The organism is Flavobacterium sp. DSP2-3-1, assembly GCF_049896865.1.
In the GTDB taxonomy this organism is placed as follows: Bacteria; Bacteroidota; Bacteroidia; order Flavobacteriales; family Flavobacteriaceae; genus Flavobacterium.
The window spans coordinates 1-230,686 of the sequence record NZ_JAFCVD010000006.1; the positions used below are offsets into that span (position 1 = coordinate 1).

The 230,686-nt window shown below is 34.3% G+C and carries 193 protein-coding genes and 2 other RNA genes (1 of these 195 cut by a window edge); 74 read left to right on the forward strand and 121 right to left on the reverse strand.

What is annotated here, in order from left to right:
• The coding region (locus tag ACP7AT_RS08080; protein WP_426063835.1) for an HYR domain-containing protein at nucleotides 1-5,714 on the reverse strand (5,714 nt) is incomplete at its 3' end.
• A 33-nt stretch (nucleotides 5,715-5,747) separates the two neighbouring features.
• The gene (locus ACP7AT_RS08085) at nucleotides 5,748-6,338 is read right to left on the reverse strand and encodes a hypothetical protein (protein WP_426063836.1); all 591 of its coding nucleotides are present in this window, start codon (nucleotides 6,336-6,338) and stop codon (nucleotides 5,748-5,750) included.
• A 379-nt stretch (nucleotides 6,339-6,717) separates the two neighbouring features.
• Between ACP7AT_RS08085 and ACP7AT_RS08090 the strand changes: the two genes are divergently transcribed.
• The 3 genes from ACP7AT_RS08090 to ACP7AT_RS08100 all read left to right on the forward strand — a co-directional run bounded on the left by ACP7AT_RS08090 (nucleotide 6,718) and on the right by ACP7AT_RS08100 (nucleotide 10,259).
• Entirely contained in the window at nucleotides 6,718-7,203 is a 486-nt protein-coding gene (locus ACP7AT_RS08090) for a SixA phosphatase family protein (RefSeq protein WP_426063837.1), read from the forward strand.
• Nucleotides 7,200-9,287 carry a polyphosphate kinase 1 gene (gene ppk1, locus ACP7AT_RS08095; RefSeq protein WP_426063838.1) on the forward strand — a complete coding sequence of 696 codons (2,088 nt, stop codon included), beginning with the start codon at nucleotides 7,200-7,202 and terminating at the stop codon, nucleotides 9,285-9,287. The genes ACP7AT_RS08090 and ppk1 overlap by 4 nt, the downstream gene beginning before the upstream one ends.
• Before the next feature lie 81 nt (nucleotides 9,288-9,368).
• Nucleotides 9,369-10,259 carry a Ppx/GppA phosphatase family protein gene (locus tag ACP7AT_RS08100; protein ID WP_426063839.1) on the forward strand — a complete coding sequence of 297 codons (891 nt, stop codon included), beginning with the start codon at nucleotides 9,369-9,371 and terminating at the stop codon, nucleotides 10,257-10,259.
• Nucleotides 10,260-10,271: 12 nt separating this feature from the next.
• On the opposite strand, the gene ACP7AT_RS08105 is transcribed toward ACP7AT_RS08100, so the two are convergent.
• From ACP7AT_RS08105 to ACP7AT_RS08130, 6 genes are all read right to left on the reverse strand, one after another.
• Nucleotides 10,272-10,655: a DNA polymerase III gene (locus tag ACP7AT_RS08105; RefSeq protein WP_426063840.1), complete on the reverse strand. Its 384-nt coding sequence runs from the start codon at nucleotides 10,653-10,655 to the stop codon at nucleotides 10,272-10,274.
• A gap of 266 nt (nucleotides 10,656-10,921) precedes the next feature.
• On the reverse strand, nucleotides 10,922-12,007 hold the full coding sequence (dnaX, locus tag ACP7AT_RS08110) for a DNA polymerase III subunit gamma/tau (protein ID WP_426064031.1): 1,086 nt from the start codon (nucleotides 12,005-12,007) through the stop codon (nucleotides 10,922-10,924).
• Between the two features lie 113 nt (nucleotides 12,008-12,120).
• Nucleotides 12,121-13,185 (reverse strand): DNA topoisomerase IB, encoded by a 1,065-nt coding sequence (locus ACP7AT_RS08115; protein WP_426063841.1) that lies wholly within the window; start codon nucleotides 13,183-13,185, stop codon nucleotides 12,121-12,123.
• A 12-nt stretch (nucleotides 13,186-13,197) separates the two neighbouring features.
• On the reverse strand, nucleotides 13,198-13,509 hold the full coding sequence (locus tag ACP7AT_RS08120) for a hypothetical protein (protein WP_091208587.1): 312 nt from the start codon (nucleotides 13,507-13,509) through the stop codon (nucleotides 13,198-13,200).
• Nucleotides 13,510-13,670: 161 nt separating this feature from the next.
• Nucleotides 13,671-14,786, reverse strand: coding sequence for a class I SAM-dependent methyltransferase (locus tag ACP7AT_RS08125; RefSeq protein ID WP_426063842.1), 1,116 nt, complete (start codon nucleotides 14,784-14,786; stop codon nucleotides 13,671-13,673).
• A gap of 69 nt (nucleotides 14,787-14,855) precedes the next feature.
• Complete coding sequence (locus tag ACP7AT_RS08130) at nucleotides 14,856-15,164, reverse strand: hypothetical protein (protein ID WP_426063843.1); 309 nt, start codon at nucleotides 15,162-15,164, stop codon at nucleotides 14,856-14,858.
• 121 nt (nucleotides 15,165-15,285) lie between these two features.
• Between ACP7AT_RS08130 and rnpB the strand changes: the two genes are divergently transcribed.
• Nucleotides 15,286-15,605, forward strand: an RNA gene (gene rnpB, locus ACP7AT_RS08135) — RNase P RNA component class A.
• Between the two features lie 60 nt (nucleotides 15,606-15,665).
• Here rnpB and ACP7AT_RS08140 read toward each other — a convergent pair.
• The 5 genes from ACP7AT_RS08140 to ACP7AT_RS08160 all read right to left on the reverse strand — a co-directional run bounded on the left by ACP7AT_RS08140 (nucleotide 15,666) and on the right by ACP7AT_RS08160 (nucleotide 22,340).
• A complete protein-coding gene (locus tag ACP7AT_RS08140) occupies nucleotides 15,666-17,450 on the reverse strand; it encodes a chloride channel protein (protein ID WP_426063844.1) in 1,785 nt (594 codons plus the stop codon).
• 210 nt (nucleotides 17,451-17,660) lie between these two features.
• Nucleotides 17,661-19,346 carry a gamma-glutamyltransferase gene (ggt, locus tag ACP7AT_RS08145; protein WP_426063845.1) on the reverse strand — a complete coding sequence of 562 codons (1,686 nt, stop codon included), beginning with the start codon at nucleotides 19,344-19,346 and terminating at the stop codon, nucleotides 17,661-17,663.
• A gap of 16 nt (nucleotides 19,347-19,362) precedes the next feature.
• On the reverse strand, nucleotides 19,363-21,048 hold the full coding sequence (gene ggt, locus ACP7AT_RS08150) for a gamma-glutamyltransferase (RefSeq protein ID WP_426063846.1): 1,686 nt from the start codon (nucleotides 21,046-21,048) through the stop codon (nucleotides 19,363-19,365).
• Nucleotides 21,049-21,193: 145 nt separating this feature from the next.
• Nucleotides 21,194-21,607 (reverse strand): GxxExxY protein, encoded by a 414-nt coding sequence (locus tag ACP7AT_RS08155; RefSeq protein ID WP_426063847.1) that lies wholly within the window; start codon nucleotides 21,605-21,607, stop codon nucleotides 21,194-21,196.
• A gap of 151 nt (nucleotides 21,608-21,758) precedes the next feature.
• The gene (locus tag ACP7AT_RS08160) at nucleotides 21,759-22,340 is read right to left on the reverse strand and encodes an ACP phosphodiesterase (RefSeq protein WP_426063848.1); all 582 of its coding nucleotides are present in this window, start codon (nucleotides 22,338-22,340) and stop codon (nucleotides 21,759-21,761) included.
• A 119-nt stretch (nucleotides 22,341-22,459) separates the two neighbouring features.
• On the opposite strand from ACP7AT_RS08160, the gene glmM reads away from it, so the two are divergent.
• Nucleotides 22,460-23,848: a phosphoglucosamine mutase gene (gene glmM, locus ACP7AT_RS08165; protein ID WP_426063849.1), complete on the forward strand. Its 1,389-nt coding sequence runs from the start codon at nucleotides 22,460-22,462 to the stop codon at nucleotides 23,846-23,848.
• 82 nt (nucleotides 23,849-23,930) lie between these two features.
• Here the strand turns inward: glmM and ACP7AT_RS08170 are convergent, their stop codons facing one another.
• From ACP7AT_RS08170 to ACP7AT_RS08180, 3 genes are all read right to left on the reverse strand, one after another.
• Nucleotides 23,931-26,465, reverse strand: a complete 2,535-nt coding sequence (locus ACP7AT_RS08170; RefSeq protein ID WP_426063850.1) for a carboxypeptidase-like regulatory domain-containing protein — start codon at nucleotides 26,463-26,465, stop codon at nucleotides 23,931-23,933.
• Nucleotides 26,452-27,366 carry a FecR family protein gene (locus ACP7AT_RS08175; protein WP_426063851.1) on the reverse strand — a complete coding sequence of 305 codons (915 nt, stop codon included), beginning with the start codon at nucleotides 27,364-27,366 and terminating at the stop codon, nucleotides 26,452-26,454. The genes ACP7AT_RS08170 and ACP7AT_RS08175 overlap by 14 nt, the downstream gene beginning before the upstream one ends.
• A gap of 61 nt (nucleotides 27,367-27,427) precedes the next feature.
• A complete protein-coding gene (locus ACP7AT_RS08180) occupies nucleotides 27,428-27,943 on the reverse strand; it encodes an RNA polymerase sigma factor (protein WP_426063852.1) in 516 nt (171 codons plus the stop codon).
• A 259-nt stretch (nucleotides 27,944-28,202) separates the two neighbouring features.
• On the opposite strand from ACP7AT_RS08180, the gene ACP7AT_RS08185 reads away from it, so the two are divergent.
• The 6 genes from ACP7AT_RS08185 (at nucleotide 28,203) to ACP7AT_RS08210 (ending at nucleotide 34,277) form a co-directional block, all read left to right on the forward strand.
• Nucleotides 28,203-29,246 (forward strand): hypothetical protein, encoded by a 1,044-nt coding sequence (locus tag ACP7AT_RS08185; RefSeq protein WP_426063853.1) that lies wholly within the window; start codon nucleotides 28,203-28,205, stop codon nucleotides 29,244-29,246.
• An 89-nt stretch (nucleotides 29,247-29,335) separates the two neighbouring features.
• A complete protein-coding gene (locus ACP7AT_RS08190) occupies nucleotides 29,336-30,112 on the forward strand; it encodes a membrane metalloprotease (protein WP_426063854.1) in 777 nt (258 codons plus the stop codon).
• 32 nt (nucleotides 30,113-30,144) lie between these two features.
• Nucleotides 30,145-30,726 carry a porin family protein gene (locus ACP7AT_RS08195; RefSeq protein ID WP_426063855.1) on the forward strand — a complete coding sequence of 194 codons (582 nt, stop codon included), beginning with the start codon at nucleotides 30,145-30,147 and terminating at the stop codon, nucleotides 30,724-30,726.
• A 329-nt stretch (nucleotides 30,727-31,055) separates the two neighbouring features.
• Nucleotides 31,056-32,543 (forward strand): aminotransferase class V-fold PLP-dependent enzyme, encoded by a 1,488-nt coding sequence (locus ACP7AT_RS08200; RefSeq protein WP_426063856.1) that lies wholly within the window; start codon nucleotides 31,056-31,058, stop codon nucleotides 32,541-32,543.
• A gap of 236 nt (nucleotides 32,544-32,779) precedes the next feature.
• The gene (locus ACP7AT_RS08205; protein WP_426063857.1) at nucleotides 32,780-33,643 is read left to right on the forward strand and encodes a helix-turn-helix domain-containing protein; all 864 of its coding nucleotides are present in this window, start codon (nucleotides 32,780-32,782) and stop codon (nucleotides 33,641-33,643) included.
• Between the two features lie 82 nt (nucleotides 33,644-33,725).
• Nucleotides 33,726-34,277 (forward strand): carboxymuconolactone decarboxylase family protein, encoded by a 552-nt coding sequence (locus ACP7AT_RS08210; protein WP_426063858.1) that lies wholly within the window; start codon nucleotides 33,726-33,728, stop codon nucleotides 34,275-34,277.
• A 315-nt stretch (nucleotides 34,278-34,592) separates the two neighbouring features.
• Here the strand turns inward: ACP7AT_RS08210 and ACP7AT_RS08215 are convergent, their stop codons facing one another.
• Nucleotides 34,593-35,462 carry a lysophospholipid acyltransferase family protein gene (locus ACP7AT_RS08215; RefSeq protein WP_426063859.1) on the reverse strand — a complete coding sequence of 290 codons (870 nt, stop codon included), beginning with the start codon at nucleotides 35,460-35,462 and terminating at the stop codon, nucleotides 34,593-34,595.
• 114 nt (nucleotides 35,463-35,576) lie between these two features.
• Here ACP7AT_RS08215 and ACP7AT_RS08220 point away from each other — a divergent pair, with 114 nt between their 5' ends.
• Entirely contained in the window at nucleotides 35,577-36,215 is a 639-nt protein-coding gene (locus ACP7AT_RS08220) for a rhomboid family intramembrane serine protease (RefSeq protein WP_426063860.1), read from the forward strand.
• A 50-nt stretch (nucleotides 36,216-36,265) separates the two neighbouring features.
• On the forward strand, nucleotides 36,266-36,955 hold the full coding sequence (locus ACP7AT_RS08225; RefSeq protein WP_426063861.1) for an SIMPL domain-containing protein: 690 nt from the start codon (nucleotides 36,266-36,268) through the stop codon (nucleotides 36,953-36,955).
• A 796-nt stretch (nucleotides 36,956-37,751) separates the two neighbouring features.
• Here the strand turns inward: ACP7AT_RS08225 and ACP7AT_RS08230 are convergent.
• The 5 genes from ACP7AT_RS08230 to ACP7AT_RS08250 all read right to left on the reverse strand — a co-directional run bounded on the left by ACP7AT_RS08230 (nucleotide 37,752) and on the right by ACP7AT_RS08250 (nucleotide 41,573).
• Nucleotides 37,752-38,360, reverse strand: coding sequence for an HPP family protein (locus ACP7AT_RS08230; protein WP_426063862.1), 609 nt, complete (start codon nucleotides 38,358-38,360; stop codon nucleotides 37,752-37,754).
• A 6-nt stretch (nucleotides 38,361-38,366) separates the two neighbouring features.
• Nucleotides 38,367-39,647, reverse strand: a complete 1,281-nt coding sequence (locus tag ACP7AT_RS08235) for a chloride channel protein (protein WP_426063863.1) — start codon at nucleotides 39,645-39,647, stop codon at nucleotides 38,367-38,369.
• 174 nt (nucleotides 39,648-39,821) lie between these two features.
• On the reverse strand, nucleotides 39,822-40,211 hold the full coding sequence (locus ACP7AT_RS08240; RefSeq protein WP_426063864.1) for a VOC family protein: 390 nt from the start codon (nucleotides 40,209-40,211) through the stop codon (nucleotides 39,822-39,824).
• Nucleotides 40,212-40,536: 325 nt separating this feature from the next.
• Nucleotides 40,537-40,932, reverse strand: coding sequence for a hypothetical protein (locus tag ACP7AT_RS08245; protein ID WP_426063865.1), 396 nt, complete (start codon nucleotides 40,930-40,932; stop codon nucleotides 40,537-40,539).
• 83 nt (nucleotides 40,933-41,015) lie between these two features.
• Complete coding sequence (locus ACP7AT_RS08250; RefSeq protein ID WP_426064032.1) at nucleotides 41,016-41,573, reverse strand: sugar O-acetyltransferase; 558 nt, start codon at nucleotides 41,571-41,573, stop codon at nucleotides 41,016-41,018.
• Between the two features lie 386 nt (nucleotides 41,574-41,959).
• Between ACP7AT_RS08250 and ACP7AT_RS08255 the strand changes: the two genes are divergently transcribed.
• From ACP7AT_RS08255 to ACP7AT_RS08280, 6 genes are all read left to right on the forward strand, one after another.
• On the forward strand, nucleotides 41,960-44,059 hold the full coding sequence (locus tag ACP7AT_RS08255) for a TonB-dependent receptor (RefSeq protein ID WP_426064033.1): 2,100 nt from the start codon (nucleotides 41,960-41,962) through the stop codon (nucleotides 44,057-44,059).
• 219 nt (nucleotides 44,060-44,278) lie between these two features.
• Entirely contained in the window at nucleotides 44,279-44,899 is a 621-nt protein-coding gene (locus tag ACP7AT_RS08260) for a hypothetical protein (RefSeq protein WP_426063866.1), read from the forward strand.
• A gap of 75 nt (nucleotides 44,900-44,974) precedes the next feature.
• Nucleotides 44,975-46,309, forward strand: coding sequence for a histidine kinase (locus tag ACP7AT_RS08265; protein ID WP_426063867.1), 1,335 nt, complete (start codon nucleotides 44,975-44,977; stop codon nucleotides 46,307-46,309).
• 44 nt (nucleotides 46,310-46,353) lie between these two features.
• Complete coding sequence (locus ACP7AT_RS08270; RefSeq protein ID WP_426063868.1) at nucleotides 46,354-46,659, forward strand: 2TM domain-containing protein; 306 nt, start codon at nucleotides 46,354-46,356, stop codon at nucleotides 46,657-46,659.
• 68 nt (nucleotides 46,660-46,727) lie between these two features.
• Nucleotides 46,728-47,063 (forward strand): 2TM domain-containing protein, encoded by a 336-nt coding sequence (locus ACP7AT_RS08275; protein WP_426063869.1) that lies wholly within the window; start codon nucleotides 46,728-46,730, stop codon nucleotides 47,061-47,063.
• Between the two features lie 58 nt (nucleotides 47,064-47,121).
• On the forward strand, nucleotides 47,122-47,889 hold the full coding sequence (locus ACP7AT_RS08280) for a LytR/AlgR family response regulator transcription factor (RefSeq protein WP_426063870.1): 768 nt from the start codon (nucleotides 47,122-47,124) through the stop codon (nucleotides 47,887-47,889).
• Nucleotides 47,890-47,996: 107 nt separating this feature from the next.
• Here ACP7AT_RS08280 and ACP7AT_RS08285 read toward each other — a convergent pair whose 3' ends face one another.
• From ACP7AT_RS08285 to ACP7AT_RS08320, 8 genes are all read right to left on the reverse strand, one after another.
• The gene (locus ACP7AT_RS08285) at nucleotides 47,997-48,179 is read right to left on the reverse strand and encodes a CsbD family protein (protein ID WP_091208473.1); all 183 of its coding nucleotides are present in this window, start codon (nucleotides 48,177-48,179) and stop codon (nucleotides 47,997-47,999) included.
• A 238-nt stretch (nucleotides 48,180-48,417) separates the two neighbouring features.
• Nucleotides 48,418-49,191 carry a CDP-alcohol phosphatidyltransferase family protein gene (locus tag ACP7AT_RS08290; RefSeq protein WP_426063871.1) on the reverse strand — a complete coding sequence of 258 codons (774 nt, stop codon included), beginning with the start codon at nucleotides 49,189-49,191 and terminating at the stop codon, nucleotides 48,418-48,420.
• Between the two features lie 58 nt (nucleotides 49,192-49,249).
• On the reverse strand, nucleotides 49,250-50,272 hold the full coding sequence (locus ACP7AT_RS08295) for a COX15/CtaA family protein (protein WP_426063872.1): 1,023 nt from the start codon (nucleotides 50,270-50,272) through the stop codon (nucleotides 49,250-49,252).
• Nucleotides 50,273-50,578 (reverse strand): type II toxin-antitoxin system RelE/ParE family toxin, encoded by a 306-nt coding sequence (locus ACP7AT_RS08300; RefSeq protein WP_426063873.1) that lies wholly within the window; start codon nucleotides 50,576-50,578, stop codon nucleotides 50,273-50,275. It abuts the gene before it with no gap.
• Entirely contained in the window at nucleotides 50,554-50,847 is a 294-nt protein-coding gene (locus ACP7AT_RS08305; RefSeq protein ID WP_426063874.1) for a hypothetical protein, read from the reverse strand. Before ACP7AT_RS08305 ends, ACP7AT_RS08300 begins: the two co-directional genes overlap by 25 nt.
• 57 nt (nucleotides 50,848-50,904) lie before the next feature.
• Nucleotides 50,905-52,332: a CCA tRNA nucleotidyltransferase gene (locus ACP7AT_RS08310; RefSeq protein ID WP_426063875.1), complete on the reverse strand. Its 1,428-nt coding sequence runs from the start codon at nucleotides 52,330-52,332 to the stop codon at nucleotides 50,905-50,907.
• Nucleotides 52,333-52,405: 73 nt separating this feature from the next.
• On the reverse strand, nucleotides 52,406-52,972 hold the full coding sequence (locus ACP7AT_RS08315; RefSeq protein WP_426063876.1) for an L-threonylcarbamoyladenylate synthase: 567 nt from the start codon (nucleotides 52,970-52,972) through the stop codon (nucleotides 52,406-52,408).
• On the reverse strand, nucleotides 52,962-54,071 hold the full coding sequence (locus ACP7AT_RS08320; protein ID WP_426063877.1) for a glycosyltransferase family 4 protein: 1,110 nt from the start codon (nucleotides 54,069-54,071) through the stop codon (nucleotides 52,962-52,964). Before ACP7AT_RS08320 ends, ACP7AT_RS08315 begins: the two co-directional genes overlap by 11 nt.
• Before the next feature lie 212 nt (nucleotides 54,072-54,283).
• Here ACP7AT_RS08320 and ACP7AT_RS08325 point away from each other — a divergent pair, with 212 nt between their 5' ends.
• The gene (locus tag ACP7AT_RS08325) at nucleotides 54,284-55,045 is read left to right on the forward strand and encodes a lipopolysaccharide kinase InaA family protein (protein ID WP_426063878.1); all 762 of its coding nucleotides are present in this window, start codon (nucleotides 54,284-54,286) and stop codon (nucleotides 55,043-55,045) included.
• On the opposite strand, the gene ACP7AT_RS08330 is transcribed toward ACP7AT_RS08325, so the two are convergent.
• The 4 genes from ACP7AT_RS08330 to ACP7AT_RS08345 are packed head-to-tail and all read right to left on the reverse strand — an operon-like array spanning nucleotide 55,046 to nucleotide 58,760.
• A complete protein-coding gene (locus ACP7AT_RS08330) occupies nucleotides 55,046-55,816 on the reverse strand; it encodes a glycosyltransferase family 2 protein (protein ID WP_426063879.1) in 771 nt (256 codons plus the stop codon).
• A gap of 31 nt (nucleotides 55,817-55,847) precedes the next feature.
• Complete coding sequence (locus ACP7AT_RS08335; RefSeq protein WP_426063880.1) at nucleotides 55,848-56,912, reverse strand: glycosyltransferase family 9 protein; 1,065 nt, start codon at nucleotides 56,910-56,912, stop codon at nucleotides 55,848-55,850.
• A 20-nt stretch (nucleotides 56,913-56,932) separates the two neighbouring features.
• Complete coding sequence (locus ACP7AT_RS08340) at nucleotides 56,933-57,913, reverse strand: glycosyltransferase (protein ID WP_426063881.1); 981 nt, start codon at nucleotides 57,911-57,913, stop codon at nucleotides 56,933-56,935.
• Between the two features lie 31 nt (nucleotides 57,914-57,944).
• Complete coding sequence (locus ACP7AT_RS08345; protein WP_426063882.1) at nucleotides 57,945-58,760, reverse strand: 2,3,4,5-tetrahydropyridine-2,6-dicarboxylate N-succinyltransferase; 816 nt, start codon at nucleotides 58,758-58,760, stop codon at nucleotides 57,945-57,947.
• Nucleotides 58,761-58,993: 233 nt separating this feature from the next.
• Between ACP7AT_RS08345 and ruvX the strand changes: the two genes are divergently transcribed.
• Both ruvX and ACP7AT_RS08355 read left to right on the forward strand, forming a co-directional pair.
• Entirely contained in the window at nucleotides 58,994-59,410 is a 417-nt protein-coding gene (gene ruvX / locus ACP7AT_RS08350) for a Holliday junction resolvase RuvX (RefSeq protein ID WP_426064034.1), read from the forward strand.
• A gap of 118 nt (nucleotides 59,411-59,528) precedes the next feature.
• Nucleotides 59,529-61,025 carry a malate:quinone oxidoreductase gene (locus ACP7AT_RS08355; RefSeq protein WP_426063883.1) on the forward strand — a complete coding sequence of 499 codons (1,497 nt, stop codon included), beginning with the start codon at nucleotides 59,529-59,531 and terminating at the stop codon, nucleotides 61,023-61,025.
• Between the two features lie 65 nt (nucleotides 61,026-61,090).
• On the opposite strand, the gene ACP7AT_RS08360 is transcribed toward ACP7AT_RS08355, so the two are convergent.
• Nucleotides 61,091-63,304 carry an FUSC family membrane protein gene (locus tag ACP7AT_RS08360; protein WP_426063884.1) on the reverse strand — a complete coding sequence of 738 codons (2,214 nt, stop codon included), beginning with the start codon at nucleotides 63,302-63,304 and terminating at the stop codon, nucleotides 61,091-61,093.
• A 194-nt stretch (nucleotides 63,305-63,498) separates the two neighbouring features.
• Between ACP7AT_RS08360 and def the strand changes: the two genes are divergently transcribed.
• From def to ACP7AT_RS08380, 4 genes are all read left to right on the forward strand, one after another.
• Nucleotides 63,499-64,086, forward strand: coding sequence for a peptide deformylase (gene def, locus ACP7AT_RS08365; RefSeq protein ID WP_426063885.1), 588 nt, complete (start codon nucleotides 63,499-63,501; stop codon nucleotides 64,084-64,086).
• An 86-nt stretch (nucleotides 64,087-64,172) separates the two neighbouring features.
• Nucleotides 64,173-64,661, forward strand: coding sequence for a DUF5606 domain-containing protein (locus ACP7AT_RS08370; RefSeq protein WP_426063886.1), 489 nt, complete (start codon nucleotides 64,173-64,175; stop codon nucleotides 64,659-64,661).
• A gap of 81 nt (nucleotides 64,662-64,742) precedes the next feature.
• Nucleotides 64,743-65,516, forward strand: coding sequence for a nucleoside triphosphate pyrophosphohydrolase (gene mazG / locus ACP7AT_RS08375; RefSeq protein ID WP_426063887.1), 774 nt, complete (start codon nucleotides 64,743-64,745; stop codon nucleotides 65,514-65,516).
• A gap of 58 nt (nucleotides 65,517-65,574) precedes the next feature.
• Entirely contained in the window at nucleotides 65,575-67,023 is a 1,449-nt protein-coding gene (locus ACP7AT_RS08380; RefSeq protein WP_426063888.1) for an APC family permease, read from the forward strand.
• 11 nt (nucleotides 67,024-67,034) lie between these two features.
• Here the strand turns inward: ACP7AT_RS08380 and ACP7AT_RS08385 are convergent, their stop codons facing one another.
• Nucleotides 67,035-67,715, reverse strand: coding sequence for a Crp/Fnr family transcriptional regulator (locus ACP7AT_RS08385; RefSeq protein ID WP_426063889.1), 681 nt, complete (start codon nucleotides 67,713-67,715; stop codon nucleotides 67,035-67,037).
• 109 nt (nucleotides 67,716-67,824) lie between these two features.
• Between ACP7AT_RS08385 and ACP7AT_RS08390 the strand changes: the two genes are divergently transcribed.
• The 8 genes from ACP7AT_RS08390 (at nucleotide 67,825) to ACP7AT_RS08425 (ending at nucleotide 76,664) form a co-directional block, all read left to right on the forward strand.
• Nucleotides 67,825-70,254, forward strand: a complete 2,430-nt coding sequence (locus ACP7AT_RS08390) for a heavy metal translocating P-type ATPase (RefSeq protein WP_426063890.1) — start codon at nucleotides 67,825-67,827, stop codon at nucleotides 70,252-70,254.
• Between the two features lie 115 nt (nucleotides 70,255-70,369).
• Nucleotides 70,370-70,561: a cbb3-type cytochrome oxidase assembly protein CcoS gene (gene ccoS / locus ACP7AT_RS08395; protein ID WP_426063891.1), complete on the forward strand. Its 192-nt coding sequence runs from the start codon at nucleotides 70,370-70,372 to the stop codon at nucleotides 70,559-70,561.
• A 49-nt stretch (nucleotides 70,562-70,610) separates the two neighbouring features.
• A complete protein-coding gene (gene ccoN / locus ACP7AT_RS08400) occupies nucleotides 70,611-72,800 on the forward strand; it encodes a cytochrome-c oxidase, cbb3-type subunit I (RefSeq protein WP_426063892.1) in 2,190 nt (729 codons plus the stop codon).
• Nucleotides 72,801-72,805: 5 nt separating this feature from the next.
• Nucleotides 72,806-72,976, forward strand: a complete 171-nt coding sequence (locus ACP7AT_RS08405) for a cbb3-type cytochrome c oxidase subunit 3 (protein WP_091166896.1) — start codon at nucleotides 72,806-72,808, stop codon at nucleotides 72,974-72,976.
• A 27-nt stretch (nucleotides 72,977-73,003) separates the two neighbouring features.
• Nucleotides 73,004-73,903, forward strand: coding sequence for a cbb3-type cytochrome c oxidase N-terminal domain-containing protein (locus tag ACP7AT_RS08410; RefSeq protein WP_426063893.1), 900 nt, complete (start codon nucleotides 73,004-73,006; stop codon nucleotides 73,901-73,903).
• A gap of 76 nt (nucleotides 73,904-73,979) precedes the next feature.
• The gene (ccoG, locus tag ACP7AT_RS08415; RefSeq protein ID WP_426063894.1) at nucleotides 73,980-75,398 is read left to right on the forward strand and encodes a cytochrome c oxidase accessory protein CcoG; all 1,419 of its coding nucleotides are present in this window, start codon (nucleotides 73,980-73,982) and stop codon (nucleotides 75,396-75,398) included.
• Nucleotides 75,399-75,436: 38 nt separating this feature from the next.
• Nucleotides 75,437-75,889, forward strand: a complete 453-nt coding sequence (locus ACP7AT_RS08420) for a FixH family protein (RefSeq protein ID WP_426064035.1) — start codon at nucleotides 75,437-75,439, stop codon at nucleotides 75,887-75,889.
• 73 nt (nucleotides 75,890-75,962) lie between these two features.
• Nucleotides 75,963-76,664: a sulfite exporter TauE/SafE family protein gene (locus tag ACP7AT_RS08425; RefSeq protein WP_426063895.1), complete on the forward strand. Its 702-nt coding sequence runs from the start codon at nucleotides 75,963-75,965 to the stop codon at nucleotides 76,662-76,664.
• Nucleotides 76,665-76,735: 71 nt separating this feature from the next.
• Here ACP7AT_RS08425 and hemN read toward each other — a convergent pair whose 3' ends face one another.
• The 6 genes from hemN to ACP7AT_RS08455 form a co-directional block, all read right to left on the reverse strand.
• Nucleotides 76,736-78,100 (reverse strand): oxygen-independent coproporphyrinogen III oxidase, encoded by a 1,365-nt coding sequence (gene hemN, locus ACP7AT_RS08430; RefSeq protein ID WP_426063896.1) that lies wholly within the window; start codon nucleotides 78,098-78,100, stop codon nucleotides 76,736-76,738.
• Between the two features lie 139 nt (nucleotides 78,101-78,239).
• Nucleotides 78,240-80,093, reverse strand: coding sequence for a DUF349 domain-containing protein (locus tag ACP7AT_RS08435; RefSeq protein ID WP_426064036.1), 1,854 nt, complete (start codon nucleotides 80,091-80,093; stop codon nucleotides 78,240-78,242).
• A gap of 459 nt (nucleotides 80,094-80,552) precedes the next feature.
• Nucleotides 80,553-81,302: a shikimate dehydrogenase family protein gene (locus ACP7AT_RS08440; protein WP_426063897.1), complete on the reverse strand. Its 750-nt coding sequence runs from the start codon at nucleotides 81,300-81,302 to the stop codon at nucleotides 80,553-80,555.
• The gene (locus tag ACP7AT_RS08445) at nucleotides 81,302-82,699 is read right to left on the reverse strand and encodes a tetratricopeptide repeat protein (protein ID WP_426063898.1); all 1,398 of its coding nucleotides are present in this window, start codon (nucleotides 82,697-82,699) and stop codon (nucleotides 81,302-81,304) included. The genes ACP7AT_RS08440 and ACP7AT_RS08445 overlap by 1 nt, the downstream gene beginning before the upstream one ends.
• A gap of 255 nt (nucleotides 82,700-82,954) precedes the next feature.
• Nucleotides 82,955-84,142, reverse strand: a complete 1,188-nt coding sequence (locus ACP7AT_RS08450; RefSeq protein WP_426063899.1) for an aspartate aminotransferase family protein — start codon at nucleotides 84,140-84,142, stop codon at nucleotides 82,955-82,957.
• 56 nt (nucleotides 84,143-84,198) lie between these two features.
• Nucleotides 84,199-85,833 (reverse strand): OstA-like protein, encoded by a 1,635-nt coding sequence (locus ACP7AT_RS08455; RefSeq protein WP_426063900.1) that lies wholly within the window; start codon nucleotides 85,831-85,833, stop codon nucleotides 84,199-84,201.
• 277 nt (nucleotides 85,834-86,110) lie between these two features.
• Here ACP7AT_RS08455 and ACP7AT_RS08460 point away from each other — a divergent pair, with 277 nt between their 5' ends.
• Nucleotides 86,111-87,976, forward strand: coding sequence for an alpha-amylase family protein (locus ACP7AT_RS08460; protein ID WP_426063901.1), 1,866 nt, complete (start codon nucleotides 86,111-86,113; stop codon nucleotides 87,974-87,976).
• Nucleotides 87,977-88,061: 85 nt separating this feature from the next.
• Here the strand turns inward: ACP7AT_RS08460 and ACP7AT_RS08465 are convergent, their stop codons facing one another.
• The 7 genes from ACP7AT_RS08465 to rsfS form a co-directional block, all read right to left on the reverse strand.
• Nucleotides 88,062-88,835 carry a superoxide dismutase gene (locus tag ACP7AT_RS08465; protein WP_426063902.1) on the reverse strand — a complete coding sequence of 258 codons (774 nt, stop codon included), beginning with the start codon at nucleotides 88,833-88,835 and terminating at the stop codon, nucleotides 88,062-88,064.
• Nucleotides 88,836-88,842: 7 nt separating this feature from the next.
• On the reverse strand, nucleotides 88,843-89,112 hold the full coding sequence (locus ACP7AT_RS08470) for an acyl-CoA-binding protein (RefSeq protein ID WP_426063903.1): 270 nt from the start codon (nucleotides 89,110-89,112) through the stop codon (nucleotides 88,843-88,845).
• Nucleotides 89,109-89,765 (reverse strand): phosphatidylserine decarboxylase family protein, encoded by a 657-nt coding sequence (locus ACP7AT_RS08475; RefSeq protein WP_426063904.1) that lies wholly within the window; start codon nucleotides 89,763-89,765, stop codon nucleotides 89,109-89,111. The genes ACP7AT_RS08470 and ACP7AT_RS08475 overlap by 4 nt, the downstream gene beginning before the upstream one ends.
• Complete coding sequence (locus ACP7AT_RS08480) at nucleotides 89,755-90,645, reverse strand: phosphatidate cytidylyltransferase (protein ID WP_426063905.1); 891 nt, start codon at nucleotides 90,643-90,645, stop codon at nucleotides 89,755-89,757. The genes ACP7AT_RS08475 and ACP7AT_RS08480 overlap by 11 nt, the downstream gene beginning before the upstream one ends.
• Before the next feature lies 1 nt (nucleotide 90,646).
• Complete coding sequence (locus ACP7AT_RS08485) at nucleotides 90,647-91,249, reverse strand: LUD domain-containing protein (protein WP_426063906.1); 603 nt, start codon at nucleotides 91,247-91,249, stop codon at nucleotides 90,647-90,649.
• Between the two features lie 116 nt (nucleotides 91,250-91,365).
• Nucleotides 91,366-93,291 (reverse strand): ATP-dependent zinc metalloprotease FtsH, encoded by a 1,926-nt coding sequence (ftsH, locus tag ACP7AT_RS08490; protein WP_426063907.1) that lies wholly within the window; start codon nucleotides 93,289-93,291, stop codon nucleotides 91,366-91,368.
• 18 nt (nucleotides 93,292-93,309) lie between these two features.
• Nucleotides 93,310-93,681, reverse strand: coding sequence for a ribosome silencing factor (rsfS, locus tag ACP7AT_RS08495; RefSeq protein ID WP_091209004.1), 372 nt, complete (start codon nucleotides 93,679-93,681; stop codon nucleotides 93,310-93,312).
• 95 nt (nucleotides 93,682-93,776) lie between these two features.
• Between rsfS and ACP7AT_RS08500 the strand changes: the two genes are divergently transcribed.
• Together ACP7AT_RS08500 and ACP7AT_RS08505 are read left to right on the forward strand one after the other, a co-directional pair.
• A complete protein-coding gene (locus ACP7AT_RS08500) occupies nucleotides 93,777-94,505 on the forward strand; it encodes a biotin--[acetyl-CoA-carboxylase] ligase (RefSeq protein WP_426063908.1) in 729 nt (242 codons plus the stop codon).
• Nucleotides 94,506-94,905: 400 nt separating this feature from the next.
• Entirely contained in the window at nucleotides 94,906-95,463 is a 558-nt protein-coding gene (locus ACP7AT_RS08505) for a DUF4494 domain-containing protein (protein ID WP_426063909.1), read from the forward strand.
• Between the two features lie 109 nt (nucleotides 95,464-95,572).
• On the opposite strand, the gene ACP7AT_RS08510 is transcribed toward ACP7AT_RS08505, so the two are convergent.
• The 16 genes from ACP7AT_RS08510 to ACP7AT_RS08585 form a co-directional block, all read right to left on the reverse strand.
• A complete protein-coding gene (locus tag ACP7AT_RS08510; RefSeq protein WP_426063910.1) occupies nucleotides 95,573-96,088 on the reverse strand; it encodes a GNAT family N-acetyltransferase in 516 nt (171 codons plus the stop codon).
• Nucleotides 96,089-96,615: 527 nt separating this feature from the next.
• Nucleotides 96,616-97,212, reverse strand: a complete 597-nt coding sequence (locus ACP7AT_RS08515; protein WP_426063911.1) for an REP-associated tyrosine transposase — start codon at nucleotides 97,210-97,212, stop codon at nucleotides 96,616-96,618.
• A gap of 203 nt (nucleotides 97,213-97,415) precedes the next feature.
• On the reverse strand, nucleotides 97,416-98,087 hold the full coding sequence (locus tag ACP7AT_RS08520) for a hypothetical protein (protein ID WP_426063912.1): 672 nt from the start codon (nucleotides 98,085-98,087) through the stop codon (nucleotides 97,416-97,418).
• 188 nt (nucleotides 98,088-98,275) lie between these two features.
• Complete coding sequence (locus tag ACP7AT_RS08525) at nucleotides 98,276-98,914, reverse strand: TRADD-N-associated membrane domain-containing protein (protein WP_426063913.1); 639 nt, start codon at nucleotides 98,912-98,914, stop codon at nucleotides 98,276-98,278.
• Nucleotides 98,915-99,225: 311 nt separating this feature from the next.
• Complete coding sequence (gene trpA, locus ACP7AT_RS08530) at nucleotides 99,226-99,987, reverse strand: tryptophan synthase subunit alpha (RefSeq protein ID WP_426063914.1); 762 nt, start codon at nucleotides 99,985-99,987, stop codon at nucleotides 99,226-99,228.
• A 58-nt stretch (nucleotides 99,988-100,045) separates the two neighbouring features.
• Complete coding sequence (locus ACP7AT_RS08535; protein WP_426063915.1) at nucleotides 100,046-100,366, reverse strand: gamma-glutamylcyclotransferase family protein; 321 nt, start codon at nucleotides 100,364-100,366, stop codon at nucleotides 100,046-100,048.
• Between the two features lie 237 nt (nucleotides 100,367-100,603).
• Nucleotides 100,604-101,785 carry a tryptophan synthase subunit beta gene (gene trpB, locus ACP7AT_RS08540; protein WP_426063916.1) on the reverse strand — a complete coding sequence of 394 codons (1,182 nt, stop codon included), beginning with the start codon at nucleotides 101,783-101,785 and terminating at the stop codon, nucleotides 100,604-100,606.
• 24 nt (nucleotides 101,786-101,809) lie between these two features.
• Nucleotides 101,810-102,412 carry a phosphoribosylanthranilate isomerase gene (locus ACP7AT_RS08545; RefSeq protein WP_426063917.1) on the reverse strand — a complete coding sequence of 201 codons (603 nt, stop codon included), beginning with the start codon at nucleotides 102,410-102,412 and terminating at the stop codon, nucleotides 101,810-101,812.
• Between the two features lie 140 nt (nucleotides 102,413-102,552).
• Nucleotides 102,553-103,338 (reverse strand): indole-3-glycerol phosphate synthase TrpC, encoded by a 786-nt coding sequence (gene trpC / locus ACP7AT_RS08550; protein WP_426063918.1) that lies wholly within the window; start codon nucleotides 103,336-103,338, stop codon nucleotides 102,553-102,555.
• Nucleotides 103,339-103,396: 58 nt separating this feature from the next.
• Nucleotides 103,397-103,765, reverse strand: coding sequence for a four helix bundle protein (locus ACP7AT_RS08555; protein ID WP_426063919.1), 369 nt, complete (start codon nucleotides 103,763-103,765; stop codon nucleotides 103,397-103,399).
• Between the two features lie 13 nt (nucleotides 103,766-103,778).
• The gene (gene trpD, locus ACP7AT_RS08560) at nucleotides 103,779-104,771 is read right to left on the reverse strand and encodes an anthranilate phosphoribosyltransferase (RefSeq protein ID WP_426063920.1); all 993 of its coding nucleotides are present in this window, start codon (nucleotides 104,769-104,771) and stop codon (nucleotides 103,779-103,781) included.
• 73 nt (nucleotides 104,772-104,844) lie between these two features.
• Entirely contained in the window at nucleotides 104,845-105,411 is a 567-nt protein-coding gene (locus ACP7AT_RS08565) for an anthranilate synthase component II (protein ID WP_426063921.1), read from the reverse strand.
• Nucleotides 105,412-105,554: 143 nt separating this feature from the next.
• The gene (locus ACP7AT_RS08570) at nucleotides 105,555-106,955 is read right to left on the reverse strand and encodes an anthranilate synthase component I family protein (protein ID WP_426063922.1); all 1,401 of its coding nucleotides are present in this window, start codon (nucleotides 106,953-106,955) and stop codon (nucleotides 105,555-105,557) included.
• Between the two features lie 344 nt (nucleotides 106,956-107,299).
• On the reverse strand, nucleotides 107,300-107,869 hold the full coding sequence (locus ACP7AT_RS08575; RefSeq protein WP_426063923.1) for a YceI family protein: 570 nt from the start codon (nucleotides 107,867-107,869) through the stop codon (nucleotides 107,300-107,302).
• Between the two features lie 28 nt (nucleotides 107,870-107,897).
• Nucleotides 107,898-108,530, reverse strand: a complete 633-nt coding sequence (locus ACP7AT_RS08580) for an NAD(P)H-dependent oxidoreductase (protein ID WP_426063924.1) — start codon at nucleotides 108,528-108,530, stop codon at nucleotides 107,898-107,900.
• Nucleotides 108,531-108,544: 14 nt separating this feature from the next.
• Entirely contained in the window at nucleotides 108,545-109,000 is a 456-nt protein-coding gene (locus tag ACP7AT_RS08585; protein WP_426063925.1) for a MarR family winged helix-turn-helix transcriptional regulator, read from the reverse strand.
• A gap of 500 nt (nucleotides 109,001-109,500) precedes the next feature.
• Between ACP7AT_RS08585 and ACP7AT_RS08590 the strand changes: the two genes are divergently transcribed.
• The 4 genes from ACP7AT_RS08590 to ACP7AT_RS08605 all read left to right on the forward strand — a co-directional run bounded on the left by ACP7AT_RS08590 (nucleotide 109,501) and on the right by ACP7AT_RS08605 (nucleotide 122,197).
• Nucleotides 109,501-111,657 carry a catalase gene (locus ACP7AT_RS08590; protein WP_426063926.1) on the forward strand — a complete coding sequence of 719 codons (2,157 nt, stop codon included), beginning with the start codon at nucleotides 109,501-109,503 and terminating at the stop codon, nucleotides 111,655-111,657.
• A gap of 226 nt (nucleotides 111,658-111,883) precedes the next feature.
• The gene (locus ACP7AT_RS08595; protein WP_426063927.1) at nucleotides 111,884-117,520 is read left to right on the forward strand and encodes a PAS domain S-box protein; all 5,637 of its coding nucleotides are present in this window, start codon (nucleotides 111,884-111,886) and stop codon (nucleotides 117,518-117,520) included.
• Between the two features lie 429 nt (nucleotides 117,521-117,949).
• A complete protein-coding gene (locus tag ACP7AT_RS08600) occupies nucleotides 117,950-119,971 on the forward strand; it encodes a CheR family methyltransferase (RefSeq protein WP_426063928.1) in 2,022 nt (673 codons plus the stop codon).
• Between the two features lie 66 nt (nucleotides 119,972-120,037).
• The gene (locus ACP7AT_RS08605; protein WP_426063929.1) at nucleotides 120,038-122,197 is read left to right on the forward strand and encodes a response regulator; all 2,160 of its coding nucleotides are present in this window, start codon (nucleotides 120,038-120,040) and stop codon (nucleotides 122,195-122,197) included.
• A 114-nt stretch (nucleotides 122,198-122,311) separates the two neighbouring features.
• On the opposite strand, the gene ACP7AT_RS08610 is transcribed toward ACP7AT_RS08605, so the two are convergent.
• The 7 genes from ACP7AT_RS08610 to ACP7AT_RS08640 form a co-directional block, all read right to left on the reverse strand.
• The gene (locus tag ACP7AT_RS08610; RefSeq protein ID WP_426063930.1) at nucleotides 122,312-123,034 is read right to left on the reverse strand and encodes a TIGR00730 family Rossman fold protein; all 723 of its coding nucleotides are present in this window, start codon (nucleotides 123,032-123,034) and stop codon (nucleotides 122,312-122,314) included.
• Between the two features lie 170 nt (nucleotides 123,035-123,204).
• Nucleotides 123,205-123,507: a thioredoxin gene (gene trxA / locus ACP7AT_RS08615; protein ID WP_426063931.1), complete on the reverse strand. Its 303-nt coding sequence runs from the start codon at nucleotides 123,505-123,507 to the stop codon at nucleotides 123,205-123,207.
• Nucleotides 123,500-123,706, reverse strand: coding sequence for a hypothetical protein (locus ACP7AT_RS08620; protein WP_426063932.1), 207 nt, complete (start codon nucleotides 123,704-123,706; stop codon nucleotides 123,500-123,502). Before ACP7AT_RS08620 ends, trxA begins: the two co-directional genes overlap by 8 nt.
• Nucleotides 123,707-123,732: 26 nt before the next feature.
• A complete protein-coding gene (locus ACP7AT_RS08625; RefSeq protein WP_426063933.1) occupies nucleotides 123,733-124,569 on the reverse strand; it encodes a methyltransferase domain-containing protein in 837 nt (278 codons plus the stop codon).
• A 1-nt stretch (nucleotide 124,570) separates the two neighbouring features.
• Nucleotides 124,571-124,774, reverse strand: a complete 204-nt coding sequence (locus tag ACP7AT_RS08630; protein WP_426063934.1) for a YgaP family membrane protein — start codon at nucleotides 124,772-124,774, stop codon at nucleotides 124,571-124,573.
• A 25-nt stretch (nucleotides 124,775-124,799) separates the two neighbouring features.
• Nucleotides 124,800-126,215 (reverse strand): MBL fold metallo-hydrolase, encoded by a 1,416-nt coding sequence (locus tag ACP7AT_RS08635; protein WP_426063935.1) that lies wholly within the window; start codon nucleotides 126,213-126,215, stop codon nucleotides 124,800-124,802.
• A gap of 309 nt (nucleotides 126,216-126,524) precedes the next feature.
• Nucleotides 126,525-127,151 carry a Crp/Fnr family transcriptional regulator gene (locus tag ACP7AT_RS08640; protein WP_426063936.1) on the reverse strand — a complete coding sequence of 209 codons (627 nt, stop codon included), beginning with the start codon at nucleotides 127,149-127,151 and terminating at the stop codon, nucleotides 126,525-126,527.
• A 283-nt stretch (nucleotides 127,152-127,434) separates the two neighbouring features.
• Here ACP7AT_RS08640 and ACP7AT_RS08645 point away from each other — a divergent pair, with 283 nt between their 5' ends.
• Nucleotides 127,435-127,746 (forward strand): rhodanese-like domain-containing protein, encoded by a 312-nt coding sequence (locus tag ACP7AT_RS08645; RefSeq protein WP_426063937.1) that lies wholly within the window; start codon nucleotides 127,435-127,437, stop codon nucleotides 127,744-127,746.
• Between the two features lie 60 nt (nucleotides 127,747-127,806).
• A complete protein-coding gene (locus tag ACP7AT_RS08650; protein ID WP_426063938.1) occupies nucleotides 127,807-129,387 on the forward strand; it encodes an NADP-dependent glyceraldehyde-3-phosphate dehydrogenase in 1,581 nt (526 codons plus the stop codon).
• Nucleotides 129,388-129,762: 375 nt separating this feature from the next.
• Here ACP7AT_RS08650 and katG read toward each other — a convergent pair whose 3' ends face one another.
• Nucleotides 129,763-132,015 carry a catalase/peroxidase HPI gene (katG, locus tag ACP7AT_RS08655; protein WP_426063939.1) on the reverse strand — a complete coding sequence of 751 codons (2,253 nt, stop codon included), beginning with the start codon at nucleotides 132,013-132,015 and terminating at the stop codon, nucleotides 129,763-129,765.
• Between the two features lie 368 nt (nucleotides 132,016-132,383).
• Here katG and ACP7AT_RS08660 point away from each other — a divergent pair, with 368 nt between their 5' ends.
• Both ACP7AT_RS08660 and ACP7AT_RS08665 read left to right on the forward strand, forming a co-directional pair.
• A complete protein-coding gene (locus tag ACP7AT_RS08660; protein WP_426063940.1) occupies nucleotides 132,384-132,830 on the forward strand; it encodes a TerB family tellurite resistance protein in 447 nt (148 codons plus the stop codon).
• A gap of 263 nt (nucleotides 132,831-133,093) precedes the next feature.
• Complete coding sequence (locus tag ACP7AT_RS08665) at nucleotides 133,094-134,674, forward strand: GMC oxidoreductase (protein ID WP_426063941.1); 1,581 nt, start codon at nucleotides 133,094-133,096, stop codon at nucleotides 134,672-134,674.
• Nucleotides 134,675-135,047: 373 nt separating this feature from the next.
• On the opposite strand, the gene ACP7AT_RS08670 is transcribed toward ACP7AT_RS08665, so the two are convergent.
• The 21 genes from ACP7AT_RS08670 to ACP7AT_RS08770 form a co-directional block, all read right to left on the reverse strand.
• Nucleotides 135,048-136,478: an OprD family outer membrane porin gene (locus ACP7AT_RS08670; protein ID WP_426063942.1), complete on the reverse strand. Its 1,431-nt coding sequence runs from the start codon at nucleotides 136,476-136,478 to the stop codon at nucleotides 135,048-135,050.
• Between the two features lie 135 nt (nucleotides 136,479-136,613).
• Nucleotides 136,614-138,308, reverse strand: coding sequence for a bifunctional metallophosphatase/5'-nucleotidase (locus ACP7AT_RS08675; protein WP_426063943.1), 1,695 nt, complete (start codon nucleotides 138,306-138,308; stop codon nucleotides 136,614-136,616).
• A 90-nt stretch (nucleotides 138,309-138,398) separates the two neighbouring features.
• Nucleotides 138,399-138,824, reverse strand: a complete 426-nt coding sequence (locus ACP7AT_RS08680) for a DsrE family protein (protein ID WP_426063944.1) — start codon at nucleotides 138,822-138,824, stop codon at nucleotides 138,399-138,401.
• Between the two features lie 16 nt (nucleotides 138,825-138,840).
• On the reverse strand, nucleotides 138,841-139,827 hold the full coding sequence (locus ACP7AT_RS08685) for a c-type cytochrome (protein WP_426063945.1): 987 nt from the start codon (nucleotides 139,825-139,827) through the stop codon (nucleotides 138,841-138,843).
• Between the two features lie 93 nt (nucleotides 139,828-139,920).
• Nucleotides 139,921-140,418: a DUF6691 family protein gene (locus ACP7AT_RS08690; RefSeq protein ID WP_091205541.1), complete on the reverse strand. Its 498-nt coding sequence runs from the start codon at nucleotides 140,416-140,418 to the stop codon at nucleotides 139,921-139,923.
• 10 nt (nucleotides 140,419-140,428) lie between these two features.
• Nucleotides 140,429-140,998, reverse strand: a complete 570-nt coding sequence (locus ACP7AT_RS08695; RefSeq protein WP_426063946.1) for a YeeE/YedE family protein — start codon at nucleotides 140,996-140,998, stop codon at nucleotides 140,429-140,431.
• A gap of 96 nt (nucleotides 140,999-141,094) precedes the next feature.
• Entirely contained in the window at nucleotides 141,095-141,664 is a 570-nt protein-coding gene (locus ACP7AT_RS08700; protein ID WP_426063947.1) for a TlpA family protein disulfide reductase, read from the reverse strand.
• Between the two features lie 63 nt (nucleotides 141,665-141,727).
• Complete coding sequence (locus ACP7AT_RS08705) at nucleotides 141,728-142,048, reverse strand: rhodanese-like domain-containing protein (protein WP_426063948.1); 321 nt, start codon at nucleotides 142,046-142,048, stop codon at nucleotides 141,728-141,730.
• Between the two features lie 10 nt (nucleotides 142,049-142,058).
• Nucleotides 142,059-143,288, reverse strand: a complete 1,230-nt coding sequence (locus ACP7AT_RS08710) for an MFS transporter (protein WP_426063949.1) — start codon at nucleotides 143,286-143,288, stop codon at nucleotides 142,059-142,061.
• A gap of 67 nt (nucleotides 143,289-143,355) precedes the next feature.
• Nucleotides 143,356-143,664, reverse strand: coding sequence for a DUF202 domain-containing protein (locus ACP7AT_RS08715; protein WP_091205548.1), 309 nt, complete (start codon nucleotides 143,662-143,664; stop codon nucleotides 143,356-143,358).
• A 276-nt stretch (nucleotides 143,665-143,940) separates the two neighbouring features.
• Nucleotides 143,941-144,258 carry a rhodanese-like domain-containing protein gene (locus ACP7AT_RS08720; protein ID WP_426063950.1) on the reverse strand — a complete coding sequence of 106 codons (318 nt, stop codon included), beginning with the start codon at nucleotides 144,256-144,258 and terminating at the stop codon, nucleotides 143,941-143,943.
• 11 nt (nucleotides 144,259-144,269) lie between these two features.
• A complete protein-coding gene (locus tag ACP7AT_RS08725; RefSeq protein WP_426063951.1) occupies nucleotides 144,270-145,670 on the reverse strand; it encodes an MBL fold metallo-hydrolase in 1,401 nt (466 codons plus the stop codon).
• A gap of 84 nt (nucleotides 145,671-145,754) precedes the next feature.
• Complete coding sequence (locus tag ACP7AT_RS08730; protein WP_426063952.1) at nucleotides 145,755-146,423, reverse strand: carbonic anhydrase; 669 nt, start codon at nucleotides 146,421-146,423, stop codon at nucleotides 145,755-145,757.
• A gap of 130 nt (nucleotides 146,424-146,553) precedes the next feature.
• The gene (locus ACP7AT_RS08735) at nucleotides 146,554-147,969 is read right to left on the reverse strand and encodes an MBL fold metallo-hydrolase (RefSeq protein WP_426063953.1); all 1,416 of its coding nucleotides are present in this window, start codon (nucleotides 147,967-147,969) and stop codon (nucleotides 146,554-146,556) included.
• A 280-nt stretch (nucleotides 147,970-148,249) separates the two neighbouring features.
• Nucleotides 148,250-148,930, reverse strand: coding sequence for an ABC transporter ATP-binding protein (locus ACP7AT_RS08740; RefSeq protein WP_426063954.1), 681 nt, complete (start codon nucleotides 148,928-148,930; stop codon nucleotides 148,250-148,252).
• Nucleotides 148,927-150,168 (reverse strand): ABC transporter permease, encoded by a 1,242-nt coding sequence (locus ACP7AT_RS08745; protein WP_426063955.1) that lies wholly within the window; start codon nucleotides 150,166-150,168, stop codon nucleotides 148,927-148,929. Before ACP7AT_RS08745 ends, ACP7AT_RS08740 begins: the two co-directional genes overlap by 4 nt.
• Nucleotides 150,168-151,265 (reverse strand): efflux RND transporter periplasmic adaptor subunit, encoded by a 1,098-nt coding sequence (locus ACP7AT_RS08750; protein WP_426063956.1) that lies wholly within the window; start codon nucleotides 151,263-151,265, stop codon nucleotides 150,168-150,170. Before ACP7AT_RS08750 ends, ACP7AT_RS08745 begins: the two co-directional genes overlap by 1 nt.
• Nucleotides 151,265-152,575 carry a TolC family protein gene (locus tag ACP7AT_RS08755; RefSeq protein WP_426063957.1) on the reverse strand — a complete coding sequence of 437 codons (1,311 nt, stop codon included), beginning with the start codon at nucleotides 152,573-152,575 and terminating at the stop codon, nucleotides 151,265-151,267. The genes ACP7AT_RS08750 and ACP7AT_RS08755 overlap by 1 nt, the downstream gene beginning before the upstream one ends.
• On the reverse strand, nucleotides 152,572-153,156 hold the full coding sequence (locus ACP7AT_RS08760; RefSeq protein ID WP_426063958.1) for a TetR/AcrR family transcriptional regulator: 585 nt from the start codon (nucleotides 153,154-153,156) through the stop codon (nucleotides 152,572-152,574). The genes ACP7AT_RS08755 and ACP7AT_RS08760 overlap by 4 nt, the downstream gene beginning before the upstream one ends.
• 160 nt (nucleotides 153,157-153,316) lie before the next feature.
• Complete coding sequence (locus ACP7AT_RS08765; RefSeq protein ID WP_426063959.1) at nucleotides 153,317-154,591, reverse strand: FAD/NAD(P)-binding oxidoreductase; 1,275 nt, start codon at nucleotides 154,589-154,591, stop codon at nucleotides 153,317-153,319.
• 81 nt (nucleotides 154,592-154,672) lie between these two features.
• A complete protein-coding gene (locus tag ACP7AT_RS08770; RefSeq protein ID WP_426063960.1) occupies nucleotides 154,673-155,470 on the reverse strand; it encodes a sulfite exporter TauE/SafE family protein in 798 nt (265 codons plus the stop codon).
• Nucleotides 155,471-157,200: 1,730 nt separating this feature from the next.
• On the opposite strand from ACP7AT_RS08770, the gene ACP7AT_RS08775 reads away from it, so the two are divergent.
• Genes ACP7AT_RS08775 through ACP7AT_RS08785 form a run of 3 tightly spaced genes read left to right on the forward strand, consistent with a single transcriptional unit; the run spans nucleotide 157,201 to nucleotide 162,921 of the window.
• Nucleotides 157,201-158,283, forward strand: a complete 1,083-nt coding sequence (locus ACP7AT_RS08775; protein WP_426063961.1) for an efflux RND transporter periplasmic adaptor subunit — start codon at nucleotides 157,201-157,203, stop codon at nucleotides 158,281-158,283.
• A gap of 44 nt (nucleotides 158,284-158,327) precedes the next feature.
• Entirely contained in the window at nucleotides 158,328-161,513 is a 3,186-nt protein-coding gene (locus ACP7AT_RS08780; RefSeq protein ID WP_426063962.1) for an efflux RND transporter permease subunit, read from the forward strand.
• Nucleotides 161,491-162,921 carry a TolC family protein gene (locus ACP7AT_RS08785; RefSeq protein WP_426063963.1) on the forward strand — a complete coding sequence of 477 codons (1,431 nt, stop codon included), beginning with the start codon at nucleotides 161,491-161,493 and terminating at the stop codon, nucleotides 162,919-162,921. The genes ACP7AT_RS08780 and ACP7AT_RS08785 overlap by 23 nt, the downstream gene beginning before the upstream one ends.
• 442 nt (nucleotides 162,922-163,363) lie before the next feature.
• Here the strand turns inward: ACP7AT_RS08785 and ssrA are convergent.
• Nucleotides 163,364-163,760, reverse strand: a transfer-messenger RNA (tmRNA) gene (gene ssrA, locus ACP7AT_RS08790).
• Nucleotides 163,761-163,866: 106 nt separating this feature from the next.
• Nucleotides 163,867-165,066 (reverse strand): serine hydrolase domain-containing protein, encoded by a 1,200-nt coding sequence (locus tag ACP7AT_RS08795; RefSeq protein WP_426064037.1) that lies wholly within the window; start codon nucleotides 165,064-165,066, stop codon nucleotides 163,867-163,869.
• Between the two features lie 250 nt (nucleotides 165,067-165,316).
• Between ACP7AT_RS08795 and ACP7AT_RS08800 the strand changes: the two genes are divergently transcribed.
• The gene (locus ACP7AT_RS08800) at nucleotides 165,317-166,519 is read left to right on the forward strand and encodes an NAD(P)-dependent oxidoreductase (RefSeq protein WP_426063964.1); all 1,203 of its coding nucleotides are present in this window, start codon (nucleotides 165,317-165,319) and stop codon (nucleotides 166,517-166,519) included.
• Nucleotides 166,520-166,690: 171 nt separating this feature from the next.
• Nucleotides 166,691-167,698, forward strand: coding sequence for an LLM class flavin-dependent oxidoreductase (locus tag ACP7AT_RS08805; RefSeq protein ID WP_426063965.1), 1,008 nt, complete (start codon nucleotides 166,691-166,693; stop codon nucleotides 167,696-167,698).
• Nucleotides 167,699-167,859: 161 nt separating this feature from the next.
• Here the strand turns inward: ACP7AT_RS08805 and fumC are convergent, their stop codons facing one another.
• Nucleotides 167,860-169,257, reverse strand: coding sequence for a class II fumarate hydratase (gene fumC, locus ACP7AT_RS08810; RefSeq protein ID WP_426063966.1), 1,398 nt, complete (start codon nucleotides 169,255-169,257; stop codon nucleotides 167,860-167,862).
• Between the two features lie 165 nt (nucleotides 169,258-169,422).
• On the opposite strand from fumC, the gene ACP7AT_RS08815 reads away from it, so the two are divergent.
• Nucleotides 169,423-169,677 carry a hypothetical protein gene (locus ACP7AT_RS08815; RefSeq protein WP_196853296.1) on the forward strand — a complete coding sequence of 85 codons (255 nt, stop codon included), beginning with the start codon at nucleotides 169,423-169,425 and terminating at the stop codon, nucleotides 169,675-169,677.
• Nucleotides 169,678-169,801: 124 nt separating this feature from the next.
• Here the strand turns inward: ACP7AT_RS08815 and ACP7AT_RS08820 are convergent, their stop codons facing one another.
• Together ACP7AT_RS08820 and arsC are read right to left on the reverse strand one after the other, a co-directional pair.
• Nucleotides 169,802-172,255, reverse strand: coding sequence for a TonB-dependent receptor domain-containing protein (locus ACP7AT_RS08820; RefSeq protein ID WP_426063967.1), 2,454 nt, complete (start codon nucleotides 172,253-172,255; stop codon nucleotides 169,802-169,804).
• A gap of 96 nt (nucleotides 172,256-172,351) precedes the next feature.
• Complete coding sequence (gene arsC / locus ACP7AT_RS08825; protein WP_426063968.1) at nucleotides 172,352-172,696, reverse strand: arsenate reductase (glutaredoxin); 345 nt, start codon at nucleotides 172,694-172,696, stop codon at nucleotides 172,352-172,354.
• Between the two features lie 97 nt (nucleotides 172,697-172,793).
• Here arsC and ACP7AT_RS08830 point away from each other — a divergent pair, with 97 nt between their 5' ends.
• Nucleotides 172,794-173,705: a CPBP family intramembrane glutamic endopeptidase gene (locus ACP7AT_RS08830; RefSeq protein ID WP_426063969.1), complete on the forward strand. Its 912-nt coding sequence runs from the start codon at nucleotides 172,794-172,796 to the stop codon at nucleotides 173,703-173,705.
• A 39-nt stretch (nucleotides 173,706-173,744) separates the two neighbouring features.
• A complete protein-coding gene (locus ACP7AT_RS08835; RefSeq protein ID WP_426063970.1) occupies nucleotides 173,745-174,794 on the forward strand; it encodes an AMP-binding protein in 1,050 nt (349 codons plus the stop codon).
• Nucleotides 174,795-175,287: 493 nt separating this feature from the next.
• Here ACP7AT_RS08835 and ACP7AT_RS08840 read toward each other — a convergent pair whose 3' ends face one another.
• The 6 genes from ACP7AT_RS08840 to prfB all read right to left on the reverse strand — a co-directional run bounded on the left by ACP7AT_RS08840 (nucleotide 175,288) and on the right by prfB (nucleotide 183,335).
• Nucleotides 175,288-175,920 carry a hypothetical protein gene (locus tag ACP7AT_RS08840; RefSeq protein ID WP_426063971.1) on the reverse strand — a complete coding sequence of 211 codons (633 nt, stop codon included), beginning with the start codon at nucleotides 175,918-175,920 and terminating at the stop codon, nucleotides 175,288-175,290.
• Between the two features lie 149 nt (nucleotides 175,921-176,069).
• A complete protein-coding gene (locus ACP7AT_RS08845) occupies nucleotides 176,070-177,698 on the reverse strand; it encodes an acyl-CoA carboxylase subunit beta (protein ID WP_426063972.1) in 1,629 nt (542 codons plus the stop codon).
• A 165-nt stretch (nucleotides 177,699-177,863) separates the two neighbouring features.
• Nucleotides 177,864-178,862 carry a UDP-3-O-(3-hydroxymyristoyl)glucosamine N-acyltransferase gene (gene lpxD, locus ACP7AT_RS08850; protein WP_426063973.1) on the reverse strand — a complete coding sequence of 333 codons (999 nt, stop codon included), beginning with the start codon at nucleotides 178,860-178,862 and terminating at the stop codon, nucleotides 177,864-177,866.
• Nucleotides 178,863-179,076: 214 nt separating this feature from the next.
• Entirely contained in the window at nucleotides 179,077-180,075 is a 999-nt protein-coding gene (locus tag ACP7AT_RS08855) for an NADP-dependent oxidoreductase (RefSeq protein WP_426063974.1), read from the reverse strand.
• A gap of 113 nt (nucleotides 180,076-180,188) precedes the next feature.
• Entirely contained in the window at nucleotides 180,189-181,571 is a 1,383-nt protein-coding gene (locus ACP7AT_RS08860) for an NAD-dependent succinate-semialdehyde dehydrogenase (protein ID WP_426063975.1), read from the reverse strand.
• 665 nt (nucleotides 181,572-182,236) lie between these two features.
• A protein-coding gene (prfB, locus tag ACP7AT_RS08865) for a peptide chain release factor 2 (RefSeq protein WP_426063976.1) occupies nucleotides 182,237-183,335 on the reverse strand; the annotation gives its coding sequence in 2 pieces (ribosomal slippage) (nucleotides 182,237-183,271 and nucleotides 183,273-183,335; 1,098 coding nt in all).
• Nucleotides 183,336-183,525: 190 nt separating this feature from the next.
• Here prfB and ACP7AT_RS08870 point away from each other — a divergent pair.
• On the forward strand, nucleotides 183,526-184,548 hold the full coding sequence (locus ACP7AT_RS08870; RefSeq protein ID WP_426063977.1) for a threonine aldolase family protein: 1,023 nt from the start codon (nucleotides 183,526-183,528) through the stop codon (nucleotides 184,546-184,548).
• 66 nt (nucleotides 184,549-184,614) lie between these two features.
• Here the strand turns inward: ACP7AT_RS08870 and ACP7AT_RS08875 are convergent, their stop codons facing one another.
• Nucleotides 184,615-184,935, reverse strand: coding sequence for a YbaB/EbfC family nucleoid-associated protein (locus ACP7AT_RS08875; protein ID WP_426063978.1), 321 nt, complete (start codon nucleotides 184,933-184,935; stop codon nucleotides 184,615-184,617).
• Nucleotides 184,936-185,005: 70 nt separating this feature from the next.
• On the opposite strand from ACP7AT_RS08875, the gene ACP7AT_RS08880 reads away from it, so the two are divergent.
• Nucleotides 185,006-187,141: a S9 family peptidase gene (locus tag ACP7AT_RS08880; protein ID WP_426063979.1), complete on the forward strand. Its 2,136-nt coding sequence runs from the start codon at nucleotides 185,006-185,008 to the stop codon at nucleotides 187,139-187,141.
• A gap of 70 nt (nucleotides 187,142-187,211) precedes the next feature.
• Nucleotides 187,212-188,252 (forward strand): PLP-dependent cysteine synthase family protein, encoded by a 1,041-nt coding sequence (locus ACP7AT_RS08885; RefSeq protein ID WP_426063980.1) that lies wholly within the window; start codon nucleotides 187,212-187,214, stop codon nucleotides 188,250-188,252.
• Between the two features lie 83 nt (nucleotides 188,253-188,335).
• Here the strand turns inward: ACP7AT_RS08885 and ACP7AT_RS08890 are convergent, their stop codons facing one another.
• The 5 genes from ACP7AT_RS08890 to gcvT all read right to left on the reverse strand — a co-directional run bounded on the left by ACP7AT_RS08890 (nucleotide 188,336) and on the right by gcvT (nucleotide 195,988).
• On the reverse strand, nucleotides 188,336-190,408 hold the full coding sequence (locus tag ACP7AT_RS08890) for a hypothetical protein (RefSeq protein ID WP_426063981.1): 2,073 nt from the start codon (nucleotides 190,406-190,408) through the stop codon (nucleotides 188,336-188,338).
• A gap of 623 nt (nucleotides 190,409-191,031) precedes the next feature.
• Nucleotides 191,032-191,745 (reverse strand): YebC/PmpR family DNA-binding transcriptional regulator, encoded by a 714-nt coding sequence (locus ACP7AT_RS08895; protein WP_426063982.1) that lies wholly within the window; start codon nucleotides 191,743-191,745, stop codon nucleotides 191,032-191,034.
• Between the two features lie 61 nt (nucleotides 191,746-191,806).
• Entirely contained in the window at nucleotides 191,807-192,841 is a 1,035-nt protein-coding gene (locus ACP7AT_RS08900) for an LIC11966 family surface protein (protein ID WP_426063983.1), read from the reverse strand.
• Between the two features lie 15 nt (nucleotides 192,842-192,856).
• Nucleotides 192,857-194,899, reverse strand: coding sequence for a carboxy terminal-processing peptidase (locus tag ACP7AT_RS08905; protein WP_426063984.1), 2,043 nt, complete (start codon nucleotides 194,897-194,899; stop codon nucleotides 192,857-192,859).
• A 6-nt stretch (nucleotides 194,900-194,905) separates the two neighbouring features.
• Entirely contained in the window at nucleotides 194,906-195,988 is a 1,083-nt protein-coding gene (gene gcvT, locus ACP7AT_RS08910) for a glycine cleavage system aminomethyltransferase GcvT (RefSeq protein ID WP_426063985.1), read from the reverse strand.
• A gap of 301 nt (nucleotides 195,989-196,289) precedes the next feature.
• Between gcvT and ACP7AT_RS08915 the strand changes: the two genes are divergently transcribed.
• From ACP7AT_RS08915 to ACP7AT_RS08925, 3 genes are all read left to right on the forward strand, one after another.
• The gene (locus ACP7AT_RS08915; protein ID WP_426063986.1) at nucleotides 196,290-197,144 is read left to right on the forward strand and encodes an NAD(P)H-hydrate dehydratase; all 855 of its coding nucleotides are present in this window, start codon (nucleotides 196,290-196,292) and stop codon (nucleotides 197,142-197,144) included.
• Between the two features lie 77 nt (nucleotides 197,145-197,221).
• Nucleotides 197,222-198,016, forward strand: coding sequence for a HipA family kinase (locus ACP7AT_RS08920; protein ID WP_426063987.1), 795 nt, complete (start codon nucleotides 197,222-197,224; stop codon nucleotides 198,014-198,016).
• Nucleotides 197,994-198,377, forward strand: coding sequence for a DUF3037 domain-containing protein (locus ACP7AT_RS08925; RefSeq protein ID WP_426063988.1), 384 nt, complete (start codon nucleotides 197,994-197,996; stop codon nucleotides 198,375-198,377). The genes ACP7AT_RS08920 and ACP7AT_RS08925 overlap by 23 nt, the downstream gene beginning before the upstream one ends.
• 255 nt (nucleotides 198,378-198,632) lie before the next feature.
• On the opposite strand, the gene ACP7AT_RS08930 is transcribed toward ACP7AT_RS08925, so the two are convergent.
• The 5 genes from ACP7AT_RS08930 to ACP7AT_RS08950 all read right to left on the reverse strand — a co-directional run bounded on the left by ACP7AT_RS08930 (nucleotide 198,633) and on the right by ACP7AT_RS08950 (nucleotide 205,818).
• Nucleotides 198,633-199,823, reverse strand: coding sequence for an NAD(P)/FAD-dependent oxidoreductase (locus ACP7AT_RS08930; protein WP_426063989.1), 1,191 nt, complete (start codon nucleotides 199,821-199,823; stop codon nucleotides 198,633-198,635).
• Nucleotides 199,824-199,966: 143 nt separating this feature from the next.
• Nucleotides 199,967-201,496, reverse strand: a complete 1,530-nt coding sequence (locus ACP7AT_RS08935; RefSeq protein ID WP_426063990.1) for a S10 family peptidase — start codon at nucleotides 201,494-201,496, stop codon at nucleotides 199,967-199,969.
• 950 nt (nucleotides 201,497-202,446) lie between these two features.
• Nucleotides 202,447-203,916: a glycoside hydrolase family 130 protein gene (locus tag ACP7AT_RS08940; protein ID WP_426063991.1), complete on the reverse strand. Its 1,470-nt coding sequence runs from the start codon at nucleotides 203,914-203,916 to the stop codon at nucleotides 202,447-202,449.
• A 512-nt stretch (nucleotides 203,917-204,428) separates the two neighbouring features.
• Entirely contained in the window at nucleotides 204,429-204,719 is a 291-nt protein-coding gene (locus ACP7AT_RS08945) for a hypothetical protein (protein ID WP_426063992.1), read from the reverse strand.
• Nucleotides 204,720-205,425: 706 nt separating this feature from the next.
• A complete protein-coding gene (locus ACP7AT_RS08950; protein WP_426063993.1) occupies nucleotides 205,426-205,818 on the reverse strand; it encodes a hypothetical protein in 393 nt (130 codons plus the stop codon).
• A 1,052-nt stretch (nucleotides 205,819-206,870) separates the two neighbouring features.
• On the opposite strand from ACP7AT_RS08950, the gene ACP7AT_RS08955 reads away from it, so the two are divergent.
• The 6 genes from ACP7AT_RS08955 to ACP7AT_RS08980 all read left to right on the forward strand — a co-directional run bounded on the left by ACP7AT_RS08955 (nucleotide 206,871) and on the right by ACP7AT_RS08980 (nucleotide 215,402).
• Nucleotides 206,871-207,332 (forward strand): DUF6799 domain-containing protein, encoded by a 462-nt coding sequence (locus ACP7AT_RS08955; RefSeq protein ID WP_426063994.1) that lies wholly within the window; start codon nucleotides 206,871-206,873, stop codon nucleotides 207,330-207,332.
• A 47-nt stretch (nucleotides 207,333-207,379) separates the two neighbouring features.
• Nucleotides 207,380-207,934 carry a hypothetical protein gene (locus tag ACP7AT_RS08960; protein ID WP_426063995.1) on the forward strand — a complete coding sequence of 185 codons (555 nt, stop codon included), beginning with the start codon at nucleotides 207,380-207,382 and terminating at the stop codon, nucleotides 207,932-207,934.
• Nucleotides 207,935-210,129: 2,195 nt separating this feature from the next.
• Nucleotides 210,130-210,750, forward strand: a complete 621-nt coding sequence (locus ACP7AT_RS08965) for a ferritin-like domain-containing protein (protein ID WP_426063996.1) — start codon at nucleotides 210,130-210,132, stop codon at nucleotides 210,748-210,750.
• A 184-nt stretch (nucleotides 210,751-210,934) separates the two neighbouring features.
• Entirely contained in the window at nucleotides 210,935-211,507 is a 573-nt protein-coding gene (locus ACP7AT_RS08970) for a DUF72 domain-containing protein (RefSeq protein WP_426063997.1), read from the forward strand.
• 136 nt (nucleotides 211,508-211,643) lie between these two features.
• Nucleotides 211,644-214,277 (forward strand): cyanophycin synthetase, encoded by a 2,634-nt coding sequence (gene cphA / locus ACP7AT_RS08975; protein ID WP_426063998.1) that lies wholly within the window; start codon nucleotides 211,644-211,646, stop codon nucleotides 214,275-214,277.
• Nucleotides 214,278-214,490: 213 nt separating this feature from the next.
• Nucleotides 214,491-215,402, forward strand: coding sequence for a DUF6268 family outer membrane beta-barrel protein (locus tag ACP7AT_RS08980; RefSeq protein ID WP_426063999.1), 912 nt, complete (start codon nucleotides 214,491-214,493; stop codon nucleotides 215,400-215,402).
• Between the two features lie 533 nt (nucleotides 215,403-215,935).
• On the opposite strand, the gene ACP7AT_RS08985 is transcribed toward ACP7AT_RS08980, so the two are convergent.
• A complete protein-coding gene (locus ACP7AT_RS08985; RefSeq protein ID WP_426064000.1) occupies nucleotides 215,936-217,120 on the reverse strand; it encodes a PAS domain-containing sensor histidine kinase in 1,185 nt (394 codons plus the stop codon).
• Nucleotides 217,121-217,616: 496 nt separating this feature from the next.
• Between ACP7AT_RS08985 and ACP7AT_RS08990 the strand changes: the two genes are divergently transcribed.
• From ACP7AT_RS08990 to kdpA, 4 genes are all read left to right on the forward strand, one after another.
• Nucleotides 217,617-218,960 carry a sigma-54-dependent transcriptional regulator gene (locus ACP7AT_RS08990; RefSeq protein ID WP_426064038.1) on the forward strand — a complete coding sequence of 448 codons (1,344 nt, stop codon included), beginning with the start codon at nucleotides 217,617-217,619 and terminating at the stop codon, nucleotides 218,958-218,960.
• Between the two features lie 162 nt (nucleotides 218,961-219,122).
• Nucleotides 219,123-219,404 carry a DUF7674 family protein gene (locus ACP7AT_RS08995; protein WP_426064001.1) on the forward strand — a complete coding sequence of 94 codons (282 nt, stop codon included), beginning with the start codon at nucleotides 219,123-219,125 and terminating at the stop codon, nucleotides 219,402-219,404.
• 106 nt (nucleotides 219,405-219,510) lie between these two features.
• Nucleotides 219,511-219,588, forward strand: coding sequence for a K(+)-transporting ATPase subunit F (kdpF, locus tag ACP7AT_RS09000; RefSeq protein WP_426064039.1), 78 nt, complete (start codon nucleotides 219,511-219,513; stop codon nucleotides 219,586-219,588).
• Between the two features lie 104 nt (nucleotides 219,589-219,692).
• Nucleotides 219,693-221,411: a potassium-transporting ATPase subunit KdpA gene (gene kdpA, locus ACP7AT_RS09005; protein ID WP_426064002.1), complete on the forward strand. Its 1,719-nt coding sequence runs from the start codon at nucleotides 219,693-219,695 to the stop codon at nucleotides 221,409-221,411.
• Between the two features lie 86 nt (nucleotides 221,412-221,497).
• Here kdpA and ACP7AT_RS09010 read toward each other — a convergent pair whose 3' ends face one another.
• Nucleotides 221,498-221,857 carry a four helix bundle protein gene (locus tag ACP7AT_RS09010; protein WP_426064003.1) on the reverse strand — a complete coding sequence of 120 codons (360 nt, stop codon included), beginning with the start codon at nucleotides 221,855-221,857 and terminating at the stop codon, nucleotides 221,498-221,500.
• Nucleotides 221,858-221,943: 86 nt separating this feature from the next.
• Between ACP7AT_RS09010 and kdpB the strand changes: the two genes are divergently transcribed.
• From kdpB to ACP7AT_RS09035, 5 genes are all read left to right on the forward strand, one after another.
• On the forward strand, nucleotides 221,944-224,001 hold the full coding sequence (gene kdpB / locus ACP7AT_RS09015) for a potassium-transporting ATPase subunit KdpB (RefSeq protein ID WP_426064004.1): 2,058 nt from the start codon (nucleotides 221,944-221,946) through the stop codon (nucleotides 223,999-224,001).
• Between the two features lie 103 nt (nucleotides 224,002-224,104).
• The gene (locus ACP7AT_RS09020) at nucleotides 224,105-224,659 is read left to right on the forward strand and encodes a K(+)-transporting ATPase subunit C (protein WP_426064005.1); all 555 of its coding nucleotides are present in this window, start codon (nucleotides 224,105-224,107) and stop codon (nucleotides 224,657-224,659) included.
• Between the two features lie 191 nt (nucleotides 224,660-224,850).
• Nucleotides 224,851-225,933, forward strand: a complete 1,083-nt coding sequence (locus ACP7AT_RS09025) for a porin (protein WP_426064006.1) — start codon at nucleotides 224,851-224,853, stop codon at nucleotides 225,931-225,933.
• A gap of 24 nt (nucleotides 225,934-225,957) precedes the next feature.
• Nucleotides 225,958-227,085, forward strand: coding sequence for a sensor protein KdpD (locus tag ACP7AT_RS09030; RefSeq protein WP_426064007.1), 1,128 nt, complete (start codon nucleotides 225,958-225,960; stop codon nucleotides 227,083-227,085).
• A 1-nt stretch (nucleotide 227,086) separates the two neighbouring features.
• Entirely contained in the window at nucleotides 227,087-228,811 is a 1,725-nt protein-coding gene (locus ACP7AT_RS09035) for an ATP-binding protein (protein WP_426064008.1), read from the forward strand.
• 774 nt (nucleotides 228,812-229,585) lie between these two features.
• Here ACP7AT_RS09035 and ACP7AT_RS09040 read toward each other — a convergent pair.
• The 3 genes in view from ACP7AT_RS09040 to ACP7AT_RS09050 are tightly spaced (at most 28 nt apart) and all read right to left on the reverse strand, a layout consistent with a single transcriptional unit that may run on beyond the window.
• Nucleotides 229,586-229,768: an alpha/beta fold hydrolase gene (locus ACP7AT_RS09040; RefSeq protein WP_426064040.1), complete on the reverse strand. Its 183-nt coding sequence runs from the start codon at nucleotides 229,766-229,768 to the stop codon at nucleotides 229,586-229,588.
• A 28-nt stretch (nucleotides 229,769-229,796) separates the two neighbouring features.
• Nucleotides 229,797-229,928 carry a hypothetical protein gene (locus tag ACP7AT_RS09045; protein ID WP_426064009.1) on the reverse strand — a complete coding sequence of 44 codons (132 nt, stop codon included), beginning with the start codon at nucleotides 229,926-229,928 and terminating at the stop codon, nucleotides 229,797-229,799.
• Nucleotides 229,929-230,686, reverse strand: the 3' portion of a protein-coding gene (locus ACP7AT_RS09050; protein ID WP_426064010.1) for a glycoside hydrolase 100 family protein. 472 nt of this gene lie beyond the right edge of the window; only the last 758 of its 1,230 coding nucleotides appear in the window; the start codon falls outside the window, past its right edge — the gene reads right to left on this strand; it ends in the stop codon at nucleotides 229,929-229,931. It lies immediately after the preceding gene.

Below are 230,686 nucleotides of genomic sequence, written 5' to 3' on the forward strand. Positions count from 1 at the left end.
TCTACCACCGTTACAATTTGAGTACAAGTAGCGGTATTTCCTGCATGGTCTGTTACAGTCCAAGTTACGGTTGTGTTTCCGATAGGGAAAACGGTAGGCGCATCGTTGGTTACAGATTTCACCCCACAGTTATCAGTAGTAGTTGGATTTCCGAGAGTTACATTGGCTTTAGCCACAGTACAGGAAGCCACGTCCACAGGCACCGTTACCGGCGCCGCACAGGTGATGGTTGGATTGATATTGTCTACCACCGTTACAATTTGAGTACAAGTAGCAGTATTTCCTGCATGGTCTGTTACAGTCCAAGTTACGGTTGTGTTTCCGATAGGGAAAACGGTAGGCGCATCGTTGGTTACAGATTTTACCTCACAGTTATCAGTAGTAGTTGGATTTCCAAGAGTTACATTGGCTTTAGCCGCAGTACAGGAAGCCACATCCACAGGCACCGTTACCGGCGCTGCACAGGTTATAGTTGGATTAATATTGTCTACCACCGTTACAATTTGGGTACAAGTAGCGGTATTTCCTGCATGGTCTGTTACAGTCCAAGTTACGGTTGTGTTTCCGACAGGGAAAACGGTAGGCGCATCGTTGGTTACAGATTTTACCTCACAGTTATCAGCAGTAGTTGGATTTCCAAGAGTTACATTGGCTTTAGCCACAGTACAGGAAGCCACATCCACAGGCACCGTTACCGGCGCTGCACAGGTTATGGTTGGATTTATGTTATCTTTTACAATAACATTTTGAGTAGCTGTGACATTATTTCCTTTTCCGTCATCAAAAGTCCAGGTCACTACGGTGGTTCCTTGAGTTGTGATAGGAAAAACAGTAGATGTTGTTCCTGTAATTGTTCCACTACAAACATCCGTAGTTGTTGGAGCGGTTGCAGTGGCAGCGCATTGTCCTGTTACATCTGCCAAAACGGGAGTAACAGGCGCAACAGTATCTTTTACAATTACTTTTTGCGTAGCGGTAGTTGTATTTCCGTTCCCGTCTTTAAAAGTCCAAGTAATAACATAAGTTCCTTGAGTTGTATAGGTAAGAGGATCTAACGTTGTTCCTACAATATAATTTCCACTACAAACATCCTTAGTTTTTGGAGCGGTCGCAGTAGCAGCGCATTGTGCGGTTACATCAGCCAAAACGGGAGTCACAGGCGCAACAGTATCTTTTACAATTACTTTTTGAGTAGCGGTAGTTGTATTTCCGTTCCCGTCTTTAAAAGTCCAAGTGATGGTGTAGGTACCTTGAGTTGTATAGTTAAGAGGATCTAACGTTGTTCCTACAATATAATTTCCACTACAAACATCCGTAGTTGTTGGAGCAGTCGCAGTAGCAGCGCATTGTCCGGTTACATCTGCCAAAACGGGAGTAACAGGCGCAACAGTATCTTTTACAATTACTTTTTGAGTAGCGGTAGTTGTATTTCCGTTCCCATCTTTAAAACTCCAAGTGATGGTGTAGGTACCTTGAGTTGTATAGTTAAGAGGATCTAACGTTGTTCCTACAATATAATTTCCACTACAAACATCGGTAGTTTTTGGAGCGGTCGCAGTAGCAGCGCATTGTGCGGTTACATCAGCCAAAACGGGAGTCACAGGCGCAACAGTATCTTTTACAATTACTTTTTGCGTAGCGGTAGTTGTATTTCCGTTCCCGTCTTTAAAAGTCCAAGTAATAACATAAGTTCCTTGAGTTGTATAGGTAAGAGGATCTAACGTTGTTCCTACAATATAATTTCCACTACAAACATCCGTAGTTGTTGGAGCGGTTGCAGTGGCAGCGCATTGTCCGGTTACATCTGCCAACGCGGGAGTCACAGGCGCAACAGTATCTTTTACAATTACTTTTTGAGTAGCGGTAATTGTATTTCCGTTCCCGTCTTTAAAAGTCCAAGTGATGGTGTAGGTACCTTGAGTTGTATAAGTAAGAGGATCTAACGTTGTTCCTATAATATAATTTCCACTACAAACATCCGTAGTTTTTGGAGCGGTCGCAGTAGCAGCGCATTGTCCGGTTACATCTGCCAAAACGGGAGTAACAGGCGCAACAGTATCTTTTACAATTACTTTTTGAGTAGCGGTAGTTGTATTTCCGTTCCCATCTTTAAAAGTCCAAGTGATGGTGTAGGTACCTTGAGTTGTATAAGTAAGAGGATCTGACGTTGTTCCTACAATATAATTTCCACTACAAACATCGGTAGTTGTTGGAGCAGTCGCAGTAGCAGCGCATTGTCCGGTTACATCTGCCAACGCGGGAGTCACAGGCGCAACAGTATCTTTTACAATTACTTTTTGAGTAGCGGTAGTTGTATTTCCGTTCCCGTCTTTAAAAGTCCAAGTAATAACATAAGTTCCTTGAGTTGTATAGGTAAGAGGATCTAACGTTGTTCCTACAATATAATTTCCACTACAAACATCCGTAGTTTTTGGAGCGGTCGCAGTGGCAGCGCATTGTCCGGTTACATCTGCCAAAACGGGAGTAACAGGCGCAACAGTATCTTTTACAATTACTTTTTGAGTAGCGGTAGTTGTATTTCCGTTCCCATCTTTAAAAGTCCAAGTGATGGTGTAGGTACCTTGAGTTGTATAAGTAAGAGGATCTGACGTTGTTCCTACAATATAATTTCCACTACAAACATCGGTAGTTTTTGGAGCGGTCGCAGTAGCAGCGCATTGTGCGGTTACATCAGCCAAAACGGGAGTCACAGGCGCAACAGTATCTTTTACAATTACTTTTTGAGTAGCGGTAGTTGTATTTCCGTTCCCGTCTTTAAAAGTCCAAGTGATCGTGTAGGTACCTTGAGTTGTATAGGTAAGAGGGTCTAACGTTGTTCCTACAATATAATTTCCACTACAAACATCGGTAGTTGTTGGAGCGGTCGCAGTAGCAGCGCATTGTCCGGTTACATCTGCCAAAAGAGGAGTCACAGGCGCAACAGTATCCTTTATAATAATTTTTTGATTTACGACAGTTTGATTATTACATTGATCAGATACTGTGTAAGTCCTAGTAATAACAGTGGGTAAATTTCCATTTATAATATCTGAATTTGTAACAGTCATATTTAAATCAGTTGTACAATTATCACTAATTAATAAGCCTAATGATTCTAAAGCTGCTACTGTTTTTACAGCTGGGGGAAGATCGGTAAGAGAACAACCTTCTTTATTTACATCAGATAAAGTACCAGTAATGATCGGTGCAGTTGTATCTTGAATTTTAATAGTTTGTTTTACAATAGTAGAACCACAGATTGTTGTAATTTTAAAGGTTCTTTCAATCTTTATTGGGCAACTTCCACTTTTTGAATCTTTATAGGAAATGGAATAGGTGCTAACGTTACTACTATTCGGAAAAGTACCTCCGGCTGTTATAAACTGTGATAATGTAATATTTATGTCTGTTTCACTATAAGGCAAACCAGTTAATGCATCAGTTTCACATCCTTCAAAAGTTTTATTTACAGGTGCGACAACTGTTGGTTTTGGATAAACAGTAACTTTAATTGGTTTTTTTGGACCGATACAAGAATTAGTTTGACCTTCGGCAACATAATATGTAGTTTCTCCAACAGTAGTTGACGATGGAGTAATAGACATTTGAGCTGATGATGTTTCACTAGTGTAATAATATAAATCATAGGAAGGATTACTTGCAGTAGCGATTAGCGGTACTGTATTCTCATCAATACAATATTTTACATCAGTTACTAGAGGCAATGACGTAATGCTTGAAACGGTAATCGTAAATTGGAAATAACAATCACTGCCAACCCCTGGAGGTACTGCATAATATGTAGAAGTTCCAACAGTTGCAGGAAATGGTTTGTTTATGGTATATTGAATTGTTGTTCCTCTAACAACTGGATACGAGTTGTAAAATGTCGCTCCAGTAGGAAATGCTCCTGCTACAGCGGTAATCGCAATGGAACGTCCAGCGTTACAAAATGTAAACGCCGTGATCGGTGGAGTAGCCTGACAATTTGTATTAACATAAGCAGCAGCATCGATTGTTGTTGTGTAAGGAGTTGGAATTGCGGTTCCTTGACAATTACCTCCTGAGGTGTAGCCTTGAATTAAAGATTTATCGATAACTTTTACTGTAGATACTGATCCTGTACCACTTAAAAAACCAATGACTGAAACTACATTATTACAGTTAATATTTTTTAATAATGTACAATCTTCAGTAATTTTAAATTTAAACGTAAGTTCTGCTAAGATGCTATTTTTATCTCCGTTAACAGGTAGCGGTAAAGTACCAAAATCCCAAACAACGGAACCATTTGCTCCAGTAGTGGGTTCGTAAACTAAGGTATTAGGAGAAGGGTTTGGTGTGAAATTGATAGTTTTAGAAGCACTATTTGCAATATAGGTGGCATTATAAGGTATTGGTATTACAATTTTTGTATTATTGATGGCTTCCGTACCTCGATTTTCTATTTGAATTTTGTATTCTAACTCTTGACCAGGTAAAGCTTTTGTTGGGTTAGTGCCAGAAACAGGAACGTTATCGATTTTTGTAGCCGTAATAATACCTTCGATATCGGGAACATAGGCATCAACAGCCATTGCTATTGCAAATATGACATAGGTATCCTGTGTTGAACCGTATTTGAATTTTGTTGCTGTCTGATTATTACCTATTATGGAATTATCTGCATTAGGAATGGTAAACATACTTATGTCTAATCCAGTATTATTTGCAAGTGATGGATTTCTTTGATTTCCTCCCGTTTGTATCGAAGAATTAAAAAAATTGTTAGTCGAATTTGCGGAATGGTTAAGACTTAAATAGTTAGAGGAATTCTTTTTTTGAATCTGAAAATAATCACCGGATATTCCTCTATCGCCTTCTCCAGCAATCATTCCAAGTTTAATACCAACATTCCCTGAAGGTACTGCATTAAAACCTGTGACATCAATTTCGTGATTTATTGTTTTAGAACCTTTTACATAAGCATGTCCATCAAAAACAGTGATGTCACGATTTTTCATGCTTGAATTTTCGTAAATAACAACTAATCCCCAACCACCATAAAATCCAGTTCCACCACCACTTCCTTGTTTCAGAGCAATATCAGCCGCAAAATACTCTCCGACTCCGTGATCTTTTACATACTGTGTAACTTCTGCATAAGCAGAATACATATATCCATCTGAATTATTTGGATAATAAATTTCATTAACGTTCCCTATTGAACTTGCTGTTATATTCGTGTAATTGGATTCTCCAGGTCCTTTTAATGAGACAACTCTTTTGTCAAAATTTTTGTTAACACCACCGTTCGATGCAGCTACCATATAATTATTGGTATCACCATCTGACGCTCTTCCTGTCCAATATAATCCTGCATACACAATATTTGAACAAGAAGAAGCAGTTCCATTATCTGTAGGTAATGATAAGGTTGACGAGGATGAATTCCAAGTTTTTGAATCGTTATCAATGTCAACATAAATCATTGGATTATCATTGGTAACATTGTCACCATAATTCTGTAATGTTAAATTGGTATTACCAATCATGGTAAAATCACCTTTTACATTATACGTTTTCTTAAGTGGTGAAAATGTCGATGTCCTCTCTTTAAAAGGAATTTTTACCTGCGCATTCAAAGAAAACGCGAATCCTAAAAAAAAGATTACTATAAAAAATAGAAGAAATATTGGGTAAACTATTTTAGATTCAGAGTATAGTTTTTTCATAATAATTATTGTAGGTTGTTATCTCATCTAGATTTATTCGCTTTGGTCTATTTTATAAAAAACAGTATATCGAGGATTTATGTTTTTAATAAGTTTGATTACAGAAGTTTCGCTACTAATAATATTAGAAAGGATGTACACGTACTTTAACTTAGAAAATAGGGAAAGTACTGACAAATCAATTGGAATATTTAAATCAGCGTTGCTGTCAATTTTAATAGTTACTATTTCAATATCTTCAATGTCGATGTTGGACGAAGCAATTGCGTTCAAAGATTTTGTATTTGTAAATAAAGAGTTTGGTTTATCTCCATAACTTTCAACCTTGCCAGAATAAAAATAAACGGTTTGTTGCACATCATTCAACAAATTTTCCAAACGTTTTGATTCCCGGTTTACTGATCTCGAATTTTGCTCAGATTTTTTCATTGCTGCTAAAAAAGACTTTATCTCCAGCACTTGAGGCGTTTCATCACTGGATTTTAATACTTGACCAGAAGCTGAACTTGCCAATAATGCAAAACAAACGAAAACTAATTTTTTTAAAAGTTCAATTGATGAATTTTTAAAAAAATTAGAAAAGTCTGAAACCCTATTTTTTGAGGTAAAGTATTTTTTTTCCATGAATGTTATGAGGATTAAAATTAGGTTTTTTATGAATTATCAAATTAATAAAGAACTAAATTATATGTAATAAATTACAGTTGTTTCTTTTTTCTGCAAACAACCTAAATACTCGGTTAAGTGCATGTTTTTGTTAAATCAATCTTAAAAAAACACATCAAATTATTAAGCTATCTGCAGTAATATCAGCCTTTAATAACAATTACTCTTTTTTGTTTAACTTTATATTAGGAGTTGTTTTAGACTTTTATTAGTTAACTTTTTGAAAATTTTAATGAATATTTTATAGAATAAAAAGTTAAAAAATAATATTATAATTTTTTGTTTTGTAAATTACATTTCATCAATTTTACTAATCGAAAACAGAAATTTTTCCGACATGAAAAACTTAATTTTGGTTCGCCATGCAAAATCAAGTTGGGAGGTTCCCATCCATGATAAAAATCGTGCTTTAAACTGTCAAGGAATAAAAGATGCTCATCTTGTTGCCGCTCAAGCCAAAGATTTAATTCCGAAAACCTATATAATCTGGAGTAGTTCTGCAAAAAGAGCCACTGATACTGCGTTAATTTTTGCTCAAAATATTTCATATCCTATTGAAAGCATTGTTTACAAAGACGACCTTTATACTTTTGATGAAAAGAATCTAGAGAACGTTATTAAATCATGCAGTAATATTTTTGAAAGTGTTATTCTTTTTGGACATAATGCGGCAATTACAGATTTTGTTAATAGATTTGGAGATATTTTTATCGAAAATGTTCCAACAGCTGGTTTTGTATCTTTAAAATTTGATGGTGATGATTGGAAAAAAATAAAAAATGGTAAAATAAAAAAAATAATATTCCCGAAAAATCTAAGATGAATAAAGTATTAGAATATAAATATATTGATAGAGAAAAAAGTTGGTTGGCATTCAACGCAAGAGTACTTCAAGAAGCTGGCGATCATTCAGTTCCGTTATTAGACAGGTTGCGTTTTTTAGGTATTTTTTCAAATAATTTAGACGAGTTTTTCAGAGTTCGTTTTGCAGCTATACGACGATTGAGTTTAACGGGGATATCTGGAGAAAAATATTTGGGAGGTATTTCAGCGCAACAATTAGTTAAAGATATTACTGAAATTGTCATACAGCAACAATCTGAAAGTTTACGAATTTTAAATATTATCGAAAGCGAACTTGAAACTAAAAACATATTTATCATTACCGAATCGGATATTACGAATGAACAAGAAATTTTTCTAAAAGATTTTTTTATTCAAAAAGTGAGCCCTGAATTGGTAACAATTATCTTAAATGATTTAGCTGAATTTCCAGTATTGAAAGATACTTCGGGATATTTAGCCATCAAACTGGTTATGAATAAAAATTCAGAAGTTCGATATGCAGTTATCGAAATTCCCAAAACGATTAACCGCTTTGTTGTTTTACCGTCTAATAACGAAAAACAGTACGTCATTCTTCTGGATGATGTTATTCGACACAACCTGAGCAATATTTTTAATATTTTTGACTACAAAAACGTTACGGCTCACATGATAAAAATCACCAGAGATGCGCAACTTGACATTGATAGTGATTTGAGTAAAAGTATGATTGAAAAAATATCACTAAGTGTAAAAGACAGAAGGATTGGAGAACCCGTGCGTTTTATTTACGACCAATTAATCGAAGACGATACATTGAATTTTTTCTTGGACAAAATGAAAATTGTGTCCACTGACAGCATCATTCCTGGCGGAAGATATCACAACAGACGTGATTATATGAATTTTCCAAATCTGGGAAGATATGATTTGTTATACCAAACGAATGATCCCCTTCCTATTCCGGGATTAAGTCTTGAAGGAAGTATGCTCGAAAAAATAAGCGAGAAAGATTATTTATTAAATGCTCCTTATCAATCCTTTTCCTATTTGACCAAGTTTTTGCGTGAAGCGGCGTTGGATCCCAAAGTAATTTCGATTAAAATCACTTTGTATAGATTGGCAAAAAACTCTCAAATTATTAGTTCGCTCATAAATGCGGCAAAAAATGGAAAAAAAGTAACGGTCCAAATTGAATTGCAAGCTCGTTTTGATGAGGCTTCCAATATTTCCTATGCTGAACAAATGCAATTGGAAGGTATTGAACTCATTTTTGGAATAAAAGGACTTAAAGTACATAGTAAAATATGTGTTATCGAAAGAATTGAGAATGACAAAATAAAACGATATGGTTTTATTTCAACCGGCAACTTTAATGAATCTACTGCGAAAGTGTATACTGATGTTACTCTTTTTACATCTCATCAACAGATTTTAAAAGACATCATGCGGATATTCGAGTTCTTTGACATCAATTATAGAGTGCATCGCTACAAGCACCTTATTGTTTCACCTCATTACACCAGAACGAGATTTGTAAAGTTGATTGATCGGGAAATTACACATGCTTTGGCAGGAAGAAAAACGCATATAAAATTGAAAATGAATAGTTTGTCTGATTTTGCAATGATTGATAAATTATATGAAGCAAGTAAAGCCGGTGTAAAAATTCAACTTGAAATAAGAGGGATTTGTTCGTTGATTCCCGGAATTCCAGGAATGAGTGATAATATAGAGGCAATAAGTATTGTGGATAATTATCTGGAACATTCCAGAATTTATATTTTTGGCAATGCAGGGCAAACGGAAGTTTTTATATCATCAGCAGACTTTATGACCAGAAATCTTGATGGAAGGGTCGAAGTAACGTGTCCCATTTATGATCAGGAAATAAAAAATGAACTGATTGATAATTTTGACATTGGCTGGAAAGGTAACGTAAAAGCCCGTTTCCATTCGTATAAACTAGATAATAAATACCGTACAAGAAATCATAATCCTGTTTTTAGAGCGCAATTTGAAACGTACAAATACTATCAAAAAAAACAGCAAGAAGTAGTGCCTGATGAAGAAAAAGTATAATTAATTGTTTATATCTGGATGGGATTTTGCACTCATATAATTAAGAAATCTACACTATAATCAGTAAATAATGAATTGGAAATGATTAAAATAAAAAAATATGCAGCAATTGATATTGGCTCCAATGCCATGCGTTTGTTGATTGCTAATATTGTGGAACAGGAAGGTAAAGAGCCTCAGTTTAACAAAAGTTCCCTCGTTCGTGTACCTATTCGTCTTGGACAGGACGCTTTTACAGTTGGTGAAATTTCAGAAGAGAATATCGAAAGAATGTGTGATGCCATGAAGGCTTTTAATCTTTTGATGAAAGTGCATAAAGTGGAACGCTACATGGCTTTTGCAACCTCTGCGATGCGAGAAGCCTATAATGGTAAAGAAGTTGTAGCATTGATTAAGAAAAAAGCAGATATAAAAATAGAAATTATTGATGGTAAAAAAGAGGCTGCCTTAATTGCATCGACTGATTTACATCATTTGTTAAAAACGGATCAAACCTATCTTTTTGTCGATGTTGGCGGTGGAAGTACTGAGTTTACGTTATTTTCAAATGGTAAAATGATCAACTCAAGATCTTTTAAAGCTGGAACCGTTCGTTTACTGAATGATATGGTCTGCGATATAGTGTGGGATGAAATTGAAAAATGGATTAAAACAAATACGCAAGAATTTGATGAAGTTACGTTGATAGGTTCTGGTGGAAATATAAATAAGCTTTTTAAAATGTCGGGGAAATTACAAGATAAGCCGCTTTCTTACATTTACATGAATTCTCAATATACTTTTTTAAATTCTCTTTCTTATGAGCAAAGAATATCTGAACTGGGTCTCAATCCTGATCGTGCCGATGTAATTATTCCTGCCACAAGAATTTATCTGAATGCCATGAAATGGAGTGGAGCAAGAAATATTTATGTACCAAAAATTGGTCTTTCGGATGGTATAGTAAAAGCAATGTACTACGGTAAAATTTAATTTTAATATAGATTATGCGTCTAAATCTAATCCAAATGTTGTGCGTAACAGCTCAATGTTTGGATTTATCTCCAATAATCTATTGTAGCGGTCCTGGTCATTAAAACTTCTTTTATTTTCTATACTTTCATTTACAACAACCTCAATTGTGATGTCATGATTGTGTAGATGTCCTTTCAAATGTCCCAAAAGGCCATGTATTTCTTTTTCAAAATCTAATTTTGAGCCTTCATTTGGCAATTCAATGGTAATTGCGGTTCCATTTAATTTTGGATCGTTGATGAGCAACAACGATTCCATAATTTTATAGCCTTTGTCTCCCAAACGTTGCGCGTATTTGTTCCATTGCAACAGCATTTCTGTCTCAGTGAATGGTTCAGTTGGCAAATGAAGCACCTCTTTTACAATTCCTTTACTGCTTTCTTCTAATGCTTTTTTAGCGCGAATACTGGCTAATGAAAACGCAGAAACCTTTGGTTCATTCGATTGTGGAATGTTAATTTTTACTTCAGGGGTAGGAACTGGAATTGATGGAATAGCAGTTATAGTTTCCGGTTCTTTTATTTGAATTAATTCTATAACTGGGATAGCAGATTTTGAATCTTCAATTTTTGTTTGACCCGTTATTGAATAATCATTCTTTTTAAAATAAGTAGGTGGAATTATATATTGTTCAACTTTTTTTTTTCTCCATCAAAAGTGATAGAGGCTAGTTGCATCAGGCAAAGTTCAACAAGAAGTCGCTGATTTTGGCTCAGTTTGTATTTTAAATCACAATCATTTGCAATCTCGATTCCTTTCAAAAGAAAGTCTTGATTGCATTTTTGTGCTTGCACACCATACATTTGTTGTGCTTGTTCACCAACTTCTAATAAAGTCAACGTTGCAGGTGTTTTAGAAACTAACAAATCTCTGAAATGGGAAGCCAATCCGGAAACAAAATGATGCGCATCAAATCCTTTAGAAAGAATTTCGTTAAAAGCCATTAATAAATCCGGGATTTTATTTTCTAAAATCAAATCGGTAATGTTGATGTACGTTTCGTAATCCAACACATTCAAATTCTCCGTCACGGCCTGACGCGTTAAATCCTTTCCACAAAAAGAAACGACTCGGTCAAAAATAGACAAAGCATCTCGCATGGCGCCGTCCGCTTTTTGAGCAATGATATGTAAAGCGTCATCTTCAAAAACTACGCCTTGACTGGTGGCCACTTCGGCAAGATGTTCTTTAGCATCTTTTACGGTAATTCTTTTAAAATCAAATATCTGACAACGAGAAAGTATCGTTGGAATAATTTTATGTTTTTCGGTCGTTGCCAAAATAAAAATGGCGTGCTTAGGCGGTTCTTCCAGTGTTTTTAAGAAAGCATTAAAAGCTGCTGATGACAACATATGAACCTCATCAATAATATATACTTTGTATTGTCCTGTTTGTGGTGGGATCCGAACTTGATCTATTAAATTCCTGATATCATCGACAGAGTTGTTGGACGCTGCATCTAATTCGAAAACATTAAAAGCAAAATCTTCATTGGGATCATCGTATCCTGGCTGGTTTATTTTTCGGGCCAAAATACGAGCGCATGTAGTTTTACCAACACCACGTGGTCCTGTAAATAAAAGTGCAGAAGCAAGATGGTTGCTTTCTATGGCATTTAGTAAAGTATTAGTAATGGCTTTTTGTCCTACAACATCTTTAAATGTTTGAGGTCGATATTTACGTGCCGATACAACAAATTGTTCCATAGAAATTAATTCAAGCACAAATATAGGTTTTGGTGAGTCAAATAACAAAAAATAAAACACAATTTAAGTGTTGGCCTGAGACAAATTAAATCTAGATTTCTTAAAAATTTATTCTAAATATTTGCAATTATTTCTTTATCAAGTAGCTTTAGTAATGCGTATTCCTCCGGCAGAAATTTAGCATTAATTTTTTTGGATTTGTATTGCCAGATAGAACCTTTTTCGAATGCAGCAATAACAGTTGGATGAACATAATATTTTTTACAAACGGATCTTGTATTGCCCAGTTTTAAGGCAACTTCATCAATTACTTCAATTATTTTGCGTTTGGATTCCGTTTGACTTACTGGTGGTTTTAATTGTTGGAACGCACTTAATGCGTTTACGCTTCCTGACCAAACCCGAAAATCCTTAGCAGTAAAATCTTGGTTTGTTATGTTTTTTAAGTAATTATTTATATCTGACGAACCAATTGTATGATGATTTCCTTGCAAGTCATAATATTGGAATAGATCTTGTCCGGGAATATCTTTACATCTTTTGACTAATGTCGCTAATTTTTTACTGATAAAACTGATTTTATGCTTGACACCTTTTTTACCTGTAAATTCAAATCGAATATTTGAATTTTGAAATTTGACATGTCTATCTTGTAAAGTAGTTAATCCGAATGAGCCGTATAATTTTTTGTACGTTTCATTTCCAATACGAATATTTGTTACCTCTATTAGTTTTATTACAAGCGCAATAACTTTTTCGTACGTTAAATTTTTATTTTTTAAATCTTGTTCCACATGTTTTCGAATCAAAGGCAAAGCTAAAGCAAAACTTTGAATGCGATAAAATTTAGATTGATTTCTGATTTTGTTCCATTGCTCATGATAACGATACTGTTTTCTGCCTTTAGAATCTATGCCTGTAGCTTGTAAGTGACCATTTTCATAAGGCGAAATCCATACGTTTTCCCATGCTGGCGGAAGCACTAATTTTAAAATTCGGGTTAAAATTTCAGGATCATTAATTGAATTCTCATTTTGATCAATGTAATGATAAGTATCGTTGCTTTTGATTCTAAAATAACCTTTAGTATAATTTACACAATAGCGAAGACTTACTGCTTTTGCTGTAATTAGGGGATCCCGACCCATTTTTTCTAGCTTAGATTGTAAGCGGTTCATTGTACTGTAATATTATTCTGGACGATCTTCTCTTCCTTTAATCGTCAGTTCATTTAAAACCATAGCGGCACTATTGTCAGCAAATGCAGATAGTCCTGCTACAAAAACACCTTTTTCTCCCGTACTTGATTTAATACCAAAAACCGTAGCTTCATCTCCAGGATCACTCTCTCCTTCATACCGATATAGATGCACAATTTCAAAATCATCCGGACTGTCAATTATCCTTTTTTCTTGAACGTTAAAATCGATTGTAAATCCTTTTTCTTTTAATTCTTCCAGTGCTTTAGAAACAGTCGCATAGTGATACATTCGCTTATCCATGATATTTTTTTTATGGGTTAATTTTATTTAATTAAAGGTATACTTATGAGGGATATAAGTTTTTATATAAATATTGTCAAGTAGTTTAAAATTTTTCACTTTTAATTTTTAGTTCTGTCACAACTGTTTGTGGGTTGTGCAGAATGTTTATGATTTCATTTTTAATGTGAGATAACTAATGATGAATTTAGAAACTTCAATCCTGATAAAGTGTATTTAGGTACTTTTTTTTGTTGAATTAAAATTTTAAATTTTATCCCCATATCGACTAATAATCTATAATTCATAAGTGCTTCATGGGCTGCTAACTGTAAATTATTTTGATTTTTCACTAAAGCAATATTTTGATACTCTTTAATACCCAAACCTAATAAAAATTGTGCCTGGTCTACCATTCCGCAACTTTCCATGCCATAATTTAAACCCCATTGGGATAAAGCGGAAAAATTTATATGTGTTGTAATGTCTTGCTCACCAATAAATTGATAGGGGTTGTCGTTTTTTTGATGTTTATGATAACACAATAGTGTACCGCAACTTCGACGGCTAGTGTACAAATCACTCGACAATGATCCATAATCTATCGTAATAATGTATCCTTTTTTTAACGAAGAAGAAACTTCCTTTATCCATGAAATTGCCTGCAAATTGACCTCTGTGCGAAAACCTTTCGGCAGTTGTACGTTTAATGTTTTAAAATAATGAATCAGTTTTTTATTTGCAGGCTTTAAAATTTCCACAAAACCCTCTTTGTAATCTACAAATATTTCTTTAAGTTCCTCATCCATAATGACTTGATGTACAGAAAAATTGTCAATCAATTCATTTGATAAAATACAGCCGTTAATTTGGGGAATATCCTGAATTGAGTTGTACCAACTGACTTTTTCTTTCAGATGACGCTTTTCAATTTCGCGCATGCTAACACTCTTTTCAATAATGCAATAGTTTAAGGTATCATATAAAGCATTATTGTTTTTGAGATATTCTAAAATATCGTGACACAATAAACCCGTGCCAGCTCCATATTCAATAATCTTAAAAGGTTCTTTTCCTAAATTTTTCCACATCTCTTCAATTTGCCGCCCGATCATGGCACCAAAATCAGCAGAGATATAAGGGCTCGTGTAAAAATCACCATCAGCTCCAATTTTATTTTGCGTGGCATTGTAATAGCCCAATTTTGGATAATACAATGCCATTTCCATAAAATCTTTAAAAGATATTGGCCCTTCTTTTTTGATTCGTTTTATTATTATTTCGGATAACTGCACCACGATTAAATAAATATTTTTTTAGACTTTAAAAACAAGTTCTATTTTTTTTAAAAGAAGGAATAAGAAAAATTAGAGTTTGCATTGTCCTCCGCCATCGATACATAATTTTTCTAAAAAAAATGCCGCATCATTATCTGAATTAGCTGAAAATCCTGATACAAAAACTCCTTTTATACCTAAATTTGAAGTTATGCCATAAACCACTGATTCTTCTGCTGGATCAGTATCACCTTCGTAGCGATATACATGATTCACTTCGTAATTGTGTGGATTAGTTTTAATGTCTTCTTGATGAATATTAAAATCATAGGTAAAACTTTTTTCTTTCAAATCCTCTAAAGCTTCCAAAACTGTGGTGTAATGATAGGATGGTTTCATAAATAACGGAAGATTAATTGTGAATTATAAAGGTAACTAATTTATTATTAAGTCGTTATAAAAAGGTTGTTAAAGTAAATTGTCTGAGATAGAGATACACGAAAAAATAATGTAATTTCGCACCGCAGACCGCCTTATCGCCGTTTTGAGTATTCAAAAGGGAGGAAAGTCCGGACACCAAAGGGAAGCATAGCGGGTAATACCCGTCGGTACCGATTTATCGGGATTAGGACAAGTGCAACAGAAAGTATGTACAGGTAATGCTGTAGTGAAACCAGGTAAACTCTATGCGGTGAAATATCAAGTATATCAGCATTTAAGGGCTTCTCGTCCGTTGTTGAAGGGTAGATAGCTTGAGTCCCGCAGTAATGCGGGATCTAGATAAATGATGAGGCTCTAATTTATTGGAGACAGAATCCGGCTTACAGGTCTGCATTTTTTTATTTAAAGCCAAATCACATTTATTTTTGATGTAATAGGTGAAATTTTAGAACATTAAAATTAATCTATTGTCATTGATTTGAGTTTAGTTCTATAAGCTTCAAGTGCAATAGATTTGCTTATAAACCCATAATACTTGTCGTTTTTAAGTACCGGAAGGAATGCAACTTTGGATTTTTCGAACTTATCCATGACCGTTTCCATACTTTCATCCGGAGTGACAATTTCAATAGGCTTCATCATAATTTCTTTTATCAGAGTGTATTTAACCCTATAGGAATTAAATATGATTTCCCGAATTGTATTAAAATGGACAATTCCCAGAAGTTGATTTTCATCATCTACAACGGCAAATATCACTTGGTTTGAATGGGAAATTAAATCAACTAATTTTTCTAGATTTTCATCGGGGGCAATAGTCAAAAAATCAGTTTGGATAATGGAATTTGTATCTAAAGTAGAGAGTACATTTGTATCTTTATTACTAGTGAATGCATGTCCTTTTTGTGCCAAATTTTTCACATCCATTGAATGTTTTTCAAAACGTTTAGAAATAGCAAAACTAATAGAAGAAACAATCATCAGGGGAATCATTAAGTTGTAGCCGCCCGTAATTTCAGCAATAAGGAAAATCGCTGTTAACGGCGCATGAAACAATCCACTTAAAATCCCTGCCATTCCAACCAATGTAAAATTACTTACTGGTAATTTTGTAAGCCCTGTTAAATTTAAAAATTTAGAAAAGAAAAAACCAACATACGAACCCAGAAATAACGAAGGGGCAAAATTACCTCCATTACCGCCGCTGCCTAAAGTGATTCCTGTGGCAAAAACCTTTATCATCATTGTACATCCTACAAAAAGTAAAAGTGCCCAGCTGTTATTTCTAAAACTGCTGAATAATGTATTTTCCAATAATTGTCCGGGATCATTGTCAGATAATGTTTTGATACTATCATATCCTTCTCCAAATAGTGTTGGAAAAATAAAAATAAGGATGGCTAAAATAGAAGAACCAAACAACGCTTTTTTATAGGGAGAGAGTTTAAGTCGGGCAAAAAAATGTTCGACTTTCTGAAAATTACGGGAGTAATAAACCGAAATGAATCCTGTGAATAAGCCTAAAAGAATATAATAAGCAATGTTATGATAATCAAAACTTTGTTGCTGTTTGAACGAAAGCAATATTCCTTCATCTAATGCAATTACAGAAACCAAAGCACCGGTAGCCGCTGCAATCATAATGGGTGTAAAAGCGGCAATACTAACATCAACCAATAACACTTCGATCGCAAATAAAACCCCGGCTATTGGTGCATTAAAAGCTGCGGCAACACCTGCGGCAACACCACAACCGATAAGGAGCGTTCGGTCTTTGTAACTCAATTTATATTTTTGGGCATAATTTGATCCAAAAGCGGCACCGGTAATAACAATCGGACTTTCTAAACCTGCCGAACCACCCAAACCAACTGTGAGTGAGCTGGTAATGATTTGGGCGTACATTTGTTTTTTTGGAATAATACTCGCCTTTTTAGCAACGGCATATAAAATTTGTGAAGTTCCTTTTTGTATTGATCCACCCAAAACTCTTTTGATAACAAAAACGGTGAGCAAAATACCAATTATTGGCAGAATACTATTTAGAAATCCTAATTTCAAAATTCCACTGACATACGTGGCAAAAGAAAAAACCCAGTGGGCAAAAGTTTTTAGTACAATTACTGCAAAAGCGGAAGAAATACCAACTAAAACTGCGGATAAAAATATAAACTGTTTTGGAGTTAGCAAGGATTGCGCTAAGGCAACTATTACTTCTAATTTGGATATATATTTTTTGAACATTATAATTTTTTAAAAGGGGTGCAAAACTACTATTATTTTAATCCTAACAAATATTTTTCAACGCTTCTTTTGTGCTTAATGGTTTTAAATTACAATTTGCCACAAACTGCCGCACAGCTTCTGGATTTATTTTGTTTAAAAGCGTTTTCTAAGGCACGTGTAAAATTCATAAATATTAAATTTTTCGTTATTCTGATCACAGTCGAAGTGCTAAAATCCAACCGCTGTGTCATCACCTCTAAAATCAGCGCCACCTTCCAGTTTTTGATTTGGTAAAACTAAAATCGCATCTACTTTTCCTATTACAGGTGTCGTTTTTTCATTAATGAGATATCCTTTTGACTTTAAGGTCGTAAAGGTTTTTGTATCGAAAGTATTAGGCTCAAAAGTGATTAAATCCGGCAACCATTGGTGGTGAAAACGGGGTGCGTTTACTGCTTGTTGCATGCTGAAATTATACTCAGAAACATTTAAAATCGTTTGCAATACCGATGTAATAATCGTAGAACCACCGGGAGAACCCACGACCATGAATAATTTGCCGTTTCTCTCCACAATTGTTGGTGTCATAGAACTCAACATTCGTTTTTGTGGCGCAATACTGTTTGCCTCATTTCCCACTAATCCAAACATATTGGGTTCACCTGGTTTGGCACTGAAATCATCCATTTCATTGTTGAGGAAAAATCCCAATTCATCACAATAATATTTAGAACCGTATCCATCGTTTAATGTTGTAGTTGCCGAAACAGCATTACCAAACTGATCTACAATCGAATAATGAGTAGTTTCTGTACTCTCTTTATAATTTACTTTTCCTTCTTTTATTTCCGATGATAAAGTGGCTTTTTCAAAACTAAAATTCGACATTCTTTGTTTCAAATAATCATCTGCCATTAATGCTTTCAGAGGAATTTTTACAAAATCCGGGTCACCCAGATAATAACTTCTGTCTGCATAAGCTCTTCTTTCGGCTTCTACAATAACCTGGATGGCTTCAGTTGAATTATGGCCCATTTTAGCCAGGTCAAAAGGCGCTATCATTTTGAATATTTCAGCCAGACAAATACCGCCACTACTTGGTGGAGGCATCGATATAACCTTTAAATCCTTGTAATCAAAAGTGAGTGGCGTTCTCCATTTGGCTTGGTATTGAGCCAAATCTTCCAAGGTGATGATAGCTCCTTTTTCATGAAGATATTTAACTAATATTTCAGCAGTTTTCCCTTTGTAAAATTCAGCTCTGCCATTTTTTGAAATCCTTTTCAATGTAGCAGCCAGCGTAGGATATTGTATAACATCATTTTCTTTAAAAACAGTTGCAAATAACGTTTTGTCACCATTTACTTTTATGATTTTCGCTCGGTAATCATTTAGTCGGTCTTCTTGTTTTTTGGTAACAATGACCCCTCTTTCTGCTAATGCAATTACGGGTTTTAGAATTTCAGCTATAGGCAATGAACCCAATTTTTCATGAACTGCAAAAACGCCGGCAATCGTTCCGGGAACTCCAATAGCAAGTGGAGATTCGGTGCTTTTTCCTTTTATGACATTTCCTTTTTCGTCAAGGAACATGTCTTTTGTAGCCGCTAATGGTGCTTTTTCTCGGTAATCCAATGAACCAACTTCGCCATTTGCTTTACGATACACCATAAAACCACCACCGCCAAGATTTCCCGCAAACGGGTAAGCGACTGCAAGAGCCAATTCAGTTGCCACCATCGCATCAAAAGCATTACCACCTTTTCTCATGATTTCCACTCCAATTTTTGAAGCTTCTTCACGAGCCGATACTACCATTGCTTTATCAGCAACCAGGCCTGTGGGTTGAACCATTACATTTTGGGTTTTACAACCAATAGAAAAAACACTCAATAAAATAATCATTTTTTTCATTCGAAATAGTATAAATTTAAAAACCAACGGCTTTATTATCACCTCTTTTGTCTGCGCCACCTTCCAGTTTTCCATTTGGAAGAACCAAAATAGCATCTACTTCGCCAATGATTTCTTTGTTTTTTTCATTGATAAAATATCCTTTTCCTTTCAGTTGTTTTATCACGTCCTTGGGGAAAGAATTGGGTTCAAAAGTAATTTCATCGGGTAACCATTGATGGTGGAAACGTGGAGCGTTTACCGCTTCCTGCATACTCATATCAAATTCATATACATTTAATATCGTTTGTAAAACCGAAGTAATAATGGTGGAGCCTCCCGGTGTACCCACAACCATGAAAAGTTTACCGTCTTTTTCGACAATAGTTGGCGTCATGGAACTCAACATTCTTTTTCCGGGAGCAATACTGTTGGCTTCACTTCCCGTTAGTCCGTATAAGTTTGGAACGCCGGCTTTGGCACTAAAGTCGTCCATTTGATTATTCAAAAAGAAACCTAATTCGTCACAATATATTTTCGAACCATAATTATCATTTAAAGTAGTTGTTGCCGAAACTGCATTCCCATCGGCATCAACAATAGAGTAATGCGTGGTTTGGTTGCTTTCGTATCCTTTTATAGCTCCGTGGGCAATATCCGAAGATTTAGAAGCTTTTTCGAATGAAAAATCAGCCATTCTTTTTTCTAAATAAGATGGACTTACTAATTCTTTTAACGGCAGTTTTATAAAATCAGGATCACCCAAGAAATAATTTCTGTCGGCAAAGGCTCTTCGTTCTGCCTCTGTAATTATCTGAATTGTTTTTACGCTGTTGTGTCCCATTTGCGAAAGATTGAAAGGTTCAATCATTTTCATAATTTGATTCAGACAGATTCCGCCACTGCTGGGAGGCGACATAGAGGTAATTTTTAAATTTTTGTATTGAAAAGTAATTGGAGTTCGCCATTTGGCATTATAACTTTTTAAATCTTCTAATGTGGCATTTCCACCTTTTTTAGCAAGGAAAGCAACTAACTTTTTAGCTGTTTCCCCCTTGTAAAATTCACCTCTTCCGTTTTTAGCAATTCGTTTTAATGTTGCTGCCAAAGCGATGTATTTTATGGTATCATTTTCTTTGTATGTTTTGGAAAACAAACTGTTCTTACCATTACTTTTTAAAAAGGAAGCTCTGTAATAAGCCAAACTTTCGGCTTGAAATTTAGTAACAACAACACCTCTTTCTGCCAAAGCAATTACAGGTTTGAGAATTTCACTGATGGGTAAAGAGCCATATTTTTTGTGCACTTCAAATATTCCTGCAATGGTACCCGGAATTCCAGATGCCAAAGCAGTCTCTGTACTTTTTCCTACAATTACATTTCCTTTTTCGTCCAAAAACATATCTTTAGACGCGGCCAAAGGTGCTTTTTCTCTGTAATCGATAGCTCCAGTTTCACCATTTGCTTTTCTAAAAACCATGAAACCGCCACCACCAATATTTCCCGCCTGAGGATGTGAAACCGCCAAAGCCAGTTCCATGGCAACCATAGTATCAAAAGCATTACCGCCTTTTTTCATGATTTCAACTCCGATTTGTGACGCTTCTTCACGAGCGGAAACGACCATAGCTTTTGAAGTTAATAAACCAGTTGGTTCAACGGTTTTTTCATTTGATTTGCAACCTAAAACGATAAGTAAAAGCAGGAACATTATTTTTTTCATTGTCTAATATATTTTGGTTTTAACTGTATTGTTTTGGTTGTTTTAGATTGTAATGCATTAAATGGTTTGACCACATAGAGACATAGAATTTTAGTTTGTGTGTAAAAAAACTTCGCTTAAAAATAGATTTCATAGACGGATTTACTTATTCTGTTGGTAAAATTTTATAAAATTCATTAACGAAAGTCTTTTGCCCCTCTTTGAAAATATTATAACAATTAAAATTTATCAAAACACCTTTTGGTGATTTTAATAATTTCATATGATTCAAAAGTTTTGCTTCAAAAGCAGGATGTATTTCTGAGACGGCTTTAAACTCAATAACAATTAAGTTTTCAACTAACAAATCACATCTAAAATCAGATTCCATGATTTTGCCTTTGTAAATGACAGGTATTTTAAGCTCTGAAATAAAATTAATATTCCGCACCCGTAATTCCTCTTTCATACATTGGTGATAGACGCTTTCTAATAAACCTCTACCCATGATTTTATGAACTTCTATTGCTGCTCCGATAATTTCAAAGCTTAATTCATTTAGATATTTTTGTGTAATCATCCTTTTAGTCCTTTCGAATTATTAATCTTCTTAAAGCGTTGTTGATTTAAATATAATATTGTCTTTGTAATACTACTATGTTTAAAAATTATTTTCTAATCTTTCACTATAATGTAACAAACCTATAATTCTATGTGGTAAAAAAAAATCATTAATCAATTCTTTTTTGTTTTGCAAAAGCGTTCAATTCTTCAAAGAATTCTGTGAACTCCTTTTCAAATTCCGAATAAAATTCCGAAAGCTCATTGGTAGCAAACCGCATTTTAGATTCGTTTTTGGTGCGATGGTCCATTTGAGTCAAAATATGCTTAATTCCTTCAACCGTTTGATAACTCACCAGCCAATTTTCTTTCATCATGATAGGCATTAGTCCTTTGGTTCGTTCTGAAAGCATTTCGTAATTATAATGCAAGGATTGGTAAAATCGTTCCACAAAATCCTCTAGATTTTCATCGGAATACTTCGTCCAGTTTTTTGCCAAAAAATGGTCATAAAAAACATCTACAATAACACCGGCATAATGATGATAATGCTCATGCAACCGTTTGGTACTTTGTCTAAAAACTGGATGTGCATCAGTAAAAGTATCAATGGCACGATGCAGAATAATTCCTTTTTGAATTTCTAAAGGATAATTCTCAAAATGTTTTCCACGAATTCCGTCGGCCATGAAATTGCCAATTTTGATTAAGTCATTATCACCGGAAAGATAGATGTGTGCTAGAAAATTCATTCGCCTAATTTAGGAATTTAAATGGTTAATTTTGAATTCTAAATGACTTTTATAAACCCTCAATCATTATATTTGTAAGCAATTTATACTTTATAATTCAAAATTTAAAATAATAATTAATGACTTTAATAAAATCAATATCGGGAATACGTGGAACAATAGGAGGAAAAGTAGGGGATAACCTGACACCTGTTGATGCGGTTAAATTTGCCGCGGCTTACGGAACTTGGTTAAAAAAATATATCGGGAAAGAAAAAATTACTGTAGTTGTAGGTCGTGACGCCCGTATTTCGGGACCAATGATTCACAATTTGGTGGTAAATACTTTAATTGGTTTGGGAATTGACGTGATTGATTTAGGTCTTTCTACAACGCCAACTGTTGAAGTTGCTGTTCCATTAGAAAAAGCCCAAGGTGGCATTATCCTTACCGCCTCACATAATCCAAAACAATGGAATGCCTTGAAATTATTGAATGAAAAAGGAGAATTTTTGAATGGAGAAGAAGGTTTGAAAATTCTTGAAATTGCGGAAGCGGAAGCTTTTGATTTCTCAGATGTGGATGCTTTGGGAGAAATTATGATTAATGACGCTTACATGGATATTCATATTGATGAAGTCTTGAATTTGCCTTTGGTAAATGTTGATGCAGTAAAAGCAGCTAAATTTAAAGTGGTTGTTGATGGAGTGAATTCGTCTGGAGGAATTATTATTCCAAGATTATTAAAATTAATGGGTGTTGAAGTAGTAGAACTATACTGCGAACCCAACGGACATTTTCCTCACAATCCCGAACCGTTGAAAGAACATTTGACAGATATTTCAGAGTTAGTAGTTAAAGAAAAAGCTGATTTAGGAATTGTGGTAGATCCTGATGTTGATCGTTTGGCTTTCATTTGTGAAGACGGAGAAATGTTTGGTGAAGAATATACTTTGGTGGCTTGTGCCGATTATGTTTTGAGTAAAACACCAGGAAATGCGGTTTCGAATATGTCGTCTTCCCGTGCCTTGCGTGATGTGACTAATGGGCATAGCGGAAGCTATGAAGCCAGTGCCGTAGGTGAAGTGAACGTCGTGGAATTAATGAAAAAAAATAATGCTGTAATTGGTGGTGAAGGAAACGGCGGAATCATTTATCCGGAACTGCATTACGGTCGTGATAGTTTGGTAGGCGTGGCGCTGTTTTTAACGCATTTGGCCAACAAGAAAATGACGGTTTCTGCTTTGCGTGCTTCGTATCCGGAATATTACATGAGCAAAAACAAAATCGAATTGACGCCACAAATTGACGTTGATGCGATTCTTGTTGCCATGACGGAGAAATACAAAAATGAAGATATTACAACCATTGACGGTGTGAAAATTGATTTTGCTGAAAATTGGGTTCATTTAAGAAAATCGAATACGGAGCCAATCATTCGTATATATACCGAAGCGGCTTCACAAGAGAAAGCAGATGCTTTGGCACTGCGAATCATTGATGAAATAAAAGCAATAGCTGGAATTTAATTTTATGTTTTAATATAAAAGGAACCCTTTCAAAATAGTCTTTGAAAGGGTTTTCTTTTTTATTACACGGTTTAAAATGGAATTAAAAATTTACTCTAAAACTTATATTTGGCGTTAAGCCAAGCGATTTGTTATCTACTTGAACAGCATCATTCGAGTCATTTGGATTGACTTTGTAATACCGATTGATGACATTATCTTGATAGGTGACATTAATTACACCAGCAGTAACCGAAGCTTTAATAGATTCCGACAGATTGAAATTGTAATTTATGGAAGCATCTAATCGCATGAAATTATCCAGGTTTTCACTGTTTGGAGAATCATAATTCACTAAAGTGTTATTTCCGTTTTGTATGGTTTCTTTACCTGCAATCGGTTTTGTATATGGTTGTCCATTTCTATAAATACCACCGACAGCTATTTTTAGATTTTTAAGAATATTGTAATAGAAACCAAGTGAAAAAGAATGCCTTATATCTGCATTATTAGGAAAAGTGGAAGGGGTAAAAGTATCAAATTCATAGTCGTTTATACTAAATGCGTAACTTACCCAAACGCTATATTGACGGGCTGTTTTATTAGTTAAAAGTTCAAAACCTTTGGCCGTGTAACTTCCATTTGCGGTGGTATACTGAAAGCTGTTGTAAAAACCCTGATTAGAAGCTGTAATGCCGTCAACAATTTTATAAAAACCGGTGGCCTCAATATTTAGTTTGTCTTTATTGAATTCCAAACCAAAAGAACCTTGTTTACTCGTTGCAATCGGAATATCTTTTTCATTTACTAATACCCAACGTCTTTTTTCGACACCTAAAAAATCATCTTCAAAATCCACAATTTGAGTAGTGGATTGATTTTTGAATTCCCCTTCTAATTTTAAAGCAAATTGATCTGATAATTTTTGTCGAATGTTTATTCTTGGCTCGACCAAAAGCTTTTCAAATTTTTGAAAATAATTCAAACGTAATCCAACTCTCAAATAGGTATTGTTTTTATTGTACTCCACCTCAGAAAATAAGGCGTGATTCAATAAAACATCTTTTTTAGTACTAGAATACAACGGAGCACTAACGGTAGTTTGATTTAACATCCCCGTTTCATTAAATTGATACCCAAACAAGAAATTTAAGTTGTCATTAGTTTTGTAATGTGTATTAAGTTTAGCTCCCGTTTCGAGCACCTCATTTGCTTCGGTTAAAAGCTGATCTGTTTCCACTCTGTAATCCGCAGCGTCAATATTGTATCTGGAAAAGTAAGTGATAAAGTTTGAACTTAATTTTGAATTCCATTGTGCTTTCCAATTTCCGCCGTAGCCAATATTTTTCTGAGTTAAATTACTGGTTTTAGATTGAGTTTGGTTTGAGTTTATAATGTTTCGTTCCGAATAATCCAAAGCGTTATTGATACCGATAATATTCGCCCTGAATTGATGTTTTTCATTTAAATCGAAAAGTAATTTAGCGGTATAATCATAAAAATAAAAATCAGAAGTTGTATTATTCTGGTCACTATCGGCATTGATTTCTGTATCCTGAAAACTACGATCAAAGTACTTAGTATAGGTAGGAGATTTAAACAAATCAGTAATGGAGCGACGTCCCGAAATATGAAGTTCTAATTTTTTAGTAATTGGAATTTCTAAAAAAGCATCGGCGCTAACTAAGTTAATTCCTGCGCCACCGGAAAATAGATTTGAAACCAGGTCTTTAGTTTGCATATTTATAGTACTGGAAACGCCATCGCTATATTCAGCGCTTGTTCCATTTTTGCTAACAATAACTTTGTTGGTAAGATTAGGATTAAAAGCGGAGATTAACCCGAAGAAATGACCGGAATGATACATTTTAATATTGTCCCAAAGAACTAAATTCTGATCGTTAGTTCCGCCGCGCACGTTGATGTTAGCAATGCTTTCATTGGTGCTTTCCACACCGGGAAGCGCTTGAATGGATTGTAAAATGTCAGGTTCTATTAATCCGGGAAGAATGCCAAATTTTTTAGTGTTTAAAACGGTGCTTCCATCCAGATATTTTTGTAATCCGGGCGTCAAATAAACATTTATCAGAACCTGATTTAACTCTTCGTTTTTTGTAGAAAGAACAATTTCTTTGCAATTCTTTTGTGCTGAAAATAATTCGTTTGCCGAAAACTGTCTGGATTCAAAACCGACATAAGAAATAGTAAGCGTGGCAGCTATTGGAATATTTTGCAGGTTAAATGTACCGTTTTTATCGGTTATTGTACTTCTTTTAATATTGTTTACAAAAACCGATGCGCCAACTAAGCGAGATTTCTTTTCATCGGAAACAATTCCGCAAATAGATATAATTTTGTTCAACACTGAAACGGTAACATATCGATCGTTTAAAGCCTTGAAATTTAAAATCGTTTTCGAATTTAGATAATCAATTGTTTCTTGTAGTGTAAAAGAAGTATTTGGTTTGTCAATTTTAATGCTGGCTACATCTTCAACGGCATACGAAAACTTGACATTGAATTGTTTTTCGAGGGAAATAATAACCTCCGTCAAAGGTATTTTTTTAGCTGTATTTTGTCCATAACAAATACTACCAATAAAAACCAGCAAATAAATCATCCATTTATTTAACACCATAGTTGTAAAATATAATGGTTTTGCCTTCGATTCTGTAACTTAATTTAAGCGGAATTATAACCGCTTGAAGCGCTATTTCTTTGTTAGTATGTGTAAAACTTCCCGTAAAGAGTTTTGAAGTGTCGACATCTTTTACTTTAATTTTTATATCATACTGACGCTCCAATTCTGCAATAACCTGATTTAGTGGAATCTTACTAAAGCTTGATTCTTGTTGCATCCATGAAGGATTTTGTTCGTTAAAATCTTCAACATTTTCGATAATCCCATTTATAACTCGGAATGTTTTGCCGGGAGGTAATTTAATAGTTTCGTTATTATATGTCACACTCACCAAACCTTCGTAACAATTCACTTCAAAATAGTTTTTGCGTTCCTTGACGTTAAATTGTGTCCCTAAAACGGTAACAACTCCAGCAGCTGTGTTTACACTAAACGTTTGTCCTTTTTGTACCTTAAAATAAGCTTCTCCTTCTAACGTTAAAGCTCTTTTATCAGCCCATTTTTTTTCGTTAAAACTTAATTTTGAAGCAGAGTTTAATATTACTTCAGAATTATCAGGAAGCGTGACTGTTTTTGTTTGCGCTATTTGAGTTTCAAAAGATTTGACGTTATTAAAAAATAAAAAATAAGTAGAGGTTAACATAACAACCAGAATAGCGGCAACTCTGTAGAATGCCTTAAAGTTTAAAGTTCTGACTTTTGTTTTCTTTTTAGACTGGTTTCGGGTCTTAAAAGCTTCTAAAGCAGCGAAAGCATCTACTTTTGGAGTTTCCAGCTGTGATGAATAATGAGCAATCTTTTCAAGTGTTTGCAAATCTTCAGATTGTTTTAAATCTTCAATTTCTTCGCTTGAAAGCTCATTATTTAACCATTTTAAGATCTCTTTTTCGTTTTTCATTTTGTATCTCTATGTTTATAAGACAACTAACTTTTAAATTACCCTACAGATGAATGAGTAATTATATATTTTCTATTTGGGCTCTTAATAGTTGCAGCGCACCCGACATTCTTTTTTCTACGGTTTTTTGAGAAATATCGAGTAACTCTGCTATTTCCCGGTACTTTTTTCCATCTATTCGATTCAATAAAAATACTTCACGCTGTGCCTCACTTAATGATGCAATAACTTTTGTGAGTTTTTGTTTAAATTCTTCTTCTTCGAATAAATATTCGGGACTTTGAATATTGGTATCTAGGTTAGGCGCATCTTTGGCGTACCTCAATACCACTTTTTGATGTTTTATGTTATTCAGGAATAAATTATTAATGCTGGTAAACAAATATGTTTTGACTTTACTAAAGTCAATTTTGGAACAATTTTCCCAAATTTTAGTAAACGCATCTTGCACTAAATCTAATGCAGCTTCATCATCACCACATTTGTAATACGCAAAATTATTTGCAGATTGCACGTGCTTTAAGTAAAAGTCTCTAAAGTGATTTTCTTCGCAAAGTGTACTTTTTTCGGCGCTCATTGAGTATTAATTCATTTTTTGTAGGCTGTAAATGTAAATTATTTTTTTAAAAAGCAGTTGCGTTACTAATAATTGCTTTTTTATGAAAAAATAGTTGAAAATTTAATTTATTGATTAATAGTATTTTAAGAATTTATTTGTAAAATTTTCTATTTTTTTTAAAATTTTGGTAGGGTAAAAATAAGCGTAGTTGTCTTACTAACAGAAAGGCGCTAAATACAACGCTTGTAAATATAAAAATACATTAAATTTGAAAATTATGAAAAAATTAAAAACGATTACAGGAATTGCATTGATGGCTATCTTTGGATTTACATCATGTCAAAGTGAAATTGATGACGTACAAGGAGAAAATCCAAATACTAATTCGGCTAATTCAACTACAACAACTAACTTGAAACGTACTTCCATGTACGATGGTTCATTTGATGATTTCTTGGATGGAGCATCTTGTTCTTCAATTTTGTTACCAGTTACCGCTAAAGTAAATGGAGTTCAGGTTTCTATTCTAAGTCAATTAGACTACCAACAAGTTATTTCTATTTTTGGACAGCTTAACAATGACCAAGATACTGTTGTATTACAATTTCCTTTAAAAGTAAGATTAAGTAACTACACTGAGGTCACCGTTACTAATCAAACCGAATATAATGCTATTCTTAATGCATGTACATCTGCGGAAGCTTCTGGACAAGATGCTATTTCTTCGGTAAATATCACCTTTCCAATTACAATTTTAACGTATAATGTTAGTTTAGTACAAACAGGAAGTGTTGTCATCACATCCGAACAACAATTATATACGTATATGTCTAATGTAAGCAGTACGGAACTATTTTCGGTAAATTACCCAATTTCAGTGACGATCGCCGATGGAAGCAAAATGGTGATTTCCAGTGATGCAGAATTGCAAGCCGCTATTACTGCCTCTTTAAAAACAGAAGCAACGATGGCAGCAGCAGTGCAAAATGGTAAAAAATTAGAAACAATTTTGGTTAACGGAAAGTTTAAAGTTGATTCATACGTAAGTGCAGGAGTAAACTCAGCAACTAATTATAAAGATTTTACAATAGATTTTGCAAATAATTTATCGGTTACAGCTGTAAATTTATTGACGACCACTGTGAATGGTACCTATGCAGTACGTTCAGAATTAGATGTTTTACTAAAACTAAATTTTTCAGGAAATGCTTCGTTTGTTTTGTTGAATAATACTTGGAAAGTAACAAGTTTTACTGCTTCGACAATCACATTGCAAAGCACTACTAATGCAGCGGTTACATTAGTATTGAAACAAATATAGCTGGATTTAAGTTGGTAGTTTAGTAAGAACAGCTGCCTAAAACAATTCAGCTGTTCTTATATAAATTAACTTAATAATAAAAATAATAAATGAAAAAAGTACTTACTCTGCTGACTATAGGTTTATTCCTCTCAGTAGCATCCTGTTCAAAAGAAGATGATCCCATAGATAACTCAGTTGCAGTAAATCCCATTACGAATAAACAGCAAACAGGAAGTTCTTCTAACGATTTATTATCTGATAAAAAGTTCAAAAGCATGGTTATTGAAATCGTGTATGTAGCCGGTTTTGAACCAAGCAGTACAGCAATTAATAATTTTGTAAATTTTCTTACTGCAAGAACTTACAAACCAAACGGTATCAGTGTTATCAAACGTTCTATACCATCTCCAGGAAATTCACCTTATACCAGTGAGGAGATTGTAAGTATTGAAGATGCTAACAGAACAAAATACAATACTTCAGATCAAATAGCGGTTTGGGCATTTTTTGCAGATGGAAAATCTTCGAAAGACACTGATACATCAGTTATTCTTGGAACTGCTTACAGAAATACTTCTTTTGTCATATATGAACAAACTATTCAAAATTTAAGCAACAGTCCAGTTGAACCCAACAGAAGTTTATTAGAAACAACGGTAATTACCCATGAATTTGGGCATATTCTTGGATTGACAAACCTTGGCACAGCCTTGCAAAGCAATCATGAAGATGCAGCGCATCCAAAACATTGTATTGAAAAAACGTGTTTGATGTATTGGTCTTCAGAAACAGGAGGCGGTATTTCAAACATGGTTTCATCTGGCGCAGCTCCACAATTAGATGCGCAATGTATTGCTGATCTTCGTGCCAACGGAGGAAAATAAATGTATAATTTCTACAATCAAAAACAAAAAAGATGAAAATAAAATATATGGCAATAGCGTTATTCTTTGGTGTAATAGCAACAATGAATGCCCAGGACAGTACTGTTCACAAATCAAATGGAGGGATAAAAGGAGGTTATAATTTAGCAGCCGTAAGTTTTGACGGAGATGGAGAAACTGAACAACGACATGGTTTTCATATAGGAGTTTATGGCGAGTCCTTTATTAGCGAAAGTTTTTCTATTCAACCTGAATTAATGTATTCACAGCAAGGATACGAAATAACAAATAGCAGTGGGACTTTTACGCAAAAGTTAGATTATATAAATTTGCCATTAATGCTAAAAGCCTATCCTTCTAAAAATTTCTTTTTGGAAGCGGGGCCACAGATTGGATTAGCAATTTCACATAAAGAAGAATATGATGGACTTTTTAGTGGTTCACAGCAGTATGATCCCAATAATTTTGATTGGGGGATGAATTTTGGAGGAGGATTTAAAACGGATTCTGGTATTAGTTTAGGAGTGCGTTATCATTTAGGTTTAGGAGATTTATACGATGAAGGCAAAGCACAAAACAGAGTACTGCAGTTCTCATTAGGCTTTGATTTGTAATCGTAATTAGTTTTAAAATAAAAATTCTTTCAGAGTGTAAACTTTTGAAAGGATTTTGATTTTAAGCCAAATTTTTTTCCTGTTAGGGAGCGAGTTATTGGATATTTTTCAGAGATATTGTTCCCGTTTTCCGTTGTAATCTTTTCCTTTTTAAAGAAAAAAGGAAAAGGATTTACACTGCAACCGGGGCTAAAGTTGGAAAGAATGGTTCCTTTTTTGGAAGTATTAGAAAATTGTATTACCGAATTTCATAACTGATCCTCCAAATAAGTTTCTAATTTCAGAAATACCTAGAAAACCTATATCTTTGAATTCAAATTAGACATACAATGATTACCAAAGAAGCACCAACACAATTAGAGCAGTACTTTCAACAGTTTCGCAATAACATAATCGGAATAGATCAAGGGTTTGAATCTCCTTATGGACACAAACAAATTATTTATACAGACTGGACAGCCAGTGGTCGTTTGTATCGTCCTATTGAAGAAAAATTAATAAATCAATTTGGTCCTTTTGTGGCAAATACGCATACCGAAACTACCGTTTCAGGAACAGCAATGACCAAAGCGTATCATCAGGCGCGTCATATTATCAAACATCATGTGAATGCGAGTGCTGACGATGTATTGATTACTGATGGAACAGGAATGACAGGCGTTGTCAATAAATTTCAACGAATCTTAGGTTTAAAAGTACCCGAAAACTTAAAAAATTATATTACTATTCCAGACGAAAAGAAACCAATTGTTTTTATTTCGCACATGGAACATCATTCCAATCAAACTTCCTGGCTAGAAACTATTGCAGATGTTGAAGTTATTCCTTCTTCGGAAGACGGATTGTTCAGCATAGAAAATCTTGAATTGTTATTGGAAAAATATAAAGAGCGACCTTTTAAAATAGCGTCGATTACATCGTGTTCGAATGTTACTGGAATCAGAACTCCTTATCATGAAGTGGCAAAAATAATGCATCAACATAACGGACTTTGTTTTGTAGATTTTGCTTGCTCCGGTCCTTATGTAAAAATCGATATGCATCCAGAAGACGCCGAAAGTTATTTGGACGCCATTTTCTTTTCGCCACATAAATTTCTTGGCGGACCAGGAACTTGTGGTGTTTTAGTATTTAATAAAAAATTATATCAAAATTTAGTTCCCGATAATCCAGGTGGTGGAACGGTAAGTTGGACGAATCCTTGGGGAGAACACAAATACATCGATAATATTGAGGATCGGGAAGATGGTGGTACTCCTGGCTTTCTTCAGGTAATAAAAACCGCATTGGCTGTTCAGTTGAAAGAGCAAATGGGAATTGAAAATATCTTAAAAAGAGAGCACGAAATAGTAGATTATATTTTTTCGGAAATAGGAAGCATTTCAAACATTAAAATCCTTGCAGGCCAGCATCAGGATAGGTTAGGGGTGATTTCTTTCTTTGTGGAAGATTTGCATTTTAACTTGGGCGTGAAATTATTAAATGACAAATTTGGAATTCAAACTCGTGGCGGCTGCAGTTGTGCGGGAACCTACGGACATTTTTTATTGCATGTAGATCAAGAAACATCGCATAAATTAATTGACGAAATTAGTCTTGGAGATTTAATCAGAAAACCGGGCTGGATCAGAATGTCTATTCATCCCACAACTACAAATGCGGAAATTGAATTTGTTTGTACCGGAATAAAAGCATTGGCAGAAAACCATAAAAGTTGGGCTTTGGATTATGATTATAATTCGATTAGCAATGAGTTTGTGCATCATCACGCAGAACCTTTAGAAGATGAATTGGTTAAAAATTGGTTTTCTTTATAAGACTGAACATTTGTTTCATTATTATTTTTTTAGATTGGATAAATAAATAATACAACGAAGATAAACTTGTATGAAAAGTAAAATAAAGACATTTGGTCAACCTATTACGAATTTAATTGTCCAAAATAAAATTCTATTCTAAGTTTATAAAAGCCTACAGTTTTTAGCGTAAATAAAAATGCTAATTTTGCAATTGTAATTTTTTGTCGTTATTAAACGGAAACCAATACATATTAATGATACGCTTTAGAAAACAATATGAATTATTTGAAAAAATCATTTTTGAGAAAGTGATTATTGAAGCCCCTTTTAAAATACCAAATCCAATGCCAGAGGAAGCTTGTTTTATTTACATGGTAGAGGGTCAAATTAAGTATGAAATTGAAGATAAAAGCATTACTATTCCAGTTAGTGATGCTGTAATGTTAAAGTGCGGTAGTTATTTTAGCCAAATTAGAAATAGTACAACATCAAAAAATAATCAGATTGTAATTGTTCATTTTCATCCTGAAATCTTAAAAAAAATTTATGATACGGATTTACCCAAGATTTTTCAAGAGCCTGCGAAAAGAGATCTAAGTGTAAGTTTAGGAAAAATCAACAATGATTTTCTAATACAAAAATACATTGAAGGCATGTTGTTTTACTTTGATAATCCAACGCTTGTAAATGAGGATATTTTGGTGATAAAGTTAAAAGAGATTGTTTTGTTATTGTGTCAGACAAAAAATGCTCCTGTAATTCAGCAAATTTTATCTCAACTTTTTTCTCCAACAAGTTATTCTTTTAAACAAGTTATTGAGAATAATTTATTTTCACACTTTACTATGGATGACTTTGCACAAATGACAAATCTTAGTCTTTCTTCTTTTAAAAGAGAATTCAAAAAAAATTACAATGACAGTCCCGCGAATTATATTCGGAATAAAAAGTTAGAAAAAGCAGCAGACCTATTATTGATTTCTGAAGAGAGAATCACGGATATTGCTTTTGATTGCGGTTTTAAAGATTTGGCGAATTTTTCCACTCTCTTTCACGATAAATTTAATTGTACTCCTTCAGCATATCGATTGAACCAAATAGGCAAATTGTTGAACTAATTACAAAAGTTTTTTCGACCGATTCAGCCTATCTTTGTTTTGTTAGATAGCACAGCCGTTATTTAACTTAAAAAAGAAAAAAATGGCACATTTAAAATTAGAAAATAATCCAATTTCTCCAATCTCACAGAAAATTTTTGATGAAACACAAAAAGGTTTAGGTTTTATCCCCAATATGTATACAAAAATGGGACAAAATCCTGCTTTGTTGGATTCTTATATTTATTCTTACAATAGTTTCAGAGCTAATTCAGGTTTTAATTCTGTAGAACAAGAAGTTATTTTTTTATCAGCTGCCTTCGAGAATAATTGTGAATATTGCGTTGCAGCTCACAGTTTTATTGCGGATCAAATGTCAAAAGTTCCATTAGAAGTAACAAACGCCATCCGTGATGGAAAACAAGTTCCGGATGCAAAATTAGCAGCATTGTCTAAATTAACAAGAATTCTTACTTCAACGCGTGGTAATGCTTCCCAATCAGACGTAGATTCTTTTTTAGCAGCTGGATATGAAGAAGTGCATGTGTTGGGTATTATTGCAGGAATTGCAGTAAAATTAATGAGTAATTACTCCAATCACATTACTAATGCTGAAGTTGATGCAGCCTTCGCAGGTAGAGTTTGGAAAAAATAAATAAACCAATCCTATATCTTCTCAATTATTAAAACCAATAAAGATTAATTTTTTTGTTGGTTTTTTTATTGGCAACGGAAATTCGAAGTCCGTGTTATGAAGTTGCAAGGGAAGATCTCGGTATTATAGGGTTTCTTTCTATGAAAAAAACCGCTTTGTTGATTCAGTTGAAAGAGTAAATGGGAATTGAAAATATTGTTAATAGAGCTGGAAAGCGGAGGTATAAAAGAAACAAAAAATTCACATTGCATAAACGTAATTGTTTATACTATGTGATTTTTTTGAAAATTGTTGTTAGATACTGCTAACTGAACACTATCTTCTGTGTTTCCATCTTTTATGCGTCCAGAAATAATATTCAGGTGCTTCGAGAATTTGTTTTTCTACTTCTCGTAAAAAGGTACTGGTGATTTCAAAATCAGGAATAGATTTAGGGTTATCAGTAATAGGAACAAAAGTAGCTTCGTAAAAACCTCTTTTTACTTTTTTTACTTTTACAAATAGAACATTCAAATCGTATTTTTTGGCTAGCATTTCGGCGCCGGTATGAACGGGAACTTCGACACCCATAAATGTATCCCAATGAAAAGCTCTGTTTAATTTTGGAGACTGATCACTGGCTAATCCATACATGCTAAGAATTCCATTTTTTTGATTTTCGGCCATTAACGGAATCGCCTTTTTAGTTTCTACTAATTCAGCATTATATTTGGATCGAATGTCTCGTAGTAATTTATCAAAATATTTATTGGCAATTTTTTTATAAACGCCTATTCCTTTAAATTTAGTTTTCTCATTAATGGACAATAACCACTCCCAGCTCGCGTAATGAGATGCTAATAAAACAGTACTTTTTCCTTTTTTTTCATATTCTTTTACCAATTCAATATTGGTTACCACGAATCTTCTGTTCATTTCAGCAGATGAAATAGTCATCGTTTTTATCATTTCTAAAAACATATCACACAAATGATGATATGATTTTTTTTCGATTACCAGACGCTCTTCGGAACTAAGATGAGGTAACGCCAGTGCCAAATTATATTTAACCGTTTTTTTGCGATAGCCAATAATATGGTAAACAATTAGATAGATGAGGTCAGAAAACAAATAGAAAAACCTAAACGGAAGAATGGAAATAATCCATAAAAACGGAAAGGTTAAGATAAAAATAAGTAATTGCATGCAGAATTTTTTTTGCAAATATAATGTAAAAATGATTGTCGAGATAAATTTTGAGTGCTTACGGTCTGCGTATTTGAGAATGACTATCTTTACATTTCACAATAAATATACTTTATGAATACCGTTTTAATAGCAATAATTGTAGTAAATGTGTTAATTAGTTACAAAGGGTTTAATGACCTTTCTTTTTTCAGAAAATATGAATTCCATGTTGGCAGTATTCGATCAGGTGAACAAATCAGGTTGTTGTCCTCTGGTTTCCTGCATGCTGACATGACCCATTTGATTTTTAATATGTTAACACTTTGGTTTTTTGCTCCGGTTGTCATCAGTTATTTGGGTGATTTCTCGTTTGTGTTGATTTATTTCGGGAGTTTAATTTTCGGGAGTTTGCTGACGATGGTTTTTCACAAAAATGATTATGGATACAGAGCTGTAGGAGCCTCTGGAGCGGTAACTGGAGTTTTATATTCGGCAATATTGTTACAGCCGGACATGATGTTGGGAATCTTTTTTATTATTCCAATGCCTGCTTATATTTTTGGAATCCTTTACTTATTGTATTCTATTTACGGAATGAAGGCGAAGAATGATAATATTGGTCACACGGCTCATTTTGGCGGTGCTGTAGGTGGTTATTTAATTACATTATTGAAAGAACCTACTTTGTTTGTAGACCACACTTTGATGGTTATATTATTAGCAGTTCCAATCGTAATTCTGTTTGTGATGGAAAAAATGGGGAAACTATAATGGCACAACTTTTGAAAAGGAATTAGTACAAATAATTAAATTATATAAAAATGAAAAAAGCACTATTGATTCTGTCTGTTCTATTTATTTCGATGTCTTACGGACAAGAAGTGAAGCAAATTCCTCAAATAAATGTAAATGGAGAAGGAAAAGTTAAAGTTATTCCGGACCAAGCTACAATAGCTGTTACAGTTGAAACAAAAGGGAATAATGCCAAAGATGTAAAAAAAGAAAATGATGTAAAAATAGATGCTGTTTTAAAGTTTATTAAAAAAATGAATTTGGCACCGGCAGATTATAAAACGCAGCGTGTTTCGTTGAATCCGCAATACGATTATGAAAAAAAGAAACACAGTTACAATGCTACTCAAACAATTGAAATTCTATTGAGAGATTTGTCAAAATATGATGAATTAATGGAAGGATTAGTAAACGAAGGAATTAATAGAATTGATGCGGTAACATTCCAATCTTCAAAATTAGCACAATATCAATCTGAGGCTAGAAAATTAGCTATGAAAGAGGCCAGATTGAAAGCTGAAGATTATGTATCTGTTTTGGGACAAAAAGTAGGACGTGCAATGACCATATCTGATAATTCGCAAACCTATTATCCGCAGCCAATGTATGCCGCAATGAAAACAATGGAGAGAAGCGATGCAAGTGAACCAAGAGAAACTCTTGCTTTAGGAGAAATTAATATCACGGCTAATGTTTTAGTAAGTTTTATTTTAGAATAAAACGGCTGAAAAAAATCTAAAAAAGACTATCGCAGCAATAATAAAATCGGAACTGGATTCATCCACTTCCGATTTTTTTTATATTTCATATCTACTTTCCTTACGATGGTTTTTTGTGAGTTGTTAAGTAAGAATGTGAAATTAATTTTTCTGTAATTCATTACATCAGTCCACTACTTTAAATATAAAATTTACAGGTTATTACATTTTATTTGACTGCTGAATTTCTATAAATTGATAGTGAGATTTCTTCTCGTAATAACTTTATACTGTCAAAATCCGGTTCCAATTTATCGGAATCAATTTAACAAAAGAAAAAAATATATTTTATTATGTTAGAAAATTTGAATAAAACTAGCATCTCATTTCTTTATTTTGAAGATTATTTTATTGTACAGATTATGCTTTTTAAAATCTGTAAATTTTAGTTCTTAAATGAATAAAAATTGACAGAGGTGAGTTTCGAACTATTTGATTGTAAGAATTTATGCCCCACAACACAATTAGTCGGTAATCATAAACTTCATGCGGTTTGTTCGCTAAACGGCGTTTTTATTCTAAAATAGTACTAAAATAAGCTTCATTATAGATATATTAAAAAACATCAAAACCAAATGTCTGACTGTTTTTAACTTGCAAATGAATGTTATTTGTTGGCATTGGTTCAGCTCGATCTGTTGATAAGATATTTGCGTTTGCATGACCAGAAAATATGTAAAAATAAAGGTTTAGAAGTCAGAAAAGGAATTGTTTTTCTTATTCGAACTACTATTCGTAACGATGAAGCTTCAGTTTTTTAACGGTTTGGCTTATTTTGAAAAACAGTAGCGATTCTTTTTCGGACTTGATGGTATTTTTTATGGTTTGGATATTGCCTGCTATGAGCAAGGTTATTAAAAACTAAAGCTACGGCAAGCAAAATAAGTACACCGCTTAAAACAGGAGAAAATACATACCAGTAACCTAGATTTTTAATTTCGTTTGAGCCAGTGACTGCTATCAGAGCGGTTGCGCCTCCTGGTGGATGCAATGTTTTAGTCATTTGCATAAAAACAATAGACAGAGAAACAGCAAGCGGAGCGGTTAACCAAACTACATCCGGAACGAATTTATAGACCGTAACACCAATAATTGCCGAAATCAAATGTCCTCCAATAAGGTTTCTGGGTTGTGCTAATGGACTTTGAATGACACCATAAACTAAAACACTGGATGCGCCAAAAGAACCGATCAAATAAACCATATCAGATTGTGACAGCGTTTGAGATTGCAAGTACGCTATTATTCCAATACCTATAAAAGAACCTAGAAAAGCCCAGAAATGTTCTTTGAAATCAACCAAAGTTTCTTTGTACAGAATGTATTTGGTTTTACGGTAATTCCTTTTTATTTTTTGAACTTTCATCGAAAATTATTTTGCTAAACTTGGGGAATACGAATAAACTGTGAACGGATAGATGATTTTAGCTGTATATTTTGAAATTAAACAAACCAGTAAAATAGGAAGAATCAGTGTATAATCATTGGTTAAGCCACAAACTAGAAATATAGCGGTAAAAGGCGCATGAATACTGGCGCTCAAAACCGCTGCCATACCAATAATAATGAAGTTTATCGGAATCACATTTGCATTGAAATACTTGTTCAGAATTAAGGCAACTAATAGTCCTAAAAACGCACCAATAAACAGGCTTGGGGCAAAAACACCGCCATCTCCTCCTGCCGCTAAAGTAACTGAAGTAACAATAGGTTTCAAAATTATAATCCCGATAAAAGTTAACACCAATGAAAGCGACAGCACCATATCATTTGGATTTATAAAAATAGTTTTGATGGCATGATATCCTTCGCCGTAAAGCTGTGGAAATACAAAAAGGGAAATACTTAAAATCACAGATCCAAGGATGATTTTGAAATAAGGTACTTTTATTTTAGAAAATTGTTCTTTAAAAAATAACACGCAGCGCGTTAAATAAACCGAATTTATTCCTGCTATAATTCCCAAAATGATGAAGTAGGGAATTGCTCTTACATGCCAAGTGATATTGTGTACTGCAAACAAAGGTTTTTCGTCCAACAAATAAATGAGTCCAAAAGCGATTGAAACAGCTATTAGGTTAGTCAATATAAATGCCCGAGTTACTTTTCTCGAGATTACTTCCAGCGAAAATAAAATTCCGGCAATTGGGCTGCTGAATAATGCGGTAATTCCCGCCGCAACTCCCGCACAAATTAATTCGGTTTTATATTGTCTAAAAACGTTTTGCTTGCGTTGTGCAACGGAACCAATAGTAGCCGAAGCGACAACTGTCGAAACTTCTATTCCTGTAGAGCCACCAAAAACTACGGTTAACAACCCGTTAATGAAATGAGATGGAATTTTGTAGCTGGGTAAATTCTTCGAAATGGAATTAGTACTTTCAAAAACTTCTTTTATTCCCTTATTTTCCTTTTTCTTGAATAAATATTCCCGTAAAAAATAAATAACTGACAAGCCAAAAACTGGAAAAACAACAAAAAATATTGGATTTACAATCGTTTGATGAAAAAAGATTTCTTCGTAATACTCTGTTGTGTTTTTTAAAATAACACCTAAAAAAGCAGAAAGAAAACCAATTAGAATGGATACAATAACTAGTTTTTGAAATTTAATGAAATGATAATTCTTTTTAATTTTTGCGGTATTGTTCATTTAAAATTGTTTGCGATCTTTATATACTCTAAATAAAAGAGCAATCATTTAAAGTAATGTATCTGATTATTACAAAATTAAAGAAACAAAATCAAATTTGAAATGAAAAAAGAGTTTGACAATTTCCTTTTATGATATTGATACTATTTTTACTTTTTTGTGAATAAAAACGATTTATTTTTCATAAAATTCTATTGGTAATTCATCGGGATCTGCAATGAAGAAAAAACGTTTTTTAGTGTGCTCATCAACACGAATTTCCTCTGAACTGATATTTTTATGGACTAAAAAATCGCGAGTTAATTGAATATCGTTCACTTCAAAAGCTAAATGGCGCATTCCAGCCGCTTCAGGAAAAGAAGGACGTTTTGGTGGATTTGGAAATGAGAATAATTCTATTACATATTCACCGTCAAGTGCCAAATCAAGTTTATACGATTGTCTTTCCTCACGGTAAATTTCCTGAATAATTGTAAGCCCTAAAATTCTTGTGTAGAACGTTTTAGATTTCTGATAATCCGAACAAATAACGGCAATATGATGAATTTTATTAAGTTGAAGCATGTTGTTTTAAAAAAGTTATTACAGGAATATTTGCGTTGGGATCTCGGGTCAAAGAGTCAGAATTCAGTTTATGAATCAGCGCTTTGGTTTCATCAATATCTTTGATACGTAGAAGAAATAACTCTTCATTGTCATCATCTGCATTTTGCTAATTATCTTCCGAAAACATATTATTTTCAACTTGAAAAGGTTTGTCTTTTTCCAAGAATTTTCTAAGGATTGCAATGGGAACGTTCTGAAGTTTAGATACTAATTACGACATATTTTTTGAATGGATTAGGTGTAAAATGTAAAAAGCCTAGTCGGTTGATTAGGCTTTAGGTTTTTATTTTTTTGCATCGGAACAAAGTCCTACAATTTGATGGAAAGTGTCGTGTAAGTCCGTAATTGATTTTACAATTGCGGCATCAGTTCCACTAGACTTTACTAATTTGTGAAGCGCTTTGCTTTTAAGTTGTAATCGTTCCGCTAAAACTAATATAGCGTCCGTTCTAAATTCTGTTGGGATATCAGATTTTAATAACATCGTTGCTTTGTTCATCATTTCTTCCGAACGTGCTTTTATTGGCGCTAAATTCCCTTCTTCTGCCGGATGGAATGTTTGCGACATAACTTCGTGAAATTCTTTTATGGCGGGCCATTTGTCAAAAGTGGATTGTGCCGAAACAGAGCTTGCGACAATAAGAATTGCCAAGACTAGAAATACTTTTAGAGGTTTCATTATGAGTTATTTAAGGTTAATTTGTGATAACAAATATAATAAAATTTAGTTTTGAATAATTCCTATTTTGCTTTTGAAATTCATCACACATTCAATTTCCGAATCACTTTTGCCGGATTTCCCACTGCCAAAGAATTGTCCGGAATATCTTTTGTAACCACAGAGCCCGCGCCAATTACACATCCATTGCCAATGGTAATACCGGGACAAATAACTGAATTTCCGCCAATCCAGCAATCATCGCCAATGGTTATTGGTAATGCATTTTCCAGCGTTTTTCTCAGTTCAGCATCCAGCGGATGTGTGGCGGTGTACAATTGAACTCCCGGTGCAAAAAAGACATTTGAACCAATAGTGACTTTGGCACAATCTAAGACAACACAGTTTACATTGAAATATACATTTTCACCACAACTAATATTGTAGCCGTAATCGCAAAAAAATGGAGGTTCAATATAAAGATTTCCTCCTGCATTAGGAATCAACTCTTTTAGTATTTCCCGCGCTTTTTTGGTCACTCTGTACTCAATAACATTTAATCGGTGGAGTAAATTTTTAGATTTTCGTCGGTCTTTTACTAAAACAGGATCGCCTGCCAAGTAATATTCTCCGGCAATCATTTTTTCTTTTTCGGTTTTTATTTCCATACTTAGTTTTTTTATTTTTGGGCATGCCCTGCGCAAAAGCTCCGGTCGGGCTATTCGTTACAATCTTTCTTGGCTCGCTTGAACAGCGAGCCAAGAAAGGATTTTCACTACTATCCCTCATGCTAATCCTGCTACTGAAGCGCAATAGTGCGTTGTAAATATAATCTAAAATTAAAATTATTACAACTCATCCTCGTATTTCAACAGTTCAGTATAGTATTGTTCTGCAACCTTATTTTCTAAAATATATTTACTTCATCAAAAATTCAAATACGATGAAACTAACATTTACGAAACAGCCAAATCATTCCAAGAAAAGTCTTAATTCAATTTTTTTATTTGCCTTTTTATTATTCAGCTTGACTATTTTTTCACAAAATATGATTTCGGGAAAAGTGGTGGATGAGAAAGGAAAACCGGTTTCTGGAGCTAATATTTTTATCGAAGGAACTTATGACGGCGCATCCAGCGGTGAAACGGGTGATTTTAGTTTTACGACTACAACAACTGGAAATAAAACTTTAGTAGTGAGTTTCCTGATTTATGAAACTTCAAAAATCATAATTGATGTCGCTAATTTCAGAAATGAAACCATCAAATTAAGAGAAAGCGTGACGTCGCTAGATGCAGTTGTGATTACGGCAGGAACATTAGAAGCGGGCGATAAAGCTAGAGTTTCGGTCTTGAAACCATTAGACATCGTAACTACAGCGGGTTCAGCAGGAAATATTATTGCGGCTTTGCAAACGTTGCCGGGAACACAAACGGTAGGCGAGGACGGGAGATTGTTTGTTCGTGGCGGAGAGGCCAATGAAACACAAACTTTTGTTGACGGGATTCGGGTGGCGCAACCCTATGGCGCAACCACGAATAATCTGCCTACACGTGGAAGGTTTTCTCCTTTTTTGTTTAGCGGAATATCATTTTCTACTGGCGGATACTCAGCGGAATTTGGCGAAGCATTATCCAGTGTTTTACTTTTGAATACACAAGATGACCCAGACCAAAATAAAACTGAAATAGCATTGATGACTGTGGGTTTAGGAATTGGAAATATCCAAAAATGGAAAAAAAGTTCGTTGAGCGTAAATGCGAATTACATCAATTTAGCGCCTTATCAGGCTTTGATTCCACAAAATGTAGATTGGAACAGTCCTTTTCAATCGTTGTCTGGAGAAACGGTGTATCGCTATAACTTTAATAATGGGATTTTGAAAGTGTACGCTGCTTTTGATAGTTCTAAATTTGATATTAATCAAGAAAATATTAATTCGCCAGAGAAAATCAGAGTTGATTTAAATAACAATAATTTCTATTTGAATTCGTCTTACAAAGGCGTTTTTGGGAATAATTGGCAAATTACTTCCGGGTTGAGTTATGGCTATAGCAATAATAAAATAAATATTGATTCAGATAAAGTGAACAATGATGAAAATGCGGCTCATTTGAAATTAAAATTGAAAAAAAGTTTTTCTGAAAGAGTAAAAATTTCCTTTGGAGCCGATTATTTTATTACACAGTTCAATGAAAATTTCAACGAAAATTCAGGGTCGGTTTTTACCAATGGCTACGATGCAAACATTGCGGCTGTTTACACTGAAGCTGATATTTTTTTCTCTAAAAAATGGGCTGCAAAAGTAGGCTTAAGAGCTTCAAATAACGATTTGCTAAATGAAAATGTTATTTCCCCCCGAATTTCATTTGCTTATAAAATGGCGAAAAACAGTCAATTTTCATTTGCCTATGGCGATTTTACTCAAACTCCAAGTGCGGAATATATCAAGTATTCCAATAACAATCAGTTTGAAAGCGAAAAAGCGTCGCATTATATTTTGAATTTTCAATACAATAAAAACGGGAAAACATTTCGTGCTGAAACCTATCATAAAGACTATCGCGATTTAGTAAAATTCGACACCCAAATGGCCGCATATAATTCGATTTACAATAATACCGGTTCTGGTTATGCTAAAGGTTTGGATTTGTTTTGGAGAGATGGAAAATCAATCAAAAATTTAGAATATTGGGTTTCATATTCCTACATCGATACCGAAAGAGATTATAAAAATTTCAGTTCTCAAGTGACACCAAGTTTTGTGGCTGATCACAGTTTGTCAATCGTTACGAAATACTGGATAAACGATTGGAAATCGCAAATAGGTTTCACGAATTCATACAGTTCCGGACGACCATACAACAATCCAAATGAAACGAAATTTATGAATGGAAAAACCAAATCGTACAACACTTTGAGCTTCAATTGGGCGTATTTGCTATCACAGCAAAAGATTTTATACTTCTCGGTTTCTAATGTTTTAGGAAGTCAAAATGTTTTTGGCTACGAATATGCGAACAATCCGGATAATGCGGGCTTTTATAACAGAAAAGCAATTATTCCTGTGGCAGATCGTTTTTTCTTTGTCGGATTCTTTTGGACGATAAGCAACGATAAAAAAGACAATCAGTTGAGGAATCTTTAAAAATGGTCGTAATGTCAAAAGTATAAAATCCTATTAAACGGAAACTCATTCCACTTTATGACTTTCGGCTTTATAACTTTCGACTAAATCACAACTCATCCATCAAAATTGACAGTTCAGTATTTATAAATTTTAATCCAATGAAAACCGAGATACTTTTGAAGTATAAATAACACAATGTTTCAATCATCAAAAAACAACAATTAAAAACAAGAAATCATGACTAAAATTATCACAACAATCGCATTTTTTATCTGTAGTTTATTATCGGCTCAAGGGCAATTCGAACAAGGTATGGGAAAGGCGTTCCAATTATGGGGCGAAGGAAAAAACACGGAAGCTTCTGATTTGTTCGAAAGAATTTCCGGTGCTGAAAAAACAAGTTGGTTGCCAAATTATTATGTTGCATTGGTGAATACCACAACTGCTTTTAGAACAAAAGATAAAGAGCAAATGGATTTTTTACTTTTGAAAGCGCAAAAATCATTAGATATAGAACTGGATAAAAATCCAAATAATGCCGAATTATTGGTCATGCAAGCAATGATTTATACGGCTTGGATTGCTTTTGACCCAATGACAAACGGACAAAAATTATCTGGAACGGTTATGGAATTGTACGGAAAAGCAGAGGCAATCGCTCCGGAAAACCCAAGAGTTGTTTTTGGTAAAGCCGAATTTGAAATTGGTAGCTCTCAATTTTGGGGAACAGACACCAAACCAATATGTGCGCAAATTGAAAAAGCTATCGGACTTTTTGCTACTTTTAAACCTGAAACACCTTTTTCTCCAAAATGGGGATTGGACCGAGCATTAGCAGCACAGAAAAATTGTAAATAGGAAAATGAAACGATAGAGAGTAAAACTTTCAAAGCCTTTTCGTGATTGCAGCTTCTAAATTAAAAGCATAATAAAATGAGTAGAATATATAAAGAACTTCAAAGAGCAATAAAACTGACCCTACTAATTTTTGCAGTGATTCAATTAGTCAATGTGATAATGGGAAGTGAAATCTATTTTGGTAAGAGACTGCTGATCAATTTTTTTTTCACAATGATGTATACTTTCTCTTTATATGCTGCAAACATGTTTCTTTTTTGGAAATTAGACTCTTATTTTGAAGAACGTTTTTCAGTAAAAAGAATAGCATTTGGTTTTATAGGTTCGTTTTTGGTTTCATTGTTGGTCATTTTTTTTATGCACGTTTTTGAGGAAGTGGTGTACAATAAAAACTCTTTTGACTACTTCTTGACTAACGAAAAGCCCTCTAGCTATTTAGGATCAATAATAATCACTTTTTTTGTCACATTATCCATTTACACTATTACATTTTACAAAGCGTATAATGAAAACAAAGTCAAAGAACAGAAAATTATCGCAGGAACAGCAAATGCGAAGTTTGAAAGTTTAAAGAACCAAATTGATCCTCATTTTCTTTTCAACAGTTTGAATGTATTAAGTTCTTTAATCGAAGAAAATCCAGACAATGCGCAACGATTTACGACTTCCTTGTCCAAAATTTACAGATATGTATTAGAGCAAAAAGATAAAGAGTTAGTTTCTGTCGAGGAAGAACTGGCTTTCGCTAAAACATATATGAACCTGCTCAAAATGCGTTTTGAGAACAGTTTATTTTACGAATTACCTGTAGCAGACATCAATCCTGAGGCCAAGGTAGTTCCACTTTCTTTACAGCTTTTATTGGAGAATACCGTAAAACATAATGTAGTGAGTGAACAAAGGCCTTTACACATTCGCATTACTATTGAAGGAGATTATCTTGCTATTCAAAATGATTATCAAAAGAAAGAAGTTTTGCAGGAGCGTCAAGGAGTTGGTTTGCAAAATATCATCAATCGTTATGGAATTATTACCAATAGAAAAGTTTTGATTGCTCAAAACGAAAAAACATTTACGGTTAAAATACCTATTTTAACCAAACAAATTTCGGTTATGGAAACAACGACAACCACCAATGAAAATAGCGCCTATTATAGAGCCAAAAAGCGAGTGGAAGCGCTAAAAGGATTTTACGGAAACTTGATTTCTTACTGTTGTGTAATTCCATTTTTAATTTACATCAATTTAACGTTTTCACCACAGTTTCAATGGTTTTGGTTTTCTGCAGCCGGATGGGGATTTGGATTGACGATGCATGCATTCAAGGTTTTTGGTTACAGTTCCAATTGGGAAGAAAGAAAAATTCAGGAAATTTTGCGCAAAGAAGAGCATAATCAAACTTGGAGATAAGAATCAGATGCGTTTTAAACAGAGAAAAATTTAAATAAAGAATCATGAAAAATACATATCAAAATGAAGAGCGCTATTTTGAAGCGAAAAAACAAGTGGAAGAAATTAAAAGTTTCTATGGGAATTTGACTGCCTATGTAATCGTTAATATTGCTCTCCTAATCATAAATTTAGTGACATCTCCCGAGCATTTATGGTTTTTTTGGCCTCTGTTAGGGTGGGGAATTGGAGTGATTTTTCATGGTATGAAAGTCTTTAATTATATGCCATTTTTTGGTAAAGATTGGGAAGACCAAAAAATTAAGGAGTTGATGGATAAAGAAAATGGGAGAAAAGATACTTGGACGTAAGATCCCATTTTTGCACTAAAATAGAATTGCTTTTGTTTTTAATTCTAATGACACTTAACAATATTAAAATGAAAAGAAATTATAATTTTGAGTTTGGAGAATTCCAACCGGAAGATAAGTACGCAGCCGCCAAACAGGAAGTAAAGCGATTGAAAGGTTTTTATACGCATTTAATAGTGTATATAGCCGTAAATATAATGATTGTATTCATCAATATTAGAGATTTGGATCCAGGAGAAAGTTATTTCAAAACAGAAAATTTCTTTACGGCATTCGTGTGGGGAGTAGGAATAGTGGCACACGGATTTTCTGTTTTCTTGCCAAACTGGATTTTTGGAAGAAACTGGGAAGATAGAAAAATCAGGGAGTTGATGGAGAAAGAAAAAAGCGAAAAATGGGAGTAATAAATAGCTTTCTAGACTGTAGTATTGTAACCCAAAGCTTAAAACCCAAAATCCAAATATGACTACAATAATAATAGAAGACGAAAAACCAGCTGCGAGATTGCTTCAGAGAAAACTTGGAAAGCTAAATATTGGAGTAGGAGTGATGCTTCATTCCGTGGAAGAATCTATAGAATGGTTTTCTAAAAATGGGCACCCGGATTTGATCTTTCTTGACATTCAATTGTCGGATGGGTTGTCATTTGAAATATTTGAAAAAGTTGAAATTAAGAGTGCCGTAATTTTCACAACGGCTTATGATGAATATGCCCTTCGGGCTTTCAAATTGAACAGTATCGATTATCTTTTGAAACCCATTGATGAGGACGATTTAAAAATTGCTGTCGCGAAATTTAAATCGCTTTTGCCAAAAGAGGAAATACAATCACAGAGCCTTGGAATCGATTTTGAGGAAATCAAAAAGATGTTAATCAATCCATTTGAGAAAAACTATAAAAAACGGTTTACGGTAAAAATAGGCCAACATTTGAAAGTGATTTCAATAGATGAAATCGAATGTTTTTTTAGTGAAAATAAAGGAACTTACATTCACACTTTTGATAAAAGGGATTATTTAATCGAATGTACTTTGGAACTTTTAGAAAAGGAATTAGATCCCGCCAATTTCTTTCGGATTAACCGAAAATTTATAGTTCCTCTTAAAGCAATAAAAGAAATTGTAGTCTACAGTAACTCCCGATTAAAAGTTATTTTGCCTTCCTTTTCAGAAGAAGATGTGATTGTAAGCAGGGAAAAAGTATCCGATTTTAAAACCTGGATTGGGTAGTTTTAGAGCGTAAAAAAAACTGTTTCAAATACAGTTAAAAAAATCCTGAAAAGGAGAAATTTTGACACTTGCAATTGAAACAGTTTATGTAAGTTTAGGATTTAAAATTAATCAAGTAGTGATTTAATTTCTTTTTGTGTCTTGCCTAATTTTTGTTGTAATTTACCCCACATTTCATCTTCTTTACCCTCATCGTATAATAAATCATCATCCGTCAAATCGGCAAATTTTTGTTTAAGTTTTCCTTTTAACTCATTCCAGTTTCCTTCAATCTCTTTTGAATTTGGCATAATATACAAGTTTTAAATTACTATTTGTTCTTGACAAATTTTGCAATTTTAAACCATAAAATTGTTATACAATTAAATGGAACTATTATATAATTCCGATAAATGACATAATACTTTTTTGTTGCAATGTATCGAACTTGATTAAAATAGGTGCTAAATTATAAGTAGAGGTGTAATTACTTAAAATACTGGTAATGTGTGTTTTGTGTTTATGATATAGATTATGTCTATGATGAATTTAAACCTTAAAAAATACTTTTCGAATACCGATAATAACAAAAATTAATGTGGTGTAAAGTATAAAAAACGGAATGATATATTCTATTAAATTCATAGGTAACATTACAGCTATAATCAATAATTGAAAGCCTAATCCGTAGATAGAAACCAGAGTCATAAACCAGTTTGGAAACGTTTTTACTTTGTAAGCATCTTTATCAAGTGTGTGAATTATTTTATCAAAAGCACCATATACAATAGTATAAATTAGGAATAAAATATCAACTGATTTTTGGGTTTCTCCGGGTAAAGCTTCAGGAGATTTATTTTCGAAAATTTTACTGGTTGTATCTCCGCCAACGGATTTGTTTCTTAAAATGACATAGTAATAATTGTATAAAGTGCCTTGTAATTGAATGCCGATAAAGGCCAAAAATGTCATCCAGATATTCGTTTTTGAAACGTAGCAAATTGTCATCAAAAAGAGAAAATTTAGGATGATATCAAATACACTGTCTAAATATCTTCCGGTGTAAGAAGGCGTTTTTTTTAGTCTTGCCAGTTCGCCATCTGCAGCATCAATTCCTGATTTCAACAAAATGAAAAAACCGGCTAAAAAGTAAGATCCGTCCAGAATAAAATAAATGGCTATCAAACCGCAAATACCAAAAAGCAACGTAACATGTATGGGAGTAAAGCGGGTGTTTTTTAATTGATTGGCTAGGAACTTTCCGAAGGTTCTTCCATAATCTGATAAATCCAGAAATTTATCTTGAGCGGCAAGTTTAGACATTTACGTTAATAAACAATGAAATGCGACAATATAGTCAGGTGTAACAGTTGTTATGCTTTTATTTTGATAATCGATGTAAAGTGAATGTCATTGCCGCTAGTAAAAAGAAGGCCATTACTTGATGTAACAATCCCAGCCAAAGTGGAACACCATAAAGTAAAGTAAACACGCCTAATAGGAACTGCAAAAATACAATCAACACTAAGATAGTGATTCCTTTTTTCTGAAGCGAGGAAACAACATGTTTTTTACTGATGAAATAAAGTGCGAGAATTAATCCTACCACAACATACGCCATGGTTCTGTGTACGAATTGAACGCCGCTTTTTCCTTCGATAAAATTTAAAAACAAGGTGCTTTTCTCAATGAAAACACTGTCGTGAATGAATTGTCCGTCGCTCATTAAAGGCCAATGATCGTGAATTAATCCGGCGTTCAAACCGGCAACAAAACCGCCATAAATGATTTGGATAATTAGAAAAACTAATGCGACACGCGCAAGATTTCGCAATGGCTGGATAACTGCAGTTTTGTTTGGGTAAATTAAATCTAAAGCTACCCAAAGTGTGTAAGCAAACGTTAAAAAGGCAAATGTGAGATGTAATGCCAATCTAAAATGGCTAACATCCGGATTGTCGATTAATCCGCTACGCACCATGAACCAACCCAGGAAGCCCTGAAAACCGCCCATAAATAGCAATACAATGCATTTTTTGATTGTTTCTGGTGAAAGACGTTTCTTGAACAAGAAATAGACAAAAGGAATAATAAATGCCAAACCAATAATTCGTCCTATTAAGCGGTGAAACCACTCCCAGAAGTAGATAAATTTATAATCACTGAGCGTAAAATCATTGTGAACATTGATTTTTTGATACTCTGGAAATTTTTTATATTCGGCAAAAGCTTGTGACCATTTTTCCTCTGTCAAAGGCGGAAAAGTATCGGTTACTAAATGCCAGTCGGTCATGGATAAACCGGAATTGGTCAATCGGGTAATTCCACCTACTACAACCATCATAAACAATAATAAGCATCCTGAAAGCAGCCAGATAATTACGGATTTATTTTTATTTTTCATTTATTGAATTGGAAAATTTTGAGGATTTTGTCTTGTGTCCCAAATGTCTAAAACAAAAATTTGAGTATCTGAAATAGTGTAGATAATTTCGAAATGACTTGCAATTTTGAGTCGTACATTTTCGTTGTTAGATTTTATACAGCTTTCAGGAAAAACCGTAAGTTGTTGTATTGAATCTTGAAATAAGACATGAAGTTTTTTACTGTAATTCGTAGATTTATTTCTTTTATTCCAAAATAAAAAAATTGCAGTTCTTGATTCTCTTGCAAATGTAGTCCAAACTACTTTTCTTGTTCTTCGAACCATTTTTCTATTTCAATTTGGGCTTCTTCATCAGAAATAAATTCGCCATTTTCAACTTGTTTTAAGGCGATGTTTATTTTTCGCTGTTCTTCTGCTGAAAAAATTCTGACACTTTCATATTTTAAGGCAGGTTCATGAACTGAAGACATATTTTTTTCTGATTCATTTTCGTTTTTTTCGTTCAATAAAGTATTGATTTGTAGCAACAAAACACTGTCCTCAGTTTCAGATATTTTTTTAATCAGATCTCGTTTTAAATCGGAAATATTCATGTTTCTAATTTTTAGTAAATTTAAATAAAATCTTTAAAAATTTAAACTAAACACTAGTTAAACTTTATTTAGCCCTAATTTCTCTCCTCTTTTTAAAACAAAATCATAAGCCGCTCGATATTCATTTGGGATTTCACCTTCTATAATGGCTTCTTTTACCGCTTCTTTTAATATCCCAATTTCTTTGGATGGTTTCAAGTTGAATATTTCCATGATTTCTTCTCCCGAGATCGGCGGTTGAAAATTTCGCACTTGATCACGTGCTTCGACTTCCACAATTTTCTTACGGACGATTTCGAAGTTGCTGTGATACTTTTTGAATTTATTTGGGTTTTTGGTAGTGATATCTGCTTCGCACAACGTCATTAAATTTTCAACATCTTCACCAGCATCAAAAACTAAACGGCGCACCGCTGAATCTGTAACCGTGTCTTGAGATAAAACAATCGGACGTGAACTCATCATTACCATTTTCTGTACAAATTTCATTTTGTGATTCAATGGCATGTGCAATCGCTCAAATATCTTTTTCGCCATTTTTCCACCAAGAAATTCATGTCCATGAAAAGTCCAGCCTTGTTTTTTATTAAAGCGTTTCGTTGGTGCTTTTCCAATATCGTGCAATAATGCTGACCAGCGCAACCAAACATCATCAGTTTGTGGACAAATATTATCAACAACTTCCAGCGTGTGATAGAAATTATTTTTATGTGTATGGCCTTCAATTTCTTCAACTTGATTCAGTGCAGTCAATTCTGGAAGAATAATATCTAGAAGTCCGGTTTTGAACAACAACAAGAAACCGACAGAAGGTTTGTCTGTCGAAAGTATTTTATTCAATTCATCAACAATGCGTTCTCCGGAAATGATTTTGATTCGGTCTGCGTTTTTGGTTAAAGAGTTCAACGAATTTCCTTCAATTTCAAACCCCAATTGGTTCGCAAAACGAATCCCTCTCAACATGCGTAACGGATCATCAGAAAAAGTAATATCAGGATCTAAAGGTGTTCGGATTATTTTGTGCTTTAAATCTTCCAATCCATTAAAAGGATCGGATAATTCTCCGAAATTCTTTGCGTTTAAGGATAAAGCCAAAGCGTTAATAGTGAAATCGCGGCGATTTTGGTCGTCTTCTAATGTTCCGTTTTCTACAACGGGGTTTCGGCTATCGAGATTATAGGACTCTTTTCTGGCGCCTACAAATTCAATTTCGGTGTCTTCAAAACGCAACATCGCTGTTCCGTAGGTTTTGAAAACCTGAACTTTTGGTTTGTTAGGGAGTAGTTGAGAAACTTTTAAAGCCAGTTCGATTCCGCTGCCAACAGCAACAATGTCAATGTCTTTTTTAAAGTCTCTGTTCAAAAGTAAATCTCTTACGAAACCACCAATCACATAACTATCAACGTTAAGTTCTTGGGAAGCTTGAGAGATGACCTCGAAAATTTTATTGTTTAAAAACTCTTTATAGCAAGTTTTAATATTCATTCTTATGTGTTTAAAGTTTGAAGTTTAAGGTTTTAAGTCCTGAAAACTGAAAACTGCGACTGAAAACTCATTACTATTTACGGATCACTTTTACCTGAGAATCGTTCGTTAATTTTATAATTGTAGAAGGTTTTCCGGCAATTTTTTCGCGATGCAAATTTACAACATAGTCCACGCCTTTTATAATTTCAGGACTGATTTCTTTAAAACTTTTTGGAGTAGGTTGTCCGGAGATATTTGCCGATGTTGAAACTAACGGTTTTTTCATTTTTTCCATTAACTTGAAGCAAAAAGGCTCTTTCACGATTCGAATTCCCAACGTATTATCTGATGCAATTAAATTTGGGGCTACGTTTCTTGGTTTGTCCAGAACTAAAGTGGTTGGATTTTCAGCTAAATCCATTATTTGCCAGGCCACTTCTGGTATGTCTTTAAAGACATTGTACATCATTTTTTCACCATTCATCAAAACAATCATGCTTTGAGTTTCAATTCTTTTCTTGAGCTTGTATATTTTGGCTACAGCTTCAGGATTTGTGGCGTCACAACCAATTCCCCAAACGGTGTCAGTAGGATACAGGATGATTCCGCCTTCTTTTATAACTTCGTAAGCTTTATGTATTTCGTCGTTAATTTCCATTTAATATAGTTTTATATTCTTGTAAAGTTTTTTGAGCCATAATCGATGTCGTGTAATATTTTAGCAGATTTTCTTTAGAAATAGCAACAAAATCTGAAATCAAATGTTCGTTATTAAATAGATATTCTATTTTTTGAGCTAATATTTCCGGTTTTTGTTTTGGAGCTAAAAGTCCGTTGATTCCGTCCTGTACAATTTCAGGAATTCCACCCACATTTGTACTGATCACGGGTATTTTATGATAAAAACTTTCATAAATAACTTGCGGAATTCCTTCGCTTTGTGAAGTCAGCAGCAACGTATCAAATTGCGGAATGAAATTGGAAGCGTTCGGCATGTACCCTAAAAACAGAATGTTTTTCTCTAAATTTAAGTTTTTTACACTTTGCAATAAGTCTTCTGAACGATCCGTTTGACTTCCTATTTGAATAAAAATATAATCAGTCTTTTTTTGAATATTTACAATTATATTAACGGTCTCAATCAAAGTTTCAAAATTTTTTGCTCTAATGTGATTGCCTATTATTCCGATTATTTTTTTTGAAGAATCGATTCCAAATTTTTCTCTTAATAAAAATGGAGTTAAAGAATCTTTAGTACCAATATTTGTTCCGTGATAAATTGTAATCAGTTTGTCATTATCAACTATTGCTTCTGCTGTGATTCTTTTGGTTTCCTCAGAAACACATAAATACTTTTTAATCTTAGAATAATTGTATTTGTAAAGTGTCAACTTTTTGTTTTTAATAGGAAACGATGTTTTTTTACTAAAGACAAAAGGAGGCAAACTGAAAAATTTATCGGCTAAAATGGCTAAAACAATCGCAGACGGGTCGTGCAAGTGAATTATATTGGCTTTATATTTCCTGCTCATTCTAATTATTTTTAAAGCAAAACGAAGGTCCAAATTAATAGATAAAGGCGCAGTTTCCGTTATGATATTGGTCTTTGACAAGCGTTGATGAAAAAGTTGATCTTTCACACACAAAACGACATTGATGACTTCTGGATTTGATTGTGTCAATTCAAAACATAGATTTTCAATATGGTTTTCGCCACCGCCCCAACTTTTTACTGCAGATATATGTAGAATGGTCATATATTGATTTTATTGTTTAAATTTCTTTAATAATTTTTGGTTTTTATTAGAAAGTTCATTCATAATTCTAACATTTATTTAATTCGATCCTCCTAAACGTTCTCATACATGTGATACTAAAGAATGATTTAGGCATAATTTCAGGTAAAATTACATTAATTATTTTAAGTCTTATATTCAATACCTACTTTTGTCAATCAATTCTACATTTTATGAAATATATTTTTAACCCTTCTTTTAAATCTTTTGAGATACAAATTCGGAACTGTGTAAATAATTTTGATAAGCAGGGAATTTTATTTGGTGACGGTCAAAGAAATAAGATTAAAATCTTCAATTTGGAAGACAAAACTGTAAATATTAAATCGTTTAAAATTCCCAATATTATAAATCAAGTAGCTTATAAATATTTTAGAAAATCAAAAGCCAGACGTTCTTTCGAGTATGCAAATAAATTAATCACGAACGGTATAAGAACTCCGCAGCCCATTGCTTATGCTGAAAATTTTAAAGTGTCAGGACTGGAAAACAGTTTTTACATTAGTGAACACCTTCTGGCGGAATTGACTTTTAGAGAATTGGTACAAAATCCGGATTACCCTGACCATGAGAATATATTGCGTCAGTTTACCCAATTTACATTTGATTTACATCAAAAAGGAATTGAATTTTTAGATCATTCTCCGGGAAACACCTTGATAGAAAAAGGAATCGAAGGCAACTATAATTTCTATTTAGTGGATTTAAACCGAATGAATTTTCATAGTGTAATGGATTTTGATTCCCGAATGAAAAATTTCAATAGGCTTACGCCAAAAACTGAAATGCTAGCTGTGATGAGTGATGAGTATGCAAAATTGTACGATAAGAAATACGATGAAGTTTTTGCTAAAATGTGCTTTTACACCAATGATTTTCAAACGAAATTTCATCGAAAAATGGCACGCAAAAAGAAATTATTGTTTTGGCGATAGCTATAGTTGATTCCAAAGTCGTTGTAATTCTTGATATCGGATATAAATGGAATTTGCATTTAAATAGCAAATAATCAGTCCTTTTTTGCCGTCAAGAAATCCTAATCTAACAATGTAATTAAACAAAAAATTATAGGCAGGATGCAAAAAATGTAATAATACGGAAGGCTTTTGCTTCTTTATAAACTTTTCTTGAGCCTTTAATTTTCCGTATCGAATGGTTTTTGATTTATAAGCTTGAAAATTCGAGTAGGAGTAATGAATCAATTTGTTTTTTAAAACACCTACTTTTCCATTCACTTTTAATTTTTCATGTACGAGCCTGTCTGTGGTGTATTTAGCTTTATTTTTGTCAAAAAGTCTAAATATTTTATCATTTTGATTCCCGCTGAAACGTAGTACTTCGCTTTCATACATAAAAGTTCTACAAAATAGAAAAGCGGCGTAGTTTTCATTATTTTTTACAGTGTCTACAATTTCTTTTTTTAATTCAGGAGTTAATCTTTCATCGGCATCGAGAAATAAAATCCAATCATTTTTTGCTTGAGCAATTGCAAAATTTCTTTGTAACGAATAATTTTCGAACTTGTTTTGAATGAATTTTACGTTTTTGAAAGCTTTACAAATAACTTCAGTTCTATCTGTGCTGAATGAATCTACAACAATAATTTCGGCAGCAAATTCCAAATCAGCTAAAAGTGCTTTCATTTGATTCTCTTCATTTAATGTAATTATTAAAACTGAAATGTTCGTGTTGTGATCGTATTTCATTAATTTTTGGATGTTTTACAAAAATAGAGCATTATTCTATATGTGTTTTCAAGAAAGTATGTAAAGCAGGAAAAATCAACTCGGGAGTAAACTCTTTATAAAACGCAATGGTTTCTTTTTTTATTATTGTAGCCGTTTTGCGTTCAAATAAATCAGGTTTAAACTCTTGTAAATGAAGTGAAACATGATTAATTCCATCTTCAAATGTAGCCCATCCTTTTTTGTCAATCCATGGCGAAAAAATAATAAAAGAGGGTTTTTCTAAAGCTTTTGCCATATTTATTGCCCCGCCATCGTTGCCAATTATCATATCACAATGATTCATAATGGCGATAAATTCTCGGATGCTTTTGCCTAAAATGGAAAAATAAATCTTGTGTTTTGTGCTTTCTTTACATCCATCATAGATTTTTTTCGCATCTTCAATTTGCTTTGGAAAATAATTAAAAAGAATATTTACATCTCGTTTGTCTGCAATAAAATCAACTAATTGCGACATGTATTTCCGAGGATATGTTTTGTCTGTACTGCTTCCAATGATGCTGACCATTATCGTTTTTTTAGACTGGTCTATTCCGTGCGATTTAAAAAGTGAAGTGGCAAAATCATTTTCTTCTTTCGTGACATAAATTCGGGGGAAAGTTTCTAATTCAATATCCAGATGCAAAGGATTTAGTAATGCTAATCGTTGTTCAATTATTAAACCCAAATTAGTAGTAGCTATTTTTTTTCGTTTCACGGTATCCGTATAAAGAAAATCTCTTCCTTTTTTCCAATACGATATTTTTTGTTTGGCAGCAGAAAATAATACTACCAGCCAGCTTTCTAATTTGGAATACGCATCAATGACAATGTCATATTTTTCTGCACGAATGCATTTTAATAATTTAAAATATTCCCATTTGCTTTTTTGATGTTTTTCTCTAAAAAGGATGAGATTATCAAAACTTGTATTTCCTTGTAAAACCGCAATTGTAGATTCGTAAACCATATAATCAATTTGCGCTTTTGGATATGCTTTGCGCAAATTGTCACATAATATGGAGCTTACTAAAACATCTCCAATCATTTTTTGTTGAATTACAAGTATTTTCATTTGAAGTAAATTTGAAAAAATTATGCTTTTGTTTTCAAGTAATTCATTGCACGGGGACTGATCCAGGTTTGTTTTCGTAGGGCATTTAAATAATAAACGGATAGGTTTTTAAGCATTAGCCGATTCACTTTTAATTTTGGAATAAAAAATAAAAATACGCTTAAAAGCGACAAAAATAGTTTTTCACTAAGGACTCCTAAAATTAATAATGAATGCAAATAGAGTTGTATTCCAGTTGAAAATTGATTGCTAACGTACACATGTTTAGAGATAATCACTTCTGTTTTTGTGAGTGCTTTTGTCTTGACATTTAATCGAGATGCTCCACCGTGTTGATGAAAAATAGTAGCTTTTCTGGTTACGGCAACTTTTCCTCCTAGATTACAAACTTTTTTGCAAAGGTCAACATCTTCAAAATACAGCCAATAATCTTCGTTCCAGCCTTTAATTTTGTTAAACCATTCTCGGCTTATGAAAATGACCGCTCCGGTAACCCAATCTGGGTAAAACAAATCATTGTTGTTATTAAAACGTTTTTCTAATTTTGCCTTATTTAGTTTTCTGTAAATAGATCTTGAGATTCCGAAAAAGCGTCCTAAAACCGGAAATAAATTATTCTGTTTGTAAAAAACTTCGTTTTCGTTTATTTGCAAACAGGATAAAATTCCAATTTCTGGATGGGAAGCGGTTGTTTTTAAAAGGGTTTCAAGGGCTTCAAGAGTAAGTTTTGTATCGGGATTTAAAAAAAGGAAATGGTTTCCCGTAGCAATGCCTGCACCAAAGTTGCAACCATTTGAGAAACCATTATTACCATTATTTTCTATAAATGTAAACTTGGAATATTTTTGTTTAAAAACAGGAAATTGCCAGTCATTAGAAAAATTATCAACCATGATGACTTCGAATGTGAAAGCACTTGAAATTATTACTTCAATAGATTCTAAACATTCATTTAAGGCTTTCCAGCCCCGGTAATTGACAATAATTATTGAAATATCCAATAGTTTTTTGTTTAAAGATTTTAAAAACGCACTATACCGCTACGTCATATTCACGTAAAGCGTTATTCAATGAAGTTTTCAAATCTGTTGAAGGCTTGCGTGTTCCAATGATTAAAGCACAAGGCACCTGAAAATCTCCTGCTGGAAACGTTTTTGTATAACTTCCTGGAATTACTACCGAACGAGCAGGAACAAAACCTTTCATTTCAATAGGAGTTTCACCTGTAACATCAATAATTTTTGTAGATGCAGTCAAACAAACATTGGCACCAAGAACGGCTTCTTTCCCAACATGAACTCCTTCAACTACGATACAACGTGAACCAATAAATGCACCATCTTCAATGATTACCGGAGCCGCTTGCAAAGGTTCAAGAACACCACCAATACCAACACCACCGCTTAAATGTACGTTTTTACCAATTTGAGCACAACTACCCACGGTTGCCCAAGTGTCTACCATTGTTCCTTCGTCAACATACGCACCAATATTTACATAACTAGGCATCAAAATAACCCCACTTGAAATGTAAGCGCCGTAACGTGCTACTGCATTGGGAACCACACGAATTCCTTTTTCAGCATAGCCTCTTTTTAACAACATTTTGTCATGATATTCAAAAATTCCTGATTCCCATGTTTCCATTTTTTGAATTGGGAAGTACATAACCACGGCTTTCTTAACCCATTCGTTTACTTGCCAAGTGTCGCCTTTTGGTTCAGCTACGCGTAGTTTTCCGGTGTCTAATAATTCGATAACTTCTCTGATCGCGTCAGTAGTTGTTGTTTCTTGTAACAAAGCGCGGTTTTCCCAAGCTTGTTCTATAATCGGTTGTAATGGATTCATTTTTTTAATAATTTTTGACAAAGATAGGATTTTTAGCCAAAAGCAAAAAAGCAAAATGATTAGAAAATGTTACAGATTTAACTTCTTGTTTTAATATTTAATTTAAAATGATAATTGTTCTTTATATTTTAATGGGGAACAAATAAATTTTTAAAAAAAATGATAGCGAAGTTACATTTCTGTTACTGCTAAGAATTAAGATATTAAAATAGTTACCTTTGAAAAAAATTGAAATGCCAAGAATTCTCGCCATAGATTACGGACAAAAACGAACCGGAATAGCGGTTACCGATGAAATGCAAATTATAGCTTCAGGATTGACAACCATTCCATCCGCAACTGCAATTGCTTTCTTGAAGGACTATTTTTCCAAAGAGAAAGTTGAAGCTGTCCTTATTGGTGAGCCCAAACAAATGAATGGGGAGCCCTCAGAAAGCGCTGCTATTATAAAAGGTTTTGTAACGCATTTTACAAATCATTTTCCGGAGATGAAAGTTATTCGGGTTGATGAACGCTTTACTTCAAAAATGGCGTTCCAATCGATGATTGATAGCGGAATGAGCAAGAAACAACGCCTTAACAAAGCACTGATTGACGAAATTTCGGCAACGATAATGCTTCAGGACTATTTGACACGAAAAAGATTTTAAAACCAATGTAAAAAAGTAGTATTTTTACTAAAAGAGAGTAATAAAGGTAACTTCTGAGGCAAAATTTATGCTTTTTTTTGCACTTATATAATTTATCTTTGCACTTTAAAATGTAGTTATGCCTGATAAAACCATACGTACAAATAGTGAAGTAGTTCTTATAGGAGCTGGAATTATGAGCGCCACTCTTGGTTTAATCCTAAAAGAGTTGCAGCCTGACATAAAAATTGAAATTTATGAGCGATTAGATATTGCTGCTGCCGAAAGTTCTGACGCTTGGAATAATGCAGGAACTGGACATTCTGCTTTTTGCGAGCTCAATTATACTCCTGAAGATGAAGATGGTAGCATCAATCCAAAAAAAGCAATCAGTATCGCAGAATCTTTTGAGATTTCCCGACAGTTTTGGGCGTATCTCGTTCAAGAAAATAAAGTTTCGTCTCCTGAGAATTTCATAAAAAGCATTCCACACCTGAGTTTTGTTTGGGGTGAAAAAAATGTAGCATACCTAAAAACAAGATTTGAGGCTTTGCATTTGAATCCTTTATTTAAGGATATGATTTTTAGCACTGATTTTGATGAGTTGAAAAAATGGATGCCTCTGGTTATGGAAGGCAGAAAGGAGTCAGACAAAGTTGCCGCTACGTCAATGGCAATTGGTACCGATGTGAATTTTGGAGAGTTAACCCGCAGTATTTTTGGTTATTTGACAAAATTAGAAGGTGTTACGATTCATTTTAACCATGAAGTTCAAAAATTAAAACAAAGAGAAGATAAGTCTTGGAGAATAAAAATTACTGACTTGGCTACAGGCCAAACAAAAAAAGCGTACACTAAGTTTGTTTTTATTGGTGCTGGTGGCGGTTCATTGCCGCTGTTAGAGAAAGCAAATGTTCTAGAAGGAAAAGGATATGGCGGTTTCCCAGTCAGTGGACAATGGTTGAAATGTACTAATGCGGAAGTGATTGCAAAACATCAGGCAAAAGTATATGGTAAAGCTAGTGTTGGTGCGCCGCCAATGTCAGTTCCGCATATTGATTCCCGAATGATAAATGGCGAGAAAGCATTACTGTTTGGACCTTTTGCTGGTTTTTCGACTCGATTTTTAAAAAACGGCTCTTATTCTGATTTGCCTTTATCCATAAAAACGGATAATATTATTCCTATGGTTGCCGCAGGTATTAAGAATATACCACTTACTAGATATTTAATTCAGCAAGTGCGTCAGTCTCCTAAAGACAGAATTAATGCATTAAAAGAATATGTGCCAGGTGCGAAATCCAAAGACTGGGTTTTAGAACGAGCCGGGCAACGTGTTCAAGTGATAAAAAAAGATGAAAAAGGTGGTGGAATTCTGGAATTTGGTACCGAAGTAATCACTACTGCCGATGGTACGTTATCTGTTTTGTTAGGTGCCTCTCCGGGTGCTTCAACAGCTGTTTCTATTATGGTTGATTTGATCGGAAGGTGTTTTAAGGATCAATTTGAAACGCCGGAATGGCAGGAAAAATTAAAAACGATGATTCCTTCTTTTGGCCAGAAATTAAACGATAATCCTGATTTATTATCGAAAGTCAGACAAGAAACTGCTACTGTTTTAAAACTGAACAATTAAAATTTAATAAAAATAAATAAAAGGCGCTGAATTTTAGATTGTATCTAATTTTAGCGCCTTTTTCTTTACGAATCTTTCAGTATTTTTATCGTTTTTAATATATTTTCGGATAGATTAGTCAACCAAATTAATTGTTCAATTACTAATTGAGCTTCCTGCATTTTCAGTTTAAACGCATCTTCATCGATAGGAATTCCTTCTTTTAATTCTTTTTCCCGGATGTTCTTCAGCTCAGTAAATCGCATCGCTAAATCTTCTTGCGGAAGGTTTACTTTGAGTTCTAAATTGTTTTCTTTGAGGACTGCAATGGCATTATGCAAGTTTTTAATGGCAGTATCTACCACGACATTAAACGCTTCTGAAGCCGTTGTAGTTTTGTGAGATTGGATGTAAGTGCCCAAAGAAGCTAACGAGGACAGTAACGAATGGTTTAAAACGGCCAGTTTATACACTTGTGGCAATTGTTTTTGCTTCGATTTAGGTTCTTGAACCATTCTTTGAAAAGAAGCCATAAGATTTCCAATTTCAATAAAAGCATTTTTCCGAGCCAAACGATATGAAGTAGAAATGTTTCCCTTTTTATTATAAAAGATAGAAATCTCTTTTAAATAATCTTGGTTTGCCTTAATCGATTTTTCTAAGTAAACTGGAATATTTAAAAACTCCCATGAAGGCCATAAAAAATGATTTGCCAAAAAAGCTAAAGCGGCGCCAACAACAGTATCAAGTATTCGATATTGAACTAAATCACCAATGTTAGGCGTCATTAATCCATAAATAAAAACGACATACATGGTGACAAAAATTGCACTTACTTTATAATTTATTTGGGTAAAAGAAAATCCCAACAGTATACAAAGAATGGAAAGAATGCTGATAAAAATGTTATCTTTTACGATGAAAAGAATTCCAAAAGCAATTAATCCGCCTATCACCGTACCAATTATTCGGTGAAAAGAACGTTCTTTCGTCAAGCCATAACCAGGTCTCATGATTACAATTATGGTCAGTAAAATCCAATATACATTGTGGAACGGCAGAAATTTTCCAATAATAAATCCAAGCATTAATATTATGGTTAATCGTAGTGAATGTCTGAAAATAGTAGAGGAGAAACTCAGGTTTTGGGTCAGCGTGCTTAACGGATAATATTGAGGCGTCAGGAATTTTTCTAAATCCTTGTCGATTCCTTTCAAATCCTGAGAATTAAAATCAAGGGTAAAAGCACGTTCGACGATTTTTATTTTTTCGACCTGTTTTTCAGCATATTGGAGCATCGTTGTTAACATAAAAACCCCTTCGGACGCAGTATTTTTCTCCAAATCATTTTCATACTCGGCAATGGCAAGTTGTAAGGAATTTAAATCACTCGATAAAGTGTGTTTCGAAATGTATTTAGTATGTTTTTTGACACTTTTGGATAATTGCTTCAAACTAGCTGCCAAATTGTAAGCTAAACGTTGATAGGTAAGTAAAACGGTAGGGTGATCATCGAATTTTTGATGCAATTTATCATGATCGAATGCTGTGGATAATGCCAGTTCAAGAATTTCTACCAAAGTAATAAAAACCAGCAGCATTTTGCGATTTTGATGAGAAGAACTTGAAGTCGTGTGGCTGCTAATCAACACTTCTCTTAAGTTTTGGTGAATGGTATTGAGTTCAACCTGTAAGTGCAATTGTTTTTCAATGATGGATTTTTTATTAGCATTCAAAGTCCATAAATCGCCTCGTAGTTTCAAATATTTTGCAGTAAGTTTAATGCATTCTGCAATTTGTAATTCGATATAACGGTGCGGTCTGATGACATGAAAAATAAGCGAAATCAACAGATAGAATAAGCCGCCGGCAAGTATTAATCCGGAATGTAGCACCATTGCCCAGCCGGAATTGAGGGTTGCAAATGCTAATGAAACGGCAATGAGGCCAGAGAAAGAAACCATAGTAGCTCTTTGACCATAAACTGAAAGCATCGATATTAGGAAAATTAATACCGCTAAAAAAGGATAGAAAATCCAAGAAAAGGGGTACACGATATTAACAATCAAATTGGCGCCTGCAACCAGAAATGCCGTTACAAGAATACCGTTAATTTTATGTTTAAGACTGCTTGGAATATCGCTGGGAAACGTAAAAAAAGCACCGAGAGCGATTGCGAAACCCATTTCAAATTCACCCAAAAACGAAAATATCACAACGGGAATGACTGCCGCTATAGTGACTTTTATAGCATTGGTAAAATGAGTGCTGTCGGTAAATTTTCGGATTTTGTAAATCATAGCATCGTATTGGCGCAAAGGTAAAATTTGTATGAATATTACAAACAATAAAAGCAGCTGATTTGTTTTAAATTGTAAATATTAGCTAATATTTAACGGCAGATTATTCATTGTCTATTTTTTTACTATTTTTGCAAACTGAATGAAAAGGAAACATACTCCAATTTCAGTAGACAATACTTAATACAACACGAATGATTTTACCAATTATAGGATATGGCGATCCAGTTTTAAGAAAAACAGGAGAAGTTCTTTCACCGGAAGATCCAAATTTGAAAGAAACGATTGTTAACATGTACGAGACAATGTATAATGCCTATGGTGTTGGACTTGCTGCGCCACAAGTAGGATTAGCACTTCGATTATTTGTGATCGATACGACTCCTTTTAGCGATGATGAAGAATTAGAAGATGCGGAACAAAAAGAATTAAAAGGATTCAAAAAAACGTTTATCAATGCAAAAATGATAAAAGAAGAAGGTGAAGAGTGGAGTTTTAATGAAGGCTGTTTAAGTATTCCAGATGTTAGGGAGGATGTGTACAGAAATCCAACGATAACAATTGAATATTGTGAAGAGGATTTTGTAATGAAAACGGAAGTTTTTGAAGGATTAATTGCGAGAGTGATTCAACATGAATACGATCATATTGAAGGAATTTTATTCACCGATAAAATATCCTCATTAAAAAAACGATTGATTCAAAAGAAACTTAAAAACATCTTAGAAGGAAAAACATTTCAAGATTACCGAATGAAATTTTTTGCCAAAAAGGGAAGGTAGAGCATATTTATAGCTTTGCTTGGTATGGTTTTTGGTTTTAAATAAAAATTAAATAAGTCAAATTCTTAATAATAATTACACAAAACATGAATTTAGAAAAAATATTAGCCATTTCTGGGAAACCGGGTTTATATGTATTAAAAGTGCAAACAAGAACTGGCTTTGTAGCGGAATCATTGGCAGACGGAAAAAAAATCACAGTAAACTTGAAAAGTAATGTGAGTTTATTGTCTGAAATTTCAATTTATACTTATGAAGGCGAAAAACCATTAGCTGAAATCATGCAAAAAATTGCTGACAAAGAAAACAAAGGTGTCGCAATATCTCATAAAGAAGACAATGCTGCATTGATCGCTTATTTTAAGGAAATTTTACCAGATTATGATGAAGAAAGAGTGTATCCTTCTGATATCAAAAAAGTGTTAAACTGGTATAATATGCTTCAAGTAAAAGGATTAGTTACTGATGAAGCTCCGGCTGCTGCCGTTGCAGAAGAGGTTGCTGCCGTTGCAGAAGAAACTCCTGAAGCTGAAGTAAAAGCTTCTGCTAAAAAAGTAAAAGCTAAAAAAGAATAATTTTTCACTACAATAATATTTAATCCTGTTCAGCTATTTTTCTGAACAGGATTTTTTTATTTTTACCAAAAACAATTTCTGATGAATTCAAGACAAAACCAATTGCAAGCGTTCGAAAGATTACTAGACATTATGGATGATTTGCGAGAAAAATGTCCTTGGGACAAAAAGCAAACCATGCAAACGCTGCGTCATCTTACCATTGAAGAAACCTACGAATTAGGAGATGCCATTTTAGATAACGATTTAATCGAAGTCAAAAAAGAATTAGGGGATTTATTATTGCATATTGTTTTTTATGCCAAAATAGGAAGCGAGACGAACGATTTTGACATAGCAGATGTGTGCAACGAAATTTGTGAAAAGCTAATTCATCGTCATCCGCATATTTATAGCGATGTGGTGGTGAAAGATGAGGAAGAAGTGAAACAAAACTGGGAAATACTCAAACTTAAAGAAGGCAAAAAGTCCGTTCTCGAAGGTGTCCCTAAAAGTTTACCTGCATTAGTAAAAGCAAGCAGAATTCAGGATAAAGTAAAAGGAGTTGGATTTGACTGGGAGGAATCGCATCAGGTTTGGGATAAGGTTCAAGAAGAACTGGAAGAATTACAAGTTGAGGTAAAAGCGGGTGATCAGGATAAAATTGAAGCCGAATTTGGAGATGTTTTATTTTCGATGATCAACTATGCTCGATTTCTGAATGTAAATCCTGAAGATGCTTTGGAAAGTACTAATAAAAAATTCATCAAACGCTTTCAATATTTAGAAAGTAAAGCGGGTGAATTAGGAAAACCATTAATGGACATGACACTTGCTGAGATGGATATTTTTTGGGAAGAAGCGAAGAAGTTGTAGTAAAGTTTAGTCCCGATGCTTCGGGATTAGGGTTCTTTTTTAAATAATTAAATTACCAATGTCAGAAAATAAAACCGAGTTAAAACGTTCTTTAGGATTAATAGATGCCACCAGTTTAGTTGCGGGTTCAATGATAGGATCCGGAATTTTCATTGTAACATCAGCCATGGCGAGAGATATTGGCTCAGCTGCCTGGTTATTGGTAATTTGGTTGGTAACGGGATTAATCACAGTTGCCGCGGCATTGAGTTATGGAGAATTAGCAGGAATGATGCCCAACGCGGGCGGTCAATTCGTTTATATACAACGCGCTTACGGAAGATTAGTTTCTTTCCTTTACGGTTGGACTGTTTTTACGGTGATTCAAACTGGAGTTATCGCTGCCATTGCCGTTACTTTCGCTAATTATGCCGCTATCTTCTTTCCTGTTTTAGATCAAACTCTTTTTAAGGTTGGTACTGGATTTGTTTTTTCGTACCAAAAAATGTTGGCTATTTTTAGTATAATTCTGCTTACTTACATTAATACTAAAGGTGTCGAAAGTGGAAAAACAGTTCAGTTAATTTTTACTTCGGCTAAATTATTTGCGCTTTTTGCCCTGATTATTTTAGGATTGTATGTTGGTTTACAAACGGATGTTTTATCTAATAATTTTGAAAACATGTGGGAAGCCAGTAAAACAGTGGTCAATCCTGACGGAACAATTACGGTGACAAAATTAGTAGGAATGGCTATTTTGGGCGCCGCCGGAGCAACTATTATTAACTCGTTATTTTCTAGTGATGCATGGAATAATGTGACTTTCATTGCAGGTGAAATTAAAGAACCTAAAAAGAATATTCCCCGAAGTTTGTTTCTTGGCACTCTAATTGTTACCGTTATTTATGTTTTAGCAAATCTCGCTTATTTGGCTTTGTTGCCAATGTCGGGAACTCCAAATGCTGCTGATAGTTTGAGTAGCGGAATCATGTTTGCCAACAACGACAGAGTAGGAGCGGCCGCGGCAAGTGTAATTATGGGGAATGTAGGCGTTTTTGTGATGGCTGCATTAATTATGGTTTCCACTTTTGGTTGCAACAGCGGTTTGATTCTTTCGGGAGGAAGATTATTTTTTGCAATGGCAAAAGACGGATTGTTTTTTAAACAAGCGACTGAATTAAATAAAAATCAGGTTCCGGCCAAAGCATTATGGGTACAATGTATTTGGGCTTGTGTGCTTTGTATTTCGGGAAAATTTGGAGATTTGTTAACTTATGCTACTTTTGCATCATTGTTGTTTTACATCCTGACGATTCTGGGAGTTTTTATCCTGAGAAAAAAAGAACCCAATGCCGAGAGGCCGTATAAAGCGTTTGGATATCCGGTTGTACCAGCCATTTATATTGTAGTTACAGCAGCTATTTGTCTCACGTTACTTATTTATGATACCTTTAATACAGGATTGGGATTGTGTATTGTGGCGCTGGGAATTCCGGTGTATTATTTTATAATGAATAAGAAGGACTAATATAAATTGAATTAATCCGCTAATTTTTTCAGGTTCTGGATATTTTTTAAAACTATTTTTTTTCCTATTAATTCAATCAATCCCAATTTTTTAAAATCAGATAGCAAACGGATACAGCTTTCAGTGGCAGTGCCAATCATACTGGCTAATTCATCTCTTGAAAGTTGTACTTTTAAGGAATTATCCTCATTTTCTCCAAAGGTGTCGTGCAAATAAAGAAGTGTTTCTGCTAATCTTTCTTTGACAGTTTTCTGTGCTAAATTAACCATATGGTCATCAGCTTCTTTTAAATCCCCACAAATAGTTTTCATGACATTCATAGAAAACTGATTGTTCTTGTCAAAATACCCCATCACTTCTGATTTTGGAATAAAACAAACCTGCATATCTTCAAGAGCGATGGCGCTTAAATTTACCGGTTCATCACTAATCATCGAGCGTTGGCCCAGTAATTCTCCTTTGGTGACCAATTTTACAATGTGATCTTTGCCATTTGCGCTAAGTTTAGTCAGTTTGCAAATACCATCTTTTATACAATAAATACCATTTACATTCTCACCTTCTTCAAATATAACCTCCCCCTTTTTAATAATATGGGATGTTTTACAGTCAGAAAGGTTTACTAGTTCATCTTTAGTAAGTGCTTTTAAAGAGCTAAATTCTCTGACAATACATTGTTCGCATTTGCTCATATTGTTTGGGATTTATTTGTAATGCAAAAGTAACTCTTTAATATGACAAATATCATATTTTTAACGTTCTCAATTGATCACCTTTGTTCTAGGTAAAATGAGCAAAGTTATGGACACACAAAACTGTTTCCATTGTGGTTTGGATATTATAAAAGAAGAAGAAATTATTTTTGACGCGAGAAATTTTTGTTGCAACGGTTGTAAAACGGTGTACGAAATTTTTAGTCTCAGTGATTTGACTTGTTATTATGATTTTGAAAAATCCCCTGGAGCAACCCCGCAAGACATTAATGGTAAATATGATTTTTTAGACAATGAAAGTATTGTATCCAAACTTTTGGAATTTCAAGAAAATTCAACCGCAATTATTTCACTTAACATTCCTCATATACATTGTAGCTCGTGTATTTGGATTTTGGAAAATCTACAGCGTCTTCAAAAAGGAATAAGTACTTCGCAGGTGAACTTCCCTGAAAAGAGAGTCCGAATCACTTTTAATCCGGAAGTAGTTTCTATTAAAACGATTGTTTATTTATTGAGTTCTATTGGTTACGAACCCTACATTAGTCTAGAAAACTATGAAACGGGGAGTAATAATGTAGACAGAAGTTTAACGTATAAACTTGGCGTTGCTTTCTTTTGTTTCGGAAATATCATGTTGCTTTCGTTTCCGGAATATTTTGAGGTGAAAGAATATTGGCTGGATCAATACCGTGGATTTTTCCGTTGGTTGATTTTTGTTTTAGCTTTACCGAGTTTCTTTTATTCGGCTAGTGGTTATTATGTTTCGGCCTATAAAAGTATCAAAACCAAAATGCTCAACATCGATATTCCTATTGCTTTAGGAATTATTGTGATGTTTGTGCGAAGTACTTTTGATATCTTGATGGATTACGGATCTGGTTTTTTTGACAGCTTAACGGGATTGATTTTCTTTATGCTTTTGGGGAAAATGTTCCAGATCAAAACCTATAGTTTTTTGAGTTTTGAAAGGGATTTTAAATCTTATTTTCCAATAGCAATTACCAAAATTAATACGGATGCCTCCGAAGAAAGCGTAGCGATTTACGAAGTTGAAAAAGGCGACAGACTTCTCATTAGAAATCAAGAGCTTATTCCGGTTGATGGGATTTTAATTTCGGAAAAAGCAGAAATCGATTATAGTTTTGTTACTGGAGAAGCAATTCCCATTACAAAACAATCTGGGGATAAAGTGTTTGCAGGCGGAAAACAAATAGGGAAAGTAATCGAAATGGAAGTCTTACATTCTGTTTCCCAAAGTTACTTAACGCAATTATGGAGTAATGATGTATTTCAAAAAAACGTAGAGCAAAAACACAAAACGATTACTGATAGCATCAGTCGTTATTTTACACCTATTTTATTACTGATTGCTTTTGCGGGGTTTGGCTACTGGATTTTTATTGATGCCAATATCGCTTTCAATGTGTTTACCGCAGTGCTAATTGTTGCTTGTCCTTGTGCTCTGGCATTGACGGCTCCATTTACCTTTGGGAACGTGTTGCGAATTTTAGGAAAGCAGAAATTCTATCTTAAAAATGCTTTGGTTATCGAACAATTGGCGAAGGTAGATACTATTGTTTTTGATAAAACGGGAACGATTACCACCAATAAAAAATCGAATATATCCTATGAAGGATCTGTTCTTTCCGATGAAAATTTGTTGCTAATAAAAAATGTTTTACGAGCTTCAAATCATCCATTGAGCCGCATGTTGTATGATTATTTGCCTATACCAATTTTACAAAACAAGTCAGTAAATGACTCCAAAAAGTTGAAAGTGGATGCTTTTGAAGAAATTACCGGAAAAGGAATTTTAGCTCAGATTTTTGGTCACAAAATTCAAATTGGTTCCGAAGAATTTTGTACTCCGCCATCATCGGTTTCGTCGCTCTCGCCTTTGGAGAGGGTTGGCGAGAGGACATCGGTTCACATCAAGATAAATGAAGTTTATTATGGAAAATTTGTTTTTAATAATCAATACAGAGAAGGATTGGAGGCGCTTTTTAAGAACTTAAGTACTAATTATCAAATCATGGTTTTGTCGGGTGACAATGAAGGCGAACGTACTACTCTTGAACAACTTTTGCCGAAAGGCACAGAATTGATTTTCAATCAGAAACCGGAACAAAAGCTCGAATTCATTAAAAATTTGCAGGAAAATGGCAAAAATGTAATGATGGTCGGTGATGGATTAAATGATGCCGGAGCTTTGGCGCAAAGTAATGTTGGAATTTCGATTTCTGAAAATGTGAATGTTTTTTCGCCAGCTTGTGACGCTATTTTGGATGCTGGTGAATTTCAAAAACTGAATTATTTCTTGAAATTATCTAAAAATTCCATTACTACAATCAAAATGAGTTTCGCATTATCCTTGTTATATAATGTAGTGGGATTATCATTTGCCATTACCGGAAATCTATTGCCGTTGGTAGCGGCTATTATAATGCCGTTGAGCACGATAACAATAGTGAGTTTTGTAACGGTGATGAGCAGTTACTATGCAAATAAAAAGTAAAAAAAATAAAAATTTTCTGATTTTTTTCACATATATTTAACAAAAGTTATAAGTATGATAAATGTCATATTTTACTCGAAAACGTCAGAGTAACTTTGTAAACACAAATTAAGGTATGAGTGTCATTTATTTATTAATCTCCATCAGTATCATTGTCGCCATTGGGTTTTTTATTGCTTTTATAACAGCAGTAAAGACTGGGCAGTACGATGACGATTATACGCCATCGGTCAGAATGCTATTTGACGATGAGTTAGTACAGCCAAAAGTTGAAAAGCCAAAGATCGAAAGTCAGGAAACTTTATGATATTCAACACTAATTTTTTAAATTTTTCAATCATTTAATTTTTTTATTTATGGAAATGCAGCAGTTTTATTACGATAACAATATTGTAAAGAAATTCATTTACGCCACTATTCTTTTCGGAGTGGTAGGAATGTTAGTTGGACTAACATTAGCTTTTATGTTTCTTTTCCCAAATATGACCGATGGAATTTCATGGTTAAGTTACGGTAGATTGAGACCTTTGCACACTAATGCCGTTATTTTTGCTTTTGTGGGTAATGCTTTTTTTGCGGGAATGTATTATTCCTTGCAAAGATTACTGAAAGCGAGAATGTTTAGTGATTTTTTAAGTAATGTTCATTTTTGGGGTTGGCAATTAATTATAGTTGCTGCAGCCATTACTTTGCCTTTAGGGTATAGTTCTTCAAAAGAATATGCCGAATTAGAATGGCCAATAGACATTGCAATTACTTTAATTTGGGTTGTAATGGGTATCAATATGATTGGAACGATGATAAAACGAAGAGAGCGACATTTATATGTTGCGATTTGGTTTTATTTGGCAACATTTGTTACTGTAGCAGTTTTACATATTTTCAACAATTTAGAATTACCAGTTTCAGCATTCAAAAGTTATTCTGTTTATGCAGGAGTTCAAGATGCCTTGGTTCAATGGTGGTACGGTCATAATGCAGTGGCATTTTTCTTGACGACCCCGTTCTTAGGATTAATGTATTATTTTGTTCCAAAAGCAGCTAATCGTCCGGTATATTCTTATAGATTATCAATTGTTCACTTTTGGTCTTTAATTTTTATTTATATCTGGGCAGGACCACACCATTTATTATATTCAGCATTGCCTAACTGGGCACAGAATTTAGGTGTTGCTTTTTCTATAATGTTGCTTGCGCCATCTTGGGGTGGTATGATAAACGGACTTTTAACTTTAAGAGGGGTTTGGGATAAAGTACGTGTAGATCCTGTTTTGAAATTCTTTGTAGTAGCGATTACGGGTTACGGAATGGCCACTTTTGAAGGACCAATGTTGTCGCTGAAAAATGTAAATGCTATTGCACATTACACGGACTGGATTATTGCTCACGTTCACGTAGGCGCATTAGCTTGGAATGGATTCATGGCTTTCGGTATGATTTATTGGTTGATTCCAAGAATGACCAAAAGTAATTTATACTCACTAAAATTGGCTAATTTTCATTTTTGGATTGGTACTTTAGGAGTTATATTATATACAATTCCAATGTATGTAGCTGGTTTTTTACAAGCTTCTATGTGGAAACAATTTAATCCAGACGGAACTTTAACATATGGTAACTTCCTTGAAACAGTAACTCAAATTATGCCAATGTACTGGATGAGAGCTATTGGTGGAACGCTTTATTTGATTGGAATGCTAACTTTAGTTTATAACATTGTTCAAACTTTAAGAGCAGGTTCTACTATTGAAGATGAATTAGCCGAAGCTCCCGCTTTAGTAAGAATTAGTTCTGGAAGAGTAAAAGGAGAAAAATTTCACCCTTGGTTAGAAAGAAAACCTATTCAATTGACAATATTAGCAACTGTAGCAATTTTAATTGGAGGCGTTATTCAAATTGTACCAACGATAATGGTTAAATCTAATATTCCAACAATTGCAAGCGTGAAACCGTACTCTCCATTAGAATTAGAAGGACGTGATTTATACATTCGTGAAGGTTGTGTAGGGTGTCACTCGCAGTCTGTTCGTCCGTTCCGTAGTGAGGTAGAACGATATGGACCACAATCGAAAGCGGGTGAGTTTGTATATGATCATCCTTTCCTTTGGGGATCAAAACGTACTGGTCCGGATTTATTGAGAGTTGGTGCAAAATACAATGACAATTGGCATTTTAACCACTTTTGGAGTCCACAAAGTATATCTGCAGGATCAATTATGCCAGGTTATAAATGGTTGTTTGATAATAAACCAATGGATATTTCTTTGACTCAAAAGAAAATGCAGGCAATGGTTACACTTGGTGTTCCATATACTAAAGGTCAAGTTGCAAGTGGTTTAGATGATTTAAGAAAACAAGCAATTGCAATTGAAGAAAGCTTGAAAAATGATCCTGATTTTGTAAAAAGCTATGATGAAAGCAAGAAAAAAGCAGAAGCTAGAGGAGAAAAATTTGTTCCAATGAACGAGAGAGAAATTGTAGCCATGATTGCTTATATGCAAAGATTGGGGACAGATATAAAAGTTAAAAATACTGCTAAAAATTAAAAGTTATGTTTGAACAAGTAAAACACAATTTAGAAACAATTGATGGTGTGACAATATATCCCATCTTATCTCTATTAATTTTCTTTGTCTTTTTCGTAGGACTTGGTTTATGGGTATTCTCCTATAAGAAAGAAAAAATCAATGAGTTAAGTCAAATTCCATTGAGAGATAATTAAATAGTATAATTTTTTAAAATTTAAAAAATGAAAAAATTAATTCCGGCATATGTTAGGGTTCCTGTTATTTTCTTTGCCGTGTTTATGGCAATGGAATATTTCATAGACTCAGGGGACAGTCCCGCTTTTATAAAATTCCCTATGGTTTCTGTATTTTTATTTGTATTTCTTTTCCTTTTGATAGCGATAGAAATTACGATGAGTGCAGTGGATAATATAATGTATCAATTGTTAACTGAGCAGCAAAAAAGTAAGCTAAATGAAGTGAATGATTTGAGTTTTAAGGATAGCGAGTGGTATCAAAAAATAATGAAAAGATTAACTAAAACTGAACCTCTAGAAAGTGAAGGCCAGTTGTTATTGGATCATGATTATGACGGAATCAAAGAGCTTGACAATAATTTGCCACCATGGTGGGTCTATTTGTTTTATGCGTCAATTGTTTTTGGTATTGTATATATGGTTCGATTTGAAGTATTAGGAGCTGACAATCAGGAGATGGAACTTAAAAAAGAAGTTGCTCAGGCCAAAATTGATATTGCAGAATACATGAAAACTGCACCGGACATGATGGATGAAAAAACGGTAACTTTGTTGACAGATCCTGCAGATTTAGCAGCTGGTAAAGAAATTTATACAACCAATTGTGCAGCTTGTCACAGAGCAGATGCCGGAGGACAAATTGGACCAAACCTAACCGATGATAAATGGATTTTGGGTGGCGGAATAAAAAATGTATTTCATACTTTGGTGAATGGTGGGCGTGACGGGAAAGGAATGATTTCTTGGAAAGGAACATTGAAACCGAAAGAAATGCAGAAAGTAGCCAGCTACATTCTTTCTTTAAAAGGAAGTAATCCGCCAGATGCAAAAGCTGCGGAAGGGGAAGTTTGGGTAGAAGAAAATGTTGCTGTTGCGGTTAAATAACAATTACAAACACACGTTTTTATTTAGCTAAAGAATTTTAATGATTATTTTGAACTTGTGTTTTAAATAAAAAAAAATGTCAAAATTACCAGACGAAGCTTTCAGAGATACCATTGGGACAATTGATGAAGAAGGAAACAGAAAATTTATTTTCCCCAAAAAACCCTCCGGAAAGTTTTATGATTACAGGAAATGGGTTAGTTATTTTTTACTTATTGTGCTTGTTGCCAATCCATTTATAAAGATAAATGGCAATCAGTTCATGATGTTTAACATATTGGAGCGACGTTTTAATATTTTCGGATTTCCTTTTTGGCCGCAGGATATTTATCTTTTTGTTCTTATTATTATTGTTGGAGTTGTTTTCGTAATACTTTTTACAGTGATCTTTGGTCGGATATTTTGTGGTTGGATTTGCCCACAAACCATTTTTTTAGAAATGGTTTTCCGCAGGATTGAATATTGGATTGAAGGCGATCGCGGTGCTCAAATCCGCTTAGAAAAACAAGAGTGGAATGGGGATAAAATTAGAAAGAAAGCAATTAAATGGACTATTTTTCTAATCATCTCTTTTTTTATTGCCAATGTATTTCTAGCGTATCTTATCAGTAGTGACAAGTTACTTCTGATGATTGAAGAAGGGCCTGAAAATCATGTCAGTACTCTAGTTTCCTTATTAATTTTTACCGGGGTTTTTTATTTTATTTTTGCTTGGTTTAGAGAACAAGTTTGTATCATTGCTTGTCCCTACGGCAGATTGCAAGGTGTTTTATTAGATGATAAATCGATAAATGTAGCCTATGATTTTGTTCGTGGCGAAAAAGAAGTGGGTAGGGCCAAATTTAATAAACAGGAAGATAGAGTTGCTTCTGGGAAAGGCGACTGTATTGATTGCAAACAATGCGTAAATGTTTGTCCAACCGGAATTGACATTCGTAACGGAACACAAATGGAATGTGTTAATTGTACGGCCTGCATCGATGAATGTGATGCCATTATGGATGGTATTGGATTGCCAAAAGGACTGATTCGCTATGCTTCTGAAGATGAAATTGAGAAAAATATCAAGTTCAAATTTACACCAAGAATGAAAGGCTATTCTGCCGTGTTATTCATTTTGACGGGTATTTTGATTGGATTATTGTTTTTACGTTCGGATGTAGAGGCCATTATTTTGAGACTTCCAGGTCAGTTATTCGAACACAAAGGTGAAAATATAAGTAACATTTATACTTTTAAAATCATCAATAAAACCAACAATGATTTTGATGATATTCATTTTAAATTGGTAAATGTCAAAGGAACTTTAAAAATGGTCGGGAAACAAGACATGAAAATACCAAAACAAGGAATGAATGGTGGTACACTTTTTATTGAAATTAACCAAATTTTATTGGATAGTGACAAAACAAAACTGAAAATTGAAGTTTATAACGGGAATGAAAAAATTGAAACAACAACTACTAACTTTTTGAGTCCGCGAAGTTTTGATTAAAAGGATCCCATTAGGGTTCAAATTATAAATATATGACCATGAAAATTAACTGGGGAACAGGAATTGTAATCGCTTTTGGTTTGTTTATAACCTTCATTTTGTATTTTGTTTTTACAGTACAATCCGATTCAAAATATGATAATGAGTTAGTTGTAGAAGAATATTACAAGCATGATGCGCATTTTGGTGATGAAATGGCTCGAGTGCAAAACGTAGCAGATTTGGCTCAAAAGCCGACAATAGTTAATGTTTCAAACGGAATTGAAATATCATTCCCAAAAGTTTTTGATTTAAAAAACATCAAAGGTAAAGTGTCCCTTTACAGACCGTCTAACAAAAAATTAGATTTTGAAATTCCAATTTCACTATCTGATGCTGCTACTTTGCTCATACCTAAAAAAAGTTTGGCAGGCGGTCGATGGGACATTAATATGGAATGGCAATATAATAGAAAATCGTATTTGTCAAAAGAAACAATTTATATCAATTAGTCTTAAATTCAAGAGTCAGAAAGCTCATCAATTGGCTTTAAGACTTTTGGTTTTATGACATTAAACTAAAAAAATGCTTTACACTGCCTTTATTTTCGGTTTAATAAGTAGTTTTCACTGTATTGGAATGTGCGGTCCCATTGCTATGATGTTGCCCGTAGACAGAACAAATCAGACCAAAAAAGCAACTCAAATTATCACGTATCAATTAGGAAGATTAACGGCTTACGCGACAATAGGCTTTGTCTTCGGGCTGCTTGGAAAAGGTTTTTTCATGGCCGGCTTACAACAAAACTTATCTATATTCATTGGTGTGGCAATGATTATCGTAGTTTTGACTCCGGAGAAATTTTTTGCTAAATATAATTTTTCAAAACCTGTTTTTAAACTAATTTCTAAAATCAAAACGGCTTTAGGAAGTCAGTTTAGAAACAAGAGTTATAAATCCCTATTCACTATTGGTTTACTGAACGGTTTTTTGCCTTGCGGAATGGTTTATGTCGCCTTGTTTGGCGCCATTGCTATGCAAAGTGAAAGTTTGGGGGTTTTATACATGATTTTATTCGGATTAGGAACCGTTCCTATGATGAGTAGCGTTGTATATATCAATTCATACCTCACAATTCCTATTCGAAATAAAATCCAGAAGGTGATTCCTTATGTGGCGGTATGCATTGGTTGCTTATTTATCTTGCGAGGATTGGGATTGGGAATTCCTTATATTTCACCATCCAATATGAGTTTGTTTATTCAAGCTGATCCAAACTGTCACTAATTTTCTACTAATTAAGTATAAAAAAGCACGCCAATCAGCGTGCTTTTCTATGTTGTAAAATTTCCAAAACGTTAGATTGTCATTGAAAACAATGCGGTTTCCGGTGCTTTTCTTTTCAAACGTAAATCGAATGCCATGCAAATATTTCGAACATAAGGTTTCCCTTTTTCTGTAACCTTAATGGAATTGTCTTTAATGATTAGTAATCCATCATTTTCCATTTCTTTTAACTGAAGTATAACGTCTGGAATTTCATTGAAATAACTCTCCTTATTTTCCCACGAAGTTTCAAATTGGCACATTAAATTCAGAATGTGTTTTCGGATGATAAGGTCTTCATCAGTTAATAGATGTCCTCTGAAAACCGGTAATTTATTCCATTCTAATATTTGATAATAATCTTCCAAATTTTTTACATTCTGTGCAAAACTGTACCAACTGTCGCTGATTGAAGAAACGCCCAAACCAATCATCAATTGTGTTTTTGAAGAACTATAGCCCATGAAATTACGATGCAATTTCCCATTTTGAAAAGCCTCATATAAACTGTCTGTTTTCAACGCGAAATGATCCATTCCTATTTCATGATATCCGTTTTCATATAATAATTTTTTACCGGTTTCGTAAAGCATTCTTTTTTTATCATCTTTTGGAATGTCCTCATCATTAAAACCGCGTTGTCCATTGCCTTTAATCCAAGGAACGTGCGCATAACTATAAAATGCCAATCGGTCGGGTTGTAGTGATTTTGTTTTTTCAATAGTATCAATAACATCTTCAATTTCCTGAAATGGCAAGCCAAAAATAATATCATGGCCAATGGAAGTATACCCAATTTGTCTAGCCCAAAACGTAACTTTTGCCACGTTATGAAAAGGCTGCAAACGGTGGATTGCTTTTTGTACTTTCTCGGAATAATCCTGAACACCAAAACTCACTCTTCTAAAACCTAAATCGTAAAGCTTCTGCAAATGTTCGTGCGATGTGTTATTTGGATGACCTTCAAAACTAAACTCATGATCTTTGGCTTTTTTGGCATGAACAAAAATACCATTTATTAAATCCTCTAAGTTTTTAGTGGAAAAAAATGTGGGAGTTCCACCACCTAAATGAATCTCTTTGATTGTTGGTTTTTCTCCAAGAATTTTACAATATAATGTCCATTCTTTTAAAACTGCTTCTATGTAAGGATTCTCAACGCTATGATTTTTAGTAATCCGCTTGTTACATCCACAAAAAGTACATAAGCTTTCGCAAAAAGGCAAATGGATATACAAACTAATGCCTTCTGAAGAATTACTTTTTATAAATGATTTCTTTAACGTTTCGGACCAAATTTCATCCGAAAAATCAGTTTCATCCCAATAGGGAACTGTTGGATAACTGGTATATCTGGGACCGGGAACATTGTATTTTTGAATTAAAGAATTTTTCATGGCAAAATCATTTATCGTTGTTCAAAAGTAAAACGACTGCTGGTATATTAAAATGATAATTATCATATCAATAGCATTTTGCAAAAAAAACCTCGAACTATTGAAGATCGAGGTTTGTGATTTCTATTACTATTGAAAATTATTCTATTTTCAAATTTCTCAATTGTTTTAGTTTTTCTTTCCAAACATCAAGAGTTTCTTTATGAATAGCAATGTTTTTACGAACTTCTAACACGATTGAATTTTCTTTTTTTGCATTTCTGGTATTGGTAAAAAACTGAATGTTGTTTTCCAATTGGAAAATTTCATTTTGTACTTCATCAATTTTACGCATGATAAAAATCTTTTCGCTGTCCAGTTTTCGCGAATCGTGACTTTCTGATAATTGATCCATTCTGTTAGCAAAACGGATCATGTCTGTATCTTTTTTACTCAAACTCAATTTTTCAAAAAGAGCATCCAGAATTTTATTGAATTTTCCTTCGATATGTCTTCTTGGGAAAGGCACTTTTCCAAAACCTTTCCAGGTTTCGATATGTAACTTTATCGCATCTAAATCCGTTTTGTGATCGCCAGTTAATTGGAATTCTCTCAACGTTTCTAAGTACGCTTTTTTATTGTCAAACGCTTCTACTTCTTCACCGTTTTCCTCATTTTTTTGCTCTTTTAATTTGTCAAAATAATGGTTGCAGGCATTTTTAAATTCCTGCCAGATTTTATCAGAATGTTTTCTCGGTACATGACCAATCTGTTTCCATTCCTCTTGAATTTGTTTCATTATAGGTGTTGCTGCCGCAAAATCAGTGCTTTCCTGTAACTCTTTAGCCTTGGCAACCAGAGCTGTTTTCATGCTTAAATTGTCGTTTTGATCTTTTTTAATGTCTTTATAAAAAGAGTTTTTAAAAGAATTAAAATTTCTCACCGCAGTTTTAAAACTAGCCCAAGTTTCTTCATTCACTTCCGAAGGTACTTTTCCGGCAGAGAAGAACGCAGTTCGTAACGCTTCTACTTTTTCTATTTGAGCCATCCATTGTGCGTGAGCATTGACTTTCTCCGTAGCCAAAATTTCAATCTTAGCAATGATTTCTTTTTTCTTCTCTAAATTTTCAAGTTCTGTTCCTCTCTGATTTTCAAACAAAACTTCCCTTTTGTCATGCATTTGCTTCGTCAAATCACTGAATTTATTCCAAATATCATCACGATGTTCTCTGGAAACGGGACCAATATCTTCTTTCCAAATTCTATGTAAATCTTGCAATTCGCGAAACGCCTTATTGATGTCAGCTTCCTTCGCCAATTCTTCAACACGTGCCACAATTTTTTGTTTTTGCTCTAAATTGTGCTTGAAATCTAAATCTCTCGCTTCTCGGTCTAAGTGCAAATAGTCGTAAAAATTTTCAACATGAAAATGGAAGTTGTTCCAAACGTGGTTGTATTTATCTTTAGGAATTGATCCTGCATTTTTCCATCGTTCCCTTAAATCATTAAAATGTTTTAAAGTGTCTTTGATGTTTGCCTGCGGATTAATAAGTTCCTTTAACTCTTCAACAATCGCCAAACGGTTTTCTAAATTTGTTTTTAAATTCGTTTGTAAACTTTTGAAATGTGTATTTTTAGTATCTCTAAAGTGAGAATAATATTTATCAAAATTGGTTTTCAGTGGAGAATGATATTGAAATTCTTCGTTAGGGTCTTGATTTTCTGTTAAAAACTCCTCTTTTTTCTCCTCAAGAAGGTGGTTGTATTTTGCCAAAAATGCTTTTTTGATTTCCTCAATATGATCTTTGAACGACATTACTTTTTCACTTGAAACCAAAGCTTTCAGTTCCTCGACAAGATCTTCCAGAGACAATGCATCATAATCCCGCATTGGAATATCATGGCGTTCTTTCAACGTTTCATCCTCACTTTCCTCAGCGTTGGTTGTTGCAATCTCATCAATAGCCGTTTGATTGTTCGTCCCGGAAACTGTTTCTTCCGAAGAAGGCGTCATCACATTATCTTCCGCGGGAAAATCGCTTGGTTCACCTGGTTCCAAAACTTTCGCAGTAGTAGTGGTACCGTCAACCGAGTTATTTTCAACATTTCCATCTGCTGCAAGCAGGTTGTCATTCTTTTCTTCTAACATTTTTTCAATGTGTAAGGTTCGTAATTAGATTTAACACGAAAGATACTAAAGCAGTATGAAAGTACAAAATAAAACCCCTTATTTATTGTAATTTTAGGATACAAAAGTTTTCTTCTTGGAGCAATTTCCTGCTGTCCGCTGTATCTTTTTTGTTCGCCAAAAAGGCGCCCAAAATAGGATGCCGCTACTATCAGGGCTAGGTTTTTAGTGGTTTGATTATGAGTTTTTCTAGGAATTTAATTTTTATTAATGCAAAACACCACTTAAAAAAAGTGGTGTTTTATACTTACGCAAATATAGGAAAGATAGAGGACTGTAATTTTCCTATTTATTCCAAATCTTCCAGGCTTTCTCTGCTTGAAAAATGAGCATATCCAAACCATTTTTGATTTGTGCGCCTTGATGTTTGGCTTTTTTAAGGAATTGCGTTTCAGCAGGATTGTAAATCAAATCATAAGCAATGTGCTTTTCCGTGAAAAATTCATACGGAAGTAACGGGAACGCATCTTCGTTAGGGCTTGTTCCTATTGGCGTAGCGTTTATTATGATTTGATAATTATCAAATGTTGTGGCATTGATTCGGTCGTAATCAATTCCATTTTTTTTAGCCTCTCGCGAAACAAAAGTGTAGGTGATATCTAATTCATCCAAAGCAAAAGCGACTCCTTTTGAAGCGCCGCCTGTGCCTAAAATCAACGCTTTTTTATGGTGCGGTTGCAGTAACGGTTCTAATGATTTTTTGAAACCATAATAGTCCGTATTATAGCCTTTCAACTTCCCTTTTTTGGTGATTTTAATGGTATTTACCGCACCAATTAATTCTGCTTTTTTCGACAATTTATCCAAAAACGGAATTACTGTTTCCTTGTAAGGAATAGTTATATTTAATCCTTTTAAATCCGAAGTATTTTTAATTACCTGGGGAAAAGCAATTATTTCCGGAATATCAAAATTTTCATAAGTGCAACCTACAAAGTTTTCGTTGTTAAATTTGTCGGTGAAATATTTTTTAGAAAATGAATAACTGATGTTGCGTCCTAATAATCCAAAGCGTTTTATAACTGTGTCAACCATTATTGTTTTTTATGTTTTGCAATATAATTTTGCACTGTTTTTTTTGTCCAAACAACAGGGAATAAGTCTTCCAATAAAATGTAGTTGTCAAAATTTAATCGTAAGGCATTGCTCAAATGGAATTTTGCTTTCGTAGTATCCGTCAGCATAAAATACAATCCTGCCAAGCGGTATTCTACTTCATTTTCTTCGGGAAAATACTCTGAGGCTTGTAATAACGTTTGAATCGCACTTTCGAATTCTCCTAAAAATTGCAGAATATCAACCCAAAATAACCAGGTTTCCAATCCGGTTTCACCAAATTCTACTGCTTTTCTATATCCAAATTCAGCTTCCTCATAGAAGTTCATTTGCTTGTTGATACTAGCATAACGTTTCCAATATAAGCGATTTTGGTTGTCTATTGCTAATGCTTTATTGACAAAAAACAACGCTTTTTGGTAGTTTTTTAAACGAACATAAAAGTCGGTGATGGCAATCCAGCCTTTGTCCAAAAGCGGATCTTCATGCACGGTTTGATTGAAATACTTTAAGGCTAAAGCTTTGTTGCCTAATTTTTCATGACATTTTCCCATTCGCAATAGTGCATACGAAGTCGCATCATCTAATTCAATGGTTCTGCTGTAACTTTCAATGGCTTCGGCATATTTTTTTAATCGTTCGTAGGCTTTTGCTTTTTCCATAAAAGCACCAAGGAATTCATCATCGATTAAAGTGGCATAATCAAAGGCGCGAATGGCACTTTCATATTCTTTTACGCCGTAATGCAAACGACCCAGTTGATGCCAGGCAATTTCACTGTATGGATTTTTGTCGATGTAATTTTGTAAATAGCTAATCGCGTCTTGGTATTGATCTAAAAATTCAAAACAATACACTACGTTATACAGTGCGGATTGATCTTCTAAATCCTCTTCTAAACACTTTATAAAGCTTTCTTTTGCCATTTCAAGATTGTCCATGAAAAGGTATTCCATGCCTATTAAATTATAGACATCAGCATAATCATCAGTGTATTTCAACGCTATTTTTAATAATTCAACTGCCTTTTCGTGTTGGTCTCTTTTGGAGCAGATATTGGCTTTTTGAATGTAGATTTCTTCATTAGTTGGTTCGATGGCATATAGCTCATTCAATAGCTTTTCGGCTAATTCGAGTTTGTCGTCATAAACTAACATTTCCACTTGAACTAATTTTAGTCCTGTAGATTTTGGATGTTGTTCCAATGCTAGTTTTAGTGCTTTTTTTGCCAACGCTGCTTTACCCATATCTAGATAATGAAGAATAATTTCTTCAAATTCTTCGGAATCAAAAAAGAGTACTTTGTTGGTTTTCAACATGGACTCAAATTTCGACAGGGATAAGTTATAGTCTTCTTCTTCGTTGCTTAATTGCATACTGTGTGTTTTTAATTTGGCCTAAATAAATTTAGGTAATCGTGCTTGTACTGTGAGGGAAAGTTAGAATTGTTGTCAACAATTTAATTAACAAAAAAAGCTTTGGTTTAAACGGATGCCATAGCCCTGATAAGAGTGGAAATCCTTTTACTTTTTTCTTTAAAAAGTAAAAGATTATAACGGATAGCAGGAAATAGCTCCCAATATTTTTAATTATTTTGAATAACTATTTCTGCAATCAAAAATCGTTACTCATCATTCTTTAATCATCATTTCATCCATTACTTGCAGTATGATGCTGCAACCTTCTCGTATTTCTTCTTCAGAAATGGTAAGCGGAGGTGTTATTCTTATGGCGCATGTTTCAAAAAGCAACCAGAATAAAATGAGTCCTTTGTCTTGACATTTTAGGATCACCTCGTTAGTTATATCGGCACTTTTGGTCATTACGGCAAGCATCAATCCTTTTCCTCTAATTTCCTCTATCAAAGGATGTACCAAAAGTGATCGGAATAGCTTTTCTTTCTCCATGGCTTCAGCCATCAGGTTGGTTTCAGTTATTTCCTGCAAAGTAGCCAAACACGCTGACGCAATGACAGGATGACCTCCAAAAGTAGTGATATGACCCAGTTTTGGATCATGACTCAAAAGTTCCATCATGGCAGATGAAGCTGTAAAAGCGCCTACAGGCATACCGCCGCCCATTCCTTTTCCCATTACTAGGATATCAGGAACGACATCGTAATTTTGAAATCCGAAAAGTTTTCCGGTTCTCCCGAAACCCGGTTGGATTTCGTCAAGAATCATCATTGCGCCTACTTCGGTACAACGTTGACGTACTTTTTTAAGAAAATCATTATGAGGCTGGATAAATCCGGCGCCACCTTGAATGGTTTCTAAAATTATTCCAGCAGTTTTATTGGTTATTTTTTGTAAATCGTCTTCATTATTGAAGGTAATAAAATCAACATCAGGAATCAACGGGCGAAAGATTTGTTTGCGTTCTTCAAATCCCATAACGCTCATAGCTCCCATGGTATTTCCGTGATAGGCGTTGTGACACGAAATTAATTGGCTTCTTCCGGTAGTTCTTCTGGCGAGTTTTAAGGCGCCTTCGATGGCCTCTGTTCCTGAATTGACCAAATAGGTTTTGTCTAAAGGAGCGGGCAGGAGTGAGGCTAGCAATTTGCAATATTCTACAGCCGGGCTTTGAGAATATTCGCCATATACCATGACGTGAGAATATTTGTCTAACTGATCTTTGATGGCCTGATTGACTCTTGGATGTTGGTGTCCCAATGCACAAGCCGAAACTCCAGCCACAAAATCCAAGTATTTTTTAGAACCGGTATCATATATATAAGAACCTACAGCATGTGAAACTTCCATTCCAAGTGGATAGGGTGAGGTTTGTGCTTGGTATTTTAGGAAATCGGTATTCACGGTTATTTGTTTAATCGTTTATTTGTTTATTCGAAAGAACTGTCACTGACCACTGGTTACTTTACCTTCACTTTCTTTTTATCGTAATTCAGGGTTTCTTTCCGAATTTTCATAGGAATATCCTCTTTTGCTTCAGCTGATTTGGTTGCTTTTGCGATTTTATCATTGTCTTCATTTTCTTCAGGAGGAAAAATATCGTCCTTGGATTTTATTCGTTCATTGCCACGCCAGGCTAATCCACGTAATTTTCGTGCGTTTTCAGGCAAGTCTTTTTCCGGGAAAATATCACCATCCACTTGCTGAAAAAAGGTAATGGTTTCAATTTCATTTTTTTCTAAAATAAGATTGATTTTACTACTTTTATTTTTATTGATACCAATGAGTTCTTGCGCTTCGTTCCGCATATAATAAATAACTTCGGCATTTTTCACAATATCTACATCGTGGAGTTTTCCTTCCTCAAATTTGCCGTAGAGATTTTGTCCCTTGACTTGATTGTAACCGGTTCCTACGGTATCTTTCGAGACTATAAACGTGTTTTCGAGTACTTTCAGTGAATCTAATTTCTGAGTAGTGTTATTGCCAATGAGATGCATAACATCACCTGTAATTTGGCTTTCACCGTTCCAAAGTATCGGATTTCCAATCATTTTTGTCAATGCTGTTTTGGAACCCGAATGAATGGAATCACATTTCCCACTCATGTCAGTTTTGAAAAATCGGACATTATTAAAAGCTCGGATGATCCGATTTCCTTCTTTTCCGGTAACCATTAATTTTTTTCCGTGGATGTATACTGAGTCATTTTCGACAAAATTTACGGCAACAGCTCTTTTGGTCACGTACATCGAATCCAGTTTTTTATACACTTCGGCATAATGACCTTTTACAATTCCGCGATTGATGGAATCCGTTATTTTTACATTTCGTGTTGCCGACGCAAATTCACGGTTTCGGTCATAATACAAACTGTCGCCTTTTATTATCCGATCATCGTATTTGATGTACGATTTATTCAGGAAATGTGCTAGGTTTTTTTTGGTATCATAAAATCCTTTTTCGGTGTAAATATAGTTGGCTTTACTGGTGATTGTGGAAGGTCCAAAAAGGTACGAATGCCCGGAATTACTAAAATAATCCAAGTGATTTGATTTAATTACATATGTTGGATTTGTGATGGTAACCGCAGTCAGGAATTGGAATTTTTTTTGCGTAACATAATATCTTCCTGAATTGCTCTTTAACGTATTGTCTTTATTGGTAATTGTTCCTGGCGTATCGTAAAATACTTCTTGTGTGTTTCGGTCAAAATTAATAATCTCTGTTACCAAAGTCGCATCTGGAGAACTCATTACGGCATCTCCGGAAGCATACGCTTTTTTTACATTCCCGTTGTATTCCGCATATTTACTGTTGAGGAATAAAGTATCACCTTGCACCATTTGTACATTTCCAAAAGCCTTGATGTAATTTTCCTTTTGGAAATAATACGCTTTATTACATGTCATTACTACGCCATCGTGATTGACACGTACATTTCCGATAAGCAACAATGCATCCGGTATTTCAACCTGATTTACATCGGCAAAATCGGAGTTTTCTACAATAATTTTTTTTGGGGCTTGCGCCAAAGTCAAATTAGTGACAAGCAGTATCAAACAATAACGAAGGAAAAATAGCGATTTCTTCAATGAATTTAATTTTTGTCAAATTTATGAAAAAGGAAACGATCCTTATCCATATTAAGATTTATTTATAATTAGTCAAAACGGTAGTTGAAGCTATCTTTTTTGCTGCTAAAAGTTATCAACAAATTCCGTAACTCCTTCGTTGTAGTTTATTCTGACGAGTAGAGAATTATTTAATTTCAAACGATATCGACTTCTTTTATTTAAAAAATATTAAATTTAAAAATTGATATTCATTTGTTTACAAAAACAATTGAAATCGGCACTAATAATTAATAGTATGAAAAAAATAACTATTGTTGCGGGAATAAGCGCAGTACTTTTGGCAACAGCCTGTAAAACGAAAGATTTAAAAATGAATACAGAACAGAAAGAGTCAGTCTCTAATAAAAAAGAAGTTGTATATCAGGTTTTTACCCGATTATTTGGGAATAAAAATACCAACAACAAACCTTGGGGAACCATTGAGGAAAATGGAGTAGGGAAGTTTAATGATTTTACAAATACTGCCTTAAAAGAAATAAAGGATTTGGGAGTGACTTATATTTGGTACACCGGTGTTCCACATCATGCTTTGATACGGGATTATTCAGCTATTGGTATTTCCAATGATGATCCTGAAGTGGTCAAAGGACGCGCCGGTTCTCCTTATGCCGTAAAAGATTATTACAATGTAAATCCAGATTTAGCCATAAACCCTGCTAATCGGTTACAAGAATTTGAAGCTTTGATTGCGCGAACACACGAAGCAGGATTAAAGGTAATTATTGATATTGTTCCCAATCACATTGCCCGAAAGTACGAGGGAAAAAGCAATCCGGTTGGGGTTAGCGATTTTGGAGCTAATGATGACACAACTGTTGAATACAAAAGAGACAATAACTTTTATTATGTTCCAAATTCACGATTTGAAATTCCTGATACAGACAAACCATTAAATGGAGAAAAAAATCCGCTGATTGACGGAAAATTCGAAGAGAGTCCAGCAAAATGGACTGGTAATGGTTCCAGAATAGCAAAACCAGACCGTAACGATTGGTACGAGACCGTAAAAATAAATTATGGTATTCGTCCGGATGGCTCCAAAGATTTCCCGGAACTTCCAGCTGGTTTTGATAACAAATCCTATCGCGAGCATTTTGATTTTTGGAAAGGAAAAGATGTTCCGGATTCCTGGGACAAATTTAAAGACATTGCATTATATTGGACTGCAAAAGGAGTGGATGGTTTTAGATTTGACATGGCCGAAATGGTACCGTATGAATTTTGGAGTTACGTGAATTCAGCCATTAAAGTAAATAATTCGGATGCTTTTTTATTAGCCGAAGTCTACAATCCTAAAGAATACAGAAATTACATTCATTTGGGTAAAATGGATTATTTGTATGATAAAGTAGAAACCTATGATAAATTGAAAGATATCATTCAAGGAAGAGCGCTACCGGATGGATTATCAGACATTCAAAACGGAATGGCAGATATTGAACATCACATGTTACATTTTTTGGACAATCATGATGAACAACGTTTAGCCAGTCCGGAATTTGCGGGAACCCCACAAAAAGGAAAGCCTTTGATGGTGGTTTCTACAACCATAAGCACTTCGCCTACGATGGTTTATTTTGGACAGGAAGTAGGAGAAGCAGGAAATGAAAATGCAGGATTTGGAACTCATTCCCGAACGTCAATTTTTGATTATATTGGAGTTCCGAATCACCAACGCTGGATGAACGGAGGAAAATTTGATGGCGGTCAATTAACACAAAATGAAAAAGAGTTGCGTGATTTTTATAAAAAATTGCTGAATTTTTCTTTGAGTAGTTCCGCTTTAATGGGGAAATTTCAAGAAATTCAAACAGTGAATCGCCAAACAACACAAGGATATGATTCAGGAATTTATGCATTCACACGCTGGTCTGATACTCAAAAACTAATAGTTATCACCAATTTTTCTTGGTTAACCGCCAGCAATTTTGAATTAAAAATTTCTTCAGATATCATTAAAAAATGGAATTTAAAAGACGGAAATTATACATTAACAGACCAGTTATTCAATAAAAGTTCTGTCCCGTTACAGGTCGTGAATGGTGAAGGAAGAGCACAAATTACAATTGTACCTTCGGAATCATTTATTTATCAATTATAAAAAATAGTTTTTTTGTACTGACAAAGAGATAAAAAAAATGCTGATATAAATTTATATCAGCATTTTTTTATGAATTGACCGAAAGCTATTTCTTTATAGTGGCATCGTAATTCTCCTGAACTTTTTTCCAGTTGATTACATTAAAAAAACCATCGATATAATTTTTCCTTCTGTATTGGTAATCTAAGTAATAAGCGTGTTCCCAAACATCTAAACCTAATATTGGTGTTCCGGGAACAAGTGCATTTCGCATTATAGGATTGTCTTGATTTGATGTATTAGTTACCTGAAGTTTTCCGGTTTTGTCTACTACAAGCCAAGCCCAACCGGAACCAAATTGTTTTGTTGCCTCGTCTTTAAATAATGAAGTAAAGTTTTCAAAGGAACCAAAATCTCTGGTTATTGCTTCAGCCAATGCATTTGTTGGTTCACCTCCAGCTTTTGGAGCCATACATTTCCAGTACAGGGAATGATTGTAAAAACCGCCAGCATTGTTACGAAGAGCAGTATCATTAGGATCTAATTGTGCCAAGACTTCCTCTATTGTCAGATTTTCTAATGGTGTTCCTAATACGGCTTTGTTCAAATTGTTTGTATAAGTCAAATAATGCTTGGAATAATGCATTTCTAAAGTGGTAGATGATATACTTGGTGCCAATGCATCGTAGGCATACGGTAACTTATCCAGTTGAAATGATCCTTCGTCAGCTTTTACATCATCAGGTGATCCCAAAATAGGTTGTTGTTCCGTTGTGGATGGTAATGGTACTTCGACTACTTCTATTAATTTTTTATCGTTGCAGGATTGTAAAATCGTGAAGAGAAATAAAAAGGGACTTAAAAAATATAATTTTTTCATGACTTGATTATTTTTTCAATAAAGAATCAATTATTTCGATGTATTGTTGTTTGGCCTCGTCTGCGGTTAGATGGCTTATTTGCATCCACGCATTAGTTTTAAAGGCATCTCTTAAATGGTAATAAGAATTTTGTTTTAGATCTAAAGTTCCCAAAGTTGATTGTTTGTAAAAAGCATAAAGTCGCAATTGCACATCTTGAGGTAAAGAAGCTTGCGTCATCTCAGAGGCTATTTCAACCGCTTTTAAAAATCGGGTATCTAGATCTTTTTCAATCATTCCGCTTTGGTCGCAATTATTGTTTTCCCTCCAATTGCTTTTTGATTCAATACAACATTTATTGGTGTACCCAGAGGTAAAAAAATATCAACTCTTGAACCAAATTTTATAAATCCAGCATCAGTTCCTTGAATTACCTGCATTCCTTCTTCGGCGTAATTTACAATCCTCCTTGCTAAAGCACCGGCAATTTGACGGTACAACACTTCACCAAAAGTTTTGTTTTCGATTACGATAGTTGTTCTTTCGTTTTCTTCACTTGCTTTTGGATGCCAAGCCACCAAGAATTTCCCAGGATGGTATTTACTGAATTTTACGATTCCACTCAGTCCATAACGCGTCACATGTACGTTGATTGGCGACATGAAGATAGATATTTGCAAGCGCTTATCCTTAAAATATTCGCTTTCATAGACTTCTTCAATAACCACAACTTTTCCATCAACGGGAGCCAGAATGTGATTTTCATTGATTACAACAGTTCTTTTCGGATTTCTGAAAAATTGTAAGATGATGATCAAAAGCAGCAACGCTGCTATTTGAATGGCCATTTTAAGCCAGTTGGTGTCTATTAAATTGTCAGACAATAAAAGGACAACAGCTGTGAAAATGGTGCCTAATAAAATAGATTGGGTTCCTTCTTTATGAAACATAGTTTAAAATTTGATAAAATAAAAATATAATTGGTGCTACAAATATAACACTATCTAAACGATCTAAAATGCCTCCATGACCAGGCATTATACTTCCGCTATCTTTTACGCCCGCAATACGCTTAAATTTGGATTCAATTAAGTCGCCTATCGTACCTGCAATTCCAACAATTACGGCTATGGAAGTCCAGATGAGTATTGATTTTTCACTAAATTCAGGATTGGCTTCAATGTAATATTTAGATATTAAATATCCCGCTAAAACGGCAAAAAGTATTCCGCCTAAAAACCCTTCAATCGTTTTTTTAGGCGATATTTTCTCAAATAATTTGGTTCGGCCTACAGATTTACCTACAATGTACGCAAAAGTATCGTTAGTCCAGATTAAGATAAATAACCCAATTATGATTTTAGGATTATAATCATTTACACCAAAAGAAATTTTTGTGATAAATACAAAAGGTAGAATGATGTAGCCTAACAAATACAAGTATTTTGATGAAGTACTTATTATTTGAATGTTATCATAAAATAAAAAAAGGATGCATTTTATGGAGACTACTAAAGCGATTACCAATAAAATAATATCGAGCTGTTGTATGTTAATTAAAATTTCTAAATCAGTATCGAGAATTTGATTCAAAGTGTCCGCAGTAATTGTATTGTAATGGCTGACTAAAGTTATTACAGCGTACAAAGTGATCGCAAAAACAATTGGAAAAACTTTATGTATTTGAACTAAATTACAAAATTCATAAACTGCAATAATAAGAAATATACCAAAAAGGATAAAAAAGCTTTCCGTTGAATATAAAATAGAAGCAAGTAATAATATAATATAAACAGCTCCAGATATAGCTCGTTTTAGAGTTTCATTCATTTTAAAGATCTTCTAAAAGCAGTAAATAAAGATTTTTGGCTGAACTTCCGTATTGTGTGAAGTCTTCTTCTTTGGCTTTCTCGAAATATTTTATTGTAGTAATGTTGGTAGGATAATCTCTTTCGTATTTCTTTTTTATGGCACTTAATCCGTCACTTTTGGCGCCTAGGATTTGGCTTGTTTTAGATAAAACAATAATGTTCGCTGGTAATTCGTTTGGTTTATGTTGTTTGATTTGTTTAGATGAAAATAAGATAGAACCTTCATCTGCAATCAAATTTTCACAACTAGCAAGAAGAAATTTTGGATTAGAAGGTCTGTCATACACAAGTTTATTGTCATCGAGCATAGTAAAAAGAGTAGGGTCATAACATAAAGCTTCACTCTCAAACCAGTCGTTTTCTTCTAATATATTTTCAAACTGTTCTTTTACTTCATCGGTATTTTCACAATACAGAAATTTACCTCCATTTTTTTTAAAATTAAAGATAAATTGTTCATCTATTGAAGTTGCGTTTTCACCATGAGATTTACTAAATTCACTTTCTTTACCCTCCTCCGAAGGCGGATTAATAGAACCAAAAATTTTTCTAAAAAGACTCATATTTCTGTAAACTGCTATAATTTGTTATTTGAAGACCACCAAAGATAAAAAAATCTTAATTCAAAAGTAGTTTTTGAATTAAGATTTTAAAAATAATTAAATAATAATGTATTTTTCTAAGATACTACTTCTTCCAAATTTTTGTCAAAAGTTCGTTTTCCAAAAATAGCTTCTAAATCATCCTTGAAGATCACTTCTTTTTCAATTAAAATATTTGCCAGTTGATTCAGTTTGTCTTTATTCTCTTCTAATATTTGAATGGCTCTTTGGTACTGGCTTTCAATAAGTAACGAAATTTCTTCGTCAATAACTCTGGCTGTTTCCTCTGAATACGGTTTAGAAAAATTGTATTCGCTTTGTCCTGTCGAATCATAATAGGTAACATTACCAATTTTTTCATTCAATCCGTAAATAGTTACCATTGCACGTGCTTGTTTGGTCACTTTTTCTAAATCACTCAACGCACCAGTCGAAATTCTGTTGAAAGTTACTTTCTCAGCAGCTCTTCCACCCATTGTGGCACACATTTCGTCTAGCATTTGATCTGGACGAACAATTAAACGTTCTTCCGGTAAGTACCAAGCAGCACCTAGGCTTTGACCTCTTGGAACAATCGTTACTTTGATTAATGGTGCAGCATGTTCCAGCATCCAACTTACGGTTGCATGACCTGCTTCATGTATTGCAATCGCTTTCTTTTCATCAGGTGTAACAATCTTGTTTTTCTTTTCAAGACCACCAACAATTCTGTCTACAGCATCAAGAAAATCTTGTTTATCTACAGCAGTTTTGTTGTTTCTGGCAGCTATCAAGGCAGCTTCGTTACACACATTTGCAATGTCAGCACCAGAAAAACCGGGAGTTTGTTTGGCTAAAAAATCAGTATCCAGTCCTTCAATTTTTTTCAGAGGAGCAAGATGCACGTTAAAAATTTCTGCTCTTTCGCGAATATCTGGTAAGTCTACAAAAATTTGTCGGTCAAAACGACCTGCACGCATTAACGCTTTGTCCAATACATCAGCTCTATTTGTTGCAGCCAGAACGATCACGTTAGAATTAGTTCCAAAACCATCCATTTCTGTCAATAATTGATTTAACGTGTTTTCACGTTCGTCATTTCCGCCTGACATATTGCTTTTTCCTCTTGCTCTACCAACGGCATCAATTTCGTCAATAAAAATAATTGCAGGAGATTTTTCTTTGGCTTGTTTAAACAAATCACGCACACGTGAAGCTCCAACACCAACAAACATTTCCACAAAATCAGATCCTGATAAGGAGAAAAATGGAACTTGAGCTTCGCCTGCTACAGCTTTTGCTAATAATGTTTTACCCGTTCCTGGAGGTCCGACCAGTAAAGCTCCTTTTGGGATTTTACCACCCAGATTAGTATATTTTTCAGGGTTTTTAAGGAATTCTACAATTTCTTGTATTTCTTCTTTTGCACCTTCTAAACCAGCAACATCTTTAAAAGTAGTTTTGATATCTGTTTTTTCATCAAAAAGTTTAGCTTTTGATTTTCCAATATTAAAAATTTGTCCACCACCGCCAGCACCACCGCCAGACATTTTTCTCATGATGAAAATCCAAACAGCGATAATGATTATAATAGGTAACAAGCTAATTAAAATATCCGACCAGTTGTTTTTTGGTAAGAAATTAAAATCCTTTAGTTTACCTTCCGCAACTGCTTTTTCGAGTTTGTTTTGAAATATTTGATCGTTACCGATGTCAAAGGTATAATGAGGTCCTTTATTAGGTCTGTCAAAAACATCTTTTGAAACTTTCTTGTGCGCAGCATCTTTCATAGCTGCGGCGTTTAGAAAAACTTCTGCTTCAGTTTTGTTGTAAACGATAACTTTTTCAATTTGTCCTTTTTCTAAATAGTCGTTAAACTTAGATGAAGTCAATTGCCCCGGTTCATTTAGACTTGAACCATTCGTTATAAAACTTATAAATAAGAAAATTAATAATATTGCAGCGTAAATCAGCCAAGGGCTTACTTTAAACTTATTCGGATTTGGATTATTTTCTTTAGCCATTACTACGGATATATGTCTTTAGTATTTGTTTTCTATGGTTGTTATTTTAGCATCGCCCCATAAACTTTCGATGTTGTAATATTCTCTAATATGTTTTTGAAATACGTGCACTACAATATTCACATAGTCCATTAAAACCCATTCTGCATTATCGGTTCCTTCAACATGCCAAGGCTTGTCTTTTAATTCTTTAGAAACTGTTTTTTGGATTGAGTTTACAATGGCGTTAACCTGCGTATTTGAATTTCCGTTGCAAATAATAAAATAGTCGCAAACTGCAGTGTCTATTTCTCTTAAATCAAGGATAGTGATATCATTTCCTTTTACTTCTTCTATTCCCTTAATGATGTTCGCTAACAGGTCGTCATTATTTATAGTCTTTTTCGCCATGAATTATTTTTATATAAGTTTGTAAAGTTACCATTTTTTGTGATTATTTTTGAACCTTAACACAATATTAAATTCTGTTTCACAAAAAAACATATATGAAAGTAATCAAACTCGATGCCATAGATTCAACTAATGATTTCCTTAAAGGGCTATCGAGCAAACAAGAGCTTGAAAACTTCACGGTTGTTACAGCTGAATCTCAAACGAAAGGCAAAGGTCAAATGGGTGCTGTTTGGGCTTCTGAGCCAAGTAAAAACTTAATAATGAGTATTTTGGTCAAGGATTTTTTATCCGATATTTGTCAGATTTTCGATCTGAATATAGCCGTTTCACTTGCTGTAATTAAGGTTTTAGAATCCAGTATGATTCCCAGTCTAAGTATTAAATGGCCTAACGACATAATGTCATATAATAAAAAAATAGGTGGCATTTTGATAGAAAACAGTATCAAAAGTGACGGAACTATCATTTCCATTGTTGGTTTAGGACTCAATGTGAATCAAACTAATTTTGAAAATTTGCCAAAAGCCTCCTCTTTGACTGTTATTTGTGGCAAAGAATTCGAAAAAGATGCGCTTCTTCTTTCAATTAGAACTGCGATAAAAAAAAATATAGCGTTATGGCAGCAACATCCAATTATTTTATGGGATCAATACACAAATAATTTGTACAAAAAAGGATTACCAATGGCTTTTTCGGATCAAAATGATAATAATTTTATGGGAATAATTCAAGGTGTTTCTGCTATTGGTAAACTCGTAGTTCTACTGGAGGATGATAGTATTTCAGAGTTTGACATTAAGGAAATCCAAATGTTGTATTAGGTGCTAAATTACAATTCAATAAAAAACTTTAAGTGCTTACAGAAAGCCTTTAAAATTTTATAGAATTAATTTTAACATTAAAAAGAAAGGGGTCTCAAAAGATAATTAGAGAATGTTTTTATTTATGTGTATTTAATGAGATGAGTAGAGATGTTTGTGCACAACGCAGTGATAATTTATTGAATTTTCAATAGGTTGAAAATTTTTCAGTAGTAAATCTTTTAACAGATTTTGAGGCTGGAAGTGAAATAATCAAATAGCAAGGTGTTTTTCGTTTATAGTATTTTAAAACGAGAAATGTATTGACATTGCGCTGCATCTAAGATTGTGAATATCTATTTTGTGAATTATGATTTTTTTTTCCTTTTAAATCTATCTTTGACATCCTTAAAAAAAAGAGATGAGCACAATTTGGTACGAATGCAAAGTAAAATATAGAAAAACAGATGAAACTGGGGCACAAAAGATTACGACAGAACCGTACTTGGTAGATGCGTTATCTTATACAGAGGCAGAAAGCAGAATCAATGAAGAGATGTCGGCGTATATCAGTGAAGAATTTAAAATCACGAATATAAAAGTCGCTAATTATGCAGAGATTCATCCTTTCGAAAATGCAGATCGTTGGTTTCGATCTAAAGTTTCATTATTAGCCTATGACGAAGAAAGCGGCAAAGAACGCAAGACCAATATGTATTTATTAGTCCAAGCCAATGATGTCAAAGAAGCTTATGATAACACCATTAGCGTAATGAAAGGTACGATGGGAGACTATACCATACCTGCTATTTCGGAATCTCCAATTATGGATGTTTTTCCTTATTTCAGCGGTGAAGAAGGGGAACTGGAACAATTAGAAAGATTCAATGCGCTTAAAAGTTCTAAACCGGAAGTTGCAGTAGAAATAGTGGATCACATGGAATTTGAAGCGATTACTGAAGAAGAAGCTGTAGTCTAGGACATTTTGTTTTAAAAAAAAAACTGCAAATTCGCTAATAAAAACAGTTGCTTACTATTTTTATTAGCGAATTTACAGTTTTTTTATTCTAAAATTTTTATAGTTACAATTACTCTTGTTTAACTAAGACTTTTTCATATGCTTTTCTGGAACTTCCTCTGAAATAGACCTCGCCACAATACGTATAACCCGAACCTTCAAAAATTTTCATCATTGCGATGTTGTCAAAATTGGTGTCTGCTTTTATGCTGTAAATTTTGTTGCTTACCGCAAAATCTTCGATGCTTTTGAGTATCATTTTAGCGAAGCCTTTACCCAAATACTTTTCGGAAATGGCGACGCGATGCACTACTATAAAATCACCATTCGTTAGCCAATTTCCTTCAATTTTTTCATAGGCGGGTTCGTCATTAATCAGTACTGCACTATAACCGATGATAGTTTCTCCTTCAACCAGAACAAATCCTTCTCCTTTTTCAATATCTTTTTGCACGACATTTGGATTTGGATAGCCGTCTTGCCATTGCGTGCTGCCATCTTCTTTTCTGCGTTGTATAGCTTGTTGTAAAATTTCCCATATTAGAGTTATTTCAGACAGTTCCGCTTTTCTAAAGTGATATTTCATTTATTTTGCTTTGAGTTTTTTTGGTTAGTTCGTGTGCTCTAAAAGTACAAAACAAACTTTAAATTTTGAAAAATCTGCATATAGAATGTATTTATTTTTTAGAAGAATATGTCGCGGAGTGGAAGTGTTTGTCATGAATGCTGAGCAAATGTCTCTGAATTTGCGTGATTTTCAGCCTTTGTTTAAATTAGTATCATCATAAAAGTCTCTGACTTTTGAATGCTATTTTTAATCTTGCTTTCTAAATTATATATTGTCTATGCTGCGCAAATGTCTCTGACTTTGCGCAATTTTCAGTATCTATTTTAAATTATTTGCGTCATAAAAGCCTCTGACTTTTGAATGCTATTTTAATCTTGCTTTCTTAATTATATGTTGTGTATGCTGCGCAAATGTCTCTGACTTTGCGCAATTTTCAATATCTGTTCAAATTAGGTAGCGTCATAAAAGTTTCTGACTTTTAGCTAATTATAAATAATATTAAATCTTGTAAACCTTAATAAGTCTCCAGACTTGTGTCTATTTCATTACTGAATGTATTTTACAAAAGCATTTGAATCTAAAACGTTAATTATAGGATTATCTGCTTTTTCTATTTGTAGCAGTCCATTATCATTTATGTAATTGCTTGCGCTGGAATAAATATAGTGTGAAGCCTTTTCAACTAAACCAGCTCTTACTGGATTCAGATGAATGTAATCTAATTTTGACCACATGAATTTATCGGTATAAATTTCTTCTGCATGATTTCCGTATTGCCAAAATTGATAATTTTGGTTTCTTGTATGCTTTTCTGCTGCCAATTTGAAACGTTCCAGCATCCATTCTTTTCGGCTTTCCGGTACGGCTTGGATTTTATCCAAAATGTTTTTCGCAGTGAATTTTTTGAAATCTCTTATCAAATCTGATAATTTCCCGTCCTCCGATTGAATAATTAAATGAATGTGATTGCTCATAATAACATAGCCATACAAGATCATTGCTTTGTTTTTTATGCAGTAATCCAAAGATTCTATTACACTGTCTCTGTAAGTTTGCCTACTAAAAATATCTATCCAGTCCACAACTGTTGCCGTTATGTAATGTGGTAAAGTCTGATCTCGAACTACATAACCATCTTTCATCTTGACGTATTTTTAATATAAAAATAACGATTTTAATGACTTGTTTGTGTTTTTAAATTTAAGTTGATGAAAGTCAGAGACTTTATGGCGTTTTAGTTTTTCTATCAAGTTTGGGAAATTGCGCAAAGTCAGAGACTTTTGCGCAGGATTCGAGAGAAATTTATTTTTTGGAAGAACACTTTGCGTAGCTGGTGGCTTTTTAATTACTTCTGTAATATTAAATTTTTCAGATTTATATTTCCACATCGTATTTGTCTATCGCTTGATTTATTGTTGGTATTTGAACCATCAACTTTTACTCTGTAAAAAAGATTTTCCTCTTTAACGTTTAGTTCTGTTCTCATAGTTCCGTGAGCTCCTTCACTCAAGCAAAGCATTACGACATAAAAACCAGTTGATTCTTTAGAGTTAATAGTTCTTTTTAAATTAGATTCTTTGTGTATATTATTATTTAAAAAGGTTTCAAAATTCGAAAGACCATAAAGGTATAAAGGTGATTTCTCAATTGTCATTGTGTCGGAAGGAATCAAAATTTCATAATATTTACCAGTTAATGATGGAACTTCATAAGAATTTAAAGGAAAATTAATATTCAGTTCGATAGTATTGTCTGTTTGGTTCATTATTCTAGTCCAAAAGACTACATAATTATATATTTCTCCTTTTATATCAATGTATTTCATTCCACCTTTCGGCAGACTATTTTCTATAGCTATGCTTCCACCTTCAGAATTTGTATATTTATATTTTGTGTAAACGTTCTTATCACTTGTTTTTTCACTTTGTTCAATTTTTTCAAGTGTTGATTTACTATTTTGATTACACGAAAAAAGACAAAATGTCACCAAAATCAATAATAATGTATTTTTCTTCATTTTAAAATTTTAGTTAAAGTCTTGATTCTTAATTTTTTTGGGTAAGCTGTTTGCTAATGTTCCCGCGTTATGAGAAGTTCGCGAAAAAGCGTACTGATTATTTTCTGCTAATATAAAATATCTTCGTGATGAAAATGTTCCGGCTAAGATAATTTCGCGAATTTATTATAGCGTGTGTTATAGCCAGTTTATTTCATTGTATATAAGTCGATTAACTTTTTAATTAATTCTGCTTTAGTTTCTTCTCGGAGCTGTAAATGTTTTTCATCAATTGTTTCAATAATTTGAACTGACATTCCAACAGCATTTATTCTTTCGAGCACATTAACGTAGTCTTTTGCTTGTTCCATTGTTGATTTGTAGATTATTAAAAAGGTCGCGCCAATAAAATTGACAATTAAACCCGAAACTGCTGTAACTAACGCAGGCTGAATGTTATCAGGCTTCAAAAAAGACATATATGAACCAAAAATTATCAATCCAAAACCAATTATCATTGCAAAAACAGACAAATAATAAATTGACTTTATTTGGCTACGGTTTCGATCTAGATAATTTTCAAGTTTTATTCTTGCTAAGTCCCAAGCTAGTTTGGGTTCATTAGGATTTTCAGCTACCTTCTTTTCTTGCTCATTGATTAAAACCTCTTTTTGTTCATCTTTTAATCTTTGATTAACTGCCCTAACTGCAGATAATAAAGTGACGCCTAATGCAAAAAAGACTGCGAATATCAAAGCAATTACCTGAGCTTCTGCATGGACCATCTCTTGTAGGCCCGGGTAAAATATAAGTCCTAATATAGCGGCGACGGTTGAAATACTAAGCAAAATATTCCAATGCCAAATACTACTTGCATTTTCTTTTTTAGATTATTCGTTGTTATATCATTTGCTGATTCCATAGTTGTGTTTTGAGTTAGGTTTACTAAATTGGCTATAACTAGTGTATAGGTCTGACATTTTGCGACCTATCACCCCAAATATAGAGAGATAGGTCTGACAAACATCAGTTTTATCATTTATGCCAATATATAAAAATAATCTTATAAATGACAAGATGTACAATTGTTTAAACCACAAAAAAACGGCGTTTAAATTAACTTTAAACGCCGTTTGATTTATAGAAAATGATATTTTTATTATCGAATCGCTTTTACAAATTCTTCAATTTTTCGGGTTCCGTTTTCGGTTAAATGCTGGATAAAAGCACTACCAATAATTGCTCCTTTGGCAAATTGTGTAGCTTGGTTGAATGTTTCCTTATTGTTGATTCCAAAACCTATTACTTGTGGATTTTTCAGATTCATGTCGGCAATGCGTTTGAAATACTCTTCTTGAGTGCTTCCAAAACCAGATTGTGAGCCCGTAACACTAGCCGAACTTACCATATAGATAAATCCATCCGATACGCTGTCAATAAAGTGGATTCGTTCTACGGATGTTTGTGGCGTAATCAAGAATATGTTTTTCAAGCCATATTTTTCGAAAGTGGACTTGTATTCATCGGCGTATACATCAACGGGAAGATCAGGAATAATTAATCCATCGATGCCAATCTCCGCACATTTCTGACAGAAATTTTCTATTCCGAATTGCAACATTGGGTTGAAATATCCCATAATTATTAGAGGAATTGAAACTGTTTTGCGAATATCTTTTAGTTGCTCAAACAAAACTTGTGTTGTCATTCCGTTATGCAATGCTTGTGTTGAACTGGCCTGAATCGTTGGTCCATCGGCCAATGGATCGCTGAACGGCAACCCGATTTCAATCATATCGATACCGCTTTTTTCTAAATCCTGAATGATTTGTACCGTATCATTTAAGTTAGGATATCCAGCCGAAAAGTAGATGGAAAGTATCTTTTTAGTTTCTAGTAATTTCTGATTTATTCTGTTCATTGTTGTGTTTTTTATTCTATTTTCAATTTTTTTTGCCTTCTAGTTTTAATTTGAAAGTTTAGATAGCGGCACTGTATGCCCACGCTTTTTGGTTGGATTGCAACTGTACTTCAACGCGTCTGTAATGCAATCCTTCATATAAATCTGTTTGGCGAAGTTCTTGTGGCGAAACATTGTAGACCATTCCGTTGATGGTATCCTCCGATTTTTGGGTTTCCGTAATAATGGGATAATGGACTATTCCAAATTCTTCTTCAATTTGGATTTCTTTCACGATGTAACCAATCAATGTTTCAGGAGTTCCCTCAAGAATACGTCCAAAAAGATCTTTTTGTATGTCCTCATTTTGTAAACTGCCGTAAGCGAATAATTTTTCCATAGTTTCTATTTTGAAAAATGTGAATTGAACGTTATTTTTTATTGCAGGGTTTGCGTTAAGGATTAAAGTGGAAATCCTTTTTTATCTCGTTTTTTAACGAGATAAAAAAGATTGCAACGTAAAGCCTGACCTCGCTGAAACGCTAGTGAAAGCGCGGTAACGTCCCGAAATAAATACGGGATAAACCCCGAAATTAATACGGGATAAACTCTGAAATAAATACGTGGTAAACCCAACTTATAATTTAAAATAATCGATGTAGGTATTCAAATCTTTGTCGCCACGACCGGAAAGATTGATGACTACGATATCTTCTGGCTTGAATTTCATTTCGTCGAGAACGGCAAAAGCATGCGCACTTTCGATGGCGGGAATAAGCCCTTCCATTTTAGATAATTTTAATCCCCATTGCATGGCTTGTTCATCCGTAATCGAGATGAATTGTGCTCTTCCGGTAACGAATAAATTAGCGTGCATTGGCCCAACACCAGGATAATCAAGTCCTGCCGAAATGGAATACGGTTCGGTGATTTGGCCATCAGTAGTTTGCATCAACAGTGTTTTACTTCCGTGAATAACCCCTACTTTTCCTAAGGCTGAAGTTGCGGCACTTTCGCCAGAATCGACACCTAAGCCTGCGGCTTCGACGGCAATGATATTCACGTCTTCATTTTCTAAAAAATGGTAATAAGTTCCGGCTGCGTTGCTTCCGCCACCTACACAAGCAATTACATAATCCGGGTTTTCACGTCCTTCTTTTTCCAGTAATTGTTCCTTAATTTCCTTCGAAATAACACTTTGAAAACGTGCCACCATATCCGGATAAGGGTGCGGTCCCACGACAGAGCCGATAATGTAATAGGTGTCAATGGGATTGTTAATCCAGTCCCGAATGGCTTCGTTTGTGGCATCTTTTAAGGTTTTTGATCCAGAAAGCGCGGGACGAACTTCGGCACCTAACATTTTCATACGAGCCACATTTGGCGCCTGACGTTTAATATCGATTTCTCCCATATAAACGATGCATTCTAATCCCATAAGCGCACAGACAGTTGCTGTAGCTACGCCATGTTGACCAGCACCTGTTTCAGCAATGATTCTGGTTTTGCCTAAACGTTTTGCCAAAAGAATTTGTCCGATCGTATTGTTAATTTTATGCGCACCTGTGTGACACAAATCTTCTCTTTTCAGATAGATTTTGGTATTGTATTGTTCAGAAAGCCGTTTTGCAAAATAAAGCGGCGTAGGGCGACCTGCATAATCTTTTAGCAAAGCGTCAAATTCAGCTTGAAATTCTGGTTCAGCTGTGATTTTTAAATAATTTTGACGTAATTCTTCGACATTGGGATATAACATTTCAGGAATGAAGGCACCTCCAAATTCTCCGTAATAGCCTTTTTCGTTGACGTTGTATGACATAATTTTATTTTTTTATTTTTTTGGTTAGAGACGTTGCATTGCAATTTCTCTACATAATTGTATGTTTTTTAATCCAGGTTCTATTTCAAATTTACTGTTTACATCAATCGCGTAAAGGGGTAAATTGGTTTTTGCTATTTCTTTCACCGCTTTCAATTCATTTATTCCGATTCCGCCACTTAGGAAGAACGGTTTGCTTGAAGGATAGTTTTCTAATACTTTCCAGTCGAAAGTGGTTCCGTTTCCGCCGGGTAATTTTCCTTTAGTATCAAAAAGAAAATAATCACAAATGGTTTCAAATGGTTCCAATACCTCAAAATCAAAAGAATCGTCTACCGAAAAAACTTTTATAATTTCAATTTGAATTTTTTTCACATTCTCTTTTAATTCTTGGCAAAATTCAACCGATTCGTCGCCATGGAGTTGAATAGCTTGCAAATCATATTTCGCAATTTTTTCAAGAATTTCGTCTTGTGTAGCATTGACAAAAACTCCTACTTTTTTAATCGATTTTGGTAAATTTGGAATTACACCATCAAAATATCGAGCTGATTTCTCCCAGAATATAAATCCCATATAATCGGGTAGGAGCGACCCTATTTCGAGTATATTTTCGGGATATTTCATGCCGCAGATTTTAATCCCCACCCCAGCCCTCCCCAAAGGGAAGGGAGCCGAAACTAGATTAGTTTTTGTGGAAATGTTTACTGAAGATGTTCGCATAATAACTAAATATATTTATTAATTGCCAAGTCCCCCTTCGAGGGTTAGGGGGCTAATTGTTGAATAAATTCGGTTGCTGCTTTGCCGGCATTATCCGTTTTCATAAAGTTTTCTCCAATTAAAAATCCTTTGTAACCAAAAGGTTTTAATTCATTAATCGATTCAATAGATGAAATTCCGCTTTCGGAAACTTTTACAAAGTCATTTGGAATTTTATCTGCTAATTGCTTGCTGAAATCCAAACTCACTTCGAATGTTTTTAGATTTCTGTTGTTCACGCCAATCATATCGAGTGTTGGCATAATCGATTTTTCCAGTTCTTCCTGATTGTGTACTTCGAGTAAAACTTCCAGTCCCAAATTTTTAGCAAATTCAGATAAAGATTTGATTTCGTCTCTTGTTAAAACCGCGGCAATTAGTAAAATTAAATCAGCTCCATGTGCTTTAGCTTCCAAAATTTGGTATTCATCAATAATAAATTCTTTTCGTAATAATGGAATGTTTACTGTGGCTCTTGCCAAAAGTAAATCGTCCAACGAACCACCGAAATACTTACCATCCGTCAATACCGAAATTCCACAAGCACCGGCATTTTCATAGCCTTTTGTCACTTCTTCCACTGTAAAACTATAATTTATTTCTGCTTTGGATGGCGAACGACGTTTGTGTTCAGCAATAATTCCTGAGGTGCTGTTTTTTAAATTATCGCTCAAAGAAATAGTCTTTTTTTCAAAGAAAACAGAAGCTTCCAATTGCGAAACGGGAATAATGGATTTCTTGAGAATGACTTCTCTTTTTTTGTCAACTATGATTTTATCTAGGATGTTCATTTTTTTTAATTTAAATATTGAAAAATTTAAAGATTGAAAAATTCCAATCTGAATAAAATTAGTCTTTGATTTTTGTGCTTAAATATTTAATAAAATTGGATAAGTTTTGAGATATTTCAATACTTATTTTATAGCTCTCTTCAATTTCTGTTTGAGAACAAAAGCCAAGTTCCCGAGACAATATTAACATACTTCTAACTTCTGCACAACTCCCCTTTGAGATTTTCAAATATCTAATGAGTTGTTTGTTGTTGTTATATTCGGAACCTTCGGCAATATTATTAGTTATTGAAATAACTGCTCTTTTTATTTGATCTTTAAAACCAAATTCTTTTTCAAAGATTTTAGTATTTAATAATATAAAAATCAATTTTGCTAATACAATCCCTTTTTTATAAACATCAAACTCTTCAAACGATTTAGTCATAATTTTTAAATCTTTAAATGCTTAAATCTTTCAATTTTTTCAAAGCTACAAGTCCTTTTCCGGATAATAAACTTTCCTTTGCTATTTGAAATCCTTCTAAGGGAGAACATTTTGTAACCGTTGCAATGGCCATGGCTGCATTGGCACAAACCACATTATTTTGCGCTTCATTTCCTTTTCCAGAAATGATATTTGTAAACATTTGAGCTGATTCCTCGATGGTTGTTCCGCCTTCTATTTCGCTTTGCAGCAAAAGACGAACACCAAAATCTTCTGGGTTTAGCATTCCCTCCATGGAACTGGTGATTGTTTTTGTAGGTCCTGTCAACGAAACTTCGTCATAGCCGTCAAGCGAATGTAAGATGGTGAAATTAGTATCTGTATTTTGGTACAAATACGCATACATTCTGGCCAGTTCTAAATTGAAAACACCGACCAATTGGTTTTTCGGAAACGATGGATTTACCATTGGTCCTAACATATTGAAGAATGTTTTTACTGCCAATTCTTTACGTATTGGTCCTACATTTTTCATAGCGGGGTGAAATAACGGAGCGTGTAAAATACAAATCCCTGCTTTATCGATACATTTTTCCAGAAAATCAGTGTCATTACTGAATTTGATTCCAAGTTTCTCCATCACATTACTGGAGCCTGAAATGGAGGAAACTCCGTAATTTCCGTGTTTGGCTACTTTAATTCCCGCTCCAGCAGCTACAAATGAAGCCAAAGTTGAAATATTAAAGGTATCTTTTCCATCACCGCCAGTTCCACACAAATCGATGGTATTGTAAGCGGATAAATCTACACGAATACACAATTCCAATAACGCTTCCCGAAATCCAGAAAGTTCTTCTATACTAACGCTTCGCATCATGTATACGGTAAGAAATGAAGCAATCTGACTGGTGTTATAATTTCCGTTGGAGATATTAATCAATATATTTTTTGCTTCCTCTTTTGAAAGTATTTCGTGATTAATTAATCGGTTTAATATATTTTTCATTTTTTAAATATGTCTTAAAGTTGAAAGTCCGAGGTCTTAAAGTCTATCGACATTATGACATTTGACTTTATGACTAATGCTTCACCCAATTCTCTAATATTTTTTTCCCATTTGGGGTTAACACACTTTCCGGATGAAATTGTACACCGCGCACATCGTATATTTTGTGACGCAACGACATCACTTGACCATTTTCGTCGAATGAAGTTGCTTCCAATATATCAGGTAAATTGGTGTTAACTACCCAAGAATGATAGCGTCCTACTTCAAATTCATTTCCTAATCCTTCGAATAAAAGCTCGTCATCAACCACAGTTTTTACCATTGTTGCTACACCATGGTACACTTTATCTAAGTTGGAGAGCGTTCCGCCGTAAACTTCACCAATTGCTTGTTGACCCAAACAAACACCAAAAATACTTTTGGTTGGTCCGTATTTCTGAATCACGTCTTTCAATAATCCTGCTTCATCCGGAATTCCTGGTCCCGGAGAAAGAAGAATTTTATCGAAAACTGCAATTTCGTCAATATCAAATTCATCGTTTCTGTAAACGGTTACTTCACAATCTAAATCTTCCAGATAATGCACTAAATTATAAGTGAAGCTATCGTAATTGTCTATGACTAGTATTTTTTTCATGTTCCTTCCCCAACCCCTCAGAAGGAGGGGAGCACCTATTGGGGTAAATAGGTTTTTTAATTGTTATTTTTAGTTACAACTTCATAAGTTGCTTATTTTTTAGATTTGGCTCCCTTCCCTTTGGGGAGGGTCGGGGAGGGGATTTATATTGTTTCCGCTAAATCCAAAGCCGCATTCAACGCTCTCAATTTATTGTATACTTCCTGCATTTCACTTTCTTCATCGGAATTAGCGACAATTCCTGCTCCAGCTTGAGAATGTAACTGGTGATTTTTGCTCAGGAACGTCCGAATCATAATCGCGTGATTAAAATTACCTTCAAAATCCATAAAACCAATGGCACCGCCGTAAAAGTTTCTATTTGTTTTTTCATACTCCTCAATCAGTTGCATCGCTCTGTGTTTTGGCGCACCGCTTAATGTTCCTGCGGGAAAAGTATCGGCTACAACCTGCATCGTAGAAGCTTTTTCATGTAAATGTCCAGTTACTTTTGAAACCAAGTGTATTACGTGTGAAAAGAACTGTACTTCTCTGTATTTTTCTACATTTACATTGTGGCCGTTTCTACTCAAATCATTTCTGGCTAAATCCACTAACATCACATGTTCACTATTTTCTTTTTTGTCCTCGGATAATTGTTTGGCAAGAATAGCATCTTTTTCATCATCACCCGTACGTTTGAAAGTTCCTGCAATAGGATGAATTTCAGCTTTACGGTCTTTTACAATAATTTGGGCTTCGGGTGAAGAACCAAATATTTTAAAATCACCGTAATCAAAAAAGAATAAATATGGCGAAGGATTAATGCTTCTCAACGCTCTGTAAACATTGAATTCATCGCCTTTGAAACCTTGTGTAAATCTTCTGGATAAAACCAATTGAAATACATCACCTCTAAAACAATGTTTTTTGGCCAAAACCACATTATGCTTGAATTCTTCGTCAGTTAGATTGGAAAATCCTTCTCCTTCTTTAGAAAATTTATAAGAAGCAATATTTCGAGATTGTAATAATTGTTCGATTTCTGAAATGTTGTTTCTTCCGTCTAAACTGTGACAGAAAATATAGGCTTCATTTTTGAAATGATTAATGGCAATTATATTTTGGTAAACAGCATAGTACACATCCGGAATGGTGTTACTGTTTTCTTTTTTGGCAATATTCACTTTTTCAAAATACCGAACAGCATCGTACGAAATATATCCAAAAAGTCCATTGTTGATGAATTTAAAATTGTTTTTTTCCGATTTGAACTGACTTGAAAATTCTTGAATCACGTCAGGAATATCGGTACTGGCGTCAATATTTATTTTCTCAACACTTCCGTCGGGAAAAGTCTTATAAATGATTTCATTTTCTATTTTGATGGAAGCAATCGGATTGCAGCAGATGTAGGAGAAACTATTGTCATTGCCATGATAATCGCTGCTTTCCAGCAGAAGACTATTTGGAAATTTATCCCGAATTTTGAAATACACACTCACAGGAGTTATTGTATCAGCCAAAATTTGTTTGTAATTGGTATTAAATGTAAATGATTTCAATTTCTATGTTTTTTATGTTGTGTGTAAAGGTAAAATGGGCACAAAAAAAAAGCCTGTCGTGATGACAAGCCTTTTATATATGTAGTTTTAATAATACTATAGGAGCTTAGTTCACGACGACTGACGTAAATTGTTCCACCACCAAGCGTTGTTAAAAATTGTTTTCATGTTTTATTTTGTTACAGCAAATATAGAAATGAAATTTGATTATTCAAAAATATAATTCGTTAAAAAATTTAAAAATGGAAGATTTTTTGTTAAATAAATATTTTTAGCTCAAAACCTTTAAAAACAAAACCCCAACAATTTCTTGTTGGAGCTGATATTTTTATTTTAGAATCAAATTAAAATTTCAAAGCTACTGCTAAATTGAAATCGTCATTGATAGCTTTGTCTCCTAAGCTGTCGAAGAAACTTCCAGAACCATATTTAATATCGTATTTTGTTCTGTCAATTTTTACATTGGTAGTAGCTGTATTTGCAGTTGTAGCAATATCGAAAGTTACTGGTTTGGTGATTCCTTTGATTGTTAAATCACCGGTTACAGCAAATAAGTTTTTTGTTTTAGCAACTATTTTTTTGAAAACTAAAGTTGCAGTGGCAAATTTATCTGTTCCAAAAAAATCATCAGCTTTCAAATGCCCTTCTAATTTTTCTTTACCTTGACCTGCTTTCAAATCAGTAACTACGATTGAATTCATGTCTACATTGAATGTACCACCCACTAATTTCTTTCCTTTGAAAACTAAAGCACCATCTTTCAGGTTGATAGTTCCTTCGTGCGCTCCCGTTACTTTTTTTCCAACCCAGTTTATAGTACTTGCTGAAGTGTTAATTTTTTTAGTTTGAGCGGTTACTGACATGGCAGATAGAACTACTACTAATGCTAATGCGATAGATTTTAAATTTTTCATTTGTTTGAGTGTTAAATTGGATTACTAATTATAGTGTGATAAATAATTCTTCGTTTGATTTTCTAACTTTTTTGTAATGTTGGGTTGCATCCTCATCATGTCTGTAGCCCAGAGTTACCAGTAAGGAAGCGTTCAATCCTAATTTGTCAAGTCCTAATATTTCATTAACTTGAGCAGGAGCAAAACCTTCCATTGGCGTAGTATCTATTTTAAGTTCAGCGGCCACGTTTAATAAGTTTCCTAGGGCTAAATAAGTTTGTTTTGCTGACCAGATGTTTCTTGTTTCTTCAGAAAGAGTTATAATGTTAGATTTCATATATTCCACGTATCCTTGAATACTTTCTAAGGGAATTCCTCTTGTTTCACTCATGTTTTTGGAGAAGTTTACAATTCCTTCTTCACCAAAATTGATTTCATTAGCAAAAACAATTAAGTGGGAAGCATCTACTACTTGGGCTTGACCATAAGCAGCAGCTTGAAGTTGTGCTCTTAATTCAGGATTTTCAACAATAATGATTTTGTAAGGTTGTAATCCGTATGATGAAGCACTTAAGCGAATCGCTTCTTTCAACGTGCTTAAATCTTCATTTGTTATTTTTTTTGTTGCATCGAATTTTTTCGTTGCGTATCTCCAATTTTGATTTTCTAAAAAAGTATTCATATTATATTGACTATTTATTGGTTTCTATATTTTTCTAATAATTGATTTAATTGAACAATTTCTTCAGAACTTAAATTCTTTGAAAAAAATTCTTCGTGGGCAATCACTTTCGGATCTAATTCCTTTAGAACATGTAATCCTTTTTCAGTAATTTGCACTTCTATTTTCCTTCTATTTTCAGGACATACTTTTCTGGTGACTAATTCTTTTAACAGTAATTTATCTACTAATCGAGTAGTGTTACTTGTTTTGGCTAGCATTCGTTCTTGAATAACGCACATGTTCGCCGGATTTCCTTTTTGACCTCTTAATATTCGGAGTACATTATATTGCTCTCCTGAGATTTCATGAGGTTTTAATATTTCGTTAAAATTTTCTGTTACTACATTTTGTGTATACAAAACATTCAGAATAATTTTTTTTGAATTATTCATTTGAACAGTCGATTTTAAAATTTCTTCAATTTTCATATTTGTATATATGTAATTTGTTGGTACAAATGTAACACATTTTATAGTTGTATATACAAATGTCAATTAATGTTTTGTTAATTTTTTTTAAGCACTTTTAAATATAGATAATTAATTAGTGTAAATCAGTAACATAGATTAGTAATGGCAGTTGGTTTCAAAAAATTAAATTGTTTTCTCCTAGTTCATATTCAAAATATATACCACAATTATTTTTTGTTCATCGATGAAAACAAGAAGAGGCAGGGAAATTAATTTTTCACCAATTACATTTCTTTTAAAATTAAAGATGGTTGTGATCTTTGGATTAAAATTTATTTTACAATATGCACTGAATTGTAACTGTTAGTTTTTAGAATAATTTGTAAATTAGGTGTAAATGATTGATTAGTAATTTGTTAATTTAATAAAAACACAAATTTAACTTGGAATTGTGTAAAAGAATCATTGTTTAAAAGTGTAAATTTATAAGAATTAAAAAACCTTAAAAAACTATTGAAATGGAAAACGTAAAAAAAAATGCGCAGGATTCTGAAAATAGGAAACAACAGGATTTAGAAGTCAATAAATCCGATGCTACTGATCAGATGATGACCACAGATCAAGGACTTAAAATTAATGATGATACCAATTCCCTTAAAGCAGGGGAGCGTGGACCATCGTTATTGGAAGATTTTATCTTAAGAGAAAAAACAACTCATTTTGACCATGAAAGAATACCGGAAAGAATTGTTCATGCCAGAGGTTCAGCTGCGCATGGTTATTTTCAGGTCTATGAGTCAATGGAGAAATATACTAAAGCAGGATTTCTTCAGGATCCTGGCCTTAAAACTCCAGTTTTTACCCGGTTTTCTACCGTTGCGGGCTCAAGAGGTTCCACGGATTTAGCACGAGATATTCGAGGATTTGCAGTTAAATTTTACACAGAGCAAGGCAATTATGATCTTGTTGGAAATAATGTACCTGTGTTTTTCATTCAGGATGCCATAAAATTTCCGGATTTAATTCATGCCGTAAAACCAGAACCGAATAACGAAATGCCGCAAGCGGCCTCTGCTCACGATACTTTTTGGGATTTTATTTCCCTGATGCCAGAAACGATGCATACTATTATGTGGGTAATGTCAGACAGGGCGATTCCGAGAAGTTTGCGTATGATGGAAGGTTTTGGTGTGCATACTTTTCGTTTTATAAATGACAAAAACGAATCGCATTTTGTAAAATTCCATTGGAAACCCAAATTAGGAACACATGCAGTCGTGTGGGATGAAGCTCAAAAAATATCCGGAAAAAATTCTGATTTTCACCGTCAGGATTTGTGGGAAGCCATCGAAAGTGAGAATTATCCGGAATGGGAATTAGGAGTACAGCTGATTCCGGAAGCTGATGAGCATAAATTTGATTTTGATTTATTAGATTCAACCAAGCTTGTTCCTGAAGAATTGGTTCCGGTTACCTTAATTGGAAAAATGGTGCTGAATCGTAATCCTGACAATTTTTTCGCTGAAACGGAGCAAGTAGCTTTTCACCCGGCTCACATCGTTCCCGGAATCGATTTTACAAATGATCCATTGTTGCAAGGGCGTTTGTTTTCTTACACGGATACCCAATTATCCCGTTTAGGAAGCCCTAATTTTCATGAAATTCCTATCAATAGAACTATTGCGCCGATGCACAATAATCAACGTGACGGCCACATGCGTCAGGAAATTAATGTGGGTCGGGTTAGTTATCACCCCAATTCACTTGGTGGAGGTTGCCCTTTTCAGGCAAAAATTGATGAAGGTGGTTTTAGCAGTTTCAATGAGAGGATAGATGCTCATAAAGTACGGGATCGCAGTGAAAGTTTTTCGGATCATTTTGGGCAAGCAACCTTATTTTTTAATAGTCAGACGCAAACAGAAAAAAATCACATTATAAATGCTTTGCGTTTTGAATTGGGTAAACTGGAAACCGAAGCAATACTAATCCGTTTGCTAGGATTGTTGTCACAAATAGACACAATTTTGGCAACGAAAGTAGCCGAAGGTTTAGGGCTTAAAGTTCCTATAAGTCCAGAAAAACCTATGAATCATGGCGTTGGTGCTGATGCGGATAAACAAAAATATGAATCTAAAAAAGTAGACCAAAGCGTTACGTCTTCGGATGCTTTGAGTATGCTTAAAAACAAGACGTTGTCTAAAACGATAGCAACACGACAGGTCGCTTTTTTATGTTCGGAAGGAGTTGACACAGCCGCTATTAATGCAATGAAAGCAGCATTAAACAAAGAAGGAGCGACTATAAAAATTATAGCACCACATTTAGGAGTTGTAAAAACTAACGACGGAAGTGAAGTTAGAGTAGATCAAAGTTTCCTGATTGCTGCCTCAGTTTTATTTGATGCGGTGTATATTCCAGGTGGAAAAAACACGGGGTTCTTAAGTTCAAAACCAGAAGTAATTGAATTTATCAATGAAGCTTTTAAACATTGTAAAGTTATTGGAGCAAACGATTCTGCGATTTTTACTGAAACAAATGTCAAATCTGTATTGAATGGCGATGAGGATGTAGAAGGAATTGTTTTAGATGCAAACAAAGAAGATGGCGACTTTACAAAATCTTTTATAGCAGCGATGGGAGAGCATCGTTTTTGGAATCGTGAAGAAAAACTTTAAAAAAAAGCGATAAATTTAAAACTTGTAATAAACAACAAAAACCGAAATAAAAGTTTCGGTTTTTGTTGTTTACGGCATCAAGGAGACACTGATTTTATTGTTGAATCTTTATATGACAGACTCGAAAATTGTATTGTCAAATTTTTCAATGCGCTTTAAAATGTTTAAGATTTTTTGTATATTCTTATAATTTACTACCTTTATTACTTATCTGAACCTAAAGAGTATGAAGAAAGCCAAACTATCTTATGAAGATCTACTCCAAAAAACAAAAGATCAAGAATTACAAATAAAGCGATTAGTAGAAAAAGAAGCTTCATTATCTAGTTTCAAATTTTTGACAGAAGAGTCCAATGATTTAGTTTACATTGTTGGAACCGATGCTTTTTTCAAAGAGATTAACCCAGCTTTTTTGAAAATTTTAGGATATTCCAAAGAAGAATTATTAAACAATTCTTTAATTGATTTATTACACCCTGATGATCTTGAAAAATCATTAAAAGAAATTAAAAGTCTTTCAATAGGAAAACCTTCCATCAATTATGAAAATAGATTTCTGAAAAAAAATGGGGATTTTGTCAGTATTCAATGGACCGCAAACATAATTTATTCTGAAAATATTTATGCAACTGGAAGAGAAATTATTTCTTTTAGAGAAACTCACGAAAATTTAAAAGCGGACGATGAATTATTATGCGACGCGAACAAAAATGATGAGATAGGAAGTTGGGAATTCAATTTTACCTATAAAAAAAGGATTAGGTCTAAGGATTTGGATGGTATTTATGAAATTGAAAAAAACCTTAAACAAAATTTACAGGAGGATTATCTGAGTTGTTTCACAAAAGCGGACATTATATCATTTCAAAATAAAATTGACAAGGCAATAATTGATAATGAATCTTTTGAGTTTGAGCAATCAGCACTATTTTCAGATAATAGAATAAAGTGGTTCAAAATTATTGTTTTTCCAATATCAGATTCCAATGGCAAAGTTATAGCATTTAGGGGTACTATTCAGGATGTTACTTTTAACAAGCAAATTGAAGAAACTTTAAAAGTTAAAGAACAGGTTGAACTTGTACTTAATGCTAAATTAATAGAAGAGGAAAGTAACGCTAAATTTAAAAATTATATAGAAAACGCCCCGGACGGTGTTTTTCTTGTAGGTGAAGGCGGATATTATTTAGAGGTGAATCCAGCTGCAACTTTGATAACGGGTTTCTCAAAAGAAGAGCTTTTAACCACAAAATATGGGGATTTATTATTACCTGAAACACTAAAGCATACCGAAAAACAATTTAAAATTCTTGTAAAAAACGGTAATTTAAAAGGAGAACTTAAAGCTATTCATAAAAACGGCAGTATTATAAACCTGTCTGTTGAGGCAGTAAAAATCTCAGAGAATCGTTTTCTAGGGTTTGTAAAAGATATAACGGAGAGCAAAAAAGCAAATGAAACTTTACTAAATGAAAGGAATAAGTTTGCTTTAATTGCCGACGCTTCGCCAGGATTAATCTATTCGATGCGTCAAAATAAAGATGGAATCTTAAGTTATCCGTATGCCAGCAATGCTGTTGAGGAAATTTTTGGCTTTACTTTTAAAGAAATTGAGAACGATGCAGATAAAATTTTTGAACTGATTCATCCATCTGATTTGGATTTCGTGATGGAAAGTATTACCGTAACAAAATCGAAATTAGTTCCTCTCAAATGCGAATACCGTTATTTTCATCCAAAAAAAGGGTTAGTATGGCATGCCGTGAATTCGTTACCGGTAATTGAAGCGGAAGGAACTGTGATTTGTCACGGAATTGTTACCGATATTACCGAACGTATTACAGCAGATCAAAAACTCATCAAAGCTAACCGACTTTATTTATTCATCAGTCAGATTAACCAAATGATTGTTCGTACAACTGATGAAGAAACCCTTTTTCGAGAAGCGTGTAACATAGCTGTAGATTTTGGGAAGTTTAGAATGGCATGGATTGGAATTATTGATGAAGGGACTAAAAAACTAATTCCTGAAATGATTGCAGGTGAAAGCAATGACTATTTATCCATAATAAAAACCATTTACGCTGAGGACATTCCTGAGGGAAGAGGTCCGGGTGGTACGGCAATGCGAGAAGGACGATGGGTTGTTTGCAATGATGTTGAAAACGATGCAATGATGCAGCCTTGGCGAAAAGAAGCAATGGAACGCGGTTATATGTCATCGATCGCAGTGCCAATAAAAAAATTCGGAAAGGTAATTGGCGTATTTTCTTTTTATTCCAATGAAAAAAACTTTTTCGATGCGGAAGAAATTGCACTATTAGAAGAAGCAACTGAGGATGTGGCTTTTGCATTAGAAATTTTTGAAAGAGAAGCGTTACGAAAAAAGGCTGAAGAAGCAGTAGTTGAAAGCGAACAACGCTACCACATGCTTACGGAAGTATCCGCGGTCGGAATTTTTAGAACCGATGTAAACGGGCTGACCACTTACGTAAATCCACATTGGTGTCAAATTTCAGGTTTGTCTTCACAGGAAGCTTTAGGAAACGGTTGGCTTAAAGCAGTTCATGAAGAAGATAAAAATTCAATATTAAAAGGATGGGAAAATGCCACAACAAACCAACAAAATTCACTATCAGAATATCGATTTGTGCGTCAGGACGGCTCTGTTGCCTGGGTAATGGGACAGGCTGTACCTGAACATAATGTAAAAAACGAAATAGTAGGCTACATTGGCACCATAACTGATATTACGGAACGCAAAACTGCCGAATCGATAATTCTAAGAGAGAAAAAACTATCAGAATCGATCATCAATAATCTTCCAGGAATTTTTTATCTCTACGACGAATCTGGAAATTTTGTAAAATGGAATAAAAATTTTGAGGAGGTTACAGGCTATAACAATGACGAAATTTCTCAAATGAGTCCAACTGATTTTTATGATATAGCAGATAAAGAAAGAATCAGGGAAACATTACAAGAAGTTTTTGAGAAGAATTTATCAGATATAGAGGTGGATTTATTTACCAAAAATAAAAATAAAATTTCGTATTATATTAGTTATCAAGTAATTGATTATGAAGGTAAAAGGTGCTTGTTAGGAATGGGAATTGATCTTACGGAAAGAAAAAAAGTCGAAGCAAAAATAAAAAGAGCTAACGAACGATTCGAAATGATTTCTGCAGCTACCAATGACGCTGTTTTTGAAGTGGATTTGATAACAGGAGAAAGCTGGAATAATAAAACATTTGCAGATCTTATAGGGTTTCGCGGCCGTGAACCTAATGGAGTTAAGAATACCGCGTTATGGCGTTCTAAAGTTCATCCGGATGATAGAGAAAGAGTTATCAAAAAATTAGCAGATTGCTATGTGGGAACTACAAATCTATGGTCAGATGAATTTCGTTTTCAAAAAGCAGATGGCACGTACGGTATATTTTATGATAGGGGTTGGATATCGAGGGATGAATCGGGAAAAGCAATTCGTTTAAATGGTGCTCTAACTGAAATTACAGAATTAAAGAATATAAAAGAGCAATTGTTAAACAGTGAAGAAAAATACCGCAGTTTGATAGAGCAAGCTTCTGATGCTATTTTTATTAATGATGTTTCAGGATATTTATTGGAGGTCAATGAAAGTGCTTGTTTGTTGTTAGGTTATTCTAAAGAAGAACTGTGTACAAAGAACATAAATAGTTTGTATGCAATTGATGAGCTGAAGTCCAGACCAATTATGATTGAAGAATTACTTCATGGTGAAAAAACACTAATTGAGCGTAATATGTTGCATAAGGATGGGACATTAATTTCAGTTGAGATTACAGCCAAAATGATTGCTGATGGTCGTATTGTGGCGATAATTCGAGATGTAAGTAAACGTAAAAAATCAGAAGATGAATTTAGGAAAATTTACAAAAAACTGGAAGCGATTCTCGGCGCAATACCGGATTTACTGTTTGAAGTAGACATAAAAGGAGAAATTTTCAACTACCATTTCCGTAGGGATGATTTGTTAGCGTTATCTCCAGATGTATTTTTAGGAAAATCATTTTCAGAAGTGTTACCACCAGATGTTTCAAATTTGTGTATATCCGCTATTCAAGAAGCGTCAGAAAAAGGGTATTCTACCGGTCGACAATATTCATTACAATTAGATAACGGCAGGCGTTGGTTTGAACTTTCGATCGCACCCATGAAGGAAAGTGATGAACATGAAACACATTTCATTTGTCTCTCACGAGATATTACGGGTGCCAAAGAATCGGATAATGCTTTATTAAAAAGTGAGCAACGATATCGGGGTTTGCTAAATAATCTGGATGCAGGTATCGTCGTTCATGCTCCTGACACCTCTGTTGTAGTCAACAATATAAAAGCAGCTGAATTATTAGGACTAAGTGACAGTCAAATAAAAGGGATTATTGCCTATGATCCTACTTGGAATTTTTTGAATGAAGATAATTCTGTTATGTCCATAGAAGAGTATCCAGTAAATCAAATTGTTTTTACAAAACAAGCACTTAAGAATCTTACAATTGGCGTGAGTCGGCCACTAACTAATGATGTTGTCTGGCTCCTTATCAATGGATATCCTGATATTGATGCTAATGGAGCGATTTACGAAATCGTAATTAGTTTTATTGACATCACGGAACAAAAAGTAATGGAAAGGGAGCTGGTAAAAGCCAAAGAACTTGCAGAATCCGCCAATAAGGCCAAAACTTATTTCCTTGCCAATATGAGCCATGAAATTAGAACACCACTTAACGGAATAATTGGATTCACACATTTATTGATAAAATCAAATCTAAAAAAGAATCAATCCGCATACATGAAAACCGTTAATGAATCTGCAATTTCATTGATGGAGATAGTGAATGATGTTTTGGATTTTTCCAAAATTGAATCTGGGAAATTAGAGTTGAATCATGAAGAAATTAATCTTTTTAAATTAACTAATCAGGTTATTGATTTGTTTAAATATCAGGCCGACCAAAAAAAGATAAATTTAATTCTAAACATCAACAAAAATACGCCACAGTATATTCATGCGGATTCAGTGCGATTGAAGCAAATATTGGTCAATCTTTTGAGCAACGCAATAAAGTTTACCAACTTTGGAGAAATTCGTTTAGATATTGATGAAATGGATACATTAAATCAGAGATGGTCTGTTCTCAAATTTTCGGTAAAAGATACAGGTGTTGGAATAAAATCAGGAAACACCGAAAAAATATTCAATTCATTTGTTCAGGAAGACAATTCAACCAATAGGAAATTTGGAGGTACTGGATTAGGTTTAGCGATTTCAAATCAGCTTTTGGCCCTGATGGACAGTAAATTAGAATTTATCAGTAAATACGGTGATGGTAGCGACTTTTATTTTATTGTAAAATTCAAAAAAACAAATCAAATAAAGAATAAACATCAACTGCTTTCTAAAAGAGATAAAAACAATGCATTACTTCTGGTTGCCAAGCTGGCGGACAAAAAAGTTTTAATTGTAGAAGACAATAAAGTCAACATGCTTTTGGCTAAAGCATTGGTTAAAAGTATTATAGCGAATTGCACCATTATTGAAGCAAAAGATGGTAATGAAGCAATAGAAATGTATAAAAAAGAGCAACCTGATATTATTTTAATGGATATCCAAATGCCCAATAAAAACGGGTACGAAGCAACTGCTGAAATTAGGCAAATAAAAAGAGCGGAACATATTCCTATAATTGCGATAACGGCAGGAATAATGGTTAGAGATAAAGAAAAATGTCTGGAAGCGGGAATGAATGATTATTTACCTAAACCTGTTATTCAATCAGATTTGGAAAAAATGCTTCATATTTGGCTGGTTGAAATTTAATTTTAGTTCAAAATTTAAAAAAGTGTTTGTTGATTCAAACACTTTTTTTGTGCAAATTCTTTACATTTTGTTTATGTTTTTTTAATCTTTAATTTACTTGTAAAAACGCATTTATTTTACTAAATTTAACTTTTATTAGTTGTTAATCAGTTAATTAAAAATGATTAACAATAATATAGAGACATTTTTTATGCAGATAATTGATTTTTAAAATTAATTTTTTTTTAAACTTTTTTAAATAAAAATTAAACAAGTGTTAAATAAAAGTAGTGGAATAGTTGCCAGAAAACCATTTTTATTCCATTTTTTATTTCGAAAAAAATCATAATGCTGTCAAAAGCATACCAAATAGTCAATTAAGAATTCAGAATAAGTATGATACGAACGTTTTACTAAACAATTATAGTTATAAAAAATTCAAATTTTGTAATGATAAAAAAGAATCAAATCAGCCTTGGGGAGGGTAAAGTTCTAGATTTGAAATCAAATTTAAGCTTATCGAAAGCCGGCACCAATGATTTTCCAATTATTGATATTGGAGCGTCAGCTGGTGGATTAGAAGCACTTGCTTTGTTTTTTAAAAATATGTCTATCGACAGCGGCTTGTCATTCACAGTAATTCAACATACTGATTCGACCCATATTGAAATAATTCCAGAATTATCACTAAGAATGACGGAAATGAAAGTCTTACAGGCAGCTCACACGCTCAAAGTAAAACGACGCAATTGTATTTATGTAATTCCACCCGATATAAGCTTATCAATAGTATACGAAAGGATACATTTATTTGTTCCAACAGAATCTAGTCGCCTTCAATTATCGGTGGCTATTTTCTTAGAGTCATTGGCCATGGACCGTATGGAAAAAAGCATTGGACTTAATCTTTCCAGAATGGGTTCAGGTGGAAGTTTAGGATTGAAAGCCATTGTGAAAAAAAATGACATTGCCGCTGTACAAGATCCAGCTTCACCAAAGTTTGATGATATGCTGCGCACTTCAATAAAATCGATTGTGCCGGATATTGTGGTTCCCGTAAAGAAATTACCTGCTAAACGGATTAATGTATTTCATTATGCACCAGAAATAAATATAGAGTCAGAGTTCCTTTTCAAAACTAAAAGTAGTATTAATAAAATTAGTATGGTGTCGCGGGAACAAACTCTACTTAATTTTTTGATGAACAATAAAAATACTTTGAGACGGCGCATTAAACGAAGAAAAGGGATACATCAGATTGATAAAATACAAAGGTATGTGCGTTTTTTACAGGAAAACCAAAAAGAGATTGAAGTGCTTTTTAAAGATTTATTAAAAGAGGTTTTTAGTTTTTTTAGGGATAATGATGTTTGGATAAAGCTGAAAGAGGAAATTATCCCCAATATATTAAAAGAAATTTCTGACGGTCAAACTGTAAAAATTTGGTGTTCGGTATATTCCACCGGGGAAGAAGCGTATTCTTTGGCAATCGTTTTTGATGTGGTTTTGTCTAAATTAAAAAAGCCACGAAATATTAAATTACAAATTTTTGCTACTGATGTAGATATTTTATCTATTGACAAACCCAGAAAAAGATTTTTTTATTCCAGCGTAATAAATGACGTTTCTCAGGAGCGGATTGATAAATTTTTCACACCGGAAAACTACGGCTATCGCATAAATACTTCCATTTGCGAACTACGAGTTTTTGCACCCCATAACGAAATCAAAGATTCTTCATTTACAAAGTTAGACCAATTGACTAATAACAAGATGCTGATTTACATGGAGCCACAACTGCAAAATAAATTTATAATGCTACTTAATTACAGCCTGAATCAAGGCAAGTTAATGATGCTTGGAACTGCCGAAATAATCGCAAGCAGTATCAAAGGATTTGAAGTATTAGATTCTAAAGTGAAGTATTATAAACGGATTTCTAAATCAGTTTCTCGTGGATTCATGAATTTTTCAAATACCTTTTCCCAAACAAGAAGAATAAACATTTACATTATAAAGGAAACCAAGGCCGTTGAAAACTTACAGACCCTTCCGAATCAAATTATAATGACTCTTTTTTCGCCTTTAAGCATAGTTGTAAATAATGAAGTTGATATTATATACGATACTGGGAGAACCGGAAAATATTTAGAATCTGCAGCATGCAAAGCAAACTGGAATGTTCATGTAATGGAACGGAAAGGGTTAAAACAAGAATTGCGGGAAGCATTTCGTAAAGCTGTGCTAAGTTTTGAACCGGTGCATATTGATAATGTAAAAATAGCGGAAAACGAAAATTTCCATCTTTTCAATTTGACGGTACAGCAAATAGAAAGTGCCGATGCAATAAAAGGATTGATAATGATTGTCTTTAAGGATATTCCAGCTATTGCCGAAACAGTTTCAAATACTTTAACAGCAAAAAACAATCAATTTTATATGTACGAATTAGCAGAACAGAACAGATTATAGTTAATAAAGGTTGCATAATTTCCAATTTTAAACAATTAAATAGTAGTATTTAAATCGATTGCGCTTATGGAAAATATTGAAAATAAAACCACAAATCATCACATTATCAGGCAGAAAGCTGAAGAATTACAGCGAATAAGTGAATCAAAATATAGACCTAAACTTTCAGAAGAGGAAACATCAAAACTTATCCATGAATTAGAAGTTCATCAGATAGAGTTGGAGATGCAAAAAGAAGAGCTCATGCTTGCTAAAGATGAGGTTGAAAATGCTTTGCAAAAATATTCAGACTTATACGATTTTGCACCTACGGGCTATTTTACGCTGACAAATTCAGGTAAAGTACTCGATTTAAATCTTGTCGGTTCCCAACTTTTGCGGAAAGAAAGATCAAAACTAAAAAACAGTGAATTTGGCTTTTTTGTTTCAGATGATTCAAAACCGGTTTTTAATCAATTTTTAGAAAATGTATTCAGATTGGATAGTAAAGAATGCTGTGAAGTAAAATTACTTTTAGACGATGCAACCACAGTGCATGTATTCCTAACAGGAATTCTTTCAGGAAATAAAGAGCAAGCCTTTATTACCATTATAGATATTTCCAAACTTCAAAAGCCTGAAACTGTTTTGCGAGAAAATGAAGCTCGTTATCGGGATTTGCTTAACAATCTTGATGTTGGAATAATTGTGCATGATGGGGACAGCTTAATTATTTATTCTAATCCAAAAGCTTCTGAACTAATTGGTTTGAGTGAGGAACAAATAAAAGAAGGGGATGGCTCTAAACAAAATTGGGAATTTGTTAATGATGACAACAAATCTTTATCTTCAGAAAATTACCCCGTTAATCTCATTATTCGAAATAAAAGCGCAATTAATAATTTTATTGTTGGAATAAACAAAATGGATAATAGGGATGTTAAATGGTTTTTATTGAACGGTTTCCCCATTATGAGCAGCGGCGGAGAAATCGCTGAAGTTGTCATTAGTTTTATCGAAATAACAGCATTGAAAAAGTTAGAAATTGAACTAACAAAAGCCAAAGAACATGCCGAAGCAGCTAATAAAGCAAAATCCAGTTTTTTAACAAATATGAGCCACGAGATTCGTACTCCTTTAAACGGAATTATTGGTTTTACTGATTTATTGATGAGAACAGATTTAGATGAAAGCCAAAAGGAATTCATGAATACAATTAATGAATCAGCAACTATTTTAATCGAAATTATCAATAATATTTTAGATTTTTCGAAAATTGAATCCGGAAAATTAGAACTCAATATTGAGGAAATCAACCTTTATGAATTGACGCATCACGTAATTGATATTTTCAAATACCAAGCAATAATAAACAAAATAGATCTCATTTTGAATATCGAAAATAACGTTCCTGATTTTGTGTTTGCAGATTCCATTCGCTTGAAACAGATTTTAGTAAACCTAATAGGGAACGCTCTAAAATTTACGAAAGTAGGATTTGTACAATTGGACATCACTTCTGAAATTATTTCTGGAGAAGATGATCAATGTATTATATATTTTTCGGTAAAGGATAGCGGAATTGGAATCAAGCAGGAAAATCAAGCAAAAGTGTTTCAATCCTTTATTCAGGAGGACTGTTCGGTAACACGTAAATTTGGAGGAACAGGACTTGGATTAGCCATTTCAAATCAGCTTTTAGGTTTAATGGATAGTGAATTAAAATTGAAAAGTAAATTTGGTCAAGGAAGTGAATTTTATTTTACAGTGCAATTAAAAAAATCTCATCATGAAATTGCTGCTAAAAACCAAGACGCAGAAATTACTATCGAAAACCAAACAATTTCTTCGGGTGATTTTAAGGACAAGAAAATATTAGTGGTTGAGGATAATCGAATTAATATGCTTTTGGTAAAAACGTTGCTCAAATCGATACTTCCAGGAAGCACTGTTTTAGAAGCTTCAGATGGTAAGAAAGCGATCAAAATGTACAAAAAAGAGAAGCTGGATCTGATCTTAATGGATATTCAAATGCCGCACAAAAATGGTTATCAAACGACTGCCGAAATCAAGCAACTAAAAAAATACAATAACATTCCTATAATCGCTTTAACAGCAGGAATTATGTTAGGGGAAAAAGAAAAATGTTTGGAATCCGGAATGGATGATTATGTTTCTAAACCAATTATCAGATGTGATTTAGAAGAGGTTTTATATAAATGGTTGAAAAAAACCCCGTCAAATTAAAATAATAAAATATAAGAAAATAGTTTTGTAATCCATAATTAACGGTAAAATAAGACAGTTGGTTATAACTATCGTTGATAAGTACGAATGAAAAAATATATATTTCCCAACAAGTTACTGTTTGGCTTTATATTCATATTTTTTTAATCCAAATTTTTTGATAGCATGTTTGTTGATGTGTTCTGTCACTTCTTCAACAGAGTCTGTCACAAATAAAAGCTTCATATCTTCCGGACTGATACTTTCATTGTAAATCATTCTTTGAATGTGATGACACAATTCTTTATGATAAACAGAGTCAAAAATAACAATGGGAAAATTGTTGATCATTTTATTTTGAATTAAAGTCAATGCCTCAAATAATTCATCCAAAGTCCCCAGTCCTCCGGGCATCACCACAAAGGCATAAGAATATTTTATTAAAATTACTTTTCTCACAAAGAAATAGGGAATGTAAATCCATTTGTGCAGATAAGGATTTGGTTTTTGTTCTACTGAAAGAACGATATTTGTACCCACAGAATAACCGCCGGCTTCGTAAGCACCTTTATTCGCAGCTTCCATAATTCCAGGTCCGCCACCGGTCATTACGGTAAATCCTAATTTAGCTATTTCGGCACCAATACGTTCTGCATTTTTGTAATGCGCTGTTTCCGGACCAAAACGAGCGGAACCAAAAACAGTGACACAAGGACCAATAAAATGCATTTTTTGAAACGCTCTGATGAAGTTATAAAGTACTTTAAAAATGAAAACTAAATTTTTTAATCGGGTCAAAGGTCCTCTTACAAATAAAGATTCAGATCTTGAAAGTCTGTATTGGCGTGGCTTTTCCATAGTAATCACTAAGATAGGAAAATATCATGTTGCATTTATTTTTCCATCCCAATAAATGAATTTAATACTAATTTAGTTCTAAAATTTAAAGTAGTTTTCTGTTAAAATCTTTGAAAAGTCGCAAGTATTCTCAAACTAAAACAAAAGTTTTTCGATTGTTATTATTTTAGCTATTTATTGCTTTTTTCCAAAATAGTTTTAATGATTTCCTCCTTACTCAAAACACCCGATTGTCTCCACAACTGTTTTCCGTTTTGAAATAAAATCATTGTAGGAACACCACGAACCTGATACTGACTCGATATTTGCTGGTTTTTATCAACATCAATTTTGATGATGGAAACGCGATCTCCCAAACTTTCTTTTACTTCTTTCAAAACGGGACCAAGCATTTTACAAGGGCCGCACCATGTGGCAAAAAAGTCTATTAAGACTGGTTTTTCGGACTGGATAATGGTATCGAAATTACTCATTTTTAGTATATTTATTGTTAGGAATACTGCAACCATTTGCGCCACAACCTAAATTGAAAATTACCTGAACGAAGAAAAATAGTCCAAGACCAATGAACATCTTTTCTTTTAGGATATAGGCTTGTGCAAATAAAAATAAGGCAAACACCAAGCGAACCCAGCGCATAACATGCCAATTTGTGAATAATAGTGCTTTCATTTTTTTTCTAAAAAAGGAGTATGAATTTAGTTTTTTATTTTTTTGATGGTATACTTTTCATCGAAAGCAATTACTTGTTGTAATGTTTCGGTTGTAATTTCATTTTTGCTCACAAGTATTACATCAGCAAAATTACCGCTGATGCTTACGTTTAAAACGCCGTCAATTGTCAGTAGTTTTTCAGTAAGCGTTTCCATCGATTCGCTATATAGTACACCTTCCAGTGCAAAAAGGTTTACAACAACCTGACTGTTCTTTTTCAATTCGAAATACAATTCTGAACCGGCTCTTGGTGCAATTGAATTTTCGGATAAATCCATTTTTATAAATTGAAAAGCGGCCGTAAAAAGCTTTTCATATTCTTCTTTACTTCCGCCAAAAGGAGGTCCTGATGCAAACATTCTATTGAATAGTAATCCCGACAGAATTCCTTCTTCAGCCAAAAGTTGATGCATTTTCCAAACGTATTTTTGACGCATTGTGGGAGGCAAAGCACAGAAAAAAGTTTGCTCAATAATCAAATCATATTTTCCCTTATGTTCAAAAAAATCACCTAAAAGAATTTGAATAGTAGGATGGTTTTTGAATTTTTCTTTTAAAAAGGAGACTGGTGTGGGTGCAATATCAATAACGGCAATATTTGAAAATCCTTGCTTCAGAAGGTATTCCGCTTCATAGCTGTTGCCACAACCGGGAATCAAAATACGGCTATTTTTATCCGCAACCGTATCAGCATACATTTGTATGGGCGGTGATACTTGGCCTAAATCCCAACCGGTAGTTTTGGCTTCGTACTGTGCTTCCCAATAGGCTGCATTCAGCGGTCTATCGCAAGAAACGACACAACATTTTAAATCGGACATTTTATATTTTTTTTGCGGTTAGAATTCCAAACGGGGCATACAATGGGCAAAAGCTCACAAAACTGGTGATTATAAAAACAACTGCAAATGCTCCTAAAACAATTGCAAGCGTACCGCTGATAGTATTGTTAAAATACAATATCGCAATGATTACTGCAATGGCGATCCGGATAATTTTGTCTGTTGAACCCATGTTTTTTTTCATTGTATACTTTTTATTTGGTTATTAATTATTTCAAAACTTTACTTTGGCATACGAAATCGGTTTTTGGAATATCCGTTTTTGCAATAGCATTAAAACCGCCTTCAATTTCAGTAAAATTTCTAAAACCACGCGCTTCTAGTATTGAAGCGGCAATCATACTGCGGTATCCACCGGCACAATGCAGGTAAAAGTGTTCTTTTGGATTAATATCTTTAACCCATTCATTAATAGCCGCTAATGGCTTACTGTAGGATTCCTCAACATGCTCTGCGCAGTATTCACTTTCTTTACGAATATCAATTATTTTGCTTTCGCCAATTTTTACTTCCTCGGCAAATTGTTCGGCCGAAATTCTATTTACGGTATCAATTTCTTTTTCTGCTTTTGCCCAAGCATCAAAACCACCCGCCAGATGACCAATCAAGTTGTCAAATCCCACACGGCTCAAGCGAGTGACGGTTTCTTCCTCTTGTCCTGGTTCGCAAATAATTAGGATTGGTTGTTGCACATCGGCAATTAAAGCGCCTACCCAAGGAGCAAAATCACCATCAATTCCAATATTTACAGATTGCGGAATAAATCCTTTGGCAAATTCTCCGTTGTTACGTGTGTCCAAAAGTAAGGCTCCGGTTTCTTCAGCGGCCACTTCAAATTCTGAAGGGGAGAGCGCACGCATTCCTAAATTCAAAACGTTTTCGAAACTGTCGTATCCTTTTTTGTTCATGGCCACATTCATACCAAAATAAGCGGGCGGCGGCAATAAACCTTCCGTCACCTCTTGTACGAATTCGGCCTCTGTCATATTCGCACGTAATGCATAATTAGTTGCTTTTTGGTCGCCAATGGTCGAAACGGTTTCCGTACTCATATTTTTTCCACAGGCACTTCCTGCACCGTGCGCGGGATAAACCATGACATCATCTGCCAAAGTCATGATTTTTGTTCGTAACGAATGAAATAGGGTAGCGGCCAATTGTTCTTGTGTCATGTGTGCCGCTTTTTGAGCTAAATCCGGCCTTCCCACATCGCCTATAAACAAAGTGTCTCCGGAGAAAATAGCGTGATCATTTCCGTTTTCGTTAATCAATAAAAAAGTGGAGCTTTCCATGGTGTGCCCCGGAGTGTGCAGTACCCTTATTTTGATGTTTCCAATGGTGAATTCCTGTCCGTCTTTTGCAGAAATGCAATCAAATTCGCAGGTAGCATTTGGACCATAAACGATTGGAGCACCAGTTTGGCGGCTTAAATCGACGTGGCCGGAAACAAAATCAGCGTGAAAATGGGTTTCGAAAATGTATTTTAATTTCACTTCATCTCTTTTTAGTCGGTCGAGATAGGGTTGGGTTTCCCGTAACGGGTCAATAATGGCAGCTTCACCATTTGAAGTAATGTAGTAAGCACCTTGTGCTAAACATCCGGTGTATATTTGTTCTATTTGCATGATTGCGTTTTTTAGATGTACAGTACAAATGTATTTCTGTTTTTTAGGAAAAACAGTGACAATTGTTACATTACTATTATTGGAATAAGAAAAATGATTGGTTGGATTGTATGCTTCTGTTTCAAATATTAAACAAAAAAACAATATTAAAGATAATCAAAAATTAAGTTTAGTGTTCATTTTACAAAGTGAATTTTTTATAAAACAAGAATCTAAAGTATTGAAAAACAGGCAATAATTAAATGGTATGAAAAATTTGGACAAAAAAAACGTTTTTAAAAAAGGATTATCTCAGTGAATCAGTTGAATTTATTTTAAAAGTTCAATATTATTACGGTGTAAAGCAACTATGCCGCGCTGTTCCATTTTTTTTAACAAACGGGAAATCACTTCTCTAGAAGTATTCAATTCGGAGGCAATTTCCTGATGGGAAAGCTTCAATTCTTTACAACCACAAACATCAGCATGACGTTTTAAATAAAACTCCAATCGCTCGTCCATCGCTCTGAAAGCAATGCTGTCAATAACTTCCAAGACTTCTTCAAAACGACTTCTGTACGTGTCAATTACAAATTCATACCAACTGCGGTGTTGCATCATCCATTTATCCATCAATGGTAAGGGCACCATGATTAATTCAACATCCTCAACGACTTTGGCCATGATTTGGCTTTTTTCATTTTTGGTGGCACAAATCAAAGAAATGGCACAAGCTTGCCCCGGTTGCAAATAATACATAAAAAACTCGCCGCCATTTTCATCTTCTCGATAAACCTTTATTTTGCCGCTGATTACCAGTACCGTATTTTTTATGTACTGACCAGTTCGCATGATTACATCACCAGTTTTGAAGGATTGTATAGCCGCATTGGCATCAACATCTTTGACTAATTCAGTAGAAAAGGAAGGGAATATTTTTTTTATCGGATCAATCATTATAATTTTTTTTCACTTTTTTGTATTGTAAAAGTAGTTTAAAAAACTCAAAAAGCAGGTTGTTTATTAGACTAAAACGGCATACAAGTGCTTGATTAAGCGTCTATTATTTATATATTATCTATGGATTTAATAGACTGTTTTTCGCAAAAATAAAAGCTTAATTTATATTTTCTTGATTGTTAATGTTTTGCGAAAACGATTTCTTATTAATATTATCTAATTAACAATTGATGCATTTATTGTTTGGTAAAAACGTTGTATTTTTACAAAAAACATCATTATGAATTTAACACAAGAAGATTGGGTTTCTCAATTTGAAGCTGATAAAAATGCAGTGATTCTGGACGTGAGAACCGAAGACGAATTTAACGAAGGTTTTATAGCAAATGCTATCAATATTGATATTCTCAGAGGCCAGGATTTTGTAACCGAAATAGAAGCTTTGGATAAAAATAAAAATTATTATGTGTATTGCCGCTCCGGAATGCGAAGTGCAAAAGCCTGTGAAATAATGAATCAGCTGGGTTTTATAAATGCTTATAATCTTATTGGCGGCATTACAGAATGGGACGGCGAGGTCATTGAACCATAAAACGGAAAAAGACAATCGCGTCTTTTATTTATTTAAACTATAAATATAATATCCAACAGTATGAACATAATACCAGAAGAATTTCAGATTACCACATTATTAAATCAAGATACGTATTTAGTGGATGGCGAATTAAAAAAGTGGGAAGGCCAGACTACCGCAGTTTTTTCAACGATTTCATCCACGGAAACATACGGCCCAACAATCCTAGGTTCGATCCCGTTTATGGGCGAAACTGAGGCTTTGGAAGCAGTCAATGCGGCTAGTGTAGCGTATAATAATGGTCAGGGATTGTGGCCTACAATGAAAGTTTCAGACCGTATTAAATGTATGTCGAATTTTGTTACTCAAATGAAAGCGACCCGTAACGAAGTTGTTAAATTTTTGATGTGGGAAATTGGTAAATCATTGCCGGATTCCGAAAAAGAATTTGACAGAACTGTAGAATATATTTACGATACTATTGAAGATTATAAATTATTAGACCGAAATAGTTCCCGTTTTACCAAAAGCCAAGGTGTAAATGCTATGGTACGTCGTGGACCTCTTGGAGTTGTATTGTGTCTTGGACCTTACAATTATCCGCTCAACGAAACCTTCGCACTGCTAATTCCGGCATTGATTATGGGGAATACCGTTATTTTTAAACCCGCAAAACATGGCGTGCTGTTAATTTCCCCTTTGTTGGAAGCGTTCAGAAGTAGTTTTCCAAAAGGAGCCATTAATATTGTTTACGGCAGAGGGCGTGAGGTTGCTTCGCCAATTATGAAGTCCGGAAAAGTTAATATTTTGGCTTTGATAGGAAACAGCAAATCAGCGATTGCCTTGCAGGATCAACACCCAAACAAAAACAGACTGCGTTTGATATTAGGTTTAGAAGCTAAGAATCCAGCTATTATTTTACCGGACGCCGATTTAGATTTGGCCATTCAGGAATGTATTGCGGGAACGCTGTCATTCAACGGGCAACGTTGTACAGCATTGAAAATTTTATACGTTCACGAGACGATTGCCGATGAATTCAACAGACGTTTTGCTGCCAAAGTAGATTCGCTTGTTTTTGGAAATCCTTGGGACCAATCAGTGATGCTAACTCCGTTACCGGAAAAAGATAAACCGGCTTATATTCAGGAATTGATTGACGATGCTGTCAAAAAAGGCGCAACCATCATCAATGAAAAAGGTGGAAATCATTCTGCTAATTATATATTTCCTGCGGTTTTGTTTCCAATAAATAAAGAAATGCGAGTGTATCATGAAGAGCAATTTGGTCCAGTGGTACCAATAATGATTTTCAAAGATATTCAGGAACCCTTAAACGATATGGCCGAATCAAATTACGGTCAACAAGTAAGTTTGTTTGGTAGCGATATCAAAACCATTGCGCCACTTATTGATACTTTGGTAAATTTAGTGTGCAGAGTAAATTTGAACAGTTCTTGCCAGAGAGGTCCCGACGTATATCCGTTTACAGGACGAAAAGATTCAGCTGTGGGAACGTTGAGTATTCACGACGCCTTGCGCTCGTTCTCTATTAGAACTTTTGTAGCTTCGAAAGACAATGACTACAACAATGCTATTTTGCAGGAATTATTAAACAGTAAAAAATCCAATTTTGTTAATACGGATTATACAATGTAAATCTATTTTTATTAGAAAAATAAAGCCGTCTCGTTTTTTTCGAGATGGTTTTTTTTTGGGGTTGTGGATGGTGACGAGATTTTTATTCTAAAAAAGTTAAGTAATATTTTGATTTATATCTAATTAAAAAATTAAGATAGTTTTACTGGAAACGGTAAATTAATGAAAAACAAAACTTTTAGATATGCTGGTTTAGATTTTTGGTTAATTATCTATGCTTTAGCAAAAGCTATTTAGTGGCACGAAGCTTTCTTATTTGGATGGGTTAGTGTCACTTTATAACTGGGATAATCTGTTTTGTAATTTATATAATCAAAAACAAAAAAGGTGATCTGTTGGCAGATCACCTTTTTTAACAAATTAAAAATACTAAAATTAAATCAGATCGAAACGGTCAAGGTTCATCACTTTGGTCCAAGCTGCAACAAAGTCCTTAACAAATTTTTCTTGCGAATCGACACAGCCATAAACTTCAGCAATAGCTCTCAGTTCAGAGTTTGAACCAAAAATAAGATCTACACGCGTACCAATCCATTTAATTGTACCAGTTTTACGGTCAGTACCTACAAACGCATCATCAGATTCTGAAACAGCTTTCCAAGTTGTACCTAAATCAAGTAAGTTTACAAAGAAATCATTTGTTAAAACCTCTGGACTTTTTGTGAATATTCCAGTTTGAGAGTGATCAAAATTCGTATTCAAGACACGCATTCCACCAACAAGAGCTGTCATTTCTGGCACTGTCAATGTCAACAATTGCGCTTTATCGATGAGCATTTCCTCGGCTGAAACCGTATATTTTGTCTTAACGTAATTACGGAAACCATCTGCTTGAGGCTCAAGTACTGCAAATGATTCAACATCAGTTTGTTCTTGTAAAGCATCTGTTCTTCCTGAAGTAAACGGAACTTTAACATCATGATTAGCATTTTGTGCTGCTTTTTCAATTCCTGCATTTCCACCTAAAACTATTAAATCAGCAATTGATACTTGCTTGCCACCAGTATTAGCAGTGTTAAATTCTTTTTGAATTTCTTCCAATTTCGCAATTACTTGTTGTAATTGAGAAGGATTATTTACTTTCCAATCTTTTTGAGGTTCTAAACGAATACGAGCCCCGTTTGCGCCACCACGTTTATCAGAACCACGGAAAGTAGATGCTGACGCCCATGCAGTTGATACCAGTTGAGAAACTGATAATCCTGAAGCTAATATTGTTGCTTTTAGAAAATCAATATCTTGATCGTCTATTAATTGATGATTGATTGCAGGAATAGGATCTTGCCAGATCAGATCTTCAGCAGGAATTTCGGGTCCTAAATAACGGGTTTTTGGACCTAGATCACGGTGGGTCAACTTAAACCAAGCTCGAGCAAACGCAGCATTGAATTCTGCAGGATTCGCTAGAAAACGTCTTGATATTTTTTCATAGTCAGGGTCAAATCGTAATGATAAATCGGTAGTCAACATAAACGGTTGGTGACTTAATGATGGATTGTGAGCATCTGGCACTAAACCAGCTCCTGCACCATCTTTTGGTTTCCACTGATACGCTCCTGCTGGACTTTTGGTTAATTCCCATTCATAACCAAATAAATTTTCGAAATAATTATTACTCCATTTCGATGGAGTAGTAGTCCATGCCCCTTCTAAACCACTAGTAATTGTGTCTTCACCATTACCAGTACCGTAACTATTTTTCCAACCTTGACTTTGTTCTTCGATACTTGCTCCCGCAGGTTCTGCACTAACATATTTCTCTGGATCTGCAGCACCATGGGTTTTACCCAAAGTATGTCCGCCGGCACTTAAAGCAACAGTCTCTTCGTCATTCATTGCCATTCGGGCAAATGTCTCACGAATATCATGTGCCGCCAATACTGGATCTGGGTTTCCGTTTGGTCCTTCTGGATTAACATAAATTAATCCCATTTGAACCGCAGCAAGAGGTTGTTCCAATTCGCGTTCAGTATTGTAACGACCGTCGCCTAACCACTCATTTTCAGAACCCCAATAAATATCTTCGTTTGGTTCCCATACATCTTCACGTCCACCAGCGAAACCAAAAGTTTCAAAACCAGCCGACTCTAAGGCACAATTACCAGTTAAAATTAATAAATCAGCCCAAGAAATTTTTCTGCCGTATTTTTGTTTAATTGGCCACAACAGTAGCCTAGCTTTATCTAAGTTAGCATTGTCTGGCCAGCTGTTTAGCGGAGCAAAACGTTGTGTTCCAGCTCCAGAACCACCACGTCCGTCTGCTATACGATATGTACCTGCACTGTGCCAAGCCATTCTGATGAATAATCCACAGTAGGATCCATAATCGGCTGGCCACCAGTCTTGTGAAGTTGTCATTAAATCCGTAATGTCCTGTTTCAATGCAGCAAAATCTAACGATTTAAATTCTTCTGCGTAATTGAAAGTTTCTCCCATTGGGTTCGACGCTGCAGAGTGTTGACGCAAAATATTTAATTTCAATTGATTTGGCCACCAGTCACGGTTTGCCGGAGCAGAACCGGCGCCTTGTTTTGCGTGAGTTCCAGCGCTGGCACCATGATTAAATGGACATTTGCTTTCGCTGTTCACATTATAAGACGATGTGGTTGGATTTGAATTATTTTCCATAGTTTACTTGATTTTTATTTACTTGAATGCGAATTTACTACAAACCATCCTTATCTGATTTTATTTTCAATAGATAAAAACTATAACGAATTATAGTGTTAGTGATGCATAAACACACCAAAAACGTTTAATTAATTGATTATGAGTCGGTAATGTTATTTTTTCATCACATGAAGTTTATAAATTCGTAATAATTATACTGTTGACTTTTACTATTTTTTTTAAATAGGAATAAAATGCTGAATCATTCTTAAAGAATAAAGGGCTTGTTTTCCCAAGTTTCCTGAAAACTTAAAAATAAATCATAATTTAGTACTAAATCCTAGTAATCCAATAAGCTGTTAGCAGTAACTTTAACCAAAAAAAATATGAGTTTATTTGAAGCTAAAAACAATAATGACCAAAATTCCATAACTTCTGAAATTGAAGCTTGGGTTGGAATTTTATATTCGTGCCTTTCTGCCGATAATCAAATTACCGATTCAGAAACCGCAACATTATCGAGAATATTGCATTCTAAACAAAAATTTATCGGAATTGATATCGCTTCTCTTTATGCAAAATCATACCATTTAAGAACGGAAATGGGACAATTGAACTACATTTCAGCCTGTTGTAAATTAATTGAAGAAGCTGATAAAGAAACAGTATTTGCTCTTGCATTGGAAGTTTTACTTGCCGACGGAACATTGGAAAAAGAAGAAAAAAACGTAATTGAAGTTTTATCCAATCATTTAAAAATAGAAGCTGGAATGACCAGTAAAATAATTGAGGTGATTTTTCTGAAAAATAAAGGGAATATTAAAGGAATATAAATTGACAGTTCTACCACATTAATTACTTAAAGCCAGTCAGATCTATTTTACTATTGGGTTAAATGAAGAAGAGCATTTCAAATTTGAAATGCTCTTGTTCATTTAAAAACAGATCTACATCAAATAGTTTATTATATCGGCATCCGATTAGGGTCACTACAAGTTGATGTTTTTGCTGTCAAAAGAATCCTTTCTAGGTAAATTAGTATGCGTGCATATTATTCAAAATAATTGCTTATTTTTGGGATATAACACAAAAAAAGATGCATTACGATTTTGATTACATAATAATAGGAAGCGGATTTGGAGGTTCAGTAAGTGCCTTACGACTTTCTGAAAAAGGATACAAGGTTTTAGTAATTGAAAAAGGTAAATGGTACCAATCCGAAGATTTTGCCAAAACTAATTGGAACCTATGGAAATGGTTGTGGATGCCTTCTCTACGTTTCTTTGGTATCATGAAAATGAGTATTTTCAGGCATATTGTAATTATATCGGGAACAGGGGTTGGTGGTGGTTCTTTAGTGTATGCGAATACTTTGCCCATACCAAAATCCGCATTTTATAAATCAGGAAGTTGGAGCGAATTAGAAGATTGGGAAACTGAACTAAAACCATTTTATCAAAAAGCGCTCACCATGCTTGGCGCGTCCAGAAATCCCAAATTGTTTGACGGTGATATTGCATTAAAACAATTGGCTAAAGAAATTGGGAAAGAAGATCAATTTGAACATCCTGATGTTGCGATTTTTTTTGGAAAACAAGGGGTGAAAGTAAAGGATCCCTATTTTGATGGCAAAGGTCCTGAAAGAGCTGGCTGCAATTTTTGCGGAGGGTGCATGACGGGTTGCAGACATAATGCTAAAAACACACTTGATAAAAATTATCTTTATTTAGCACAAAATAATGGTGCTGAAATCCTCGCCGAAAATGAGGTTTATGATGTTTTGCCAATTGACAATAAAGATGGGTCGTCAGGTTATAAAGTTGCTGTGAAATCAAGCACAAAATTTTTTGGATCTAAAAAAGAATTTACTTCAAAAGGAGTAATTTTTTCAGGAGGAGTATTAGGTACTATTAAATTACTGCTTAAATTAAATACGAAATCACTTCCGTTATTGTCAGATAAACTCGGCGCTGATATACGAACCAATAATGAAACGCTAATTAGTGTTTCCTCGTTAGACAAAACTAAAAATTTATCAAAAGGAGTAGCTATCGGCAGTCTTCTGGAAACGGACGACAATAGCCATCTTGAAATTGTGAGGTATTCGGAAGGATCTGGTTTCTGGAAATTATTTCATTTGCCTTTGTCTAATGGTAAAAACACTTTGGAACGAATGGCAAACATGACGCGGCAAGTGGTAAAATATCCGTTGTCCTATTTCAAAATTTATTGGGTAAACAGTTGGTCAAAAAGTACTACTGTTTTATTATTCATGCAATCAGTAGACAGTACTTTAAAATTTAGAAACAACTATTTTGGCGGAATGTCTTCGATTATAGGTACCGGATTAAAACCGTCAGCTTACATTCCGGAGTCTATTGCTTTAACAGAAAAATACAGCAAAATAATTAATGGTAAAGCAACTTCATTTATTTTAGAATCCGTAGCAGGAATTCCGTCAACTGCTCATGTATTGGGAGGTGCTGTTATGGGGAAAGACCGCTCTGTAGGGGTAATTAATCAAAACAATGAAGTTTTTGGATACCATAATATGTTGGTCATTGACGGTTCTATGATATCTGCAAATCCGGGAGTTAATCCGTCACTTTCCATCACTGCAATTGCAGAACGAGCCATGCATCAGATTCCTTATGCTGCTGAAAGAGTGGATTTTTGAAATTTCACGCTAACTAGAGGAGTTAATAAATGAATCCCTATTATTTTTTTCTTCCGAATGTTTCATTATTAAATTAATTGCCTAATTTAGAGTGCTTAAGCAGCAACATAATTTTATTTTAATTCAGGACCGCAAGCGTCTTTAAAACAATTCAATTATCAAAAAGAAAATCAAAATAGCGAAAGAAAATATTCACGAAAGACTCCATCGGGAGCCGATTTTGACACATCCCCGATTGAAGTTTATCCCTAACATCGTGCTAAACCTTATTAGCTTTTTTATAACATTTGCAGTGGCAGGAACGATATTTTATTTCCTCATCAATTATTTGATAATGAAATTTTATCATTTGGAATAAAAAAAAAGAAGTGTTTCAAAAATTGAAATTGAGTATAAAATTTATATTACTCATATTCGTTTTATTCAAAATGTAATTTTTGTTAGGATTGGTTTCACCCGCATTAAACTTGTGTACATACAATAATTGCGCATCAAACCCTTTTAGCAATCCTTGAAATTGGTAGCGAAAATCAGCATTGGTCTGCACATAAGAAGGCAATCCGTATTTATTTAATGCAACGTTTTTCACATCCGGCAAGTCAAAATAACCTACTGCCAAATTAGATTTGAATGTCTTTTTAGGATTCGTATATTGTATTTTGGTCATTACCGCATGCGCATCCCCAAAACCTTCATTCCGTTCTCTGGCCATAAAGGTGTAAAACGGGTCTCGTCCCCATTCTCGGGGCATTATATACCTTCCTTTAGCAGTTATTCGGTTGTAATTTAAAGTAATTTCTATTTTTTTATTCTGCCAGCCTAATCTTCCGCCAAAAGTTTGCGAATTGCCATTTTTTTCAAAATAGGTTTTGCGTGGATTTTCAATTCCGCCGAAATTCAAGGCATTTTGGTAAATTGTCTGAAATCCGAAAAGCATTGTCGTGTTTGGATTTAAATTGTATTTATAGTCCATTTGGAATAGTGCCGAATTGAATATATTCTCTACGTATTGATTCCACAAAAGTGTTTTTAAATTTTTTATCGATTCATTTTGTATACCAACAATATAAATTCCGTCACTGTCTAAATTCCCTGCATAATCGGATTTTGTTCCGTCGGGATTGACGCCTGTTGGGTAAATTCCTATGGATTCTCCAACTCTGAAATATTTCATGGTACTTCGTGGTGAAATTCCGTATAGGTAACCTACATTTATTTTAGTTTTTTTCAGTTCATTAAAATCGATCCATATTCCATCGACTTCAGTAGGCCGCATTCTGCCGTCCTGCAAATTTATGAAAGACGTATTCAGTAGTTGTTTTCCAAAGGTTACATTAGAATTTTTGTAGTTGTATTTTAAATATAATTCTTCTAACCGGCTTAAATTGCCTTTACTTGATATGTTTTGTAAATCAAAAAGCGCTACTTCGTATCTGTTGGATAAATTTGTTACCGGATCTTTTTTAGAAAAATCAGAAGAACCGACATCATAAATGTAATAACCGCTGACACCAAATTGAAAATTATGAAATTTAGCCGTTTCAAACTTTACACCTCCACCAAGAGCATTGGCATAATAATCAGATAAGCCAGTTTCATTGTTGGTACTCATAAAAAAATAGCGAAAATGGCCGCTGAAGTTTCCGTTTTTGAAAGCATTTAAAATCGAGGTGGAATCGATTTTTTCATTATTTTGTTCTTTCCAAACGCTTGGTTTATCTGAAATTTCCTGATGTTGTGCCGAGGAATGGAAACTTATTAAAAGTAAAAAAGTTAAGATTAATATAGAGAAAAAAGATTTCATTTTTAAGTATTTAATTTTTTACAAAAATAATCTGATTCCTATAAATGGGAGGTAACTTTTATCACATTGGGCCAAAAAATAAAGCCGAATGTTTAAACATTCGACTTTATGACTTTTGACTTTACGACTTAACTACTATCTGAAAGTATAATCAACACCGGTAACTTGAGATAATAGTGTTTCAGGAGCATCAAGAATTATTGCGTTTTTTTGCGGTGTAGGTGTAACAGGAGAATTTTGTTTTAAATAATCCCTCATTACCGAATGCAAGGTTGCATTTGTGTTTTTGGCATCCATTACGCCTTTCATTCTGCAAAGCACGTCCACAGGATCTCCGTCACGCTCACAGGCCATGATTGAATACAATTTATCAGGATCTAATGGCATATTTTTCACCGTAATACTTTGAACTCTTTTGTCCATTTCGGCAAAAGCATTAAAGCGCACTTCCATTCCTTTAAACTTAACTACCCATCCACCAAAGCGTTTAGAAGCGTCATCAGCAAAAACATTGTTTAATTCTTTTTCTAGCCAGTTTTTCAATTGTTTTCCGGTAACTTTTGCTGTTCTTACGGTGCTGTCAACGGGTAACATATCAAAAATAAATCCGTTTGTGATGGGAATATTTCCTGTTTGATCTGGTGTAGTTTTTGGTGGACAAAACCGGAATCCATTAGAAAGATTAATGTCAATATCAGGGAATTTCCAGTTTAAGGCATTCAGAATCATAGTATCAATAGGATTTTCGACCACAAAATAGCGGTACAAAGGAATTGTGCTGTATCCAATAACCTTATTGATTTGTTCTGAATAAATGGATTCTTTTTCTTTCAATAATTTTTCGATTTTAGCATCGGGTTTTATTTTTGGAGAATCTACTTCTATTAATTCATAATTGTCATCAATGACTTTTCCGTTAAGAATAGTTAAATCTAATTTTCCAATAAACGAACCAAATGCTCCGGGTTCCACCACTTTTGAATACTTACAAACAATTGGTTTACGAACTCTTTCGTGTGTGTCGCCACCCAAAATGTAGTTTACACCTTCACATTCCGGTCGGTTTGCCAATGCTATTTGCTGCGATAAACCTAAATGTGCAATTATAATTACATAACTGCATTGTTCCTGATTTCGTAATACATCTATATAATGAGCCAGATTTTCTTCGGGATTGGTATATAAAATTCCTTTGCTATAATTTGGGCTTTGTCTTAAGGGTACCAATGGATCGGTGTACCCTAAAAAACCAATTTTTGCTCCGGCAATATTCCAAATGGTATACGGCTGAAAAATAAGTTCACCACGTTTTCCTTCGCCTAAATCATGGTACATATTGGTACAGATTTTTGGTGCATCCAGAGAACCTAACAACGTTTGCATCTTTCTTTTACCATAAATTACTTCCCAATTCCCTGGAAGAAATAAGTCGTAATTCAACGCATTTAAAATTGGAACAAAAGCTTCACCAGTAGTTTCTAGACTTAATTCGCTACCTTGAAACATGTCGCCGGTGTCAATGGTATAGGTATTTGGGTTTTTCTTTTTCAGTTGTTTCAGTAAAGTTGCCATGTAGGCATAACCGCCCGTTTTTCTAAAAACAGCTTTCCCATTTTCCCAAAATAACTCATCATGCGGATGAATCTGACAATGCACATCAGTGGTTTGAAGAATAGTAATCGTTTGCGGTTTGCTTTGGTCGATTGCTGCATCCAATTTAAGTTCGTCGATTTGATTAGAATTTGCAATAGCGGAAATAGGTGAAATAATCGCTGCACCCAGACTTAAGGTCCCTACTGATTTTAGAAAATTTCTTCGGTTATTGCTCATCTATTTTAGGTTTTTAGCAGATTTTTATAGGAAAAACTACAGCCTAATTCATGGTGTAGCAGGGTACAAAACACAATTTACATTTTTACTTTAGAATCCGCCCTTAATGTACGTCCAGCCTTGTTCTTGTTTTTCTACAATTTCTGCTATTCCTACTGGTACATATTCTACTTCTGAAATCAATTGTTCTTTAGTTACTTTTTGACTTTTCAAAGTGTTTTCGCATACTAAAAAACGAACGCCTTTAGCCCGAAGTGCTTTTATTGCTTGTATTTGCTTTGATTTCCCTGACATTACAAATGGTAAACCCATGCTGTGAATCACCACCTCGTATTTTGACTTTGGCCAGTGCGTTGTTAGGTTTGTCAGCTGGTTTATCAATGCTTTTTGTTGTAAAGTATCAGCAGCATTGGTAAACTGAAAAACGATCTTGTGTTTGTTTGGCTTTTTTTGTGCCATCGAAACAATGGAAATCATACTCAATGCAAGAACAAATAAAATGGTTAGGTTTTTCATAATTGGGTTTTTAAGATTATTTTTTTTCGGTTTTCTTTTTTTCGGCTTTTATTGGTTTGAAAGGTCCAAATTTATGTTGGGTTACCGTAAATGAATCTGAAAATGGACCGAAAGGATGATCCACCGGTTTTTTGGAAATATCGGGCCAGTCTTGACTTAAATCTTTCGACGGTCTTTCCAGATTTTCTACATAAGCAGCAATATCCCAAGATTCTTCATCGGATAATTGAGGGTTTTCATAGGAGGCGCCTAATGGCATATTGTATTTTATGTACCCCGCAAAACGACTGATTCTGAACAATCCTGCACCGCTATTATACGAATTTTTACCCCAAAGTGGTGGATACGTATATTCTTTTTTATCCGCTGCCAAAATCCCCTCACCATTCTTTTGATGGCAACTGGCACATTTGGCATCATATAGTACTTTTCCTTTTACAGGATCAGCGGCGCGATCTAAATACTCCAAATCATAAATTCCAGAAGCATTTGCTTCTTTTCCTTTAGGAACTTTACTGCCAATATATTCAATGTATGCTATCATAGCCTTCATTTCCCTATTATCTTCTTTTAGCGGTTGACCGTTTAAGCTTCTTTCCATACAGTCATTCACTCTTTTGTATAGATTTTCCACTTGGCCGCTTCGCGCTCTCATTTTTGGATACATTGAATATACGGAACCATAATTGTTTCCCCAAGGTTTTGTACCGGCATCCAAATGACAATTGTTGCAATTCATTCTATTAGTAATTTGTTTCACACTGCCATTTGGACCCAAGTATTTAGCCGTATGCGCAATTAGATCTTTGCCATATTCTACTTCTTTTTTTAAAGTTGAATCTTTAATCAGAGCAATATCAGCCGGTTTCCAGAATTTTGCAGTTTCATTTTGCAAAATCACTTTTTTTTCTGCGTCGACATAAAGGGAATCTATTTGCGTGTCATTTTTTTGAAGCCAAGCAGTGATTGATGTATTAAAAAACAAAACGACGAACAAAGCCATTACCAGGAAGATAATGGTTGTAAACAGATAAATTAGCCTTTTTACGAGCGATTTAAATTGGACTATATTTTGTTTTTCTGGATTCATAGGGTATTAATGAGGAAGTTTATCTCTAAAATAACCATATACCCAAGTTCCCACTATTGCAAAAAACAGAGTAACAATCATCACTGTGGCACCCGTTCCAATTTGTGCAAATAATGGTCCAGGACATGCTCCTGTTACTGCCCAACCCAATCCAAAGATAAGTCCTCCGTAGATTTGACCTTTGTTGAAAGTTTTGTCATGGAACTCGATTTTTTCTCCATAAATGGTTTTAATATTGAATTTTTTAATCAGGAAAACGGATATTATACCCACCACAACGGCGCTTCCTATTACACCATACATGTGAAAAGATTGGAAACGGAACATTTCCTGAATGCGATACCAACTGATAATTTCTGCTTTAATGAAAACAATACCAAACAAAATACCAATGATTAAATATTTTAAATTGTGGTACCACTTATGTTCTAATTGACTCTCATTGATACAAGAAGTATCTAAAGAACGCGTTTCGAAATCTGTATTTTGATCTTTAATGTTCATAATTCGTAATTTAAAGTGAAAGAATAAATGGTAAAATAACATTTGCCATAATCAATCCTCCAATAAAGAAACAACATGTTGCTATAAGTGATGGCATTTGTAAATTAGACAAACCGGAAATAGAGTGACCGCTGGTGCAACCTCCCGCATAGCGAGAACCAAAACCAATAAAAAAGCCACCAATAACCATCATAAAAAAGCCTCTGAGTGTAAATAAACTTTCCCACGAGAATAATTGTTCCGGTAACATTCCATAAATTTCAGTTATGCCATAGCCTGCCAATTCGGTTTTTAGATTTCCATTAATATTAATCGGATTTGGATTTGACAAAGAACTGTACGCGATCACACCACCCAATAAAATACCGAAAACGAAAAACATATTCCAGATTTCTTTTTTCCAATCGTATTTGAAAAATTTTATGTTTGCCGGTAAGCACATGGCGCAAGTGTGACGTAATGAGGCGCTAATTCCAAATGATTTGTTTCCAATGATTAACAAAGCCGGAACTGTAAGTCCAACTAATGGGCCTGCAATATACCAAGGCCAAGGCTCTCTGATTAATTCTAAAATTTCCATATTTATTTTTTTATAACCACAAAGATTAAATTTATAAATGAGTAGTTATGTTACTTTTGTCACACAAGAAAAAAAAAGTAAAAAATGACAATGATTTTATTTTTTTAATAACTCGTCTAGCATTTCTCGGAACGAATCACTATTCCAATTTGCTGTTCCAATTTTGGCTACGATTACATTTCCTGATTGATTAATAAGATAAGTTGCCGGAATTGTCGCCGATTCCATTTCTAATGGAGGATTGGTTACCGATTGATACACAGGAAGCGTCAGATTTTCTTTAAGTATAAAAGCATTTGCTTTTTCGAAGGAATCCGTTGTCACAAACAAAAAGACTATTTTATCTTGATAATCAACATATAATTTTTGAATGCTTGGCATTTCGGCAATACAAGGTGGACACCAAGTGGCCCAGAAATTAATGAATATTATTTTTCCTTTGTATGCGTCCAATGACACCGTCTTTCCGGTGGCGTCTTTTAATTGCCATTGATAATTGGAAAGCATTTTTTGATCTGTTACAGCAATTGTTTTGGGTGAAAAGGCAATTAATCGGTTCAGTTGTACTTTTACAAAAGTGCCCAACGGACTGAACAGAAGCAATGCTATTAATACGATAAAAACAATATTTTGGATAGTGGATTTTTTTGGTGTTTTCCAGTTCATTTTTTATTTTTTTGAATTATTACTTTCTGAAAAGAAAGAATCTCTTTGTTTTAGCTTTATACTTTATTTTAAATTTAACCATTCATTTGTTCCACCGCAAAGCCAGTTTGCATTGTATCCCATTTGTTTTAAAAGTTTAGCTCCATCCATCGATCTTCCTCCACCTTTTCCACAAGCTATAGTAATTTTACAATCTTTTTTGATTTGATGTATTTGGTTTTCAATTTCTGCCAAAGTAATATTTCTGGCTTCCGGAATATGATTACTTTCGAATTCTTCTTTGAAACGGACATTAATAATCTGTATTTTTTCATTTTGCTGAAGCGCTTGTTTTACTACTTCAACTTGAATGCATTTATTTGAGGAGCTATCTATTTCTTTCATGTCTTTTGAATCAGTTAGTTGTTTTTTGTAAATGGTCTTTTGGCATTCGAACTTTGATTATTACTGATGATGCAATGGTGATAACTCCTATCAATATAATGGCATAATTTACACCGAATAAATCAGCTGTTATTCCTGAAATAATCGCGCCTATCGCATATCCTAAATCCCTCCAAAGCCTGAATGTACCAATACTTTCTGCTCTCTGATGCGGATTTGTCGCCTGTGCAATGGCGGATAAAAAAGTAGGATAAACTAACGCCGTTCCTAAACCCAAAAATGCTGAAATTGCGGCCAACTGATAGAATGCTGCAGCAAAAGGAATAAAAAGTATCGCAATTCCCTGAAGTAACATTCCCCAAAACAACATCTTTTTTTTCGAATAAACATCTGACATTTTTCCGGTTACCAATTGTCCAAAACCCCAAACAGTAGGATAAATAGCGGTTATAATTCCAATATTCTGTGAATCATAATTCAAAGAAAGCAACACAATAGGTAACAGTCCCCAAATCATGCCATCATTCAGGTTATTGACTAATCCTGCTTGTGTTATGGCGCTTAATGTTTTGTTTTTGAAAGTGGTTTCGAGAAAAATATTATCTAATTTTTCAGTTTTATTCGTTGTGTTTTCTTGGTGAACAAATATTCGGGTGTCTTTCACAAAAAACAAAGTCAATAAAAAACCAATTATCGAAATCCCAATTCCCAAATAAAAAGGGTAAGGCGTAATGCCATATTTTTGTGCAATGTAGCCTGACAGAAAAGCAACTAATCCAACGGCAAAATAACCGGCAAACTCGTTGAGTCCCATCGCAAGTCCACGATCTTTTTCTCCAACCAAATCAATTTTCATCACCACTGTACTGCTCCAAGTAAGTCCTTGACTAATTCCCAATAATATATTGGCAAAAATCACCCAGTTCCAAGATTCTGCATAAATTAAAATAAAAGGAATGGGAATGGCCAGAATCCAACCGAATAAAAGTAAATTTTTTCTCCCGAAACGGTTCGCCAGTTTGCCTGTAAAATAATTGGTAATGGCTTTTGTAATTCCAAAGGCAACGATGAAAGAAAGTATAGCTGTTTTTGAAGCAATGCCAAATTCAATCTCAGCAAATTTTGGAATAATGGTTCGTTCCATTCCTATCATTCCGCCGACAAAGGCATTGACAATAACCAAAATAGTAAACTGTTTCCAATTTTCTTTCAGTCCAAGTTTGGTTGTATTTGTTTTCAATTGAGGTAATTTATTAATTTAAAATCTTCGTTTGGAAAAGAAGTTAGGAACAAAAAAGGGTAAGTTCTTATAATTTGTAATATTCTAATTGGTAGTCACCGATGTGTTTTTTATTTTCTGCGATGGATTTTTTGTGTTTAAAATAGTTCACGGTTCCAAAAACAAAAATGATAAATGAAGTGACAAAAAGTGCGATTTCAATCAGTAAACTATTTTCAATTTTGAGCAGATTTCTCAAACTCAAACCTGCAATCAAAAAATACATCGAAGTTCTCAAAAAGGCAAGAAATGTGGATTGATTGGCCAAAGTTGTTCGTTGCAACGCTAATTTTTCTCTTAAAATTAAGTCTTTGTTTGCTGGTTTTTTCTCTTCCATAGCATTGTATGTGTGTAATTGTTTGTAAAAAGTAGTAAAGTCATTTTTGTTTTTTAAAAAGCTAAAAAGCATTAATTTTTTCTAAAAAGACTATCAAATTTACACTTTATTTAAGTCAATTTGAAAATTCAAATGCTGTAACGATGTTTAGTGAATCAGTTAGCAATCCAATCGCGTTAATTTCCCTTAAATCTCTGCTGCTGCATAAATAAGAATGCAGCTTAAAACAAAAAATCTCTTATTTTAAACTGCACACTATTTTAAAACTATCGCTGCTTATTTACTTATCACTTCGTTTACATCTTGCCAAGTACCGCCATTTGTAACGTTTTTGAAACCATTTTGCTCCAAAATCATTTTGGCTTGACCGCTGCGATTACCGCTTCTGCAGAAAACAATGATATGCTCTTTTTCTTTGAATTTTTCCAATTGGCTTGCCACTTGATCCAAAGGAATATTCGTTGAACCTTTTACGTGACCTTCTGCGAATTCTGACGGTGTGCGAACATCTACTAGGAAAGCACCTTCTTTTATTATTTTTTCCATTTGTGTGGTGTCTTTTTTTGAAAATATATTTTTAAAAATTCCGAACATAATTGAGGTTTTTAGTATTCAATAGGATTATTTTGGCTCATCCACTCATTCATTCCCGGAGAATAGTTGAGCACATTTTTATAACCATTTCGCGCTAATAATGAATAGGCAATTGCTGCCCTGTCACCGCCTTGGCAATGGATTAATACTTTTTTATCTTTACTTATTTTGTCCAGATTATTTACCAAAGTACCTACAAATACATTGTCAGCTCCTTTGATGTGACCTGCATTGTATTCCGCAACACCACGAAGGTCAACAACTTGAACATTTTTTTCTTGTTGTAAGGCTTTAAATTCTTCTATTGTAATTTGATTTACTTTCTCCAAAGAACCGCCATTTTCTTCCCATATTTTCGTAGAAGGAATGTACCCGTGGATGTTGTCTAATCCAATTCGCATTAGTTTTCTGGTCAAATCATCTAATTGTGATTCATCGGCAAGCAACATAAAAGGTTCTTCATACGTAAGAAACCATCCTGCCCAAGTGGCAAATGAATTATTGCCCTGAATGTTGATGCTTCCCGGAATAAATCCTTTAGAAAATTCCGTTTTATCCCTTGCATCAATCAATTTGATTCCTTTTTCTAAAGCTGCTGTTAATTCGCTATAATCCAGTTGTTTTAATTTTGGAACAGTTGTAAGAAGCGGACGATCAACTTTATTTAGTTTTTTCATCATCGCAAAATATTTTGGCGGTTCCGGTTGGTCTTCCAATAAATATTTTACAAATCCACTTTCATCATTTTTATGCTGAAAAGCCCAGTTTCTTATTTTTTCATATCCTACAGTGCTGCTTGGAACGGCTCCTAATGCTTTTCCACAAGCAGAACCTGCTCCATGACCTGGCCAGACTTGAATATAATCAGGCAATGCATCAAATTTATTAATGGATTGATACATTTGTTTGGCACCAATGTCTTGTGTTCCTTTCATTCCTGCTGCTTTTTCAAGCAAATCGGGTCTTCCTATATCTCCAACAAATACAAAGTCACCGGTAAACAACATTACGGGTTCATCGCTTGCGGGAGTATCTGTTAACAGAAAACTGATGCTTTCCGGAGTATGTCCAGGCGTGTGAACTACTTCTATTTTTAAGTTTCCTACTTTTAGAACATCACCATCTCTCACGTCAACGTGAGGGAATTCATATTTCCAATCGGGCCCGCCTTCCGCTGAAAGGTACATTTCTGCTCCCGTCAAAGCGGCTAATTCTCTGGAACCAGCAAGGAAATCAGCATGAATGTGTGTTTCTAAAATATGAGTAATTTTCATATTGTTCTGCTTGGCAATTTCAAGGTAGGTGTCAACATCCCTTTTAGGATCTATAACTGCGGCTACACCTGCTTTTTGACAGCCAATAAAATAACTTGCCTGAGCAAGACTCTTGTCGTAAATGTGTTGAAAATACATATCGTTTTTTTTTTAGTTTCTAATTTATTGGACAAAATTAGGTCATGATTTTATTAAAATTGGTGACTAATGTTACATAGCGGTTTACAACTGAATTATTTTGCCTGTATGCACGTCATAGCGCATGGAAATAATTTTAGTTTTATGTTCTTTTACAATTGAATTTTCCTGAACAAGCCTATTTGAATGTTCAATATTAGCATTGATACAACCTAATACATTGTCTTGTTTTGGCGTTTGTTTTTCGGCTTCCTGTTCCTCTTTTTCCTCTGCGATAGTTTCCACAATGTCATCAATGTGATTTAGGTGCTTTTTGTAATCATTATTTTTATCACCAATGTACGCTTTAATAGCACCACATTCTGTGTGTCCCAAAATGACGATTACTTTAACATCGAGGTGCTCAACTGCATATTCGACGCTCCCCATATCAATATCAGAAATTAGGTTTCCAGCATTTCTGATTACGAATAAATCGCCTATCCCCTGATCGAACAGAATTTCAGGCGAAACTCTGCTGTCTGAGCAAGTGACTACAACGGCAAAAGGATGTTGTACGTTTTGATTTTCTAAAACTGATTTTTTATTTTGATGGGGATGAATTGTTTTTTCTTCTAAAAAGCGTTGATTCCCGGAAACTAATTTTTCTAATGGAGTTTGGTTTTTATTTTCTTCCAATTTTTTTGTATCAGTTTTATCACATCCGGTTGCAGCGAGCAACATCAAGAAGGAGACTAAAATTATTTTTTTCATTATCCTTTATCTATTAATTTTTTCAAAAATACTTACAGCAATGCTTTTGAATAGTGACTATTATCACTTTGGAACAAAAAAAAAGAGAACCTTTTCAGATTCTCTCTCTTTATATAGAACAAAACTTGTTTTATAATAATGTTGTCGGACATACATAATCCGTTTTTGGGAGGCTTGTTTCTTTAATTTCTGTAAAACCGCCAATAACATCAACAAAATTATCCCAACCACGCATTTTTAGAATTGATGCCGCCAACATACTACGATAACGTCCGGCGCAATGCAGGATGAATGGTTTTTCTTTTGGAAATTCAGCCAAGTGACTGTTGATTTCGTTTAACGGAATATTTATTGCTCCAACCAAATGTTCCGATAAATATTCGCTTTTCTTTCTGACATCAAAAACGGGAATTTCCTCGTTTTTTAGTTTTTCTTCCAATTCTGTTGCAGTAATTCGGGTGAGTGTATCCACCTCTTTGCCCGCTTTTTTCCATGATTCAAAACCATCTTTTAAGTATCCAATTGTACTATCGTAACCTATTCGAGATAGACGAACCATACTTTCTTCTTCTTTTCCCGGCTCGGTAACTAACAGTATTTCTTGTTTAATTTCGGGAATCATTTCGCCTACCCACATGGCAAAATTACCGTCTAAACCAATGTTTATGCTGTTTGGGATAAATCCATTTGCAAATGCTGATGCCAATCGGGTGTCCAAAATTAAGGCACGAGTTTCATTGGCAATCAATTCAAACTCTTCCGGATTTAAAGGTTTATTTGCTTTTTTAAGCACAGCATCTAAACTTTCGTACCCATTGATGTTCATTAAAACATTAGCCGGAAAATAGCCCGGAGGATTTGTTAATCCTGTTAGTACCGCAGTAACAAACTCATCTTCGTTCATTTTTGGGTTCAGGGCGTAGTTGGTTTTCTTTTGGTTCCCCAACGTGTCGGTAGTTTCTTTACTCATCATTTTTCCGCAAGCGGAACCCGCTCCGTGATTGGGATATACAATTAAATCATCTGACAAAGGCATGATTTTGTTTTGTAAGGATTGGTAAAGATGTCTGGCCAATTTGTCTTGGGTCAAATCAGCCAAAACGTGTTGCGCTAAATCGGGTCGGCCTACATCCCCAATAAACAGGGTGTCGCCAGTTATGATTCCATGCTCTTTTCCGTTCTCGTTTATCAACAGAAAAGTAGTACTTTCCATGGTGTGTCCCGGTGTATGAATCACTTTTACTTTGTAGTTTCCAATTTCAAAAATTTGTCCGTCTTTGGCAGTAATAATTTCATAAGCCGGTTTCGCTGTTGGACCGTAAACAATTTTCGCACCTGTTTTATTGGCTAAATCCAAATGTCCCGAAACGAAATCAGCATGGAAATGAGTCAGAAAAACGTACTTGATTTTAGCATTGTCTTTAAATGCTCTGTCGATGTAAGGCTGTACTTCGCGTAATGGATCAAAAATGGCAACCTCTCCGTTACTTTCTAAATAATAGGCTGCGTGAGCAATACATCCGGTATAAATTTGTTCGATTTTCATAATATTATGTTTTTTTAATTATTGATAGGGCAAAATTAGGGGGCACGTTTTTAATCTAAAGTGATAATTATCATAAGAAAATAATTATTTTAGTATTAATTATAGTATGTGATAAATGTCACATAGCGATTTGAATTTGAATGCATTACAAGGTACAGGCAAAAAAAAGACCTCCAAATATGAAGGTCTTTTCTGTGTTTTTTTAAATGCAGATTAATGTGTTAGAACTACCAAATTCGTGTTGTTTTGGCACAGCTATTTCTTTAAAATTTCTTTTTTTTTATAAAATAATTCCGTCCGCCATTTCAATAATTCTGTCGCTCGCTTTTGCAAAATCATTATCGTGGGTTACCGCAATCACCGTTTGGTTAAACTCAGTTGTCAGATGTTTGAACAAATCAAAAACAATTGCTGCATTTTTACTGTCTAAATTCCCTGTTGGTTCATCGCCCATAATGATTTTTGGGTCGTTTATTAATGCTCTGGCAATGGCCACACGCTGTTGTTGTCCTCCCGAAAGTTTGGAAGCTGGTTTTAATGCCTGGTCTTTCAAATCTAATTTTTCTAAAATGGAATAGGCTCTCGATTCAATTTCTTCTTTGGAATATTTCCCTAATTTGAGTGCCGGTATCATCACGTTTTTTAAACTCGAAAATTCAGGTAATAAATAATGGAACTGGAAAACAAAACCTATTTTTTCATTGCGAATAGCAGCTAACTGTTCTTTTGTTTTTTGGGTTAAATTTTCACCGTCTAAAATAATATTTCCTTCATAATCCGTATCCATTGTAGAAAGAAGGTATAACAAAGTCGATTTTCCAGAACCTGATTTTCCAACCATGGTTACAAATTCCCCTTTGTGAATGTCAAAAGAGATATCGTTCAAAACCTTAAATTTAGCGGGTTCGTAAAAATATTTACTAACTCCTTTTGCCTGTAATAATAATTCCGATTGTATCATTTTCTAAAAATTGTTATTGGATCTAATTTCGCTGCTTTTCTGGCCGGAATATAACCCGCCAATGTGGTTACAATTAACCCGAACCCTATTCCCAAGCCAAAGAATTTTGGAAAAAACCGAATCGGGAAAAACCCTATATCGCCGCCAACCCACATATTGCCCATTACTTTTACTAAAATCATCGCTAACAACAAACCAAATGCAATCCCAATTATTCCAATAGCAATGGCTTCTTTTACAAAAATTTGGATGACATCTTTACCCGAAAAACCAATGGCTTTTAGAATCGCAATATCATTCAGTTTTTCCATAATGGTCATATTCAAAATATTATAAATACCAAAAGCCGCGACCAGCATTATCGAAAACGAAATGGCCATGGCCATCATTTTTCTGATTTTATTCGCTGCCGCTGCCGATGCGTTTGCAGTTTCCCAATCTTCAACTTCATAACCGCTTAACTGTTCGAATTTTGGAATTAGCTTTTTAGCCGTTTCATAATGATTGATATTCACAAAAATATCGGTTATGAAACTTGCGCCTTGTTTGTTGAGTTGTTGTGCTGCCGAAATGTTGGTATACGAAAGTGTTTTGTCGGTATTTGTAACTCCGGTTTTTAATAGTGCAACCACTTTCATCACTTTATAAACGCCATAAGCAGTGGTAACCGAAATATTATCTGCCAACCGAACATTCAGTTTTTCAGCAATTCCAACCCCTAAAATGATTCCGTTTTGATTGGCTTTTAAGTCGGAATATTTACCTTCAACAATGTATTGTTCCAATTGAAACATCGTATTTTGCTCCTCGATATTTACTCCGGAGGTTTTTCCCGTTACTTGTGCTTCTCCGTTATTGTAAAACACATTTGCCGAAACATTTGGGGTTACGCCGATGACTTCAGGTTGTTTTTTCAGTGCTTCAATGATTAAATTCGGATTGATTAATTTTTTGCTTTCTTTCGTGATTTTGGGATTGGTAAGCAAAGCTAAATCGGTTTTGCTGGTTTTAATCAAGGGTTGACTGATGTGTTCTTCTTTATAAATGCGTAAATGTGGCGTCGATTTAAACAAACTTTCAACAGAATATACTTCAAAACCATACATTAGCGAATTCATGAAAATAAAAATGGCAATCCCAACCGTCACTCCTAATGCCGCTACCATTGTCTGTTTCTTTTTGGAAATTAAATGGGTAAAAGCAATGTCAGAATTGATATTGTGTTTGTAATTTTTCATCAGTACAATTCTTTTAATACGATTTGATTTTCATTTAAACCCGATGTTATTTCAACATAATCAGAGGAAACAATACCTGTTTTCACTACAATCGGTTTTCTGTCCTCATCCAAAACTTTGTTGCCGTAACCCAAAAAACTTCTTGGGATAACTAAGGTATTTTGCTTTTTATTCACAAAAATATTAGCTTCCAATTGGGTTCCGGAAATGGCAAAATCCACAGGTTCTGTAAAAATGGCTCTTATGATAAAGGATTGCGATTGCTCATCAAAAGTGGGCAGGATTTCTGAAACAACGCCTTTATAAGTTTTATCACTGTTTACGTTAAGTTTTACAACGATTTTTTGGTTCAATTTTATTTTTCCCATATTGCTTTCGTCAATATTCAAATTGGCATAGATTTTTTGGTTATTGGCAATCACCGCAATAATATCTCCTTTGCGTACATAATCGCCCACCTGTTTTTTCTGTTTGTAAATTTTGCCGTTTACCAATGCTTTTACTTCATTAAAATCCTGAAGGACCATACTGTTTTCCAATTGTTGGTTTTGTACAATTACCTGCTGATTGGCCTGTACCAATAGATTTTGGAACTGTTGTTCAAGTGCCGCGACTGAAGCTCGCGAATTGCTCACGGCAATCAATATGTTCTCGTATTCAACTTTGGCAATACTGTTGCGTTCAAGCAATTTTTTATACCGAGCGGCCAATAATTCATCTTGTTGCACTTTTAATTTTGCTGCGTTTAAATAGGCTTTTGACTGTTGCAAAAGTGGCGCATTGGAACTGGTATTTGCTTTTGCAATTTGCAGCAATTTAGAACCACTTTTAGTATTGATCGTACTTTGCGGATTATCAATTACTGCTAAAATTTTTCCAACGGCAACTTCATCGCCTTCATTAAAATTGATTTTGGTGATGTATCCTTCTGTTTGCGCCATCAAGTTGTATTCGTCATCGGCTTTTAAAGTACCCGATGCAAAGACCATTTCGGTGATGTTTTTACGTTCTACTTTGCTTTCTTCCGTTTTTTTACCACAGGAAAAAAGCAGTGCAAGTGATGCTAAAATCAATGTAGTTTTTACTATTGTTTTCATTATTGAATGGTGTTGTTGAGATTTATTTTAGTGTTCAAATAAGAAATAGTAGTAGCTATCACTTGTAAGTTGAGTTCGCTATTTAGTTTTTCATTAAAGGAAATCATTAAATTATCTAGCGGAATCAAACCCTGATGGTATATGTCTAAATTTTTAGTGTACGTGTCCATTTTTAGAACAGCAATTTTTTGGTTAATAATATAACTGTCAATGGCTTTCTGATACTCTAATTTCAATTGTTGGTTTTGATTGTTTTCCTGAAGCAAATTGTGTTTTGCATTTTCTTCGGCAATCGCAGCAGCGGTTTTCAGATTTCTTTTCTGAAGGTATTTCGAAGCATCCGGCAGTGCATAATTCAATCTAAGTCCAACATAAGATGCTTGAAAAGTATTTGAATTTGGATAAAAAAAGCCAGTATTACTATTGTCTTGATACATCCAGTTTCCCACTAATGAAAGTGTCGGAAAAAAGGAGGAGTTAAAACTTTTCAACTCCTGATTGGAAACCTCTTGAAGCAACTTACTCTGTTGACTCAACAAAGTATTGGAAACATCCAAAACAGTATTTTTAGTAGCATTTTCATGACTATCAGTTATTTCTAAAACAGTTGTGATTGGAATATCGCAGGCTATTTTCAAAATGTTATTCTGCTGGAGTAGGACAGTAGCCAGTTGTGTTTGTTTATCCTCAATTTGTAACACATTTGCGGTAGCTTGATTCAAATCTTGTTGCCTGGCCAGGCCTTCTTTTTGTTTGTTGGAAACAATGTCTTCAATTTTTTTAGTATTCGAATAATTGGCATGCAGTACTTCAATTTGTTTTTGAATGGAAACGATGTTGTAATAGGTGGTTGCAATAGTCTCAAAAAGATTTTTCTTAACTATTAAAGTCGTTGTAGCGGTATAATTTTCATTGATTTTAGACGCTTTTATTTTCTGCCAAGCAGGAATATTGATCAAATCAATTTGCGGAGTAATAGCAATGGTGCTAATGTATTGTTGTCCAAATTGTGTTTCCTTAAAAGTACCGGGAACACCGCCAAAGATTTGTGCCGGCAAATAATTAGTTGGCAGCTGTAAATTATCTGTTGCCGAAGCCGTGACATTTCCTCGTGGATTAAACGCATTTATTTTTGAAATTAAAGTTTGGTACTTTGACAATGCTACTTGTTCGTTCGAAATTTTAAGCACTGCCGTATTTTTTTCGGCGTAGTGCAAAACGGCATCAATGTTTGTGAAGGAAAGTTTTTCCTGAGCTTGCAACTCAAAACTGAGCAGTAGCATTAATAAAATTCGGAATGTATTTTTCATTTTAAATGAATTAATGTTAACATAGCTTGTATCATTTTATTTCCTTCGATCTCAATGTCAAATTGGAATTCGGCCATGCGCCATTTGTACATTTGGAGTCGGAAAGTTCCCATTACGATGTGCGTTAAATCATCCGCTGAAATGGCTTTTGTGAAAACGCCTGATTGCTGACCTTCAATAAGCAGTGGTTTTAAATGTTTAATTTTCACACTCATTATTTTATAAATCATTTCGTTGATGCGCTGGCTTTCTTCCATTAATCCATCAGAAAAAACTGCGACGACAAAATGTGGGTTTTGTTTAAAAAACGAATACTGATTCTGAAATAATCGAACAAATTGCTCTTTTTGATTTTCATTTATCGAACGAGATGCTGTTAATCTTTCGTCCATATTTGTAGCCAGAAAATCAAGCAATACATAGATTATTTCCTCTTTGCTTTCAAAATGTCTGTAAATAGCACTTTCAGAGAATTGCATGGCTGCGGCCAATTTTTTAATGGTTAAACCACTGACACCAGACGAAGTGAGAATGTTTCCGGTGGCTTTGATTATTTCCAGTTGTTTATCTGACATTTTCATTTTAAATTGGTTTTTAATACAAGTAAGTGAATGTTCACTCTGTAAATTTCCGAATACTAATTCCGTTAAAAAGTGATAATTGTCACTTAAGCCAAAATAAAAAAATCCCTTTCAGTTTGACTTGAAAGGGATAACAAATTAAAAATCTAGGTATTAATGATTAGGCAGTTCCTTTTAGGATTTTATTCCAATAAAGCCAAGGCAGAATTTTAGTTTTAAGAATCCACATGGCCCAATTTGGTTTTGCCTGATTTATGGGAAAAGTCATTTTCGGCGTATTAGAATAATCAAATTCAGCCAGCATTAATTTTCCGTATTGTGTTGGAATAGGACAGGCGCTATAGCCGTCATATTGTGCTGTAACGGTCTTTTTATCCATGATTGCCAAAAGGTTTTCAACCACAACTGGGGCTTGTTTCCGTATTGCTGCACCTGTTTTACTAGAAGGCGCATTGATACAATCACCCAAAGCAAATACATTAGAAAAACGAGTGTGTTGCAGTGTGTTTTTGTCAACTTCTACATATCCCAAAGGATTTTGTGCATCTCTCAATGGACTGTTTTTTATAAAATCGGGTGCTGATTGCGGTGGAACTGCGTGACACAAATCAAAGTTCAAAGTTACTTTTTTAAATTCTTCCACGCCGTCATTTTCGACAATGCCGTAATAGCCTGCATTTTCAGAAGATAGTTTTTGAGTTAAATTGTCATCAATCTCTTTAGTTTCAAATTCAACTGTTTTATTTTTACCATCAATTGCTGTAACATTAGCGTTATAATGAACGTGAATATTATATTTAGCGATCACTTTTAGTAGTGTCTCCGCATATTCTTTGACACCAAATATTACGCTTGCTCCAGAAATATAATGAACATCACATTTATCTAAAATTGCTTTTTTGCGCCAGTAATCGCACGCTAAATACATAATTTTGTGTGGTGCTCCTCCGCATTTTATAGGCGTTGTTGGGTTTGTAAAAACCGCTGTGCCACCCGGAAAATTTTCAATCATTTCCCAAGTGTATGGCGCGTGTTGAAAAGAGTAATTACTACTGATGTTATTTTTTCCTAAAGTTTCCTCCAGTCCTTTTATTTTATTCCAATCCAATTGAATCCCTGGGCAAACTACTAAGTAATCGTAAGTGAGTACAGCGCCTGAACGGCATTTTACTTTGTTTTCATTTGGCATAAATTCGTACACCGCTTCTTTGATCCAGGTAGTGTTTTTTGGAATAACGTCTTTTTCATTTCGAACGGTTTTATTGATGTCAAAAATTCCAGCACCAACCAGTGTCCATGCGGGTTGATAATAATGTTTTTCAGAGGGGTCAATGATTCCAATGTTTAAATTACTTCTTTTACGAAGTAACTGTGAGGCTACAGAAAGTCCTGCATTTCCTCCACCTATGACAAGTATTTGATAATGGTTTGGCATTTTTTGATTTTTAAGAAAATAAAACGACCAATAGTATTGAGTATTTCATTCTTATTTAGTGACTTATGTCACAGAGGGTTTTTATTTTAGAAAAAGTTCTTTAGTTATAATATAAATTCCCATCACTAAAACAAACCAACCAAAGGCAGGTTTCAGTTTGTTGCCATCAATTTTTTTGGATAATGCTGTACCAATAAAAATTCCAATAACTGCAAATGCTGAAATGGTAAATAAGAATTGCCAATCGATAACGTTTTCTCCACCTTCTCCAAAAAAACCGATTAAAGATTTGGCAGCAATGATCACTAATGAAGTCCCAACCGCTTCTTTCATACTAAGTTTACTCAAAATAACCAAAGCCGGTATAATTAAAAATCCACCACCAGCTCCCACAAGTCCGGTAATTATTCCAACAAGTGCTCCTTCTATAAGTATCAGTGGATAATTGAATTTTTGTTCATGTGGTTCTTCAGAAACTAGTTTTTTGTCTTTTTTAATCATGCTATAAGAAGCAATGATCATTATTACAGCGAAAAGCAGCATTAAAAAAAGGTCTTTAGTCAAGATAAAGTTTCCAATAGAAAACAGTTCTTTCGGAATTGCAGGAACTATTACTGCTCTTGTTGTAAAAACGGCAATAATGGACGGAATACCAAAAACAATGGCAGTTTTGATGTTTACCAATCCTTTTTTGAAATATCCAACACTACCCACGGCACTTGTTAAACCAACAATGAATAATGAATAGGCTGTTGCGATCACGGGTTCAACTGCAAATAAATAAACCAATACAGGTACCGTGAGAATACTTCCACCACCTCCAATTAGTCCTAATGCAACGCCAATAAGTATTGACGCAAAATAACCTAAATATTCCATAATTTTAAATTTTATGATGCAAATATTGTCAGTTTAAATTTTAGTTACAGTAACATTTATCACACAGAGGATTTTTTTTAAAATTATAATAGGTTTTCCAAACAAGTATAGAAATCCTTTTTATTTCATCTTTTGAGGCAGTAGGCAGTAGGATGATACAGGCCATTAATTTTTTGATTTTTTAAGATTATATTTTAAAAGTACGCTAAAATAGAAGCTTTTTTTGATTATCTGAGAAATTTGTTTGGTCTCAAATTCGATGTCTGAAGTTCAACAGTAGAATACTTAATGAAGTATGAAATAATTTCAGATTGTTTGTAGCAATCTATCTTTTGGTACAAAATCGTGTTGTAAATAGAAAGTAGATTCCTTATAATTACCGCCATAGCAGTAAAATAGCTTGTTAAGTTTTGAGGAAAGTAGTTGTCAGTCCTAAAAAAACCTGTAAATTAATTATTTACAGGTTTTTTTTTGGAGTCGCCGGGATTACAATCGAACAACTAACTCCTATATCAATGTTTATAGATAAAGTCGAAAAATAACATTCAATCCCTTTGTTTATATGAATTTTTTATTTTTATTTTCAATTCTTAAAATCATTTTTTTGATCAATTGTTTCTTGTATTTTTTATCTTTTATTGTAAAAATTAAATTTTTTAAGATAAAAATTACTCCTTAAATATGATTTTTGTGTTCAAAAGTCGAACAACTTTATTTGATGTGGTTTTCATAGTTTTTCGATGAACGTTTTATGTTAAGTAATTCATGAAGGAATACCATGAAGAAAGTAATTAGATATTTGCTATTTAATGCTCTTGGGCAAAGCAATGGCTCAATTGCGGCACAGGAATTATGTACTGATCAATGAATTTAATTTAATAGTGCTGCGTTGATTGATACTTTTATAAATGTAGGTAAAAGTGCTAAAACTTTTAATAGACCAGATTTTATGAGATTACAGAAATTTGTTTCTAAATATTAAGATACAAGCCATTTTATAAATGTGGAAAAGTAGTTTACTATTGCTTAACGTTTAATTAATTAAAATTGTGTTTATTCTTCATTAATGTTTTTTTGAAAGAACTGCAATCGTTTTCGCTTTCTTTTACTTGTTAAACTTAATTAAAATTGTTTTTTCTTTCATTACTTTTATTACTTTTGGCTTCCAAATGAGATTAACTGTTTTTTTTCTATACCTGTTTTTCTATCTGCAATGCGGAGGAAATTATGTTCATGCTACCTCGCATGAAAATGACACTTACAGCTCATTAATTTCCAAAATTGTACATTCGGATGAAGTAAAATTTGCTAAGACGATTTCGGGCAGTATTATGATTAATGCTGGTGGTTTTGATCTAGAAGAGGAATGCTCCAACAGCGATTCTCTTAAAAAAAGAAATTTAAATAAAAATTTTACCGAAAAATTTGGCGTTTCAAAAGTTTGGTATCAGACATTTTCTTGTCAGTCTGTCATAAACTATTGTAATAAAAATTTTAAAATCTTCGCGCCATTTTGTGGCCAGTCATATCCTATTTATATTATTCAGCAGGTATTAAGAATTTGATTAATACTGAAATCAGTTACTAAATTTTGAGGTTGCTTACTTTTTGAACGCTTTAAGCTTTCATTTATAGTATGCCAGTTCCAATATTTTTGAAAACTGATGACTTTTTATTTCTAAGGAATTCCCAATTCCAAGTATTTAATCGCTTAATTTTCATTTTACATCATGAATAAAATACTCGTGTTCACGGGCTTGATTGCCTTGTTGTGCCTAACAAGTTGTACAACAAAAAAAGAAGAAAAAGAAGAAGAGACGAAATTTATTGTTACCAATCCCATAAAGATTGATACTTCGTTTACCAAACAATATGTTTCGCAAATTCGTTCTGTACGTAACATTGAAGTTCGATCGCAGGAAAAAGGATATTTACAAAACATCTATGTAGATGAAGGTCAATATGTAAAAGCAGGTCAGCTATTATTTAAAATTATGCCGGGAATGTATCAGGCAGAATTGCTAAAGGCACAAGCAGAAGCAAAAGGCGCTGAGATTGAATTACAAAATGCCAAAACCCTTGCCGACAAAAATATAGTTTCCAGAAACGAGCAGTCTTTGGCTCAAGCCAAATTAGAGCAGGCAAGAGCTGAAGTGGCTTTGGCAAAACTACATTTATCATTCACTGAAATCAGAGCGCCATTTGCCGGAACTATTGATCGCATTCCATTAAAATTAGGAAGTTTAATAGATGAAGGAGCTTTACTGACTAGTCTTTCTGATAACAGTCAAATGTTTGCCTATTTTAATGTTTCAGAACCGGAGTATCTAGAATATCAAAGTAATATAAAAGATCGTGCCACTAGTAAGGTAAGTCTGCTATTGGCTAATAACCAAGTTTTTCAGTTTAAAGGTAATGTTGAGGTGATTGAAAGTGAGTTTAATAATGAAACAGGAAACATTGCCTTTAGAGCACGATTCGCGAACTCAAACAAATTACTAAAGCACGGTGAAACAGGATTGGTTCAAATGAATGTTCCGCTTAAAAATGCTATTGTAATTCCTCAGAAAGCTACGTATGAAATTCAAGATAAAAAATATGTTTTTTTGGTAAATAAAAACAATGTCCTGGAATCCAAAGAAATTATTATTACTGGTGAAATCCCGGATTTGTATGTCGTTTCCAGCGGAATTACTGAACATGACAAGATTTTACTGGAAGGTATTCAAAAAGTTAAAGACGATGAAAAGATAAAGTATGATTTTGTAAAATCGAAGGACGTCATCGCCCATTTGCGATTAAAAACGGAATAGGATTATAATTTTCAATTTGGCTTAACTATAAAAAAATAAATATAATGTTTAATAAATTTATTCAAAGACCAGTTTTGTCGATAGTAATATCGCTCATAATTGTCTTTTTAGGAGTCTTGGCACTAACCAATTTGCCGGTGACTCAATTCCCTTCCATTTCGCCACCAAGGGTAAATGTAATAGCAGATTATCCGGGATCAAATGGAGAACTGATGATCAAGTCTGTCATCATTCCACTTGAGAAAGCACTCAATGGAGTTCCCGGAATGAAATACATGACTTCAGATGCGGGTAATGATGGAGAAGCTAGTATTCAAATAATTTTTAATTTGGGTACCGACCCGAATCAGGCAGCGATAAATGTTCAAAACCGTGTAGCCTCTGTAGTCAATAAATTACCGCCATTAGTGGTAAGAGAAGGAGTGAAAATTACGCGTGAAGAATCGAGTATGTTGATGTATGTGAATCTTTACAGTACAGATAAGAACACGGATCAGAAGTTTTTGTACAACTTTGCAGAGATTAATATTCTCTCTGAGTTAAAAAGGGTAAATGGAGTAGGATTTGCTGATGTTTTGGGTAATCGGGAATATGCGATGAGAATTTGGCTGAAGCCAGACAGAATGTTAGCCTATAAAATTTCTGCGGAGGAAATTATGGAAGCGTTGGCAGATCAAAGTTTAGAAGCTTCACCAGGTAAAACAGGGGAAAGTTCTGGTAAAAGATCGCAAGCATTTGAATATGTACTGAAATATTCGGGCCGATTTACAAGTAAAGAACAATATGGAAATGTAGTACTTAGGTCGAATCCTGACGGCGAAATTTTACGATTAAAAGATGTCGCCAATATTGAGTTTGGAAGTTCTATGTATGATATTTATTCAAACTTAAACGGAAAACCTTCTGCTGCAATTGTTTTGAAACAATCTTACGGAAGTAATGCCAGTCAGGTTATTAAAGATGTAAAATTAAAATTAGCTGAAATCAAGAAAAATTCTTTTCCAAAAGGAATGGATTATGAAATCAGTTATGATGTATCTAAATTTCTGGATGCTTCCATCGAAAAAGTAATTCATACTTTGGTAGAAGCTTTTATTTTAGTGGGTTTAGTAGTGTTTCTTTTCTTGGGCGATTGGAGATCAACAATTATACCGGCTATTGCCGTGCCTGTTTCCCTTATTGGAACCTTTATGTTCATGCAATTATTCGGGATTACACTAAATCTTATTACTTTATTTGCACTAGTATTAGCCATTGGAGTAGTCGTCGATGATGCTATTGTAGTCATTGAAGCCGTTCATGCTAAGATGGAGGAAGAACATCTCTCACCTTTAAAAGCTACTAAAAAAGCAATGCATGAAATAGCGGGTGCTATTATAGCGATTACTTTCTTGATGGCAGCAGTATTTGTTCCGGTGGCATTCATGTCTGGACCCGTAGGGATTTTTTATCGTCAATTCTCGATTACAATGGCAACTGCTATTATTCTTTCGGGTATTGTGGCACTAACGCTTACACCGGCACTTTGTGCGATGATGTTGAAAAGCAACCATGGCAAACCTAAAAAGAGAACGCCAATAAATCGCTTCTTAGATGGTTTTAATTCTACGTTTAATAGTACTGCCGAGAAATATCAAAGCGTTTTAAGTCGCATTGTAAGCCGAAGAACCATCACTTTTATTGCGCTTATAGGTTTTTGCGCGGGAACTTGGTTCATCAGCAGTACTGTTCCTTCAGGATTTATTCCTAATGAAGATCAAGGAATGTTTTATGCTATCATCCAAACGCCTCCTGGTTCTTCCTTAGAAAGAACAGATAATATTGCTGAAAAATTGCAGAAAATTGCGGAAACTATAGACGGTGTGCAATCGGTATCAGCTTTGGCAGGATATGAAATTCTTACGGAAGGTACGGGAGCCAATGCCGGAACTTGTTTGATTAATCTTAAAGAATGGAGCGAGCGAAAGCATTCTGTACAGGAAATAATGACCGAATTAGAAGAGAAAACCAAAGATATTCCGGGTGCCAATATTGAATTTTTCCAACCCCCAGCGGTGCCAGGATATGGAGCCGCAGGAGGTTTTGAACTTCGTCTGCTGGATAAAGCAGGGTCAGGAGATTACAAGAAAATGGAAAGCGTTAATAATGATTTTGTCAAGGAATTGAATAAACGTCCGGAATTAGCATCCGTGTTTAGTTTTTACAGTGCTAGTTTCCCCCAGTATATGATGAAAGTCGACAATGATTTGGCACAACAGAAAGGGGTTTCCATTGAAAACGCCATGAACACTTTATCAACATTGGTGGGTAGTAATTACGAAATCAGTTTTATCAAATACGGGTTTAATTACAAAGTTATTGTACAGGCCGCTCCTGAATATCGTGCCCTACCTGAAGATATTTTGAAATTATATGTCAAGAACAGTCGGGAAGAAATGGTGCCTTTCTCCGCTTTTATGAAGTTGGAAAAAGTGTATGGACTATCGGAAATCACCCGACATAATATGTATAATTCTTCTGAAATTAGTGGATCAGCTGCGCCAGGATACAGTAGTGGAGCCGCTATTAAAGCTGTACAGGAAGTAGCAGAGTCAAAATTACCCCGAGGTTTTGGTATTGATTGGGCGGGTATTTCTGCTGATGAGGTTTCACAAGGAAATCAAGCCGTTTGGGTTTTCCTAATCTGTTTAGGTTTTGTATATCTTGTTTTAGCAGCACAGTACGAAAGTTTCATTCTCCCGTTATCAGTAATACTCTCTTTACCAGCAGGTATTTTTGGAGCCTTCCTTTTATTGAAATTAACAGGTTTAGAAAACAATATTTACGCACAGGTAGCCATGGTGATGCTGATAGGTTTACTGGGTAAAAATGCAGTTTTGATTGTCGAATTTGCAATTCAAAGGCATGCCGCCGGAAGAACCGTGCTTGAAGCAGCAATGGAAGGCGCAAAAGCCAGATTCCGTCCTATTTTGATGACCTCATTTGCGTTTATTGCAGGCTTAATTCCACTGGTATTTGCTACGGGTCCCGGTAAAATAGGTAACCGAACTATTGGTACAGCGGCGGCAGGAGGAATGCTGATTGGAACTATTTGCGGAGTATTTGTTATCCCTGGTCTTTATTATGTTTTTGGCAGAATTGCTGAAAAATACAAACTGGTAAAAAATGAAAAAGAGAATCCATTAACCGAAGAATTTGATAATAATCATGCAAAAAATAAAGAATTATAAATATATTGTCCCGCTAAGTATTTGTCTGGCGTTGGCAAGTTGTGCTCCAGCGTTAGCGCCTTTGATAGAAACCAAAGCAGTTCCACAATCTTTTTACAAGAGTACGGATACTACCAATATAGCCGGGACGCCTTGGCGAACTTATTTTAAAGATCCTAATTTGATAAACCTGATTGAAATTGCTTTAAAAAACAATCAGGAATTACAAATCACTTTGCAGGAAATTGTGATTGCCAAAAGTGATATCCGTGTCCGTAAAGGAGCTCTCTTACCAAAAGTTGGTATCGGCGCAGGTGCTGGGATTGAAAAAGTGGGCAGATATACCAGCCAGGGTGCCGGAGATGCTTTAACTGAAATAAGACCCGGCCTAGAAATGCCAGAACCATTAGGCGATTTGAAAATAGCCGCTTATGCCAATTGGGAAGTAGACATATGGAAAAAATTACGGAATTCTAAGAAAGCAGCTGTAAGCCGATATTTATCAACCGTTGAAGGAAAGAATTTTGTGATAACCAATCTTATCGCTGAGGTTGCCGATTCGTATTACGAATTGCTGGCCTTGGATAACCAATTGGATATTGTTACACAGAATATTGCGTTGCAAAGCACCGCTTTGGAAATTGTAAAAATTCAGAAAGAAGCGGCTAGATCGACAGAATTGGCTGTTCAAAAATTCCAGGCTGAGGTAATGGCTTCGAAAAGTATGGAGTTTGAGATTCTTCAAAATATAAAAGAAACGGAGAATAAAATCAATTTCTTGTTAGGGCAATACCCGCAGGAAATAAGGAGAGATAAAACGAATTTTACCAGTAGGTTGCCATCGGTAATTCATACCGGAATTCCCTCTCAATTATTAGCGAATCGCCCTGATATTAAACAAGCCGAAATGGAATTGGAGGGAGCAAAATTAGATGTAAAAGTAGCGCGTGCTGAGTTTTATCCTTCATTAGATATTAAAGCGATGGTTGGGGTTAATGCTTTTAAAGCTACTTACTTGTTTACATTTCCAGAATCGTTATTGTATTCATTAGCGGGAGATTTTGCAGCACCGTTGATTAACCGGAATGCAATAAAAGCGGAGTATAGTGCTGCGAATGCCAGACAAATTCAGGCATTGTACAACTATGAGCGTACGATTCTTAAAGCGTATCTCGAGGTTTCCAGTCAGCTTTCTAAAATTGATAATTTGGAAAAAAAGTATGAACTGAAAGCGCAGCAAGTAAATGCTTTGAATCGTTCGATTGCGGTAGCAGGTGATTTATTTAAGTCCGCCAGAGTGGATTATTTTGAAGTTTTGATGACTCAGCGCGATGCTTTGGAATCCAAACTCGAACTCTTAGAGACCAAAAAAGAGCAACTCAACGCAGTAGTTCATATTTACAAGGATTTAGGTGGCGGTTGGAAATAAATTAATTTGAGTTTCTAAAAAATCGTACGTTACCAATTAAATATAAAAAACATTTTTAGACAGTAGCGAGCACAAGTTTACTACTGTTTTTTTATTTTATAAGAACAGATTTAAATTTGGTTTTGATCCCGCTATCATCTTAAAGGTCTTTTTTTCGGAATCTAAAAAGGAGCCATTAAAATATAATTTAGAATTTATGAGAGGAGTGGTTTTTATTTAGGGTAAGTTGTATTTGTATGATTTTAACCTTATAATTCAATAAAAACTGTTCGACTTTTACTGTGACCATAATCATTTTTTAGTATGTAACTATTTTAATATGAAGTATTTATGTTTGTTTTTGTAAAATTTATTTTTTGCAATCTAACCCCTCGTCAAGCTTTGGTTGTATTGGGATTTAGGCATAAAAAAAACCCTGTAAATCAAATGATTACAGGGTTTTTTGTGGAGTCGCCGGGAATCGAACCCGGGTCCAAACAAGCAACTAAAAAGCTTTCTACGCGTTTATTTTCTGATTGATTTTTCGATAGTGTGCTAGGCCAGAAACAGCCACACGCTACTTATCTTCTTAATTTTGAAATCCACCCGAAGCTCATGGAAATCTAGGTTTATTTTTACGGTTCCCCTGAACTGAACGCCACAAACCAAGGCTTTCAAGGAGAATCCAGCTTTCCTATCTGATAGGAACGTGGCTTAATCGTACTATAATTCGGATTATGCAGCTAAAGCGTAGTTATTTTCGCCGTGTAAAATTGTAAGATCTTATATTTACGAGCAAGGTCTCAATGCTCGACGTGCTTACTTATCAATTCGACTTGCTGTCAAAACCAGTCGACCCCTTTTTTTTTCAAAATCCAAATCTGAATTTTGAGTTTGCAAATGTACACTTTTTATCTGAACTACTATTGCAGAACTGGAAACACTATTTTAAAAATCATTCCTTTTTTATTGGTCTTTTAATTTGAACGGATAGTCGCCAAATAAAACTGCCAGTTTCCGAACGTCATACGTTTTTCGGGTAAATTTATTAGAAAGTGCAATAATGGTAACACCTTCCTTTCTCAAAGTAATGTACGACGACGTATTCCCGTGCCACCAACCATTGTGAAAATAAAAATTTTGTCCCGTTTCCCAATTAACCATTCGAATTCCAAGTCCGTAATTTTTTGTTCCTTTACGTTCATTGCTGTAACCTTTGTATACTTGACTTTGCAGGTCGGCCGTTAAAAAAGTGGAATTGTTTCTGGCTCTGTCAAATTTCAATAAATCACGCGGTGTAGAGTAGATATTTTTGTCTCCATAAACGGCATCTAAGTAATCTTTTCCTATCTCCACTTTATTTCCTTTATAAGAAGTTACTGCCGTATCTTTATCTTTTTCGTATTCAAAAACATAGGTGTTTTTCATGCCAAGTGGCTCGAAAATAATTTGTTTCATGGCATCTTTGTACCGAAGCTTTGTGATTTTTTCAATGATTAATGCTAACATGGCATAATTAGTATTGCAGTAACTGAAACGGGTATCGGTTTTGAATTCTAAACCAATTTCTTTGGTAGCCATGATCGTCAGGATATCTTGATTGGAAAGTATGTTGTGTCTATCCCAAATCGTTTTGTCACGATCTGTAAAATAGGCGTAATTACGCATGCCGCTCCTGTGATTCAATAATGTCCGTATGGTCACATCCGGGTATGGAAACTCTTTCAAGATTGTGTTTACCTTTTGATCCAATTCGATTCGTTTTGCATTTACTAATTTTAAAATAGCAGTCGCTGTAATAACCTTGCTAACTGATGCAATGTGTAACGGAGTGGATTTAATAATTAATTTTTTATCTCTGAAATTCGCATAGCCTTCATATTTTTCGTAGATAATTTGGCCGTTTTTAGCGACCAGAAAGCTTCCGTTTGCGCTGTTATTGGGCCAGTTTTTTTTGTAAAAAGAATCTATTTCTTGTTTTTTTGAATTGATGTATTCAGCAGTTAGTTTGGGCTCTGACTTAGTTAACGGCTTCATTTTAGGCAATGTACTCTTTGGGAGTTGGGCATCACTTAACTCAACTTTCTTTTTCTCCTTGTTACAGGAACTCAAAACCAAAAAGAGGAGAAATATATGTAGTATCTTTGTTTTTTTTATAAAAATCATTTCTTTAATGCTAGAAAGGCAAATATATAGAATCAATGTCTTTTCAGACGTTGTTTTTTTCAAACCTTAACACTATTTTATCAATAGGTAGGAAGCATGCTTTTTGTATTATTTTTTACGTCAGAGAATAGTAATTTTTTGCCTGCGGTTTTTAATTAAAAAATAAATTCAATTTAGTTTATAATGTTATATTTGTAACAAATTGACAATCTAAAGTTATAATAAAACAAATCAAAACCCTATCATACTTATGAAATTTGGAATTTTAAAAGAAAGAAAAAATCCGCCGGACAGAAGAGTTGTTTTTTCGCCTGAAGAGTTGACAAGATTGAAACAATATCATCAAAATATTACGGTACAAGTCGAGCGTTCTGGTATTAGGGTTTTCACCGATGATCAATATGAAAGTCTCGGAATTGAAATGACCGATGATATAAGTGATTGCGATATTTTGTTTGGGGTAAAAGAAGTACCGGTAGAACATTTGATTCCAAACAAAACCTATTTCTTTTTTTCGCATACTATTAAAAAACAGTCGTATAACAGAAAATTGTTACAGGCTATTTTAGAAAAAAATATTGATTTATACGATTACGAAACAATTGTAGATGCTAACAATCGCAGATTAATTGGTTTTGGGCGTTATGCAGGAATAGTAGGTGCATACAATAGTATTCGCGCCTTCGGAATCAAATTCGAATTGTTTAAATTGCCAAAAGCAGAAGCACTTTCAGGAAAAGAAGCATTAATTACCCATTTGAAACGATTGGTTTTACCTCCTTTAAAATTTGTCATTACAGGAACTGGAAAAGTGGGGAATGGTGCGAAAGAAGTTCTGGATGCCATAAAAATAAAAGAAGTTTCGGTTGAGAATTATTTAACAAAAAACTACACCCAGCCCGTTTATACTCAGATTGATGTCTTGGAATACAACAAACGCAAAGACGGACAGGTTTTAGATTTTACTGATTTTTACAGCAATCCTAAAGATTATGTTTCTGATTTCGAAAGATTTACAAAAGTATCGGATATTTATATTACAGGACATTTTCATGCTAATGAAGCGCCAATAATTCTTACCCGGGAAATGCTGCAATCAAATGATTGCAAGGTCAAAGTAGTTGCTGATGTTTCCTGCGATGTCAATGGTCCAATAGCCTGCACACTCAGATCATCAACAATTGCGGAGCCTTTATACGGATATTTTCCAAGTGAAAACAAAGAAGTTGATGTCTTTCATCCTGCAGCAGTGGTGGTCATGGCAGTTGATAATTTACCCTGTGAATTACCCAAAGACGCGAGTGAAGGCTTTGGAGAAATGTTCTTGGAGCACGTTATTCCAGCGTTTTTTAACGGAGATAAAGACGGTATTTTACAACGAGCAAAAATTACCACAAAAGGAAAACTGACGCCACGATTTAGCTATTTGCAAGATTATGTTGATGGAAAATAATTCTATTATCTTATAATACTAATTAAACCTGCCATATACTGTTGCAGGTTTTTTTATGGACTTTAAAGTAATAAAAAACTCCTTTTTTTAGAAACATTATAAATCAATTAACAGCACAGAATTTTTGACTCGACAGGAAATGATTAATTTTGTCAAAAGTAGAAATTTATAATGAAAAAAAATATTCCGATTTCCCTATTAGAATTAGCGATAATTACCGAAAATAGTAATGCAAGCGAAACATTACAAAAAACAAAAACACTGGCACAACTGGCTGACAGTTTAGGATACAAACGATTTTGGTTGGCGGAACATCATAATATGGCGCATGTAGCCAGCACTGCAACGGTTGTACTGATTGGGTATATTGCCAGTCAGACCCAAAATATTCGCGTAGGTTCAGGTGGTATCATGTTACCAAATCATGCTCCGTTAATTATAGCGGAACAATTTGGCACTCTTGAAATTTTACATCCAAACCGTATTGATTTAGGATTAGGAAGAGCGCCGGGAACGGATGGATTAACCGCACAGGCGATTCGAAAAGATTTTTACGAGCAATCACAACGATTTCCTCAAAATGTGGCTGCGCTACAGAAATTTTTCTCAGAAGATAATGCTACTTCAGCAGTGCGTGCTTTTCCTGCCGAAGGGACGAAAGTTCCCATTTGGATTTTAGGTTCCAGTATGGATAGTGCTGCTTTGGCTGCTGCCAATGGATTGCCATACGCTTTTGCTGGACATTTTGCACCAAAACAAATGTACCAGGCATTTCAGTTTTACCGGGATAATTTTGTGCCTTCAAAATATTTAAACCAACCCAAAACGATGGCTTGCGTAAACGCAATAGCCGCAGATACCGATGAAGAAGCCGAAAAATTGTCGACCAGTTTAACTCAAATGTTTCTGAATTTAATTCGCAATGATAGAAGACCATTGCAACCGCCTGTTGATTCCTTAGACGGAATTATGAGCGAAGAAGAGCATTTTCATGTCAACCAAATGACTGCTTGTTCCTTTGTAGGAAGTAATGAAAAATTAGTTACCGAATTGAAACAGTTTATTGATTACACTAAAATAGATGAACTGATGATTACCAGTCCAATTTTTGATCATGATGATAAATTGAAAAGCATTCGCATCATGAAGGAAGTAATGGATGCAATTAATACCTTATAGAATAGACGAAACGTTAATTTTTTTTGTACCATATAAGTAATACAAGTTTTTGTAAACAAAGCTAAATTATTAAATCTGCTACTGAAAGAAATTTAAACCAATAAACCCTGCTACGTTAAATTGCAGGGTTTCTTGATTTATAACTCATCATTAATAATTCATTATTTAAGGCTTCCTACCATATCTTCCGGTTTTACCCAAGCTTCAAAATCTTCTGGAGTTACGTACCCTAGACGAACAGCTTCTTCTTTTAATGTTGTTCCGTTTTTATGTGCAGTTTGAGCAATTTCAGCTGATTTGTAATACCCAATTTTAGTATTCAAAGCGGTAACTAACATCAATGAATTGTCAACTAATTCTTTGATACGCTTGTAGTTTGGTGCAATTCCTTGTGCGCAATGCTCGTCAAAAGACATACATGCATCACCCAGTAATCTCGCTGATTGTAAAAAGTTTGCAGCCATTAGCGGTTTGAAAACATTCAATTCGTAATGTCCTTGCATTCCTCCAACAGAGATTGCAACATCATTCCCCATAACTTGTGCGCAAACCATCGTTAATGCTTCACATTGTGTTGGGTTTACTTTTCCTGGCATGATGGAAGATCCCGGCTCATTTTCCGGAATAAGGATTTCTCCAATTCCTGAACGTGGTCCAGAAGCTAGCATACGTACATCATTGGCAATTTTATTCAATGAAACCGCCAATTGTTTTAACGCACCGTGCGTTTCTACGATGGCATCGTGTGCTGCTAATGCTTCAAATTTGTTTTCGGCAGTTACAAATGGGTGTCCTGTAAATTCAGCGATATATTCCGCTACTTTTACATCATATCCTTCTGGAGTGTTTAATCCGGTTCCAACAGCAGTTCCCCCTAAAGCCACTTCTGATAAGTGAGCCAACGTATTTCTAACCGCTTTTAAACCGTAGTTTAATTGCGCTACATATCCGGAAATTTCCTGTCCTAGTGTTAGCGGTGTAGCATCCATTAAATGCGTACGACCTATTTTAACCACATTGTTGAATTCAACTGCTTTTGCATGCAGTGTGTCTCTTAGTTTTTCAACACCGGGAATAGTAACTTCAACAACTGCTTTGTAAGCTGCAATGTGCATTCCTGTCGGGAACGTATCATTTGAAGATTGTGATTTATTTACATCGTCATTCGCTTTGATGAATTGTTCGCCTTCGCCAATGTTGAATCCTTTTAACACTTGCGCACGATTTGCAACTACTTCATTTACGTTCATGTTACTTTGCGTACCGGAGCCGGTTTGCCAAATTACCAATGGAAATTCAGCATCTAATTTTCCGGCAAGAATTTCATCACAAACAGCAGCAATGGCATCACGCTTTTCTTCTGGTAAAACTCCTAAATCACAATTGGCATAAGCGGCTGCTTTTTTAAGATAAGCAAAACCTTCAATGATTTCTTTTGGCATCGAAGCCGATGGACCTATTTTGAAGTTGTTTCTTGAACGTTCTGTTTGTGCGCCCCAATATTTGTCAGCTGGAACCTGCACTTCACCCATGGTGTCTTTTTCTATTCTGAATTTCATTTTGTTGTTATTTAGGAATAATTATGTCGTATACTACTTTTTAGCCCCGATGGAAATGGAAATCCTTTTCTTTTTTTCTTTAAAAAAGAAAAGATTGGAGTGAACAGCGGGAAACAGCTCCAAATTCTGAGTTCAAAAATACGGATAATTCCTTTTTTATAAAAATTGATTGATAGTTTTTATGGTTTTTTATTGGTGCGAAAAGGAATTAAACTTACATTTGTGGCTACATTCAAAATTCCGGAAAACATGTTTGAATTTTCACAGTACTTAGGCTTTTTACTTTTCTTAACCATTCTTACTATAGGATTTTGGTTGATGTTTTTTCTAGTTGGTTTCGTATCCTACTGGGTAGGTGGAGCTAGTTGGGAAGCATACAAGGAGAAAAGAGCAAAAAAGAAGCAAGAACAATCAGTTTAATCTTTTTGTTAAATAAAAAAAGGACTCATTTATGGGCCCTTTTTTTTATGCTTATACTTTTCAATCTTATTAGCTCTAATGATTTATAAAAAAAAGGACCCATTTTCATAAGTCCTTAATTTTGTTATCCTTGATAATCACCTTCGTTATCTCCTTGATTTCGCTTAGGTTGTTCTCTTTCGTTTTTAGGTTTATTGAAACGGTATGTGAATGATAAATTAAATTGTCTTTCTCGCCACTGCATTTCGCTGTACGAATTTACAATTCCTGGAAGATTACTTTCCATCATTCTTTTTCGGGAGTTGAATACATCACTCACGTTGAATGAAAGTGTTCCTTTATCCTTCAAGATGTCTTTGCTGAACGCTATATTTGCTGCAAAAATACCTAAGCTTCTTCCTTGGGCATTATTTTGCGGACCGTTATAACTTGCATTAGTCTGCCAATCAATTTTGTATGGTAACGTGATTTTTGAAGTCAGTCTTGTAGACCATGAAGTTGCTACGTTATCAAAATTTTGTACAATTTCATTATTTTTAAAATCAGTATAAGTAAAATCACCTTGCGTTTCGTTTCTGAAGAAATTGAAATTACTGTTTAATTTCCACCATTTATATGGAGAATAATTTAATGTGAATTCAAATCCAGTTCTGTATTCCGTAGCCAAATTGATTGGAGAACTAATAAGTATGGGAGTTCCATTTACGAAATCACCTGATTCTCTTCTTGCAAATTGAAAAACATCTGTAGTTTTATTTAAATAAAGCGAAGTATTAAAGGTTAATTTCTCCCATCTTTTGATGTAACCGAAATCAATTGCGTCTGAAAATGCAGGATCTAAATCAGGATTACCAACAAAAATATTTATGTTACTTGACAAATTACTGAACGGATTCAACATTCTTCCTCTTGGTCTTTGAATTCTTCGGCTATAGCTTACAGAAGCGCTGCTTTTATCGGAGATTTCATAAGTGAAGAAAGCACTTGGAAAAAAGTTATTGTATTTTTTAGTATTAAAATCATTAGTTGCTAATTGATTGATTTCAATATTGGAATCTTCAAAACGCAATCCGAAAAGGGCAGAAAATTTATTAATTTTCACACCATACTGTGTGTAAATTGCATTAACTTTCTCTTTGTATTCTAATGTATTGGTGAAGTTGTTATTGGTTACTCCATCATTTTTAACGCTGTAATCCGTAAGTAATTCAGAGAAATCACCACGGTATCCTGCTTCAAACTGGCTTCCTTTACCTACAGGTAGCACATAATCCATTTGAAGTAAATTTCTGCTTTGGCTTTGATTGTTGATTGTCGTATCAAATTTTACCACACTTGTATTTGTGGCCGTATCCGTAATTAATGCATTATTAATGTCATCATTTGTAGAGAACGAACCATCAAATGTTAATTTATGACCATCTTTTTTAAATTTTTTAGTAAAGTTTGTAGTAAATTCTACATTCTCACTATCACTATTTTCTAAATTGATACGATTGCGGGTGTAATCATAATTAAATCCTGCGTCATAATTATTCTGAAAAACATTGTCGACATTATTTCCATCACTTTTTCTGTAGTTAAAGGTGTTGGTCCAAGAGAGGCTTTCGCTTAAATACAATTCCATCCCAAAGTTTCCATTGTATCCTTTATTGTCTCTTTCGTTCTCTCTCGTTTCATTTACATAATTTCGAGTTGAATTGTTTGCATTTAAATATCTTGAATCGGTAAATGCATTTCCAGGATTGCTACGATCATTGTATCCTTGCGTAGTAAAAAGATTAAAGTTTTTTGATTTGTAGTTTAATGTACCACTCAAACCATAATTTTTAGGATATCCGGTAGTGGCAATAAATGTTCCGTTTAAACCTTGATTTTTTCCTTTTTTCAGGATGATGTTCAATAAACCCCCACCACCTTCAGCATCATATCGTGCCGATGGGTTGGTAATCACTTCTACTTTTTCAATCGCATCTGCCGGAATCAATCGAAGTGCTTCCGCGATATTAATTGCATTCGAGGGTTTACCGTCAATAAGAACGCGTACATTTTCATTTCCACGAAGACTAATATTTCCTTCTACATCTACAGAAACAGAAGGAATGTTGTCCAAAACATCACTTACAGTTCCGCCTTTTACCATAAGGTCATTTCCTACGTTGTACACTTTTTTATCTAATTTAATTTCAACCGTTGTTTTTTCAGAACGAATGATAACTTCATTCAATTGATTGGGATTTTCTTCTAAACTAATCAAACCTAAACTACTGTTAGACTGTAGGGTTTTCTGTTTTATTTCAAATAATTTAAAAGATATAAATTCAATTTTTATGTCATAAACTCCCGGTTTTACCTCAATATCAAATTCTCCATTTGGATTTGTAATTCCACCAGCAACAGGTTTTTGATTATTAGGTTCTAAAAAAGTAATTGTAGCATATTCCAGGGGTTGTTTACTTATTTTTTCTACTACTTTTCCTGAAATTTTAATTTTTGGAACAACAGCTGCCTGTTGGGCATGACTCAATAGAGTCATGAAAAAGAGAACAAGAATTAATGTGGATTTTATTTTTTTCATTTTTAAAAAAACTTTAGTTACCAAAATTAGATTGCAAAAGTAGCGTTTGGTTTAATAGTTAAAATCATAAAATAATGTTAATTAAAAACAGCTATTTTATGAAATGAAAGATTTTATTTTTTCTAAATCTCGGCCAATGATTGCCTTGTTTTCTATTATAACAATCGGTCTTTCAATTAGAATTGGATTAGCAATCATGACCTGAATAATTTGTTCATTATTCATTTTTTGGTCTTTAAAATTGTCTGTCCAGATTTTTTCTTTTTGGCGCACCAATTCAATCGGTTTCATATTCAATTTTTTAATAATAGTAGATAGTTCTTCAAAAGAAGGCGGGTTTGTCAAATAATTGATGACTTCAAACTCTTTTTCTGATTGTTTTAAAAGTGCGAGACAATTTCTGGATTTTCCGCAGCGTGAATTATGGTATATTTGTATCATGTAATTTGTTTTCAATGGTTATAAATGCGTTATATCAGTTGTAACAAAAATATATATTTGTAAATCTAATCAGTTGTAAAATTAAATTAAAAAATATATGTTTATAGAACAAGGTTTAAAATCAGAGAATACGTTTTGGAAATATATTGGCGGTTCAATACTAATCTTTTTTGCTTCTTTGATTGGGCAGATTCCATTTCTTGTCATTTTAATTTATGAAACAGTATTAAACGGAAAACCTTATCCTACCAGTAATGAAGCAATTATGCGTTTTTTTGAACCGAATCTGAACTTGTTTTTGATGCTGCTTTCGTTTGTGTTTATTATGATCGGCATCATTTTGGTGATCCGACACCTGCACCATCAAACGGTGCTTTCCGTAACTACTTCAAGAGCGAAAGTTGACTGGAACAGAATCGTATTTTCATTTTTGATTTGGGCTGCGGTTACAATTGTATCCACTCTATTTTTCTATTATTTTAGTCCAAATGAATTTGTATTCAATTTTAAACCTATTCCATTTGCTATCTTGGCACTAATCGGAATAGTTCTTATTCCGATACAAACCAGTTCCGAAGAATTTATTTTTAGAGGCTATTTGATGCAGGGATTTGCAAATCTTGCTAAAAACAAATGGTTTCCATTACTAATGACTTCGCTGATTTTCGGAGGAATGCACTGGTTCAATCCGGAAGTTGTTAAAATTGGCCCTGTAATTTTGGTTTATTACATTGGCACCGGATTATTTTTGGGAATTATTACGCTAATGGATGAAGGTATAGAGTTAGCGCTGGGATTTCATGCTGCTAATAATTTGGTTGGTGCTTTATTGGTCACTTCGGATTGGTCTGCATTTCAAACGCATTCTATTTTCAAAGATATTTCAGATCCTTCAGCAGGATTAGATGTTATTTTTCCTGTTGTCATAATTTTCCCGATACTTTTATTTATCTTTAGTAAAAAATACAATTGGAGCAACTGGAAAGAAAAATTGACTGGTAAAATTTAGTTGATTTAAGCTTTAAATAATAATAAAAAACGACTACTCATGACCACTACAATAACATATCAGAACGTTCATAATCTTTTTAAATTGAACGGTTTTCATTTAGATCGAAATGATTTATGCCGAGTAGCGTACAGTTTTATTAAAGAAGGAGATGAGCATGAAAAGTCTGTGGGCGATTTTATACTCGATTGGTTTGACAATAAATCGTATGTGGAATTCAACACGTCAGGAACTACAGGAGCGCCTAAATTAATCCGAATAGAAAAACAGGCGATGGTTGATTCAGCGCTAGCGACGGGTGATTTTTTTGATTTACATCCCGGTGATAAAGCATTGCATTGTTTGCCGACTAAATTCATAGCAGGGAAGATGATGTTTGTAAGGAGTTTTATACTTGGTCTTGATGTAGATTTTGTGGAACCAAGTTCACATCCTTTGATGCTAAACGATACCAAATATGATTTTGCAGCCATGGTTCCTTTGCAAGCGCAAAACGCTTTATCGCAGTTAAATAACATAAAAAAGATTATTATTGGAGGCGCAAAAATGAATACTGCTCTCGAAAAAGGCCTGTCTAAATTAAAAACTACAGTTTATGAAACTTATGGTATGACTGAAACCATTACTCATATTGCTGCCAAGAAAATAGGAGAACTGTCTTTCTCAGTTTTACCCAATATAAAAATTGCCATTGATGATCGAAACTGCTTAGTAATTGATGCTCCAAAAATTTCAGAAAAATCTATTGTAACGAATGATTTGGTCGAAATAGTTGGCGAAAACCAGTTTGTTTTTTTAGGGAGAATAGATAATGTAATCAATAGCGGCGGGGTTAAATTAATTCCGGAGAAAATAGAACAAAAGTTATCCCACAAAATTAATTCGAGATTTTTTGTAACTGGGATTCAAGATGCTGATTTGGGCGAAAAATTAGTTTTGGTAATTGAAGGTGAAAATCAAACATTAGAAGATACTATTTTTGATGATTTGGATAAATATGAAAAACCAAAAGAAGTATTTTATGTAGCAAAATTTACTGAGACGGAAAATGGTAAGGTGAAAAGAAAAGAAGTGCTGGAAAGTATGTAATTCAATCCATCTGGTGCAATTAATAAAAATTGTGATTGATCGTAAATACTAAATCAGCTAAATGGGAACTTAAAAAAAGAGTTGGATGCCCAATTCTTGGTTCAACATAGCTACCGTTTTCTCCGATAAAGTGAAACATCGTGAAGAAATAAAAAAAATATTTGTTTCTATTTGTTCTAAAATAAGAAACTACAACAGCGACCAAATGAAATAAATTAACCCGTTCGGTGTTATTATACTTAAGTTTTAGGAATTACAAATTGTATTGTTAGTATGTAGTGATTTTTTCATTTAGAGGGACGAGAAATCTCATGTCGTGAATTGATAATGTAATTCCTCTTCTGTCGCAATGATAACATTGCGACTTTATATTATTTTTAAACAATTGCACCCTATGGTAATAAATCTGTAATTACTATAAGTATCAAATTTAAAAATAACCTTGTTTATAAAAGCCGTTTTTTGAGTTTAATACTTTTTTGTTTATTGAAAATTAGTTTAAAAATCGATAATTTACTCTAAAGCCAAGACTGTTTTCGGCATGGCCATGAGCTAAAAATTGTGTTAAATTCATCGAAACTCCTAACTTATTTTTATTAGGGCTAATGTTAAAATAGCGACCCACATACAATCCAGAACATACACCAAATTGTTGATCATTGGCGTATTCTGATACAAAACCCATTCCTATTTTACCGTCCTCATCTGATAAAACATAACCAACGCCTGTTTCAGCACCCCAAAACCAATGAGAATTCATATTGAATTGAATGTTCGGTCTAAGACTAAAAAGGCTGAAATTATTGTGGCTGGCTCTTTCTTGCGTCGTACTTTCAGGAGTAAGAGTTCGAGTGTTTTTGCGGATGAATCGGTAGTCATAATCAAATCGGATTCCTAATTCTAATTTCCTTGAAATTATTTTCCCAACTCTTCCATTTAAACCAATTGCCAGTCTGTGTGTCCGATACATTTCGATATGAACCGGTAACGAAGCATTGATTCCCGATTCAAAATAAATAGGTTTTTTTTCTTTTTTTGTGCTATTACTATCTAATTTATTTTGTGCCAATGTATACTGACCTGACAATATCAATATACTAAATAGTAAAACAAAAATCTTTTTCATTTCTTATTCAATTTTAAACTATTAAAATGAATTAGGTTAAGATTTGTTAGTGTTATATAGTCAATGAGGCTGTTTTACTGCTCCAAAGAAGCAGCAACAAAACAGTCCTAAATATACAAAATAATTATTTAAGCAATTGTTAATCAGTGTTAAACCTGAATAACACCAAGGTTGAATTTTTTCTCAATCGGGGAGTGATTGGCCGCTTCGATTCCCATTGAAATCCAAGTTCTGGTATCTAAAGGATCGATAATGGCATCTGTCCACAATCGGGATGCAGCATAATACGGTGAAACTTGTTCATCATATCTAGCTTTTATTTTATCAAACAATTCTTTTTCTTTATCTTCATCCACTACTTCTCCTTTTGCTTTAAGCGAAGAAGCTTCAATCTGTGCCAATACTTTAGCAGCCTGTGTTCCGCCCATAACAGCTAATTCTGCACTTGGCCATGCAAAAATTAATCTGGGATCATACGCTTTTCCACACATGGCATAATTTCCGGCTCCATATGAATTCCCTACGATAACAGTAAATTTTGGAACAACTGAATTAGATACTGCGTTTACCATTTTGGCACCGTCTTTTATAATTCCTCCATGTTCGGATTTAGATCCAACCATAAATCCGGTAACATCCTGAACGAATACTAATGGGATTTTTTTCTGGTTGCAATTGGCTATGAAACGCGTGGCTTTATCAGCACTATCGGAGTAAATTACGCCTCCAAATTGCATTTCGCCATTTTTAGTTTTCACTACTTTTCGTTGATTGGCAACAATTCCTACTGCCCAACCGTCAATTCTGGCATATCCGGTAATAATGGTTTGACCATAACCTTCTTTATACGCTTCAAACTCGGAATTATCCACTAAACGATTGATGATTTCCATCATATCGTATTGCTCATTTCTGGCTTTTGGCAAAATACCATAGATTTCCTTTTCATCAAGCGCTGGTTTTTCCGCTTTAATTCGGCTGTATCCGGCTTTGTCAAAATCTCCTATTTTGTCAACTATGTTTTTTATTTTGTCTAATGCGTCTTTGTCATCTTTAGCTTTGTAATCTATAACACCTGAAATTTCACAATGTGTTGTTGCTCCGCCCAAAGTTTCGTTATCAATGCTTTCGCCAATGGCCGCTTTAACCAAATAGCTTCCTGCCAAAAATATACTTCCCGTTTTATCCACTATCATTGCTTCATCGCTCATAATTGGCAGGTAGGCACCACCTGCAACACAACTTCCCATTACGGCAGCAATTTGGGTAATTCCCATGCTGCTCATTTGAGCATTGTTTCTGAAAATGCGTCCAAAATGTTCTTTGTCCGGGAAAATCTCATCTTGCAAAGGCAAATAAACTCCGGCACTGTCTACCAAGTAGATTATTGGAAGACGATTCTCCATTGCGATTTCCTGTGCGCGTAAATTTTTCTTAGCCGTTATAGGAAACCAAGCTCCTGCTTTTACAGTGGCATCATTAGCCACTACAATACATTGTTTTCCTCGGATGTATCCTATTTTTACAACAACTCCACCTGATGGGCAGCCACCGTGTTCGGCATACATTCCTTCACCAACAAATGCCCCAATTTCAATACTTTTCGCTTTTGGATCCAATAAATAATCGATTCGTTCGCGTGCGGTCATTTTGCCTTCGCCATGTAATTTTTGGATGCGTTTTTCGCCGCCGCCTAATTTCACTACGCTTAATTTTTGACGCAATGCGGAAAGTAAAAGTTTATTGTGGTCTTCGTTTTTGTTGAAGTTCAAATCCATGATGAAATAATATTAAAAAAGTTTGCGTCAAAAATACAAAATCCAACGAAATAAATTTTATTAATTTAAATCGTATATAATGATAATTGAATATATGTTTACTAATAAAACAAAAAAACAGAAATGAACTCCTGTTTTTTACGAATTTAATAAAAAAGAGAAAGTTTATTTTTTGGATTCATTTACAAGTCTTTTCAAAATTGCCCATTGTTTCAGTGCATCTCGAGCCTCTACAGCCGGATAACCTAACATGGTTTTTCCGGCAGGAATATCTCCTGTTACACCGGAACCGGCACCTACAATAGCACCATCACCTATAGTGGTATGGTCTTTTATGGAAGCGCTTCCGCCAATAATAACCCCGTTTCCTAATGTTACTGAACCGGCAAGTCCACTATTTCCGGCCATAATACAAAATTTACCTAATTTGCTGTTATGACCTATTTGGACCAAATTATCAATTTTGCAACCGTCACCCAAAACAGTAGAACTGAATTTTCCTCTATCAATACAGGTATTGGCACCGATTTCGACATTATTGCCTATAATTACGTTTCCAATTTGCGGAATTTTTACCAAACCTCTCTGTGGATCCGGACGAAAACCAAAACCATCTGCGCCAATAGTTGCATTGGGATGTATAATGCAGTCGTTTCCTATTTGACAACGTTCTCTAATAACTGATCCTGACCAAATCACAGTGTTTTTTCCTATCGTTGATTCATCTAAAATGGTTACATTAGGATAAATGGTGGAATAATCACCAATAATGACTTTAGGACCTATGTAGCATCCTGCACCAATTCGGGCACCATTACAAATAGTTGCAGTTTCGTCTATTGTTGCGGTTGGATGAATATCGACTCTAAATAGTGGAGTTGGAGGTGCAAAAAGATCTAATATTTGAGACATTGCTAAATCAGCATTTTTTACTTTTATAAAAGCCCTTTCTTTTCCGGGTTGTATGGCAATATCCTCGTTGACAACTGCGACACAGGCTTTTGATGCTGACCAAAATTTTTCGTATTTTTTATTTCCAATAAATGAAATTTCAGATTCATTAGCGGCCTCAAGTTGTTCAGGTGCAATGATACGTTGAAAAGTATTCCCGACTATTTCTCCCTGTAGTATCTCATTTATTTCTTGAATGGTGTAGGATTTCATTACGTAGATATAGGATTTTGTTATTAAATATTTTTCAAATAAAAGAATTTAGGGTTGAAATTCCTAATCCTATCAATTTCTTTAACACTCAGAATATGTACGACTACCGTTGCAGTTAAAATTCATTTTATTGAATGGTTGTAATTAATTTTACACCAAAAAACCGATACTTAATTAAAAGTATCGGCTAATTTTTATTTATTTGATTCGAATTTTATGATTTGACAATCATTTTTCCTTTGTTTTCTCCTTTAAATAAACCAAGTAAGGCAGCCGGTAATTGATCAAAACCATCTACTATTGTTTCTGTGAATTTTAATTTTCCTTCATTTACCCATTTTGATAGATGAGCAATTCCTTCTGGGAAGTCTTTTTGAAAATTACTAATGATAAAACCCTGCATTAATACACTTCGGGTTAATAGCAACGGTTGAATTCGGGGGGCCATAGGAATTTCAGCACTATTGTATAAAGAAATTTGCCCACACAGCACAATTCTAGCGTGAAAATTCAGGTTTTGGATTACCGCATCAGAAATGCTTCCGCCCACATTGTCAAAATAGACGTCAACTCCATTTGGACATAAATTAGCTATTGCGGTATTTATATCGGTGGTTGTTTTATAGTTGATGACATCGTCATAACCAAATTTTTCTTTTAACATTGTTACTTTTTCGTCAGAACCAGCAATTCCTATTACACGGGCTCCGTGGATTTTTGCAATTTGGCCAACTACAATTCCAACGGCTCCTGCTGCTCCTGAAACTACAACAGTTTCACCTGCTTTTGGTTTACCAATGTGTAGGAGACCAAAATAAGCGGTTAATCCTGTCATTCCCAATATTCCTAAATAATACGTCAAGGATTCGACTGTTGATTCAATTTTTTGCAGATTTTTATCCGAAGCAATCATTTTTTCGCTCCAAGGCAAAGCTCCCAGTACAACATCACCCGTTTTAAAAAGATCAGATTTTGATTCCAATACAGTTGCTAGAACACCTCCCTCTATGGCTTTGTTTAATTCAAATTGAGGTACATAAGACTTTCCTTCATTCATTCGTCCACGCATGTAAGGATCTACGGAGTAATACATTCCTTGCAACAGTAATTCGCCCTGTTCCAGTGCATCTAATTCTATATTTTCAAATCTAAAATCATTCAATATTGGACTTCCATTAGGTCTCGCTGCAAGCACGATTTGTTTAGTTGTCATAATTGTCTTTTTTAACAGTAAGCATTTTATATATTTATAAAAGCCAAAGCCTATCTATTCTACTAATTTAAAATTAGTAATATAATAATTAGGCTTTGGATAATCAATAATTTCTAGAACGGATCAGATAATCCAATTACACGAATTAATTTTTTATTTACAAATTCATGAATTCCAATTTCTGAAAGTTCTCTACCATAACCTGAACCTTTGGTTCCACCAAAAGGCAGATCGGTTTGTGTCCAAGTTGGGTGATTGATAAATATCATTCCAGAATCAATTTGATCTGCAACTCGTTTTCCACGTTCAATATCTTGTGTAAATACGGAACCTCCCAAACCAAAATCAGAATCATTTGCCAATATAATTGCTTCAGCTTCATTTTTTACTCTGTAAAAAGAGGAAACTGGACCAAATAATTCTTCATGATAAGCAGGAATTTCTGGGTTTAAATCAGATAAAATAGTAGGCTCCATATATGCTCCCGGTCCATTTACCCGTTTGCCTCCTAACAAAACAGTGGCTCCGGCTGCAACGGATCTTTCTACTTGATCTAACAAGTGTAATAAAGCTTCTTCACTACTTAAAGGGCCTAATTCTGTGGCTGGATCCATTGGATCACCCACTTTTAATTGTGCTAATTTAGCGGTATATTTTTCGATAAATTCATCGGCGATAGCCTCAACAGCAATAATTCTTTTAGAGGCAATACAGCTTTGTCCATTGTTGTTCATTCTACCTACGACGGCCCATTCAACTGTTTTATCTATATCGGCATCTTCTAAAACAATAAAGGCATCATTACCTCCTAATTCTAACACTGATTTTTTGAGGTTTTTTCCCGCTTCTGCAGCTAAACTCGCACCAGCGGCTTCACTACCGGTAAGCGAAACTCCTTTAATTCTTTTGTCAGAAACTAGGGTTGAGGCTTTTTTTCCTGATAGTAACAAATTGGTATATAATCCAACTGGCGCTTTAGCCTCTTTAAATAAATCCTCAATTGCAATGGCACATTGAGGAACCATGGAAGCATGTTTTAGTAAGATGGTGTTTCCAACCATAATATTTGGCGCAATGAAACGCGCCACTTGATAAAAAGGAAAATTCCAAGGTTGCACTCCTAGTAAAACTCCAATTGGGCTTGATCTAATAAAGGCTTCACCTAATTCAGGTTCTAACTTTTTATCGGCTAAAAATGTTTCGCCATTTCTAGCGTAATATTCTAAAATATTGGCACTTAATTCTACTTCACCTACAGCCTGGGAAAATATTTTTCCCATTTCAAGGGTAATTAATGTGGCTAGGGCTGTTTTTTTCTCTCGCATTAGTGATGCGACTTTGTTTAAAACAGCTGCTCTCTCGGGATAAGATGTTTTTTTCCATTCATGAAAAGTAATATCGGACTGTTCAAGAGATTGTTCTACTTGTTTATCTGTCATTTCTTCAAATGATTTCACTACTTTATTGGTTGCGGGATTAATTGTTTGTATTGACATAATTTTATGTTTAAAAAAGATTACTAATTTGGAATCAGCCAAAATAAATTTAGTATGCAAAACACATTATTTTAGCATATGTAATGTTCAGTAATTAATTAATTGAATTTTGAAAAAGTATATTTTTATTTTTTGAAAAGTAAATTTGTTTTAATTTTTGTTAACTAATTATTGAATAACAAAGATAAAAAGATGACAAAGAATGGGACTTACACAATTTCCACATTAACTTTTTTTTATGTTTAAAGTTAACCCGTTGTGTGTAATTCAATTTGTTTAATTTTTTAAACACACAGAAACATAGATTTTAAAATTATGTAGGGCGTTTCATTTTTTTTAGAGAAAAATATAGCTACGTGAATCCAAGAATTAGGCTAACCTACTTTTTTTTCTGTGTTTCTATGTGGTTCAATTTTTTATGTAACATTAATTGAATTTTTTATTAATTATACGCAACGGGTTAAAATTAGTATAATCATGACACTTTTTTAAACAGTTTTTTTGCTCGTCTAATTAATTATACTTAGTGATGAATATTGTAAACTTTGCTTTTTTATTTAAATCTTTAAAGACAATTGGGACACTATAAAAAAACAAATCCTACCGGTTTTGAAGCTAGTAGGATTTGTTTTTATTTATGTTTAAGGGGAAATACTCAATAAAAATTATTCCTCTGCTTTTTGTCCCATCATCATCAAATAGGCTTTCAGGAATTCATCAATTTCTCCATTCATCACGCCGTCAACGTTACTGGTTTCGTAACCGGTACGAACATCTTTGACTAACTTGTAAGGCTGCATCACGTAATTCCTGATTTGGGATCCCCATTCTATTTTCATTTTTCCGGCTTCAATATCGGCGCGTTGTGCCTGTTTCTTTTTTAACTCAATTTCATATAATTGAGAGCGTAACATTTGCATGGCGCGTTGTCTGTTATCTTGTTGCGAACGCGTTTCGGAACATTGAATTTGAATTCCGGTTGGTTTGTGAAACAATTGCACTTTAGTTTCCACCTTATTAACATTTTGTCCGCCTGCACCACTGGATCTCGAAGTGGTTATCTCGATATCAGCAGGATTAATCTCAATTTCGATGCTATCATCTACTAACGGATACACATAAACGGATGCAAATGAAGTATGACGTTTAGCATTACTATCAAATGGAGAAATACGCACCAATCGATGAACGCCGTTTTCTCCTTTTAGATATCCAAAAGAATAATCTCCTTCAAATTCGAGTGTTACGGTTTTTATACCTGCTGCTTCTCCTTTCTGGAAATTCAGTTCTTTTATTTTAAAGCCATATTTTTCGCCCCACATCATGTACATTCTCATCAGCATCTCTGCCCAATCACAACTTTCTGTTCCTCCTGCGCCAGCGGTTATTTGTACTACAGCACTTAAAGTATCACCTTCATCAGAAAGCATATTCTTGAATTCGATGGCTTCAATATGAGCTTGAGTAGCGATATAATGTTCGTCTAATTCTTCTCCGGTAAGTTCACCTTCTTTGTAAAAATCGTAAGCGAGTTGCAATTCTTCGGTCATTTCGACCGCTTTATTGTAATCTTCAATCCACTTTTTCTTGTTTCGAAGGTTTTTTACAATTTGTTCCGCTTCTTTTGTATTGTTCCAAAAATCAGGCGCAAAAGTTTTTTCTTCTTCATTTGAAATCTCAATTAACTTGGCATCAACGTCAAAGATACCTCCTCAACGCACCAAGGCGCTCTACAATACCTTTAATTTGTTCGGTAGTTGTCATAAAATTATATTAATTTGATAGATCTGTTTTCAATATTTATCAAAAATTCCGTTCTGTACTACAATTAGTTTAGTTTTAACGGAACTAGTTGGAATTAACAAACGGTATTGTGTAAATTTGTGGCACAAAAGTAAAAAAAATTTACGCAGGGACAAGTCGTGACTTCTCCTTATCAACAATAAAAAATAATATGGAAATAAATTTAGTTAGCGATACGATCACAAAACCTTCACGCGAAATGTTGGTACACATGCTAAATGCTGAGGTAGGTGATGATGTTTACAAACAAGATCCTACCGTTATTGAACTTGAAGCCAAAGTTGCTGAAATGTTTGGAATGGAAGCAGGACTTTTTTTTCCTTCGGGGACGATGGCGAACCAAACGGCAATAAAATTGCATACACAGCCTGGAGAACAATTGATTGCCGACAAATATGCGCACGTTTATCATTATGAAGGTGGTGGTGTTTCGTTCAACAGCGGTGTTTCTTGTTGCTTATTAGACGGAAATCGAGGTATGATAACTGCAGAACAAGTGGCTGGAGCTATCAATGATCCGGAATTTTACCACAGTCCATTAACAAGTTTAGTTTGTGTCGAAAATACAACTAATAAAGGCGGTGGCGCTTGTTACGAATTGGAAGATTTACAAGAAATAAAGGCGGTTTGTGATGCCAATAATTTAAAATTTCACCTTGATGGCGCCCGAATCTGGAATGCTTTGATAGCCAAAAATCAAGACCCAAAAGCATTTGGGAAATTATTTGATACTATTTCTGTTTGTTTGTCAAAAGGTTTGGGAGCACCAATTGGTTCCGTATTGTTGGGTGATAAAGCGACGATTCACAGAGCGTTACGCATCCGAAAGATTTTAGGTGGCGGAATGCGTCAGGTAGGCTATTTGGCGGCAGCGGGAATATACGCTTTAGATAATAATGTAGAGCGCCTTGCTGAAGATCACCGAAGAGCGAAAGAAATTGGAGAAGTTTTGAAAAAGGTAAGTTGGGTTGCATCAGTTGAACCGGTGGAAACTAATATTTTGATTTTCTCGTTGGTTCCAAATTGTATCGAAAAGAATTTAATTGAATTGTTGAAACAAAAAAATATTTTAATTAGTTCCATGGGTCATGGAAAACTGAGAATCGTTACACATCTTGATTATAAGGAAGTTATGCACACGTATGTTTTGGAAACGCTGCAAAAACTGGTTTAAAAAAAGTTATAAGTTATGAATTATGAGTTTCTCAAATTGTCAAAACTCATAATTCATAACTCATAATTACTTGAACAAATTATCCATACCCGGAATCATTGGCATATCCATTTTTGCAACAGCATCAAGTTCTGCCTCATTGGTTTTAGTCGCTTTTTCAATCGCTTTATTCATTACTAAGATCATGTAATCCTCTAACTGTTCTTTATCTTCTAACAATGAGTCGTCAATAGTGATTGATTTTATAGTTCTGTTCGCTGTCAGCGTTATTTTCAATAAGCCATCAGTACTTTGTTCGTCAATAAGAACCGTATCCAAGCGTTTTTTTGTGTCTTCTATTTTTTGTTGGGTTTCTTTTAGTTTTCCCATCATTCCCATTAAATCCATGTTTTAATTTTTTAAATTAATTTGATTTACAAAATTACTATATTGCATAGTCATAATCAATAAAATATTCATGAAAAATAAACTCATCCTAAGTTGTCTTTGTGTTATTTTTGCACCATCAATTACTAAAATTAAAGCACAACAAATGTTAAAAAATATTTCTACTCCAGTAGCTAAAATAATTCCAAAAACTTTAGAAAAACACAACGAAAAACGTGTTGACAATTATTTCTGGCTGAACGATAGAGAAAATCCGGATGTCATTGATTATTTGAATCAAGAAAATACCTATTATGACGCCATGACTGCGGATACGAAGGGTTTTCAAAAAGAATTATACAAAGAGATGAAAGCCCGCATCAAGGAAGACGACCAATCAGTTCCTTATTTGTACAATGGCTATTATTACATTACCCGTTTTGAAACTGGAAAAGATTATCCTATCTACTCCAGAAAAAAAGGAAGTCTTGCCGCAAATGAGGAAATTTTATTCAATTGTAATGACTTGGCCAAAGGACAAACCTACTTTCAATTGGGAGGTTTAAGTGTGAGTCCGGATAATAAATTTGCGAGTTTTGGAATTGATACCGTAGGAAGACGTATTTACACGATACAGATCAAAAACTTGGAAACAGGAGAAATTTTTTCGGATAAGATTGAAAATGCTACCGGAAGTTCCGTTTGGGCAAATGATAATAAAACGATTTTTTACACCCGACAAGACAAAGTAACGTTGCGCTCTGATAAAGTGTTCAAACATAAGCTAGCGACAGATTCAGCTGCTGATGTATTGGTTTTCAATGAAAAAGACGATACGTTTAACGTTTCAGTGGGAAAGGAAAAATCAAAAAAATACATTGTTATAGGTTCCGGAAGTACATTAACAACCGAGTACAGAATTTTAAATTCAGATGATCCGGATGGAGAATTTGTGGTTTTTCAACCAAGAGTTCGCGGATTGGAATACAGTATTTCTCATTTCGGAGATTCTTTTTATATCTTGACCAATAAGGATAAAGCGACTAACTTTAAGTTGATGAAAACTCCTGAAAACAGTACTGCAAAAGAAAATTGGAAAGATGTAATTTCGCACCGAACAGACGTTTTATTAGAAGATATTGAAATTTTCAGGAACTATTTAGTTGTCGAGGAACGTTCCAATGGTTTGAATCACATTCGCATCATGCCCTGGAGTGGGGAAGGGGAGTATTATTTGCCTTTTGGCAGTGAAACCTACAATGCATACACGACTACAAATGTTGATTTTGACACTGATATTTTGCGTTACAGCTATCAATCATTGGCTACACCATCTTCGATTATTGATTTTAATATGGGAACCAAAGAGAAAGAAATCATGAAAGAGCAACAGGTTCTTGGCGGAAAATTTGATAAAAATAATTACATCGAAGAACGTGTTTGGGCTACTGCAACTGATGGAACCAAAGTGCCAATTTCAATTGTGTACAAAAAAGGATTAAAAAAAGACGGAAATAATCCCGTCTTGCTTTATGCGTATGGCTCTTACGGAGTTACGATGGATACGTACTTTTCATCAACACGTCTGTCTATTTTGGACCGTGGTTTTGTTTTTGCAATAGCACACATTCGCGGTGGCGAAGATTTAGGAAGACAATGGTATGAAGACGGAAAATTATTGAAAAAGAAAAATACATTCACTGATTTTATCGATTGTTCCAAGTTTTTAATTCAGGAAAAGTTCACTTCACCAAAGCATTTATATGCTGAAGGCGGTTCAGCAGGGGGGTTGTTGATGGGAGCAGTAGTCAATATGGCTCCGGAATTGTACAAAGGAGTGATTGCTCAAGTGCCTTTTGTGGATGTAATAACCACGATGCTTGATGACACTATTCCGCTTACAACTGGAGAATATGATGAGTGGGGAAATCCAAACGAGAAAAAATCATATGATTACATGCTATCGTATTCGCCTTATGATAACGTAAAAGCTCAAAAGTATCCTAATATGTTTGTTTCCACCGGACTTCACGACTCACAAGTACAGTATTGGGAACCTGCAAAGTGGGTTGCTAAACTACGAACTCTAAAAACAAATGATACTGTTTTGTACCTAAACACTAACATGGATGCGGGTCATGGTGGTGCTTCCGGTCGATTTGAAGCCCTAAAGGAATTAGCTAAGGAATATAGTTTTTTATTAGATTTAGAAGGAATTAAAAACTAATTAGATTTTTTTTGTTAAATTTGTAACTTTCGTGGTCTGATTACAAATTGGTACGACTAACTATTTTTTTATGAAAAAAGAAATAACTGCTTGTAATAATGTTTTAGAATTAATAGGTAACACTCCACTTATTAAGCTAAATGAAGTTACTAAAGATTTAAAAGGAAATTTTTACGCGAAAGTAGAAGCTTTTAATCCAGGACATTCCTCAAAAGATAGAATAGCATTATACATAATTGAAGAAGCTGAAAAGAGAGGTGTTTTATCTCCTGGCGATACGATAATTGAAACAACTTCCGGTAATACGGGTTTTAGTTTAGCAATGGTCAGTATTATAAAAGGATACAACTGCATTCTTGCGGTTAGTTCTAAATCATCTAAAGACAAAATAGACATGCTTCGAAGCTTAGGCGCTAAAGTGTATGTTTGTCCTGCGCACGTATCTGCTGATGATGAACGTTCTTATTATAATGTAGCCAAACGTTTGCACGAAGAAACGAAAGGCTCGATTTACATCAATCAATATTTTAATGAGTTGAATGTCGATGCGCATTATAAATCTACCGGTCCGGAAATTTGGAAACAAACTAATGGTGCAATTACGCACTTAATTGCCTGTAGTGGAACAGGTGGAACCATTTCTGGTACTGCAAAATACTTAAAAGAACAAAATCCAAATATTAGAATTCTTGGCGTGGATGCTTTTGGATCAGTATTAAAAAAATATCACGAAACAAGAGAATTCGATAATGATGAAATTTATCCGTACCGTATTGAAGGCTTGGGTAAAAATTTAATTCCGTCCGCAACGGATTTTGATATTATTGATAAGTTTATGAAAGTAACGGATGAGGAAAGCGCTCATGCTGCGAGAGAAATTACCAGAAAAGAAGGTTTATTTGTAGGGTATACATCAGGAGCAGTGATGCAAGCAATAAGACAATATGCTGAAGAGGGTGAATTTGACGAAAATAGTAATGTAATCGCAATTTTCCCTGATCATGGTTCTCGTTACATGAGTAAAGTATTTAGCGATGATTGGATGAATGAACAAGGTTTCTTTGATAGCATCAACGAAGAAGAAGTTCAAAAAATTGAAATGATAAAATAAGTTGAAAATTATAAATTAAAAAGTCCCACTTGCTTTTGCGAATGGGACTTTTTCATTGAACATAAAGAGGGATACTTTTTACTTTAATCCAATAATTGAGAATTATTAAGTATCAATTCAATTTTTTTAATAGTGATTGTGATCTGACTCATTTGTAATTCTATATTTCTAAAAAAAAGACTGATATCTCTACTGACCCAACTTTCAGAAATAACTCTTGCGCCCAAACTAATTCTTAAAATAGCACTTTCAATTTCAGTAGTATATTTGACATTAACTGCTTGACCAATATGACATTTTTGGGCAGCAAGTCGAATAATTTCTAATGAAGAACCTTCAAACTGATCGGATAAATCAGAATTTAATAAAGTGTACAATTTTTTTACTTTATCAACAGTTAAGACCTCATTGTTTTTAAAAATAAAGAAAGGAAAAATTGTACGGATGTTTCTTATTCCAAATTCTTTACTGCTAAAGCTCTTTGTTTTTGTTTCATCACTATAAATAGGCATTAAAAATGTGGCCTCTTTTATGGAGTCATCAACAAAATTGCAAAACATCTCAATACCCATATTGCGATATAATATAGGTGTTTTGTAATACCTGTCCATTTCAACAACGGCAGCATTCCAGCGCATATAAGAACCATAGTTATATCCGTCAGATAATTCATTGGAACAAAACCATGAAGTCGGCCAATCAGAACTGTTGTAATATTTGTTTAAGCCTTTTGGTAATGTGTTTTTTACAGATTGAATTAATTTATTGACACTTTGAGGTAAAATTAATGCACCGCAGTATGGAGGGCCAGTGAAGAATTTACTCCCCGTTATGGTAACAATATAACCTTTATTTAAATAATTTTGTATGTCTTTTGGATCTAATCTCAACTGTGATCCATCAACAATTATTTGAATTGATAAGTTTTCAAGTCTATTTAATTTTTTTATAAATTCGTCACTAGGAGATTGATACCCTAATTTTGATTGGTCCATAGTATGTAATACTATATGCCTGCCTTGATTTTTGGTCCTAATAACGGCATCGAATACTTCCTTATCTAATTGAGCGGAAGTTTTTAATGCGCCATTTTGATCTCTAAAAGGGATTTGTACTAAATCAACATCTCTAAAACCTTCAATTTTTGCATCTTTTTCAATTGGATAATTTAAAGCAGTAGTATTTTCAAAATGACATCCCTTTAAAGCCGCAGCTACACCGCTACCAGTTTCATCAGAGGCCACTAAAATATGTGTGATTTCTTTATTGGAAATAATTTGCGTTATAGCTGCTATTTGAAGTGAAGAATCAGTACCTGATGGTGAAAAAATTATTTCACATTCCTCATTTAATCTGAATATTTTTCTAAGGTTATTTTTTAGTAATTCAGAAAACTCGATAGTAGTATTTTTAAAACCATTTTTCAAGCTATTTCTAATTAATATACTTCTCACTTTATCTGTTTTATCAAAAGCAAAATTAGAAACGCTAGACGCCGTAGATGAAGCAAAAGTAAATGCATCAGGTCTTGGGAACGGACGACATCCGTATTTGTTTAGCAAATGAATTTCATCGATATTCAAACGAAGATCTCCTCCAGACATCAACATGTATTCTGTAGGTTTTGCAAGATTTTCGACAATAGCTTTCCAAGATTCTTTAAGTTCAGTGTTCGAATTTTTTAAACCATGAAATGATTGGAGTTCTTCGTTTATTAATGAAGATTCAGTATTTAAATCGATATCATTTTTAATTAAATTAATTAGAACATAATCAAGATTTTCTAATTTTTCTTTATCATCTTTAGGTAGTAAATTATAAAATATTCGAGTTACTTCAAGAGCTGCAATATCGCATAAAACTACATCTTGTTTTTCGGTATTCAAAGCTTTGTACCATAGCTGCCATTCGATTCCATATCTTAAATAGACTAAAGCTAAAATGGGTTTACTCAAAAAGGATGAACCAATTATAATTGATTTGTTGGGTACAATTTTGAAAATAGTAGGCTCACTAGTTGAGGTGATAATATTGATATTATTTATCTTTGGTACGGTATTAAATCTTTTTAAAACGCGAACTAAATAGTTTACATTTTCTTTTTCAAATAAACTTGTTCTTTTATATTGATTTTCAATCAGGATGTTGTTTGTCATATGTATTATAATTTTATACGTTCCTTGGAACGACATTCTGTATTAGGAATATTTAGCTAATTAACAAAACGTATTTAATTACGGACTAAATTTTGTAAAAAATCGTCACAAAAACTAAATTTTTCTTAAGTATTTTTTGTCTCAAATAAGGAAATTTAGTTTGTAAAATAATTGTGCTCCCAATAGTTTTATGTATCGCTTGTTTTTAAGGCTTTACATTTAGTAAAAGTTACCAAATATAAGAAACTTGTTAGCAGTAAAAAAGATACTAAAAAATACTCTTTTGCTAAATTTTCTATCTTTCATCTTAGTCCGTTATTTAAACTGTATTGATATAATAATTTAGAGGTAAAAGCTTATTAAAAAATTGTATCGATATAAATTAATTTATTATGAGAAAACTTGATAGAAAGGGACAGGCAAGAAGGCAAACACATAATTATAAGTAACTATCTACTTTATGTTTAAAATATGCTTTAGGCCGATTTTAAAAAATGACGCAGCAGTCACGAAGCAGAGGATAATTAAAAAAAGAAATAAAAAAGGCTTAATTCTTAATTTATAATTGTGAAACAAAAAAACTCCAGCTAAAGCTAGAGTTTTAAATATAATTTAAATGAAGTCTAAGCTTCTTCCATTGTATGATACACGTTCATCACGTCATCATCTTCTTCCAGTTTTTCAATCAGCTTTTCGATATCAGCCATTTCAGATTCTGTTACTTTCTTCATGATTTGGGGTATTCTTTCAAATCCGGAAGAGAGAATTTCCAGTCCTCTGTTTTCTAATTCTTTTTGGATGGTTCCAAAGCTTCCAAAAGGCGCATAAATCAATATGCCGTCTTCATCTTCAAAAACTTCCTCAGCACCAAAATCGATTAATTCTAACTCCAGTTCTTCAGGATCAATTCCGTTTGCTGGAATTCTAAAATTACAGGTGTGGTCAAACATGAATTCAACGGAACCTTGAGTTCCCATTGTACCATTGCATTTATTAAAATAACTCCTGACATTAGCCACCGTTCTGTTGTTATTATCCGTGGCAGTTTCAACCAAAATTGCAATTCCATGAGGTGCATATCCTTCAAATAAAACTTCTTTATAATTGGCTGTATCTTTATCAGTTGCTTTTTTAATGGCGCGTTCCACATTTTCTTTAGGCATGTTCACGGCCTTCGAGTTCTGGATGACGGCTCTTAATCTGGAGTTGGCATCAGGATTTGGTCCGCCTTCTTTTACGGCCATTACAATATCTTTTCCAATTCTGGTAAATGCTTTGGCCATTGCTGACCAACGTTTCATTTTTCTTCCTTTTCTAAACTCAAACGCTCTTCCCATTTCTATTTCTTATTTTGAACTGCAAAAATACAGTTATTAGTTATTTTTTCAAATATTTTTGTTAATCAATTGGAACGTGTTTTGAAATAAAATTTGTTCCAGTTGTGTTCCAGTTATTGATAGCGAGGGAGCGTTCTGTGTTGAACTTTGTATTGAGTTTATTATACGTTCCTACCTCTTTGTTAAGAGTATTTACCAACGCATTGAAATTATCAATTTCTGCTTTTGATCTAATGCTGGCTTTTTTATCGTCCATTATTTTTTTGCTTTCCTGAAATTTTTGGTTCAGCATCATAAAAGCAACAACACCAGGTGCGAATTCTAACGCTTCTTTTTTACTGAATTCCAATACTTTTTTAGTAGCATTTACAAGCATTACGTCATTTTTGTAGGCTTTAAATGTCTTTAGTTTATCCAAACCTTCATTCGAATATTGTTCTAGTGCATTGCTATTTTGTTGAATCGCGTTCAAATTATTTTCAGCAATCGCTTTCATCAATACCGATTCTGTAAAATTTACTTTAAAAAAGATCAGATATAATTGTGTGTGATTTTCGAAAACTTCGTTGGATATTTTCATTTTTTTGCCCAATTCACTTTTATCTTCCCCAATTTGAATCCCATATTTATTGGCAAATATTTTTTGGTTGGCATTCAATTTATCGACTTCTTCATTGATTTTAGCATTGACTAAATCTCTTGCCATAATAAAAGCTTCCATAAAGTCATACGATTGTTCAGCAACCTCCTGCATGTTTATTATTTTGTCATATTCCTGATTAATTTGCTTTTCAGAAATTGCTAGATAAGCCAAAAGCTGGTTTTTATATTCCACATCACCTTTATAACCTTCTTTCAAAGCTTCTATTTTTTTAGCCGCGGTTTGTATGCTTTTTACCAATGTTTTTCGAGTAACATCAATTTTTCGGGCGTTCTTGCTGTGTGCCACAGCCGAAGTGTATTTCCATGTAGTTCGGGAAATTATATCAGTTTCCTTGCTGATATAATTCAAATAATCAACTGGAGTTTTGAATTCCTGAGCATTTGTAATGGTTACAGTTAGCAAAAATAAGAGCAAAGTAAAGATTGATTTCATGTTTTGTGGGTTGGTTTATTTGGTTAAAATATTATAATCATTAAGTATTGCAATTGCTTCCTCTAAATACGGACTGTTTTTTAAATTCTTAATTTTGTACGTATTACTATCTTGCTGAAAAGTATCAAATTTTAATTTCTCTACATCATAAGTGGTATTCGAAAGCGTAAAATTACTTTCACTGTCAATTATTTTTTTTACCTTTTCCCAAAGGGAGTCAATTTTATGCACCTCATCAAATACATCTTTGAGAACTAATCGGGTTGGCTTTTTAAGATTGTTATAAAGTGCATTAATCTGTTCGTTAGCCAAATTGATTTCATTAAAACGGATATTTTCTTTTACTCTCGTATGACTTAATGCTGTTAGTTGCGGGAAATAGGTTTTTGGCAAAGGACTAAATCTAGCTTTTGTACTAATAACATCGTTTTTCAGAGCTGTTTTATAACTGCCTTCACGAGGAATTACACTGTCAAATAAAACGGGGAGCATAATATCTGGTATTATTCCTTTTATCTGATTGCTGTCACCGGTAATTCTATAAAATTTTTCAATCGTTACTTTCACAAATTCTTCTTGATTATTTTTATCCAGTGGTACTATTGCCTGCATGCTTGCCTTACCTAATGAGGTGCTTCCGATGATGATTCCGCGGTTGTAATCTTGTATCGCCGCCGCAAAAAATTCACTTGCTGAGGCAGAGTTCCCATTCATTAATAGCACTAAAGGGCCACTGTAAACGCTGCCACGATTGTAATCTTTTAGTATTGTCTGTTGGTCCTTACTGTCTACCAAAACGGATAAAGGACCGACATCTATAAACATTCCGGCTAATTTAATCGCTTCTTGGATAGAGCCACCACCATTATTCTGAAGATCAATTACTAAACCTTTTATGTTGTCTTTTTGCAGTTTTACAATTTCTTTCGCAACATCATCGGCACAACCTTGAACGGTGTTTCCATCAAAATTCGAATAAAAACTTGGGATATTGATGTAGCCAATTTTCGATTCTTTTTCGGCGATGTAGCTGTAAACGGCATTATCAGTTGCTTTCATTACTTGTTTTCGAAGAAATACGGTAACAATAGCGCCATTTTTTTTCTGAATGGTTAATTCTATGTCAATATTGGAATCTGAAAAAATCAATTCTCCAATTTTTTCAATAGAAGAGCATGAAACTGTGTAAGTTGTTCCTTTTGCATTGGAAACCTTCACAATAATATCGTCTTTGTCAAATTTATTGGTTTTCGCAGCTGGTCCGCCCGGAACAATTTCCTGTACGATGATTTCTTCTTTGTCATTAAAGCCAACGTTCAATCCTAGCGAAAGAGAGCTGGTAGACAAACCCGACATGAAACTGGATTTTGCGGCCAACGAAAAATAATTAGAGTGCGGGTCAAAATAAGTGCAAAAGAGATTCATAAAAGTGTTTTGCAGATCACTTGCGATTCGGTCTTTGGTTTCCAAAATACTGTTTACCTGACACAAATTAGCGTCAAATAGTTTTGTTTTGGTTGTTTTTTCAATAACTGAGAAATTTTGATTCAAAGAATCTAAATTAGTGCTTGATTTAGAAATATCTTCCAGAATATCATAGCGGATTCTTTTTTTCCAAACACGTTCTAAATCAGTGGCAACTAAATCAAAAGGAAATTTTTTCTTCGAAAATTTTACAGAATCGTTTGAAGTATAGTCAAAAGAATCCTTTTGTATTTTCTCTAAAACTTTCTTTTTTCTGTTTAACGCCAAGGTGTAGACAGCAACAAAATCATTCATAAAAGAACAATTATTTTGCAAAATGTAATTGTCCAGTTGTAATCTGTGTTCGCATAGTTTTTTGTATTCAATCTTGGTGAATAAGTTTCGATTCGAATCCAAAGCATCCAAGAAACCATCAAAAACAAAAACCGATAAACTGTCGTCTACCGGTTTTGGTTGGTAATGTTCGCGTTGTAATAACGCATTTATTTTAGAAAGTGTTTCACAGGTTTTTGCGTCATTTTGACCAAAAAGTGAAAATGTAGTCAGCAAAAATGTAAGTGAAAGTTTCTTCATTTATTTTTATTTCTTGTAAAAAGGTAATTTTACCACTTTAGCTAATACGTCATTTTTACGAATTCTAATAAATATATCGCTGTCCAAGGCACTGTTTTCTATAGTTACATAACCCATTCCTATTCCCTTATTCATTGAAGGTGACATCGTTCCCGAAGTTACTATTCCGATTACATTTCCTGATGCATCTACAATTTCGTAATCGTGTCTTGGCACCGCACGTTCCTGCATTTCAAAGGCAACCAGTTTTTTAGAAACTCCTGCTTCTTTTTGTTTTTTTAGATTTTCTGAATTGGTGAATTCTTTTGTAAACTTTGTAATCCATCCCAAACCAGCTTCCAATGGAGAAGTCGTGTCGTTGATATCATTTCCATACAAACAGAAACCCATTTCAAGTCGCAACGTATCACGGGCCGCGAGACCAATTGGTTTGATGCCAAAAGCCGCACCCGCCTCAAAAACTTTATTCCAAATTTGTTCTACTTCTGAATTTTTGCAATAAATCTCAAAACCGCCAGAACCAGTATATCCTGTTGCCGAAATGATTACGTTTTCTATACCGGCAAAATCACCCACTTCAAAATGGTAATATGGAATCGCTGATAAATCTTTTGAGGTCAACGATTGCATTGCTTCAACCGCTTTTGGCCCTTGAATTGCCAATAATGAATAATCATCCGAAAGGTTTTTCATCTCCACACCCAAATCATTATGAGCCGAAATCCAATCCCAATCCTTGTCAATATTCGATGCGTTTACGACTAGTAAATATTGTTCATCTTTCATTTTATAAACAAGCAAATCATCTACAATTCCACCATCATTATTTGGCAAACAAGAATATTGCGCTTTTCCAATAGTCAAAGTCGAAGCGTCATTTGAAGTCACTTTTTGAATTAAAGCCAATGCATTTGGCCCAGTAATCAGGAATTCACCCATGTGAGAAACGTCAAAAACACCCACGGCATTGCGCACCGTTTCATGTTCGGCATTCACTCCTTCATATAAAATGGGCATGTTGTATCCGGCAAAAGGAAGCATTTTCGCTCCCAAAGTCTCGTGTATGTGCGTAAGCGCAGTATTTTTCATTGTGTTTTTCTATAAAGTTTGAAGTCGCTAATTTATTGATTTTATTTCGGGTGACAAAGACAGATTCAAGCAAAGTTTAAAGTTTCAAACGTTTTTGGAACAATCTTTACTGTAGGATTTATAATAAGTATTTTTAGGAGCTGATTCCTGCTATTCGCTCTATCTTTATTCACATCTTCCAGCCTTCAAAAGGCTGGAAGATGTGAATAAAGGATGCCGCTGCTATCAGGGCTATGGAATTTCGGTTCAATTAACGAATTTGTTTCCTATTAAATTCGTAATTTTAAACAAACAAATTTCCATGACGAATCCCAGTTACATTGACCATGAAGAAATCCTGAAACGCTACAAACAGCCAGACAAACAGACCCATAAAGGAATTCAGGGACACGCATTGATCATTGGCGGAAGTTACGGCAAAATGGGAGCAGTGAGTTTATCCTCGAAAGCGTGCTTGAAAACCGGTTGCGGATTAGTCACCGTTTTCATTCCAAAATGTGGGTATGATATTTTACAAATCTCAATCCCGGAAGTGATGGTTCTGACGGATATTCAGGAGGAAATGATTTCTAATATCACTTTCGACTTTACCCCGCAAGCCATAGGAATTGGTCCTGGGTTAGGTCAGGCCATTGAAACCCAAAATGCGCTGTATCAATTTTTGAAAACAAATAGAACTCCTTTGGTTATAGACGCTGATGGATTGAATATAATTTCCAAAAACAAAAAATTACTAGATTTACTACAGCCCAAAACCGTTATCACGCCACACCCCAAAGAACTGGAAAGATTGATTGGAAAATGGCATTCCGAAGAGGAGAAAATGAGTAAAGCAATATCTTTTTCAAAACAACACCAAGTTATTATCGTAATGAAAGGTGCCCCAACCCGAATAATAGATGGTGAAACTGTTTATGAAAATACCACCGGAAATGCTGCTCTCGCTACCGCCGGAACGGGTGATGTTTTGACTGGAATGATTACCAGTTTATTGGCACAATCCTATGAACCGATAGACGCCGCTATTCTTGGCGTTTACCTTCATGGATTAACCGCTGATATTGCTTTACCCGAAACGGGTTATCAATCGTTTATCGCTTCAGATGTGATTGCAAATATTGGAAAAGCTTTTTTGAGTTTGAAAAAAATGGAGTAAATAGCGCTCATAAATGAATTTTATCCCACTTATTTGTAAGTTTGTATCCAAGCAAAATAGCTTTGTCCAATTCGATTATGGAAAATATACCCCATCTTAGAACCGTAAATGTTACGCGATACATCACTCCGTTGCGCGAAGGCGGTTCTTTGCCTGCGCTCGCGGAAGCCGATGATGATTTTAAATATGTACTGAAATTCAAAGGTGCCGGACACGGCGTAAAAGCTTTGATTGCCGAATTAATCGGTGGAGAAATTGCCCGTGTTTTAAACCTGAAAGTGCCGGAATTGGTTTATGCCAATCTCGACGAAGCTTTTGGACGCAGTGAAGCCGATGAAGAAATTCAGGACTTACTTCAGGGAAGTCAAGGCCTTAATCTGGCGTTACATTATTTATCGGGAGCCATAAATTTTGATCCTGTTGTCACGTTGGTTGACCCAAAACTAGCTTCTCAAATTGTTTGGTTGGATGCTTTTATTACAAATGTGGACAGAACGTTTAGAAACACCAATATGTTGATTTGGCACAAAGAATTATGGCTGATCGATCACGGTGCCAGTCTTTATTTTCATCATTCGTGGACCAATTGGGAAAAGCATGCGCAAAGTCCTTTTGCACTAATAAAAGACCATGTTTTATTACCTCAGGCTTCTTTGTTGCCAGAAACGGATACAATATTCAAAAAAATATTAAGTGACAATGTATTGCAAAGTATTGTAAATCTGATTCCGGGAGTATGGCTGAATTGGGAAGATACCGATGAAACTCCTGAAGCGATAAGGGAAGTCTATTTTCAGTTTTTATCCACACGTTTAAACCATTCCGAAATTTTTATAAACGAAGCACAAAATGCAAGAGCAACACTTATATGAGTATGCCGTAATCCGGGTTGTGCCAAGGGTAGAACGCGAAGAATTCCTCAATGTAGGTATTATTCTTTTTTGTAAAAAAGCAAAATTTATCAAGGTGCTGTATTCGGTAAATGAAGCGAAACTCCAGCTTTTTGCAGATGATTTGGATGTAGAACAATTACATTTAAATGTACAGGCATTTGCAAAAGTGGCACATGGCGAAAAATCAGGTGGACCCATAGGGCAGTTTGATATTCCATCGCGTTTTCGTTGGTTGACCGCGCTCCGCAGTTCAGCCATTCAAACCTCAAGGCCACATCCGGGTTTGTGTCATGATTTGGAACAAACAACACAACGCTTGTTTGAAGAAATGGTGTTGTAAATAAATTTTAAAACTGTTGGAAAGTCAATTCATAATTAAAATACTTTTTTGCTATCAACAATAGAATAGAGAGGGTATGACTGTCCGCAAAACGTATTAACCATTTTTTGCCACGGATTCACTGATTTTAAATTGGATAATTTCAATTTTTTTTTACCAAAAATCTATTTTTAATCTGTGAATCTGTGGCTAATTTTTTAAAAACGTTGATGCGTGATTTACTAGGAATGAGTCTACGACAATAGTATAAAAAATTTAAGGTAGACTGTTCAGATGAAGCGCAAGATGCATCCCCATACTAAAACAAGCTTGCAAGAGATAGCCGCCGGTAGGTGCATCCCAGTCGAGCATTTCACCAATGCAATAATTACTTTTTTTATCTTTTAGTTGAAAATTTTCGTCCACAGCATTCAGTTGGATACCGCCTGTTGTAGATATTGCATCGTTCAATAGCGCAGACTCAGTTATTTCGATACTTAAATTTTTTATATTTTGAGCCAATAGTTCCGGATTTAGGTAGGTTTCTTTCGAAAGGTATTTTTTCAAAAGCCCAATCTGAGCAGGACTCAATTTAATTTCTTTTTGCAGTGTTTCGCTCGTCTTTTTGAAAGTTGATTTTTTAATTTTTTGAAGTAAATCATCAGAACTCAAAGTTGGCTTCATATCCAAGAAAACAATCGCCTTTTGTTGGCTTTGCAGTTCTTTTCGAATTTGTGGACTAAGCGAATAAATGGCATTGCCTTCTAAACCAAAACGGGTAATAACCGCTTCCCCTTTTTGCTTTTTGTTCAAACAGCTAATCGCAATATTTTTGAGTGGACTGCCTTCATGTTCTAAAATAAAATCTTCCGACCAGTCCACACGATACGCACAATTCGAAGATTGAAAAGGAATGACAGGAATATTTTCCCTTTCAAATAACTCAAGCCAAGTACCATCAGAACCGGTGACTTTCCAACTCCCGCCGCCCATCGCAAAAATGGTATAGTCGGATTTTATTGCTGTATCTGAATTGAAAACAACAGCATCATTGCTTGTCCAACCCGTCCAAGTGTGTTGAAATTGAATAGTAACACCTTGCTTATCCAAAACGTCCAAAATTGCGTTGAGTACAGTTATTGGTTTGATGCCACTTTCAGGATATACCCGCTTGCTACTGCCAATGTATGTTGGAATACCGATTGTACCAATCCACTTTCTAAAGTCGTCGTTGTCAAAATCAAGGAGTGCTTTTTCCAGAAAATGAGGTGGCGTGTAGCGCGCAATTAATTCTGCAATGGGTTCCGAGTGGGTGAGGTTAAATCCTCCTTTGCCCGCCACCAGAAATTTTCTTCCTAGTGTTTTATTTTTTTCATAGATGGTAACGTTGAATTTCTGACAATCAAGTAAAGCAGCAAGTATAAGTGCTGCGGGTCCTCCTCCAATAATTGAAACGGTTTTCTTCACCCTGCAAAAATAGGTTTTGTTTTACGGATTAAACTTGATATCGATTTTTATATTAGTTGCTTTTTGGCATAGCACAAAAAAAGACTGTTCAAATTCATAATGAACAGCCTTTTAATTCTAAATGTAAAATAAATACAGTAAACTTAATATTTCGCTGATTCTCCGACTTTTGGTAAGGACTGTTTTATAAATTGTCTGATATCTTCATTGGCGGTTTCTAAATCAACTTTTCTTAAATACATCATGTGCCCGCTTCTATAGCCTTTCCAGGACATTCGATCTTTTAGTCTTCCGCTTGGATCCATTTGCCACATGTTGTATTTTGAATTGAAATAATCACAAGCTCCGTCATAATAACCGGACTGAACCATAACATGCAAATATGGATTTTGTGCCATGGCTTGACGCAGGTTTTCTCCGGTTTTATCATTGGAATCATCCCAAGGTCTGACAGAACCAAACATATTGTATTTAAAATCTGTTTTGTATTTCAAATTATTGCGCAAATACATATTGATGGCAGGAGTAAAGGAGTGCAGCCAAGAGGTAAGTTCCGCATTAAAATCAGGTGCGGTACCAGCCGCTTTGCGGTCAATTCCTTTGTAGCGGGAATCTAATCTTCCTACTGTAAATCCTTGATCGCGCAACAATTCTTTCCAGAAATAATCATACGGCACGTCTAAATTATTTTGCATCACCACTTTTTCCGAAAGTCCGGAATAGCGCGCAATTTTTACGGCCATTTCTTTTCTTGTTTGGTCGTCTAATGCGCCTCCTTTACTCATTGCGGGAAGCAACTCATTTATGGTAAAATCTTCCACTTCCGGCAACATATCAGTTAAATCTTTGTTCTGTAAATCAGAAGGCAGCATTTTGTGATACCAAGCCGTAGCGGCAAAATAAGGCAGTTTCAGTGCGGCTTCAGAAGCGACTCCGCGAGCGATTCCCAATTCAGTAGGCGATACTAAAATAACGCCGTTCAGATACATCCATTCACTGTTTTGCAACTCTAGAGCAAGTCCGGAAACGCGGGTAGTACCATAACTTTCGCCAATCAAATATTTTGGAGAAGCCCAACGATTGGTTCGGGATACAAAACCATTAATCCAATCAGCGAGGTATTTAATATCGGCATTTACACCAAAGAATTTAGTAGTTGGTATTTCCTTACTCGTAGCTCTTGAATACGCCGTATTGACCGGATTTACAAAAACAATATCGGCAACATCCAAAATCGAATACGGGTTTTCCTTGATTCCATAAGGCTGTAACGGATAGCCTTCATCATCAATATTGATTAAACTGGGGCCGGTATACGCAATCTGCATCCAAACCGAGGCCGAACCAGGACCGCCATTAAACGAAATAACCAACGGACGGGCGGCACGATCTTTTACATCAGAGCGTTCGTAATACGTGTAAAATAAACCGGCAATTGCTTTTCCGTCTTCGTCCCAAACTGGCATCGTGCCAGTTGTAGCTTTGTAGACCACTTTTTGACCTTTAATAGTCGTAGTATGTTCCGTCACCACTTGGGAGTCTGGATTAAAAATTAGATTTGCTGCTGAATTTTCTTCTTTTGGAACGGTAGGTGTGGCGGCTGTTTTCGGTGGCTGGGCATGTAAAGCCGTAAAAAATCCAACTAGGAGCAAGGATAGTACTGTTTTTTTCATAAGTAGATTGGTTAGGGGTGTTCAATACTATTTTTTTAAAACAATTTTGACAGCACTAATATATTGTTTTTTAATAGAGTGGCAAAAGTCGGAAGCAGAATTGTAATTTCCGAAGCGTGAAACACTTTTTAGGCGTAACCCCAAAGCATAAAAATTTCATTTCCCATTTACATATCTGCAGCTTTGGGTTCTGTGATTTAATGTCATTATGTTAAGAGATTTTATAGTGTATCCTTCTGATTTATAAACACAGCTGGTCTTATTCGCGTATTATATTTACTAACTTCACGTCTATTGTTGAGATTTAACTGAATTAGTACGATTCTGAAGAAATAGATTTTCTAATACTTTGAATACTTTTTCCGAAGCGATTCTTTGAAAGCGCTGGGATGTTGCCGAGGCAAGAGTAAAATTGTAAGCCTGTAGTTTAAGCAAAATAAGTGAATAAACTTTGGCAAAACAGTTTTAGCCAATGGTGAAATTAAGAATATCAGTTCTTCCAAATTGAAGAAAGGAGATGTTTTTATCTTTGAAGCGATTGATGCAATAACCACAGGTGCTGAAACCATTGTAGGTTTAACGATTATTGCTTAACGACAAATTACTGTTGAGAGCGCTCCTGTTAGTTGGGAAACTGAAGGCGACAAATTGTCTGTAAACAACGGAACTAAAGTGTGATCGGACAAAATTAAACATATTTGGAATAATCAACCAGGCAAATTTTTTTTAGATATAATGATTACTTTCGCCGAAGGAACAAGCCGTCAAAAAATGCCTTACTAAATTGCATACACCATTCTATTGGCAGTATTTAGATTATTATTATTATTATTATTATTATTAACCCGTTGGATGTAATTATTGAAGAAAAATAATTACATCCAACGGAAAACAATTAGTACAATAATTTTAACGCTACAATATCAAATCTAACCAGATTACTTATTATGTTATAATTTACTTTTCTTCAAAGCGTCGATTAATTCCACCAAATCGACTACACCGTAAGTAGACATATAGTCTGAGACTGCATAAGGTAAGATAAGGCTGTTGTTGTGAATAATTGAACCACATGAATACACTACATTAGGTACATAGCCTTCCCGTTCATCCTCAAGCGGTGAGAGTAGGGGCTCACTAAGCCTTCCAATTTCCTTCGAAGGATCATCAAGATCAAACAGCGAAGCACCTATGCAATATCGTCTCATGGCACCTACACCGTGCGTAATCACTAGCCAGCCTTCATCAGTCCAAAGTGGCGATCCACAATTTCCAATTTGTGTATATTCCCATGGATAACGCGGTTCTTGGATGATGACGGGATTATCCCATTGGGTAGCTCTATCGGAATACATAAGGTAATTGTTGACGCCATCAACTCTAGATAGCATAGCATACTTGCCCTTAATTTTTCTAGGAAATACTGCGAGGTTTTTATTTTGAGCACCAGCTCCATGTAAAGGCATTACCCGGAACGTATAAAAGTCTTCAGTAGAAATCAGTTTCGGAAGAATTACATGACCATTATAAGCGGTGTATGTAGCAATAACTTTTTCGGATTTATCATCATCCACAAAGCGAACAAAACGGGCATCTTCAATACCGCGGCTTTCAGAATCTGATATTGGAAATATAACACGTTCGGTGATGTCAGAATCATGTTTGAAATGCAAATCATAAAACGAATCTGCTAACCAGATCACTTCTTCCAGCGCGGTTCTCCTATCAAGGCTTATTGTTTGATCGCTCAAGGCTTGATTTACAATATTTTTTAAAGCATAATATCCAAATTCATCTGGTAAGTCTTGCATAATACAAGTTGAATATTTGTCCTGAGTATGCATTTCTGTCAATTTCTGTATAAATCGTTTTTTGTTATATAATGATTTGTGAATAATTTCAGCTTTATCGATGTTGTCGCCAATTTTTACCATTTGGAGATCGTTATTTTTATCGAGAATTCCCCTTCTAAAAACGATTGATGAGATATGACCTTCCCCCGTGGCACGGAAAGAAATGATGACTCGTTTTTCTCCCTTTTCAAGATTTGACTGATCAAAATCTTCCACAATAGAAGGGTTGAAAAAGGCTGCTGATTCTATGGCATACTCCATTGTACAGTAGGAACCGATGAGCAATTTTCGTTCCGCTGAAAGGCTATCATAATTGATTTGCATCCCTTCAATTATCCCTCTGATTTTTTCGCAATGCTTATAAAATGTATTTGAAATATTCCTATGACGTCGGGCAAAATCCCGAAGAGTGTGTTCCAAGGTCTCTCTGACTTGTTTTTCATTTAATGTCATGATGTGACTCACCATTTTTTGGGTCCGTTCATCGCCATTCATAAAATAGCGGGCAACAACCCTACTGCAATCAGGAATAAATTTTACATTTTTTCGTATGACAGGAACTCTCATAGATTTATTTTTAAATTTAATTAAATAAGTACGTTTTTTATCAAGTGATGAAAAGTCGTCTGAGTATTATAAAAGGCGTTAGCACCAATGTATAAAAACCATCGATAATTGTGCTGATGTCTTCATCCCCTTAGCAATTTAAGGTTCATATGGAATGTTTATTTTATCAATCGTTAGCTTGTATTGTGCTTTTAAATTGATGTAAAATAGAAAATAGTATTAAAATTTATTTTGTTCGAATTCAATCGAAACGTTTTATCTGTTTTATGTTAATTTTTTCGTGTTCTAAGGAACAATATAACGTAAGCTTTTATCCTCTCTCCAAGCTGTTTTTAATAAATTGATGTATTTTAAAAAGGGAATCGAATCCAGCATTTTTCGAAACCGCTCCTACCGGCTCCTTCCATTTTAATCCTGAATTTTTTTCAGTAATGGAATATTTTCCATTTGTTCCAGACGTTTAATAAGTTCTCTTTTAAAGTCATTTAATTCTGTCTCCATATTTGTCAATTCTAAATGCGTATTTCTTTTTCTTTGTTTAATTTCCCCAGATTGGGAATAATTTCATGAATTTTACTTTCTGCTTTAGTTACTTGTATTCGTTTGCAGTAAATGAGGCTCTCTGAACTATGTGAGGGAGCAATCATCATGATTAGAAATGGATAATTGTCAGTTACTTTAGCCGCTTTTAATTTTCCGCATTCAAGTTCCACTTTGACTGCAAATTCAAATTCTTGCATATTAAATGTTTCCTGTTTGCTTTTCGGATTTAAATAAGCCTGGATTGCCTTCGCATTATTCATAGTTAATAAATTTACGAAAGTTTTTTTTCAGTCATTCAAGTCCTTAGCTCTGGCCTCTTCAATAGCAGGAATATTTTTTAGATTTTGAAGATCTCCTTGTGACCAGTCCCAACTTTAGGACGAGCTGGTTTTATGTATTTTTCACAAAAATCTGCTGTATCAATTTTACGACTTACAAATTCCCCTTCCCTTTTTATATAAAAGTCCTGATAAATTCCGCTACATTTCATTTTTTTACTTTTTAAAAAGATTCGGTTTTAAAAAAAATATGTTCAGGTAAATGGTCTGCGTAATATTTTATTTAAGATTTCTTCATACTTTTCAGGAAACTTAAATCATTGTTTTTCATTGATTAAGATTTGAAGTCGTCAATGCCTTAATATTTCTTCACGCAATTTACCCAATAAAAAAATTCATATTTCGTCGTCATAATAGTTATAAATAGGTACTGTAAAATTGAAAGAGGAGGCGACACTCTGCATGCTTTCGACCCATATTTTACTACCGTTTTTTTGTAAAAGATCTTTTACCAATAATAATCCGATACCTTGACCTTTATTTTTTGTTCTTTCTTTTAAAAAAAATCCATTTGTGGGGTAAAAATATTTTTTTGTTGTTCTTTAAACATGCCAATTTCAAAATTCCAGATTTCCACAATAATTTTATCACATTCTCTAACGGTTGTAATGGTAATTTTTCCATTAGGTTATGAATATTTGATAGCATTTGAAACAATGTTTTGAAGTATCGAGAGCAACATTTTTCCATCGACAAAAACACAGTTATTTTCTTGAATTTTGTGACGAAGAGTAATTGTGTTTAGAAGAGCGTTTTTCTTTAATATTTCAAAAACTTTATCCACATATTGTACCAACTCAATTTTTGAGGGAGAAAATACGTCAACCGCATATTTTACTCTAACCCATTCCACCAGATAGTCTAACAAATGTAATTCCTTTATTGAGGATTCGTAAATCAGACTGAGCATTTCCTTTACCGTAGAAATGTCCATTTTCTCAAAATTTGACTTCAGATACTCCTTCGTTCCTACAATTCCCGCAAGATGTCTTCTTAAATCACGGTAAAGTATAGCCAGCATGCTGTTTTTGTGCGTTATAAGTTATGCAAGATCTTTTGCATCAGCGTTGGCAATAAGCCCTCTTTTTGTAATATTATCCGTAATCCAAAGGCGCTTTATGGATTTTTGAAATTTAATTTGCGTTAATTGTTACCTTTTTGGATCAGATTTATATATTTAATCATTTTTTTTAGATTGCACATACGTCAAATAAATGCTACTAAAGTTAAATATTTTTAATCACATATAATGTTTATAATTGAAAAAAAATAATATAATTACTTAATAATGAGTGATTAGTATTTTTTTTATTTTAACACAATGTTGAATTTTAAAAACTAAACTTTCTCAGATACAAACTTGAGATTAGGTTTTTGGACGAAAAAAATTAAATCAAATAGAAGAACATAATAATAAAGAATACTTCTGGAAATTTAAATAATTTATTGTCATTGGTGGGAAAGAAAGTATAATAAGAAATAACGTTTTCATCTGTAGAAGAAAGATCCGACTAATTAATTTAAAAATTCTCAAGTTAATCCAAATTCCAGAGTCCCATTCTGGAAATCTTATAAAATTGAGATTTTTTAGAGATCGGATAAATTAATTTAATTTTTCTAAGCTCTGTCAGTAAGCGCTCCAATATCTTGTAAACGATTTGTAGAGCAGTTTAGCGTGTATATTCCAGTTAAATAATAAAGGAAGGTTTTAAATTAATGCGATTATTGACAGGAAATTGCGGCAGATTAATTTTAGTGGAGCGGCTCCCTGTTTAATTATTACTTCATCGATTTGACGCATTATTTAAATAAAATTAACAGTTACAAAATTTTATTATTAATCTTAAATTTATTTTAAATACTTGTAAATGAGTTATTTGTGTTTTATCTTTATAGTGGTAAAATATTTTAAAATGCTGTTGCGTGATAATTATGAAACCATATTGAAAGAGAAATTACATTTCAGCTAAGTTGTTTTTCGACTGTGTATCTAAAAAAATGAGATGTACCACGATGTTATTTTTTAATCTTATTCAAAGTAATTTTTATATTAATCTTTTAAAATCAATTAAAATGAAAAAAGTAATTTTTGTAAGTGCGGCACTTTGCTTTTCAATGTGTTTGTTCGCCCAAACAGATTCAACGAACAAAAAAATGCAGCAAATTAATAATGGAAAAAATCAAATGACCAGAGAAGGGAATTATCAAACAGCTAATAAGACTTTTCCCGATGGCGTAATGATGAAAAATGGGAAGTTGATGATGGTCAAAAATGGAAAAATGACCTTAATGGATCACGAAATGTCAATGAGTAACGGGACGAAAGTGATGTCCAACGGGACCATTATGAAAAAGGACGGTACAAAGATGATGATGAAAGAAGGCCAACATATGAATATGGCTGGTAATCTCAGAAATCCTCAAACAAAAAAAGGTATTACTAAAAAAACCACTGTTAAGGAACCTAATAACAACAAAAAGAAAGATATGTATTTGATGCAAAATGAAAAAATTAAAAAAGATAGTTTGAAATAATCAGCGTAACAAAGTAATTAATAATTCTAATCTTAAATAAAGCAACAATGGAAACGGAAGGAAATCAAAACCAGCCAGAACAGACTAAATCGGAAAAAAAAATGCTAACAGGAATGTTTGCTGATCGTGAAAGCGCCGAGAATGCCTACAACTCCCTTCATGAAAGAGGGTATAGCAAGGATGATATAAATCTAATAATGTCAGACGAAACCCGTAAAAAACATTTCTCAGATGTGGAAGAAACAGAAATAGGTACAAAAGCAGCTGAAGGTGCAGGAAAAGGTTCTGCAATTGGGGGAACTGTAGGTGCAATTGTAGGTGTTGTTGCGGCATTAGGGACGAGTTTGGTCATACCGGGTCTTGGTTTGCTAGTAGCTGGTCCTTTAGCTGCAGGTCTTGCTGGGGCTGGGGCAGGTGGTATCGCAGGCGGAGTAATAGGAGCCTTAGTGGGTTCTGGAATTCCGGAAGAACGAGCAAAAATATATGAATCCGGGGTAAAAGATGGGCGAATTGTGATGGGTGTTAATCCGAGAAACGATGACGATGCGAATCACATTGAAAATTCATGGCGCGAAAACAAGGGAGAAGAAATCTACCGGTAGTACAACAGGTTTACAAGGGTTGGCATTTTTAGATGTCAACCTTTTTTTATTTTACGGGAGAAACGTTTCGAGATGAATTTTTACGACAAATGATGATGATATCAATCATAGTTTGACTGATAAAACAAAAATCGATGTTGATTTCCTGAGTCATCGTAATAGTTACAAACTAACTGCTGAAACTATTCCATGTAATTATTTTAAAAATAATTCGATAAATTTTGTTCTTATATCAACAAGACCTTTTCGATAACAAAGTTATTTTACGTCTTAAAAAGGGCTGAAATTTAAACCAGTTCAGAGTTTATACAACACATCAAAATCTTCAATAACAAGTTCTAATGTTAAAATTTGGGGATGACCAGACTTATTTATTCGAGGAAAAATCAAAGACTATCCTTATAACGATGGACGCCAAGTATTATATTAATAAAGCACAAGTAAAAATAAAACTGTTTTAAATACTTTCTGGGTATTTTACTCCTGGTGAAAATAAGTAGAATAACTTTGGTATTAAATTCGCTTTATTTTCCATTCTAATACAAAGTTTAAACATTTTCAATAAATATACAAATAGTGGTGTTTCTGTCAATAATACTAATCTTCTGCACAATTATTACTTCTAATTATGAAAAAACATAGTAATTGTCTTCTCTATTAATTCATTTTTATTATATATCTTGTTTGAATTGATGTTATTTATTTCATTTTGTATTGGAATCGATTAATTACTATTTTGAAACTCATGACGCAAATTAATGCCATAAAGATAACTCATGAAAAAGACACTCTTTAAATTTTAAAAAAAATTGAATAGTAGAACTTACTGACTATAAAATCAATCGGTGATGCGCTTTCCACAATCAATTTTATAGCTTCGTAAAAGAGAAAAAACTGGATGTCATTTTCTTCGATTTCCTATTTATAGTTGATCTTTTTTTTAAATGTTTAAAAAATATGAATTTAGCGTTCCAAAACTAAAGTTTATTTTAGTACGAGAAAATTATGCAGTAAAAGCAGTTAAATACAATACAAGTGATTTTATTTTATAGACAAATGATTTTAATGCTATTGTTTTAGCCGTTTACAAAGTCATCAAAAGGATTGAAATGGAACGCAGTTATTAGAATCAAAAAGTCAAGAATGTTACGCTTTAGTCTCTTTAGATCACTTAAATGACTATTTTGCCATTGTATCGTTGGAAAAAATAGAAATTATTTTAATGTCGGAAATTAAACTATGTCGGGCTAATGGGAGACTCACTAATTTTTTTCTCTTAAATTTTATAAAGGTTATTTCTAACAAAAATTTAAGAGAATACATTATGCTGCTGGACAGTAACTATTTTTTTTAATCCATTATTCCGATTGTATTAATCTGCGGAACATATGAAAAATATAGAAAGGGGATGGTTATTTTTATGAATTTTCAAATGAAATTATTTTACTTGTCACAAAAAGGAGCGAGAGGATTTTAATAAAGTTATAATTGAAAGAGTAGTGCATTTATAGTAATTCTTAGCCAAGAATTACATTTTGAATTATTTTATCCAAATTACTTCTAAAATTAATTTCGCACATGAAAAATAACAATTTAATGATAAAACATGGCTCCAACGATTTATACCTGATTAAAAAATAATTAACAAAATGCGGTGTTAATTATATTGCGGAAACAATGCATAAAAAAACAGACTAAAAAAAGCACTTTTTATATTCCAGCATGATATCATCCTCTCCAATTGTATTTTTCCGACTTTTGATGGTTTTCCGGCTTTAAAAAATAAGAGAGAAACTAATACCACAAATACCTTTTATTTTTGTTTCCAAATCCATTGATATAGAAAATACCGAAGTGCGTATCAAAAAAGAATTAACAGATTTTGTACTTAAAAAGCGATTATACACTTTAATCATTAAAATAAACTTTGTCTCTAAGAGCAATTTTCCATTTTCATGACAATAATTATAGTTGGTTATTTTTGAAAATTTGCTTGTCTTTATTTCTTGTTCTTTATATGGTAACATCATTCAATTTTTTTATAAATTCCAAAGTAGATATGATGTCCTGTTAATAAAATTTACGAGACTGTGAATTTTGTAACTATTAAAAATAATTGTGTACAGAATAGATTTGACTAATTTTTAAATTTGTTTCTCAAATAATATCAGAACCAATTTCTGAAATCAAAAGTTATGAAAACGACAAAAGACGAATCTACAAAAGCCATTAAAGCACCAAACAATACGCCAAGGAAAACAACCAAAAATTCAAATCGTACCGTAAAAGACGCAGCCACAATAGCAAAACCTGAGGCATCGAAAGACTTAAGAGATTTTTTAGAAGAAGAATTAAAAGCTATTTATTGGGCAGAAAAAGCGTTGACAAAAGCACTTGTTAAAATGGTCAAAAATGCTACATCTTTTCAATTGATAAAGACGTTTGCGGAATATTTGAAAGAAACCGAAGTACATGTTACACGTTTGGAGCACGTTTTTGAATCATTGGGTCTCAAAGCAGTTGCTAATAAATGTGATGCAATGGCAGAACTGTTGCATGAGGTCAATGGCATAATCGAGGGAACTGAAGTTGGTAATGTTCGCGATGCAGCGATGATTGCTGCAGCGCAGAAAGTGAAACATTATGAAATCGCTACTTATGGGACTTTGCGTGTTCATGCTGTTACTCTTGGTAAAACAAAAGCTGCCTTACTTCTTGCAAAAACACTTGAAGAACAGAAAAACGCTGACGTAAAATTAACAGAAATTGCTGAATCACATATCAGTGTTAGTGCTGCGCACGAAGGTGGTAAATAAATAAATATTTCACTGATTTTATTGTGAGTTTATGTGCCCTAATCAAAGATTTGGGGACTTGTATTTTTAGTTTTTTAAATTTTTATCTTCTGTACTGCAGTCAAAATGTTCGGTGAAGAAATTTTTGTTAAGTGTATCTGACAACGATTCAGCATTCCTTTTCATAAACATAATTCTTATTTTTATGTTCGCTAAAAATATACATATCGGTTGTTCTTCCTTTTACATCGCTAAACGGAAGAATGCTTTTTATCCGGAAAATATTTTACCAGCTAAATGGTTTGCGTTTTATTGCATGCATTTCAACAGTTTTAAAATAAATGCTACATTTTATAAATTCCCCACATTGCTAATCCTCACCATTTGGTATAAAAAAAGCCCTGATGGTTTTATACATTGCGTTAAAGCACCAAAACTGACAAAGTATGTTAAAAAGCTCGTCTACTGCAAACCTAAAATAGGTGAATTCTTTTCGTTTTGCAGACATGGAATGATCGATAAACTGGGTAGTATCTTATTCCAGTTCCCTCCAAGTTTCCTTTACAACGCTATAAAGCTTGCTCTTATAATAGAAGCTATCAGGCTTCACGGAATTTTAAAAATGTTTTATTCTAAATATAGCCGCATTGATCTCATAAAGCTTCATGATCTTACTGACAAAAACTTATTTGCAAAAGTCTTTATATTCGTCAATACTACCGCAAGCAAAGCCGGAGTTTTAAATGCACAGGAACTAAAAACACTTTTTAAATCTTAATTCTCAATTTATTCACTTTGTACCAAGTTGCCGTATATGGAATTTGATTCTTTTTAAAGGGTATATAAAGTAGATAATTTTAGTGCCGATGGATTTAAATAATAAGATAATACGTTTTAAAAAACAGTAAAAGACAATGAAAATAATAGAGATTAAGGTGATGCGTGGAGCCAATTACTGGTCTGGAAACAGGAAAAAACTTATCGTTATGAAACTTGACATTGGAGAGTGGGATCAAAGGCCTACAAACACGATTAAAGGTTTTGGCGAAGTATTAGAAAAACTGTTGCCGTTTTTAAAAAGTCGAAAATGTTCAGAAAGAATTGAAAACAGTTTTTTAGAACGTGTAAAAACAGGAATATCAGTAGGACATGTAATAGAACAAATTGCACTCGAATTACAAAGCCTTGCAGGAATGGAGTGTGGTTTCGGACAAACGCTCCCTACTAATGTAAAGGGCATATATAATGTTGTTTTCTCATACAGTACTGAAAGATCTGGGAAATATGCTGCTAAAGCTGCGGTTGATTTAGTGGAAAATTTGTTGATTGGATTAGAGTATAATGTGGAAGCTGCTGTACAAGAATTGCAACGCTTGTACAATAGAGAAAAATTGGGTCCCAGTACGTTTGCCATTGTAAAAGAAGCGGAAAGCAGAAATATTCCGTACACTAGACTAAATGATGATTCTGTATTAATGCTCGGACAGGGATGCAATCAAAAAATTATACGCGCATCCGTTGCATCAACTACAAGCAGCATAGCAGTTGATATGGCTTGTGATAAAGATGCAACCCGCAACTTATTGTCCCAGTCATACATTCCCGTACCTAAAGGGATGCTAATCGATGACATAACGGAACTGGAAGAGGTTGTCAAAAAAATTGGATTTCCGCTTGTGACCAAACCAGTAAATGGCAACCACGGCAGAGGAATTACTACACAATTAACAACTCTAAATGAAGCACAAAAAGGTTTTTATGATGCCCAAAAAATTTCAGAAAATGTAATCGTGGAGCGTTTTATACCAGGAAATGACTATCGTTTTCTGGTTATCAATTACAAACTGGCAGCCGTAGCGAAAAGAACACCGGCTTTAATTTTAGGCAATGGTATATCCACTATTGAAGAACTGATTACTAAAACTAATAGTGATCCAAACAGAGGTGAAGGCCATCAAAAAGTACTCACTAAAATAAAAATTGATGCGGCAACACAATCCATTTTAGCGGCTAAAGAACTTAGACTGGATTCGGTTTTATCCGCTGGAGAAATTTTATTCTTAAAAGACACAGCCAACTTAAGCTCTGGCGGAACAGCAATGGATATAACGGATTTGGTGCATCCACAGAATGTTTTTATGGCAGAACGTATTGCACGTCTGATGAATTTAGACATTTGTGGTATTGATATCATGGCCGAAAATGTTGCAATTCCGATCACCGAAAAAAACGGAGCTGTGATTGAAGTAAATGCAGGTCCTGGTTTGAGAATGCACCTTTCTCCCACCGAAGGAATGGCAAGAAATGTGGCTGAGCCTTTAGTCAATATGCTTTTTCCTAATAATGCCAACGGACGTATTCCGGTAGTTGCTGTTTCAGGTACCAATGGAAAAACTACGGTTACACGATTGATTGCCCATTTGGCGCAAGCGGCAGGACATCATGCAGGATATACGACAACGGATGGAATTTATATCGACGGAAATACAATTCGTTTAGGAGATTGTAGCGGACCCGGCGGTTCAGCGACCGTGCTTCGTGACCCACTTGTTGATTTTGCAGTTCTCGAATGTGCCAGAGGCGGAATACTTAGAGCCGGCTTAGGATTTGATAAGTGCAACATCAGTGTGGTAACCAACGTTACTGAGGATCATTTGGGATTAAATGATATTGACACTATTGAACAATTGGCTCGAGTCAAAGCAGTGGTGGCACAAAGTACCTTTGATACCGGAACCGCAATTCTGAATGCGGATGACGATTTGGTTTATCAAATGAAAAATACCCTTACTTGCACCATTGCATTATTCAGCATGAATGCCAATAATGAACGGATAAAAAAACATTGCAGTGACGGCGGATTAGCGGCTTTTGTCGAAGATAATTATTTTGTCGTAAGTAAAGGCGAATCGAAAATAAAAATAGTAGCAGTTGATCAAGTGCCCCTTACTTTTTCAGGTACCTGCGAGTTTATGATTAAAAATGTTTTGCCCGCTTTATTAGCGGCTTCAGTTAGTAATTTTCCTGTCGAAACAATTAGGGCTGCGCTAAATTCTTTTATCCCGTCGCCAACATTAACGCCCGGCAGAATGAATATTTTCGAGTTTAAGAATTTCCGATTAATGATTGATTATGTTCACAATACGGACGGATACCTTCAGATGCAAAAATTTATGGAGCAAGTTGATGCAACAAAGAAGACAGGAATAATTTCAGCCACTGGAGACCGTCGTGTCGAAGATATTAAGAACATTGGCAGGTATTCTGCTCAAATGTTTGATGAAATAATAATAAGACACGGAGACAATAGAGGAAGAACGACAGAAGAACTCAGCACAATGCTTTCTGATGGTATTCGGGAAATTGACAGCAGCATTAAGATAAGTATCATCTCAAATGAAATAGAATCCGTACAATATACCATTGATCATGCGCAAAGCGGTGAATTTATTTTTGTGTGTGTTGATGACATTCAAAATACGATTGCCTATGTACAACAACAAATAGAAAAAGAAAATGCAGCGGTTAATTTAGTTCCGCAGTCCTGATAGAAATAGTTTAGTTTCACATGCTCGCCGAAGCAACTGGAAGTACAAATAAAATAGAAACAGCTATTTCATTGCTGTACCAACTGTAATGCTTTATACTACTAAATTTGTGCCGTGGTTTTGTTCTAAAGTAGAGCACTTCAAATGGTCGTCAAAAATGAAAAAACCTTATTCAACAAATTTCAAATAATTAAACAATATAAACTTTGTAAAATGAAAAAAAAATTAATACCATTGTTATTTTTAGTACTGCCTTTTTTATGCAGTGCGCAAGAATACATCGATCTGTTTTCCATCAATTATGGGAAATCACAAAAAACAACTTTCGAAAATTCATCCATTAACACCGACATAACTACATTTCAAACAAATCTTATTTTACCAATTGTTTTAAATGAAAAATATATTGCTGTAACGGGTGTAAATTTCAGCAGCTACAAATTACAATTGTTTCCTGATTCTGATAAAAATCATTTGTACTCAACAAATTTAAGAGCAGGTTTGACTGTAAAACATTCTGAACACTGGAGTGGAATATACCTTTTTCTGCCAAAAGTGGCATCTGATTATATCAATCTCAGCAGTGACGATATTTACCTGGGCGGATTGGCTTTATTAAAATATAAAAGAAACGAAAGTTTTGGTTACGGTTTGGGACTTTACGGCAGCAGTGAAGCTTACGGTATGTCCGTAGTTCCCATTGTTACTTTCTATTATCATAGTCCGGATAAACGTTTTGAAATAAATGCCTTTATGCCAAATGACGCTGATATTAATTATAGTTTGACTGATAAAACTAAAGTGGGCGTGGATTTTCTGGGTCATGGAAACAGTTACAAACTGACCACTGATAACGTTCGTTCGAATTATGTCGAAAATAATTCGATAGACCTTTCGACTTACTTACAAAGAAGCGTTTTGGACAAAAAAATTCTTTTACGTATAAAAATGGGCTATTCTTTAAATCAGTTTAGAGTGTATCCAATAGATGAAAAACTTGACTTACAAATTCTAGCGTTAAAATTTGGTGATAACCGAACCTTGGTGTTAGAAAACAAATCAAACACACTCCTATTGAAGTTGGAAGCTATTTATCGCTTTGATTTGAATACTGTTAAAAAATAAGTCGAATCACGAAAATATGTTTACGGTGCGCAGATTAATTTTGGACCAAAAGATAATTAAACTACCCGTAAAGTATATTTCTCTTTGTTTAATTTATTGACCACATAGAAACGTAGATTTTAAAAATTTGGAATTCGTTGCACTTTTTTAAAGAAAACCGTAGCAGTGTCAACCCATAATTGTAATGTTTAACTATTTTTTTCTAAGTTTTTATGTAATTCAATTTTTTATTAAAGATTTATTGAAATTTGGATTAATTACTCACAACGCGCCAAAGTTTTTATTTTGTCAATCCTACAGAGTGGGAATCAAATGATAGATTCATAAAGTGAGATTTCTTGTTGCTGAAAAAGACAAAATCAATCCATACCAAAGATACAATTTGTAACCTTTAATACTTTAATCTAAATAGAGTTCAGGCGTAATAAAACAATGTTTCTATAGACCAAAAAAAAACTTTAATTACATCCATTGGGCAACGGAGCAGTAAAATTCATCGCTGATTTATTTACCACTATGTGTATTTTGATGTATTATTCAATGTCTTCTTTTTTCGAAATATCCTTCTTATCTAAAGGTTTATTGAGAGGTAAGGTAAAATAAAAGGAAGATCCTACGCCTTCTTCACTTTCAACCCATATTTTTCCGTTATTTTTTTCTAAAAATCCTTTTACAAGCAATAGACCAATGCCCGCTCCTTTATTTTCTTCTACCGTTTTTGAAAGTGCTTTAACCTGAGGAGTAAAAAGTTTATCCATTATTTCTTTGGACATACCCTTTCCTGAATCTTTGATTGCTACAATCATCATATCATCACTTTGCTTTGCTGACAAGGTAATTTGGCCTCCTTTATGAGAATGTTTAATCGCATTCGAAATTATATTTTGAAGAATAGAAAGCAACATTTTCTCATCAGCAAACACGGTGCAATTTTCTTCTATTTCACTGTGAAGATTTATGGTATTGATGGATGCGGTTTCTTTTAATGATTCAAAAACTTTTTCTACATAATGAACAAGTTCTATTTTGGACGGAACAAACGCTTCGGCAGCGTATTTTATCCTTGTCCATTCTACCAGATAATCCAGCATGTTCAATTCGTTTACCGCCGCAATGTGAAATTCTTTCAACAATTCTTTGGCTAAAGCAGGATTAATTTTATCAAAATTTGTCTCCAAATATTGAGCACCCTGAATAATTCCGGCAAGTGGGCTTCTTAAATCGTGGGACAAAATCGCAAGTACACTTTCCTTGTGGGCATTGAGATCTTCCAACTCTTTTGCATATTTTTTTATTGAGTCCTCTGATTCTTTTTTGGCAGTAATGTCACGCAATATTTTTACAAATCCTATAACTGCATCATCTTCATCTTTAAGTGGGAATACCAAACCATCTGCAAAAAATGTTTTTCCGTCCTTGCACAAGTGCCATCTTACATCTACAGATCGTCCTTCTTTTAGAGCAATGTCAATTTCCCTTTGCGGAATTCCAGCTTTTTTATCTTCTTCGGTAAAAATAGTTTCAAATGGTTCCCCAATAATTTCATCTGTTTCATACTGAAATATATGTGTTGCCCCTGAATTCCAACTGTTAATATTTAAATCTGTATCAACCGTAAAAATGGAATAGTCCAATAAACTATCAATTATTTGGCTATAAAATTCTGCTGTAGGAACGTATTGTTCCTTAAGACCTTTCGTAGTTTTTGCTGTAGACATTTTTTTTGGATTTAAAAATACTGTATGAAGAATTAAGGCGCAAATTATCTTTTTTTCACCGTAAAATGTGTTATATAATTATTTTTATTTGTTGCAAAATTTAATGATAAGTTGTAGAAAATTTACATAAAAACATAATTGCTAACGGACCAGCTCCAACTTTTTTTCTCATGGATAGATTTTTGCTAACCCGATAAAGTAACTCCTATTTTTATTTAAAACTACTGTATAATATCCTTTAAATAGTATCCAAATCTATGATGCGGGAGACGCAAATCGAGGCTGCAAATAGATGGGTAATGGCTAAATGTTCAATAATTAAAAAGAAATTCTTCTTTTACTCAACGATTATTGTAGAATTTATAATGCTAATTAACTGAAAAATATTCCTAATTTATTAAGTGATTTTTTATTTGACATTTAATATTTATCTAGGAAATAGTTATTTTGGAGTAGGCAAAGATGTATTTTTGTACTCTAAAATTTCATTTTTACCATTTTGAAAAACATCCTAATTATTGACGACGAAGAAAAACTTCGCGGACTTCTCGCTAGAATTGTAAAATCTGAAGGATTTGAAGCTTTTGAAGCATCGGATTTAAAATCGGGTTTCAAAAAAATGGAAATCAAGGATATTGATGTAGTTCTTTGCGATGTCAAACTTCCAGATGGCAACGGCGTTGATTTTGTACAAAAAATAAAACAAGTATTTCCTTTGACCGAAGTCATCTTATTGACTGCCTTCGGAAAAATTTCCGATGGTGTTCAAGCCATGAAAAACGGAGCATTTGATTATATAGTGAAAGGCGATGATAATGACAAAATTATTCCGCTATTGTACAAAGCATTGGAAAAAGCGCAGTTGCAAAAGAAAGTCAAACAACTCGAAAAAAGAATCTCTGATAAATATTCCTTTGACAGTATCATTGGTAAATCAAAAGGACTGGAACAGGTAATTGATTTGGCTAAAAGAGTATCCAAAACAGATTCCACCGTACTTTTAACAGGTGAAACCGGAACCGGAAAAGAAGTTTTTGCGCAAGCCATTCATGAAAGCAGCAATCGGGTTGGGAAATCTTTTGTTGCGTTAAATTGTAGTACTTTCAGTAAGGAAATTCTGGAAAGCGAATTATTCGGGCACAAACAAGGGGCTTTTACCGGTGCAGTAAAAGATAAAAAAGGATTTATTGAAGAAGCCAATGGTGGAACCTTATTTCTGGATGAAATTGGCGAAATGCCTATTGAATTGCAAGCTAAATTATTGCGGGTTTTAGAAACTAGCGAATTTATTCAGATTGGTGATACCACCCCAAAAAAATCTAATTTCCGCCTAATTGCAGCAACCAATCGCGATTTAAAAACTGAAAGCGAAGAACACCGTTTTCGTTCTGATCTCTACTTTAGGTTAAATATATTTGAAATCAAAATTCCAGCCTTAAGAGAAAGAACAAAAGATATTGCGCCATTGGCTCATAGTTTTGCATCTCAGTTTTCGGCTAAAACCAATAAAAAAACAGTGAGTATTGATCCTGAATTTCTCCATAAACTAGAAACCTATCACTGGCCAGGAAATGTTCGGGAACTTAAAAATGTGATTGAACGTTCCGTTATTTTGGTTAATGGGGAGCTGTTAACCCAAGAATTGCTGCCTTACGAAATACAAAATCAAACCGACAAAGCCAATAAAATAGTATCCGCTTTTTCGATGGGAAGTGTAGAGAAATTGCACATTCAAAAAGTATTGAATTATACCAAAGGCAACAAAGCCGAAACAGCGCGCCTACTTGAAATAGGTATTGCAACACTTTATCGAAAATTAGACGAATACAACATTCATTAAAATCATATTATTTTGAGAAAAGCCTATCATTTTGATAGGCTTTTTTTATGGCTTTTTTTGGCATAAAAACCACAAAGCTTTAATTGACAATGCTTTGATAGTCATTACGATTTATTGGAATGTATTTTGGCGTAAGCGATGAAGAACATAAAAAACATTCTTATGAAAAATCAAGTCACCACAATTTACAAACAAGCAGAACGCTTTGCCGAAATCACCAAGACTGCAATTATTACGGGAAATATTTCTAGAGCAAAAAAATGCTTGGCACTTGCTGAACAATTATTGATAACAGGAAGCAACGAAACAAAAATTGCTATTTCAAATGTTTATCTTTTTTCTGTTTCTTCTTTTATGGAACTGCGTCGCTGTAACATTTCCAATCTGTTTCCAAAAACATTGAAGGCAGAATACGTCAAACAAATCAATGCAACCGGAGTATAATCTTAATTTTTAATCCATGATAGTTACTATTCTTTTAATCGCACTAGCCATTTTGTTATTTGCGATTTGTTTTAAAGCCGTCGAATTTTTTGAAAAAATCTAAATCATGACAGCACTATTTATTATCGCACTTGCCGTTTTTGGCTATTTGGTTTATGTATTAATCAAACCCGAAGAATTTTAATAATGTAAAATGTGATCTGTTAAATGTAAAAAGTTGATTAAAAAATAAAAAAATATTGGACCACGCATCTCACATTTTACAATTCACTAAAAAATAAACAAATTATGAACACAGAATTATTTGGCGTCATTAGTATTTTTATTGTTTCCATAGTTTTGGCTATTCCGTTAGGAAGGTATATTGCTAAAATATATTCAGGCGATAAAACACTGTTTGATCCGATTTTCAATCCAATTGAAAAATTTATTTTCAAAATCAGCGGGATCAATGCCACGGGAGAAATGAACTGGAAACAGCATTTAAAAGCGTTGTTAAGCGTGAATATGGTGTGGTTCTTTCTTTGCTTTTTTGTTTTGTTATTTCAAGGTTCAATGCCTTTAAATCCCGACAATAATCCAAACATGTCACCCGATTTAGCATTCAATACTGCTATTTCATTCGTGGTAAACTGTAATTTGCAGCATTACTCTGGGGAAACGGGCGTTTCCTATCTTTCGCAAATAATCTTGATGTTCCTGCAATTTGTTTCAGCGGGTGTCGGGATGGCTGCAGCAGCGATGGTTTTCACTGCAATGAAAGAGAAAACAACTGATGCATTAGGGAATTTTTACAATTATTTTATCAAAAGCTGTACCCGTATTTTACTGCCACTTTCTGCTATGGTAGCGATTGCTTTGTTATTTAGCGGAACACCGATGACTTTTGAAGGAAAAGACAGCATCACCACTTTACAAGGTGACAATGTTGAAGTTTCCCGCGGTCCTGCCGCAGCATTTATCGGTATTAAACATATTGGAACAAATGGTGGAGGGTTTTTTGGAGCCAATTCGGCACATCCATTTGAAAATCCTACTTATTTTACAAATGCCGTTGAATTGTGGGCTCAATTAATAATCCCGTTTGCGATGATTTTTGCTTTAGGTTTTTATTTAAAGAAAAGAAAATTGTCCTACGTAGTTTTTGGGGTAATGACCATTGGTTTTTTACTTTTAGTAATACCAACAGTGATCAGCGAAATCAACGGAAATCCTGCCATCGAAAAAATGGGAATTATTCAGGCTACAGGTGCAATGGAAGGCAAGGAAGTCCGTTTTGGTACTGCCATTTCAGGTTTTTGGAGTATCGCAACAACGGTAATTTCCACGGGTTCGGTCAATAGCATGCACGATAGTTCGATGCCGATTTCCGGTTCGATGCAATTGCTGGCTATGATGGTTAATGCCTTTTATGGAGGTTGTGGTGTTGGTTTTTTGAACTTCTATATTTTTATCATTCTCGCTGTCTTCATTTCGGGATTAATGGTCGGAAGAACCCCTGAATTTTTAGGAAAGAAAATCGAAGCCCGCGAAGTCAAAATTGCTGCTTTTATAGCTATTCTCCATCCTTTATTGATATTGTCTGGAACCGCGTTGGCTTCATATTTTGCCGCGCATGACACCGCAATGGGCTATTGGTTTAGCGGAAATGCAACTGGCTGGCTCAACAATCCGGGTCATCATGGTTTTTCGGAAATGCTTTATGAATATACTTCGAGCGCCGCCAATAATGGAAGTGGATTTGAAGGCTTGGGAGACAATAATCCTTTTTGGAATATAACCACCGGAATTGTTTTGTTATTAAGTCGGTTCCTTCCGATCATTGGACCTTTGGCTATTGCAGGATTATTAGCCAATAAAAAATACATTCCTGAAAGTGCGGGAACTTTAAAAACGGATACGACCATTTTTGGAGTTATGGTTTTTGCCGTAATTGCAATTATAGCAGCGTTATCTTTCTTTCCGGTATTAGCTTTAGGACCATTGGCAGAATATTTTACAATGTAAAATGTGAAAATGTAAAGAAGTAAAAAGTGAGGTGTAAAAAGTAAAAGATTTACTAACTCATATCTCACATTTTTACTAATTGCATTTCACAATCTGCCCTCGAGATTTTTAATTAATCCATAAATAAGTTTTCCAATAATGTCTAATTTTTCAATCAGTTGTTCGCATTCTTTTTCATCGATAAAGTTTAATTCTTTACTCAATAAAATTAAAGTGTCAAGTTCAGATAAAGAGCCTAATGAAATATACAGAAAATGAATGAATTCTTTCGTACCTCTTCTAGCTGCACCTTCAGCGATATTTACCGGAACTGAAACAGAAGCTCTTCTAATTTGTGAGATTAATCCAAATTTTTCATCAGAGGGAAATCGATTTGTTACTAAATAAATTTCTTTAACAAATTCAAAACTTTTAATCCAAGAATTCAAATTTTTATGTGGTTTCATAACTTTAAATATTTTTAATTGACTATCAAATATATTCAATCTCACGACATTTCACATTTATCATCTAACATTTTACTTATAAAAAAATGACTCAAAATAAATCCAATTCATTGTTTGAGAGCAAGCAGGTAAAAGATGCGTTAGTGCAGTCTTTTGTAAAACTTAATCCTAAAATAATGTTCAAAAACCCGGTAATGTTTACCGTAGAAATCGGAACGGCTATTATGCTTGCCGTTTGTATTGCCATATTATTTGGCGCGCAGGATCAAGGGAGTTTTACTTATAATTTCATTGTATTTTTAGTTTTATTAGCGACACTGTTGTTTGCCAATTTTGCAGAGGCAATTGCCGAAGCCAGAGGAAAAGCACAAGCAGATAGTTTAAGAAAAACACGTGAAGAAACACCAGCGAGACAAGTTTTACCCAATGGTGAAATTAAAAATATCAGCTCTTCTGAATTGAAGAAAGGCGATGTTTTCATCTGTGAAGCCGGTGATCTAATAGCCACAGATGGTGAAATAATCGAAGGTTTAGCCACTATAGACGAAAGTGCGATTACCGGCGAGAGTGCTCCTGTCATTCGGGAATCTGGGGGTGATAAATCGTCTGTAACCGGTGGAACTAAAGTCTTATCAGACAAAATTAAAGTTATTGTAACTAATGAACCAGGCGAAAGTTTTCTGGACAAAATGATTGCTTTGGTCGAAGGAGCAAGCCGTCAAAAAACGCCTAATGAAATTGCGCTAACCATTCTTTTGGCGGCATTTACCTTAATATTTGTAATTGTTTGTGTAACCTTGAAACCGTTTGCTGATTATGCAAACGCACCGATAACAATAGCAGCTTTTATTTCGCTTTTTGTTTGTTTGATTCCAACAACCATTGGCGGTTTACTTTCAGCCATTGGAATTGCGGGAATGGACAGGGCGTTGCGTGCCAACGTAATTACCAAATCAGGAAAAGCGGTGGAAACTGCCGGAGATATTGATGTATTGCTTTTAGACAAAACAGGGACGATCACGATTGGAAACCGAAAAGCAACCCATTTTTATCCGGCAAAAGGTGTTTCGGAAGACGATTTTATTAAATCAGCAGTATTGAGTTCACTTGCCGACGATACTCCTGAAGGAAAAAGTATTATTGAGCTTAGTAAAATGTTAGATGTGAATGGTAAAATACAATTGGACATTTCACAATTTACAAATCACATTTCACACACAATAAAATTTACTGCCGAAACAAGAACCAGCGGTGTTGTTTTAAAAGATAGAACGGATATTAGAAAAGGAGCTCAGGATGCAGTAAAAAATATTACTCTTCAGGCCGGAAACATTTTTCCAGAGGATACCGCTCAAAAAGTAATTGATATTTCCTCTAAAGGAGGAACGCCATTGGTAGTCGTTAAAAATAATGAGGTTCAAGGCGTTATTGAATTGCAGGATATTATCAAAACGGGAATGAAAGAACGTTTTGACCGTTTGCGAAAAATGGGAGTGAAAACGGTCATGGTTACCGGCGACAATCCTTTGACTGCTAAATTCATTGCAGAAGCTGCCGGTGTAGATGATTTTATCGCCGAAGCCAAGCCAGAGGACAAAATGAATTACATCAAAAACGAGCAACAAATGGGTAAACTTGTCGCCATGATGGGTGATGGAACAAATGATGCTCCCGCTCTTGCCCAAGCCGATGTAGGTGTGGCGATGAACAGCGGAACACAAGCAGCAAAAGAGGCAGGAAACATGGTCGATTTAGACAATGATCCCACCAAGTTAATTGAAATTATCGAGATAGGTAAACAATTATTGATGACCAGAGGAACGCTGACTACGTTCTCAATTGCGAATGATGTAGCCAAATATTTTGCAATTGTTCCAGCACTTTTCATCACGGCAATTCCTGCCCTTGAAGGATTAAATATCATGCGTTTGCATAGTCCGGAAAGTGCCATTTTATCTGCAGTGATTTTCAATGCGATTATTATTCCGATATTGATTCCGCTAGCTTTAAAAGGCGTTGATTATAAGCCAATCGGTGCCAGTGCTATTTTACAAAGAAACCTATTGATTTACGGACTTGGTGGATTAATTGTACCTTTTATTGGAATTAAATTAATTGATTTGTTTGTAGCAATATTTATTTAAAAAGTAAGAAGTGAAATGTGATAAGTAAAAAGAGAATCCCATAATATTAATTCAACATACGTTCACATTTCACATATTTAAAATAACATTTAATAATAAAAAAATGAAAAATATATTTTCAATATTAAAATTCACACTCTTCATCATGGTATTGTTTGCTATCATTTATCCAATGTCGATTTTCGGAATAGCGCAATTGGCTCCAAATAAAGGAAGAGGGGAAACGGTTACCGTAAACGGAAAAGTTGTGGGTTACCAAAAAATTGGACAGAAATTCGATAAATCAAACTACTTTTGGGGAAGGCCTTCTGCTGTGGATTACAATGCAGCGGGAAGTGCGGGAAGCAACAAAGGACCTAGCAATGCGGAATATTTGGCTTTAGTTCAAAAAAGAATTGATACTTTTTTAATGGTTCATCCATATTTGAAAAAAGGAGAAATTCCATCGGATATGGTGACGGCTTCCGGGAGTGGTTTAGATCCAAATATTTCGCCGCAAGGAGCGTTGATTCAGGTAAAACGAGTGGCAGCAGCAAGAAACTTGCCGGAAGAAAAAGTAAAAGTTTTGGTGGAAACCAAAATTAATACACCTGTAATAATAGGGACTTCAACAGTCAATGTTTTAGAGTTGAATGTCGCTTTGGATGAGTTAAAATAAAAATAATTATTATTTAAACATTTTAGATTTTAATTTTTAAAGGATTAAAAAAGAGTTGATTAAAAATAGATATTTTAATTATTGGATAATACTTTTTAGCCCCGATAGCAGTGAAAATCCTTATATTTTTTGTTTAAAAATATAAGATTGCAACGAATAGCGGGATTAGCTTCAAATAATAAATAATAAAAATGAAAAAAATAGTAGGTATAGCATTACTAGCTTTAGCAGGTACAACAATTAATGCTCAGGAAGTGGAGAAAGAAAAAAGTCCTTTCACGTTTTCGGGTTATATAGAAACGTATTACAGTTATGATTTTGGCAAACCCGACAATCATGTGAGGCCAGGATTTATTTACAGTCATAACAAACATAATGAAGTCAATCTGAATTTAGGATTGGCAAAAGTGAATTACGCCAAGGACAATATTCGTGGGAATTTTGCACTCATGGCCGGAACGTATGCGCAATACAATCTGGCTGCCGAACCGGATTTGTTGCGAAATGTGTATGAAGCTAATATAGGCGTGAAAATTTCGGCAACTCATAATCTTTGGATTGATGCGGGAATTATGCCTTCGCACATTGGGTTTGAAAGCGCCATTGGTAAAGATTGTATGGCTTTGACCAGAAGTATTTTGGCTGATAACTCACCGTATTATGAAACGGGAGTAAAAATTGGGTATAGTTCAAAAAGTGAGAAATGGTATTTGGCGGCGATGTATCTGAACGGATGGCAACGCATCCAGAAAATTGATGGCAATCAAACCCCAGCTTTTGGGACGCAAGTGACTTTCAAACCTTCGTCTTCAGTGGCTTTGAACTGGAGTACCTATGTGGGGAATGAACAACCGGATACGGAAAAAAAATGGCGTTATTTCAATAATTTTTACGCCTTGCTCAAAGTGTCTGAAAAAGTAAATATTCATACCGGTTTTGATATCGGAGCGCAACAAACTGCAGTCAAAAGTGATCAATATGATGTTTGGTTTTCACCTGTTTTAATTGCACAATACAAACCTACAGCTAAAATTCAATTGGCAGCAAGAGGCGAATATTATGCAGATGAAAAAGGGGTAATCATCGCCACAGCAACACCAAACGGATTTAAAACCTATGGTTTTTCGGCTAACTTTGATTATTTAGTGACTGAAAATTTAATTTTTAGAGTAGAAGCCAGAAATTTAAAAAGTAAAGATGAGGTGTTTTTAAAAGATAATTTGCCCAGCAATCAAAATCTATTTTTAACGACTTCAATAGCGATTTCATTTTAATTTTTTTCTAAAATATAAATCTAATTGGACAACGAAAAAGAAAATAATGTCAAACACTTTCTTGATTTAATTCAAAAATCACGAAAAGGAAAGTTTAAAGTTTACATCGGGATGAGTGCCGGTGTAGGTAAAACTTTCCGGATGCTACAAGAAGCGCACACGCTTTTGAAAAATGGGATCGATGTAAAAATAGGCTATATCGAAACGCATAATCGTAAAGAAACACACGAATTGTTATCGGGTTTACCAGTCATCCCAAGACGAACGCTTTTTTACAAAGGGAAACTGCTTGAAGAGCTGGATTTGCAAGCCATAATCAATTTGCGACCTGAAGTGGTTATTGTTGATGAATTGGCGCATACGAACATAGAAGGAAGCAAAAACGAAAAACGCTGGCAGGATGTTTTGGAAATTCTGGATGCAGGAATAAATGTTATTTCGGCAGTTAATATTCAGCACTTAGAAAGTTTAAATGCGGACGTAAAAAACATTACGAATATTGACGTTCAGGAACGCATTCCAGACAGTGTTTTGAAATTAGCGGATGAAGTGGTAAATATTGATTTGACCTCAGATGAATTGATTGCCCGTTTGAAAGAAGGTAAAATTTACACCGAAGATAAAATTTCAACTGCCTTGAGTAATTTTTTTAAATCGGATCAAATATTACAATTGCGGGAATTGGCTTTGAAAGAAGTAGCGAGTCAAGTTAATCGGAAAGTGGAAAGTGAAGTGCCCAAAAACGCCTCAGTAAAACATGAAAAATTATTGGGTTGTATCAGTAGTAACGACAAAATCGCCAAGACAATCATAAGAAAGACGGCTCGATTAGCGAGTTATTACAATAGTAAATGGTATGTTTTGTATGTGGAAACACCAAAAGAAAGCAGCGACAAAATTGCACTCGACAAACAACGACATCTAATAAATAATTTCAAATTAGCTACGCAGCTGGGTGCTGAAGTGATTCGAATGGAGAGCAAACATATTACGAATGCTATTTTAGAGGTCGTCGCCCAAAAGCAAATTACCACCGTTTGTATCGGTAAACCGCATTTGAGTTTATTTAAAGTAATTTTATCGACAACTGTTTTTAATAAATTGCTTAACAGCTTATCGTCATCCAATATTGACCTTGTAATACTATCTTAAAATGAAAATTAAAACAAAATTAAACCTAGGCGTCGGCTTGCTTTTTCTATTGATAATAATTCTTTCATTAGTTGGCGCTTTTTATATTTTTTCTATAAAAAAAGATACCGAAAATATTCTGAAGGCCAATTACAACACATTAGAATATTCTCGAAATATGTTGCTTTCTTTGGATGAAATGAATGCTGACGAAGAAAAAGCAATTGTGGTGTTTGAAACAAATCTCATAAAACAAATTGCCAATATTACTGAAGCTGGCGAGGATAACGCAACTTATAATTTAAAGAAAGTTTTTAATTTTTTGAAAAAAAACAAGACAGACGAAACTCTAAAAAGTCAAATTCGTCAGGACATTTTCGAGATTATGAAACTGAATATGAATGCGATTAAACAAAAAAGCGATATTGCCAAACACACGGCAGAGGCGGCTAATTTTTGGATCGCGATTACCGGAACACTTTGTTTTCTGATTGCTTTTAATCTTCTGGTGAATTTGCCCAACAATATTGCCAACCCGATAAAAGAGCTTACGGCCAGTATCAAGGAAATAGCCAATAAAAATTATTCGCAACGCGTGCACTTCATGAATCACAATGAATTTGGAGATCTGGCCAAATCTTTCAACACCATGGCAGAAAAACTGCAGGAATATAACAATAGTAATTTGTATAAACTGTCATTTGAAAAGAAAAGATTAGAAACCTTAATCAATAATATGCACGACCCAATTGTCGGGTTAGACAATCAGGGTTTAATTTTATTTGCCAATGACGAGGCTTTAAAAATAATTGGATTAAAAACGGAGGAAGTGATTGGAAAACTTACAGCAACACTCGCTCTGACAAATGATTTGATGAAATCGTTAATCGTCAGCGATTTTCAAAACGAAAGTAGAAAAGTACTTCCAATGAAAATTTTTGCAGATGGAAAAGAAAGTTATTTTGAGAAAGAGATCGTAAATATTACGATTAAACCAACAGGAGAAGATCAAACTATTGATATTGGCAATGTTATTATTTTGAGAAATATTACTGTTTTTAAAGAATTGGATTTTGCCAAAACCAATTTTATAGCCACTGTTTCTCATGAATTAAAAACGCCAATTTCATCGATAAAATTAAGTTTGCAATTGCTTGAAAAAGCAGAAACAGGAAACATTAATGAAGATCAAAAGCAATTGATCGAAAGTATAAAAGACGACAGTCAACGGTTATTAAAAATTACTGGGGAGTTGTTGGAATTATCGCAGTTAGAAACAGGAAATATTAAGCTTACTATTGAGAAAAGTAACCCTTATGAAATTATTAGTTACGCTACCGAAGCCGTAAAAGTGCAAGTAGAACTAAAACAAATTGATCTAATTATCGAGACCGAACAAAATTTACCTGATATAAAAGCGGATAGTGAAAAAACTGCCTGGGTGCTGGTTAATTTTTTAACCAATGCAATTACTTATTCATCAGAAAACAGCAAGATAATTGTAAAACTTAAAAATGAAAATAATCAGGTTGTTTTTCAAGTAATTGACACCGGAAAAGGGATTGATAACCGTTATAAAACGAAAGTTTTTGATAAATATTTTCAGGTTCCAGGAAGTCATAAGTCTGGAACGGGGCTAGGTTTAGCTATTAGCAAAGAATTTATAGAAGCACAAAACGGAACTATTGGAGTGGAAAGTGAATTGGGCGTGGGCAGTACTTTTTATTTTAAATTGACAGCCGTGTAATTTACTATTTTTTAGGAATAATAACCAATCAACACACATACAAAAACCATAAAATCAAAAACAAATTAGTATCCAAGAGTTATGATTTTCTAAACAACAAAAAACTTTAACAATCGATAGTTATTCTATGTGACGCGTAATTTTAAAATACGCATTCAGGATTAGAAAATGAATTGGAAATGATTTTATTAGATTTATATTACTTGCCAAATCGATTATTATTTATCACTCGGGAGATATACACCATTGCAAAAAAAATGTATAAGGATTTGCATTGCGCTGGAAAGATGGAGATCGAAGTTTTTATTTCGAATAAAGATTTTATAAATATATTTGGGGATAAAGCAGAAGCTATAAGAACAAGTGAGAAAAGAAGGAAAATGCTAAACTAACCGATTAAATATTTCTTTAAACAAATCCAAATTTGCAAATCGGATGACGAAAACTGGAAATTTATTGGAGGAAGATGCGCACAATTATAAAGTCGGCTGTTAACAACTAAGGTTTCGTTCCATGATCAGCAGTAACAATGAAATGCAATCACTGAATACTAAAACAAATATTAAACAAATGAGATAAACCTGTGCGGAAGAGAAGCATTGCAGGTTTTTCAAATTAGGGAGTTGTCGTAAAGTTTGAAACGGGATTTAATAGAGGATTGTGTATACTATTTTTTTGAGGAGCGTTTCTAGTTGGTTTTTTCTTTTTTTCCATTTCGAGAATCAGTTTATCTGTTATATCAGGATTGGACGATGCAAATCCTGCAACAAGCATTTAACACATAGAATGTAATAAAAGAATAATTTTATTGATGTTCAGACTGTCGAGAATTGATTTAATATTAAGAGACATTTGCTGAAAACTGAATTGGTAGTTCACAGGTTTGGTGGATTTTCCAAAGCCAATTTGGTCAGTAGCAAGTACATGAAAGCCTTCTTTACTTAGTACTTTTATAATCTACTCGCATTACACCCCACTGAAATTTTTATTGTGAAAGGGCAATATGACTTTTCCGTAAGGATTTGGCGGCAATACCTGCCCAAAAAACATCTTCAGGTCTTGTTCCTGCGATATTAACTAGTGAAATTGTATCTAAAATGAAGTGTAGATTACTCATTTATTTCTGTCGCATTTCTTCAAAGAAAGGCGTTCTTTTTCCTTCCACGCATTTCGCGGCGTATAAATACATTGCGGCACTCCAAGTTTGCCAATTTTGACCTTTGGGTTCCCCGTTTTGCGCTTTTATCCACTCATTAAATCCAAATTCCTGATTTTCGGCAGTTATATATTTATTGGATATATCGTTATTTTCAGCTGCTGATTCTGTCAAAAGATTCGTTTTTTTCATGCATTCAGTTAAAACTATTAATTTCTGTTCTGCTAATGCAAATCTGTTTGCTGCAACTAAGGCGGCAACATAAAAACCGCATATAAATGGCCAAATTCCGCCATTGTGATAGTTGCCTGGGGTATTGAATTCGGAATATCTATCGTGCCAATCAGGATCGCCCGGGTGGGTGAAAGGGAAAAAATTAGGAGGTAAATCAACTGCCAATAATCCTTTATTTTTCATTGCATCGCATTCGGTTTCTATCCAGGAAACAATTTCATTAGCTCTGGTGGGTGAAGCGATTCCCGATAAGATAGCAAGGCTATTTCCTAATAAATCAAAGCGCTCACTACTATAAACTTTATACGACCAAAAGGCATAATAAGGTTTGTCTTTTAACACTAAACCCTCGTGTACATGACCGTGAATTACACCTCCCGTAATGGTAAATTGACTCATTTCGTGGTGTATTTCATCGGCTCTTTGAGATTTATTTAAAATTTTCAGAAAACTGTAAACCAACGTGTTAACAAACAATCCGTAGC

Coding starts and splice junctions, on each gene's coding strand:
- ACP7AT_RS08650 (WP_426063938.1), top strand. CDS start 127,807: ATGAACATAATACCAGAAGAATTTCAGATTACCACATTATTAAATCAA.
- trpC (WP_426063918.1), bottom strand. CDS start 103,338: ATGAACATCCTAGATAAAATCATAGTTGACAAAAAAAGAGAAGTCATT.
- ACP7AT_RS09035 (WP_426064008.1), top strand. CDS start 227,087: ATGAAAATTAAAACAAAATTAAACCTAGGCGTCGGCTTGCTTTTTCTA.
- gcvT (WP_426063985.1), bottom strand. CDS start 195,988: ATGAAAAATACTGCGCTTACGCACATACACGAGACTTTGGGAGCGAAA.
- ACP7AT_RS08425 (WP_426063895.1), top strand. CDS start 75,963: ATGCTTTACACTGCCTTTATTTTCGGTTTAATAAGTAGTTTTCACTGT.
- ACP7AT_RS08360 (WP_426063884.1), bottom strand. CDS start 63,304: ATGATTTACAAAATCCGAAAATTTACCGACAGCACTCATTTTACCAAT.
- ACP7AT_RS08675 (WP_426063943.1), bottom strand. CDS start 138,308: ATGAGCAATAACCGAAGAAATTTTCTAAAATCAGTAGGGACCTTAAGT.
- ACP7AT_RS08690 (WP_091205541.1), bottom strand. CDS start 140,418: ATGAACATTAAAGATCAAAATACAGATTTCGAAACGCGTTCTTTAGAT.
- ACP7AT_RS08255 (WP_426064033.1), top strand. CDS start 41,960: ATGATTTCGGGAAAAGTGGTGGATGAGAAAGGAAAACCGGTTTCTGGA.
- ACP7AT_RS08960 (WP_426063995.1), top strand. CDS start 207,380: ATGGAAACGGAAGGAAATCAAAACCAGCCAGAACAGACTAAATCGGAA.
- ACP7AT_RS08605 (WP_426063929.1), top strand. CDS start 120,038: ATGGAAAATATTGAAAATAAAACCACAAATCATCACATTATCAGGCAG.
- ACP7AT_RS08310 (WP_426063875.1), bottom strand. CDS start 52,332: ATGAATATTAAAACTTGCTATAAAGAGTTTTTAAACAATAAAATTTTC.
- ACP7AT_RS08775 (WP_426063961.1), top strand. CDS start 157,201: ATGAATAAAATACTCGTGTTCACGGGCTTGATTGCCTTGTTGTGCCTA.
- ACP7AT_RS08195 (WP_426063855.1), top strand. CDS start 30,145: ATGAAAATAAAATATATGGCAATAGCGTTATTCTTTGGTGTAATAGCA.
- kdpB (WP_426064004.1), top strand. CDS start 221,944: ATGACTCAAAATAAATCCAATTCATTGTTTGAGAGCAAGCAGGTAAAA.
- ACP7AT_RS08410 (WP_426063893.1), top strand. CDS start 73,004: ATGAAAAAATTAATTCCGGCATATGTTAGGGTTCCTGTTATTTTCTTT.
- ACP7AT_RS09025 (WP_426064006.1), top strand. CDS start 224,851: ATGAAAAAAATAGTAGGTATAGCATTACTAGCTTTAGCAGGTACAACA.
- rsfS (WP_091209004.1), bottom strand. CDS start 93,681: ATGGCGAAAAAGACTATAAATAATGACGACCTGTTAGCGAACATCATT.
- ACP7AT_RS08185 (WP_426063853.1), top strand. CDS start 28,203: ATGAAAAAATTAAAAACGATTACAGGAATTGCATTGATGGCTATCTTT.
- ACP7AT_RS08940 (WP_426063991.1), bottom strand. CDS start 203,916: ATGAGAGTTCCTGTCATACGAAAAAATGTAAAATTTATTCCTGATTGC.
- ACP7AT_RS08645 (WP_426063937.1), top strand. CDS start 127,435: ATGAATTTAACACAAGAAGATTGGGTTTCTCAATTTGAAGCTGATAAA.
- ACP7AT_RS08875 (WP_426063978.1), bottom strand. CDS start 184,935: ATGGATTTAATGGGAATGATGGGAAAACTAAAAGAAACCCAACAAAAA.
- ACP7AT_RS08765 (WP_426063959.1), bottom strand. CDS start 154,591: ATGCCAAACCATTATCAAATACTTGTCATAGGTGGAGGAAATGCAGGA.
- ACP7AT_RS08235 (WP_426063863.1), bottom strand. CDS start 39,647: ATGAACAATACCGCAAAAATTAAAAAGAATTATCATTTCATTAAATTT.
- ACP7AT_RS08805 (WP_426063965.1), top strand. CDS start 166,691: ATGAAAAAAAATATTCCGATTTCCCTATTAGAATTAGCGATAATTACC.
- ACP7AT_RS08420 (WP_426064035.1), top strand. CDS start 75,437: ATGAAAATTAACTGGGGAACAGGAATTGTAATCGCTTTTGGTTTGTTT.
- ACP7AT_RS08200 (WP_426063856.1), top strand. CDS start 31,056: ATGATTACCAAAGAAGCACCAACACAATTAGAGCAGTACTTTCAACAG.
- ACP7AT_RS08640 (WP_426063936.1), bottom strand. CDS start 127,151: ATGATTGATCCGATAAAAAAAATATTCCCTTCCTTTTCTACTGAATTA.
- kdpF (WP_426064039.1), top strand. CDS start 219,511: ATGACAGCACTATTTATTATCGCACTTGCCGTTTTTGGCTATTTGGTT.
- ACP7AT_RS08600 (WP_426063928.1), top strand. CDS start 117,950: ATGATAAAAAAGAATCAAATCAGCCTTGGGGAGGGTAAAGTTCTAGAT.
- ACP7AT_RS08780 (WP_426063962.1), top strand. CDS start 158,328: ATGTTTAATAAATTTATTCAAAGACCAGTTTTGTCGATAGTAATATCG.
- ACP7AT_RS08915 (WP_426063986.1), top strand. CDS start 196,290: ATGACGAATCCCAGTTACATTGACCATGAAGAAATCCTGAAACGCTAC.
- trxA (WP_426063931.1), bottom strand. CDS start 123,507: ATGAGTAATTTCGATACCATTATCCAGTCCGAAAAACCAGTCTTAATA.
- ACP7AT_RS08475 (WP_426063904.1), bottom strand. CDS start 89,765: ATGTTTCATAAAGAAGGAACCCAATCTATTTTATTAGGCACCATTTTC.
- ACP7AT_RS08470 (WP_426063903.1), bottom strand. CDS start 89,112: ATGATTGAAAAAGATCTAGATACCCGATTTTTAAAAGCGGTTGAAATA.
- def (WP_426063885.1), top strand. CDS start 63,499: ATGATTTTACCAATTATAGGATATGGCGATCCAGTTTTAAGAAAAACA.
- ACP7AT_RS08390 (WP_426063890.1), top strand. CDS start 67,825: ATGGACACACAAAACTGTTTCCATTGTGGTTTGGATATTATAAAAGAA.
- ccoS (WP_426063891.1), top strand. CDS start 70,370: ATGAGTGTCATTTATTTATTAATCTCCATCAGTATCATTGTCGCCATT.
- ACP7AT_RS08215 (WP_426063859.1), bottom strand. CDS start 35,462: ATGCAATTACTTATTTTTATCTTAACCTTTCCGTTTTTATGGATTATT.
- ACP7AT_RS08265 (WP_426063867.1), top strand. CDS start 44,975: ATGAGTAGAATATATAAAGAACTTCAAAGAGCAATAAAACTGACCCTA.
- ACP7AT_RS08295 (WP_426063872.1), bottom strand. CDS start 50,272: ATGAAAAATAAAAATAAATCCGTAATTATCTGGCTGCTTTCAGGATGC.
- ACP7AT_RS08300 (WP_426063873.1), bottom strand. CDS start 50,578: ATGGTTCGAAGAACAAGAAAAGTAGTTTGGACTACATTTGCAAGAGAA.
- ccoN (WP_426063892.1), top strand. CDS start 70,611: ATGGAAATGCAGCAGTTTTATTACGATAACAATATTGTAAAGAAATTC.
- ACP7AT_RS08580 (WP_426063924.1), bottom strand. CDS start 108,530: ATGAATACTTTTTTAGAAAATCAAAATTGGAGATACGCAACGAAAAAA.
- lpxD (WP_426063973.1), bottom strand. CDS start 178,862: ATGAAATCCTACACCATTCAAGAAATAAATGAGATACTACAGGGAGAA.
- ACP7AT_RS08210 (WP_426063858.1), top strand. CDS start 33,726: ATGGCACATTTAAAATTAGAAAATAATCCAATTTCTCCAATCTCACAG.
- ACP7AT_RS08730 (WP_426063952.1), bottom strand. CDS start 146,423: ATGAAAAAAATAATTTTAGTCTCCTTCTTGATGTTGCTCGCTGCAACC.
- ACP7AT_RS08925 (WP_426063988.1), top strand. CDS start 197,994: ATGCAAGAGCAACACTTATATGAGTATGCCGTAATCCGGGTTGTGCCA.
- ACP7AT_RS08755 (WP_426063957.1), bottom strand. CDS start 152,575: ATGAAAAATACATTCCGAATTTTATTAATGCTACTGCTCAGTTTTGAG.
- ACP7AT_RS08140 (WP_426063844.1), bottom strand. CDS start 17,450: ATGTTCAAAAAATATATATCCAAATTAGAAGTAATAGTTGCCTTAGCG.
- ACP7AT_RS08745 (WP_426063955.1), bottom strand. CDS start 150,168: ATGAAAAATTACAAACACAATATCAATTCTGACATTGCTTTTACCCAT.
- ACP7AT_RS08835 (WP_426063970.1), top strand. CDS start 173,745: ATGACCACTACAATAACATATCAGAACGTTCATAATCTTTTTAAATTG.
- ACP7AT_RS08090 (WP_426063837.1), top strand. CDS start 6,718: ATGAAAAACTTAATTTTGGTTCGCCATGCAAAATCAAGTTGGGAGGTT.
- ACP7AT_RS08885 (WP_426063980.1), top strand. CDS start 187,212: ATGAAAAAAGAAATAACTGCTTGTAATAATGTTTTAGAATTAATAGGT.
- ACP7AT_RS08595 (WP_426063927.1), top strand. CDS start 111,884: ATGAAGAAAGCCAAACTATCTTATGAAGATCTACTCCAAAAAACAAAA.
- ACP7AT_RS08555 (WP_426063919.1), bottom strand. CDS start 103,765: ATGACTAAATCGTTTGAAGAGTTTGATGTTTATAAAAAAGGGATTGTA.
- ACP7AT_RS08635 (WP_426063935.1), bottom strand. CDS start 126,215: ATGCAAATAGAACAAATATACACCGGATGTTTAGCACAAGGTGCTTAC.
- ACP7AT_RS08270 (WP_426063868.1), top strand. CDS start 46,354: ATGAAAAATACATATCAAAATGAAGAGCGCTATTTTGAAGCGAAAAAA.
- ACP7AT_RS08485 (WP_426063906.1), bottom strand. CDS start 91,249: ATGAGTCTTTTTAGAAAAATTTTTGGTTCTATTAATCCGCCTTCGGAG.
- ACP7AT_RS08440 (WP_426063897.1), bottom strand. CDS start 81,302: ATGGTTGACACAGTTATAAAACGCTTTGGATTATTAGGACGCAACATC.
- ftsH (WP_426063907.1), bottom strand. CDS start 93,291: ATGGCTAAAGAAAATAATCCAAATCCGAATAAGTTTAAAGTAAGCCCT.
- ACP7AT_RS09020 (WP_426064005.1), top strand. CDS start 224,105: ATGAAAAATATATTTTCAATATTAAAATTCACACTCTTCATCATGGTA.
- ACP7AT_RS08670 (WP_426063942.1), bottom strand. CDS start 136,478: ATGAAATCTTTTTTCTCTATATTAATCTTAACTTTTTTACTTTTAATA.
- ACP7AT_RS08345 (WP_426063882.1), bottom strand. CDS start 58,760: ATGAATCCATTACAACCGATTATAGAACAAGCTTGGGAAAACCGCGCT.
- ruvX (WP_426064034.1), top strand. CDS start 58,994: ATGCCAAGAATTCTCGCCATAGATTACGGACAAAAACGAACCGGAATA.
- ACP7AT_RS08890 (WP_426063981.1), bottom strand. CDS start 190,408: ATGACAAACAACATCCTGATTGAAAATCAATATAAAAGAACAAGTTTA.
- arsC (WP_426063968.1), bottom strand. CDS start 172,696: ATGATACAAATATACCATAATTCACGCTGCGGAAAATCCAGAAATTGT.
- ACP7AT_RS08545 (WP_426063917.1), bottom strand. CDS start 102,412: ATGAAATATCCCGAAAATATACTCGAAATAGGGTCGCTCCTACCCGAT.
- ACP7AT_RS08785 (WP_426063963.1), top strand. CDS start 161,491: ATGCAAAAAATAAAGAATTATAAATATATTGTCCCGCTAAGTATTTGT.
- ACP7AT_RS08920 (WP_426063987.1), top strand. CDS start 197,222: ATGGAAAATATACCCCATCTTAGAACCGTAAATGTTACGCGATACATC.
- ACP7AT_RS08840 (WP_426063971.1), bottom strand. CDS start 175,920: ATGAAAAAGATTTTTGTTTTACTATTTAGTATATTGATATTGTCAGGT.
- ACP7AT_RS08740 (WP_426063954.1), bottom strand. CDS start 148,930: ATGATACAATCGGAATTATTATTACAGGCAAAAGGAGTTAGTAAATAT.
- ACP7AT_RS08230 (WP_426063862.1), bottom strand. CDS start 38,360: ATGAAAGTTCAAAAAATAAAAAGGAATTACCGTAAAACCAAATACATT.
- ACP7AT_RS08170 (WP_426063850.1), bottom strand. CDS start 26,465: ATGGTGTTAAATAAATGGATGATTTATTTGCTGGTTTTTATTGGTAGT.
- ACP7AT_RS08445 (WP_426063898.1), bottom strand. CDS start 82,699: ATGCAATTAAGCAACGAAGAAGAAGACTATAACTTATCCCTGTCGAAA.
- hemN (WP_426063896.1), bottom strand. CDS start 78,100: ATGAAAAATTCTTTAATTCAAAAATACAATGTTCCCGGTCCCAGATAT.
- kdpA (WP_426064002.1), top strand. CDS start 219,693: ATGAACACAGAATTATTTGGCGTCATTAGTATTTTTATTGTTTCCATA.
- ACP7AT_RS08160 (WP_426063848.1), bottom strand. CDS start 22,340: ATGAATTTTCTAGCACACATCTATCTTTCCGGTGATAATGACTTAATC.
- trpA (WP_426063914.1), bottom strand. CDS start 99,987: ATGAACAGAATAAATCAGAAATTACTAGAAACTAAAAAGATACTTTCC.
- ACP7AT_RS08660 (WP_426063940.1), top strand. CDS start 132,384: ATGAGTTTATTTGAAGCTAAAAACAATAATGACCAAAATTCCATAACT.
- ACP7AT_RS08575 (WP_426063923.1), bottom strand. CDS start 107,869: ATGAAAAATTTAAAATCTATCGCATTAGCATTAGTAGTAGTTCTATCT.
- ACP7AT_RS08335 (WP_426063880.1), bottom strand. CDS start 56,912: ATGAAAATACTTGTAATTCAACAAAAAATGATTGGAGATGTTTTAGTA.
- ACP7AT_RS08115 (WP_426063841.1), bottom strand. CDS start 13,185: ATGAACCGCTTACAATCTAAGCTAGAAAAAATGGGTCGGGATCCCCTA.
- ACP7AT_RS08120 (WP_091208587.1), bottom strand. CDS start 13,509: ATGGATAAGCGAATGTATCACTATGCGACTGTTTCTAAAGCACTGGAA.
- ACP7AT_RS08405 (WP_091166896.1), top strand. CDS start 72,806: ATGTTTGAACAAGTAAAACACAATTTAGAAACAATTGATGGTGTGACA.
- fumC (WP_426063966.1), bottom strand. CDS start 169,257: ATGAAATTCAGAATAGAAAAAGACACCATGGGTGAAGTGCAGGTTCCA.
- ACP7AT_RS08380 (WP_426063888.1), top strand. CDS start 65,575: ATGTCAGAAAATAAAACCGAGTTAAAACGTTCTTTAGGATTAATAGAT.
- ACP7AT_RS08715 (WP_091205548.1), bottom strand. CDS start 143,664: ATGGAAGAGAAAAAACCAGCAAACAAAGACTTAATTTTAAGAGAAAAA.
- ACP7AT_RS08880 (WP_426063979.1), top strand. CDS start 185,006: ATGAAAAATAAACTCATCCTAAGTTGTCTTTGTGTTATTTTTGCACCA.
- ACP7AT_RS08290 (WP_426063871.1), bottom strand. CDS start 49,191: ATGTCTAAACTTGCCGCTCAAGATAAATTTCTGGATTTATCAGATTAT.
- ACP7AT_RS09010 (WP_426064003.1), bottom strand. CDS start 221,857: ATGAAACCACATAAAAATTTGAATTCTTGGATTAAAAGTTTTGAATTT.
- ACP7AT_RS08970 (WP_426063997.1), top strand. CDS start 210,935: ATGTTCGCTAAAAATATACATATCGGTTGTTCTTCCTTTTACATCGCT.
- ccoG (WP_426063894.1), top strand. CDS start 73,980: ATGTCAAAATTACCAGACGAAGCTTTCAGAGATACCATTGGGACAATT.
- ACP7AT_RS08855 (WP_426063974.1), bottom strand. CDS start 180,075: ATGACAACTAAACAAATCGTGCTTGCAGCGAGACCTAATGGAAGTCCA.
- ACP7AT_RS08630 (WP_426063934.1), bottom strand. CDS start 124,774: ATGAAAAAAAACATGGGTTCAACAGACAAAATTATCCGGATCGCCATT.
- ACP7AT_RS08510 (WP_426063910.1), bottom strand. CDS start 96,088: ATGAAATATCACTTTAGAAAAGCGGAACTGTCTGAAATAACTCTAATA.
- glmM (WP_426063849.1), top strand. CDS start 22,460: ATGACTTTAATAAAATCAATATCGGGAATACGTGGAACAATAGGAGGA.
- ACP7AT_RS08330 (WP_426063879.1), bottom strand. CDS start 55,816: ATGAAATACGATCACAACACGAACATTTCAGTTTTAATAATTACATTA.
- ACP7AT_RS08720 (WP_426063950.1), bottom strand. CDS start 144,258: ATGTTCGGAATTTTTAAAAATATATTTTCAAAAAAAGACACCACACAA.
- ACP7AT_RS08870 (WP_426063977.1), top strand. CDS start 183,526: ATGGAAATAAATTTAGTTAGCGATACGATCACAAAACCTTCACGCGAA.
- ACP7AT_RS08820 (WP_426063967.1), bottom strand. CDS start 172,255: ATGAAAAAAATAAAATCCACATTAATTCTTGTTCTCTTTTTCATGACT.
- ACP7AT_RS08955 (WP_426063994.1), top strand. CDS start 206,871: ATGAAAAAAGTAATTTTTGTAAGTGCGGCACTTTGCTTTTCAATGTGT.
- katG (WP_426063939.1), bottom strand. CDS start 132,015: ATGGAAAATAATTCAAATCCAACCACATCGTCTTATAATGTGAACAGC.
- ACP7AT_RS08590 (WP_426063926.1), top strand. CDS start 109,501: ATGGAAAACGTAAAAAAAAATGCGCAGGATTCTGAAAATAGGAAACAA.
- ACP7AT_RS08305 (WP_426063874.1), bottom strand. CDS start 50,847: ATGAATATTTCCGATTTAAAACGAGATCTGATTAAAAAAATATCTGAA.
- ACP7AT_RS08985 (WP_426064000.1), bottom strand. CDS start 217,120: ATGTCTACAGCAAAAACTACGAAAGGTCTTAAGGAACAATACGTTCCT.
- ACP7AT_RS08680 (WP_426063944.1), bottom strand. CDS start 138,824: ATGAAAAACCTAACCATTTTATTTGTTCTTGCATTGAGTATGATTTCC.
- ACP7AT_RS08245 (WP_426063865.1), bottom strand. CDS start 40,932: ATGAAACCTCTAAAAGTATTTCTAGTCTTGGCAATTCTTATTGTCGCA.
- ACP7AT_RS08240 (WP_426063864.1), bottom strand. CDS start 40,211: ATGCTTCAACTTAATAAAATTCATCATATTGCCGTTATTTGTTCGGAT.
- ACP7AT_RS08085 (WP_426063836.1), bottom strand. CDS start 6,338: ATGGAAAAAAAATACTTTACCTCAAAAAATAGGGTTTCAGACTTTTCT.
- ACP7AT_RS08505 (WP_426063909.1), top strand. CDS start 94,906: ATGAGCACAATTTGGTACGAATGCAAAGTAAAATATAGAAAAACAGAT.
- ACP7AT_RS08565 (WP_426063921.1), bottom strand. CDS start 105,411: ATGAAAAAAATACTAGTCATAGACAATTACGATAGCTTCACTTATAAT.
- ACP7AT_RS08535 (WP_426063915.1), bottom strand. CDS start 100,366: ATGGAAAAATTATTCGCTTACGGCAGTTTACAAAATGAGGACATACAA.
- ACP7AT_RS08750 (WP_426063956.1), bottom strand. CDS start 151,265: ATGAAAACAATAGTAAAAACTACATTGATTTTAGCATCACTTGCACTG.
- ACP7AT_RS08320 (WP_426063877.1), bottom strand. CDS start 54,071: ATGACCATTCTACATATATCTGCAGTAAAAAGTTGGGGCGGTGGCGAA.
- ACP7AT_RS08800 (WP_426063964.1), top strand. CDS start 165,317: ATGAAATTTGGAATTTTAAAAGAAAGAAAAAATCCGCCGGACAGAAGA.
- ACP7AT_RS08950 (WP_426063993.1), bottom strand. CDS start 205,818: ATGCTGGCTATACTTTACCGTGATTTAAGAAGACATCTTGCGGGAATT.
- ACP7AT_RS08155 (WP_426063847.1), bottom strand. CDS start 21,607: ATGATTACACAAAAATATCTAAATGAATTAAGCTTTGAAATTATCGGA.
- mazG (WP_426063887.1), top strand. CDS start 64,743: ATGAATTCAAGACAAAACCAATTGCAAGCGTTCGAAAGATTACTAGAC.
- ACP7AT_RS08435 (WP_426064036.1), bottom strand. CDS start 80,093: ATGACGCCTTCTTCGGAAGAAACAGTTTCCGGGACGAACAATCAAACG.
- trpB (WP_426063916.1), bottom strand. CDS start 101,785: ATGTCATACAACGTCAACGAAAAAGGCTATTACGGAGAATTTGGAGGT.
- ACP7AT_RS08175 (WP_426063851.1), bottom strand. CDS start 27,366: ATGAAAAACGAAAAAGAGATCTTAAAATGGTTAAATAATGAGCTTTCA.
- ACP7AT_RS08460 (WP_426063901.1), top strand. CDS start 86,111: ATGAAAAAAATAACTATTGTTGCGGGAATAAGCGCAGTACTTTTGGCA.
- ACP7AT_RS08795 (WP_426064037.1), bottom strand. CDS start 165,066: ATGATTTTTATAAAAAAAACAAAGATACTACATATATTTCTCCTCTTT.
- ACP7AT_RS08465 (WP_426063902.1), bottom strand. CDS start 88,835: ATGAAAAAATTATATTTTTTAAGTCCCTTTTTATTTCTCTTCACGATT.
- ACP7AT_RS08205 (WP_426063857.1), top strand. CDS start 32,780: ATGATACGCTTTAGAAAACAATATGAATTATTTGAAAAAATCATTTTT.
- ACP7AT_RS08180 (WP_426063852.1), bottom strand. CDS start 27,943: ATGAGCGCCGAAAAAAGTACACTTTGCGAAGAAAATCACTTTAGAGAC.
- ACP7AT_RS08285 (WP_091208473.1), bottom strand. CDS start 48,179: ATGCCAAATTCAAAAGAGATTGAAGGAAACTGGAATGAGTTAAAAGGA.
- ACP7AT_RS08760 (WP_426063958.1), bottom strand. CDS start 153,156: ATGAAAATGTCAGATAAACAACTGGAAATAATCAAAGCCACCGGAAAC.
- ACP7AT_RS08130 (WP_426063843.1), bottom strand. CDS start 15,164: ATGAAACCATCCTATCATTACACCACAGTTTTGGAAGCTTTAGAGGAT.
- ACP7AT_RS08895 (WP_426063982.1), bottom strand. CDS start 191,745: ATGGGAAGAGCGTTTGAGTTTAGAAAAGGAAGAAAAATGAAACGTTGG.
- ACP7AT_RS08725 (WP_426063951.1), bottom strand. CDS start 145,670: ATGTATTTTCAACACATTTACGACAAGAGTCTTGCTCAGGCAAGTTAT.
- trpD (WP_426063920.1), bottom strand. CDS start 104,771: ATGAAAAATATATTAAACCGATTAATTAATCACGAAATACTTTCAAAA.
- ACP7AT_RS08945 (WP_426063992.1), bottom strand. CDS start 204,719: ATGAATAATGCGAAGGCAATCCAGGCTTATTTAAATCCGAAAAGCAAA.
- ACP7AT_RS08610 (WP_426063930.1), bottom strand. CDS start 123,034: ATGGAAAAGCCACGCCAATACAGACTTTCAAGATCTGAATCTTTATTT.
- ACP7AT_RS08665 (WP_426063941.1), top strand. CDS start 133,094: ATGCATTACGATTTTGATTACATAATAATAGGAAGCGGATTTGGAGGT.
- ACP7AT_RS08845 (WP_426063972.1), bottom strand. CDS start 177,698: ATGGATTTGAACTTCAACAAAAACGAAGACCACAATAAACTTTTACTT.
- ACP7AT_RS08700 (WP_426063947.1), bottom strand. CDS start 141,664: ATGAACTGGAAAACACCAAAAAAATCCACTATCCAAAATATTGTTTTT.
- ppk1 (WP_426063838.1), top strand. CDS start 7,200: ATGAATAAAGTATTAGAATATAAATATATTGATAGAGAAAAAAGTTGG.
- ACP7AT_RS08325 (WP_426063878.1), top strand. CDS start 54,284: ATGAAATATATTTTTAACCCTTCTTTTAAATCTTTTGAGATACAAATT.
- ACP7AT_RS08900 (WP_426063983.1), bottom strand. CDS start 192,841: ATGAAATCAATCTTTACTTTGCTCTTATTTTTGCTAACTGTAACCATT.
- ACP7AT_RS08735 (WP_426063953.1), bottom strand. CDS start 147,969: ATGAAAATCGAACAAATTTATACCGGATGTATTGCTCACGCAGCCTAT.
- ACP7AT_RS08860 (WP_426063975.1), bottom strand. CDS start 181,571: ATGTCAATACAAACAATTAATCCCGCAACCAATAAAGTAGTGAAATCA.
- ACP7AT_RS08935 (WP_426063990.1), bottom strand. CDS start 201,496: ATGAAAAAAACAGTACTATCCTTGCTCCTAGTTGGATTTTTTACGGCT.
- ACP7AT_RS08695 (WP_426063946.1), bottom strand. CDS start 140,998: ATGGAAATTTTAGAATTAATCAGAGAGCCTTGGCCTTGGTATATTGCA.
- ACP7AT_RS08370 (WP_426063886.1), top strand. CDS start 64,173: ATGAATTTAGAAAAAATATTAGCCATTTCTGGGAAACCGGGTTTATAT.
- ACP7AT_RS08830 (WP_426063969.1), top strand. CDS start 172,794: ATGTTTATAGAACAAGGTTTAAAATCAGAGAATACGTTTTGGAAATAT.
- ACP7AT_RS08500 (WP_426063908.1), top strand. CDS start 93,777: ATGAAAGTAATCAAACTCGATGCCATAGATTCAACTAATGATTTCCTT.
- ACP7AT_RS08280 (WP_426063870.1), top strand. CDS start 47,122: ATGACTACAATAATAATAGAAGACGAAAAACCAGCTGCGAGATTGCTT.
- ACP7AT_RS08515 (WP_426063911.1), bottom strand. CDS start 97,212: ATGAAAGATGGTTATGTAGTTCGAGATCAGACTTTACCACATTACATA.
- ACP7AT_RS08355 (WP_426063883.1), top strand. CDS start 59,529: ATGCCTGATAAAACCATACGTACAAATAGTGAAGTAGTTCTTATAGGA.
- ACP7AT_RS08625 (WP_426063933.1), bottom strand. CDS start 124,569: ATGTCCGATTTAAAATGTTGTGTCGTTTCTTGCGATAGACCGCTGAAT.
- ACP7AT_RS08620 (WP_426063932.1), bottom strand. CDS start 123,706: ATGAAAGCACTATTATTCACAAATTGGCATGTTATGCGCTGGGTTCGC.
- ACP7AT_RS08520 (WP_426063912.1), bottom strand. CDS start 98,087: ATGAAGAAAAATACATTATTATTGATTTTGGTGACATTTTGTCTTTTT.
- ACP7AT_RS08260 (WP_426063866.1), top strand. CDS start 44,279: ATGACTAAAATTATCACAACAATCGCATTTTTTATCTGTAGTTTATTA.
- ACP7AT_RS08480 (WP_426063905.1), bottom strand. CDS start 90,645: ATGAATGAAACTCTAAAACGAGCTATATCTGGAGCTGTTTATATTATA.
- ggt (WP_426063846.1), bottom strand. CDS start 21,048: ATGAAAAAAATAATGTTCCTGCTTTTACTTATCGTTTTAGGTTGCAAA.
- ACP7AT_RS08385 (WP_426063889.1), bottom strand. CDS start 67,715: ATGAGCAAATGCGAACAATGTATTGTCAGAGAATTTAGCTCTTTAAAA.
- ACP7AT_RS08190 (WP_426063854.1), top strand. CDS start 29,336: ATGAAAAAAGTACTTACTCTGCTGACTATAGGTTTATTCCTCTCAGTA.
- ACP7AT_RS08275 (WP_426063869.1), top strand. CDS start 46,728: ATGAAAAGAAATTATAATTTTGAGTTTGGAGAATTCCAACCGGAAGAT.
- ggt (WP_426063845.1), bottom strand. CDS start 19,346: ATGAAAAAAATGATTATTTTATTGAGTGTTTTTTCTATTGGTTGTAAA.
- ACP7AT_RS08705 (WP_426063948.1), bottom strand. CDS start 142,048: ATGAAAGAAATAGATAGCTCCTCAAATAAATGCATTCAAGTTGAAGTA.
- ACP7AT_RS08995 (WP_426064001.1), top strand. CDS start 219,123: ATGAAAAATCAAGTCACCACAATTTACAAACAAGCAGAACGCTTTGCC.
- ACP7AT_RS08100 (WP_426063839.1), top strand. CDS start 9,369: ATGATTAAAATAAAAAAATATGCAGCAATTGATATTGGCTCCAATGCC.
- ACP7AT_RS08965 (WP_426063996.1), top strand. CDS start 210,130: ATGAAAACGACAAAAGACGAATCTACAAAAGCCATTAAAGCACCAAAC.
- ACP7AT_RS08585 (WP_426063925.1), bottom strand. CDS start 109,000: ATGAAAATTGAAGAAATTTTAAAATCGACTGTTCAAATGAATAATTCA.
- ACP7AT_RS09045 (WP_426064009.1), bottom strand. CDS start 229,928: ATGAGTAATCTACACTTCATTTTAGATACAATTTCACTAGTTAATATC.
- cphA (WP_426063998.1), top strand. CDS start 211,644: ATGAAAATAATAGAGATTAAGGTGATGCGTGGAGCCAATTACTGGTCT.
- ACP7AT_RS08220 (WP_426063860.1), top strand. CDS start 35,577: ATGAATACCGTTTTAATAGCAATAATTGTAGTAAATGTGTTAATTAGT.
- ACP7AT_RS08685 (WP_426063945.1), bottom strand. CDS start 139,827: ATGGCTTTGTTCGTCGTTTTGTTTTTTAATACATCAATCACTGCTTGG.
- ACP7AT_RS08315 (WP_426063876.1), bottom strand. CDS start 52,972: ATGGAAATTAACGACGAAATACATAAAGCTTACGAAGTTATAAAAGAA.
- ACP7AT_RS08225 (WP_426063861.1), top strand. CDS start 36,266: ATGAAAAAAGCACTATTGATTCTGTCTGTTCTATTTATTTCGATGTCT.
- dnaX (WP_426064031.1), bottom strand. CDS start 12,007: ATGGAACAATTTGTTGTATCGGCACGTAAATATCGACCTCAAACATTT.
- ACP7AT_RS08770 (WP_426063960.1), bottom strand. CDS start 155,470: ATGGAATATTTAGGTTATTTTGCGTCAATACTTATTGGCGTTGCATTA.
- ACP7AT_RS08980 (WP_426063999.1), top strand. CDS start 214,491: ATGAAAAAAAAATTAATACCATTGTTATTTTTAGTACTGCCTTTTTTA.
- ACP7AT_RS08905 (WP_426063984.1), bottom strand. CDS start 194,899: ATGAAGAAACTTTCACTTACATTTTTGCTGACTACATTTTCACTTTTT.